Origin of the sequence: Tessaracoccus massiliensis (assembly GCF_000826065.2) — a bacterium.
In the GTDB taxonomy this organism is placed as follows: domain Bacteria; phylum Actinomycetota; class Actinomycetes; order Propionibacteriales; family Propionibacteriaceae; genus Arachnia; species Arachnia massiliensis_A.
Map to the genome: position 1 here is coordinate 457,472 of NZ_LN623543.1, position 226,135 is coordinate 683,606.

225 protein-coding genes, 6 tRNA genes, 1 other RNA gene and 6 pseudogenes (2 of these 238 cut by a window edge) are annotated in these 226,135 nt (G+C 68.0%); 80 read left to right on the forward strand and 158 right to left on the reverse strand.

Annotation, left to right across the window (positions count from 1 at the left end):
* From secA to BN1186_RS12675, 10 genes are all read right to left on the reverse strand, one after another.
* Positions 1-2,796: the 5' portion of a preprotein translocase subunit SecA gene (gene secA / locus BN1186_RS12630; protein ID WP_484421940.1), read on the reverse strand. It extends 36 nt beyond the left edge of the window; 2,796 of the gene's 2,832 nt are visible here — the first part of the coding sequence; it begins with the start codon at positions 2,794-2,796; the stop codon falls past the left edge of the window.
* Positions 2,797-2,930: 134 nt separating this feature from the next.
* A complete protein-coding gene (gene hpf / locus BN1186_RS12635; protein ID WP_040284373.1) occupies positions 2,931-3,545 on the reverse strand; it encodes a ribosome hibernation-promoting factor, HPF/YfiA family in 615 nt (204 codons plus the stop codon).
* A 138-nt stretch (positions 3,546-3,683) separates the two neighbouring features.
* A complete protein-coding gene (locus tag BN1186_RS12640) occupies positions 3,684-4,346 on the reverse strand; it encodes a ComF family protein (RefSeq protein WP_074437039.1) in 663 nt (220 codons plus the stop codon).
* A gap of 47 nt (positions 4,347-4,393) precedes the next feature.
* The gene (locus tag BN1186_RS12645; RefSeq protein ID WP_040284375.1) at positions 4,394-6,088 is read right to left on the reverse strand and encodes an LpqB family beta-propeller domain-containing protein; all 1,695 of its coding nucleotides are present in this window, start codon (positions 6,086-6,088) and stop codon (positions 4,394-4,396) included.
* Positions 6,085-7,584, reverse strand: coding sequence for an MtrAB system histidine kinase MtrB (gene mtrB / locus BN1186_RS12650; protein WP_281278483.1), 1,500 nt, complete (start codon positions 7,582-7,584; stop codon positions 6,085-6,087). The genes BN1186_RS12645 and mtrB overlap by 4 nt, the downstream gene beginning before the upstream one ends.
* A 52-nt stretch (positions 7,585-7,636) precedes the next feature.
* Entirely contained in the window at positions 7,637-8,338 is a 702-nt protein-coding gene (mtrA, locus tag BN1186_RS12655; protein WP_040284376.1) for an MtrAB system response regulator MtrA, read from the reverse strand.
* Positions 8,339-8,385: 47 nt separating this feature from the next.
* Positions 8,386-9,168, reverse strand: coding sequence for a hypothetical protein (locus BN1186_RS12660; protein WP_040284377.1), 783 nt, complete (start codon positions 9,166-9,168; stop codon positions 8,386-8,388).
* Entirely contained in the window at positions 9,165-9,998 is an 834-nt protein-coding gene (locus BN1186_RS15610; protein WP_040284378.1) for a hypothetical protein, read from the reverse strand. The genes BN1186_RS12660 and BN1186_RS15610 overlap by 4 nt, the downstream gene beginning before the upstream one ends.
* The gene (locus BN1186_RS12670) at positions 9,995-10,711 is read right to left on the reverse strand and encodes a hypothetical protein (protein WP_040284379.1); all 717 of its coding nucleotides are present in this window, start codon (positions 10,709-10,711) and stop codon (positions 9,995-9,997) included. Before BN1186_RS12670 ends, BN1186_RS15610 begins: the two co-directional genes overlap by 4 nt.
* 76 nt (positions 10,712-10,787) lie before the next feature.
* Entirely contained in the window at positions 10,788-11,348 is a 561-nt protein-coding gene (locus tag BN1186_RS12675) for a YqgE/AlgH family protein (RefSeq protein ID WP_040284380.1), read from the reverse strand.
* 451 nt (positions 11,349-11,799) lie between these two features.
* Between BN1186_RS12675 and BN1186_RS12680 the strand changes: the two genes are divergently transcribed.
* The 3 genes from BN1186_RS12680 to BN1186_RS12690 all read left to right on the forward strand — a co-directional run bounded on the left by BN1186_RS12680 (position 11,800) and on the right by BN1186_RS12690 (position 12,870).
* The gene (locus BN1186_RS12680; protein ID WP_040284381.1) at positions 11,800-12,036 is read left to right on the forward strand and encodes a helix-turn-helix domain-containing protein; all 237 of its coding nucleotides are present in this window, start codon (positions 11,800-11,802) and stop codon (positions 12,034-12,036) included.
* Positions 12,033-12,338, forward strand: coding sequence for a hypothetical protein (locus tag BN1186_RS12685; RefSeq protein WP_040284382.1), 306 nt, complete (start codon positions 12,033-12,035; stop codon positions 12,336-12,338). The genes BN1186_RS12680 and BN1186_RS12685 overlap by 4 nt, the downstream gene beginning before the upstream one ends.
* A gap of 241 nt (positions 12,339-12,579) precedes the next feature.
* Entirely contained in the window at positions 12,580-12,870 is a 291-nt protein-coding gene (locus BN1186_RS12690; protein ID WP_040284383.1) for a hypothetical protein, read from the forward strand.
* A gap of 550 nt (positions 12,871-13,420) precedes the next feature.
* Here the strand turns inward: BN1186_RS12690 and BN1186_RS12695 are convergent.
* The 18 genes from BN1186_RS12695 to prfB all read right to left on the reverse strand — a co-directional run bounded on the left by BN1186_RS12695 (position 13,421) and on the right by prfB (position 27,138).
* Positions 13,421-14,254 carry a hypothetical protein gene (locus BN1186_RS12695; RefSeq protein ID WP_040284384.1) on the reverse strand — a complete coding sequence of 278 codons (834 nt, stop codon included), beginning with the start codon at positions 14,252-14,254 and terminating at the stop codon, positions 13,421-13,423.
* Positions 14,254-14,463 carry a hypothetical protein gene (locus BN1186_RS12700; protein WP_139651101.1) on the reverse strand — a complete coding sequence of 70 codons (210 nt, stop codon included), beginning with the start codon at positions 14,461-14,463 and terminating at the stop codon, positions 14,254-14,256. Before BN1186_RS12700 ends, BN1186_RS12695 begins: the two co-directional genes overlap by 1 nt.
* Complete coding sequence (locus BN1186_RS12705) at positions 14,460-14,831, reverse strand: capsid cement protein (RefSeq protein ID WP_040284385.1); 372 nt, start codon at positions 14,829-14,831, stop codon at positions 14,460-14,462. Before BN1186_RS12705 ends, BN1186_RS12700 begins: the two co-directional genes overlap by 4 nt.
* A 1-nt stretch (position 14,832) precedes the next feature.
* Positions 14,833-15,120, reverse strand: coding sequence for a hypothetical protein (locus tag BN1186_RS12710; RefSeq protein WP_040284386.1), 288 nt, complete (start codon positions 15,118-15,120; stop codon positions 14,833-14,835).
* A 243-nt stretch (positions 15,121-15,363) separates the two neighbouring features.
* Complete coding sequence (locus tag BN1186_RS12715; protein ID WP_040284387.1) at positions 15,364-15,642, reverse strand: WhiB family transcriptional regulator; 279 nt, start codon at positions 15,640-15,642, stop codon at positions 15,364-15,366.
* On the reverse strand, positions 15,642-17,786 hold the full coding sequence (locus BN1186_RS15835; RefSeq protein WP_052460147.1) for a hypothetical protein: 2,145 nt from the start codon (positions 17,784-17,786) through the stop codon (positions 15,642-15,644). The genes BN1186_RS12715 and BN1186_RS15835 overlap by 1 nt, the downstream gene beginning before the upstream one ends.
* Positions 17,780-18,604 (reverse strand): hypothetical protein, encoded by an 825-nt coding sequence (locus tag BN1186_RS12725; RefSeq protein WP_052460148.1) that lies wholly within the window; start codon positions 18,602-18,604, stop codon positions 17,780-17,782. The genes BN1186_RS15835 and BN1186_RS12725 overlap by 7 nt, the downstream gene beginning before the upstream one ends.
* 50 nt (positions 18,605-18,654) lie before the next feature.
* Complete coding sequence (locus tag BN1186_RS12730; RefSeq protein WP_139651103.1) at positions 18,655-18,939, reverse strand: hypothetical protein; 285 nt, start codon at positions 18,937-18,939, stop codon at positions 18,655-18,657.
* Positions 18,936-19,244 carry a helix-turn-helix domain-containing protein gene (locus BN1186_RS16295; protein ID WP_040284390.1) on the reverse strand — a complete coding sequence of 103 codons (309 nt, stop codon included), beginning with the start codon at positions 19,242-19,244 and terminating at the stop codon, positions 18,936-18,938. The genes BN1186_RS12730 and BN1186_RS16295 overlap by 4 nt, the downstream gene beginning before the upstream one ends.
* 100 nt (positions 19,245-19,344) lie before the next feature.
* The gene (locus tag BN1186_RS12740; protein WP_040284391.1) at positions 19,345-19,782 is read right to left on the reverse strand and encodes a hypothetical protein; all 438 of its coding nucleotides are present in this window, start codon (positions 19,780-19,782) and stop codon (positions 19,345-19,347) included.
* A 13-nt stretch (positions 19,783-19,795) separates the two neighbouring features.
* Positions 19,796-20,998: a tyrosine-type recombinase/integrase gene (locus BN1186_RS12745; protein WP_040284392.1), complete on the reverse strand. Its 1,203-nt coding sequence runs from the start codon at positions 20,996-20,998 to the stop codon at positions 19,796-19,798.
* Between the two features lie 162 nt (positions 20,999-21,160).
* Positions 21,161-21,530, reverse strand: a transfer-messenger RNA (tmRNA) gene (gene ssrA, locus BN1186_RS12750).
* A 29-nt stretch (positions 21,531-21,559) separates the two neighbouring features.
* The gene (locus BN1186_RS12755) at positions 21,560-22,129 is read right to left on the reverse strand and encodes a DUF1707 SHOCT-like domain-containing protein (protein WP_052460149.1); all 570 of its coding nucleotides are present in this window, start codon (positions 22,127-22,129) and stop codon (positions 21,560-21,562) included.
* A 72-nt stretch (positions 22,130-22,201) separates the two neighbouring features.
* A complete protein-coding gene (gene smpB, locus BN1186_RS12760; RefSeq protein WP_040284393.1) occupies positions 22,202-22,690 on the reverse strand; it encodes an SsrA-binding protein SmpB in 489 nt (162 codons plus the stop codon).
* A gap of 22 nt (positions 22,691-22,712) precedes the next feature.
* Positions 22,713-24,293 carry a M23 family metallopeptidase gene (locus tag BN1186_RS12765; RefSeq protein WP_082031404.1) on the reverse strand — a complete coding sequence of 527 codons (1,581 nt, stop codon included), beginning with the start codon at positions 24,291-24,293 and terminating at the stop codon, positions 22,713-22,715.
* A gap of 32 nt (positions 24,294-24,325) precedes the next feature.
* Positions 24,326-25,228 carry a permease-like cell division protein FtsX gene (ftsX, locus tag BN1186_RS12770; RefSeq protein ID WP_218975478.1) on the reverse strand — a complete coding sequence of 301 codons (903 nt, stop codon included), beginning with the start codon at positions 25,226-25,228 and terminating at the stop codon, positions 24,326-24,328.
* A 14-nt stretch (positions 25,229-25,242) separates the two neighbouring features.
* On the reverse strand, positions 25,243-25,929 hold the full coding sequence (gene ftsE / locus BN1186_RS12775; RefSeq protein WP_040284394.1) for a cell division ATP-binding protein FtsE: 687 nt from the start codon (positions 25,927-25,929) through the stop codon (positions 25,243-25,245).
* 96 nt (positions 25,930-26,025) lie between these two features.
* Positions 26,026-27,138: a peptide chain release factor 2 gene (gene prfB, locus BN1186_RS12780; RefSeq protein ID WP_040284395.1), complete on the reverse strand. Its 1,113-nt coding sequence runs from the start codon at positions 27,136-27,138 to the stop codon at positions 26,026-26,028.
* Positions 27,139-27,261: 123 nt separating this feature from the next.
* On the opposite strand from prfB, the gene BN1186_RS12785 reads away from it, so the two are divergent.
* The 4 genes from BN1186_RS12785 (at position 27,262) to BN1186_RS12800 (ending at position 31,854) form a co-directional block, all read left to right on the forward strand.
* Positions 27,262-29,646 (forward strand): D-glucuronyl C5-epimerase family protein, encoded by a 2,385-nt coding sequence (locus tag BN1186_RS12785; protein WP_082031406.1) that lies wholly within the window; start codon positions 27,262-27,264, stop codon positions 29,644-29,646.
* A gap of 1 nt (position 29,647) precedes the next feature.
* Positions 29,648-30,412 carry a hypothetical protein gene (locus BN1186_RS12790; protein WP_040284397.1) on the forward strand — a complete coding sequence of 255 codons (765 nt, stop codon included), beginning with the start codon at positions 29,648-29,650 and terminating at the stop codon, positions 30,410-30,412.
* 56 nt (positions 30,413-30,468) lie between these two features.
* A tRNA-Val gene (locus BN1186_RS12795) sits at positions 30,469-30,545 on the forward strand.
* A gap of 418 nt (positions 30,546-30,963) precedes the next feature.
* The gene (locus BN1186_RS12800; RefSeq protein ID WP_040284398.1) at positions 30,964-31,854 is read left to right on the forward strand and encodes a hypothetical protein; all 891 of its coding nucleotides are present in this window, start codon (positions 30,964-30,966) and stop codon (positions 31,852-31,854) included.
* Here the strand turns inward: BN1186_RS12800 and BN1186_RS12805 are convergent.
* The 5 genes from BN1186_RS12805 to BN1186_RS12825 form a co-directional block, all read right to left on the reverse strand.
* Positions 31,829-34,039 carry a 6-phosphofructokinase gene (locus BN1186_RS12805; RefSeq protein WP_040284399.1) on the reverse strand — a complete coding sequence of 737 codons (2,211 nt, stop codon included), beginning with the start codon at positions 34,037-34,039 and terminating at the stop codon, positions 31,829-31,831. The two genes, BN1186_RS12800 and BN1186_RS12805, sit on opposite strands and share 26 nt — an antisense overlap.
* Positions 34,036-34,431 (reverse strand): DUF3052 domain-containing protein, encoded by a 396-nt coding sequence (locus tag BN1186_RS12810; protein WP_040284400.1) that lies wholly within the window; start codon positions 34,429-34,431, stop codon positions 34,036-34,038. The genes BN1186_RS12805 and BN1186_RS12810 overlap by 4 nt, the downstream gene beginning before the upstream one ends.
* 159 nt (positions 34,432-34,590) lie before the next feature.
* Positions 34,591-37,350: a pyruvate dehydrogenase (acetyl-transferring), homodimeric type gene (gene aceE / locus BN1186_RS12815; RefSeq protein ID WP_082031412.1), complete on the reverse strand. Its 2,760-nt coding sequence runs from the start codon at positions 37,348-37,350 to the stop codon at positions 34,591-34,593.
* 145 nt (positions 37,351-37,495) lie between these two features.
* Positions 37,496-37,678, reverse strand: a complete 183-nt coding sequence (locus BN1186_RS12820; protein ID WP_040284402.1) for a hypothetical protein — start codon at positions 37,676-37,678, stop codon at positions 37,496-37,498.
* Positions 37,675-38,139, reverse strand: a complete 465-nt coding sequence (locus BN1186_RS12825; protein ID WP_040284403.1) for a thioesterase family protein — start codon at positions 38,137-38,139, stop codon at positions 37,675-37,677. The genes BN1186_RS12820 and BN1186_RS12825 overlap by 4 nt, the downstream gene beginning before the upstream one ends.
* Before the next feature lie 166 nt (positions 38,140-38,305).
* Between BN1186_RS12825 and BN1186_RS12830 the strand changes: the two genes are divergently transcribed.
* The gene (locus BN1186_RS12830) at positions 38,306-38,815 is read left to right on the forward strand and encodes a GNAT family N-acetyltransferase (RefSeq protein ID WP_040284404.1); all 510 of its coding nucleotides are present in this window, start codon (positions 38,306-38,308) and stop codon (positions 38,813-38,815) included.
* Between the two features lies 1 nt (position 38,816).
* Here the strand turns inward: BN1186_RS12830 and BN1186_RS12835 are convergent, their stop codons facing one another.
* A complete protein-coding gene (locus tag BN1186_RS12835; RefSeq protein ID WP_052460152.1) occupies positions 38,817-39,569 on the reverse strand; it encodes a PHP domain-containing protein in 753 nt (250 codons plus the stop codon).
* A 163-nt stretch (positions 39,570-39,732) separates the two neighbouring features.
* Entirely contained in the window at positions 39,733-40,461 is a 729-nt protein-coding gene (cobF, locus tag BN1186_RS12840; protein WP_052460153.1) for a precorrin-6A synthase (deacetylating), read from the reverse strand.
* A gap of 128 nt (positions 40,462-40,589) precedes the next feature.
* Between cobF and BN1186_RS12845 the strand changes: the two genes are divergently transcribed.
* From BN1186_RS12845 to BN1186_RS12880, 9 genes are all read left to right on the forward strand, one after another.
* Complete coding sequence (locus BN1186_RS12845; RefSeq protein WP_246043341.1) at positions 40,590-41,678, forward strand: PucR family transcriptional regulator; 1,089 nt, start codon at positions 40,590-40,592, stop codon at positions 41,676-41,678.
* Between the two features lie 155 nt (positions 41,679-41,833).
* Entirely contained in the window at positions 41,834-42,760 is a 927-nt protein-coding gene (locus BN1186_RS12850) for an ACP S-malonyltransferase (RefSeq protein ID WP_040284406.1), read from the forward strand.
* Positions 42,757-43,752 (forward strand): beta-ketoacyl-ACP synthase III, encoded by a 996-nt coding sequence (locus tag BN1186_RS12855; protein ID WP_425471509.1) that lies wholly within the window; start codon positions 42,757-42,759, stop codon positions 43,750-43,752. The genes BN1186_RS12850 and BN1186_RS12855 overlap by 4 nt, the downstream gene beginning before the upstream one ends.
* 43 nt (positions 43,753-43,795) lie before the next feature.
* Positions 43,796-44,041: an acyl carrier protein gene (locus tag BN1186_RS12860; RefSeq protein WP_040284407.1), complete on the forward strand. Its 246-nt coding sequence runs from the start codon at positions 43,796-43,798 to the stop codon at positions 44,039-44,041.
* A 109-nt stretch (positions 44,042-44,150) separates the two neighbouring features.
* A complete protein-coding gene (locus tag BN1186_RS12865; protein WP_040284408.1) occupies positions 44,151-45,407 on the forward strand; it encodes a beta-ketoacyl-[acyl-carrier-protein] synthase family protein in 1,257 nt (418 codons plus the stop codon).
* A 20-nt stretch (positions 45,408-45,427) separates the two neighbouring features.
* The gene (locus BN1186_RS12870; protein WP_040284409.1) at positions 45,428-46,264 is read left to right on the forward strand and encodes a hypothetical protein; all 837 of its coding nucleotides are present in this window, start codon (positions 45,428-45,430) and stop codon (positions 46,262-46,264) included.
* A gap of 117 nt (positions 46,265-46,381) precedes the next feature.
* Complete coding sequence (locus tag BN1186_RS15615) at positions 46,382-46,558, forward strand: hypothetical protein (RefSeq protein WP_180349081.1); 177 nt, start codon at positions 46,382-46,384, stop codon at positions 46,556-46,558.
* 11 nt (positions 46,559-46,569) lie between these two features.
* A complete protein-coding gene (locus tag BN1186_RS12875; RefSeq protein ID WP_218975479.1) occupies positions 46,570-46,875 on the forward strand; it encodes a type II toxin-antitoxin system Phd/YefM family antitoxin in 306 nt (101 codons plus the stop codon).
* Positions 46,872-47,270, forward strand: a complete 399-nt coding sequence (locus BN1186_RS12880; protein WP_218975480.1) for a type II toxin-antitoxin system VapC family toxin — start codon at positions 46,872-46,874, stop codon at positions 47,268-47,270. Before BN1186_RS12875 ends, BN1186_RS12880 begins: the two co-directional genes overlap by 4 nt.
* A 326-nt stretch (positions 47,271-47,596) precedes the next feature.
* On the opposite strand, the gene BN1186_RS12885 is transcribed toward BN1186_RS12880, so the two are convergent.
* On the reverse strand, positions 47,597-48,076 hold the full coding sequence (locus tag BN1186_RS12885; RefSeq protein ID WP_246043316.1) for a DUF3145 domain-containing protein: 480 nt from the start codon (positions 48,074-48,076) through the stop codon (positions 47,597-47,599).
* 279 nt (positions 48,077-48,355) lie between these two features.
* Between BN1186_RS12885 and BN1186_RS12890 the strand changes: the two genes are divergently transcribed.
* Positions 48,356-50,200, forward strand: coding sequence for an alpha/beta hydrolase family protein (locus BN1186_RS12890; protein WP_040284414.1), 1,845 nt, complete (start codon positions 48,356-48,358; stop codon positions 50,198-50,200).
* On the opposite strand, the gene BN1186_RS12895 is transcribed toward BN1186_RS12890, so the two are convergent.
* From BN1186_RS12895 to BN1186_RS12915, 5 genes are all read right to left on the reverse strand, one after another.
* Positions 50,187-50,879: a YggS family pyridoxal phosphate-dependent enzyme gene (locus tag BN1186_RS12895; protein WP_040284415.1), complete on the reverse strand. Its 693-nt coding sequence runs from the start codon at positions 50,877-50,879 to the stop codon at positions 50,187-50,189. The genes BN1186_RS12890 and BN1186_RS12895 overlap by 14 nt on opposite strands.
* Complete coding sequence (locus BN1186_RS12900; RefSeq protein ID WP_040284876.1) at positions 50,876-51,832, reverse strand: VWA domain-containing protein; 957 nt, start codon at positions 51,830-51,832, stop codon at positions 50,876-50,878. The genes BN1186_RS12895 and BN1186_RS12900 overlap by 4 nt, the downstream gene beginning before the upstream one ends.
* Positions 51,832-52,806: a VWA domain-containing protein gene (locus BN1186_RS12905; RefSeq protein ID WP_040284416.1), complete on the reverse strand. Its 975-nt coding sequence runs from the start codon at positions 52,804-52,806 to the stop codon at positions 51,832-51,834. Before BN1186_RS12905 ends, BN1186_RS12900 begins: the two co-directional genes overlap by 1 nt.
* Positions 52,803-53,792, reverse strand: a complete 990-nt coding sequence (locus BN1186_RS12910) for a DUF58 domain-containing protein (protein WP_425471526.1) — start codon at positions 53,790-53,792, stop codon at positions 52,803-52,805. The genes BN1186_RS12905 and BN1186_RS12910 overlap by 4 nt, the downstream gene beginning before the upstream one ends.
* A gap of 93 nt (positions 53,793-53,885) precedes the next feature.
* Positions 53,886-54,950 (reverse strand): AAA family ATPase, encoded by a 1,065-nt coding sequence (locus BN1186_RS12915; RefSeq protein WP_040284418.1) that lies wholly within the window; start codon positions 54,948-54,950, stop codon positions 53,886-53,888.
* A gap of 125 nt (positions 54,951-55,075) precedes the next feature.
* On the opposite strand from BN1186_RS12915, the gene BN1186_RS12920 reads away from it, so the two are divergent.
* Both BN1186_RS12920 and BN1186_RS12925 read left to right on the forward strand, forming a co-directional pair.
* Entirely contained in the window at positions 55,076-56,011 is a 936-nt protein-coding gene (locus BN1186_RS12920; protein ID WP_052460155.1) for a hypothetical protein, read from the forward strand.
* 35 nt (positions 56,012-56,046) lie between these two features.
* Positions 56,047-56,120 (forward strand) — tRNA-Ile (locus tag BN1186_RS12925).
* Between the two features lies 1 nt (position 56,121).
* Here the strand turns inward: BN1186_RS12925 and otsB are convergent.
* Entirely contained in the window at positions 56,122-56,952 is an 831-nt protein-coding gene (otsB, locus tag BN1186_RS12930; RefSeq protein ID WP_040284419.1) for a trehalose-phosphatase, read from the reverse strand.
* An 87-nt stretch (positions 56,953-57,039) separates the two neighbouring features.
* On the opposite strand from otsB, the gene BN1186_RS12935 reads away from it, so the two are divergent.
* Entirely contained in the window at positions 57,040-58,443 is a 1,404-nt protein-coding gene (locus BN1186_RS12935; protein WP_040284420.1) for an alpha,alpha-trehalose-phosphate synthase (UDP-forming), read from the forward strand.
* On the opposite strand, the gene BN1186_RS12940 is transcribed toward BN1186_RS12935, so the two are convergent.
* Positions 58,440-60,377, reverse strand: a complete 1,938-nt coding sequence (locus BN1186_RS12940) for a solute carrier family 23 protein (protein WP_040284421.1) — start codon at positions 60,375-60,377, stop codon at positions 58,440-58,442. The genes BN1186_RS12935 and BN1186_RS12940 overlap by 4 nt on opposite strands.
* Before the next feature lie 123 nt (positions 60,378-60,500).
* On the opposite strand from BN1186_RS12940, the gene BN1186_RS12945 reads away from it, so the two are divergent.
* A tRNA-Asn gene (locus tag BN1186_RS12945) sits at positions 60,501-60,573 on the forward strand.
* 109 nt (positions 60,574-60,682) lie between these two features.
* Positions 60,683-62,026, forward strand: a complete 1,344-nt coding sequence (locus BN1186_RS12950; protein ID WP_040284422.1) for a DUF2079 domain-containing protein — start codon at positions 60,683-60,685, stop codon at positions 62,024-62,026.
* On the opposite strand, the gene BN1186_RS12955 is transcribed toward BN1186_RS12950, so the two are convergent.
* From BN1186_RS12955 to hisI, 8 genes are read right to left on the reverse strand one after another with little or no spacing between them, the layout of a single operon-like run.
* A complete protein-coding gene (locus BN1186_RS12955; RefSeq protein WP_040284423.1) occupies positions 62,013-62,630 on the reverse strand; it encodes an SCO family protein in 618 nt (205 codons plus the stop codon). The genes BN1186_RS12950 and BN1186_RS12955 overlap by 14 nt on opposite strands.
* The gene (gene trpA / locus BN1186_RS12960) at positions 62,630-63,451 is read right to left on the reverse strand and encodes a tryptophan synthase subunit alpha (protein ID WP_052460260.1); all 822 of its coding nucleotides are present in this window, start codon (positions 63,449-63,451) and stop codon (positions 62,630-62,632) included. The genes BN1186_RS12955 and trpA overlap by 1 nt, the downstream gene beginning before the upstream one ends.
* Positions 63,452-63,474: 23 nt before the next feature.
* Positions 63,475-64,710 (reverse strand): tryptophan synthase subunit beta, encoded by a 1,236-nt coding sequence (gene trpB, locus BN1186_RS15840; RefSeq protein WP_040284425.1) that lies wholly within the window; start codon positions 64,708-64,710, stop codon positions 63,475-63,477.
* 3 nt (positions 64,711-64,713) lie between these two features.
* The gene (trpC, locus tag BN1186_RS15845; protein ID WP_040284426.1) at positions 64,714-65,505 is read right to left on the reverse strand and encodes an indole-3-glycerol phosphate synthase TrpC; all 792 of its coding nucleotides are present in this window, start codon (positions 65,503-65,505) and stop codon (positions 64,714-64,716) included.
* Positions 65,502-65,708 (reverse strand): HGxxPAAW family protein, encoded by a 207-nt coding sequence (locus BN1186_RS12970; RefSeq protein ID WP_040284427.1) that lies wholly within the window; start codon positions 65,706-65,708, stop codon positions 65,502-65,504. Before BN1186_RS12970 ends, trpC begins: the two co-directional genes overlap by 4 nt.
* 41 nt (positions 65,709-65,749) lie before the next feature.
* On the reverse strand, positions 65,750-65,911 hold the full coding sequence (locus tag BN1186_RS15620) for a hypothetical protein (protein ID WP_180349082.1): 162 nt from the start codon (positions 65,909-65,911) through the stop codon (positions 65,750-65,752).
* Positions 65,908-67,398, reverse strand: a complete 1,491-nt coding sequence (locus tag BN1186_RS12975; RefSeq protein ID WP_246043317.1) for an anthranilate synthase component I — start codon at positions 67,396-67,398, stop codon at positions 65,908-65,910. The genes BN1186_RS15620 and BN1186_RS12975 overlap by 4 nt, the downstream gene beginning before the upstream one ends.
* The gene (gene hisI, locus BN1186_RS12980; protein WP_425471510.1) at positions 67,395-67,721 is read right to left on the reverse strand and encodes a phosphoribosyl-AMP cyclohydrolase; all 327 of its coding nucleotides are present in this window, start codon (positions 67,719-67,721) and stop codon (positions 67,395-67,397) included. Before hisI ends, BN1186_RS12975 begins: the two co-directional genes overlap by 4 nt.
* 48 nt (positions 67,722-67,769) lie before the next feature.
* Between hisI and BN1186_RS12985 the strand changes: the two genes are divergently transcribed.
* Positions 67,770-68,378: a TIGR03085 family metal-binding protein gene (locus BN1186_RS12985; protein ID WP_040284428.1), complete on the forward strand. Its 609-nt coding sequence runs from the start codon at positions 67,770-67,772 to the stop codon at positions 68,376-68,378.
* 77 nt (positions 68,379-68,455) lie between these two features.
* Positions 68,456-68,983, forward strand: a complete 528-nt coding sequence (locus BN1186_RS12990) for a FadR/GntR family transcriptional regulator (protein ID WP_040284429.1) — start codon at positions 68,456-68,458, stop codon at positions 68,981-68,983.
* A 41-nt stretch (positions 68,984-69,024) separates the two neighbouring features.
* Here BN1186_RS12990 and BN1186_RS12995 read toward each other — a convergent pair whose 3' ends face one another.
* From BN1186_RS12995 to mnmA, 7 genes are read right to left on the reverse strand one after another with little or no spacing between them, the layout of a single operon-like run.
* Complete coding sequence (locus BN1186_RS12995; RefSeq protein WP_040284430.1) at positions 69,025-69,225, reverse strand: transketolase family protein; 201 nt, start codon at positions 69,223-69,225, stop codon at positions 69,025-69,027.
* A 30-nt stretch (positions 69,226-69,255) separates the two neighbouring features.
* Positions 69,256-70,743, reverse strand: a complete 1,488-nt coding sequence (gatB, locus tag BN1186_RS13000; protein WP_040284431.1) for an Asp-tRNA(Asn)/Glu-tRNA(Gln) amidotransferase subunit GatB — start codon at positions 70,741-70,743, stop codon at positions 69,256-69,258.
* Positions 70,743-72,251: an Asp-tRNA(Asn)/Glu-tRNA(Gln) amidotransferase subunit GatA gene (gene gatA, locus BN1186_RS13005; protein WP_040284432.1), complete on the reverse strand. Its 1,509-nt coding sequence runs from the start codon at positions 72,249-72,251 to the stop codon at positions 70,743-70,745. The genes gatB and gatA overlap by 1 nt, the downstream gene beginning before the upstream one ends.
* Entirely contained in the window at positions 72,251-72,544 is a 294-nt protein-coding gene (gatC, locus tag BN1186_RS13010; protein WP_040284433.1) for an Asp-tRNA(Asn)/Glu-tRNA(Gln) amidotransferase subunit GatC, read from the reverse strand. The genes gatA and gatC overlap by 1 nt, the downstream gene beginning before the upstream one ends.
* 52 nt (positions 72,545-72,596) lie before the next feature.
* Complete coding sequence (locus BN1186_RS13015; RefSeq protein ID WP_040284434.1) at positions 72,597-72,800, reverse strand: hypothetical protein; 204 nt, start codon at positions 72,798-72,800, stop codon at positions 72,597-72,599.
* Positions 72,801-72,809: 9 nt separating this feature from the next.
* A complete protein-coding gene (locus tag BN1186_RS13020; protein WP_040284435.1) occupies positions 72,810-73,760 on the reverse strand; it encodes a uroporphyrinogen decarboxylase/cobalamine-independent methonine synthase family protein in 951 nt (316 codons plus the stop codon).
* Entirely contained in the window at positions 73,760-74,833 is a 1,074-nt protein-coding gene (gene mnmA, locus BN1186_RS13025; RefSeq protein ID WP_052460157.1) for a tRNA 2-thiouridine(34) synthase MnmA, read from the reverse strand. The genes BN1186_RS13020 and mnmA overlap by 1 nt, the downstream gene beginning before the upstream one ends.
* 82 nt (positions 74,834-74,915) lie before the next feature.
* On the opposite strand from mnmA, the gene BN1186_RS13030 reads away from it, so the two are divergent.
* A complete protein-coding gene (locus tag BN1186_RS13030) occupies positions 74,916-75,146 on the forward strand; it encodes a ribbon-helix-helix domain-containing protein (protein ID WP_040284436.1) in 231 nt (76 codons plus the stop codon).
* Entirely contained in the window at positions 75,143-75,538 is a 396-nt protein-coding gene (locus BN1186_RS13035) for a TA system VapC family ribonuclease toxin (RefSeq protein WP_040284437.1), read from the forward strand. Before BN1186_RS13030 ends, BN1186_RS13035 begins: the two co-directional genes overlap by 4 nt.
* Positions 75,539-75,549: 11 nt before the next feature.
* Here the strand turns inward: BN1186_RS13035 and BN1186_RS13040 are convergent, their stop codons facing one another.
* Positions 75,550-75,981, reverse strand: coding sequence for a hypothetical protein (locus BN1186_RS13040; protein ID WP_139651105.1), 432 nt, complete (start codon positions 75,979-75,981; stop codon positions 75,550-75,552).
* A gap of 40 nt (positions 75,982-76,021) precedes the next feature.
* On the reverse strand, positions 76,022-77,179 hold the full coding sequence (locus BN1186_RS13045) for a cysteine desulfurase family protein (protein WP_040284439.1): 1,158 nt from the start codon (positions 77,177-77,179) through the stop codon (positions 76,022-76,024).
* A gap of 86 nt (positions 77,180-77,265) precedes the next feature.
* On the opposite strand from BN1186_RS13045, the gene glgX reads away from it, so the two are divergent.
* The 5 genes and pseudogenes from glgX (at position 77,266) to BN1186_RS13070 (ending at position 85,566) form a co-directional block, all read left to right on the forward strand.
* A complete protein-coding gene (gene glgX, locus BN1186_RS13050) occupies positions 77,266-79,416 on the forward strand; it encodes a glycogen debranching protein GlgX (protein ID WP_074437041.1) in 2,151 nt (716 codons plus the stop codon).
* 100 nt (positions 79,417-79,516) lie between these two features.
* Positions 79,517-81,570 (forward strand): annotated as a pseudogene (locus BN1186_RS13055) (alpha-1,4-glucan--maltose-1-phosphate maltosyltransferase).
* Positions 81,567-82,724: a phosphotransferase gene (locus tag BN1186_RS13060; RefSeq protein ID WP_052460159.1), complete on the forward strand. Its 1,158-nt coding sequence runs from the start codon at positions 81,567-81,569 to the stop codon at positions 82,722-82,724. Before BN1186_RS13055 ends, BN1186_RS13060 begins: the two are co-directional and overlap by 4 nt.
* Before the next feature lie 61 nt (positions 82,725-82,785).
* Positions 82,786-84,681 (forward strand): 1,4-alpha-glucan branching protein GlgB, encoded by a 1,896-nt coding sequence (gene glgB, locus BN1186_RS13065; RefSeq protein WP_040284884.1) that lies wholly within the window; start codon positions 82,786-82,788, stop codon positions 84,679-84,681.
* A gap of 102 nt (positions 84,682-84,783) precedes the next feature.
* The gene (locus BN1186_RS13070; RefSeq protein WP_040284441.1) at positions 84,784-85,566 is read left to right on the forward strand and encodes an NUDIX hydrolase; all 783 of its coding nucleotides are present in this window, start codon (positions 84,784-84,786) and stop codon (positions 85,564-85,566) included.
* A 255-nt stretch (positions 85,567-85,821) separates the two neighbouring features.
* Here the strand turns inward: BN1186_RS13070 and BN1186_RS13075 are convergent, their stop codons facing one another.
* Both BN1186_RS13075 and BN1186_RS13080 read right to left on the reverse strand, forming a co-directional pair.
* Positions 85,822-86,556, reverse strand: coding sequence for an EcsC family protein (locus tag BN1186_RS13075; protein ID WP_040284442.1), 735 nt, complete (start codon positions 86,554-86,556; stop codon positions 85,822-85,824).
* A gap of 60 nt (positions 86,557-86,616) precedes the next feature.
* Positions 86,617-86,994, reverse strand: a complete 378-nt coding sequence (locus tag BN1186_RS13080) for an ankyrin repeat domain-containing protein (RefSeq protein ID WP_040284443.1) — start codon at positions 86,992-86,994, stop codon at positions 86,617-86,619.
* Positions 86,995-87,021: 27 nt separating this feature from the next.
* On the opposite strand from BN1186_RS13080, the gene treY reads away from it, so the two are divergent.
* The 12 genes from treY (at position 87,022) to BN1186_RS13140 (ending at position 99,887) form a co-directional block, all read left to right on the forward strand.
* A complete protein-coding gene (treY, locus tag BN1186_RS13085) occupies positions 87,022-89,550 on the forward strand; it encodes a malto-oligosyltrehalose synthase (protein WP_246043318.1) in 2,529 nt (842 codons plus the stop codon).
* The gene (gene treZ / locus BN1186_RS13090) at positions 89,547-91,268 is read left to right on the forward strand and encodes a malto-oligosyltrehalose trehalohydrolase (protein WP_052460160.1); all 1,722 of its coding nucleotides are present in this window, start codon (positions 89,547-89,549) and stop codon (positions 91,266-91,268) included. Before treY ends, treZ begins: the two co-directional genes overlap by 4 nt.
* A complete protein-coding gene (locus BN1186_RS13095) occupies positions 91,261-92,169 on the forward strand; it encodes a tetratricopeptide repeat protein (RefSeq protein ID WP_040284445.1) in 909 nt (302 codons plus the stop codon). The genes treZ and BN1186_RS13095 overlap by 8 nt, the downstream gene beginning before the upstream one ends.
* A 59-nt stretch (positions 92,170-92,228) precedes the next feature.
* Positions 92,229-93,851 carry a phosphoglucomutase (alpha-D-glucose-1,6-bisphosphate-dependent) gene (pgm, locus tag BN1186_RS13100; RefSeq protein WP_040284446.1) on the forward strand — a complete coding sequence of 541 codons (1,623 nt, stop codon included), beginning with the start codon at positions 92,229-92,231 and terminating at the stop codon, positions 93,849-93,851.
* A gap of 44 nt (positions 93,852-93,895) precedes the next feature.
* On the forward strand, positions 93,896-94,345 hold the full coding sequence (gene mce / locus BN1186_RS13105; protein WP_040284447.1) for a methylmalonyl-CoA epimerase: 450 nt from the start codon (positions 93,896-93,898) through the stop codon (positions 94,343-94,345).
* Between the two features lie 139 nt (positions 94,346-94,484).
* Entirely contained in the window at positions 94,485-95,627 is a 1,143-nt protein-coding gene (locus BN1186_RS13110; RefSeq protein ID WP_052460161.1) for a DivIVA domain-containing protein, read from the forward strand.
* A complete protein-coding gene (locus BN1186_RS13115; protein ID WP_052460162.1) occupies positions 95,624-96,865 on the forward strand; it encodes an AI-2E family transporter in 1,242 nt (413 codons plus the stop codon). The genes BN1186_RS13110 and BN1186_RS13115 overlap by 4 nt, the downstream gene beginning before the upstream one ends.
* Positions 96,866-97,512: 647 nt before the next feature.
* On the forward strand, positions 97,513-98,205 hold the full coding sequence (nucS, locus tag BN1186_RS13120; protein ID WP_040284448.1) for an endonuclease NucS: 693 nt from the start codon (positions 97,513-97,515) through the stop codon (positions 98,203-98,205).
* Positions 98,205-98,477 (forward strand): hypothetical protein, encoded by a 273-nt coding sequence (locus BN1186_RS13125; protein WP_040284449.1) that lies wholly within the window; start codon positions 98,205-98,207, stop codon positions 98,475-98,477. Before nucS ends, BN1186_RS13125 begins: the two co-directional genes overlap by 1 nt.
* Complete coding sequence (locus BN1186_RS13130) at positions 98,474-99,253, forward strand: alpha/beta fold hydrolase (protein WP_040284450.1); 780 nt, start codon at positions 98,474-98,476, stop codon at positions 99,251-99,253. Before BN1186_RS13125 ends, BN1186_RS13130 begins: the two co-directional genes overlap by 4 nt.
* The gene (locus tag BN1186_RS13135; RefSeq protein ID WP_139651107.1) at positions 99,246-99,560 is read left to right on the forward strand and encodes a hypothetical protein; all 315 of its coding nucleotides are present in this window, start codon (positions 99,246-99,248) and stop codon (positions 99,558-99,560) included. The genes BN1186_RS13130 and BN1186_RS13135 overlap by 8 nt, the downstream gene beginning before the upstream one ends.
* A gap of 93 nt (positions 99,561-99,653) precedes the next feature.
* Positions 99,654-99,887 carry a hypothetical protein gene (locus tag BN1186_RS13140; protein ID WP_040284451.1) on the forward strand — a complete coding sequence of 78 codons (234 nt, stop codon included), beginning with the start codon at positions 99,654-99,656 and terminating at the stop codon, positions 99,885-99,887.
* 241 nt (positions 99,888-100,128) lie between these two features.
* On the opposite strand, the gene BN1186_RS13145 is transcribed toward BN1186_RS13140, so the two are convergent.
* Complete coding sequence (locus BN1186_RS13145; RefSeq protein ID WP_040284452.1) at positions 100,129-100,803, reverse strand: peptidylprolyl isomerase; 675 nt, start codon at positions 100,801-100,803, stop codon at positions 100,129-100,131.
* Positions 100,804-100,830: 27 nt separating this feature from the next.
* On the opposite strand from BN1186_RS13145, the gene BN1186_RS13150 reads away from it, so the two are divergent.
* Positions 100,831-101,430 carry a cob(I)yrinic acid a,c-diamide adenosyltransferase gene (locus BN1186_RS13150; RefSeq protein WP_040284453.1) on the forward strand — a complete coding sequence of 200 codons (600 nt, stop codon included), beginning with the start codon at positions 100,831-100,833 and terminating at the stop codon, positions 101,428-101,430.
* A 153-nt stretch (positions 101,431-101,583) separates the two neighbouring features.
* On the opposite strand, the gene BN1186_RS15625 is transcribed toward BN1186_RS13150, so the two are convergent.
* From BN1186_RS15625 to BN1186_RS13255, 22 genes are all read right to left on the reverse strand, one after another.
* A complete protein-coding gene (locus BN1186_RS15625) occupies positions 101,584-101,757 on the reverse strand; it encodes a hypothetical protein (protein WP_180349083.1) in 174 nt (57 codons plus the stop codon).
* 309 nt (positions 101,758-102,066) lie between these two features.
* Positions 102,067-102,525, reverse strand: coding sequence for a DUF2550 domain-containing protein (locus BN1186_RS13155; RefSeq protein WP_052460163.1), 459 nt, complete (start codon positions 102,523-102,525; stop codon positions 102,067-102,069).
* 82 nt (positions 102,526-102,607) lie between these two features.
* Complete coding sequence (locus BN1186_RS13160; protein ID WP_040284454.1) at positions 102,608-103,018, reverse strand: F0F1 ATP synthase subunit epsilon; 411 nt, start codon at positions 103,016-103,018, stop codon at positions 102,608-102,610.
* Positions 103,019-103,021: 3 nt separating this feature from the next.
* Complete coding sequence (gene atpD / locus BN1186_RS13165) at positions 103,022-104,473, reverse strand: F0F1 ATP synthase subunit beta (protein ID WP_040284455.1); 1,452 nt, start codon at positions 104,471-104,473, stop codon at positions 103,022-103,024.
* 8 nt (positions 104,474-104,481) lie between these two features.
* Positions 104,482-105,393: a F0F1 ATP synthase subunit gamma gene (locus BN1186_RS13170; protein WP_040284456.1), complete on the reverse strand. Its 912-nt coding sequence runs from the start codon at positions 105,391-105,393 to the stop codon at positions 104,482-104,484.
* Between the two features lie 6 nt (positions 105,394-105,399).
* Positions 105,400-107,037 (reverse strand): F0F1 ATP synthase subunit alpha, encoded by a 1,638-nt coding sequence (gene atpA / locus BN1186_RS13175; RefSeq protein ID WP_040284457.1) that lies wholly within the window; start codon positions 107,035-107,037, stop codon positions 105,400-105,402.
* A gap of 23 nt (positions 107,038-107,060) precedes the next feature.
* The gene (locus tag BN1186_RS13180; protein WP_040284458.1) at positions 107,061-107,858 is read right to left on the reverse strand and encodes a F0F1 ATP synthase subunit delta; all 798 of its coding nucleotides are present in this window, start codon (positions 107,856-107,858) and stop codon (positions 107,061-107,063) included.
* Complete coding sequence (locus tag BN1186_RS13185; protein ID WP_040284889.1) at positions 107,855-108,385, reverse strand: F0F1 ATP synthase subunit B; 531 nt, start codon at positions 108,383-108,385, stop codon at positions 107,855-107,857. Before BN1186_RS13185 ends, BN1186_RS13180 begins: the two co-directional genes overlap by 4 nt.
* 17 nt (positions 108,386-108,402) lie before the next feature.
* Entirely contained in the window at positions 108,403-108,627 is a 225-nt protein-coding gene (gene atpE / locus BN1186_RS13190; RefSeq protein WP_040284459.1) for an ATP synthase F0 subunit C, read from the reverse strand.
* Positions 108,628-108,681: 54 nt separating this feature from the next.
* Positions 108,682-109,482 (reverse strand): F0F1 ATP synthase subunit A, encoded by an 801-nt coding sequence (gene atpB / locus BN1186_RS13195; protein ID WP_082031424.1) that lies wholly within the window; start codon positions 109,480-109,482, stop codon positions 108,682-108,684.
* Positions 109,479-109,709, reverse strand: coding sequence for a hypothetical protein (locus tag BN1186_RS13200; RefSeq protein ID WP_040284460.1), 231 nt, complete (start codon positions 109,707-109,709; stop codon positions 109,479-109,481). Before BN1186_RS13200 ends, atpB begins: the two co-directional genes overlap by 4 nt.
* A 72-nt stretch (positions 109,710-109,781) precedes the next feature.
* Positions 109,782-110,246, reverse strand: a complete 465-nt coding sequence (locus BN1186_RS13205) for a hypothetical protein (protein ID WP_040284461.1) — start codon at positions 110,244-110,246, stop codon at positions 109,782-109,784.
* The gene (locus tag BN1186_RS13210) at positions 110,239-111,387 is read right to left on the reverse strand and encodes an MraY family glycosyltransferase (protein WP_040284462.1); all 1,149 of its coding nucleotides are present in this window, start codon (positions 111,385-111,387) and stop codon (positions 110,239-110,241) included. Before BN1186_RS13210 ends, BN1186_RS13205 begins: the two co-directional genes overlap by 8 nt.
* A complete protein-coding gene (locus tag BN1186_RS13215; RefSeq protein WP_074437042.1) occupies positions 111,387-112,139 on the reverse strand; it encodes an L-threonylcarbamoyladenylate synthase in 753 nt (250 codons plus the stop codon). Before BN1186_RS13215 ends, BN1186_RS13210 begins: the two co-directional genes overlap by 1 nt.
* Positions 112,136-112,993, reverse strand: coding sequence for a peptide chain release factor N(5)-glutamine methyltransferase (gene prmC / locus BN1186_RS13220; RefSeq protein WP_040284463.1), 858 nt, complete (start codon positions 112,991-112,993; stop codon positions 112,136-112,138). Before prmC ends, BN1186_RS13215 begins: the two co-directional genes overlap by 4 nt.
* Positions 112,990-114,057 carry a peptide chain release factor 1 gene (gene prfA / locus BN1186_RS13225; RefSeq protein WP_040284464.1) on the reverse strand — a complete coding sequence of 356 codons (1,068 nt, stop codon included), beginning with the start codon at positions 114,055-114,057 and terminating at the stop codon, positions 112,990-112,992. The genes prmC and prfA overlap by 4 nt, the downstream gene beginning before the upstream one ends.
* Before the next feature lie 87 nt (positions 114,058-114,144).
* A complete protein-coding gene (rpmE, locus tag BN1186_RS13230; protein ID WP_040284465.1) occupies positions 114,145-114,345 on the reverse strand; it encodes a 50S ribosomal protein L31 in 201 nt (66 codons plus the stop codon).
* Positions 114,346-114,902: 557 nt separating this feature from the next.
* Positions 114,903-116,693 carry a transcription termination factor Rho gene (gene rho / locus BN1186_RS13235; protein ID WP_040284466.1) on the reverse strand — a complete coding sequence of 597 codons (1,791 nt, stop codon included), beginning with the start codon at positions 116,691-116,693 and terminating at the stop codon, positions 114,903-114,905.
* 204 nt (positions 116,694-116,897) lie between these two features.
* Positions 116,898-117,782 carry a homoserine kinase gene (thrB, locus tag BN1186_RS13240; RefSeq protein ID WP_040284467.1) on the reverse strand — a complete coding sequence of 295 codons (885 nt, stop codon included), beginning with the start codon at positions 117,780-117,782 and terminating at the stop codon, positions 116,898-116,900.
* A gap of 1 nt (position 117,783) precedes the next feature.
* On the reverse strand, positions 117,784-119,088 hold the full coding sequence (locus BN1186_RS13245; RefSeq protein ID WP_040284468.1) for a homoserine dehydrogenase: 1,305 nt from the start codon (positions 119,086-119,088) through the stop codon (positions 117,784-117,786).
* A complete protein-coding gene (gene lysA, locus BN1186_RS13250; RefSeq protein WP_040284469.1) occupies positions 119,085-120,488 on the reverse strand; it encodes a diaminopimelate decarboxylase in 1,404 nt (467 codons plus the stop codon). Before lysA ends, BN1186_RS13245 begins: the two co-directional genes overlap by 4 nt.
* Before the next feature lie 29 nt (positions 120,489-120,517).
* Positions 120,518-121,021: a hypothetical protein gene (locus BN1186_RS13255; protein WP_052460164.1), complete on the reverse strand. Its 504-nt coding sequence runs from the start codon at positions 121,019-121,021 to the stop codon at positions 120,518-120,520.
* 96 nt (positions 121,022-121,117) lie between these two features.
* Between BN1186_RS13255 and BN1186_RS13260 the strand changes: the two genes are divergently transcribed.
* The 5 genes from BN1186_RS13260 to galK all read left to right on the forward strand — a co-directional run bounded on the left by BN1186_RS13260 (position 121,118) and on the right by galK (position 127,771).
* Positions 121,118-121,189: transfer RNA gene (locus BN1186_RS13260), tRNA-Arg, on the forward strand.
* Positions 121,190-121,213: 24 nt separating this feature from the next.
* Positions 121,214-122,482 carry a glycosyltransferase 87 family protein gene (locus BN1186_RS13265; RefSeq protein WP_040284470.1) on the forward strand — a complete coding sequence of 423 codons (1,269 nt, stop codon included), beginning with the start codon at positions 121,214-121,216 and terminating at the stop codon, positions 122,480-122,482.
* A 106-nt stretch (positions 122,483-122,588) separates the two neighbouring features.
* Positions 122,589-126,410, forward strand: a complete 3,822-nt coding sequence (locus tag BN1186_RS13270) for a multifunctional oxoglutarate decarboxylase/oxoglutarate dehydrogenase thiamine pyrophosphate-binding subunit/dihydrolipoyllysine-residue succinyltransferase subunit (protein ID WP_040284471.1) — start codon at positions 122,589-122,591, stop codon at positions 126,408-126,410.
* Positions 126,411-126,443: 33 nt separating this feature from the next.
* The gene (locus BN1186_RS13275) at positions 126,444-126,623 is read left to right on the forward strand and encodes a DUF6104 family protein (protein WP_040284472.1); all 180 of its coding nucleotides are present in this window, start codon (positions 126,444-126,446) and stop codon (positions 126,621-126,623) included.
* Positions 126,623-127,771, forward strand: coding sequence for a galactokinase (gene galK, locus BN1186_RS13280; RefSeq protein ID WP_040284473.1), 1,149 nt, complete (start codon positions 126,623-126,625; stop codon positions 127,769-127,771). Before BN1186_RS13275 ends, galK begins: the two co-directional genes overlap by 1 nt.
* 37 nt (positions 127,772-127,808) lie before the next feature.
* On the opposite strand, the gene BN1186_RS13285 is transcribed toward galK, so the two are convergent.
* Positions 127,809-128,201 (reverse strand): hypothetical protein, encoded by a 393-nt coding sequence (locus BN1186_RS13285; RefSeq protein WP_139651110.1) that lies wholly within the window; start codon positions 128,199-128,201, stop codon positions 127,809-127,811.
* Positions 128,202-128,367: 166 nt separating this feature from the next.
* Between BN1186_RS13285 and BN1186_RS13290 the strand changes: the two genes are divergently transcribed.
* Positions 128,368-128,619 carry a WhiB family transcriptional regulator gene (locus tag BN1186_RS13290; protein WP_040284475.1) on the forward strand — a complete coding sequence of 84 codons (252 nt, stop codon included), beginning with the start codon at positions 128,368-128,370 and terminating at the stop codon, positions 128,617-128,619.
* Between the two features lie 22 nt (positions 128,620-128,641).
* Here the strand turns inward: BN1186_RS13290 and BN1186_RS13295 are convergent, their stop codons facing one another.
* Positions 128,642-130,054: a sensor histidine kinase gene (locus BN1186_RS13295; RefSeq protein WP_052460261.1), complete on the reverse strand. Its 1,413-nt coding sequence runs from the start codon at positions 130,052-130,054 to the stop codon at positions 128,642-128,644.
* A 115-nt stretch (positions 130,055-130,169) separates the two neighbouring features.
* Here BN1186_RS13295 and BN1186_RS16540 point away from each other — a divergent pair, with 115 nt between their 5' ends.
* Positions 130,170-130,244, forward strand: a complete 75-nt coding sequence (locus BN1186_RS16540; RefSeq protein ID WP_369819251.1) for a 50S ribosomal protein bL37 — start codon at positions 130,170-130,172, stop codon at positions 130,242-130,244.
* Between the two features lie 55 nt (positions 130,245-130,299).
* Here BN1186_RS16540 and BN1186_RS13300 read toward each other — a convergent pair whose 3' ends face one another.
* Positions 130,300-130,569, reverse strand: coding sequence for a zf-HC2 domain-containing protein (locus tag BN1186_RS13300; RefSeq protein WP_052460165.1), 270 nt, complete (start codon positions 130,567-130,569; stop codon positions 130,300-130,302).
* Positions 130,569-131,186, reverse strand: coding sequence for a sigma-70 family RNA polymerase sigma factor (locus BN1186_RS13305; protein WP_052460262.1), 618 nt, complete (start codon positions 131,184-131,186; stop codon positions 130,569-130,571). The genes BN1186_RS13300 and BN1186_RS13305 overlap by 1 nt, the downstream gene beginning before the upstream one ends.
* Before the next feature lie 171 nt (positions 131,187-131,357).
* Here BN1186_RS13305 and BN1186_RS13310 point away from each other — a divergent pair, with 171 nt between their 5' ends.
* Complete coding sequence (locus tag BN1186_RS13310; RefSeq protein WP_040284477.1) at positions 131,358-132,269, forward strand: proteasome assembly chaperone family protein; 912 nt, start codon at positions 131,358-131,360, stop codon at positions 132,267-132,269.
* Between the two features lie 69 nt (positions 132,270-132,338).
* On the opposite strand, the gene leuD is transcribed toward BN1186_RS13310, so the two are convergent.
* Positions 132,339-132,953 carry a 3-isopropylmalate dehydratase small subunit gene (leuD, locus tag BN1186_RS13315; protein ID WP_040284478.1) on the reverse strand — a complete coding sequence of 205 codons (615 nt, stop codon included), beginning with the start codon at positions 132,951-132,953 and terminating at the stop codon, positions 132,339-132,341.
* A 2-nt stretch (positions 132,954-132,955) separates the two neighbouring features.
* Positions 132,956-134,362, reverse strand: a complete 1,407-nt coding sequence (gene leuC, locus BN1186_RS13320) for a 3-isopropylmalate dehydratase large subunit (protein ID WP_040284479.1) — start codon at positions 134,360-134,362, stop codon at positions 132,956-132,958.
* Positions 134,363-134,476: 114 nt separating this feature from the next.
* On the opposite strand from leuC, the gene BN1186_RS13325 reads away from it, so the two are divergent.
* A complete protein-coding gene (locus BN1186_RS13325; RefSeq protein ID WP_040284480.1) occupies positions 134,477-135,202 on the forward strand; it encodes an IclR family transcriptional regulator in 726 nt (241 codons plus the stop codon).
* 12 nt (positions 135,203-135,214) lie between these two features.
* On the opposite strand, the gene BN1186_RS13330 is transcribed toward BN1186_RS13325, so the two are convergent.
* Genes BN1186_RS13330 through BN1186_RS13345 form a run of 4 tightly spaced genes read right to left on the reverse strand, consistent with a single transcriptional unit; the run spans position 135,215 to position 138,128 of the window.
* On the reverse strand, positions 135,215-136,249 hold the full coding sequence (locus BN1186_RS13330; RefSeq protein ID WP_040284481.1) for a hypothetical protein: 1,035 nt from the start codon (positions 136,247-136,249) through the stop codon (positions 135,215-135,217).
* Positions 136,246-136,590 carry a hypothetical protein gene (locus tag BN1186_RS13335; protein ID WP_040284482.1) on the reverse strand — a complete coding sequence of 115 codons (345 nt, stop codon included), beginning with the start codon at positions 136,588-136,590 and terminating at the stop codon, positions 136,246-136,248. Before BN1186_RS13335 ends, BN1186_RS13330 begins: the two co-directional genes overlap by 4 nt.
* Positions 136,587-137,111 carry a hypothetical protein gene (locus BN1186_RS13340; protein ID WP_040284483.1) on the reverse strand — a complete coding sequence of 175 codons (525 nt, stop codon included), beginning with the start codon at positions 137,109-137,111 and terminating at the stop codon, positions 136,587-136,589. Before BN1186_RS13340 ends, BN1186_RS13335 begins: the two co-directional genes overlap by 4 nt.
* Positions 137,112-137,159: 48 nt before the next feature.
* On the reverse strand, positions 137,160-138,128 hold the full coding sequence (locus BN1186_RS13345) for a hypothetical protein (RefSeq protein WP_139651115.1): 969 nt from the start codon (positions 138,126-138,128) through the stop codon (positions 137,160-137,162).
* A 115-nt stretch (positions 138,129-138,243) separates the two neighbouring features.
* Between BN1186_RS13345 and BN1186_RS13350 the strand changes: the two are divergent.
* Positions 138,244-138,474 (forward strand): annotated as a pseudogene (locus BN1186_RS13350) (transposase); the annotation flags it as partial.
* On the opposite strand, the gene BN1186_RS13355 reads toward BN1186_RS13350, so the two are convergent.
* A complete protein-coding gene (locus BN1186_RS13355; protein ID WP_040284485.1) occupies positions 138,471-138,764 on the reverse strand; it encodes an antibiotic biosynthesis monooxygenase in 294 nt (97 codons plus the stop codon). The pseudogene BN1186_RS13350 and the gene BN1186_RS13355 overlap by 4 nt on opposite strands.
* Before the next feature lie 369 nt (positions 138,765-139,133).
* Between BN1186_RS13355 and BN1186_RS13360 the strand changes: the two genes are divergently transcribed.
* On the forward strand, positions 139,134-140,534 hold the full coding sequence (locus BN1186_RS13360) for an HNH endonuclease signature motif containing protein (RefSeq protein WP_052460166.1): 1,401 nt from the start codon (positions 139,134-139,136) through the stop codon (positions 140,532-140,534).
* An 88-nt stretch (positions 140,535-140,622) separates the two neighbouring features.
* On the opposite strand, the gene BN1186_RS13365 is transcribed toward BN1186_RS13360, so the two are convergent.
* From BN1186_RS13365 to cimA, 5 genes are all read right to left on the reverse strand, one after another.
* Positions 140,623-140,695: transfer RNA gene (locus tag BN1186_RS13365), tRNA-Glu, on the reverse strand.
* Between the two features lie 56 nt (positions 140,696-140,751).
* Positions 140,752-140,823, reverse strand: a tRNA-Gln gene (locus BN1186_RS13370).
* A 46-nt stretch (positions 140,824-140,869) separates the two neighbouring features.
* Positions 140,870-141,760, reverse strand: a complete 891-nt coding sequence (locus BN1186_RS13375) for a CPBP family intramembrane glutamic endopeptidase (protein ID WP_139651117.1) — start codon at positions 141,758-141,760, stop codon at positions 140,870-140,872.
* A gap of 62 nt (positions 141,761-141,822) precedes the next feature.
* Positions 141,823-142,626 (reverse strand): fumarylacetoacetate hydrolase family protein, encoded by an 804-nt coding sequence (locus BN1186_RS13380; protein ID WP_040284486.1) that lies wholly within the window; start codon positions 142,624-142,626, stop codon positions 141,823-141,825.
* Positions 142,627-142,636: 10 nt separating this feature from the next.
* Positions 142,637-144,241 (reverse strand): citramalate synthase, encoded by a 1,605-nt coding sequence (gene cimA / locus BN1186_RS13385; RefSeq protein ID WP_040284487.1) that lies wholly within the window; start codon positions 144,239-144,241, stop codon positions 142,637-142,639.
* A gap of 127 nt (positions 144,242-144,368) precedes the next feature.
* On the opposite strand from cimA, the gene BN1186_RS13390 reads away from it, so the two are divergent.
* Entirely contained in the window at positions 144,369-145,421 is a 1,053-nt protein-coding gene (locus tag BN1186_RS13390) for a 3-isopropylmalate dehydrogenase (protein ID WP_040284488.1), read from the forward strand.
* Between the two features lie 4 nt (positions 145,422-145,425).
* On the opposite strand, the gene mgtE is transcribed toward BN1186_RS13390, so the two are convergent.
* Complete coding sequence (gene mgtE / locus BN1186_RS13395; RefSeq protein ID WP_040284489.1) at positions 145,426-146,790, reverse strand: magnesium transporter; 1,365 nt, start codon at positions 146,788-146,790, stop codon at positions 145,426-145,428.
* Between the two features lie 101 nt (positions 146,791-146,891).
* On the opposite strand from mgtE, the gene BN1186_RS13400 reads away from it, so the two are divergent.
* The 3 genes from BN1186_RS13400 to BN1186_RS13410 all read left to right on the forward strand — a co-directional run bounded on the left by BN1186_RS13400 (position 146,892) and on the right by BN1186_RS13410 (position 148,814).
* Positions 146,892-147,383, forward strand: a complete 492-nt coding sequence (locus tag BN1186_RS13400; protein ID WP_040284490.1) for a sigma-70 family RNA polymerase sigma factor — start codon at positions 146,892-146,894, stop codon at positions 147,381-147,383.
* Between the two features lie 2 nt (positions 147,384-147,385).
* Positions 147,386-148,228: a hypothetical protein gene (locus tag BN1186_RS13405; protein WP_040284491.1), complete on the forward strand. Its 843-nt coding sequence runs from the start codon at positions 147,386-147,388 to the stop codon at positions 148,226-148,228.
* A 118-nt stretch (positions 148,229-148,346) separates the two neighbouring features.
* A complete protein-coding gene (locus tag BN1186_RS13410; protein WP_040284492.1) occupies positions 148,347-148,814 on the forward strand; it encodes a hypothetical protein in 468 nt (155 codons plus the stop codon).
* A gap of 107 nt (positions 148,815-148,921) precedes the next feature.
* Here the strand turns inward: BN1186_RS13410 and ilvC are convergent, their stop codons facing one another.
* The 13 genes from ilvC to BN1186_RS13475 all read right to left on the reverse strand — a co-directional run bounded on the left by ilvC (position 148,922) and on the right by BN1186_RS13475 (position 161,249).
* Positions 148,922-149,950: a ketol-acid reductoisomerase gene (gene ilvC / locus BN1186_RS13415; RefSeq protein ID WP_040284493.1), complete on the reverse strand. Its 1,029-nt coding sequence runs from the start codon at positions 149,948-149,950 to the stop codon at positions 148,922-148,924.
* Between the two features lie 43 nt (positions 149,951-149,993).
* The gene (ilvN, locus tag BN1186_RS13420) at positions 149,994-150,500 is read right to left on the reverse strand and encodes an acetolactate synthase small subunit (protein ID WP_040284494.1); all 507 of its coding nucleotides are present in this window, start codon (positions 150,498-150,500) and stop codon (positions 149,994-149,996) included.
* Positions 150,497-152,239, reverse strand: coding sequence for an acetolactate synthase large subunit (locus tag BN1186_RS13425; protein WP_040284495.1), 1,743 nt, complete (start codon positions 152,237-152,239; stop codon positions 150,497-150,499). Before BN1186_RS13425 ends, ilvN begins: the two co-directional genes overlap by 4 nt.
* A gap of 267 nt (positions 152,240-152,506) precedes the next feature.
* Complete coding sequence (locus BN1186_RS13430; protein ID WP_040284496.1) at positions 152,507-153,028, reverse strand: hypothetical protein; 522 nt, start codon at positions 153,026-153,028, stop codon at positions 152,507-152,509.
* Between the two features lie 148 nt (positions 153,029-153,176).
* The gene (locus tag BN1186_RS13435; protein ID WP_040284497.1) at positions 153,177-153,572 is read right to left on the reverse strand and encodes an HIT family protein; all 396 of its coding nucleotides are present in this window, start codon (positions 153,570-153,572) and stop codon (positions 153,177-153,179) included.
* Positions 153,573-153,588: 16 nt separating this feature from the next.
* The gene (gene hisF, locus BN1186_RS13440) at positions 153,589-154,350 is read right to left on the reverse strand and encodes an imidazole glycerol phosphate synthase subunit HisF (protein ID WP_040284498.1); all 762 of its coding nucleotides are present in this window, start codon (positions 154,348-154,350) and stop codon (positions 153,589-153,591) included.
* A gap of 1 nt (position 154,351) precedes the next feature.
* Entirely contained in the window at positions 154,352-157,099 is a 2,748-nt protein-coding gene (locus tag BN1186_RS13445) for a DEAD/DEAH box helicase (protein WP_052460168.1), read from the reverse strand.
* A gap of 11 nt (positions 157,100-157,110) precedes the next feature.
* Complete coding sequence (locus tag BN1186_RS13450) at positions 157,111-158,025, reverse strand: diacylglycerol/lipid kinase family protein (protein WP_180349084.1); 915 nt, start codon at positions 158,023-158,025, stop codon at positions 157,111-157,113.
* Positions 158,022-158,888 carry a twin-arginine translocase subunit TatC gene (gene tatC / locus BN1186_RS13455; RefSeq protein ID WP_040284499.1) on the reverse strand — a complete coding sequence of 289 codons (867 nt, stop codon included), beginning with the start codon at positions 158,886-158,888 and terminating at the stop codon, positions 158,022-158,024. The genes BN1186_RS13450 and tatC overlap by 4 nt, the downstream gene beginning before the upstream one ends.
* Positions 158,889-158,890: 2 nt before the next feature.
* Positions 158,891-159,142, reverse strand: a complete 252-nt coding sequence (locus BN1186_RS16300; protein ID WP_040284500.1) for a twin-arginine translocase TatA/TatE family subunit — start codon at positions 159,140-159,142, stop codon at positions 158,891-158,893.
* 49 nt (positions 159,143-159,191) lie between these two features.
* Complete coding sequence (locus tag BN1186_RS13465; RefSeq protein WP_139651119.1) at positions 159,192-159,377, reverse strand: hypothetical protein; 186 nt, start codon at positions 159,375-159,377, stop codon at positions 159,192-159,194.
* Positions 159,378-159,387: 10 nt separating this feature from the next.
* Complete coding sequence (locus BN1186_RS13470) at positions 159,388-160,320, reverse strand: WYL domain-containing transcriptional regulator (protein WP_040284502.1); 933 nt, start codon at positions 160,318-160,320, stop codon at positions 159,388-159,390.
* Entirely contained in the window at positions 160,317-161,249 is a 933-nt protein-coding gene (locus BN1186_RS13475; protein WP_040284898.1) for a helix-turn-helix transcriptional regulator, read from the reverse strand. The genes BN1186_RS13470 and BN1186_RS13475 overlap by 4 nt, the downstream gene beginning before the upstream one ends.
* Positions 161,250-161,292: 43 nt before the next feature.
* Between BN1186_RS13475 and gluQRS the strand changes: the two genes are divergently transcribed.
* Positions 161,293-162,180 (forward strand): tRNA glutamyl-Q(34) synthetase GluQRS, encoded by an 888-nt coding sequence (gene gluQRS / locus BN1186_RS13480; protein WP_040284899.1) that lies wholly within the window; start codon positions 161,293-161,295, stop codon positions 162,178-162,180.
* A 3-nt stretch (positions 162,181-162,183) separates the two neighbouring features.
* Here gluQRS and BN1186_RS13485 read toward each other — a convergent pair whose 3' ends face one another.
* Positions 162,184-163,233, reverse strand: coding sequence for an FKBP-type peptidyl-prolyl cis-trans isomerase (locus BN1186_RS13485; protein ID WP_052460169.1), 1,050 nt, complete (start codon positions 163,231-163,233; stop codon positions 162,184-162,186).
* An 80-nt stretch (positions 163,234-163,313) separates the two neighbouring features.
* Between BN1186_RS13485 and BN1186_RS13490 the strand changes: the two genes are divergently transcribed.
* From BN1186_RS13490 to BN1186_RS13500, 3 genes are read left to right on the forward strand one after another with little or no spacing between them, the layout of a single operon-like run.
* A complete protein-coding gene (locus BN1186_RS13490) occupies positions 163,314-164,222 on the forward strand; it encodes an AEC family transporter (protein WP_040284503.1) in 909 nt (302 codons plus the stop codon).
* Between the two features lie 48 nt (positions 164,223-164,270).
* Positions 164,271-164,750 carry a DedA family protein gene (locus BN1186_RS13495; RefSeq protein ID WP_218975483.1) on the forward strand — a complete coding sequence of 160 codons (480 nt, stop codon included), beginning with the start codon at positions 164,271-164,273 and terminating at the stop codon, positions 164,748-164,750.
* 9 nt (positions 164,751-164,759) lie between these two features.
* Positions 164,760-165,803 (forward strand): magnesium and cobalt transport protein CorA, encoded by a 1,044-nt coding sequence (locus tag BN1186_RS13500; RefSeq protein WP_218975484.1) that lies wholly within the window; start codon positions 164,760-164,762, stop codon positions 165,801-165,803.
* Between the two features lie 161 nt (positions 165,804-165,964).
* On the opposite strand, the gene ilvD is transcribed toward BN1186_RS13500, so the two are convergent.
* The 8 genes from ilvD to BN1186_RS13540 all read right to left on the reverse strand — a co-directional run bounded on the left by ilvD (position 165,965) and on the right by BN1186_RS13540 (position 176,040).
* A complete protein-coding gene (ilvD, locus tag BN1186_RS13505; RefSeq protein WP_040284504.1) occupies positions 165,965-167,806 on the reverse strand; it encodes a dihydroxy-acid dehydratase in 1,842 nt (613 codons plus the stop codon).
* A gap of 106 nt (positions 167,807-167,912) precedes the next feature.
* Positions 167,913-170,120, reverse strand: coding sequence for a 1,3-beta-galactosyl-N-acetylhexosamine phosphorylase (gene gnpA / locus BN1186_RS13510; RefSeq protein WP_040284505.1), 2,208 nt, complete (start codon positions 170,118-170,120; stop codon positions 167,913-167,915).
* A 110-nt stretch (positions 170,121-170,230) separates the two neighbouring features.
* Entirely contained in the window at positions 170,231-171,028 is a 798-nt protein-coding gene (locus BN1186_RS13515; RefSeq protein ID WP_040284506.1) for a sulfurtransferase, read from the reverse strand.
* Positions 171,025-171,690, reverse strand: a complete 666-nt coding sequence (locus tag BN1186_RS13520) for a response regulator transcription factor (RefSeq protein WP_040284507.1) — start codon at positions 171,688-171,690, stop codon at positions 171,025-171,027. Before BN1186_RS13520 ends, BN1186_RS13515 begins: the two co-directional genes overlap by 4 nt.
* A 79-nt stretch (positions 171,691-171,769) precedes the next feature.
* Positions 171,770-172,024, reverse strand: a complete 255-nt coding sequence (locus tag BN1186_RS13525; protein ID WP_040284508.1) for a hypothetical protein — start codon at positions 172,022-172,024, stop codon at positions 171,770-171,772.
* Between the two features lie 68 nt (positions 172,025-172,092).
* Positions 172,093-174,924, reverse strand: coding sequence for a vitamin B12-dependent ribonucleotide reductase (locus BN1186_RS13530; RefSeq protein WP_040284509.1), 2,832 nt, complete (start codon positions 174,922-174,924; stop codon positions 172,093-172,095).
* A 64-nt stretch (positions 174,925-174,988) separates the two neighbouring features.
* The gene (gene nrdR, locus BN1186_RS13535; RefSeq protein WP_074437043.1) at positions 174,989-175,507 is read right to left on the reverse strand and encodes a transcriptional regulator NrdR; all 519 of its coding nucleotides are present in this window, start codon (positions 175,505-175,507) and stop codon (positions 174,989-174,991) included.
* A 194-nt stretch (positions 175,508-175,701) separates the two neighbouring features.
* A complete protein-coding gene (locus BN1186_RS13540; RefSeq protein WP_040284511.1) occupies positions 175,702-176,040 on the reverse strand; it encodes a hypothetical protein in 339 nt (112 codons plus the stop codon).
* A gap of 261 nt (positions 176,041-176,301) precedes the next feature.
* Here BN1186_RS13540 and lexA point away from each other — a divergent pair, with 261 nt between their 5' ends.
* On the forward strand, positions 176,302-177,042 hold the full coding sequence (lexA, locus tag BN1186_RS13545) for a transcriptional repressor LexA (RefSeq protein ID WP_082031431.1): 741 nt from the start codon (positions 176,302-176,304) through the stop codon (positions 177,040-177,042).
* A 16-nt stretch (positions 177,043-177,058) separates the two neighbouring features.
* Here lexA and BN1186_RS13550 read toward each other — a convergent pair whose 3' ends face one another.
* The 6 genes and pseudogenes from BN1186_RS13550 to BN1186_RS16545 form a co-directional block, all read right to left on the reverse strand.
* Positions 177,059-179,074, reverse strand: coding sequence for an ATP-dependent DNA helicase (locus tag BN1186_RS13550; RefSeq protein ID WP_052460170.1), 2,016 nt, complete (start codon positions 179,072-179,074; stop codon positions 177,059-177,061).
* Complete coding sequence (gene hflX / locus BN1186_RS13555; RefSeq protein WP_040284512.1) at positions 179,046-180,461, reverse strand: GTPase HflX; 1,416 nt, start codon at positions 180,459-180,461, stop codon at positions 179,046-179,048. Before hflX ends, BN1186_RS13550 begins: the two co-directional genes overlap by 29 nt.
* Positions 180,462-180,533: 72 nt before the next feature.
* Complete coding sequence (gene dapF, locus BN1186_RS13560) at positions 180,534-181,349, reverse strand: diaminopimelate epimerase (protein ID WP_040284513.1); 816 nt, start codon at positions 181,347-181,349, stop codon at positions 180,534-180,536.
* A 19-nt stretch (positions 181,350-181,368) separates the two neighbouring features.
* A complete protein-coding gene (gene miaA / locus BN1186_RS13565) occupies positions 181,369-182,283 on the reverse strand; it encodes a tRNA (adenosine(37)-N6)-dimethylallyltransferase MiaA (protein WP_040284514.1) in 915 nt (304 codons plus the stop codon).
* A 159-nt stretch (positions 182,284-182,442) separates the two neighbouring features.
* Positions 182,443-183,621, reverse strand: coding sequence for a MiaB/RimO family radical SAM methylthiotransferase (locus BN1186_RS13570; RefSeq protein ID WP_246043319.1), 1,179 nt, complete (start codon positions 183,619-183,621; stop codon positions 182,443-182,445).
* A pseudogene (locus BN1186_RS16545) lies at positions 183,612-184,085 on the reverse strand (tRNA (N6-isopentenyl adenosine(37)-C2)-methylthiotransferase MiaB); the annotation flags it as partial. The pseudogene BN1186_RS16545 and the gene BN1186_RS13570, both read right to left, overlap by 10 nt.
* A 33-nt stretch (positions 184,086-184,118) precedes the next feature.
* On the opposite strand from BN1186_RS16545, the gene BN1186_RS13575 reads away from it, so the two are divergent.
* Positions 184,119-185,006, forward strand: a complete 888-nt coding sequence (locus BN1186_RS13575; protein WP_052460171.1) for an aldose 1-epimerase family protein — start codon at positions 184,119-184,121, stop codon at positions 185,004-185,006.
* Here BN1186_RS13575 and rny read toward each other — a convergent pair whose 3' ends face one another.
* The 4 genes from rny to BN1186_RS13595 form a co-directional block, all read right to left on the reverse strand.
* Positions 185,007-186,581 (reverse strand): ribonuclease Y, encoded by a 1,575-nt coding sequence (rny, locus tag BN1186_RS13580; RefSeq protein ID WP_040284517.1) that lies wholly within the window; start codon positions 186,579-186,581, stop codon positions 185,007-185,009.
* Between the two features lie 255 nt (positions 186,582-186,836).
* Positions 186,837-187,352, reverse strand: coding sequence for a regulatory protein RecX (locus BN1186_RS13585; RefSeq protein WP_052460172.1), 516 nt, complete (start codon positions 187,350-187,352; stop codon positions 186,837-186,839).
* A complete protein-coding gene (gene recA / locus BN1186_RS13590; protein WP_040284907.1) occupies positions 187,342-188,388 on the reverse strand; it encodes a recombinase RecA in 1,047 nt (348 codons plus the stop codon). The genes BN1186_RS13585 and recA overlap by 11 nt, the downstream gene beginning before the upstream one ends.
* A gap of 158 nt (positions 188,389-188,546) precedes the next feature.
* Positions 188,547-188,741 (reverse strand): DUF3046 domain-containing protein, encoded by a 195-nt coding sequence (locus BN1186_RS13595; protein ID WP_040284908.1) that lies wholly within the window; start codon positions 188,739-188,741, stop codon positions 188,547-188,549.
* Between the two features lie 202 nt (positions 188,742-188,943).
* Here BN1186_RS13595 and BN1186_RS13600 point away from each other — a divergent pair, with 202 nt between their 5' ends.
* Positions 188,944-189,705, forward strand: a complete 762-nt coding sequence (locus BN1186_RS13600) for a DeoR/GlpR family DNA-binding transcription regulator (protein WP_040284518.1) — start codon at positions 188,944-188,946, stop codon at positions 189,703-189,705.
* Between the two features lie 15 nt (positions 189,706-189,720).
* Here the strand turns inward: BN1186_RS13600 and BN1186_RS13605 are convergent, their stop codons facing one another.
* From BN1186_RS13605 to BN1186_RS16550, 5 genes and pseudogenes are all read right to left on the reverse strand, one after another.
* A complete protein-coding gene (locus BN1186_RS13605; RefSeq protein ID WP_040284519.1) occupies positions 189,721-189,996 on the reverse strand; it encodes a helix-turn-helix domain-containing protein in 276 nt (91 codons plus the stop codon).
* A gap of 93 nt (positions 189,997-190,089) precedes the next feature.
* A complete protein-coding gene (locus tag BN1186_RS13610; protein WP_040284520.1) occupies positions 190,090-190,569 on the reverse strand; it encodes a CinA family protein in 480 nt (159 codons plus the stop codon).
* An 18-nt stretch (positions 190,570-190,587) separates the two neighbouring features.
* The gene (gene pgsA / locus BN1186_RS13615; protein ID WP_246043320.1) at positions 190,588-191,235 is read right to left on the reverse strand and encodes a CDP-diacylglycerol--glycerol-3-phosphate 3-phosphatidyltransferase; all 648 of its coding nucleotides are present in this window, start codon (positions 191,233-191,235) and stop codon (positions 190,588-190,590) included.
* A pseudogene (gene rimO / locus BN1186_RS13620) lies at positions 191,232-192,565 on the reverse strand (30S ribosomal protein S12 methylthiotransferase RimO). Before rimO ends, pgsA begins: the two are co-directional and overlap by 4 nt.
* Before the next feature lie 22 nt (positions 192,566-192,587).
* Positions 192,588-194,973: pseudogene (locus BN1186_RS16550) on the reverse strand (FtsK/SpoIIIE family DNA translocase).
* Positions 194,974-195,025: 52 nt separating this feature from the next.
* On the opposite strand from BN1186_RS16550, the gene BN1186_RS15630 reads away from it, so the two are divergent.
* Both BN1186_RS15630 and BN1186_RS13630 read left to right on the forward strand, forming a co-directional pair.
* Complete coding sequence (locus BN1186_RS15630) at positions 195,026-195,322, forward strand: hypothetical protein (protein WP_180349085.1); 297 nt, start codon at positions 195,026-195,028, stop codon at positions 195,320-195,322.
* A gap of 10 nt (positions 195,323-195,332) precedes the next feature.
* Positions 195,333-196,241, forward strand: coding sequence for a hypothetical protein (locus tag BN1186_RS13630; RefSeq protein WP_040284523.1), 909 nt, complete (start codon positions 195,333-195,335; stop codon positions 196,239-196,241).
* A gap of 3 nt (positions 196,242-196,244) precedes the next feature.
* Here the strand turns inward: BN1186_RS13630 and BN1186_RS13635 are convergent, their stop codons facing one another.
* The 14 genes from BN1186_RS13635 to BN1186_RS13700 all read right to left on the reverse strand — a co-directional run bounded on the left by BN1186_RS13635 (position 196,245) and on the right by BN1186_RS13700 (position 209,103).
* The gene (locus BN1186_RS13635; RefSeq protein WP_040284524.1) at positions 196,245-197,168 is read right to left on the reverse strand and encodes a thiamine-phosphate kinase; all 924 of its coding nucleotides are present in this window, start codon (positions 197,166-197,168) and stop codon (positions 196,245-196,247) included.
* A complete protein-coding gene (locus tag BN1186_RS13640; RefSeq protein ID WP_040284525.1) occupies positions 197,165-198,277 on the reverse strand; it encodes a D-alanine--D-alanine ligase family protein in 1,113 nt (370 codons plus the stop codon). Before BN1186_RS13640 ends, BN1186_RS13635 begins: the two co-directional genes overlap by 4 nt.
* Before the next feature lie 55 nt (positions 198,278-198,332).
* Positions 198,333-199,136 (reverse strand): lysophospholipid acyltransferase family protein, encoded by an 804-nt coding sequence (locus BN1186_RS13645; RefSeq protein WP_052460174.1) that lies wholly within the window; start codon positions 199,134-199,136, stop codon positions 198,333-198,335.
* 383 nt (positions 199,137-199,519) lie between these two features.
* A complete protein-coding gene (gene rarD / locus BN1186_RS13650) occupies positions 199,520-200,425 on the reverse strand; it encodes an EamA family transporter RarD (RefSeq protein WP_040284526.1) in 906 nt (301 codons plus the stop codon).
* Between the two features lie 42 nt (positions 200,426-200,467).
* Complete coding sequence (locus BN1186_RS13655) at positions 200,468-201,439, reverse strand: DUF368 domain-containing protein (protein WP_040284527.1); 972 nt, start codon at positions 201,437-201,439, stop codon at positions 200,468-200,470.
* A 39-nt stretch (positions 201,440-201,478) separates the two neighbouring features.
* Positions 201,479-202,345 carry an alpha/beta fold hydrolase gene (locus tag BN1186_RS13660; protein WP_052460175.1) on the reverse strand — a complete coding sequence of 289 codons (867 nt, stop codon included), beginning with the start codon at positions 202,343-202,345 and terminating at the stop codon, positions 201,479-201,481.
* An 85-nt stretch (positions 202,346-202,430) separates the two neighbouring features.
* The gene (locus tag BN1186_RS13665) at positions 202,431-202,823 is read right to left on the reverse strand and encodes a metal-sulfur cluster assembly factor (RefSeq protein ID WP_082031433.1); all 393 of its coding nucleotides are present in this window, start codon (positions 202,821-202,823) and stop codon (positions 202,431-202,433) included.
* 103 nt (positions 202,824-202,926) lie between these two features.
* Positions 202,927-203,367: a Fe-S cluster assembly sulfur transfer protein SufU gene (gene sufU, locus BN1186_RS13670; protein ID WP_040284528.1), complete on the reverse strand. Its 441-nt coding sequence runs from the start codon at positions 203,365-203,367 to the stop codon at positions 202,927-202,929.
* 6 nt (positions 203,368-203,373) lie between these two features.
* Complete coding sequence (locus tag BN1186_RS13675; protein ID WP_425471527.1) at positions 203,374-204,618, reverse strand: cysteine desulfurase; 1,245 nt, start codon at positions 204,616-204,618, stop codon at positions 203,374-203,376.
* Entirely contained in the window at positions 204,615-205,379 is a 765-nt protein-coding gene (gene sufC, locus BN1186_RS13680; protein ID WP_040284530.1) for a Fe-S cluster assembly ATPase SufC, read from the reverse strand. Before sufC ends, BN1186_RS13675 begins: the two co-directional genes overlap by 4 nt.
* Positions 205,380-205,437: 58 nt before the next feature.
* Positions 205,438-205,767 carry a Rieske (2Fe-2S) protein gene (locus BN1186_RS13685; protein WP_040284531.1) on the reverse strand — a complete coding sequence of 110 codons (330 nt, stop codon included), beginning with the start codon at positions 205,765-205,767 and terminating at the stop codon, positions 205,438-205,440.
* Positions 205,764-206,945, reverse strand: a complete 1,182-nt coding sequence (gene sufD / locus BN1186_RS13690) for a Fe-S cluster assembly protein SufD (RefSeq protein ID WP_052460176.1) — start codon at positions 206,943-206,945, stop codon at positions 205,764-205,766. The genes BN1186_RS13685 and sufD overlap by 4 nt, the downstream gene beginning before the upstream one ends.
* Positions 206,946-206,989: 44 nt before the next feature.
* Positions 206,990-208,432: a Fe-S cluster assembly protein SufB gene (gene sufB, locus BN1186_RS13695; protein WP_052460177.1), complete on the reverse strand. Its 1,443-nt coding sequence runs from the start codon at positions 208,430-208,432 to the stop codon at positions 206,990-206,992.
* Between the two features lie 14 nt (positions 208,433-208,446).
* The gene (locus BN1186_RS13700; protein WP_342777369.1) at positions 208,447-209,103 is read right to left on the reverse strand and encodes a helix-turn-helix transcriptional regulator; all 657 of its coding nucleotides are present in this window, start codon (positions 209,101-209,103) and stop codon (positions 208,447-208,449) included.
* A gap of 229 nt (positions 209,104-209,332) precedes the next feature.
* On the opposite strand from BN1186_RS13700, the gene BN1186_RS13705 reads away from it, so the two are divergent.
* Genes BN1186_RS13705 through BN1186_RS13720 form a run of 4 tightly spaced genes read left to right on the forward strand, consistent with a single transcriptional unit; the run spans position 209,333 to position 213,711 of the window.
* Positions 209,333-210,034 carry an ABC transporter ATP-binding protein gene (locus BN1186_RS13705; protein ID WP_246043321.1) on the forward strand — a complete coding sequence of 234 codons (702 nt, stop codon included), beginning with the start codon at positions 209,333-209,335 and terminating at the stop codon, positions 210,032-210,034.
* The gene (locus BN1186_RS13710; protein ID WP_040284532.1) at positions 210,031-210,792 is read left to right on the forward strand and encodes an ABC transporter permease; all 762 of its coding nucleotides are present in this window, start codon (positions 210,031-210,033) and stop codon (positions 210,790-210,792) included. The genes BN1186_RS13705 and BN1186_RS13710 overlap by 4 nt, the downstream gene beginning before the upstream one ends.
* Positions 210,780-211,709 (forward strand): COX15/CtaA family protein, encoded by a 930-nt coding sequence (locus tag BN1186_RS13715; protein ID WP_040284533.1) that lies wholly within the window; start codon positions 210,780-210,782, stop codon positions 211,707-211,709. The genes BN1186_RS13710 and BN1186_RS13715 overlap by 13 nt, the downstream gene beginning before the upstream one ends.
* Before the next feature lie 10 nt (positions 211,710-211,719).
* Complete coding sequence (locus tag BN1186_RS13720; RefSeq protein ID WP_052460179.1) at positions 211,720-213,711, forward strand: M3 family metallopeptidase; 1,992 nt, start codon at positions 211,720-211,722, stop codon at positions 213,709-213,711.
* A 68-nt stretch (positions 213,712-213,779) separates the two neighbouring features.
* Here the strand turns inward: BN1186_RS13720 and BN1186_RS16305 are convergent, their stop codons facing one another.
* The 3 genes from BN1186_RS16305 to BN1186_RS13730 all read right to left on the reverse strand — a co-directional run bounded on the left by BN1186_RS16305 (position 213,780) and on the right by BN1186_RS13730 (position 215,725).
* The gene (locus tag BN1186_RS16305; protein ID WP_052460180.1) at positions 213,780-214,046 is read right to left on the reverse strand and encodes an MFS transporter; all 267 of its coding nucleotides are present in this window, start codon (positions 214,044-214,046) and stop codon (positions 213,780-213,782) included.
* Between the two features lie 5 nt (positions 214,047-214,051).
* A complete protein-coding gene (locus tag BN1186_RS16310; RefSeq protein WP_052460181.1) occupies positions 214,052-214,321 on the reverse strand; it encodes an MFS transporter in 270 nt (89 codons plus the stop codon).
* Positions 214,322-214,396: 75 nt separating this feature from the next.
* Positions 214,397-215,725 (reverse strand): DUF4921 family protein, encoded by a 1,329-nt coding sequence (locus BN1186_RS13730; protein ID WP_040284535.1) that lies wholly within the window; start codon positions 215,723-215,725, stop codon positions 214,397-214,399.
* Between the two features lie 48 nt (positions 215,726-215,773).
* On the opposite strand from BN1186_RS13730, the gene BN1186_RS13735 reads away from it, so the two are divergent.
* A complete protein-coding gene (locus tag BN1186_RS13735) occupies positions 215,774-217,879 on the forward strand; it encodes a S9 family peptidase (RefSeq protein ID WP_246043322.1) in 2,106 nt (701 codons plus the stop codon).
* Between the two features lie 59 nt (positions 217,880-217,938).
* Here the strand turns inward: BN1186_RS13735 and BN1186_RS13740 are convergent, their stop codons facing one another.
* On the reverse strand, positions 217,939-219,387 hold the full coding sequence (locus BN1186_RS13740) for an NAD-dependent succinate-semialdehyde dehydrogenase (RefSeq protein WP_040284536.1): 1,449 nt from the start codon (positions 219,385-219,387) through the stop codon (positions 217,939-217,941).
* A 51-nt stretch (positions 219,388-219,438) separates the two neighbouring features.
* Positions 219,439-220,359, reverse strand: coding sequence for a heme o synthase (locus BN1186_RS13745; RefSeq protein ID WP_342777370.1), 921 nt, complete (start codon positions 220,357-220,359; stop codon positions 219,439-219,441).
* A 406-nt stretch (positions 220,360-220,765) separates the two neighbouring features.
* Between BN1186_RS13745 and BN1186_RS13750 the strand changes: the two are divergent.
* The 6 genes and pseudogenes from BN1186_RS13750 to zwf all read left to right on the forward strand — a co-directional run.
* Positions 220,766-222,949 (forward strand): annotated as a pseudogene (locus BN1186_RS13750) (nitric-oxide reductase large subunit); the annotation flags it as partial.
* Positions 222,950-223,083: 134 nt separating this feature from the next.
* Complete coding sequence (locus tag BN1186_RS13755; protein WP_040284537.1) at positions 223,084-223,719, forward strand: hypothetical protein; 636 nt, start codon at positions 223,084-223,086, stop codon at positions 223,717-223,719.
* Entirely contained in the window at positions 223,709-224,497 is a 789-nt protein-coding gene (locus BN1186_RS13760) for an SPFH domain-containing protein (RefSeq protein WP_052460185.1), read from the forward strand. The genes BN1186_RS13755 and BN1186_RS13760 overlap by 11 nt, the downstream gene beginning before the upstream one ends.
* The gene (locus BN1186_RS13765) at positions 224,494-224,814 is read left to right on the forward strand and encodes a hypothetical protein (RefSeq protein WP_052460186.1); all 321 of its coding nucleotides are present in this window, start codon (positions 224,494-224,496) and stop codon (positions 224,812-224,814) included. Before BN1186_RS13760 ends, BN1186_RS13765 begins: the two co-directional genes overlap by 4 nt.
* A complete protein-coding gene (locus BN1186_RS13770; protein WP_139651121.1) occupies positions 224,811-225,239 on the forward strand; it encodes a hypothetical protein in 429 nt (142 codons plus the stop codon). The genes BN1186_RS13765 and BN1186_RS13770 overlap by 4 nt, the downstream gene beginning before the upstream one ends.
* Before the next feature lie 195 nt (positions 225,240-225,434).
* On the forward strand, positions 225,435-226,135 hold the 5' end (the start) of the coding sequence (zwf, locus tag BN1186_RS13775) for a glucose-6-phosphate dehydrogenase (protein ID WP_040284924.1). Its footprint extends 829 nt past the window's final position; the window shows 701 of its 1,530 coding nt (coding positions 1-701); it begins with the start codon at positions 225,435-225,437; its stop codon lies beyond the right edge, outside the window.

The window sequence follows — 226,135 nt, forward strand, 5'->3', positions numbered from 1 at the left end:
GTACTTCTTGCCGGAACCGCAGGGGCAGGGCTGGTTGCGTCCCACCTTCGGGTCGGTGTTGGTGACCGTACCGCCGGTGCGCTGCGCGGCCCCCGATTCGTCCGGGGCGGAGTAGGACAGGTTGCGGTCCCGCTTGCGCTCCAGCCCCTTGGCGAGGGCGGGGGCGGGCTCAGGCTCGGGAGCCTCCTCCGGCGCCTTGATGTCCGGGGTCTTGACGTTGGTGGCCTCCTTGCGGGCCACTCCAGCCGTCAGGGAGTCGACCCCGACGGCCGACCCGTCCTGGTTCGTGACGAGGCCCACGTTGAGCTGGGGTTCAGCCGGCTGCGGCTTGACCTCCAAGTTGAAGAGGTAGCCCACCACCTCTTCCATGAAGGCGTCCATCATCGCGTTGAACATGTCGCCGCCCTCGCGCTGGTACTCCACCAGCGGGTCGCGCTGCGCCATGGCCCGCAGGCCGATGCCCTCGCGGAGGTAGTCCATCTCGTAGAGGTGCTCGCGCCACTTGCGGTCCAGCACCGTCAACAGCACCTGACGCTCCAACTCACGCATCGTGTCTTCGCCCAGTTCAGCCTCGCGCGACTTGTAGGCCGCCTCGGCGTCGTTGACGAACATGTCAACCAGTTCATCCTGCTCGGGCAGGTCATCGGCGATGTCGTCGATGCTGATGGACACGGGGTAGAGCGTCTTGAGTTCGGTGAACATCGTCTCGATGTCCCAGTCCTCCGGGATGCCCTGGGTATTCTGTCGCACGACGGCACCCACAACGCGCTCCGTGGCCGCCTTCAGCTGGGACGACACGTCGGCACCGTCGAGCACCTGCCGGCGGTCGCCGTAGATGGCGTGGCGCTGACGGTTCATCACATCGTCGTACTTGAGGACGTTCTTACGCATCTCGAAGTTCTGGGCCTCGACCTGCTTCTGCGCACCCTCGATGGACTTGGAGACCGACTTCATATCGATCGGCACGTCGTCGGGGACCTTCATCATCAGCAGCGCGCGTTCCAGGAGCTCCGGGCGGAACAGGCGCATCAGGTCGTCGCTGAGCGACAGGTAGAAACGGGACTCGCCCGGGTCGCCCTGGCGGCCGGAGCGGCCTCGGAGCTGATTGTCGATGCGGCGGGACTCGTGACGCTCAGAGCCCACCACGTACAGGCCGCCCAGTTCGACGACCTCCTCGTGCTCGACCGAGACCTGGTCCTCGATCGCCTTGAGGGTCTCGTTCCACTTGGCCTCGTACTCCTCAGGGGTCTCCTGCGGGTCGAGCCCATCCTTGCGGAGTTGCAGATCCGCAAGGAACTCCGGGTTGCCACCGAGCATGATGTCGGTGCCTCGGCCGGCCATGTTCGTCGAGACGGTGACCGCACCCTTGCGGCCCGCCTCGGCCACGATGCTGGCCTCGCGCTCATGATGCTTGGCGTTGAGCACCTCGTGGGGGACGTTTGCCTTCTTCAGCATGGCGGAGAGCAGTTCGGACTTCTCCACCGACGCGGTGCCCAGCAGCACGGGCTGCCCTTGAGCGTGGCGCTCCACGACGTCCTTGACGATGGCCTCGTACTTGGCTTCCTGCGTGCGGTAGATCAGGTCCTGCTGGTCCACGCGGACCATCGGGCGGTTCGTCGGGATCTGGATCACGCCGAGCCCGTAGATCTTCTGGAACTCGGATTCCTCCGTCTTGGCCGTACCGGTCATGCCGGCGAGCTTGTCGTACATGCGGAAGTAGTTCTGCAGCGTGATCGTGGCGAGCGTCTGGTACTCGTCCTTGATCTTGACGCCTTCCTTCGCCTCAAGCGCCTGGTGCAGGCCCTCGTTGTAACGGCGCCCGGCCAGCGTGCGGCCGGTGTGCTCGTCGACGATCAACACCTCGTCGCCGGCGAGAACGTAGTCCTTGTCACGCTTGAACAGTTCCTTGGCCTTGATGGAGTTGTTCAGGTAGGAGATCAACGGGGTGTTGGCCGACTCGTAGAGGTTGTCGATCCCGAGCCGGTCCTCCACCTTCTCGATGCCGGGGGCCAGTACAGCGATGGTGCGCTTCTTCTCGTCGACTTCGTAGTCGACGTCGCGGCGCAGCGTCAACGCCAGCTTGGCGAAGACCGGATACCACTCGTGGTTGTCCTCAGCGGGGCCGGAGATGATCAGCGGGGTACGGGCCTCGTCGATCAGGATCGAGTCCACCTCGTCGACGATGGCGTAGTGGTGCTCGCGCTGCACCATGTCCGCCTTGCGCAGCGCCATGTTGTCGCGCAGGTAGTCGAAGCCGAACTCGTTGTTGGTGCCGTAGGTGATGTCGCATGCGTACGCCGTGCGACGCTGGTCAGGCGTCATGTTCGCGAGGATGGCGCCGACCTCGAGCCCGAGGAAGTGGTGGATGCGGCCCATCTGATCCGACTGGTACTTGGCCAGGTAGTCGTTCGTGGTGACGATGTGGACGCCCTTGCCGGTGAGGGCGTTGAGGTAGGACGGCAGCGTGCCGACGAGGGTCTTGCCCTCACCGGTCTTCATCTCTGCGATATTGCCCCAGTGCAGTGCGGCGCCGCCCATAAGCTGAACATCGAAGTGTCGCTTGTCCAACACCCGCACCGACGCCTCACGCACCACTGCGAAGGCCTCGGGCATAATGCGGTCGATGTCTTCCCCGTCCGCCAGTCGCTGCCGGAACTTGTCGGTCTCCTCGCGGAGCTCCGCGTCCGACATGGCCTGGAACTCCTCCTCGATGGAGTTGACCTGATCGGCCACCTTCCGCAGCTTGCGGAGTTGTGCTCCGGAGCCGAGGCCGCTCAGAAAGTCCATGATTCCCACGGGGCGTATCCTTCTCATCGCTTTCGTGCCGGGCCGGTGCCGACCACCGCCTGCCATCCTAACCCAGAGGCCAAAGCTTGATAAACGAGCGCTCGCCCCGGCTGGCCGGCCGGGGCGAGCGCGTGGAAGAGAGTTCAGCCGACGTTGAGCTGGATCACTCCGTAGTTGTAGGCCTTGCGGCGGTAGACCACCGACGGACGACCGGACTCGGCGTCCTGGTACAGGAAGAAGTCGTGCCCGACCAGTTCCATCTCGTCGAGGGCCTGCGCCAGCGTGAGCGGCTCGGCGTCGAAGACCTTCTCACGCACGACGAGCGGACCGTCCCCGGTGACCACGAGACCTGCCACGTTCGTGGTGGGCACCTCGTCATCGGCCTCATCGGGAGCACCGTTGCGCTCGTCGACGGGGGGCGCGAACTCCGAGATGGTCGCGGCACGCAGCCCACGGTGGGTCTTGCGTCGATCCGCTGCGCGGCGTAGCTGGGACTTCAACCGGTCGAGTGCCATCTCGAAGGCCGCGGTCTTGTCCTCTGCGTTCGCCTCGGCGCGGATCACCGGCCCCCTGCTTCGGAGGGTGAGTTGGACGGTGGTTGCATCGGCGGGGTGCTTCTTCCCCTCGTTGGCCTGGAATTCGACCTCGACGCGGATCACGCGGTCGCGCAATCGCTCGATGGTGGCCAACCGCTCAGAGACGAGCTCCTTCAGTTCAGGGCTGATCGTGCAGTGACGACCTGTGACGACGATGTCCATCTAATCCTCCGTCTGTCTTTCGGGCTGGTGCCCACGTGACGACTGTTCCACCGCCGAGGGGATCCCGGCGGGATGGGCAACGCCGCAGGATTCCCAGCGTTCGGGGGCCTGCGGCGTTTCCATGAACCAACGCTACCGCTACCTCCAAGCAGGTGTCCCGGGTTTCCACGAGTGTCGAGGTAGTTTCTCCGCCTGCGCTACCACGGCGGCCCCGAACACGCGGTTCCCGGCAGTTCTCAGCGCCCGTACCGCTTCCCTCAGAGACGCGCCGGACGTGGCGACATCGTCGACCACCACCACCGGCCGAGTAGTCGTGCGAGCCTTCATCGAGTACGCGAGGTTACGGCTGCGTTGTGCGCGCCCGAGACCCAGTTGGTCCTCCCCCGCCGCGATCCGCGTGAGGAGCCGCTGCTGAGGCAGCCCGCAGCGACGCCCGGCTCTGGCTGCCAGCCGCGCCCCATGGTCGAAGCCGCGCTCCCTGACCGCGCTGGCACGCGAAGGCACTGGAACGAGAACCGACTCCGGAGGTGGGCTCAGCGCAAGGACGGCGCGGGCCAGGTGATCCCCCAGCACGCCGCTGAGATGCAGGCCACCGTCGTCCTTGTAGCGGGGGATGACGTGCTCCAGCACCGGCCGGTACTGGCAGGCAGCCACCACAGGGATGTCGAGGCCTCGGTCAATCAGCTCCGGTGGGGCCTCTAGTTCGGCGCGGCATCCGTCGCACAGTCCCCATCCCGGCTGGCGGCAGCCTGGGCAGGCGGCTCCCAGCAGCAGGTCAGCGGCGGCGTGGAGGAATCTCATGCCTCCACTATGGCCGGTTAACCCCCCGGCCCACCGTTATCCACAGCTCATCCCGGGTAGGCGAGCGCGGTGACCCCGTCGGTGAGGCGGCTCCACCTGGTGCGCGCCTCGTAGCGCCAGCTGAGTCCGCTGCTGGTGGTCACCGCGATGGGGCCGCCGCCGAGACGAACGTTCGATGTCACATCCACGATCTCGCCGTTGACCGTGCCCAGATCCTCGACCACAGAGCCGTCGAGGAGGCTGGTGAACACCGACCTGACGCCTGTTCCCGTGGCCGCCACCGCGATCGAGGTCTCGGCCTGCCAGGTGGGTGAGACAGGATCGGTCAGGGGCACGCCATCAGGCGAGATGATCTCGATGGGTTGCCATCTGCTCACCGACACGGGGCTGCTGCCCAGCAGGGTCGCGATGCCCAAGGTGGGCTCTCCCCCGACGTCCGCGATGATGATGATGCGCGCCCTGGATGGGGAGACGGAGAAGTCACGGATCCGGCCGGAGCCCACGTCAGCGGCGACGAGTTGGACTCCCCCGTTGCGGTCCACCGTGGCCAGGCGTGGCGTGCCTGTCGCGTCGTTGCCCATCACCCAGAGCATGCCGAGCACGAACTGGGGGGAGCGAAGATTGGCCAACGGGATGTCGACCTTCGCGAGCGCCGAGTTCAAGCCTCCGATCGACAGCTCTGTGCGTTGCTCATTGATCAACGCGATGCTGGCGCCGTCGACGGAGACGGCGACGTCAGAGGCTGGACCAGGCGCTCCGTGCGGCACGACAAACTGGTCCGGGCCCGTCACCCGGCCCACCCTGCCGTCGCGCACCCCGTACAGGTCGGTTGCCGCTGCGCGGGAGAGCACCTGGTAGCCCTGCTGGGTGGCCAGCTCCAACACTCCGTTGGCTGATTCGCCCGGGATGGACAGCGGCCTGCCGTCATCGCGGGTCACCACGAGGCCGCTGACGCGCGGCACCGACGTCAGGGTCCACAGGAGTTGGGCGCCGAGGTTGCGTAGCTGGCTGTCGGCCATGTCCTCAGGCAGGCCCGCGAGGTCGGCAGTCACCACGCCGCTCTGGTCGATCGTGGCTCCCCCTTCGCCAAGGTGGACGTCGCGCGGCACGGCGTTGACGACGGAGCGGGAGAGCGTGGGGGTGGGCCCGTCGAACAGCGCCTCGAGTACGTTGCTGGGTGTCAGGAGCGCCTCGGGTAGGTGGATGGGGTCCGGGACCACATGTGCGCCCACCCGGCTCATAAAGTACAGCGTGACGCGGGAGTAGTACCGCTCGAAGTTGTACCTCGACAGCAGCAGGCCGCGCGGGGGGTTGCTGATGCGCCACTGGCCCTGTTGCTCGACGAGCCCGAAGTCGTGTGTGAACTCCTCAAGCTCCGGCGTGTACCGGTTGTCCGAGCCGAGGCGGCCGATGGTCATCCCGGTGACGGCGGCAGACCCCTCGCCCCCGACGACGCTGCCGTCGAAGACCAACGCATCCTCCGGCTCCCACTGCGCGGCGGCCTCGCTGGTCATGTACATCCGCGCGATGGCGTATCCGCCTTCCGGGTCCGCCATCGCCTGCAGAAAGCCCTCCACGAGGCGGCTGGGTGTCATGTCAGCGCTCGGCGGCTCGGGTGCGACGTCGATGCCGCGGGGCTGCGCCTCGAGCGGCACCTGCTCCACGGGCCCACTGGTGGCGATCGCGGTGCATCCGCTGAGCGCGAGCACCAGTGCCGCGATGACGGCGACAAGCCGCTTCATGCGAGGTCCTCCACTTCGTCGACGGGAATCACGGGCAGGGGCGACGAGGTCAGCTCTTGTCCCCTCTCCTTGGGTAGCGTCAGCCGGAACTGCGCACCCAGGCCGGGGCGCCCCCAGGCCGTGAGACACCCATGGTGGAGGCGCGCGTCCTCCATCGCGATCGCCAGGCCCAGCCCGGTTCCTCCCACGATGCGGGTGCGGCTGGGGTCCGCCCTCCAGAAGCGGTCGAAGACGCGGGCCGCGTCCTCCGCCTTGAGGCCGACCCCGTAGTCCCGCACCGTGACCGCTACGGCTGTCTCGTCGGCGGCAATGCGCACCAGCACGGGCCTACCCTCGCTGTGTTCGATGGCGTTGGTGATGAGGTTGCGCAGGATGCGGCGCACGCGCCTGCCATCCACCTCTGCGGTGGTGTCCTCAGTCAGGCGCTCACACCGAAGCTCCACGCCGAGAGCTTCGGCCACGGAGGCGTTGTCGGCGACCTCTGCGGCGACCAGGGCGGCAACGTCAGTCTCGTCGAGGGCGAGCACCGCGGCACCGGCATCGAAACGGGAGATCTCCAGAAGATCGGCGAGCATCAGGTCGAACCTGTCGATCTCCACGCTCATCAGTTCGGCGGAGCGCGCTGTGACGGGGTCGAAGTGGTCCCTGGCGTCGTGCAACACATCGGCCGCCATCTTGATCGTCGTCATGGGCGTGCGCAGTTCGTGCGAGACGTCGCTGACGAACCGCTGCTGAAGTGTCGACAGCGTCTCCAACTCCCGGATGCGCTGCTGCAGTTCCGCGGCCATCCGGTTCATCGAGGTGGCGAGAGAAGCCAGATCATCTGTGCCCTTGACCGCCATGCGCTCCCCCAACTGACCAGACGCCAACTGCAGGGCGGTGGTGCTGGCCCTGCGGACGGGTCGCACCACCTGGGCCGTGACCGAGTAGGCGATGAGGCCAAGGGCCAACACCAGAGCGACTCCTGCCGCGATCACCGCTCCGCGCAGCGCGCGCAACGTCTGCAGTTCGGTGGTCATCGGGAAGATGTAGAAGACCGGGTAGCGCTCCCCCGTCTCGCCGATCAGCGCCGAGCCGATGGCCCATCCCGGCTCTGGCGCCGCATCGCCATCTGAGAACACCACCTGGGTGGGGGTGATGAACATCCCCTCATCCCTTTCCACCCGCTCGCGCAACTCGGCGGGGACCGATTCTGCCCGGATGCCCGTCGAGGTCAGGCTCGATGCCGGGCCTTGGATGACCACGCGGTACTGGGCAGCCTGCGCGTCCGCCAGGTCAGCGAGCCGGCTGAGCGATTCGTGGATGGCTGCGCCGCGCGACTCCGGGGTGCGCAACTGCTCCTGCATGAACGCGTAGACGCCCACCGCCTCGTTGAGGGCGGCCTGCCGCTTGGTCTCGACCACGCCGGTGGTGGCCTGCCGCATCAGCAGCATCCCCGCCAGCGTCATCAACACCATGGACAGACTCAGTGTGGTGACCAACACCCGTAGCGGCAGCGAGCCCCACCACAGGGCCCGGAGGCCGCGTGAGGGGCGGGGATGAGCCGCCTCAGACCTGGGGTTCACCGGCGCGGTATCCGATGCCCCGGACGGTGATCACGATCTCGGGATGCTCGGGATCCTTCTCGATCTTGGCCCGCAGTCGCTGGACATGGACGTTGACCAGGCGCGTGTCTGCCGCGTTGCGATAGCCCCACACCTCGTCGAGCAGAGCCTCGCGGGTGAACACATGGGTGGGGCGGCGGGCCAGCGCCAGCAGGAGTTCGAACTCCAGGGGGGTCAGCGACAGCGACGCGTCCCCCCGCTTAACCACGTGGGACGACACCGAAATGGTCAGGTCCCCAATCGTCAACAGATCCGAGCCGATGTCGCCGCTGGTGCGCCGGAGCCGGGTCCTGATGCGGGCGATGAGTTCCTTGGCCTTGAAGGGCTTGGGCACGTAGTCATCTGCACCGGCTTCAAGCCCTGCCACCACATCCGAGGTGTCCGACTTCGCGGTGAGCATGATGATCGGTACGCCTGATTCGGCCCGGATGTCGCGACACACCGACACACCGTCGCGCCCGGGCAGCATCAGGTCAAGCAGCACCAGATCCGGCCGTGACTGACGGAACTCCTGCAGCGCCTCGCTGCCCGTCCCGCACCGGACAGTCTCGAAGCCCTCCTGGCGCAGCACGATCTGCAGCATCTCCGACAGCGCTGCGTCATCGTCGACCACGAGAATGCGGGCCTTGCTCTTGGCGTCGCTCACCCCAGCCTCCTTGCTCTGCGGACCATGGTAGCGAGCGGGCCGAAATGTCACACGGCAGACATCAGCGTACGGCCGCCTCCGCCACCACCGACAATCTTCTGGAGCGCCTGCAGGGTCTCCGAGTGCTCGCTGAAGATCTTCGCGATCTGCTCAGCCTCACCGCTCCATGAGTCGCTATTCTGCAAGTTTCCGTATGCGGTGGCTGCGCCAGCGATAACGCGCTCCACGTGCTTCATCCGCCAGTTGCGGGGCATGCTTGAGCCGCTCGAAGCCGAAATCTTGGCCACAGCGCTGCCAGCAGTGGCCATGGCGCACAGCGCCAATGCCGTCCGAAGCATGTTCTCGGTGAGCCGGCGGGCGCGATCGCAGCCGTCGACGATGCTGCGCACGCTGTGCCCGAAGTTGATCGCCTTGTGCTCATTGGCCCGTCCGGAAGCAACGGCCCCGTCGTGGGTACGCCCCTCCCAGAAGGCCTCCTTGATGGCCTTGACGTTGACGCCTACGGACTCCGCCACTTCCAATTGCTGCTCGACGACGCTTTCCCAGATGCTCGTTGCTTCGCGAAGCAACTCGGGCGATTTGGCGCTGGCCTCCAACCAGCGGTGATGCCCCTCCAACTTCTCCAACTGGCCCATCATCCGGCCGTAGGTGGCGATGGCATCGGCGGCGATACCGGCCGCCACCCAGGGCTGCAGCGCGGTCTGCGCCAAGTTCTCGAGCCGGGTCAGAACGAGAAGGTTCTCCTTGACGTCGTTGGCCAGGGCCGCGCCCGTCAGAGTCCGCAGAGTGGTCACTTCCTTGGTGATGCTCGCATACGTGACGTTACTCACTGGTTGGCCCTTCCGATCTCCTGCAGCGCCGCGTCCTCGGCGTCCTGATAGTTCTTACGCGCCAGGTCGGTCTTGACCGCCTCCGCCGTGGACTCCAGCCCCCCTTCCTCTGCCACCTTCGCGGTGCTCTGGACGGCCTCGACGTAGGGCACGACGGGCTGCTTGAGCACCCCGAACATCGTCACCGCATCGGGGGTCGAGAGCACGGTGTCACGGAGCGGACCTGACTGCTCCGCGACGTCCTGCCACCGCTGGGAACTGTTGCGCAGATCCTGCCCTGCCACCTGGTAGTCCGTACCTCCCGACGAGGTGTACGAGGGCGTCGACTGGGCGAACGACGTGGTGCTCGTGGAGCGGGTTCCGGAACTGGTGCTGGGGTCGCTGCTGTACGTGGGCGGCTGCTGGTAGTAGGACGAGTCACCGGGACGGGGTGCCTGCACGCCGCTGTCAGACGACGAGTTCGAGCCGCCGTCGTTGTCCCAGTTGTCTGCCGGATCGTCAACTGCCGGATCGTCGCCCCCGGCCGCGATGGGGCCTGGCTGCGGATAGGTGGGCGGTTGGTATCCGGGCGGCTGGTACCCGGGTGGCTGATACCCCGGCGGCTGGTAGCCAGGGGGCTGCGGGTATGCAGGCTGCGACGGCGCCGGCAGCGGCGCGACGGGTGCCACAGGGCGGGTGGGAGCCGGAGGGGCAGGCACGCCGGGCTGAGTGCCTGGCTGTGGCGACGTGCCGGGACCCTGCTGCGAAGCGGACTGGAGGCCGGCGGCGTGCACGCCCGTGGTGGGTTTGGCGTCGAAGCGCACCTCGGTGTCTGGGTTCTGCTGATTCATCGGGATCCCTTCTCCATGATCGTGAGCAGGTCGCGTTGGGCCCGGGCGAATTCCTGGGCGAGTTCCTCGTGTTCCCCGGGAACCAGTACCGGAGGGGTGTACTTGTCATAGGCGAGCCGGGCGGCCTGGAGTACACCCGTCGCGATGGCTTCTGACTCAGCGGACTGCAACCAGGCGCGGTCGAAGCTGACCGAATCGGCGATACCTGCCAGGGAGAGGCTCAGTGTCACGGGCCCCTTGGTCACGACCGTCTGCTCGCCGTCGAACTGGGCCCACCTGACTTCCTGCGGGGGGCGGGCAGCCAGCGCAGCCTGCTTCTCCAGTAGCACCAACACTCGCTCCTGCACCTCCTCCTCGTCGGGCAAGGAGTGGTGGGACTCTTCGTCCTGGATGTCCCCGGTGCTGAACGTGGGCAGCGAAGCGTCTCCCCCGACGCGGACCGAGGCAGCGAAGAATGCCTCGCCGAAGGCGGCGTCGAGGCCACGATTCGGGCCCAGGACTTCCCGCCAGCGCGGCGAGACGTGCACACGTGTGATCTGCCTGGAGGATTCCTCCACCCAGATGCGCACTGCCAGTCTGGCGTCGGTGAACCCGTGGGCCGGCAGCCACTTGTCTTCAGCTCCCGCCGCAGGGTCGTCAACGACGGGTGCGGGGTCAGTGGCGACGTCGCTGGGTGGAGCCAGCAGCTCGTCGTCGAATTCCTCGTCGGTCACCGGCCGACCCTCCTCATCGCAAGACGTACACGTCCAGTCTTACATGGCGAGGGGTCATATGTCGCTGGCCAACTGGCTAATTCGATGCCGGTTCTTCGGTCCAGGTTGACCAACGGCTGGGGCCACCGCCCATGCGTCGCAACACCCGGCGCCACAGGCCTCCCGGATCACCGAAGACGTCGTCTGCGCGAACGCCGGTGCGGAACCACGAGCCGCGGATCAGCTCCCCCTCCAGCTGGCCGGGCGCCCAGGCTGACAGCCCGATGAATGCTCTCAAAGCGCTGAAGGAGGATTCCAACAGCTCTTCGGGAAACTGGAGGTCCACCAGCCCGATGTCCCCGGTGATCCGTTCCCATCCCGGCGGCGGGGATTCCTCCGAGGCGGGCTTTCCGAGCGCGATGACGACGTCGGAGTTGACCGGGCCCCCCTCAAACAGCGACTGCGGAGGACTCAAGTGGGGCTGGAAGTGGCCCAACCCGGCAGATGGCGGGAACTCAGAGACGTTGCCGAGGCACACTCCGACGGTGCCCTCGTGGTTGTGTTCGATGAGCAGCACCACAGAGCGGTCGAAGTAACCGCTGCGGCCCGGTTGCGTGGCCACCAGCAGCTGTCCCGCCGAGATCGCGCCAGTATGCATGTCCCCAGCCTAACGGCCACCCTCCGGGAGAACGGCAACGAGGCTCTTCCCTCACCTGCTCAGCCATGAAATAGTCGTAGAACGACGTTAGCTCGGCCGGTAGGGCCGCCACCGACATGAAACAGCCCTGCCAGAGAGCTGACAGGGGCTGTGAATTAGAGCAGGGACGAAGGTGCGGCCCTGCTCCATCTGAGCCAGAGGCGCCAACGCACAGTTGGGCCGTACGTCTACTGAACTCGGTGAACGGGCCACCGGCGAACAGTGTTGAGTCGAGCGCCTCTGCAGCGCAGGATAGGACGCGTCGTGGACGAAAGAACAAAGCCCCTGTCAGCGAACTGACAGGGGCACAGGGGTGGAGGTGGCGGGAATTGAACCGTGAGGCTCTGACAAGGCTCTTAGATGCGAAGGAATCAGCAGGTACCGCCAGGTACCGCAGGAGAAAGGCCTCAGAATGGCACGCATCAAGTATCGAACCCTCGTCAAGAAGCCGGTGCATCCCGGCGTCAAAGTCCGCACAGAGCGCGAACAAGTTGGCATCAGCAGAGAGCGCCTGTCGGATGCCGCCGGCGTCGACGAACAACTGCTCGAGTACTTCGAACTGGGACTGCGCCACCCCGGCGACCACTGGGTGCAGCACGTCGAGCAGCACCTCGCCATCCTCCTACGGCAGGAAGGGGCACCGGCATGAGCCAGATCCTCATCGAGGGCTTCAGCACGCATGGCTCAGGCCAGAGCGTCGCTTACCGGCGCGAGCCAGTGAAGTGGGCGCTTGGGCGTTCAAGTGAGACTTTGCCGCTGGGTGTACTCGGCCAGCAGGTGCAGCGAGAAGCAACCCTGGCTGTTGTTCTGGGGGTCGACGATCAGTTCGATCTCGTTCTGGTCGATGAGAACGACGGCCTCAACCCCATTGCTGAGATTGAACGGGCCATCTCAGCGCTGGCAGCGGTTCGTGACCAGCTCGAGGCAATGACAGGGAGGGCGGACGCATGAGCGCCAACACGTCGGCGGCGGCCTCGGTCCTGGCTCGCCTCGAGTTCACGCCTAGCTGTAGCCATAGCGATGGGTGCGGGGCCACGGCGGCATGGTTCGGAACAACGCTCTGCTGCGGCCACACCGCGCTGTTGTGTGAGGCGCATCGCGTGCGGTTGCTGACCAGCGACAAGTTCATGCGCTGCGGCGCGTGCGGCCGTCGTGACCAGCAGCCAGCCACTGCGGTGGAATTGAGGAAACTATGAGCACCAAGACGGATGCGCCCGCCAAGCCGGTGACGACCTCGAAGCCGAAGCCGCGCCGCTCGAAGGTCGATCATCTGTACTGGGTCCCAGAGGGTGAGGCGGCCAAGAGCATGGGCATCTTCGAGGTGCCTTCGATCTGCCGCCGGGCGTGGTTGCCGCTGGGGAGCCCCCAGTTCGTCGCGCCCGATAGGCAGGGCCGGGCAACCAATCTCGCGCCGAAGCCTTGCCGGGAGTGCGTGCGGATAGCTGAGGCCAGGTGGCGACGGCAGCTCGAGGGCCGCGACTGAGCACCACGACACGACCCCCGCCCGGCGATTGGGCGGGGGTCGTTTCTCAATGGGCGCAGTCAAGGACAAGGCCAGCGCGGCCGTGGGGGCTTGGGGAGCAGGTGGGTAATCGCTACCCACCTGAGCGGTCGTTGATGACAGTCTTTCCATGTGGCCGGGCGCAGCGCACCGACGGCAGTTGATCGCGCCCATGCTTTGCGCTCGGCGTTGCTGCGGTCGAGGGCGGTCATCTCGGCCGCGTGGTTGGCGGCGGCGCGGACGGCCGGGGCCACTTCTCGCGCGCGCGACCCCCTCCCAACTCCCCAGAAGTACTCGGGGGGGAAACAAAGTGGCAGGCGCGGCCTTTAGGAGAAAGCGCATAGTTGTTGTATTTTCTGCGGAGTGGAGGCGCCGGCATGGTGACGCCGGCGGCCTCGGTTGAGAGGGAGCCAGAGGACGGGCCGAGCATGCTCAGCCTCTGCCCGTTCCTGACAGAAGGCGGTTCCGAACTGAGCATGCCGCGGGCAACCCACTTACCCCCGCTGGCCCGGTCCTCTGACTCCCAGCCTATCTAGGCGCTCAGGCCTTCCGCTACGCGCCGGTTCACTTCATGTTGTAGGCGGCTGGCTAGTCCTGGCTCCACGCTCTCGATCAGCTCGAAGTCGCTGGGGTACTGCTCAGGGTCGATCAGCGCCAGGTGCTCGGCTACCTTGAGCCACCGAGCGCGGGGCCTCTTGTCCTCGAGCGGGTCGAGGGCCACAGGTGCTCCACGTTGAAGGACGGCTAGTCCCCAGTCGACGCCCGTGCCTCGCTCGGGGATCTCGTTGTGCGCGGTGATCGGCACGCCGTGGCGAGACAGCGGCACGGGAGGAACGAGCGCCACGGTCGAGAGCATCTGCCTGGTGGTCATGATCTCGTCGAGGATCTTCGCGTGCGAACGGGCCGCGAGGAACGCATTCCGCACGGCCTCCTCGGAGGTGAACAGCGACTCCATCGTGTCATTGGGCTTGATGCCCAGTTCCTTTGCACGGCGGATACCGTTTGCGGCTTCGTCGAACGGGCGCCGCAGAACTGCGACAACATCGGTGGCCTGGTCCCTCAGCGCCTGTTTGAGATCGTTGTCGAGAATCCGACGCACTGCGGCCAGTCCGCTAGCTTCATCATCCCTATCGTTGCGCTTGAGGATTCTCTGACGTGCAATCTGTGCAGCGATGTCCACCAGTTCTTCGACGGGTTTGTTGAGCAGGCCGCTCGGCTCTGGTGCCTGAGGCAACCGCCCGGTAGGCAGCGCATCCACCAGGGCCTGCCATGCGTCGATGGCTGGCAGGCTGACGCCGTGCCGCTTGAGCCGGGTGACCAGCTCAGGCAATCCGGCTGATCGGATCTCATGATGGTCGAGGTTCATCAGTTGTCCTTCTTGTTGGAGGTCGGCACGTCTACGGCTCGGATGAGCCCAACGCTGAGTAGGTGCTGGATCTTGTCGTGAGTGGCGTACGGCGGGATGATGCCCTTTGCCTTGATGGCCTCGCGCATGCCGGAAGGGCTGCGCAGTTCCACGTCGGAGACGGCCACGTACATCCGCGCCATCACCGGCTTGTTAGTCCTTGTGCTCATGCTCGGTGGCCCCTTCGATCAAGTACCTCGACACGACGGCCGGCAGCGGCTGAGGTCAGAGCCAACCCGACAATCGGGCCCTCGGAGCGCGGGGCCACTTGCCCTTCGTCGGCTGCAGACAGCAAGTCGCCTGCAGTGATTGGCGCGGCTGCAAGCAGCTGCTGCACTTGGCCGGGAGTGTGCACCGTCACCTTGGCGTGGGGAAGCGCACCGTGGCCGGCTACGCCGATGTAGGTTGCGGAGTTAGCCGACGTAGGGCCAACCGTGCGGTCGCCGGTGATCTCGACGGCCTGGCCGCCCTCGATCTCGGTAGCGGCAGTGAACGTGACCGTCGCACCGGGCTTGAACTTCGGAAGGTAGTCAGCCATCTCAGGCCTCCTTCGGGTAGTAGCGGGCGTACTCGGCTTCGAGAGCAGCCTCGGCAGGCGTTGGCTTCTTGTTGGGATCTTCCCCATATATGCGCTGATAGAGCGCCTCGTCGCGGGCCTCGATCCGATGCGCGGCGGCAGCCGCAAGCTCGGAACGGGTCTTGCCGCTCTTCTGCGCTCGGATCTTTGCAGCCATCGAGTCGAGGAACTTGTTCCAGCGGTTCCTGTCAGCGTGGATCTGGGACAACTGATCACGGTTCGCCGCGATCATGGGAATCAGTTTGGACATGTGAACTCCTAGTTCAGTGATTGGTCTGTGGGGTCTGCACTACGTATTCAGGGGGCGGGATTGATCGAGGACCAGCGGTTTCACCTCCTCCCACGACGCCGCCGGAAGCGGGAACAAGAGCGGCACGTCCGCAGGCCGGGCAGAACAGCTCCGGCTGCTGCCGCCAGGACAGGCGCAGGATGGGCACAGGGCGCTTGCAGCGTGCCGTGTGCGCGATCAGTTGGGTCTGGTTCTTGCTGGGCATCAGGCGTTCCTCCCTGGTCGGCTGGGCGGCGTGTGCTGGTCTCGGTCGATGCCGCCCCAGACCCCGAACCGTTCGTGCTCGCCGGCGGTGCGGCAGGCGTCGAGGATGGGACAGGCGGGACAGGCCAGAGCGGCCAGCTCACGCAGCTCCTGGTCGTCGCTGAGCGCGTCGCCGTGCCGCTGGCAGGGCAGTGGTGCGGTCAGGTCTGCGAGCGCGGCAGAGAGCCGCTGGTGCGCCCGTGCAGCGGCTGGGGTGAGGTGTCCGGGTGGCCGCGCCATCAGCTCGCCACCCCCGCGGCCGGGCAGGTGGGGCAGGTGTTGAACCCGCCTTCCGCTGCAGCCGGATCCATCTCCAGTCCGCAATGCGCGCAGACCGGCGGCGGTGGCACATCGGTGACCAACGGGTCTACGAAAGATGTTCCAGATTTGTTGGTGGGGATGCACACTGGTTCGGGCTGGCTGGGCCCTTCTTCAATATGCCTATATGTGCTTACCAACAATTCTGGAACGTCTTTGAGGCTCAGCGCGTTGGGTTCGATGCCTTCGGCCAGGGAGTAGTGCCAATAGGTGCGGTCCCCCACCTGTTCCTCGTCGCAGACCAGCACCTGCAGCATGTAGAGCGCCTGCAGTTCGCGGTCGACGGTGTTGCGGGGTTTCTCGATGCGCTTGCGTACCTCGGCAGTGGTGCTGTCGGGATGTGCGGCCAGGTCGTCGAGGATGGATAGGCGCAGGGGTGGCACGGTGTCGCGGGCGCAGCGGATCGCCAGCTGCACGGCTGCTACGCGCTCCATGCCGATTGCCAGGCCACCTCGCACGATCTGTGCTAGCTGCTTGGCGAACCGGGTCGGCATCTCCGGCGCGTGGGCGTCGGTGACGTTGCCTTGGTAGTCGCGCTCCACGGCGGTGCGGGCCAGGGTGACCAGATCCGCAGCAGACAGCAGCAGCTCGGTTTCGGCGTCGTCGAGGTCGACGGCTTCGGTGTTGATGCCGGCCAGCACTCCGGCCACGGCCTCGGATAGCTCGCGGCGCATGGTGACCTCGGAGCCGGTATTGCCGATGGCTCGACGACCAGCTGCGCGGCGGCCCTCGTGGCTATCCATCCGCACCAGTACGAACCGGTCACCCATCGCGGCGATGACGGCATGGGCGGCATCCCACGCGGTCGTTACCGCGCCGATGGTCACCAGGCGGCCGGCCCATTCGAGCGTGCGGCCGCCATCGGTGCCCACGTTGCGCGACCAGCGCCCGTCATAGATCTCGCGTAGCGCGGCCAGCACCTCGGCACGCATGTTGCGGTCCATCGACAGGATTGACGTCACGTCCTTGATGACCAGCACGCCGCGGTCGCCAATCTTGCGCAGCAGCCCGCCGTGGGCATCCTTCGACCGCTCTCGCTTCGAGGTGGCCGACAGCAGAGCGCCCGGTGAGCTGATCGTCGAGGTAATCGTGGTCAACGGGACCAGATTCAGCGCTCCCACGGTCTCGGTCTTGGCGTTGCCGGATCCAGAGATCAGCAGCAGCCAGACGGGATCTCCATCGAGTTGTTCGACAGCAGCAGCGGCCAGGACGGCGCGCAGGGCGTCGAGGTCGTACTCGGCCCCCAACCAGCGGGTGAACGTCGCCTCAGCCTCGGCCAGTGTGACGATGGGGTGATTCTGAGTACGGGCGTCTGGAAGGGGGTGCGTCTGGCGTACCCCCTCGCCCTGGTTGATGCCCTCAGTAGTGCTGAGCCCATCGGAGTGCTGCGGTTGGTAGGCCACCAGCGCGTCGACACCAAAGCCTGCCGCGAGGTGGTCGGAAGCATCCTTGCCAACCTTTGCCTGCCTGAACTCGAGATCCGCAGCGACTCCGGCGAGCTTGTCGGCAACATCAGCAGCCCATTGCTCTCCGGCGCGGTCCCGGTCGACGACGGCCACCACTATTGCACCCTGCAGCGGGCTGATGTCCACCTTGGTGAAGTTGCTCGCTCCCATCGGCGCGGTGGTCGCAACCACGCCGGCCAAAGCGGCGAGCTGGTCAGCGTCCTTCTCGCCCTCGACCAGGTAGACGATCTCCCCATCAGCGGCAGCCTGCAGCACCCGTGCGGCCCTGTAGAGCGTTGGAGTGCCGCGGGTGTTACCGGACTGCCGGAACTGCTTCGTGGGCGTCCTACGGACAATCCTGCCGTCGTCATAGCGCCAACTGAGATCGCGCTTCTCGTCGAAAGCATCAGCCGGCTCGAGATGGAGGGCACTCAGCACATCGGAGTAGTGGCAGCCGGCAAAGCAGTGCAGCAGCACCATGCCGTCGCCGGCACGCAACGACAAAGACGGGTTGTGGTCATCATGCGCAGGGCATTGTGCAGTCGCACGTTCACCACGACGCTGCACGCGCTTACCGTCGAGCTCCAAGGCGTGAAGCACGCGTTCGTAGGCGGTCACCATGCCTCTCGCCTCCCTTGCGTGAGGCTCAGCAACAGATCGCGCTCAGACTCCTCAAACACCTTCGTGGCGCGCAGTTGATGTTGATCGACATGCTGCTCAATCGCGGCGCGTACCAGATCGCGCAGCACCGGGGCCGGGATGGCATCCACTTCCACGGAATCGCCCTTGAAACTGGCACTGCGGCTGTCGCTCTTCTTCGTGGGCCTAGTCGGCAGATCCATCTCAGAGATCTGCTGCTCGGTCACGGCGATACGGTCGAACGCGAGGTTGGCGTTCGGCGCGAACCTGCGCACGCCTTCCTCGAACTTCTCCCACGCCATCACCCCGGTGGGGTCATGATCTCCCAGCTGGTAGAAGTACGTCTTGCGCCGCTCACGCTGAACCGACTGCGCCTCCTCGTAGATGAAGCTCTCCGACGCGCAGCCACGCATGATACCCAGCGGCACCTGCCACTCGTCGGTGACCGGCTGCACCACGGAGACCAACGCATCCTTCTCCGTGAAGATCTGCACCACGCTGGGCTGATCCAGCCACAACGCTTTGCGATACAGGGCAGCGGTCAGCTTCAACGCTTCATCAGCGCTGTCGTAGGACAAGGGCTTGACGACGTAGCGGGTGTTGTCCGCAATCCAGTAGTACGGCATCCGCTCCGCACGGCGCAGCGCCAACAATCGCCGCTGCACCACGCTGTAGCCGGCCTCCGACTTGGGCACCAGATCCGTCTTGGTCGTGGCACTGTAGAACACCCTGCGCACCGTCACGGGGTTCTCCTCAGCCACGATCTCGATCAACAGATCGTCCAGCTCCGAGATCTCCACCTGACTACGCCGGCGGCGTTTTACGGGGCGTGCCCCATAAACCAGATCCGTCACAACGCCACCTCCGTAACCGGAGCCAGCTGAGCCAACCACACCGTTGCCTCACGGCCAGCAGCCCGCGCCCGGTCAGCATGACGCTGCGCAGTATGCAAACTCAGGAAGATGCGACGGCGGCGCTTCTCATCCGGCAGCTCGACCACGACGACCAACACCCCGTCGAGCAGCGGATCGGCGGCGTTCATTGGTAGACTGAACTGCAGGGAATCGGTGCTTTGATCTCCGCTGAATCCGCTCAGTTCGCCAGCTGGGCGGATTTCTCTTTGCAGCTGGCTCACGCAACACCGCCCATGCGGCGCTCAACGGTCTCCGCCAGGCGGCTGTTGGCCTCTTCCTCGCGGGCAGCCTCCACAGCCTCACGGTGTCCGGCCATCGAGGTGACGGGGCGGCGCATCCGCCTGAGGTCAGCGGGGTCGATTCGGATGGCACGCGCTCCGTAGCGGTACGCGCGGAGGTCGCCGGCGCTGATCATGCGCCGGACAGTAAGTTCAGTGAGTTGAAGGTGCTCAGCCACCTGCGCGACGGTGAGAACCGGCTCGGGCGCGGTGAGTGAAGCTTGCGGTGAACTCGCTTTGCGGGTCATGGTGACTCCTGGACAGGTTGAACCTGCCAGGTGATGCCCCGGCCTAGATGCGGATCGTTGAACGGCGACCGCTCCGGCAACTAATGCTGTTGCGAGCTAGCTAGATAATAGCAGTGATAGTCCGCAGATCCAGAAACAAGCGACCTGACACGCCGCCACCACTATCGAAGGTGACATGTTCGACCTTCGCCTCAGCCACTCCGTCAAGCAAAGGCTGCAGCTTCTCGTCCCGGATCTGTAGCGCCAGGCCGCACAGCGGGCATCTCAGATCCCACCGGGTACGCCGTTCAACTACGCGATCCTGTCGCGCGGTGGGGCCTGTACCTGCCACGCCTGCGTACTGACCCGCGAGCATGGCGGCGACGCTCGCCCGGTTGCTGCGTGCATCCCCTCGGCGCAGGGCCCCGTAACCGATCCAGTATCCATCCTGCCCCAGCCAGAATGTCTGGATCTTGGCCCTCTTCCCCATCCCGGCGGCCTTGTTGTAGTGCGACGAATCCTCACACGCGACTGTGATGCTCAGCCCCTGCGTCGTCATGAACCCTCCCTCGTCATCCCACCAGCGCAGCGAGACGCTGCCTGGTTGCGTGTTGATAGCGCTGCACCGTCGCGGTGTCGCTGTGGCCGGCGAACTTCTTAAGCTCTTCGAGGGTTGCGCCGCTCTCCCCTAGTCGCGTGAGGCAGGTGTGCCTCAGACCGTGGAAGACAAAGCTGCTCGGGATCTGATCCTTCTTCGGTAGAGCCTTGTTGGCCTCGATCAGGGCGGCGTTGAAGTGGCGGCGCAGCACGTTGGGGTGCAGCGCCTGGTCGCCGCGCTCGGCACGCGGGAACAGTGGCGATTCCGGGCTGTCTCCGACGTGGCGCTCAAGGTGCAGGGCGACGCGCTCCTGCAGTTTCGTGGGGATCGGCAGTGGCCTCACGCCAGCCTTGGTCTTGGGGATGTCGTAGCGCAGCCCCTGCCCACGGCTCTGCAATTGGCGGGCGATGTCGAGCCACTTACCCTGAACGTCACGACGCTGCAGCCCCAGCACCTCACCGATTCTGAGGGCCATGTACCCACCTAGCCGCACCGCGAGCTGTTCGCCCTCCGGCATTGCCTCAGCTAGTGCGGCAATCTGCCTGTTGGAGATCACGGCATCCGCTTCCTCGGTATCCCTGACCGGCTTGTGCACCGTGGCACCGGCCACCCTGCAGGGAGAGCGTTCGACGATGGGCTCGAAGTCAGGTGACTGACCGGCGAACTCCCCGGTGGCGTAGCTGAACATTCCTGAGAGCATCATGTACGCGCCGCGGCTGACTCCGTTGCCGTGCTTCGCGTCGAGCGCGTCGAACCATTCCTGCACGTACTGCGGGGTGATCGCTGCGACGGGCAGCTCGCCCATTTCGGGCAGAATGTGGCCCTCAATCCGTTTGCGGTAGGTGTAGATCGTAGATTCCTTGCGACCGATCCGGCGCAGGTGGTCGAGCCAGTCGTCGTTGAGCTGGCGTACCTTGTAGGCGTTGAGTCTGGCCTCGCGTTGAGCGGCGACCGCCTCACGCTGGGCGGCACGGATCGCGGACGGCGGGATGAACACGCCGCGCAGAATGTCAGCTTGGGCCAGCAGCTGGGCGGTCTTGGCATCCCGCAGCGTGTCGAAGCGCCCGACGAGTTCACGCTTGCCCTTCCATGTCACGCGGACCTGGTAGAGCTTGACCTGCCGGCCGCGGCGCGTGCGGTGCACGATGGAGACACCGCGGGGAAGCTTCTCTGCCATGTGGGTTCAATTCCTCCGAATCGCCGGATCTGCAAACGGTACCTAGGTGCCGAACTCATGCTATCTTATGATCATCTAAGAGCACTTGCGACATGACGACCCTCGAACCAAATGGCACCTGACAAGGAAAAGGCCCCTGTCAGCGAACTGACAGGGGCACAGGGGTGGAGGTGGCGGGAATTGAACCCGCGTCCTCAAGAGATGAACCAGGACTTCTCCGGGCGCAGCCGAACCTAGGCGTTTTCTCGGTCCCTGCACTCTTCGTCGGCACGGTGCAGACGGACCCAGTATCAGTAAAGTCCCGAGCAGCCCCTGATACGCAGGCTACTCAGCAAGCCTTCTAGATGAGGCCAGGAACCGGAGCGAAGGCGTCTCCGGGCTGACCCTTCGGTCGCTGATCAGGCAGCGAGAGCGAAGTCAGTGCGGTTGTTGTTGGCACTTATTGGTTTCCACGCAGCGTTAACGAGATAAACGTGGATCCTCGGCCCGCTTCTCCTGGGACTATCGTCCCGAGTCGAAACCAGTCACCCCCTGTTGAGTTGTCTCCTCCAGTGTAGCGCCTCAGCCCAAGGCGGGCCTCGGTCGCTCCGGCCGGGCCAGCAGCACGGGCTCAAAGGCACCGGTACCCGACTTGCCGTTGAATGCCCGCACCGAGGCCCAGATGGTCCCGGCGAACCAGGCCAGCCAGCCCAGCGCCAGGAGGCCCTCCGCGCCGAAGACAACCGCCAGCAGGAACGCTGCGGCCGCGACGGCACCCGCTGTCAGTTGCAGGCTCAGCGCGCGGCTGGCCTCCCACCACACCCGGCTGCCCGGCGTTGACGCCGCCTTCACGACGGCGGGCCCGATGAACCAGGTGAAGAGACCCGACAACTGGGTCAGCCCCGCCCCCATGTTCTCGGCGGGAGTCGGCTGCCCGGGCCGGGGCCGGGTGAGCACCGCCGGCGCGATCCGGGCCAGCCCCATCAGGGAACGGTTGAGTTCCACCCGGTCGCGGGCGTTCAGCGCCAGGTCGAGGCGCCGATCCAGTTCGGCCTCGTCGATGGACCTGTCGGCGTAGCACGCCTGAAGGTGGTTGACGGCTCGGTCGCGCTGCTGGTCGGTGACCCCGGGAAACTGGTGGTAGACGCTCATGTAACCAAGTGTCTCCGCTGGAGCACCGGATCGGTACCGGGAAAGCCCCTGAAATCCCCCTGGATCTCTCCCCTACCGGCGGCTGTTGTTGTACTTGTTGCGGTGCGCCAGAGCGCGCTGCATCTCGCGCTTCGCGTCACGCTCGGCGATGTCGTGCCTCTTGTCCCAGTCCTTCTTGCCGGTGGCCACAGCGATCTCCACCTTCGCGTAGCCGTCTTTGAAGTACAGCGAGAGGGGAATCAGCGTACGGCCGGAGTCTCCGATGGTGCGCGCGATCTTGTCGATCTCGCGGCGGTGCAGCAGCAACTTGCGGGTACGGCGGGCTGAGTGGTTGCGCCAGGTGCCGAACTCGTACTCGGGGATGTTGGCGTTGATCAGCCAGGCCTCACCCCCGTCGTCGATGTGGGCGTAGGCCTCGGCGATCGTCGCGCGACCAGCACGCAAAGTCTTGACCTCGGTGCCCGTCAGGACCAGGCCCGCCTCGTACACGTCACCGATGTGGTAATCGTGGCGGGCCTTCCTGTTCTGTGCGACGAGCTTGGTTCCGGTCTCCCTGGGCATCCGGCAATTAAACCACGAAGCGTCAGCTGAACCAGCCGGCCATCGGGTTGACGACCTTGCCGTTCTGCCACACCATCAGGTGCAGGTGGCAACCCGTGGAGTATCCGGTGGAGCCCACGTAGCCGACGACCTGGCCCTGCTTGACCCGGGTCCCGACGCTGACGATGTAGTGGGTGGCGTGGTTGTAGCCGGTGGTCACGTAGGACCCGGCCACCTTTCCGTGGTCGATCATCAGGCGATGGCCGTAGCCGCGGTTGAAGTAGCGTTCGGTGACGACACCGTCGGCAGCGGCGCGAATGGGGGCTCCGCAGGCGGCACCGAAATCGGTCCCGTCGTGCAGTTTGCGGTAGCCGAGCACAGGGTGCAGTCGCATGCCGAACTTCGACGTCAGGCGCCCCTCGACGGGGCGGATGAACACGGAATTGCTCCGCGAGGACGACGAAGCGCTGGCGGCCGCCTTGCTGGCCTTCTTCGGGGCGGCAGCGGCCTGCGGCTTGGGAGCCGGCGCGGGCTTCGCGGCAGCGGCTGCCTTTGCGGCGGCGGCCTTGTCAGCAGCCGCCTTGTCAGCCGCGGCCTTCTCTGCCGCCGCCTTGGCGGCAGCTTCGCGGGCTGCCTTCTCCTTGGCCGCCTTCTCAGCCGCAGCCTTGGCAGCAGCTTCCCGGGCCGCCTTCTCGGCGGCAGCCTTCTTCTCCGCTTCGATGCGCTGCTGGATGCGCTTCTCCACGTCGGCGTTCTCCGCCTCCAGCTCACGCTGGCGCTGCTCCTCCGCGGCAACCTGCTTGCGTGCCTTCTCTTCGGCCTTGTCACGCGCGGCCACGAGACCGGCGACCTCGGAGCGCAGGTCCTCTGCCGCGCCCTGGGCGGCCTTCTTGCCCTTCAACTGCTCGGCTGCACTCCGCCGCGCGGCGTCTGCCGCGTCCTTGGCCTCGTCCGCAGCCTGCTGCGCTGCATCCGCCGCCTGCCGGGCCTCGCCCGCACGCGCCTCGGCGTCCTCGAGTGACAGCCTGCGCATCTCGATCTCGTCGAGCTGCTGGGCGGACGAATCGAAGAGCGTGTGCGCCATCTGCGCACGCTGGTTGATGTTGGAGGCGTCCATGTCGGTGAAGATCAGCGCCAGGTTGACCAGTCCGGTGCTGTGCTGGGTGGTGACAAGGATCTCCTCGTTGAGCCTCCTGTTCACCGAATCGAGGGCGGCGCGCGCCGCTGCGACATCGGCCTTCGCCCGGTCGAGGTCACGCCCCGCCTGGTACAGATCCTCGTCGGCCTGCTCCAGGGCAGCCTCTGCGGCCTTCAGCTCATCGGCACGTTGCCGGTCGAGTTCCTCGGCGGCGCGGACTGCTGACTCGGCCTTCGCGAGCTCGGCCTCAGCATCTGCAAGTTGTGTGCGGGCCGCGCGTGCGGCCTCGACTGCGGAATCTCGCTGGGCCTGCGCGTCGTTGATGGCGGCGGATTGCCGGGCCATCTCGCGCTGGAGTTCAGTCTTCCGTTCGTCCAGTTCGTCGGCCTGTGCGGGCGACCAGCTGGCCAACCCGAGCAGCAGGGCAAGCACAGCGGCAACGATGCCGCGGCTCAGTCCTGCAAACCATGTGCGAACTTCGGGCATGGGGGGAAGGTCCCGGTTCACGTTCAACTCCTCTAGATACGCAGATATCGTCTGGTGGCAATCAGGGTGGGTACGACCGCCAAGCCGATGCCCACTACTGCAATGGACACAATGGCAGCCACGAGCTCACCCCAACCAATCCAGGGTAAAGCGGAGATTGAGGTTCGGGCGTTCTGGTCGATCACGAACCAGTAGGCCGCAGTGATGGCTCCCGCCGCCAGCACGATGCCGATCACAGCAGCGATCAGCGCCTCGAGCAGGAACGGCAGCAGGATGTAGATGTTGGAGGCGCCGACCAGGCGCATGATGCCCATCTCCCGACGTCGGGAGAAGGCCGCCATCCGGATGGTGTTGACGATCTGCAGGGCTGCGGCGACGAGCAGCAGGACGCTCATCCCGATCGTGGCCCACTGCAACGCGCCGAACCATTTGAAGATGGGCTCGAGGATGGAATTCTGATCCTGAACCGCCTGCACGCCCTGCAGGCCACGGGCCTCCGTGGAGACGCCGGCGTAGTTCTCCGGGTTGTGGAGGCTGACGCGGAACGAATCCTGCATGTCGTCAACGGTGCGGGAGTGCACTGCAGGTGAATCGGCGAAGACGCGCTGGAACTCGGCCAGCGCCACCTCCTTCGATTCGTAGACCACTTCCGAGACCTCGGGGTTGGCGTTGAGAGTTTGTTCAATGGATTCGCGCTGGGCGTCCGTGGTGCCCTTCCCCGCCTCGCAGCGCCCGCCCTGCGTGTTCTCCGTGCACAGGAACACCTGGACGGTGATCTTGTCGTAGAGCGTGCGCTTGGTGAGGTCGACCTCCATGGACGTCAGCAGGCCCGCTCCGAGGAGCGTCAGGGACACGGCCATGGTGACCACGACGGCGATCGTCATGGCGATGTTGCGCTTGAGACCGGACCAGGTCTCGCGGAGTGAATGCCTCATCGGTGATGTGTCCCCTATGCCGTTCCGTAGATGCCCTTGGCCTGGTCCCGCACGAGCTCGCCTTCACGCAACTCAAGGACCCGGCGTCGCATCTGGTCGACGATGGACGAGTCGTGGGTGGCCATGATGACCGTGGTGTCCGCCCGGTTGATCCGATCGAGCAGCTTCATGATGCCGACGGAGGTTTCCGGGTCGAGATTACCGGTGGGCTCGTCGGCGATGAGGATCTTGGGGCGGTTGACGAAGGCCCGGGCGATGGCGACGCGTTGCTGCTCGCCGCCGGAGAGCTCCTCGCAGGGTCGCTCTTCCTTGCCCGCCAGGCCCACCATCTCCAACGTGTCGGGCACGACGCGGCGGATCTCACGCCCGGAGCGGCCGATCACCTGTAGCGCGAATGCCACGTTCTCATAGACCGTCTTGCCGGGCAGCAGCCGGAAGTCCTGGAAGACGGTGCCGATCTGGCGGCGGAGGCCTGGCACCTTCCATTGCGGGAGCGTGCCGAGATTCTTCCCCGCCACGTAGAGCGTGCCCTTGGAGGGGCGGTACTCACGCAGGATCAGCCGCAGAAAGGTCGACTTGCCGGAGCCGGACTGGCCCACGAGGAAGACGAACTCGCCACGGCCGATTTCGAGGTTGACGTTCCGCAGGGCAGCCTTCTGCTGGCCTGGATAGAACTTTGTGACGTCCTCGAAGGTGATCACTGATGGGCTCCGGCGGTTGGGGAAGATACTGAGAAACTCTCAGCGCTGAGGAGTCTAGGCGAGACGGCCGGAGACATCACCAGCGACACGCCGCGCTCACGCGTCGACTTCGGCCTTCTTCCGCCATCGGATGCCGGCGTCGATGAAACCGTCGATGTCGCCGTCGAAGACGGCTTCAGGGTTGCCCACCTCGTGCTCGGTGCGCAGATCCTTGACCATCTGATACGGGTTCATCACGTAGGAGCGCATCTGCGCACCCCAGGAGTTGCCACCGTCACCCTTGAGCGCGTTCATCTCCTTCTCGCGATCCTGGCGGGCCTGCTCGAGGAGGCGGGACTGCAGGACCCGCAGCGCCGCTGCCTTGTTCTGCAACTGGGACTTCTCGTTCTGGCAGCTCACCACGATGCCGGTGGGCAGGTGGGTGATACGCACGGCAGAATCCGTCGTGTTGACGGACTGACCACCGGGGCCGGAGGACCGGAACACGTCGATGCGGATGTCCGACTCCGGGATGTCGATGGAATCTGTCTCCTCGGTGACCGGGAGCACCTCCACGCCGGCGAACGACGTCTGGCGGCGACCCTGGTTGTCGAAGGGCGAGATCCGCACCAGTCGGTGGGTGCCCTGCTCGACAGACAGCGTGCCGTAGGCGAAGGGAGCCTTGATCGCGAAGGTAGCCGACTTGAGTCCGGCCTCTTCCGCATAGGAGGTGTCGTAGACCTCAGTGGGATACCCATGACGGTCCGCCCAGCGCAGATACATCCGCATCAACATCTCTGCGAAGTCAGCGGCGTCGACGCCGCCGGCCTCTGCCCGGATGGTGATCAGCGCGTCGCGCGGGTCGTATTCGCCCGACAGGAGCGTGCGGACCTCGAGCGCCTCGACGTCACGGGACAGCTTGTCCAGTTCGCGCATGACCTCGGCGGTGGTGTCCTCGTCGCCCTCTTCCTCAGCGAGTTCGAGCATCAGCTCGGCGTCCTCCAAGCGGGTGCGCAGGCCGACGAGGCGGTCCACCTCACCCTGCTTCGCGGAAAGCTGGCTCGTCACACGTTGCGCGTTGTCCTGGTCATCCCAGAGATCGGGGGCGGCCACCTGCTGCTCGAGATCTGCGATCTCGGCGCGGACCTTGTCGAGGTCTGCGACGGCCTCGATCGAGTCGAGCGAATGACCCAGGTCGGTCAGGCGGGTTGAGAGATCATCGTTAGCCACAATCGTCGATTCTACCCCCACAACCTCATGGGGCACTGTAGAGCATGTTTGGCTCTGTTCTGGCTGGGGGTTATTGTCGCAGGGGCCACACGGCACACCCCGACGAGAAGGATCTGATCGAAGATGAAACGACTGGGCGCAGGGCTGGCAGCGTTGCTGACAGCAACCCTGGGTATCGTGGCACTCCCCCACACCCCTCAGGCAGCAGCGGACGTGGACGTCTACACCCAGCCTGGCTATCACAACGTCAACGGACGCGAATGGCGCACATCCTGTGGTCCCTACTCTTCGACGGTGGACCGGTGCCGCGCCGAGATCAAGGCCACCGTGGTGAAGGTCGAGGACGGGCAGTTCGTGGAACTGACCGACTGGGCATTCAACAACCTCACCTACAAGCCCAGCCCTCGTGCCGCCTGGGCAGGTAACCCGCTCGCGACGCCGGGCGAACACCTCATCAACGGTCGCCGGTGGCGCACCGAGTGTGACACCGCCCAGACCGGGCGCAATGCGTGCCGCAGCTACATCATGACCACCGTCTACGGGGTCAAGACGATGACGCCGCGCACCTACGAGCAGTCGAACCAGTGGGTGTTCAACAACATCGTCCACTTCACGGTCGCCCCCGCACCGACGGCTCCCCCGGCCCCGACCGAACCGCCGCCGAAGCCGACGTTCTGCCGCAACGCCCCCCTGCCCGGCGGTTTCGCGCTGACCGACGATGGCCGCCCCTACGCCATCAAGGCGCCCTACACGCCGGTGGACATGTACAACCCCACCACCATCAGCAACTTCATCCGCAGGGTGATTTCGGTGCGCCGCGGGCTGGACCAGAACTCCAGGGCTGCTGAGGACCAGAAGTGTCTGGCGCTGCTGGCCGCCGAGCACCTCATGGCCGGCTCGGAGACGACGAAGAACGCCCGGGGCGAGACCGTGCGCTGGTTCCCCTACATGTTCAGGTTCTCCGCCAACCCCACCATGGACGACCTCGTCGGCCCATGGCACTCAGGCCTGGCGCAGGGTGGCGTGCTCACCACCTTCACACTGCTGACCGACCTCACGGGCGACCGCAACTGGATGGAACGCGGCGCGGAGACGTTCCGCAGCTTCGAGGTGCCCATCTCCGAGCCCGGCGGCATCCTGCACCGCAACGAGGAGCACGGTTTCCTCTGGTTCGAGGAGTACCCCACCAAGCCCGAACCCACCACCGTGCTCAACGGCCACCTGGAGGCGGTCATCGGCCTCAACCTGTGGCACCGCCGCATGGTCGCCGATGGCACGCGGGCCGTCAGTGAACCCGCCAAGGTCAAGGCTCTCGTCGACGAGGCCCTCGCCACGCTGGAGCCCATGCTGAAGATCCACGAGCTCGAGATCGACGGCGGCACGCTGACCACCTACGACGCCGTTCGCGGCTACCCGGCCGCCCCGCTGCGTGTCAACGGCGGATCCAATGTGCGCGTCTCGTCGGCCAGGCTGAACGACAAGGCCATCACGCTGCCGAAGGTCACCGACAACTGGTCCAACCGGGACGCCTACCTCGTCAACGGCGACTTCAGCACCATCGAGAACGGGATGCCGCAGGGCTGGACCAGGCTGGGCAGCTCCGCCTACTCCGGCCCCTCCGCCGGCGGATACCGGATCCGGTCCGGAGGCAACGCCTGGCAGGGCCTGGAGTTCGGCTCTGCGAGCAGCCCCAACAAGGGCATCCCTGCCAGCTGGCTGCGCGAGGTGGCGGGCAAACCCATGACGCTGACCATGCGCGCCTCCGTGTCCTACCCGGACAACAAGGCCGGCGCCTCCGGCCGCGTGGCCCTGTACCAGCAGTGCGGCTCCGACGTCACCCTGCACTATGAGAACGTGCTGCGCGGCTCCGGCCAGTGGACGGACTACACGTTCGGTTTCAATGCCCCGAAGGCTGGCTGCGATCTGCGCGTTCAGTTCATGGTCAGCCCGTACCAGCAGGCCGACACGGTCTTCCTGCTCGACGACGTGAAGCTCAGCTCGGCGCAGACGGTGGGCGCGTCCCACAAGCCCAGCTACGACCTGAAGGTCTTCGAAACCCCGGAGAACGTCCTGTCGCTGACGGGCACCGGCAAGGCCACTCTGCAGGCCCACTACAACGGCCGCTGGCAGGATTTCGCCACCGTCAACCTGACCAATCAGGCCACCGACATCGTCATCCCCGAGCGGTTCACCGGCCGGAACATCCACCTGGGCTACCACGAGACCCACGTGGGCGAGCTGATGTCGCTCTACCGCCAGTTCCCGCAGCACACCTATCTGCTGGAGTATGCGCAGCGGTGGGCCCCCATGGCCCCGAGCGTGCACCACACGGTGCCCAAGCCGTCGGCCAACGGCTCCACAGCCCGCACCGGCGCGCGTCCTCAGGGTGCGGACACCACCGTGATCGACGGCCAGACCTACGAGCTGCCGCCGCTGGTGGACCAGTTCACCGGCCTGCCCTACGAGGAGCTCGAGTACCTGGACGAGCTGGCGCAGCCAGCCAGCTGACGTGAGGATCGCCGGGGCGCTGGTCGCCGTCATCGTCGCCGTTGTGGGCGTGGTCACCCCCACGCCCGCAGCGGCGGACGTCGACGTGTACACCACCCCCGGCGCCCATAAGGTCGGCGGCCGGGAGTGGCGCACCACGTGCTCGATGTACTCGAGCACGGTGGAGCGTTGCCGCACGGAGATCAAGGCCACCACGGTCACCTTCGACGGCCGGGGCTACGTCGAGCAGCAGGGGTGGCTGTTCAACAACCTCACCTACAAGGCCAGCCCCCGCGAATCCTGGTCGTTCATGAATCCGCTCGTCACCCCGGGCGACCACACAGTGAACGGCCGCAAGTGGCGCACTGAGTGCGACACCGCCTGGACCGGGTCCGGGGGCTGCCGCTCGCAGCTCATGGCCACGGTCATCGAGAAGGGGAAGGGTGGCTACCAGACGGTCAACAAGTACGTGTTCAACAACATCGTGCACGTCAAGCCGGTGCCCTGCGCGGTCACGCAGGATCAGGTGCGCCGCGACGTGGGCATCCCCACCACCGTCGTGCAGGGCTGCACCAGGTCGTCGAGCAACTCCTCCTGGACCGCCGTCGACGTGCCGGTGCTGCTGCCCGACGGTTACCGCTACATGTCCACGGCGTTCTACCGCCTGTCCGGCAGCAGATGGCGCCTCACCACGCGCAGCGGCCCCAACTGGCAGATCTGCCGCTGGGCCCGCGACAACGGCGCCCCGAAGGACCTCGTGGACAAGCACCTGGCCTTCTGCCGCTGACGGCGGTGTGCGTTTGCGGGCCTGCCCTGACACAATGGGTCTGGCCTCATGCCCCAGGGCGCATAGCTCAGTTGGTTAGAGCACCTGCCTTACAAGCAGGGAGTCGGCAGTTCGAGTCTGCCTGTGCCCACCAGATCCGGCCCATCGGGTGCCGGAATCCCACGGCACTCCGGAGCCGGCATCGTTGCCAGCTCCGCCGCCATCCACACCAAACCGGGAGAGTATCCGGCACGCCGGGTTGGCCAGATTCGCAGGAATCAGCTGCGGAGATTCTTGAACCGGGCGGGTAGATTGGTGCCGCAGATGTGCAGGAGGTGTCATGACCAGCCCGATCGGTCGACGCGGCCTCCCCCCGGAGGACGAGCCGCCAGAGGCACCCGCCCACGCGCCAACACCCGACGTCCCCGCGGCCCGGCGTGCCCTGGCCCCCGAAGACACCGATTCGGCGTGCCCTGGCCCCCGAAGACACCGATTCCCCCGCCCGTCCATCGGGGATCGAGGCTGAGCCACCAACCGGCGCTGAACGCCCAACTGGCGCGCCGAGGCGCGGCATGGTCGAGGTGGAGCCGGAGGAGGCGCCCGAGGCCCGGCGCGCCCGGTATATCGTGGCCGCGACGACGGCGGCGCTGGCGCTGCTGGTGGGTGTGCTGTGGTTCATCTTCGGGCTACGCGACGAGACTCCTGTCGCGGTGCCCGGCCCCGGCCCCACGGGTCCGATCTCCACGGCCGCCGAACCGGTCACGCCGGCGCCTCCGGTCGAGCCGCCCTCGCCCACCACCCAGCCGGTCAGCACAGCGCCCGGCAGCGCATCCGCACCGGTGCCCCCGCCAGATCCCGGCCTGCCCACGGTCTCTCCCACGGCCACGGCCACGGAGACGGGCACGGATGACCTTCCCACCGGCCCGGAGGAGGAACCCTCCCCCGTCTCCTCGATCCCCGGTGGCGTGCGCCTCGAACTCAACGGCGTCGTGCTGGACATGCCGCCGGGCTGGCAGCTGTACGCTGACGAGACCGTGCAGGGGGACCGCCGGTTGGTCCGCATCCGCGAGCTCGTCACCGACGTGCGCATCCAGGCGGTCGCGCTGACCAATGTCACCGGCTCCCTCGACGACGCCTGTCTCGATCTGGTGGCAGACCACAGGCAGCTCTACAGCGCCGTAGCCGAGGGGTTACCCGTCAACGTGCCCGTCTCAGGCGACGCGGTGGGCGTGTCCTGCAACTTCAGCGGCACGCGCACCAGCGACGGCGTGGCCAACCGCGTCGAGTTCACCCTGCTGCAATCCGGCGGCGTCACGCTGGTGTTTCGCGACACGATTCCCGCCGCCGTGTCTACGGACGCGCCTGCGCTGACCCAACTGATCGCCATGGAATGCGCAGCCGCTGAGAGCTTCGGCGTCGTGATCGATCAGTGCGCGATCACTCCTGCCCAGGCCGACGGCTGAGCTGGTCGAACACCGGACGCAGCGACATCCACCACTGCTCGTAGGGGCGTTGGGCGTCCCAGTCCATGCCCTCCGTGACGGTCCGCAGCGGGGCCAGCAGCCCGGGTTCCGAACTCGACGCCGCCACATAGTTGGCCGAGCCGTTACGCAGCTGCTCGTCGAGGTTGGCGACCGCCTTGTAGGCCAGCCGGGTGGCGTTGATCCGGTCGAACGGCGTGGGGCTGCCGCCCTGCTGCACGTGGCCGATCACTGCTTGGCGCACCGAGTACAAACCCTTACCCTCCGCCTCGTAGAGCTTAGCCACCACATCAGAGGTGTAGTGCGGGCTCGCGTCCTCCCCCATCACGGCGAGATAGAAGGACCGGCCGGACTCGAACGCGTCGACCAGCGCCTCGATGTCGGTAGACAGTTCCTCCAACGTGAGGCCCGTCTCCGGCAGGTACGCCTTCTCGGCGCCGCCGGCGATGCCGCCGACCAGTGGGAGGAACCCGCAGCCGCGGCCCATGGTCTCGACGACGAACGCGCGCTTGCTGGCCGAGGCCGACATCCGCACCATGTCGATCGAGTCGACCACGGTGTTGAGCGCAGTATCCGACCCGACGGCCATGGGCCAGGACGGCAGGTTGTTGTCGATGCTCGCGGGCAGCAGGGCGATGGGAATGTTGAAGGCCGGGTAGCGCCTGCGTTCGCGCTCCATCATGTCGACGGTGGCGTAGGCGTGGAATCCACCCATCACCAGCAGCGCATCGATCCGGTGCTCCTCCAGCGTGCGGGCCATGGCGTACAGGTCAGACTCGGTGGGCACGTAGCGGCGGGTGCCGAACGCGGCGCCGCCGGTGTTGGCCATGCCCTCCACGTCGTGCCAGTGCACCTCGCGCAGATCTCCGGAGACGAGGCCGGGGACGCCGCCCTGGACGGCGATCATGTGGTAGCCGCGGTCCAGGCCGGAGCGCACCGCCACGCGGGCCAGCTGGTTCATGCCGGGGGCGAGCGCACCCGCGTGCATGACGGCCACCCGCTTGGCGTCTTCGGCCATCTCGACGGTGGGCTTGGCTTCGGTGAGCACGCGGTAGATCTCGATCATTGAGGTGAAGCCATGGCCGCGGGACCTCACCGCTGCTTCATAGTTGCCTTCCTCGATGTAGGCGCCGATCTGGTGGGTGTCCTCCACGGCCTTCAGCAGGGGCACCCCGATCACCTGATCGCGGTGCACGCCCACCAGCACCGGCTCAGATTCGTCATCTGCCGCCAGCACCCGCCGGACGGCCTCCACGCCGCACGCCGTGGCCATCCAGCGGTCGTACGCCGAGGGAGTGCCGCCGCGTTGGACGTGACCCAGGATGGTGATGCGTGCCTCCTCGCCGGTGCGCTCGCGCAGTACGTCCTGCACGCGCTCGGCGGTGATGGGGGCGCCCTCGCGGTCTGCAGCACCCTCGGCGACCAGGATGATCGAGTCGCGGCGGCCTGCGTCGCGGCCACGGCCGAGCACGTCGACCATGCGGTCCTCCCAGCCGGGGCGGGGCGGGGATTCGGGCAGGAAGGTGTAATCAGCGCCGCCGGCGATGGCGGTCATCAGCGCGAGGTAGCCGCAGCGGCGGCCCATCACCTCGATGATGAAGGTGCGCCGGTGCGATTCGGCGGTGGAACTGATGGCATCGATGGCCTCGGTGATGCGGTGCATCGCCGAATCCGTGCCGATGGTCATGTCGGTGCCCACCATGTCGTTGTCGATGGAGCCGACCAGGCCGGCGATCCGCAGCCGCGGATGGGCCTCTGCCTGCTCGGGCGTGATCCGCCCGGCTTCGACCAACTCGGTCACGTACTCCGGCCAGGCCAGGCACAGCGCGCGGCTCCCGGTGAGCGAGCCGTCGCCGCCGATCACGATGAGGCGGTCGATCCCCCGGCCGATGAGGTTCTCCACCGCCTTGAGCTGGCCCTCGCGGGTCTTGAACTCCATTGATCGGGCGGTGCCGATGACGGTACCGCCCTTGGGCAGGATGCCCGAGACGTCGCTCCAGCTCATCTGCATGATGTTGTCGCCGCCGGCGATGGCGCCCTGCCATCCCTCGCGGATGGCGAAGACCTCAGCCTGTTCGTGGATGCCGGCGCGCACGATGGCGCGCACCGCAGCATTCATGCCCTGTGCATCGCCGCCCGAGGTCATGACGCCGATGCGTGCGGTCATCGACGCCCGCCCTTGGGGCGCACGACCTTGGTGGCCTGCCAGTCTGCCGCCACACTCGCCGTCGAGGTGAGGGACAGGCCTGCGATCGTGACGCCTTCGCCCACGGAGGCGGCGTCGATGAAGCCCGAGCGACCCACCTTGGGGGTCAGCAGCCAGATGTAGCCGTCCTCCCCCAGGTCCGTCATGGCGTCGACGAGGCCGTCGGCGACATCGCCATCATCCTCTCGCCACCACAGAATGGTGACGTCCACCGCCTCGAGCGGGTCCTCGATCATCTCCGCGTCGATGATGTCCATGATGTCGTCGCGCAGGTCGGCGTCAACATCCTCGTCCCAGCCGAGCTCCTGAACGACCAACCCCGGCGCGAGCCCGAGCAGGTCCGCTCCAGCCATCCCTTCGTGCGTGCGGTCCTTATCTAGTGCGTTGTCCACACCCCAAGCCTGCCAGACTCTGCACGCGATTTCACTCGGGGACCGCCGCAGACGCGCAGACGGGGCCGGTCCCATGGACCGGCCCCGCCTTCTTCCGTGCGTTTCGCTCACCGATTTCGCTCAGGCATCGCCCCCGGCGTTGCCCGAGGTGCCCGCGGTGACGTCGTCGAGGCGGTACTTCTTGAAGGCCTCGGTGGCCCATTCCTGCGGCACCTCGCCGTCGGCGGCGAGTTGCTGCAGCACGGCCACCGCGACCGAGGGGCCGTCGATGTGGAAGAAGCGACGCGCGGCGGCCCGGGTGTCCGAGAAGCCGAAGCCATCGGCGCCCAGCGTGGTGTAGCTGCCGGGCACCCACTGACGGATCTGGTCCGGCACGGCACGCATGTAGTCGCTGACGGCGACGACGGGGCCGGGGCGGGATTCGAGCTTCTGCTCGATCCAGATCTTGTCGTGCTCGCCGAACGGATCGGCGAACTTCTTCTCATCGGATTCCAGGCCCTCGCGGCGCAGTTCGCCCCACGAGGTGACCGACCACACATCGGCCACGATCCCGTAGTCCTTCTTGAGGAGCTCCTGCGCCTCGAGCGCCCACGGGACGCCCACGCCGGAAGCCAGGATCTGGGCGCGGCGGGCGTCGTCGGCCACGCCCTCGAAGCTGCCCTCCTTGAGCAGGTACATGCCGCGGATGATGCCCTCGACCTCGATGCCCTCCGGCTCCTTGGGCTGCACGATGGGCTCGTTGTACACCGTCAGGTAGTAGATGATGTCCTCGGGCTTCTCGCCGTACATCCGGTTGAGGCCGTCCTTGACGATGTGGGCGATCTCGTAGCCGTAGGCCGGGTCGTAGGCGACCACCGAGGTATTGGTCGAGGCCAGCAGCGGCGAGTGGCCGTCCATGTGCTGGGTGCCCTCACCGGTCAGCGTGGTTCGGCCTGCGGTGGCGCCGATCATGAAGCCACGGGCCAGTTGGTCTGCCGCCGCCCAGATACCGTCGCCGGTGCGCTGGAAGCCGAACATCGAGTAGAACACGTAGATGGGCACCATGGGCTCGCCGTGCGTGGCGTAGGCCGTACCCGCCGCGGAGAATGCGGCGACGGAACCGGCCTCGTTGATGCCGGTATGGAGGATCTGCCCGTTCTTGGACTCCCGGTAGCTGAGGAACAGCTCGTTGTCGACCGGGGTGTAGTTCTGCCCGTGCGGGTTGTAGATCTTGATCGTGGGGAAGAACGCGTCCATGCCGAACGTGCGGGCCTCATCCGGGATGATCGGCACCACGCGCGGGGCGAACTCCTTGTCCCGCATGAGGTCCTTCAGCAGGCGCACGAACGCCATGGTGGTGGCGACCTGCTGGTTGCCGGAGCCCTTGCGCGCCGAGTCGTAGGCCTTGTCAGCGGGCAGCGAGATGAACTTGCGGTCCCCCCGGCGCTCGGGCAGGTAGCCGCCGAGTTCCCGACGGCGGGCCTGGAGGTACTGGATGCGCGGGTCGTCCTGGCCCGGGTGCAGGTACGGAGGCCTGTACGGGTCCTCCTCGAGCTGGGCGTCGGTGATGGGCGCGTCCACGCGGTCGCGGAAGCCCTTGAGGTCGTCGAGCGCCAGCTTCTTCATCTGGTGCGTGGCGTTGCGGCCGGCGAAGTGCTTACCCAGGAAGTAGCCCTTGATGGTGTGGGCGAGGATCACGGTGGGCGCGCCGGTGAACTCCGTGGCGGCCTTGTAGGCCGAGTACACCTTGGTGAAGTCGTGGCCGCCGCGCGACAGGCGCCAGATCTCGTCGTTGCTCCAGTCCTTGACCATGGCGGCGGTGCGCGGGTCGCGCTCGAAGAAGTGCTTGCGCACGTAGGCGCCGTCGTTGGCCTTGAAGGTCTGGAAGTCGCCGTCGGTGGTGGCGTTCATCAGGTTGACGAGCGCGCCATCATGGTCGTTGGCCAACAGCGGGTCCCAGCCACGGCCCCAGACGACCTTGATGACGTTCCAACCGGCACCGCGGAAGAACGCCTCGAGTTCCTGGACGATCTTGCCGTTGCCGCGCACCGGGCCGTCGAGGCGCTGCAGGTTGCAGTTGACCACGAAGGTGAGGTTGTCAAGTTCCTCGTTGGCGGCGAGCTGCAGCGCGCCGCGCGATTCGGGCTCGTCCATCTCGCCGTCGCCGAGGAACGCCCAGACGTGCTGGTCTGAGGTGTCCTTGATGCCGCGGTTGTGCAGGTAGCGGTTGAACTGCGCCTGGTAGATGGCGTTGAGCGGCCCCAGGCCCATCGACACCGTGGGGAACTCCCAGAAATCCGGCAGCTGGTGCGGGTGCGGGTAGCTGGGCAGCGCGCGCAGGTCGCCGTCGACGAAGTGGCTCTTCTCCTGACGGAAGCCGTCGAGGTCGTGCTCGTCGAGGCGGCCCTCGAGGAACGCGCGGGCGTACATGCCGGGCGAGGCGTGGCCCTGGAAGAAGATCTGGTCTCCGCCGCCGGGGTGGTCCTTGCCACGGAAGAAGTGGTTCATGCCCACTTCGTAGAGCGTGGCGCTGGAGGCGTAGGAGGCGATGTGGCCGCCGACGCCGATGCCGGGGCGCTGGGCGCGATGCACCATGATGGCCGCGTTCCAACGCAGCAGGCGGCGGATGCCGCGCTCAAGCGTCTCGTCGCCGGGGAAGGCAGGTTCGCGGCTGGCGGGGATCGTGTTGACGTAATCGGTACCGGTCAGCGACGGCACACCGATGTGGCGCTCGCGAGCGCGCTCCAGCAGCTTCAACATCACGTAGCGGGCGCGGTGACGACCGCCCGCATCGATCACACCGTCGAGGGATTCCAACCATTCGGCGGTCTCCGCGGGGTCGATATCGGGCAGATTGGTGGGCAGCCCATTGAGAATGGGTCCGGCCTCGTTCTGACTCACGAAGTATTCCTCTCGATGTCGGCAGGTCAAGGGCGCCTGGCGCGCAGTGGCTCAACATTAGCGCGCGCAGCCGATCCTTAAGTTCAGCCTATCTGCCCCGCCACACGCTGGGCGCGTTCCACCGGATGCGGGGCCGTGCGTCAGATCACGCGTCAGGCTCCTCGGCGTCGCTGGTGTCACCCAGTGGGCGGCCGGCATCGCCGAGACGCAGGTCCTCATCAGGTTCGCGGTCGAGCAGTGCGTCGCCATCGGGGTCGACGCCCTGGTGCCGCGCCCCCTCGTCCAGTGGGTGCTTGCTGAAGTCGCGGCGGTCGATGGGTTCGGTCATGGTGACTCCTTGGTCTCGGGTTCCTTCGGAGGATCAGCCCGCACAACCGACATGCGGCGCTTCTCCACTGACGCGTCGAACTTGGCGCGGTTGATGACAGCGCGCTTGTGCAAGCCGGCGCCGATGAGGCCCACTTCGTCGTGCAGTTCGACGCGGAACGTGAGGAAACGACCGTCGGCCTCGACGAGTTCGGCGAACGCCTTGACCTCCATGCCCACCGGAGTGGGGGCGCTGTGGGTGACGTCGATTTCGATCCCGACCGAGTCCTCCCCCTCCTCCAAGTGCTCGGCCATCGCCTCCATGGCGGCGCACTCGGCGAAGGCGACCATGAAACCGGTGGCGAAAACCTGTGGCATCGCATCGAAACGGGGGTACTTGTCGCTGACCCCGGGCACGGTGAGCGACTCATCGACGACGACGCTGAGGGTGCCGGTGATGCCCACCTTCATCGAATCCAACATGCTGCTCAGTTTAACGGCCGCGGCCCGACGTGACCGCCGAAACGACTGGTTTGCGGGAGGGATCATCTCCCTGGGACCGCCACCGTCCCCATCGCGTCATCACGCGCCTGGGCAGCCTGCCAGTTCAGCCCATGCGGCCCGGAGGGTGCATGCGTAGGATGCGGCCATGGCAGTTGAGGTACGTCGGGCCAGGCTCCAGGAATGGGCGCAGGCACGGGACCTGCGGCTCGAGATGCTGGCAGACTCCCCCAAAGCCTTCATCGACACCATCGCCACGGTTGAGCGGTGGGATGACGACAGGTGGCGTACCAGGCTGCTCAGTCATCTCGCGCCGGATTCGACCACCATCGGGGCCGTCGACGTCGGCGGGCACTGGGTGGGGCAGGCCTGTGGGCGGGTCTTCGGCAACTACGAGCCGCCACGGGCCTATCTGCTCAGCGTCTACGTCACGCCCCGCCACCGTGGCACAGGCCTCGTCAAGCGACTCGTCGACGAGGTGTCCGGCTGGGCGCGCGGCATGGGCCACGACGCACTGTGGCTGGATGTCCACCAGGATGCGACGGCGGCGCGGGCCGCCTACCGGCGACTGGGCTTCACGGAGACTGGGGTCACCACGCCCTACGCCAACGACGAATCCGAGCGCGAGCATGAGATGGTGCTGCGGCAGCTCCCCTGATTCAGCGGTGCCGGTTGGCGTGGCGCAACAGTTCGTCGACCGGCCAGGTGGTGATGATCCTGTCCGGGTGGATGCCCGCCTCGGCGGCTCTGGCCTCGCCGAGCGGGAGGTACTCCAGCTGCTCCGGCGCGTGGGAATCGGTGTTGATGGCGAACAGGCAGCCGATCTCGTCGGCCAACTCCAGCAACTCGGGTCGCGGGTCCGCGCGGTCCGGCCGCGAGTTGATCTCTACCGCCACCCCGAACATCTCGCAGGCGGCGAAGACCATCTCGGCGTCGAAGCGCGACTCGCCGCGCCACGTGCCGTCGGAACGCCGCTTCCGTCCGGTGCAGTGCCCCAGCACCGTGGTGTGCGGGTTGGCCACCGCCGCCACCATGCGGCGGGTCATCGTGTCGGCGTCGTCGTCCAGCCGGTGGTGGACGGAGGCGACCACGACATCAAGTTGAGCGAGCAGGTCTGAGCCCTGGTCGAGCCCACCGTCGGAGAGGATGTCCACCTCGATACCCCGCAGGATGCGCAGTTCGCGCTCCCGCTGCACCTCGGCGATCTCCTCCCATTGGGCCAACAGCCTCTCCCTGCTGAGGCCCCGGGCGACCTTCAGCCGCGGCGAGTGGTCCGTGACGGCGATGTACTCGCGCCCGAGGGCCTCCGCGGCGGCGGTCATCTCCGCGAGGCTCGCGCCGCCGTCGGACCAGGTGGTGTGGGTGTGCAGGTCGCCACGGCAACGCATGCCGTCAGCCTCGGATTCCGCCATGGGCGTCAGCCTACGGCTCGCGCACCCCATCGGCCATGAGGCGTCGACGTCCGCCTTCCCAGCCCGCAACGTCGGATCGTGTTTGAGGTACCGATAGCTGACCAGCACCGCGAAGAAGCTAGCGACCGGGCCACCCCTGGGGTACCCGTCCCGCGTTTCGGTCTCAGGCAGGTAGGCGCAGCAGATAGGTGTCGTGCACCCACCCGTGGTGCCCGGCGAGTTGGGCGCGCAGGGCGGCGATCTCGTCGATGACCTTGCCGAGCGGCCCGTTGGCCAGCACCTCGTCATCGGAGCCGAGGTAGGCGCCCCAGTAGATCTCCAGGTCCGGGAACTCCTGCACCAATCCGCGGCAGGCCAGCTCGGCGTCGTCGAAGACCACCACGTCGCCCAGCTCCGGGCGATACTCCCCCAGCAGGCGGGCCCCGGTTGTCAGGTGTACAGGCGAGCCGGTCAGCGCCAGTTGGTGTGCCGCGGCGAGCACCTGCAGCGCGCTGACTCCGGGGATCACCTTGACCCGCAGCGCCATCTGGGCGCGCAGCGCGTCGATGACCCGCAGGATCGAGTCGTAGAGCGCCGGATCCCCCCAAGCGAGGAACCCGACCACGCTGCCGTCGGGGAGGCCGCCCATCAGCTGCTGGTATGTGTTCCGGCGGGCCTCGTCCAGCTCGGAACCGGCCGATTCCTGTGCCGGGTTGAGGACCGTGATGATCCGGTGGGGGCGCTTCACATGGCGCCGGATGAACTCGCTGCGCCGCCAGACCAGGTCAGAGTTGTCCTCGGGTTGATCCGCCACCAGGAACACGTCGACGCGGTTCATCGCCTCGACGGCGTCCAGCGTCAGCTGGCCGAAACCGCCGGGACCCATGCCGATGACCAACACCTCGCGACTCACAGGCACCACCCTAGCCACAGCACTAGGCTGGGGGAATGGACCCCCGACCTGGCACCGCGCCCGCGCTCGTCTCGTCGTCCCGCGCCCGCTCCGGAATCCTGAAGCGGTTGACGGCGGCCACCTCTGAGATGAACACCGCCACCCTCACCGCGCTGGTGGCCCGGCATGACTGGTTCAACCAGCTCGACGCCGAGTCGCGCTCCTGGATCGGCATCCTCGCCCGCTCCGGGATCGACGGGTTCGTCACCTGGTTCTCCGGCCAACCGTTCGACGCCGAATCCATCTTCGACGCGGCCCCGCGCGTGATGGCGCGGCGCATCACGCTGCAGCAGACGGTGGACCTGGTGCGCACCACCACCGAGGTGGTCGAGGAACAGATCCAGCACCTCCTCCCCCGCGGCGACAGGCAGCCGTTGCAGTTGGGGATCGTGCACTATTCCCGGGAGATCGCCTTCGCGGCTGCGGCCATCTACGCCCGAGCCGCGGAGTCGCGCGGCGCGTGGGACTCTCGGATCGAGGCCACCATCGTCGACGCCGTCGTGCGTGCCGAGACCGACGAGTCGGTGATGTCGCGGGCCTCCACCCTGGGGTGGGACACGGATTCCAAGGCGGTGGTCGCCATCGGCGGCGCGCCGGATACCGACGTGCTGGAGACGCTGCGCCGGGCAGCCGCGAAGCTCTCGCTGGAGATGCTCGCCGCACTCCAGGGCGACCGGCTCGTGTGCATCTTCGGAGGCGACGGCGTGGGTGACCCCGTCGAGACCTGTGAGCGCATCGGCGAGTTGCACGACCACTTCGCGGCCGGGCCCGTCGTGGTCGGCCCCACTGCGGACAACCTCGCCGGCGCGCCGCGCTCCGCCAGGGCCGCGGCCTCCGGCTACCGCGCCGCCAAGGCCTGGCCGGAGGGCCCTCCCACCCTGTTGGCGTCGGATTTGTTGCCCGAACGCGCCCTGGCCGGCGACGGTCACGCGCGTCGCACGCTGGCCGGCGAGATCTACCCGTCGTTGGCGGCCAGCAAGGAACTCCTCGAGACCTGCGTCGGCTTCCTGGACTGCGGCTCCTCGATGGAGGCCACCGCTCGCGCGCTGTTCGTGCACCCCAACACCGTGCGGTACCGCCTCAAGCGCATCCAGGACGTCACCGGCTACAACCCGGCGGACGCCCGCGAGGCCTACGTGCTACGCATGGCGATCACCTTGGGCCGCCTCAACGCCTGAATGACGCCGACGTAATTCAGCGCACCCGACAAACCTGAAGGCAGGTGCACCACGTACCAACGGGGAGCCTCTTGTCGGATAGTGACAAGGACCGTGCCGGGATTTTCGTGACATTCGATCCCGCGTCCCGCGGCGGAACCGGGCAGGGTTGACGTGTGCTTGTGATCGTCGCGCCCGGACAGGGCGCCCAGACCCCCGGATTCCTCTGCCCCTGGATCGCTGACCCGGCCCTCGCCGACCAACTGGCCAGGCTCTCCGACGTCAGCGGGATCGACCTCGCCCACTACGGCACGCAGGCCGATGCTGAGACCATCCGCGACACCGCAGTGGCCCAACCGCTGCTGGTCGCCTCAGCCTTGCTGACCGGGCGCGCGCTGCTCGGCGACGACGTGGCGAAGGTGGGAGCGCTGGCCGGCCACTCCGTCGGCGAACTTGCCGCCATGGCGCTGGCCGGAGCGATCACCGACGACGACGCCCTCGTCCTCGTACGGGAGCGCGGCCTGGCGATGGCAGAGGCCTCCGCCGCCCGCCCCACCTCCATGACCGCCGTCATCGGGGGCGATCGCGACGAAGTGCTCGCCGCGATCGAGGCCGCGGGCCTCACCCCGGCCAACAACAACGGCTCGGGGCAGATCGTGGCCGCGGGCACCGTCGAGCAACTCGAGGAACTGGCGGCGACCACGCCGAAGCGGGCGCGCCTGTTCCCCCTGAGCGTCGCCGGGGCCTTCCACACCGTTCATATGGAGCCGGCAGTCGCGCGCCTGCGCGACGTCGCCGAGGCCATCACGCCCCGCAACCCCACCACCACACTGCTGTCGAACCGCGACGGCGCGGTGGTCGAGACCGGCGAGGAGGCACTGAGCCGCATGGTCAACCAGGTCGCCAACCCGGTGCGCTGGGACCTGTGCATGGAGACCATGGCGCAGCGCGGCGTCACCGGTTTCCTGGAACTCACCCCCGCCGGGACCCTGACGGGGATCGCCAGGCGCAACTTCAAGGGCGTCGAGTTGTTCAACCTCAACACCCCCGATCAGCTCGACGAGGCACGCGCCTTCGTCGCCAACCACACCGAAGCGGAGTGACCACCGTGGCACTGACACCCTCAACCGGCGCACAGTTCGCGCGCATCCTGTCCGTGGGCGGCGCCCGCGGCAGCCGCGTCGTCACCAACGAAGAGATGTGCACGATGATCGACTCCACACCGGAGTGGATCCAGCAGCGTACCGGTATGACGGAGCGCCGCTGGGCCGCCGAGGGCGAGGACGCGGAGTCGCTGGGCCTGGCGGCCGCGGCCAAGGCCATCGAGCGCGCAGGTCTGCAGCCTTCCGACATCGACGCGATCATCGTCGCGACGGTGTCGCACTTCATGCAGACCCCGTCGCTCGCCACGATCATGGCCGCCAAGCTCGGTATGGAGGCTCCGGCCGCGTTCGACATCTCGGCCGCCTGCGCCGGCTTCTGCTACGGCGTCGGCATCGCCGAGTCCCTGGTGCGCTCCGGCTCGGCCGGGCATGTCGTCGTGCTGGGCGTCGAGGTGCTCTCGCGCTACACCAACCTGGAGGACCGCACCACCGCGTTCCTGTTCTCCGACGGCGCCGGCGCCGTCGTCATCGGCCCCTCCGATGAGCCGGCCATCGGCCCCACCGTCTGGGGTTCCAAGCCGGATGCGCACGAGGTCATCGAGATCGACGACTGGCGCACCATCGAGGCTGACGGCCACCCCTACATCCACATGGATGGCCGCGAGGTCTTCAAGTGGGCCACCGGCGCCATCGTCGAGAAGGCCGTCGAGACCCTCGAGGCCTCCGGGCTCACCCCCGAGGAACTCGACGTGTTCATCCCCCACCAGGCCAACAACCGGATCACAGATTCGATGTTGCGCCATCTGAAGCTGCCCGAGGACGTCGTGGTGGGCCGCGACATCATCCGCATGGGCAACTCGTCGGCGGCCTCCGTGCCCCTGGCGATGGAGGCGCTCCTCGAATCCGGGGAGGCCAAGAGCGGCGACAGCGCGCTGATCATCGGCTTCGGCGCGGGCCTCGTGTTCGCCGGGCAGACCGTCCTCCTCCCCTGACCACCAGCACCACCCCACCGAAATAGAAGAAGAAGGAGCCATCATGGCCAGCACTGAAGAGATCCGCGCCGGTATCGCCGAGGTCGTCAACGACATCAACGGCAACGCCATCGAGGACGTCACGCTCGACAAGTCGTTCGTCGACGACCTGGGTGTCGACTCCCTGTCGATGCTCGAGATCATCAACGACCTTCAGGACAAGTTCGACATGGAGATCCCAGACGAGGACGCCAAGAACCTCAAGACCGTCGGCGACGCCGTCGCCTACATCGAGCGCGCTGCCAACTGATCGCAGCCGCTGGTTGAGCCGGGCAGGTAACGAAGAAGCCTGCCCGGCCGACCCCCCTCCCACGCTTCGCTCACCTCAGCCTCACGCACCCCACTCCCCGAGGAGACACATGTCCGACACCATCGTGATCACCGGCATCGGCGCCACCACCCCGCTGGGCGGCGATGTCGCCAGCACCTGGGAGGGCATGCTCGCCGGGCGCTCCGGCGTGGTCGCCCTCGAGGAGGAGTGGGCCAAAGACCTCCCGGTGCAGATCGCGGCCAAGGCCGCCGTCGACCCGGGTGAGATCCTTCCCCGCGTCGAGGCCCGCAAACTGGACCGCTCGACGCAGCTCGCACTCGTGGCCGGCCTGGAGGCCTGGGCCGACGCCGGCTTCGGCCTGGGCGAGGACAACGCCGTCGAGCGCGACCGTCTGGGCGTCGTCTGCGCCACCGGCATCGGCGGCCTGCACTCCCTGCTGGGGCAGTGGGACAACATGAACGAGAAGGGACTTCGCGGCGTCTCCCCGTTCACCATCCCCATGCTGATGGCCAACGCGCCCGCCGCGAACCTGGGCCTGCGGATCGGCGCCCGCGCCGGCATCCACACCCCGGTCTCCGCCTGCGCCTCCTCCAACGAGGCCATCGCGTGGGGCCTCGACATGCTCCGTCTCGGCCGCGCCGACGTCGTCGTGGTCGGTGGCGGCGAAGCCGTCATCCACCCACTGCCCATCGGTGCGTTCGCGAAGATGCAGGCGCTGTCGCGCCGCAACGACGAGCCCACCCGCGCATCGCGTCCCTGGGACGTGGGCCGCGACGGCTTCGTCCTCGGTGAGGGCGCGGCCATGATGGTGCTCGAACGCCTCGATTCGGCCAAGGCCCGTGGCGCGAAGATCTACGCGACGCTGCGCGGCGCCGGCATCTCGGCGGACGGCCACGACCTCGTGCAGCCCGATCCGGAGGGCTACGGCCAGTCCCTCGCCATGACCCGCGCTCTTGAGGAGGCGGGGCTCACTCCTTCGGAGATCGTGCACGTCAACGCGCATGGCACCTCCACGCCGCAGGGCGACGTCACCGAGGCAGGCTCCATCCGCAACGCACTGGGCGCTGACGTCGACCACGTGGTGGTCAACTCCACCAAGTCGATGACCGGCCACCTCCTCGGCGGCGCCGGCGCGCTCGAGACCCTGGCCACCGTGCTGGCGCTGAGGGACCGCGAGGTGCCCGCCACCATCAACGTCGACAACATCGAGCCCGATCTGGGGATCGACGTGGCCACGGAGAACCGGAAGCTGCCCGACGGGGACCTTGCCGCGGTCAACAACTCCTTCGGCTTCGGGGGCCACAACGTCGCCGTCGTGGTCACCAACGAGAACGTCACCGCCTGAACTGTCCCTAGACTGGCTCGGTGCCAGCCTCGTCCCTCCTCGACCTCGCCACCCGGCTCTTCTGGCGCGCCACCGGCCGGAGGGTCGACCTCGACGGCCAGCACAGCTGGCTCGGCGCCCCTACGAGCGCCTCCCCTGTTGTCGGCGACAGCTGGCTCGAAGCCTTCGCCCGGCCCAGGGGGTGGCGGCTGGATCCCCGTCCCGATGCGGGCCTGTTGCCGTCGCTGTCAGACCTCGATGGCCCCTCGTTCCTCGCGGATCACACGCCCGCTGCGGTCCGCTCCTTCTACGAGTCCACCGCACGGTGGCAGCTCGACGTCTGGAGCCAGTGGAGCCCCATCTTCCAGCCCTTCGGCGCGATCATCGGCGGCCTGTTCGGCCGCAGGGTGCAGCAGTTGGCGCTGCCCATCCGGCCGCTCGACGTCGCCCACGGCATGGACAACCGGGTGGTCCCCTTGATGGACGGCCAGGGCTCCCAGCGGGCCGCAGCCTGGATCCGCACCATCAGGGCCACCGGAGAGACGGCCTTCAGCGGCTGCTATACCGTCGGGACGCTGCCCGGTCATCCTCAACCGCTGGTGCACGTGTCGTTCCCGCTGGAGTCAGGCAACGTGCAGGTCTACCTGACGCCGGTCAACCACGCCGACGGCTCCGTGTCGCTGGTGTCAGGGGCGGGGCGGTTCGGCGAACCGGGCACGTACGTCGTCGTCCAGATGGGAGGGCGCCACTATGCGCGGCGCATCCCCATCCACGAGGCGTTCCATCTCTACGTCGACGCCGACGGCGTGCTGCGCACCGATCACGAACTGCGGCTCGGGAGGTTCACGGTGCTGCGCCTCCACTACCGGCTCACCTGACGCGGCTCGTCCCCCTCTCGCGCTCAGCCGCAGCCCCAGCCGCCCACCCGGGTCAAGTAATCCACAGGCGCGCGATTCCCTCTTCCGTTCATTTCTCGGGCAACCCAGAATCGAGCCATGGGAATTCGCTACTACGCCTATCCAGTTGCTCCAGAAGACACACACGCAGCCCAGGAGAACCCCGCGCGGTTCATCGCTGCTGACCCACTCGCCGATGCCTGGGGACTCGTGCCTGTGAGGTTCGCCATCGACATGCGTGAGCGCGGTTGCGGTCTTGTCTACACCATCGGGTGAGGTAACGAATCATGGCCGCCATGCCAAACCTAGATTTCTGTAGACAACCTGACTATCCTGCATTGATGAAGTCCATCTCAGTCGGTGAACTGCGACAGAACCCCACACACATGCTCGACGCTGTCGAGATGGGGGAGTCATACAGCGTGACCAGACACAACCGAGTCATCGCTCGAGTCGTCCCCGTCTCCTCTTCCGCAACGATCATTCCGGCGAAGAAGCAGGGTGGTGCACGCACGGGCACGCTGACGCCGGTCAGGCTGCCGGCTGAACTCTCCCTGGACGAGCTCATTGGGGAACTCAAGGGCGAGTGGTGAGCACCTACTACCTGGACTCTTCGGTCGCCGTGCATGTCGTGGTGGGGACGCCCACAGCCACCTCATGGTTTGACGCCGTCACAGCCGAGCCAGCTACGCAGGTGATCTCATCGCGCCTGCTTCGCACGGAACTGACGAGGGTGCTGCGACGGCTGGGGGAACCGGTGGCCAGACGCGAGGCCATCCTCGACCATGTGGGCATGATCCCCCTCGATCATGCGGTCCTGCTTGAAGCCGAAGCGATCGCACCCCACGTCAAGACGCTGGACTCAATTCACCTTGCATCTGCTCTACGCAGCGGCACCGAGGACATCGTGGTGTGCACGCACGACGAGAACATGAAGTCGGTGGCGCTCCTGATGGGGATGGCGGTCCACGACCCGGTGACCGGTTAGCTGTACCGACCTAGGGCACGTCCTGCTCATTCGATCGGCAGGGCGATACGGTCGACCAGCGGCCGGAGGTATCCGGACCACTCAGCCAAGGTGTCCTCATCCGCGACTTGACGCCAGGCGTGCATCCACTGCGGGCTGGCCATGCGCATCGCCAATTCCAACTCGTCCGCGCGAGCGGGCTCGCCCCAGGCCTCCAGGGAGAACAGCTCCCCCCGCGGCCCGCACCTTCCAGATCGCACCCCAGGCCCGCTCACGGACGACCTCGATGGAATCGACCCGGCCTAGCACGCCGGCAAGCCAGCGCCGGGCGCGCTCGTCGCGTTCGGTCACACGACCTGGTGCAGCCAGCGGACCGGGGCATCCTCGGCGGCGTGGCGGAACACGTCGAGTTCCTCGTCCCACGGCACTCCCAGCAGGCGCTCGAGCGCGTGGTGGATGGGCTCGCCGCCCAGCGCGTCGTTGGCGACGGCGTGGCGCAGCCGGTCTTCGGGCACCAGGATGTCGCCGTGCACGCCCACGACGGCGTTGAAGGCCCCCAGTGCGGGGGTGAAGCAGTAGCGCTGGCCGTCGGTGGAGGCCGTCGGCTCCTCGGTCACTTCGAAGCGGAGGTGGCCGATCTGCCTGAGCGCCGATGACAGCACGGCGCCGGAGCCTGGGGCCCCTTCCCAGGAGAACTCGGTGCGCTGCGCACCCGGCTCGGCGGGCTGCGGCGTCCACGACAACTCGAGGCGTCGGCCCAGGGCCGAGCCCAGCGCCCATTCGACATGAGGGCACAGCGCTGCCGACGCCGAATGGATGAGGATCATCCCCCGCGCCTGGCTACTCGACGTACGAGCGTTCATTGTGGTTGTACCTCCTGGTTGGGCTGGATTGCCTTCCCCTGCGATCAAGCCCAGCCAGTCGGTCGCCCCATTGTGCCCATGTTTCAGCGCGACACGCAATGCACTTCCCCATCTCGGCCCTTACCGTGAGCAATTGGATGGGGTCACGGAACAGGAACAGCGTTTTGTCGGCGTGTCGCAGCCGTGACCCCATCCAATTGCTCACGGCGGGTCCCGGCTGCCCGGGCAGCTAGGCTGGTGGGCATGCGCCCGAGTCTCGAATCAGTGCTCAACTATCCCGACGCCATCAGCCAGGTGCAGGCCACCCGCAACGGCGTTCTGTGGCTGGCCACCATCGCCGCCGAGGACGGCAGGGTGACGGTGCGTCAGCGGTCCCACGACGGCGAAGTGACCGACCTCACTCCTGAAGCCAACGTGCGCTCCCGCACCATGGAGTATGGCGGCGGCGCGTACGCCGCCAACCGTGAGCAACTCGCCTACTGCGACGACCGCACCCGCCAGGTGTGGCTGCTCGACGCCGACGGTACGCGTCGCCCCCTCACGAAGCCGGACTCGCCCTATGTCTACGGCGGGCTGCACCTCAGCGTCGCCAACGGCTTCCTCCTCGCCGTGCGGGAGGACCACTCCGCCGAGCCGGAGCCACGCACCGAGATCGTGAGCCTGCCCTTGGACGCCGAGGCCCCCTCCGACGGCCGGGTGATCGCCTCGGGCGCCGATTTCTACGCCGGCCCCACGGTGATGGGCCGCTTCGTCGCCTGGTATCAGTGGAACCACCCGGACATGAGCTGGGACACCGCCGAGGTCTGGAAGGCCCCCATCGGCGACTACTGGGATGCCTACCCCGCCTATGCGCAGGAGGGCGTCTCCGCCCTCTATCCCCTCGGGCTCAGGGAGCTGCAGGCCTGGGCCTTCGTCACCGACGAATCCGGCTACTGGAACTGGCGGCTGGAGAGCGGCGAACAGTGGCGCGTCGACCACGACTGCGCCGGCCCCACCTGGGTGCTCAACCGCGCGGTGGCCGCCGCCGTCGGCGACCGGACGCTGGCCTCCGTCGAGTACATCGACGGCAAGGGCGTGCTGGCGCTCTGGAACGTCGAGACGGGCGAGGTGACCTACCCTCTTCCGGGAACCACCGACATCGAGTCCATCGCCGCCTACCGCGACTGCCTCTACGTGGTGGCCGAGTGGGCCGACCGGCCCGCCACCCTGCTGGAGGTCCAGCGCGACGGCGAGTTCAGGATCCTCGCAGGCCCCACCAAAGCTGCCAACACCTTCGCCGCGGCCCCCGTCGCCGTCTGGGCGGACGGCACCGCGGGACCGGTGCACTCCTGGCTGTACCTCCCGGAGGTGGCCAATCCTCCGATGATCGTGCTCACCCACGGCGGGCCGACCGCCATGGCCAACGCCTCCTACAACGCCACCACCCAGTTCTGGGCCTCCCGCGGCTTCGCGGTGCTGGACGTGAACTACTCCGGGTCCACGGGCTTCGGCCGCGAGTACCGCGACCGGCTCCGAGGCACCTGGGGCGAACTCGACGTCGACGACGTGGCCACCGCCGTCCGGGAGGTCACCGGCCAGGGGCTCGCGGACGCCGCCCGGGTGGCCATCACGGGCGGCAGCGCCGGCGGCTTCACCACGCTGCGCTCGCTGACCACCACCGACGTCTACGCAGCCGGCGTCAGCCGCTACGGGATCGGCTACCTGCCGACGCTGGCCACCGACACGCACAAGGCGGAGTCGCGCTATCTCGACGGCCTCATCTCGCCGTGGCCGGACGGCCGCGACGTCTACGAAGAACGCTCCCCCATCAACCACCTCGACAGGCTCAGCACCCCCATGCTGGTGCTGCAGGGCCGCGACGACAAGGTGGTGCCGCCAGCCCAGGCCGAGCAGCTCGCCGAGGCCGTGCGCGCCCAGCGGCTTCCGCTGGCGCTGGTGATGTTCGACGGCGAGGGCCATGGCTTCCGCGGCATGGCCGCGCGTAGGCAGGCGCTCGAGGCGCAGGTCTCGTTCCTGGAGCAGGTCTTCGGGATGGAACACAGCGACGACGTGCCGCGGCTGGAGATCGAAAACCTCAACGTAGGTTGAGTCGGGGGCCGAAGATGGCGGTGCCGATGCGCACACACGTCGAGCCATGCGCGATGGCGATGCGGAAGTCGCCCGACATGCCCATGCTCAGCTCGTCGTAGCCGCCGCCGACGGCGTCGCGGATGCGGGCCTGAGCGTCGACGAGCCGCTGGAAGCAGGCCGCGACCTCGGCCTCGTCGTGGCTGAACACCGCCATGGTCATCAGCCCGCGGACGTCCAGCCCTTCACGCCCCTGCAGGGACCTGGCGAACCCGACGGCGTCCGCCGGCGCGATGCCGGACTTCTGCGGCTCCCCCGAGGTGTTGACCTGGACGAGCACCGGCAGCCGCCGCCCCAGCGCCTCACAACGCCGGTTGAGCTTCTCCGCCAGGCTCAACGACTCCAACGACTGCAGCTCAGCGGCCAACTCAGCCACGGGCTTGACCTTGTTGGACTGCACCGGCCCGATCACGGCGAACCCGATGCCTTCGTCCGCGAGTTCAGCATGCTTGGCGGCCATCTCCTGCACCCGGTTCTCGCCGAACAGGGTGCACCCGGCCGCATGCGCCTCCCGGATCTGGTCCGCAGGGTGGTACTTCGACACCGGCAGCAGCCGCACCGACGACGGGTCCCTCCCGGCGGCGAGTGCGGCGTCGTAGATGTCGGCCCTGACCCGGGCCAGGTTCTCGGTGATGCTCACGGCCAGCGGGCTCCCAGGGAGATCACGCCCAGCGCGGCGAGCACGGCGAAGATGATGGCCAGGCCCGCGTAGCGGTCCGTGACCTCCGCAGGCACCCGCTCGCTACCGACGGACTCGCGGATGGCGTCGTAGACCTCGTTGAGCTGCCCCGCCGACTCTGCGGCGTACTTCTTGCCACCCGAAAGCTTGGCGACCTCGTTGAGTTCCCAGTGGTCAACGGCCACGCGCTGGCGCTGACCGTCCTGCACCACGTAGCCGTTGTCGGTGCCGAAGGCGATGGTGTAGACCGGCACGCCCTGATCCTTGGCGGTCTCCGCGGCACCGGCGGAACTACGGCCGATGTTGGTGGCACCGTCGGAGAGCAGCACGATGGCGGCCGGAGCCACCGCCTCGGGATCGTTCGGGTCCGGTGGGACGAGCTTGAGCGCGTCGAGGCTGCGGTAGACGCCCTCGCCCACCGCCGTGGACGGCGCCAGCAGCAGCGCATCGATGGCACGGTGCACCACACCCCGGTCCACCGTCGGCGGCACCACGAGATCCGCGGTGCCGGCGAACGAGACCAACGCCACGTTGAACCGCGGCGGCAGGGAGTCGACGAACTCCTTGGCCGATTGCTGTGCCGCCTCGAGCCGGTTCGGCTCGACGTCCTCCGCCTCCATGGACCACGATACGTCGATGGAGACCACGACGGTGGCCCGGTCGCGCGGTTGGCTCACGTAGTCCTGCGGGATGGCCCAGGCGATGATCAGCGACGCCAGCGACATCAGCGCCAGCAGCACCGCGCCATGCCGCTTCCAGGCGGCGTCCTTGGGGACGACGAGCTTGAGGCGGGAACTCATGGGCCGCTGCTTCGACGTGCGGCCGGAGAGCACCACGTACAGGACGCCGATCAGCGGGATGATCACCAGGCCCCACAGCCGGTGCGGGGCCATGAACTCCATCATGAGGTGCATCATCGGGGCCACCTCGCTGCCATGAACACGGCACCCAGCGCGGCGACGACGGCGAAGCCGAGCGCCACGAACGCGTAGGTGGCGGTGATGGGTTTGGCCACGTCCTCGTACCCGATGACTGAACCGATGTCGCGGTAGGCCTCCGCGAGGGCGCCGCGGTTGTCGGCGTCGACGGCGCGGGCCTCGGTGGCATCGGCGATCTGCTTGAGCGTGGCGGTGTCGGGAGCCACGTTCTCGCGCTGCCCGTCGATGTCCACGAAGCCGTTCTGCGTGCCGTAGGCGATGGTGAACACCGGGGTCTCCTGAGCCTTCGCTGCGCTCGCCGCACCCATCGGTTCGGGGCCCTCCGTGTTGGTGCCGTCGGAGAGCATGATCATCATCGCCGGGGCAGGCTCCTCGCCCTCGCCCGCCGGCGCCATCTCGACGGCGCGCAGGCCGGTGGTGATCGCGTCACCGATGGCGGTGCCGTCGGCCAGTTCCAGCGCCCCGATCGCGCGTTCGACGGCGCCGCGGTCCGTCGTCGGCGGGATGGCGATCGTGGGGCGCCCCGACATCGCCACGACAGCGACGTTGAAGGAGTCCGGCAGCCCCTGCACGAACTCGGTGGCCGCCTGCTTCGCCGCATCCAGGCGGTTGGGATCCACGTCCTCGGCGGACATCGACAGCGAGGTGTCGACGATCATCACGACGGTGGCGCGTTCCCTGGGCACCTTCTCCGTGCCCAACGGGTTGGCGTAGGCCAGACCCAACGCCACCAGCGAGCACAGCGACATCGCCACGAACACGTGGCGGGTCCACCTGCGCTGCGAGCCGACGACGCGGCCCAGCACACCTGTGTTGGTGAAGCGGAGCGCCACGCGGCCTTTGAGGCGCAGGACGATGAGGTAGGCGATGATGAGCACCGGCAGGAGGGCCAGCGTCCACAGCCGTTCAGGGTTGGCGAAATCGGGGATCCAGGACCAGAGCCAGCTCACTTGCTCACCCCCTGCGGCGGCTGGTGCAGCATGCCGGCGACCTTGCGGTACTGCAGCACGAAGCGGGCGATGTCGGCGACCCAGTCTCGGTCTGTGCGCAGCTGGATGTGGCCTGCGCCCGCCCGCCGCACCGCCACCTTGATGCGCTCGCGCTGGGCGCGGGTGGCGGCGTCCATGCGGCGCTTGGCCGCCTCGTCGGAGGTGTTGACGTAGCGGGCGAACGACGTCTCCGGGTCACGGATGAGCATCTCGCCCACGTCGGGGAACTCCAACTCGTGGCGGTCGATGACCTCGATGCACAGCACCTGGTTACGCACCGCCAACCGGCGCAGTGCACGCTCCCATGGCGGCGGCACGGAGGGGTCGAGTTCGGCGTCGCCGGGGGTGAGGAAATCTGAGACCACCACGCGCATGCCGCGGCGACGCTGCGAACGGGTGAGTTGCTCGATGCCGTCGTCGAGTTCCAGGGTGCCGGGGGTGTTGTCCGGCACGATGGGTTCGGTCAGCATCTTGCGCAGCAACCCGTACAGGGCGGTGCGCCCCGAGCGGGCGGGCAGCCGCTTGACCTCGTTGGGCAGCATCATCATGCCGCCGAAGCGGTCCCCCATCTTCTGCGACAGGAAGCCGATGGTGGCGATGGCCGCGATGCCCAGGTCCCGCTTGGTGATGCCCTCGGTGCCCCAGTTCATCGACGGCGTGACGTCGAGCAGGGCCCACACCTCAAGCTCGCGATCCGCCATGGTGTCGCGCACGTGCGGCACGGTGGTGCGCGCGGTCACGGCCCAGTCCATCTTGCGCACGTCGTCCTGGCCGGGGTGGTAGATCCGGGCGTCGTTCGTGTCTGAGCCCGGGCCGGGCAGGAGCCCCAGATGGTCGCCCTGCAGGAAGCCCTCGAGCCGGCGCACGATCGTCAACTCCAACCGACGCAGCGCAGCTTCGGGGGCCAGCTTGTTGAGCGGCACCGTCGGCCCCGTGGGCGTGCGCAGCACGGAGTACTCGGCGCCCTCCGCGCTGGGCACCGCCAAGGGCGGCCCCTGCGGAGGAGGGCCGTCGTAGGTGAAGCCCGGCTGTGCCAAGGGTCAGCTCCGGCCGGGCTGGTGGGCGTGTGCCTGGTGGCTGGCCTGGCGCTGCTGCTCGTTCCACACGGGGGTGGGTGCGGGCACCATGGCCAGGATCCGGTCGACGACATCGGTGGGGTTGACGTTGTCCGCCACCGCGTCGAAGCCCAGCACGATGCGGTGCGCCATGACGTCCTTGGCCACCGCCTGCACGTCTGTGGGCAGCACGTAGTCGCGGCCGTTGATCAGCGCCAGCGCGCGGGAGGCGGCAACCAGGCCGAGGGTGGCTCGCGGCGAGCAGCCGATCTGGATGACGCCTTCCAGGTCGGGCATGTCGAAATCCGACGGCGTGCGCGAGGCGAGCACGAGGCGCACGATGTACTCGGCCACCAGGTTGTGGACGAACACGTTGGAGGCCATGTCCTGCAGGTGGCGCACCAGATCCGGGTTGAGCACGCGCTGGGCCTCCGGCGGGGAGACGCTCATACGGCGCAGGATCTCGAGTTCCTCGTTGCCGCGGGGATATGGCACGTCCACCTTGACCAGGAAGCGGTCGCGCTGCGCCTCGGGCAGCGGGTAGACACCCTCGGACTCGATGGGGTTCTGCGTGGCGATGACGATGAACGGCTTGGGGGCCGGGTAGGTGACGCCGCCGATGGAGACCTGCTTCTCCGCCATGAGCTCGAGCATCGCGGACTGCACCTTGGCAGGCGCGCGGTTGATCTCGTCGGCGAGGACGAAGTTGACGAAGACGGGGCCCAGCTCGATCTCGAAGCTCTCCGATTTCGCGGAGTAGATGCGGGTGCCCACGATGTCTGACGGCACCAGGTCCGGCGTGAACTGGACACGGGCGAAGTCTCCACCCACGACCGTGGCGAACGAGCGCACCGCCAGGGTCTTCGCGACGCCGGGCACGCCCTCCAGGAGACAGTGGCCCTTGGCGAGCAGCGCGACCATCAGCTGCTGCACCATGTGTTCCTGGCCGACGATGATGCGTTGCACCTGGCTGATGGCCTGGCCCAGCACCGTGGCCGCGTCAGCGACGTTCTGCGGCAGCTGGGTGACTTCGGTAGGCGGTTGGCTCACGCAAGACTCCTTCAGGATGGGGATCCGCGCTCAACGATAGCGCCCCTCTCGGACCACCAACTCTATGCAGCCCACGCCCGCGGCGTCGATGCGGTTGCTTGGCCGGTGTGGTTCGATAGATCTCGATGAGCACGCACGACGAGACCGGCCCTGCCTCTTATACACATCTCCCGCCCTCGGGCGGGCCGGAGCAGCAGGGCTTCGTGCTGGCCGCCCATCATCCCCTCCGCGACGAGGATCCGCCGAAGGTGGGCGACTTCTGGCTCGACGCCCGGCTCACCGCCACGCCGGCCGGCACCGCGTTCGTCGCCCACGAGGAGGGCGGAGACTCCGTCATGCTGCTCCTGCTGTCCGAGGGCGCCTCGCGCGACCCGGCGGCGCGCGCCCGGTTCGCCGGCGAGGTCAACGCCATGCACATCGACACCGTCGTGGCCCGCGGCGGTGAGGATCAGGACGAGGGACGCACGGCCGTGCGCTTCCGCAGCGAGGACGACGACCCCACCCTCGCCCACCTGCTGCCGCTGGCCCCCTGGGCGGCGCTGGCCTTCGACGGATCGCTGTCGGCGGTGCGCGAGGCCGACAGGGTGCTGCGCGCCATCGACCTGTCGGTGGTGCCCCCGCTCAGCAAGCCGTCGGGCCCGGACTACCGGTTGCACTGGATCGACAAGACCGGGCACGGCGCAACACGTCTGTGGCCGCTGGCCTGGCCCGCCCGTCGGGACCGGGCGTCGTGGATCACGATCCTCGTGGCGTTCCTCATCATGGCGCTGCTGTCTGCGCTGGCGCTGCTGATGGCGATCCTGGCGTTCCAGAACCAGCCACCCGTCGACGCGCCACCGCCCATCCCGTCGCCCGCGGAGGGCGAGGGTTCAGGGGATCCGCAGTCCGGGGACCCGCAGGATCCGCAGTCGGCCAGCCCGCAGTCGGGCGACCCGTCAGACCCCTCATCGGGCAGCCCCACCGGCCCGGACGGCGGGCCCTACAGCCATTCCCCCTCCATGGGCGTCCCAGACGATTCGGATTCTGGCGACGGCGGTCCGAGCATCAATCCCAAGCTCTGAGCCGGTCTGCGGCGGCGTATATGCTGTCGGCCGACGGGGCATTAGCTCAGCCGGTTAGAGCAGCGGACTCATAATCCGCCCGTCGCGGGTTCAAGCCCCGCATGCCCCACTCAGGCTGAGGCGACGGCGGCCGCGAGGTCGCGCAGCCAGGCCGCCACGCCGTCGGGCCCCTCGGCCAGCACATCGGCCTGCTCAGCCACGACGGGTTGTTCCGCCGATCCGCTGACCACGATGCAGGTGGTGAGCCCCTCGTCGCGCAGTTCGCGCAGCAGCTCGAAGGCGGGGAGATCGCCCAGGTCGTCGCCGCACATCGCGATGGTGGTGGCCCCGGTCTCCGCCACGAGGGCCCGCAGGGAGTCGCCCTTGGTGAGCGCGGAGGCGCGCAGTTCCAGCACGTTGCGGCCCGGTTCGAGGATGAGGCCGTGCTCCGCGGCCACGTCCATCAGCAGCGGGGTCAACGTCACGTAGGCGCCCTCCGGATCCGTGCTGCGCCTGGTGTGCACGCCCAGCGCGCGGCCCTTGTCCTCCAGCACCACGCCGTCGAAGCCGCATCCGGCGATGATCCGTTCGACGGTGGGCCGGGCGGCCTCAATGGCCTCGGGCACCACGTTGGGCGTCTCGTCGCCGGTGGCCGCGTCCCAGCGCTCCGCGCCGTACTGGCCCAGTACGATCAGCCGGCCCAGGCCGTCGCGTTCCTCGAGCCGCCCGAGGCGGCGCACGACGGCGACCCCGCGGCCGGTGATGATCGCGATGTGCCCCAGTCGCTCCCCCAGCTGGCCCAACGCCTCGGCTGACCCGTCGTGGAGGCGCGAGTCCTCCGGGTCGTCGACGATGGGCGCCAGCGTGCCGTCGAAGTCGAGGGCCAACAACACCGAGGAGGGAGCTCCGGCGGCGGCGGTCAGGAAGCTCCGGGCATGGTCGGTCACTGCGGTCCAGCTCATGCCTCTACCCTGCCATGACCCGGGCGAGGGGATAGACCGCCTGCGCAATTGCGATTCGGTAAGGTGGTAAGCGACCTAGGAGGAAACATGTCCGAGCGCGCACGCTTCGTCGTCGTCGCCAACCGGCTCCCCGTCGACCGCGTCACCGATGACGAAGGAAACGTCGACTGGCGCACATCCCCCGGCGGCCTCGTCACCGCACTTGAACCCGTGATGCGCCGCATGGGTGGCGCGTGGGTGGGGTGGCACGGCGCCCCCGATGAGACGGTGGAGCCCTTCGACCATGACGGCTACTCCATCGTGCCCGTCCCGCTCAGCGCCGAGGAGTATGAGGAGTACTACGAGGGCTTCTCCAACGCGACGCTGTGGCCGCTCTACCACGACACCGTGGCTTTCCCCGAGTTCCACCGCGAATGGTGGGACGCCTATCTCACCGTCAACCGCCGCTTCGCCGAGGCCACGGCAGAGGTGGCCGACGAGGGCGCCGTCGTGTGGGTGCAGGACTACCAACTGCAGTTGGTGCCGCAGATGCTGCGCGAGCTGCGCCCGGATCTTCGGATCGGCTTCTTCCTCCACATCCCCTTCCCGCCCATCGAGCTGTTCCAGCAACTCCCGTGGCGCAGGCAGATCATCGAGGGCCTGTTGGGGGCGGACCTCGTGGGCTTCCAGGTGCCCGGCGGCGCCCAAAACTTCCTACGGCTCGTGCGCAACCGCACCAAGCGCCGCGTCGAGCGCGACCGCGTGACCATCTCCGGCTCGCACACGTGCGTCGCCCGCGCGTACCCCATCTCGATCGACACCCAGGGCTTCGCCGAACTCGCGAAGTCGCCCGAGGTGATCGCCGAGTCCGAGGCTCTCCTGGAGGAGTTGGGCCACCCGAAGAAGATCTTCCTCGGCGTGGACCGGCTCGACTACACCAAGGGCCTGCGCCAGCGGATCCGTGCGATGGGCGAGCTGTTCGAGGAGGGCAAGCTGGATCCCGCCGAGGCGGTGTTCCTGCAGGTGGCCACGCCCTCGCGCGAACGCGTCGAGGAGTACAAGAAGCTCCGCGACGACATCGACCTGCTCGTTGGGCGCATCAACTCCGAGGTGGGTGGCGTGGGCCGTCCCGCGATCTCGTATGTGCACGCCGGCTTCCCGCGCACCACGATGGCGGCGATGTACCGCATCGCCGACGTGATGGTGGTCACCCCCCTGCGCGACGGCATGAACCTCGTGGCCAAGGAGTACGTGGCCTGCCGGCCCGACACCAACGGCGCACTGGTGCTCAGCGAGTTCGCCGGCGCCGCGCGGGAACTGAAGCAGGCCTACATGGTCAACCCCTACGACCTCAACGGCATGAAGGACGTGCTGTTGCAGGCCGCCACGGATTCGCCGCGCAACAGGCAGCGCCGGATGCGCGCGCTGAAGAAGCAGGTGGAGGGCCACACCATCGAGAAGTGGGCCGACGACTTCCTCGGCGACCTCCAGAACCCCGTCGACACCGTCTAGTTCAGAGCCTCGAACTTACGCGCCCACGCGGAGCGGATCGGGTTGGCATCGGCCACGAGCGCGTCGAAGCGACGATCCGCAATGTTGGCCACCTCACCGATCGCCTTGTGCAACTCACGTTCGGGCGACGCCTCGACCCGCAGCCACCCCTGCTCGATGACCGCGTCGAGGGTGGTGGTGGCGCCGAGCGCCACCACGAGCGGCAGCGAGAACTTCTCCTGGTACGCCGCAGCGACGGCGAGCAGCGATTCCCGGTCGTGGTCGTCCATCCTGTCGGCTGCCAGCGACCCGGTTTCGGTCAGCGCGGCGATGTCGGCCGGCGTGTGGCCCGGATCCTCGTCGAGCAGCAGGTCGGCGATGTCGCGGTACTGGCCCACGAGCGCGCGCTGCTGTTCCGGAGAGCCTCCCATCAGCGCGTTCTGGAAGGCGGCCCGAAGATCGGCAGAGGAGGCGAAGGGCCGCGACCGGTACGCCGCGCGGATGGGCCAGCTCTCCCCCGGATACAGCCCCTCGAACGTCTCGACGAAGCGCTCCTCGTCCATGGCGTTGATCTGCGCGAGGTTGAGCGGATCCGCGCCCGCCGTCGCGACGTCGGGCCCCTTACGCGCGCCGACGTGGAAGAACAGCAGGTTCAGGATGATGGCGGCGATGGCGCCGATCGTGACGCCGGAGCCGAAGAAGATCTGCGCCCAACCGGGCACGGCCTCCGCGATGCCGGGCTGGAGCGTGACGAGCATCGCCAGCGCCACGGAGGTGGAGACGATCACCTGGTTGCGGTTGTCGTGCAGATCCGCCTTGCCGAGCGTCTGGATGCCGACGAAGGCGACGTTGGCGAACATCGCCAGCGACGCCCCGCCCAGCACGGGGGCGGGGATGGCGGCGACGATGGCGCCGGCTTTGGGGAGGATGCCGAGGATGATCATGAACACGCCGGCCATGGCCACCACCCAGCGCGACTTCACCCGCGTGAGTCGCACCAGGCCGACGTTCTGCGCGAAGCAGGTGTAGGGGAAGGAGTTGAGCACGCCGCCGATGGCTGTGGACAGGCCGTCGGCACGGAGCGCCCCCGCGATGTGCTTGGGCGTGATGCGCTTGCCGACGACCTCACCGGTGGCGAACACGTCGCCGGTGGTCTCGACGGCGGTGATGGCCATCACGATGAGCATGGACACGATCGCGGCGAAGGTGAACTTCGGCATGCCGAACCAGAACGGGGTGGTCACACCCACCCACGAGGCGTCGCCCACCTGCGTGAACGACGTGTCGCCCAGCAGCACCGCCACCAGCGTGCCCAGCACCAGTCCCATGAGGACGGCGATGGTGGCCATGAAACCCTTGAAGAAGCGCTGCATGAGGACGATGACGCCCAGGGTGGCCAGGGCGTAGGCGAGGTTGCGGGTCAGTTCGCCGCCGGAGGCGACGTCGCCGCTCGCGCCGCGCACGATGTCGCCGGCAGACACACCGATCAGCGTGGAGCCCATGACCGTCAGCAGCGTTCCGGTGACGACGGGTGGGAAGAAGCGGATGAGCTTGGAGAAGTACGGGGCGATGAAGAACGTGGCCAGGCCGGCCACGATGATCGAGCCGTAGATCTCCGGCAGGCCCTCGCGCCCACCGCCTGCGGCCAGGCCGATGGCGATGATCGGTGAGACCGCCGTGAAGGTGACGCCCTGGATGAGCGGCAGGCGCACGCCGACCTTCCAGAAGCCGACGGACTGGATGATGGTGGCGATGCCGCAGGTGAACAGGTCCGCGTTGATCAGGTGGATGAGGTCCTGCGTCGACAGATCCAGCGCACCCGCGATCACGATCGGCACGATGACGGCGCCGGCATAGAACGCCAGCACATGCTGGAGACCGAGCACTGCCAGCTTCGGCGCCGGGGGCACCTGGTCGACGGGATGGACGCGGCGCTCCACGGTGGCGGCGGACATGGGCATCTCCTGAAGAAAACTGGGCTCGGCTAAAACTATCCCTTCGGATGCGTGCTGTCCGATTGGCGTTCGCCGTTGGACATCTGCTAACGTTCTTCTTCGCGTGGTCGTGATGATCACCGGTCCCTGGTAGCTCAATTGGCAGAGCATCTGACTGTTAATCAGAGGGTTACTGGTTCGAGTCCAGTCCGGGGAGCGCAACAAGACCCCTGCTTCGGCAGGGGTCTTCGCATGTCCAGCGCGATTGCCTCCCATCTGCTGGAGGCGGCGAGGCGGCAGGGCCCCCCACGCGTTACTGTGTGCCCATGTCATCGCCCGAACGTTCGAAGCTGTCGCTGCCCATCGCGCTGCTCGTCGGAATCCTCACCGCCGCGGTCTATGCGCTGTACTCCTGGTACCAGTGGCACCGGCTCGAGATGTGGTCCTGGGATCTCGGCATCTTCTCCCAACTCGCGAAGGCCTACTCGACGTTCTCGGCCCCCATCGTCAACATCAAGGGGCACGGCTTCAACCTCCTGGGCGACCACTTCCACCCCATCCTCGTAGTCACCGGTCCGCTGTGGAAGCTCTGGCCCTCCCCGGTGATGCTGCTGATCCTCCAGGCTGTCCTGTTCGGGCTGTCCGCCATCCCCCTGACCAGGCTCGCCGTCGACAAGCTGTCCGTGCCCGTCGGCACCGCCCTGGGCCTCGCGTACGGGCTCTCCTGGGGGCTGCAGTCGGCCGTGATGTCGCAGTTCCACGAGATCGCCTTCGCCGTGCCGATCATCGCGTTCGGGCTGACCGCCTACCTGCGCGGGCGGCTGCTGGCGTCGGCGCTGTGGATGGGTGCGCTGGTCTTCGTCAAGGAGGACCTGGGCGTCACGGTGGCGCTCTTCGGGCTGATCATCCTCGTGCGGCACTGGAAGGAACCGGGGGCCCGGAAGACCGGCTCGCTGCTGGCCCTCTGGGGCATCGCCTGGGTGTTCCTCGCCACCAGGGCGATCCTCCCCGCGCTGAACCCCGCGGACCAGTACGACTACGCGGACAAGCTCGGCAGCCTCGCCGATCTGTTCACCCCGGCCGACAAGTGGCACACCGTCGGGCTCCTCATCCTGGCCGCCGGCGTCATCGGGCTGCGCTCGCCGCTGACCGTGCTCATGCTGCCGACGCTGGCCTGGCGCTTCGCCGGCGAGGTCGAGCGCTACTGGGTGTGGCGCTGGCACTACAACGCCACCCTCATGCCCATCGCCATCGCCGCCCTCGTCGAGGCGGCCATCCTCTGGCCAAAGCTGCGCACCTGGGCGGTCGCCGCGACGGTGGCCTCCACCGCGATCCTCACCACTCAGCTACCGCTCCTGAAGCTGTTCGACGAGGACTGGCGCGAACCCTCGCCCCGGTGGGAGGCGGCACAACGCGCCATCGAGTCCATCCCCGAAGGATCCTCAGTGGCCAGCGACAACCCTCTGCTGGTCTACTACGTGCCCAGGGCGGAGGTCTACTGGGTGGACGGCAGCGCGCCGGAGCCGGATTTCGTCTCCCTCAATGAGGAGGGCAACTGGCCCAACTGGAGCAACGGCCGCACTCCGGCCGGGTACGCGGAGCAGCAGCACGGCGGCGCATACGAGACCCACTTCCACGAAGAGGGCTTCATCATCGTCAGGCGGCGATGAGCCGTTCGTAATCCTCCCGCAGCTCGCCGGGCGGAACCTCGTTCCACACCACGGCCAGCTTGCGGTCCTCGCCGAAGCCGAGGATGTGGCTGCCGTGATCGACCTCGTAGCCGCCCGAGGGCAGCTGCTTGGCCTCGGCGATGTCGATGCCGACGCTCATCGCGGCGGCCTTGATGTCCTCGATGTCCCCGCTGAGGCCGATGAAGGAATCGTCGACGCGGAGCAGGTACTCCTTGAGCGCCTCTGGCGTGTCGCGGGCCGGGTCCGTGGTCACGACGATGAGCGTGACGTCGTCGACCAGATCTTCCGGCAGGCGACGCTTGGCCGTGGCCATGTCCGCCATGATGCCGGGGCACACATCCGGGCAGTTGGTGTAGCCGAAGAACAGCACCACGGCCTTCGTCGTGGGGTCCTCGGCCGGGTTGTAGGGGTTGCCGTCCTGGTCGGTCAACGTCACGTCCGGGATGGTGTTGCCCCCGCCCTCGAGGTGCGTGCCGTGCCAGTCCCCCGCGTCGATCTCAGCGGCTGGGCCGTCGGTGTCAGGGCTGCAGGCGGCCAGTAGCGCGACGGCGCCCGCCGCGCTCAACAGGGTGCGTCGGCGCATCACAGGCGGGCCCTCTCGACGCCGTCGGCCAGGTCGTCGGCGAGCTCCCGCAACGTCTGCAGATCCGCGTTCATGTCCAGCCCGTCGCTGGCCATGCACTTCACGAGAGCCGAGCCCACGATCACGAGGTCCGCGAAGCCGCCGATCTCGGCCGCCTGCGCGCCGTCGCTGACGCCCAGGCCGATGCCCACGGGCAGGCTCGGATCAGCCGCCCGCGCCCGCTCCACGATGATGGGGGCCGCATCAGACGTCTGCGCACGGGCCCCGGTCACGCCCATCACGGAGGAGGCGTAGACCCACCCGCGGCATGACTCCATGGTCATGGCGATGCGCTCGTCCGTCGACGACGGGGCGATCAGGAAGATCCGGTCCACGTCGTGCGCGTCCGAGGCCTCGAACCATTCGGGGCAGTCGTCCGGGGGCAGATCGGGCGTGATGACGCCCGCGCCGCCGGCGGCAGCCAGATCGCGCGCGAACGCGTCCACGCCGTAGGCCTCGATGAGGTTCCAGTAGGTCATCACCATCGGTGTCGCCCCGGACGATGCCACGGCCTCGACCGCCAGGAACGCGTCCTTGACGCGCACGCCGCGGGCGCGGGCCTTGGTGGTGGCGTGCTGGATGACCAGGCCGTCCATCAGCGGGTCCGAGTAGGGGATGCCGATCTCGACGATGTCGGCCCCCCTCCCCTGGGTCCCCTCGACGATGGCCTTGACCACCGAGAGCGAGTCCTGCACCGTCGGGTAGCCCACGGGGTAGTACCCCACGAGCGCGGGACGGCCCTGATCGAGGCACCGCGCGACGGTGGTGCCGGACTTGCCCAGGCGTTTGGGATCAGTGAACTGGCTCATTCGATCGCCCCCACGGTGACATCAGGCTCGCCGGCCAGGTCGAAGTACTCGAAAGCGGTGGCCACGTCCTTGTCGCCGCGGCCGGAGAGGCACACGAGGATCGACGGTGTGGCGTCGGGATCCTCCTCGGCGATCCGCCGGCCCAGCCGCAGCGCCCCGGCGAGGGCGTGGGCGGATTCGATGGCGGGGATGATGCCCTCGGTGCGGGTCAGCAGCTTGAAGGCCTCCATGGCCTCCTCATCGGTGACCGGCTCGTAGGTGGCTCGGCCACTGTCGGCCAGGTAGGCATGCTCCGGGCCGACCCCGGGGTAGTCGAGGCCGGCGGAGATCGAGTGCGACTCGATGGTCTGCCCGTCCTCGTCCTGCAGCACGTAGGTGCGCGCGCCGTGCAGCACGCCGGGGCTGCCAGCGGCGATGGTGGCGGCGTGGCGGCCGGTGCTGATGCCCTCCCCCTCAGCCTCGAAGCCGTAGAGACGCACGCCCTCGTCGCCGATGAAGTCGTAGAACATGCCGATCGCGTTCGAGCCGCCGCCCACGCAGGCCGCGACGTAATCCGGCAGCCCGCCGTGGTCGTCGAGCATCTGCTGGCGAGCCTCCGTGGAGATCACGCGCTGGAACTCGCGCACCATGTAGGGGAACGGGTGCGGGCCGCCGACGGTGCCGATCAGATAGTGCGTGTTGTCCACCGTCGTGACCCAGTCGCGCATGGCCTCGTTCATCGCGTCCTTGAGCGTGCGCGACCCGGCTGCCACGGCGTAGACCTCGGCGCCCAGCAACTGCATCCGAGCCACGTTGACCGCCTGGCGCTGCGTGTCCACCTCGCCCATGTACACGCGGCACTCGAGGCCGAGCAGCGCCGCCGCCGTCGCGGTGGCCACGCCATGCTGGCCTGCACCGGTCTCGGCGATGACGCGGGTCTTGCCCATCCGCTTGGTCAGGAGCGCCTGGCCGAGCACGTTGTTGACCTTGTGCGCGCCCGTGTGGTTGAGATCCTCGCGCTTGAGGAGGACGCGGGCGTTGCCCGCATGCTTCGAGAAGTTGTCGGCCACCGTGATGGGGGTGGGACGGCCTGCATAGTCGCGCTGCAGCCGCTCCAACTCCGCGTGGAACTGCGGATCAGCCCACGCCCCATCGAACGCAGCGACCAGCTCGTTGAGCGCCGCCTGCAGCGCTTCGGGCACGAACCGGCCGCCGAAGCGACCGAAGTGCCCCCTGGAATCGGGGAGGCTCATGAACTAACTAGACCTTTCTGCGGCGGCCATGAAGCTGCCGATGGCGTGGGTCGGGTCGCCGTGCTTGACGAGCGCCTCCCCCACGAGGATGACGTCAGCGCCCTCCGCAGCGACCCGGGCGACGTCGGTTTCGGTGAGGATCCCCGATTCGGCCACCTTCACGGCCGCGTCGCCGATGCGTTCGACAAGGCCGCCGAAGGTACCCAGGTCGACGTCGAGGGTCTTCAGGTTGCGGTTGTTGACGCCGACGAGGCGGGCTCCCAGCGCGAGGGCCCGGTCCACCTCCTCGGCCGTGTGGGTCTCCACCAGCGCGGTCATCCCCAGCTCCGTGGTCAACCGCAGGAAGTGCTCCAACTCGGCGTCGGTCAACGCCGCGACGATCAACAGCACCAGATCCGCGCCGTGGGCGCGGGCCTCGTAGAACTGGTACTCCTCCACCATGAAGTCCTTGCGCAGGACGGGGATGCCCACGCGGGCGCGGACGGCGTCGAGATCTGCGAGCGACCCGTTGAAGCGGTGCTTCTCGGTGAGCACGGAGATGGCCGCTGCGCCGCCGTCGGCGTAGGAGGCGGCGAGCGCTGCGGGATCCGTGATGTCCGCGAGGTCGCCCTTCGACGGGGACGTGCGCTTGACCTCGGAGATCACGGCGAGTTCGGGCGCGCGGAAGCGCGGCATGGGGTCCAGCGCCGGCGGCGCCGCATGGGCGGCGCGCACCACGTCCTCGAACGGGGTGGCGGCCTTGCGCTCGTCGAGGTCTCGCCGGACTCCGGCGATGATGTCGTCGAGCACCGTCACGGCTGACCCAGACCCATGGCCTTCATGATTGCGGTGGCCAAGGCACCCACGACGATGACGGCAGCGCCGACGATGACCCACAGCCATGCCGGGCCGAGCATCGCGGCCACAGCGGCGATGGTGAAACCGACGGCGACGAGGATGGATCCGGCCCAGGCGGCAGGGCTCCGCCCGTGGTGGTAGTACTTCGGGGTACGTGCCATGAGCGCGGCCTTTCTAGTCAGAGAAGCTTCAGCCTGTGAGCCTACCCCCTATCCGTCGGGTCGGCACCGTCGTCCATCGCCTTCCAGAGGTCCTCCGGCTTCTCCTCCACCTCGCGCACCTTCCGGCGCCGGGGCTTCCAGAACCACACGAGCAGGGCACCGGAGGCCAACACGCCGAGGATGGGCAGAACGATCTCGGTCATGCCCGGCCCATGGCTTCGGCCCTGCCGATGGCCGCGATGACGGCGCGGGCCTTGTGCTGGCATTCCGCATCCTCGGTCTCGGGCACCGAATCCGCCACGATCCCGGCGCCCGCCTGCACGTGCGCCACGCCGTCGGCGAGGACAGCGGTGCGGATGGCGATGGCGACATCCGAGTTGCCGGCGAAGTCGAAGTAGCCCACCACTCCCCCGTACAGGCCCCGTCGCGACACCTCCAGCCGGTCGATGATCTCCATGGCACGCACCTTCGGCGCCCCCGAGAGGGTGCCGGCCGGGAAGCACGAAAGGGTCGCGTCGAGCGCGGTGTGCTCCTCGTCGATGCGGCCGGAGACGGCGGCCTCGAGGTGCATGATGTGGCTGTAGCGCCGCACGTTCATGAACTCGTGCACCGTGACCGAGCCGGGCTCGCAGATCCGGCCCAGGTCGTTGCGGCCCAGATCGACGAGCATGAGATGCTCGGCCTTCTCCTTGGGATCGGCCAGCAGCTCCTCGGCCATGAGCCGGTCCTCTTCGGGAGTCTTCCCCCGGGGCCGGGAGCCCGCGATGGGCCGGGTGGTGGCCAGCCCATCGGTCACGGTGACGAGAGCCTCCGGGCTGGAGCCCACGACGGCGAAGCCGGGCAGCCGCAGGAGATACATGTACGGGCTGGGGTTGGTCAGGCGCAGCGCACGGTAGACATCGAACGCGTCAGCCGAGATGTCGATGTCGAAGCGCTGCGAGACCACGATCTGGAACGCCTCACCCGCCCTGATCTCCTCCTTGACGTCCTCCACCATGCGGCAGAACTCCTCGGAGGTGCGCTGCCGCCGGATCGTGGGTGCGTCCGGTTCCCCCTCCTGGACCACCAGCGGGGTGCGCGGCTGGCGCAGTTGCTCAGCCATGGCCTCGACGGCGGCCACGGCCTCGCGGTAGGCGCGTTCGGCGCCCTCGTCGGTGCCGTCGTAGTTGATGGCGTTGGCCACCAGCCACAGTTCGCCGCGGTGGTGGTCCAGCACCGCCACCTCGGAGCTGAGCATCATGACGAGCTCCGGCAACTGCAACTCGTCGACGGTGGTCTCGGGCAGCTTCTCCAGCCGGCGCACCACGTCGTAGCCCAGGTAGCCGACCATACCGGCGTGGAAGGGCGGGAGGCCGGGAGTGGGGGGCGTGGCCAGTTCCCGGAGCGTTTCCCGCAGGACGGCCAGGGGGTCGCCGTCGGCGGGGATGCCGACCAGTTCGCGACCCACCCAGGTGGCCTGGCCGTCGCGCTCGGTGAGCGTCGCCGCGGAGCGGACGCCGACGAAGGAGTATCGCGACCACACGCCGGCTTCGGCGGACTCGAACAGGAACGTGCCCTCGCGGTCGCCGCAGAGTGCCTGGTAGAGGGCCACCGGCGTCAGGTCGTCGGCCAGCAGCTTGGCGTGCACGCTGATGACGCGGCGGTGGCGGGCGAGCTCGACGAACTCGTCAAGACTGGGTGAGACGATCACAGGGCATCCTCGGGGGTCAGGGCGGTGAAGAAGCAGGTGCGGTTGCCGGTGTGGCAGGCGGCGCCGGTCTGGCGCACGGTCAGCAGGATCGTGTCGCCGTCGCAGTCGACGGCCACGCCCTCGACGGCCTGGTGGTGCCCGGAGGTCTCCCCCTTCACCCAGAACTCCTGCCTGGACCGTGACCAGTAGGTGGCCTTGCCTGTGGCGAGCGTGCGTCGCAGCGCCTCCTCGTTCATCCAGGCCATCATGAGCACCTCGCGGGTCTCGGCATCCTGGGCGATGGCGGGCACGAGCCCATCGGCGTTGTAGGTCACAGCTGGCATGGTCATCATTGTGCCGCACCCATTGTCGGCGCCTCATAGACTGCCCACATGAAGTTCGCCCAGCGCCAGCGTGCCGCCCTCGCAGATCTCTTCGAGGAGCTCGGCCCCTTCGCCCCCACCAGGTGTGAGGGGTGGCAGACCCAGGATCTCGCCGCCCACCTGTACATCCGGGAACATCGCCTCGACGCCCTGCCCGGCATCGGATCGGAGAAGTTCGCGGACCGCACACAACGGATCCAGCAATCCGAGCTGCACAAGCTCGGCTTCCTCCCCATCGTGCAGGCCATCCGTACCCCCGGCTGGATCATGCGGCCGCTGGACAACCTGGTCAACTCCTCGGAGTTCTTCATCCACCACGAGGACGTGCTGCGCGCCAACGGCCGCTCCCAGACGCTCACCGCGAAGGAGCAGCAACACCTGTGGCCCATCGTGAAGGTGCTGACCCGGAAGGCGCAGTACGCCTACAAGGGGCAGCTGACCCTCACCCGCACGGACACGGGCGCGGAGCAGCGCTTCGGTCAGGGCGACCGGCCCATCCACCTCAGCGGCCTGCCGTCGGAGTTGCTGCTGTACCTGAGCGGCCGCGAGGCCGACGTGGAGGTCACCGGGGAGGCGGACAGCCTCAGCCGGTGGGGTGAGGCCATCAGCGGCCTCTGAGCTACGCTGCCGTCAGAGCCGCACCCCGAGGAGCTGACCTGACCGCGAGCCCAGATCCCACACGCCCGAGCAAGCCGATGCCACTGATCGATTTCGTGGAGTATGCGGCATCCCACGGCGTCCCCACCGACGATGGGATCCGCCTCCCCACGGAACGTGAGTTGGCGGCCCAGACGGGCCTCAGCCGGGCCACCGTGCGCGAGTACCTGGCGGCCCTGCAGATCGCGGGCATGCTCGGCAAAGTGCAGGGCTCGGCCAACGTGCTGCGGGCCGGCAGCAGGGCCGACGGCGCGCTCTACGCCCTGATGGTCCGCTCCGGCCAGATCACCACGGCCCAGATCGACGAGGCGCGTGAGCTCTACGAAACGGGCATGATCGGTTCTGTGGTGGACAAGGCCACCCCCGCGCAGGTCGACCAGCTCAACGCCTGCGTCGACGCCATGATCGAGGCCTCATCCCGTAACGACTTCGAGGCTGCGGTGCAGGCGGACCTCGGCTTCCACTCCATGCTCTACAGGATCCTGAACAACGCGGTCGTCGAGCGTTCCCTGGGCGAACTGCAGATGACGATGCGCTCCACACTCGTCGAACGGCGGAGGCCCTGACCAAGCACTTCAACCAGTGGCGGCGCCTGGTCGGGAATCCCTCACAGGAGTGAGCGGACCTTCTCCATCATCTCCACGCTGATGCCGCAGCGGTCGTAGAGGGTGGGCAGGGCGCCTGCGTCGAGGAATTCGTCAGGCAGGGCGATCGGGGTGATCTTCCGCGTGACGCCCTCCTTGACCACCAGTTCGGCGATCGCGCCGAAGAGCCCGCCGATGACGGTGTGGTTCTCGCAGGTCAGCACCCGTCGCTGGAAGAGGTGGAGGGTGGGGTGCTAACTGAGCTTGGCCAGGATCAGTTCCCTCACCTTGCCCGCATCGGCCTGGCCGCGCATCGCCTTCATGACCTGGCCGATCAGCGCGCCGGCGGCCTGCACCTTGCCGCCGCGGATACGCTCGGCGACATCCGGGTTCGCGGCGATCGCCTCGTCGACGGCGGCGCTCAACGCACCCTCGTCGGAGACGACGGCCAGGCCTCGCTTCTCCACGACCTCGGCGGGCTCGCCCTCGCCGGCGAGCACGCCGTCGATGACCTGGCGGGCGAGCTTGTCGTTGATCCTGCCCTCATCCACCAGCGCCTGGACGCCGGCCACCTGGGCGGGAGTGATCGCCAGATCCTCCAACTCGATGCCCGCCTCGTTGGCGCGCCGGGCCAGATCCGAGGCCCACCACTTGCGTGCGGATGCGGGGGTGGCGCCAGCGGCGACGGTCTCCTCCACGAGGCTGAGGGCACCCGCGTTGACGAGGCCGCCGAAGTCGATGTCAGAGAAGCCCCACTCCTGCTGCAGCCGACGACGGCGCTCCGCCGGGGGCTCGGGCAGCGTGGCCCGCAGTTCCTCCACCCACTCGCGCGACGGCGCGATCGGCATCAGATCCGGCTCCGCGAAGTAGCGGTAGTCCTCCGCGTCCGGCTTCGGGCGGCCGGACGACGTGGTGCCGTCCGACTCGTGGAAGTGGCGGGTCTCCTGCACCACCGTGCCGCCGGCGTCGAGCACCGCGGCCTGGCGCATCATCTCGTAGCGGATGGCCCGCTCGATGGAGCGCAGCGAGTTTACGTTCTTGGTCTCCGTGCGGGTGCCCAGCTTCTCTGCACCGATGGGAGCGATGGAGACGTTGGCGTCGCAGCGCAGCGAGCCCTGCTCCATCCGCACGTCGGAGACGCCGAGGGCCTTGAGGAGGTCGCGCAGGTGCGCCACGTAGGCGCGCGCCACCTGGGGTGCCTTCTCTCCGGCCCCCACGATGGGACGGGTGACGATCTCGATGAGCGGCACGCCGGCGCGGTTGTAGTCGATCAGCGAGTAGTCGGCGCCGTGGATGCGGCCAGAAGTGCCCACGTGCGTGGCCTTGCCCGCATCCTCCTCCATGTGGGCGCGCTCGATCTCGACGCGGTAGGTCTCACCGTCGACCTCGACGTCGACCCAACCGTCGAAGGCGATGGGCTCGTCGTACTGCGAGGTCTGGAAGTTCTTCGTCATGTCCGGGTAGAAGTAGTTCTTCCGGGCCATGCGGCACCACTCGGCGATCTGGCAGTTGAGCGCCAACCCGATCCGGATGGCGGATTCGACGGCCTTGCCGTTGATCACCGGCAGCGAGCCGGGCAGCCCGAGGCAGACCGGGCACACGTGCGTGTTGGGCTCCCCGCCGAAATCGGTGGGGCAGCCGCAGAACATCTTGGAGTTCGTGTTCAGCTCCACGTGCGTCTCGAGGCCCAAGGCGGGCTCGTAGCGCGTCAGCAGCTCGTTGTAGTCGACAACATCGGTCATCAGAATTCCGCCTTCGATCCCTCGAGCTGAGTCATGTCGCTCCACAACGGCCCGCCCCACTTCGCCTCGAGCGCGCGCTCGAGCACTGCGCCCACCCGGTAGATGCGGGCGTCCTCCATGGGCGGCGCCATCACCTGGAGGCCCACGGGCAGACCCTCGCTGAGCCCGGCCGGGAAGGAGCCCGCAGCGTTGCCCGCCATGTTGGACGGGATGGTGCAGAGGTCCGCCATGTACATCGCCATGGGGTCCTCAGTGCGCTCCCCCACCGTGAACGCGACGGTGGGTGTGCTCGGGGAGATCAGCACGTCGACCTGTTCGAAGGCCCTGGCGAAATCCGCCTGGATCAGCGAGCGCACCTTCTGCGCCGAGCCGTAGTAGGCGTCGTAGTAGCCTGCCGACAAGGCGTAGGTGCCCAGGATGATGCGGCGCTTGCCCTCGCGGCCGAAGCCCGCCTCCCGGGTGAGGTTCATCACCTGCTCCGCCGAGCGCGTGCCGTCGTCGCCGGCCCGCAGGCCGTAGCGCATGCCGTCGAAGCGGGCCAGGTTGGAGCTCAGCTCGGCGGGCTGGATGAGGTAGTACGCGGGCAGCGCATAGGTGAACGACGGGCAGGAGACCTCGACGATCTCGGCGCCGGCCTCCCGCAGCAGCTCGACGGCCTCGTGGAAACGTGCGAGTACGCCGTCCTCGTAGCCGTCGCCACTGAACTCAGTGACGATGCCCACCTTCACGCCCGCCAGGTCGGTGGCGCGGGTGGCGCCCACGAGGTCCGGCACCGGCAGGTCGATAGAGGCGGAATCCCGCGGGTCGTGGCCGCTGATGGCCTCCTGCAGCAGCGCGGCGTCCTCAGCCGTGCGGGCGCAGGGACCGGGCTGGTCGAGGCTGGAGGCCATCGCCACCATGCCGTAGCGCGACGACCCACCGTAGGTGCACTTGACGCCGACGGTGCCCGTCACGGCGCCCGGCTGGCGGATGGAGCCGCCCGTGTCGGAACCCACCGCCAGCGGCACCATGAACGCCGCGACCGCGGCTGCCGACCCACCGCCGGAACCGCCCGGGATCCGGGCAGTGTCCCACGGGTTGAGCGTGGGACCGAAGGCGGAGGTCTCCGTGGAGGAGCCCATCGCGAACTCGTCGAGGTTGGTCTTGCCGAGGATCACCATCCCGGCGGCGCGGAGCCGCTCGACGACGGCCGCGTCGTACGGCGGGACCCAGCCTTCGAGCATCCGCGAGGAGCAGGTGGTGGGGAAATCGGTGGTGCAGTAGTTGTCCTTGACGCCCACGGGGATCCCGGCGAGGGGGCCGAGTTCCTCGCCCGCGGCGCGGCGCGCGTCGACGGCGCGGGCCTGCTCCAGCGCGTGCTCGGCGTCGACCGCCAGGAAGGCGTTGAGCGTGGGGTTGAGGGCCTCGATCTGCTCGAGGCAGGCGCGGGTGAGTTCCTCGGAGGTGAGCTCACCGGCGGCCATCAGGCGGCCGAGTTCGGCGGCGGACTTGGTGATCAGGGCGCTCATCAGTCCTCGCTCAGAATCTGGGGGACGCGGAACCGGCCGTCCTCGCTGTCGGGCGCGCCGGCGAGCGCGGCCTCCTGGGTCAGGCCGGGGGTGACGACGTCGTCGCGGAACACGTTGGCCATGGGCACGGCATGCGTGGCGGGTGGCACGTCCGGGCCGGCCACCTCGGACACGCTGCGGACGGATTCCAGGATGACGTCCAGCTCGGGGGCCAGCTCGGCGCATTCCTGCTCGGTGAGCTGGATGCGGGCCAGAGCGCCCAGCCGGGCCACGTCGTCGGCGGTGAGACCCACGTCGAACTCCTCGGTAGTGCGGTGCGGCCGCCGGAGAGCGGCCCGCCCCATCTTAGGCCCCGGTGAGGATGAGGTAGAACATGCGTCCGAGGAAGAACAGGCCCACGGCGATCGCGACGGTGATGATAGGCACGATGATGCGCTGGAACTTCTTCCACCGGGTGCTGGGCACGCCCGTCGGGCCCCAGGCGCCACGCTGCGGCTGGGCGCGCGTGGGCGCCTGGCCGTCGAGGTTCAGGTTGGAGAAGATGCGCACGGGCCCAGCTTAGCCGCGGGCCAGGTTCTCTTCGACGAGCGCGGCGGCGCGTGCCAACGCCTCCAGCTGCGCCACGACGGCGGTCTGCCGCCAGCCGGCCATCCCGCAGGCGGTGCCGAGCATCAGGTGATCCCCGGGATCGGCCTGGATCTCGCGCAGCACGCGCAGCGCCTCGTCGACGAGCTGATCCACGCTCTGCGGCGCGGCGGCGGTGTCCACCACGCCCAGGATGAGGGTGCGCCGCTCGTCGGCCCACTGCGCCACCTCATCGAGGTCCGCCAGCCTGGAGTCGACGGCGGCCCCGGCGAACCCCGCGCGCCTGGCCACGTCGAGCCACAGCCCGGGGGCGCAGCTGTGGAGCACCGCCCCCTCGGCGAGCGGCTTGAGCGACTCCACCGCCTCCGGCTCCTTGACGCTGCGGTGCCTGCTGAAGCCTGAAGCCGTGGGGATCTGACCGTCGAGGACGGCACGCAGCGCGGGCTCGTCCACCTGGAGCCAGACCGGCACGCCGGGTAGCCGGCGGGCGAGCTCACCTCGGAGGGTCGCCACGCCGTCGACGAGGGCTTGGGCCAGTTCGCGGCGCGCCCCGTGATCGGCGAGCAGCCGGTCTCCGGCGGGCCGTTCCACGGAGGAGGCCAGCGTGAGCGGGCCCGCGACGGCCACCTTGAGCGTCCCCTCGAAGCCCTGGAGCAATTCCTCGGCGTCGTCGAGGTCATGGCGCCACTGCGCACGGGCCTTACGGTGTTCAGCGTCCGGGTGGTGCGTCAGCCGCCAGCCGGCGGGCTGCAGGTCGAAATCGAGGCCCTCGATCAGCCCGAGCGTGCGGCCGATCATCGCGGAGCCAGCTCCCCTGCCCGGCAACTCCGGCAGCGGCAGCACATCTGGCAGCGCCTCGGCCATGGCGCCCAGCGCGCCCCGGAAATCGGTACCGGGCAGCGACCCGGCGGCAGTGACGCGCATCAGCGCGCCTCGGCGATCACGGCGGAGCCCACCACGCGGCTGCCGTCGTAGACCACCACGGTCTGGCCGGGCGCCACGCCCGAGGCAGGCTCGTCGAGCGCCACGGTGAGCCCGCCGTCGAGAAGGGCGACGGTGGCGTCCTGCGGCGTGCCGTGCGCGCGGTACTGCGCCTGCCCCCGCCACGGGCCCTCGACGGGGGACTCGGTCCATGTGGGGCGGATCCCGCGCAGCTGCGTGACCGCCAGGTCAGCGCGGGAGCCCACGACGACGGTGTTGCTCACCGGCTGGATGCTCAGCACGTAACGGGGCTCGCCGGTGGGCGCGGGTACCCGCAGGTCGAGGCCCTTGCGCTGGCCGACGGTGTAGCGGTGGTGGCCCTGATGCTCGCCCAGCACCTGACCGTCGGCGTCGACGATGGGGCCGGGCTTGTCGTCGAGGTGGCGCGCCAGGAAACCCTGTGTGTCGCCGTCGGCGATGAAGCAGGTGTCGTGCGAATCGGGCTTCTTGGCCACGCCGAAGCCCAGGGCCGCGGCCTCCTCGCGGACGACGGGCTTCTCCACGTCGAACAGCGGGAACAGGCAGCGGCTGAGCTGCTCCTGGTTGAGCATGCCCAGCACGTAGGACTGGTCCTTGGCGAAGTCCGCGGCGCGGTGCAGCGACACCGAGCAGTCGTCATGGCGACGCAGATCCGCGTAGTGCCCGGTGGCCACCGCGTCGAAGCCCAGAGCGAGGCCCCGGTCGAGGACGGCGGCGAACTTGATCTTCTCGTTGCAGCGCAGGCAGGGATTGGGGGTGCGGCCGGCCTGGTACTCGCTGATGAAGTCCTCCACCACGGCCTCGTGGAACTCCTCGGCGAAGTCCCACACGTAGAAGGGGATGTCGAGCTTGTCGGCCACGCGCCGCGCGTCGTGCGAGTCCTCGAGGGAGCAGCAGCCGCGGGCGCCGGAACGGTAGGAGGCGGGGTTCTTCGACAGCGCCAGGTGCACGCCGGTGACGTCGTGGCCCTCCGCAACGAGGCGCGCGGCGGCGACGGCGGAGTCCACTCCCCCGGACATGGCAACCAGTACGCGCATGGCTTCTCCTTCAGGTCGACGGCCCAGTCTACGCGCCCGGCCAGAGCCAGTGCATCGTTCTTGCATCATCTATGATGTACTCATGCGAACCACGGTTGATCTGCCCCCCGCGGTGCACCGGCGCGCGAAGGAGCTCGCGGCCCGACGCGGCATGTCCCTGTCTGCACTCCTGGCCGAGCTCACCACCCTGCAACTGTCGCAGGCGGACGAGGCTCCCGTCATCGGCTCTGACCCCCTGACGGGATTCCCCACCGTGCACGTTGGCCGCGTCATCACCAGCGGCGAAGTCGCCGACCTGCTGGATGACGAGTGAGCTTCCTGTTGGACGCCGACGTCCTGATCGCACTGACCCACCCTGAGCACGAGCATCACGAGAGGGCTCGACGGTGGGTCGCCGCCACGGAGGCCCCCGTGGCTGTGTGTCCCGTGGTCGAAGGGGCACTGGTGCGGTTCATGATCCGTATCGGGCATGCTCCGGGCACCGTCACTCTTCTTCTTTCCCGGCTCGCGGCCATGCCCGGTTATCAGTGGTGGCCAGATTCCGTTTCCTACCGTGAGGTCAATCTGAGCGGGTTACGAGGTCACCGCCAGGTCACAGACGCCTACCTTGTCGCTCTGGCAATGGCGCACGGTGCACAACTCGCCACGCTCGACGCCGGCCTCCGCGTGGCCCATCCCGAGGGGTCGCTGCTCATCCCAGATTGACCCGCACGTCCTCAATCCAGTGTGACCTCGGCCCAGCGATCTGCAGGAGGCAACTCTCGCAGCCCCCGCTGCGCGACCGCCACGATGACGGCTGCCAGCGCGATACCGGCGAAGATGCCCAGGGTCCACCTGTCGCCCACCAGGGCGATACCCCATCCGCCGATGGCCGGCCCCCTGACCAGACCGATGACCTCCGGGCGGTGCCCGGCCAGTTGCAGAATCATGATCACCGTGGCGAGCAACCCGTTGCCTGCCAGGTTGAGCAGCATGAAGGCGCCGCACGCCCACACGAGCAGCGGCGCCTTCCGGCAGAACGACAGACCTGCTGCGAAGTCACCCCACGCCGACGCGGCCTGGTTGCGCTGAGGCCGGTGATCCCCGCTGATCGCCAGGTTGGTCACCAGCGCGACCACAAAGGCAACCCCCTGGGCGATGAAGGGCACCACTCTCTTCGCACTGGCCCCGCTCAGCCCCTGATCGCCGTCAGAAGGCAGCCCGGGCCTGGGCGAGGGCCTCGGGCAGCGCACGGCAGGCTTCGTCGATGTCGGCGTCGGTGGTGGACCACCCGATGGAGAACCGAAGCGACTGCACCGCCTCGTCCGGAGTGCGGCCCATCGCCAGCAGTACATCGCTGGGCTGATGCACGCCGGCCTTGCAGGCCGAGCCCACCGACGCGTGGATGCCGCGCTGATCCAGCAGGAACAGCAGGTCGTCGGCGCGCACGCCGTCGAAGGTGACATTGACGATGTGAGGAGCCCCGTCCTCACGGCTGTTGAGCCTGCCCCCGGCGGCGACGGCGGCCTCGGCGATCCGTCCGCTCAGCGCTCGCAGCCGCGCCGCCTCGGTCTCCAGGTCCTCGACGGCGAGGCTCGCCGCCCGCGCGAAGGCAGCGGCCAGCGCCACGGGCACGGTGCCGGAGCGCAACTCCCGTTCCTGCCCCCCGCCGAGGCCGGTGGCGCGCGGCACCACCTCTCCCTGCCCCCCGCCGAGGCCGGTGGCGCGCGGCACCACCTCGCGGCGCGCCAGCAGGGCCCCCACCCCCACCGGCCCGCCGATCTTGTGTGCCGACAGGCTCATGAGATCCGCGCCGCTGGCCGCGAAGTCCACTGGCAGGTGCCCCAGCGCCTGGACGGCGTCGGTGTGCATCCAGGCCCCGGACGCCCGGGCCAGCTCGGCCACCTCGGCCACCGGCTGGACCACCCCGGTCTCGTTGTTGACCGCCATCACGGAGACGACGGCCGCCGTGTCGTCGATCAGCTGAGTCGCTGCCGCAACGTCGAGCACGCCGTCGGAGGTGACAGGCATCAGTTCAGCGCCCCAGGCCGTGGCTCCGAGCACAGCCGGGTGCTCGATGGCCGAGACCAGGCAACGCTCGCGGCCGTCCTCCCGACGACGGGCCCAGCCGCCCAGCACCGCGATGCTGTCCGCCTCGGACCCGCCCGAGGTGAAGATGACCTCCGTGGGATGCGCGCCGACGGTCGCGGCCAGCTCCTCGCGGGCCTCCTCCAGCACCGCACGGGCGCGCTGCCCCGGGCGGTGCAGCGACGACGGGTTGCCCACCAGCGCCGCCAGCTCTCCCGACACCGTGACGAGTTCCGGGCGGAGCGGCGAGGTCGCGGCGTGATCCAGATAGACGGACATGCCGCCAGCCTAAGCCGTCGATTTAGTCCGGCATCGAATCAGGTGGCAGAATGAACCGCCGCCCACACTCCCCGATGAAAGACAGCATGAGCCCCCTCCCCACCCCGGATACCAGCGCCCTAGGCGCCCGCATCGCCGACGGCGGAGTCAGCTTCGGATTGTGGGCCCCGCGTGCCACCGCGGTGGAACTGGTGTTGGTGGACGCGCTCAACCAGCAGCACAACCACCACATGGCTGTCGACGAGCACGGCATCTGGACGATCCACATCCCCGGCATCGGCGCCGGGCAGGCCTACGGATTCCGCGTGCACGGCCCCTGGGATCCGAATGCCGGCAGCCGGTTCAACCCGGCGCGCCTCCTGCTCGACCCCTACGCCAAGGCCATCGGCGGCGGCGTGGACTTCCGCGGCCCCATCCTTGACCACGTCCCAGGCGACCCCTTCACGATCTCCACGAAGGACTCCTTCGGCGCGGTGCCGCTGTCGATCGTGGTGGAGGAGACCCCTCCGCCGACGCCCATCGCGCGGCGCCGTCCCATGTCCGAGACGATCATCTACGAGACGCACCTGCGCGGCTTCACCAAGATGCACCCCGATGTGCCGGAGCACCTGCGCGGCTCGTACCTGGGCATGGCGGATCCCGCGGTCATCGAGTATCTGGTGGATCTGGGCATCACCGCCGTCGAGTTCCTGCCGCTGCACCACTTCGTCTCCGAGCCCTTCATCGTGGCCAAGGGGCTGCGCAACTACTGGGGCTACAACACCCTCGGGTTCTTCGCGCCGCACGCGTTCTACGCCACGCGCGGCACCGTCGGCAACCAGGTCACGCAGTTCAAGCGGATGGTCTCCGCCCTGCACGAGGCGGGCGTCGAGGTGCTCCTCGACGTGGTCTACAACCACACCGGCGAGGGCGGGCATCAGGGCCCCACGCTGTCGATGCGCGGCATCGACCACCATGCCTACTACCGCCTGACCAACGACCGCCGCAACGACTACGACGTCACCGGCTGCGGCAACTCCGTCAACACGGCGCACCCGATGGTGCTGCAACTGGTGATGGACTCGCTGAAGTACTGGGTCACAGAAATGGGCGTCGACGGCTTCCGCTTCGACCTGGCCACCACCATGATCCGCGACGCGGCGCACCACGTGGACCAGCACCACCACTTCAAGCAGTTGCTGGCCGCAGACCCGGTCTTCGACGACATCAAGATCATCGCCGAGCCCTGGGACGTCGGCCCCTACGGCTACCAGGTGGGCGCCTACGGGCCCGGGTGGCACGAATGGAACGACCGGTTCCGTGACCACGCCCGCGACTACTGGCGCGGCGCCGTGCACGGCGTCCAGGAGCTCGCCACCCGCCTGGCCGGGTCCCCCGACCTGTTCGACCAGCCGGGCCGCAGCCCCCAGTCGAGCATCAACTACGTCACTGCGCACGACGGCTTCACCATGCACGACCTGGTCAGCTACGACGTCAAGCACAACCTCGACAACGGTGAGGCCAACCGCGACGGCACGGACAACAACCGCTCCTGGAACCACGGCTGGGAGGGCGAGACCACGGACCCGGCGATCAACGCGTTGCGCCGCCGTCAGGTGCTCAACCTGATGGCCACGCAACTCCTCGCCGCGGGCACCCCCATGCTGACGGCTGGCGACGAGTTCGGCCGCACGCAGAAGGGCAACAACAACGCCTACTGCCAGGATTCGCCCATCTCCTGGGTCAACTGGGACATCGCGCCTGAATGGCAGGAGGTGCGTGAGCGCATCCGCAGCCTCATCCGTATCCGCCAGGAGCACTGCGCGTTCCGCCCCACGGATTTCGCGTACCACACGGAGATCATGACCGAGCAGGGCGAGAACCTGCAGCGCGTGGACCTCACCTGGATGGACGGCCAGTACGGCGAGATGGGCCAGGATGCGTGGCACGACGGCAGCCGCCGCCTGTTGGGCATGTACGTCTCGAACGACCACGAGGGTTTCCTCACCTGGTTCAACTCGGACCCTGAGCCCCAGCGCATCGTGCTGCCCACCCTCCCCTGGGGCCACGCGTACGAGGTCATCTGGCACTCGGGCGACGAGGGCGAGCTGCCGGAGGGTGAACTGCCCGCGCTGGGCGAGTTCGACATCCCGGGCCGCACGGTGGCCCTGATGCGGGTGAGCGTGCCCACCACGTCGAAGGAGCTGCTGGGGCTCCAGGCCGAGGCTGAGCCCTCGTCGTTCGACCTTCTCTCCTGAGACACGCCCAGGCGCATGCCCTAGGCTGGGACGCGTGACTGAGGACATCTCGCCCCGTGTAAGTAAGCGCATCGTCCGGACCGACGGCGGCCTCGGCCGTATCCCCGTCACCGGAGTCTCCCCCGTCCTGGAGGGGGGTGCCTACCCCGTCAAGGCCGTCGTGCACGAACGGCTCCTGATCCAGGCCAATGTGTTCCGCGAGGGCCACGACGCGGTCAACGCGTCGGTCATCCTCACCTCCCCCGGGGGCACGCAGCGCCGCGTCGACATGAAGCAGGTCGAGCCGAAGGGTCTCGACATCTGGCAGGCGCACGTGCGGATGGCCGCGGAGGGCGACTGGACCTACCGCATCGAGGGCTGGTCAGATCCGTGGGGCACCTGGCGCCACGCGGCGGAGAAGAAGCTGCCCGTCGGCGTCGACGTGGAGCTGGTCTGCATGGAGGGCCGCGACCTCCTGGAGCGCTCCGCGCAGCACGCCGAGCAGTTGCGCGTGCCCGGCGCCGCCAACACGCTGCGCGGCGCGGCGCAGACGCTCACGCCTGAGACCGAGGTCGAGGAGCTCCTCGAGCTGATCGCCTCGGCCCCCATCCAGCGGGCCATGGCCCGCTTCGGCCCCCGCGAGTTGGTCTCCCCCACCGCCGAGTACCCCATCCGCGTCGAGCGCCGCCGGGCGCTGTCCTCGTCGTGGTACGAGTTCTTCCCCAGCGGGCCATGGCCCGCTTCGGCCCCCGCGAGTTGGTCTCCCCCACCGCCGAGTACCCCATCCGCGTCGAGCGCCGCCGGGCGCTGTACTCGTCGTGGTACGAGTTCTTCCCGCGCTCGCAGGGCGCCTGGGTGGACGAGCACGGCACCTGGCACTCCGGCACGTTCGACTCCTCCCACGAGCGCCTCGAGGCCGCCGCCGCGATGGGCTTCCACGTGGTCTACCTGCCGCCCATCCACCCCATCGGCACCGCGTTCCGCAAGGGCAAGAACAACTCCCTGGAACCCGGCCCGCAGGACCCGGGCTCCCCGTGGGCGATCGGCTCCCCCGACGGCGGACACGACGCGATCCACCCCGACCTGGGCGACTTCGACAGCTTCGAGCGGTTCGTGCAGAAGGCCCGCTCCCTCGGCCTGGAGGTGGCCCTCGACCTGGCCCTCCAGGCCTCCCCCGACCACCCGTGGGTCGAGGAGCACCCCGAGTGGTTCACCACGCGCCTCGACGGCACCATCGCCTACGCGGAGAACCCGCCGAAGAAATACCAGGACATCTACCCGATCAACTTCGACCTCGACCCGGTGGGCATCTACCACGAAGTGCTGCGGATCGTGCGGTTCTGGATCGACAAGGGCGTGACCATCTTCCGCGTCGACAACCCCCACACCAAGCCCGTCGAGTTCTGGGACTGGCTGATGGGCAGGGTCTACGAGACCAACCCGGAGGTCATCTTCCTGGCCGAGGCCTTCACCCGGCCGCAGATGATGGCCGCGCTCGGCACGGTGGGCTTCCAGCAGAGCTACACCTACTTCACCTGGCGCAACGCCAAGTGGGAGCTCGAGGAGTACCTCACCGAACTGTCGTCGGAGATGGCCGATTACTACCGGCCCAACTTCTTCGTCAACACCCCGGACATCAACCCGTTCTACCTGCAGTCCGGCAACCCCGCCGCATTCGCGATCCGCGCCATCCTGGCCGCGACGATGTCGCCCACCTGGGGTGTGTACTCCGGCTTCGAACTGTTCGAGCACCAGCCCCTGGCCATCGGCAAGGAGGAGTACCTCGATTCGGAGAAGTACGAGTTCCGGCCGCGAGACTTCAACCGCGAGCCCAATCTGAACCTCCTCATGGGCAGGCTGAACGAGATCCGCGAGCAGCACCCCGCCTTGCAGCAACTGCGCGACATCCACTTCCACCACGCGGCACACGACGGCATCATCGCCTTCTCCAAGCACGACGCCGACGACGTGATCCTCGTGGTGTGTTCGCTCGATCAGGACAACACGGTGGAGTCGCCCGTCATGGTCGACTTCGACGCGCTGGGCTTCCCGGACCGCGACACGGTGGGCGTCAAGGACCTGCTGACGGGCCAGCAGTACCACTGGGGCCGCGAGGCCTTCGTGCGGCTGTATCCCGGCCAGCCCGCCCACGTCTTCCACGTGACCGCCGAATGACTGGCTCCCTGACCGAGGATCTCTGGCAGCTCGCCCTCGGGGAACGCTGGTTCTCCGGGCGCGAGGGCAGGCCGGTGGACGTCGAGCTGGGCGAGGAACTGACAACCCCCGACGGGGCGACGGTGCAGCCCGCGGTGCTCGTGGTCGAGTTCGATGACGGCCGGCAGGACCGCTTCCTGATCCCGCTGCTGCGCCGTGGCGACGCCAATCCCATCGATGCCTGCGACGACGGCGCGGTGCTGCTCGACCTCCTCTGCTCCGACGCCCCCGGCTTCGAGCGGCTGAGCGAGGTCCCCGAGGCACTGCCTGCGCGGCGCTACACCGGCGAGCAGTCCAACACCAGCATCTTCTACGGCTCCGAACTCCTCGCGAAGGTCTTCCGACGCCTGGAGCCCGGCGTCAACACAGATGTCGAGGTGCATCGGGCGCTGGCGGGCAGCGGCGTCGTCGCGGAGCTGTACGGCTCCTGGCACGTGGACGGCACGGACTACGCCGTCTTCCTCGAGGCGCTGACGGACCCGCAGGACGGCTACGTACTGGCCTGCGAATACGCCAAGGCAGGGCGCAGCTTCGCCGAGCAGGCCCGCGGCCTGGGTGAGGCCCTGGCCACCGTGCACCGGCTGTTGGCCGAGAAGTTCCCCAGCGCCACCGTCGACGGCTCCCGCCTCGCGCAGGAGTGCCTCCGGCGGTTCCGCGAGGTCGCCGACGAGGTGCCCGACGTACGGCGTCACCTGGATGCCGCCACCGGGGTCTTCCACCGGGTCGCCGACGACGAGATCGACGCCCAGCGGGTGCACGGCGACTGCCACCTGGGGCAGGTCCTCCTGAGCGAGGGCCGCTGGGTCTACGTCGACTTCGAGGGCGAGCCACTCAAGACCATTGAGGAACGCCGCCGGCCGGATTCGCCGCTGCGCGATGTGGCGGGCATGCTGCGCTCGTTCGCCTACGCGGCGGCCGTCGGCGAGGCCGACCAACAGTGGCTCGAGGAGTGCCGGGTCGCCTTCCTCGACGGTTACGGCCTGGATGACGCCAGCTCGGGCGACCTCCTGGCCGCCTACGAACTCGACAAGGCGGGCTATGAGGCCGTCTACGAGGCTCGCTTCCGGCCCTACCTCCTCAGCGTCCCGCTGGGGTTTCTGAACACTCTCACATAGCCTGCATCCCCTACCCCCGACGCGATAGATTGACGGGCACGGCTGCACGAAGGAGCACATGATGACGCACGACCAGTTCGGCGGACTGACCGGATGGGATTTCGAAGGATTCCACAACGGCGGTGACACGGAGCTGTGGCGACGCCTCGGAAGCAAGGTGGTGACCGTCCACGACGACGAGCAGGGCGAGGTCACCGGCGTCCGCTTCACCGTCTGGGCCCCCAACGCCCGCTCGGTGCAGGTCATCGGCGACTTCAACTGGTGGACCGGTGACCAGCTGCAGCTGGTGCCCGGCTCCGGCGTGTGGGCCACCTTCATCCCCGGCTTGGGCGAGGGCACGCTGTACAAGTTCCGCATCGAGACGCAGGACGGCCGGTGGATCGAGAAGGTCGACCCCATGGCCACGTTCTCGGAGCAGGCCCCGGCCAACGCGTCGATCGTCTATGAGTCGAAGTACATCTGGTCAGACGCCGAGTGGATGCAGAAGCGCCGCGAGTCGCAGGCCCACAAGGAGGCCATGAGCATCTACGAGGTGCACCTGGGCGGCTGGCGCAAGGGCAAGAGCTACCTCGACCTTGCCGAGGAACTGGTCAGCTACGTCAAGTGGCAGGGCTACACGCACGTGGAGCTCATGCCCGTGGCCGAGCACCCGTTCGAGCCCAGCTGGGGCTACCAGGTCACCGGCTACTTCTCCCCCACCTCGCGCTTCGGCAAGCCGGATGACCTGCGCTACCTGATCGACCGCCTCCACCAGGCCGGCATCGGCGTGATCATCGACTGGGTGCCCGGCCACTTCCCGAAGGACGAGTGGGCGCTCGGCCGCTTCGACGGTACGGCCCTCTACGAGCACGCAGATCCGCGTCAGGGCGAGCACCAGGACTGGGGTACCTACATCTTCAACTACGGCCGCAACGAGGTGAAGAGCTTCCTGGTCAGCAACGCGCTGTACTGGATCAAGGAGTTCCACGTCGACGGGCTGCGCGTCGACGCCGTCGCGTCGATGCTGTACCTCGACTACTCGCGCGAAGAGGGCCAGTGGGTGCCCAACGAGTACGGCGGCCGCGAAAACCTCGAGGCGATCGACTTCCTGCGCTACGTCAACCGCCACCTCTACGAGCGTGAGCCCGGCGTCATGATGATCGCCGAGGAGTCCACCAGCTTCCCCGGCGTCACCAGGCCGGTGCACGAGGGCGGCCTGGGCTTCGGCTTCAAGTGGAACATGGGCTGGATGAACGACTCGCTGCGCTACCTGCAGCAGGATCCCATCTACCGCCAGTACGAGCACGGGCTGCTCACGTTCGCGATGGTCTACCAGTACTCGGAGAACTTCATCCTGCCGATCAGCCACGACGAGGTCGTGCACGGCAAGGGCTCCATGATCAACAAGGTGCCCCAGGACGACTGGCGCAAATTCGCCACGCTGCGCGCGTTCTACTCGTTCATGTGGTCGTTCCCCGGCAAGCAGCTCATCTTCATGGGCTGCGAGTTCGGCCAGCGCTCGGAGTTCAACGAGGCCACCTCGCTCGAGTGGTGGGTCAGCGAACTGTGGGGCCACGGCGGCCTGCAGCGCCTGTTCCGCGACCTCAACCACATCTACCGCGACAACCCGGCCCTGTTCGAACTGGACAGTTCGCCGGACGGGTTCAGCTGGATCAACGCGGACGACGGCGCCCACAACACGCTGTCGTGGGTGCGTCACGATTCCGAGGGCAACCACATCGCCTGCGTGACGAACTTCTCCCCCAACCCGCTGCCCGAGTACGAGATCGGGCTGCCGTCCGGCGGCGCATGGGAGGAGATCCTCAACACCGATGCGCCCATCTACGACGGCTCCGGTGACTACGGCAACCTGGGCGAGGTGCACGCAGTCGATGAGCCGTGGGGCCACTGGCCCGCGCGCGCCAGGGTCGCCGTCCCGCCGCTCGGCTCGGTGTGGCTGCGTAAGACCGCTGGCTGAGCCCGCCACCTGACAGGACCGCTGGTTGAGCCGGGCGCCTGCGAGCTTGCGAGCAGCGCGTCCGTGTCGAAACCCCCGGAGTAGGCAAGGGAGACTGACCCCATGAGCGATTTCCGTGTCTCGGTGGACATCTCCGGCGGCGTCGGCACCCTGCGGTGGGCGGAGCAGGAGGTGGATGTCGACACGCTGCAGCGAGCCATCTCCCTGGCCGCGGACGACGCGCTGCTCGCCCACAACCTGCGCCGCCTCCAGGTGGAGCTGCCCGAGTGGGACACGGCCGCGCGGGTTGCGTTACACCGCGCGGGCTTCCGTCTGGAGGGGCGGCTGCGCTCGGCGATCGAGCCCGAGCCGGGCGTCTTCCGCGACATCCTCGTGTACTCGCGCCTCGCCGTCGACACGGTCTACGGCCCACACGGCTTCTCCGGCGTGCTGGATTCGATCCTGCCCACCAAGCGGCTGATCGCCCACGCCCTGTTCCGCGACACCGCCGGCCGCGTGCTGCTCCTGGAGACCTCCTACAAAGAGGACTGGGAGCTGCCGGGCGGCGTGGTCGAACGCGACGAGTCACCCCGCGTGGGCGGCGAGCGCGAATGCCTGGAGGAACTGGGCATCACCGTCTCGTTCGGCCAGCCGCTGCTGGTGGACTGGATGCCGCCGTACCTGGGTTGGTCGGATGCGGTGGAGTTCATCTTCGACGGCGGGGTGCTCGCCGACGACGTCGCCGCAACTCTGGGGACCGACGATCGCGAGATCGCCGCGATCCACTGGGTGGAGCCGGACGACGTGGCCGCCCACGTCACCGAGCTCTCCGCCCGCCGCATCCAGCTGATGCTCGACGGCTACCGCGGCGTCACCGAGAACGGCCACCCCATCCCCGGCCCCTGAGCGTTCGCGCGGACCCTGAGCGTTCGCCATGGCTGGTCCCTGAGCGTTCGCCATGGCTGGTCCCTGAGCGTTCGCCAGCGAGCTTTGTGAGCCAGCGAACGACGAAGGGCGCCCGCAGGTGACCTGTGAACCTCTCCCCAGTGGTGAAGGTGACAGACCGGCTGCGGGCGCCCTTCGTCGTCGCGCAGAGCGCGACGCTCAGCTCAGGGACCGGGCGCGACGCTCAGGGACCGGGCGCGACGCTCAAGGACCAGGTCAGGCCCGGCGTGCCCGGCGGGAGCGTTGCTGCTGCTGCGGGAAGCTCTTCTGCGCGGCCAGCGCGATCTTCTTCAACTGGCGACGGTCCGAGAAGGCACCGATGACGCCGCCCAGGCCGGGAATCGCCTTGCCGAACAGGCGCACGGAGCGCAGGCCGAAGCGCTTGAGCAGACGCACGCCGATGGCCTTGGTCACCCCGGACAGCTGCACCTTGGGCAGCCGCTTGGCCACCTGCTTGGAGGCGGCGCCGGCGATGGGGCCAAGCCCCACATGATCGAGGATCTCGCCGGACTCCTCCCCCACCAGGGCGGCGAGGACGCGGGCGCGCACCTCGTCGTCGCTCAGGTCGTAGCCGCGGATCTTCGCGATGGCGCCCACCATGCGGGTGGCCTGCACGTAGAACTCGAACACGTTGGCGGGCAGCAGGAACGGCAGGGTGGCGAACCCGCCGAGCCCGGTGGCGAAACCGCCGGCGGTGATTCCCCGACGGTGGCTGCGGATCACGCTGTCGACCGCTCGGTCCGCGTCGTGGCCGGACTTGTCGAGCGCCTTCTGGGCGACCTGCCCCGCGGACGCGAACGATGCCTTGCCGTCGAGGCCGATGTCCCGGAATGCGCCCACCATCCGCTCGAGCGCGCGCTCGGGGTTGTTGCCGCTGCGGACCTCCTGCAGCGCTTCACGGGTCTTATCGGGGCCGCTCTTGTCGCGACGCACCAGGCCGAAGATACCCATCGTTGCTCTCCCAATCGTCCCGACGGCGATGATCGCCGCCCCCACAAGCCTAGACGCTGATCAGATCTCCAACGAGACGCCGAACATCTGCGCGGTGGCGCGGGCTGACGGCGCGCCGGCGTCGACGTCGGCCCCGGCCTCCAGCAGCGCGGCGATCACGTCGGCCTCCTGCTTGAACACGGCTCCTGCCAGCGGCGACTGGCCGCGGTCGTTGAGCGCGTCCGGATCCGCCCCCCTGGCCAGAAGCTCACGCACCGTGGCGGCGTGTCCGTGGTAGGCGGCCAGCATCAGCAACGTGTTGCCCTCGGCATCTGTCAGGTTGGCGGGGGCGCCGGCGTCGATGTAGGCGGCCAGCCGCTCGGTCTCGCCCTGCCGGGCGCGATCGAACAACCAGTTGGCCAGCTCTGCGGGATCCGTTCCGTCGGGGATGTCGCTCATGGGAGCGAGACTAATATGCTGAGGACCGTGCCGACGACCGACTTTGCCGTTCCCACGTCCACCTACCGGTTCCAGCTGCAGGCGGATTTCACCTTTGACGACGCCGCGGAGCACCTGCCGTACCTCGCATCGCTGGGCGTGACGCACGTGTTCTGCTCGCCCATCCTGCAGGCGACGCCGGGTTCCACCCACGGCTACGACGTGGTTGACCACTCGAGCATCTCCGAGGAGTGCGGCGGCGAGGAGGGTTTCCGCCGCATGGTGGCGGCCGCCCGTGAGAACGGGCTGGGCATCATCGTCGACGTGGTGCCCAACCACATGGCGGTACCCACGCCGCTGTGGCTCAACCGTGCGTTGTGGGACGTGCTGCGCTCCGGCGCGCACTCCGAGTACGCGGGCTGGTTCGACATCGACCTCACCCGCTCCCGCGCCATCCTGATGCCCGTGCTGGGCAGGCGCATCGGCGAGGAGTTGGCCGACGGGGCCATCCGCGTGGAAACCCGCAGCATCCGCAACCGTAGGGAGCACGTCGTCGTCTACCACGACCATGTCTTCCCGGTACGCCCCGGCACCGAGGATCTCCCCCTCGACGAACTGCTGGAGAAGCAGTGGTACCGCCTGGCCTACTGGAAGGTGGGCAACGAGGAGCTCAACTACCGGCGGTTCTTCGACGTCGACACCCTCGCGGCCATCCGCGTGGAGGACCAGTCCGTCTTCGACGCAAGCCACGCCAAGCTCCTTGCGCTGTTCCACGAGGGCCTCATCGACGGCTTCCGCATCGACCATCCCGACGGCCTGGCCACCCCCCGCGGCTACCTGCGGCAACTGCACCAGGCCACCGGGGGCTGCTGGGTGGTGGTGGAGAAGATCCTCGAGCCGCACGAGCAACTCCCCAGCGGCTCGCGGTGCGCCGGCACCACCGGCTACGACGCGCTGCTGCGGGTGGAGGGCCTGTTCCACGACCCCAACCAGCTGCCGCGGCTCAACGACCTGTGGGAGCGCATCGCCGACACCTCGGAGGGCTGGTTCGGCCAGATCCTCCTGCAGGCGAAGGAGGAGGTGGTGCAGACCATGCTGTTCGCCGAGGTCAACCGCCTCACCTCGCTCGCCGTGGCGATCTGCGAATCCGATCTGCGGCTGCATGACCACACCCGCCGCAACCTCGACCGCGCGATCAGTAGGCTCCTGATCCAGATGGACCGCTACCGTGCCTACTTGGAGCCGGGGCTGCCGGCCAACGACGCCGAGGTGGCGGTCGTGCAGGAGGCGGCCGACCGGGCGCGACCCGAACTCGACGAGGACGAGCAGGCCACGCTCGATCTGGTCGTCGCGCTGGCCTGTGGCCTCGACCCCACCGGGGACGGGGGCGGCCCGGAGACGCTGCCGCCGGTCACGGCGCATCCTGTCACCACCGAGTTGCCGGATCAGGCACAGGGCGTGGCCGCGCTGCGGGCCGAGTTCATGGTGCGCTTCGCGCAGACGTGTGGGCCGGTGATGGCCAAATCCAAGGAGGACACTGCCTTCTACCGGTGGAACCGCTTCGTCGCGGTCAACGAGGTGGGCAGCGAGCCCACCGTCGTGGGCATCTCCCCGGACGCGTTCCACGACTTCTGCGAGCAGCAGGGCATCAACTGGCCCACCACCATGACCACGCTGTCGACCCACGACACCAAGCGCTCCGAGGATGTCCGGGCCCGGCTGGCCGCACTCCTGGAGCACGCGAAGGCGTGGGAGGCGTGCGTCGCCGAGCTGCGCGCCGCCACCGAAGCCAACCGCTCGCCACTGGTCGACGGGGCCACGGAGATCCTTGTCTGGCAGACCATCGCCGCCACCCGGCCGATCACCGCCGAACGCATCGACGGCTACCTCACCAAGGCCATGCGGGAAGCCAAGCGGCACACCACCTGGACCGCCCCCGACGAGGTCTACGAGCAGGCCGTGCTGGACCTGGCCCACGCCGGCCTGACCGATGAGCGCTGCGTCGCGGCCCTGGACGCGTTCGACGAGGCCACCGCCGAGACGATGCGCGTGGACGTGCTGGGCGCCAAGCTGCTCCAGCTGACGATGCCGGGGGTACCGGACGTCTACCAGGGGTGCGAGATCGTCGACCTGTCCCTCGTGGATCCGGACAACCGTCGCCCGGTGGACCTGGCGAAGCGGGCTGCGCTGCTGGAGGAGCTCGACGGTGGGGCGGCCCCCGATTCCCTGGACGCCGAGAAGTTGCTGGTCACCAGCCGAGCGCTACGGGTGCGCCGCGAGCATGCCGAGGCCTTCCGCGGCGCCCGGGCCACCTACTCCCCCGTGCCCACCACCAGCGGGCACGCCGTGGCCTTCGCCCGAGGCCTCCGCGACTCCGGTCCGGTCGCCGTGGCCGTGGCCACCCGCCTGCCCTCCCTCCTGGCCGAGCGCGGCGGCTGGGGTGAGCACCAGATCATCCTCCCCGAGGGTCGCTTCCGCTGCGCGCTGACGGGCACCGAGATCGACGGTGGCGCCCAGTTGCTCTCCGACGTGCTGGGCGACCTCCCCGTCGCGCTGCTGGTGGCGGTGCACGCATGATGCGCGCGGAGGTGTGGGCGCCCCATCCGTCGGTCGTGGAGCTGCAGCACGGCGACGCGCGCCACCCGATGCTCCAGGATCCGGAGCGTCCGGGCTGGTGGATCTCCGACCTGCACATGAACCCCGGGGACCGCTACGGCTTCGTGCTCGACGGCGAAGGGCCCTTCCCTGATCCCCGCTCACTGAGCCAGCCCGACGGCCTGCACGGCCTCAGCCGTGTCGTCGCGGTCCCTGAGCCGGGTGCCCGCGAGGAACGCGCGGCGCCGACCGACGGGATCGGCTCCCTCCGTGGCAAGGTGCTCTACGAGCTCCACGTCGGCACCTTCACCGCGGAGGGCACCCTCGACGCGGCGATCGCGCGTCTCGACGACCTGGCTGAGCTCGGCGTCGAGGCTGTGGAGCTGATGCCGCTGAGCGCTTTCGCGGGCGACCGGGGCTGGGGCTACGACGGCGTCGCCCCCTGGTCCGTCCACGCCGCGTACGGCGACCAGGAGGCCCTGGTCAGGTTCGTGGACGCGGCCCACGAGCGCGGGCTGGGCGTCGTCATCGACGTGGTGCACAACCATCTGGGCCCGGAGGGTAACTACCTGTCCCACTTCGGGCCGTACTTCACGAACAAACACTCGACGCCGTGGGGCGATGCGGTCAACCTCGATGATGTGGGCGCCGAGCACGTGCGGGACTTCTTCATCGGCTCGGCGCGTCACTTCCTGGTGAACGTGGGCGCGGACGGCTTGCGCCTTGACGCGGTGCACGCCCTGGGCGACGACTCCGAGTACCACTTCCTCGCGCAGCTCTCCGACTGCGTGACCGCGTGGGAGAAGGAGACCGGCCGTGCGCTGACGCTGGTCGCGGAGTCGGACCTCAACCTGCCGGCGATGGTCTCCCCCGTGGGCACCACCCCGGAGGCCCGCGGCATGGACGGGCAGTGGGCCGACGACGTGCACCACGCGCTGCACGCGTTCTTCGGGCGCGAGACGCAGGGCTACTACGTCGATTTCGGCACGCCCGAGGTGCTGGCCAAGTCACTGACCCGCGTCTTCGTGCACGACGGGATGCACTCCACGTTCCGCGACGCCCACTGGGGCGCCCCGGTGCTGCCGGACAGCCCGCACTATGACGGGCACTCGTTCGTGGCGTTCCTGCAGAACCATGACCAGGTGGGTAATCGCGCCGTCGGGGACCGCTTCCACATGCACGCTGGGCCCGCAGAGCAGGCGGCGGCGGCCGCGCTCTACCTGCTGAGCGCCTACACGCCGATGATCTTCATGGGTGAGGAGTGGGCCGCCTCCACACCGTTCCCGTATTTCAGCCATCTGGGGCCGGAGCTCGGCCCGCACGTGACGGAGGGCAGGGCGCGCGAGTTCGCGGCCATGGGCTGGGACGTCGAAACGCCGGATCCCCAGGCCGAGTCGACCTTTGACAGCGCCAAGCTCCGCTGGGCCGAGCGCGACCAGGGCGAACACGCACGGATGCTGGAGTGGTACCGCACGCTGCTGCGGCTGCGCCGTGAGCACCCCGAACTGCGGGATCCGGACCTGCACACCGTGGAGGTGGAGATCCTCGACGACGACACCCTCACCATGCGCCGCGGGCCCATCACCATCACCGCCACGCGCCGTGCCGGCGAGAACGGTGAGGAGCCGTCGAGCGCCTGCACCGTCGCGATCACCGACGGCGAGGCTTCGCGCACCCTGGCAAGATGGACCCATGACTGATGCGAACTTCACGCGCCCGGGCGCGGTAGACCTGTCCTCCCTGTCCGAGGCTGCCCAGCCGACGGCCGGCGGTGCCTACGTGACCACCGTTTCTGAGGCGGATTTCAACGACCTGGCGGCCAAGTCCGTCCAGCACCCGGTCATCGTCGAGTTCCACTCCCCGCGCGACCCCAACGGTCAGGCCGTCTCCTCGGCGCTGGCGGAGCTGGTCAACGCGGGCGAGGGGCGATTCCTGCTGGGCAGGGTCGACGTCGACGCCGAGCCGCGCCTCGCCCAGGCCCTGGGCGTGCAGGCCGTGCCCACCGTCGTGGCGCTGATCGGCGGGCAGATGGCGCCGCTGTTCCAGGGCACGAAGTCCCGCGAGGAGATCTCGGCGATGCTCGACCAGATCGCGCAGCTCGCCGTCGCCAACGGCATGACGGGCCGCGCCCAGCCCGTCGCCGGCGCCGCCCCCGCACCCAACGGGGAGGCGGGCGCGCAGCCGGCCGCCAACCCCCGCTTCGCCAAGGCCGACGCCGCCCTCGAGGCAGGCGACTTCGCCCTGGCGGTCAAGGAGTTCGACGAGTTGCTGAAGGAGACGCCCAACGACGCCGAGGTCATCGCCGGACGCGCCCAGAGCGCGCTGCTGGACCGGTCCTCGTCGTTCAACGCGCAGGAGATCGTGGAGAAGGCCTCCGCGCAGCCCGACGACGTGGCGGCCCAGTTCGACGCCGCAGATCTCGAGGTCATCAACGGCCGCTACGAGGAGGCCTTCGACCGCCTCCTGGGGCTGGCCGCCGAGTCCGACGCCGACCAGCGCGACCTCATCCGCGTGCGCCTGCTGGAACTCTTCGAGGTCGTGGGCCGCACGGAACAGGTCGTCCTGAAGGCCCGCCGCCGCCTCGCCTCCGTCCTGTTCTGACCGGCCGCAACTGACGGCAACTGGCGCCCCGGGCGACCCCGCTGGATAGCATGGTCCCCATGGCACACGAGCGCGCCGGCCAGCCGGCTCAGGAATCAGATCTCATCAACGTCGACGACGTCCTCGCCGCGTACTACGACAAGACGCCGGACCCGTCGAACCCAGACCAGATGGTGGTCTTCGGCACCTCCGGGCACCGCGGCTCGTCCCTGGACACGGCGTTCAACGAGGCGCACATCGCCGCCACCACTCAGGCGATCGTCGAGTACCGCGCCGCCCAGGGCACCACCGGGCCGCTGTTCATCGGTAAGGACACGCACGCGCTGTCGCTGCCGGCGTGGAAGACCGCGCTCGAGGTGCTGCACGCCAACGGCGTCGAGGTGCTCGCCGAGCGCGAGGACGAGTACACGCCCACCCCGGCGGTCTCGCGCGCCATCATCCGCCACAACAATGGCAATGGCGCCAAGGCCGACGGCATCGTCGTGACCCCGTCGCATAACCCGCCCCGCGACGGCGGTTTCAAGTACAACCCGCCGACGGGGGGCCCGGCCGACACCGACGCCACCAAGGTGATCGCCGCCCGCGCCAACGAACTGCTCGCCGACATGGGTGCGGTCAAGCGCACCTCCTACGACAAGATCGCCTCGGACATCCAGCGCTACGACTACCGCTCCCCCTACTGCGCGGAGCTCGCCCAGGCCCTCAACTTCCCGGCCATCCAGTCCGCTGGCCTCACCCACGGCGCGGATCCCATGGGCGGCGCCGCCGTCCAGTACTGGGAGTACCTGGCCGAGCAGGGCCTCCCCATCGAGGTCGTCAACAACAAGGTCGATCCCACGTGGCGGTTCATGACGCTGGACACCGACGGCAAGATCCGCATGGACTGCTCCTCCCCCAACGCCATGGCCTCGCTGGTCAACCAGCGCGACAAGTTCTCCGTGGCCACCGGTAACGACGCGGACGCGGACCGGCACGGCATCGTCACCCCTGATGCCGGGCTGATGAACCCCAACGCCTACCTCGCCGTCGCTATCAACTACCTGTTCGCCAACCGCCCCGGCTGGAGCGCCGACGCGGGCATCGGCAAGACGCTGGTGTCCAGCTCGCTGATCGACAAGGTGGCCGCGAAGCTCGGCCGACGTCTCGTCGAGGTGCCGGTGGGCTTCAAGTGGTTCGTCCCCGGCCTGACCGACGGCTCGCTCGGCTTCGGCGGCGAGGAATCGGCCGGCGCGTCGTTCCTCACGCTCGACGGCACGACGTGGACCACGGACAAGGACGGCATCCTGTTGGCCCTCCTCGCCTCGGAGATCATCGCCGTGACCGGCAAGACCCCCAGCGAGCACTACGCGGAGCTGGAGGCCGAGTTCGGCACGTCCTACTACGCCCGTGTCGACGCGGACGCGAATCGCGACCAGAAGGCCCGCCTCAGCAAGCTGGGCCGCGCTGACGTGACCGTCGACGAGTTGGCGGGTGAACCGATCCGCGCGGTGTTGTCCAACGCGCCCGGCAACGACGCGCCCATCGGGGGCATCAAGGTCACCACCGACAATGCCTGGTTCGCCGCCCGCCCCTCTGGCACGGAGGACAAGTACAAGATCTACGCCGAGTCGCTCAAGAGCGAGGACCACCTCCGCGAGGTCCAGAAGGCCGCCAAGGAACTCGTCGACGCGGCGCTGGCCTAGACCCCCAACCCACCCCACCATTCCCGTATGGAAAACTAGGAGCCATGGACAACACCGATCTTTTCATCTGCATCGACCACGTCGGCCTCGCCGTCCCCGACCTCGACGAGGCCGTCAAGTTCCACACCGAGACCTTCGGCTGGCGCGAACTGCACCGCGAGGTCAACCAGGAGCAGGGCGTCGCCGAGGCCATGATGGGCACCGGCGCACAGGGCGAGGAGAACGCCAAGATCCAGCTGCTCGCGCCGCTGAACGAGAACTCCACCATCGCCAAGTTCATCGACCGCAACGGCCCCGGCATGCAGCAGCTCGCCTACCGCGTGGCGGATCTCGACCACGTCAGCGAGGTCCTCAAGGAGCGCGGCATGCGTCTGCTGTTCCCCGAGGCCAAGCGTGGCACCGGCGGCTCGCGCATCAACTTCGTGCACCCCAAGGATGCCCGCGGCGTCCTGCTCGAGCTGGTCGAACTCCCCAAGGAGCAGACGGCCCACTGAGCTGAGGGTTTCCACGAGGCCCGAACTGACGGATGAGGGGCGAGGCGGCATGTCCGCCCCGCCCCTCACGCGTCGCATCCCGTGATCTGACGCAACCAGCGACTAGGCTCGGACCGAGCACGACGGAAGGACTGCAACGGTGACTGATTCCCAGGACCTCGAGACCGAGGAGACCGGACTCAACCTGTTCGACGAGAGGGCTTCGGCCGCGGGAAGCTTCCCTAACGCGATGCTGGGCTACGACAAGCACTCCGTCGACAGCTACGTGCGCGAGTTGGAGAACCGCGTGGCGGAGCTGAGGGCCCATGTCCGCGAGCAGACGCGCGAGACGAAGTTCGTGCGCGAATCCGTCGGTGACACCGATTTCACGCGGCTCGGCGCCCATGCCACCGGCCTCCTCCGCGCTGCGGAGGCGCAGGCGGGAGACCTGATCGACCGCGCAGAGCACGAGGCGGAACGCATCAAGACCGAGGCGCGGCGCACGGCCGCGGCCCTGCGCGAATCAGCGCAGCAGGAGGCCGACGACGTGCGCCTCACCGGCCTGTCCAGCCTGCGCCAACTTCGGCAGGAGCAGGCCGAAGCAGGCAAGGCCACCCTCGAAACGGCGCGCCGCGACGGCGACCTCATCGTCGAGGACGCGCGCATCCAGAGCAGGACCGTCATCGACGGCGCCACCGCCCAGGCCGAGGGCATCCTCGAAGCCGCGCGGTCGGAGGCCACGAGCATCCTCAAGGAGGCGCAGCGTCAGGCCATCGAACTCAAGCAGGGTGCGGAACGCGCAGCCGCGGAGCTCAAGCTGGAGACGCAGCGCGCCGCGGAGAAGTCTGCGAAGGATCTGGCGGCCAACGCCAAGGCGGCAGACGAGGCCATCGCGGAGCGCATCACGCAGGCGGACAAGGACGCGGCGGAGGCCGCTGACCGGGCCGCGAAGGCCCGCCAGGAGGCGCAGGAGATCCGCGCCGAGGCCGTCAAGACCGCCGAAGAGATCAAGCTCACCGCCACCCGGCAGTGCGAGGAGACCCTCGAGGTCATGCGCAAGCGTGCCCGCGAGGCGGAGAACGACCTCGAGGAGAAGGTGGCCTGGCGCAAGGAGCAACTGGAACGGGAGATCGCCTCCCTGGAGGCCCGCCGCGTCAACGCGCTGGGGCAGCTCGAGAACCTCCGGGCGCTCGCCGAGGAATCCAGCCACCGGTATCCGGGTGAGTCCGCCGATGCCACGCAGGTCCTTCCCCGGGTCTCTGAGGACGAGACCACGATCATCCGCAAGAACGACTCCAGGTGACCGACACCGCGGGCGGCGCTCCAGATCCCGGGCCCGGGGACCCGCTGGAGCCGGCCACCACCCCGCAACCGGTGGGTCGTCGCCGCGCCCGCCTGCCGCGGGTGGTGGGCAGGCTCTTCGGCAGCACCGCCAGGGGCGCCCGCAAGATCCTGACCCCCATCCCGGAGCCGGTGGTCGAGCCGGTGCCCCCCACGTTCCACCTCACCGAGGAGAAGCAGTACTCCCCGTTCGCGGTGGGCTTCATGGGCGCCATCGGCGTGCTGGTGGCCCTGGCGCTCGCCCAGGCGGTGCTCACCGTCCAGAGCGTGCTCATCCTCGCGGTGCTGGCGCTGTTCCTGGCGTTGGGACTCAGCCCCGCCGTCGATTTCCTGACCAGGCGCCGTATGCCCCGCGGGTTCGCCGTGACGCTCGTGGCGCTGCTGCTGATGGGCGTCCTCGCCCTGGGTGTCACCGCTCTCGTCCCGATCATCACGGAACAGGCCACCAACCTCACCCGCCAGCTGCCCGGCATGCTGCAGACGCTGCTCAACCACCCCATCCTCGCAGAATGGGAGCAGCGCGACGAGGTGCTGCAACGGGCGCAGGAGTTCATCACCTCCGGATCGCTGATCGAAAGCCTCTTCGGCGGCATCATGGGCGCGGGCCGGTTGGTGGCGAACCTGGTGTTCTCCGTCATCGTGACCCTGGTGCTGACGATCTACTTCCTGGCGTCGCTGCCCGCCATCAAGGAGACGATCTACGCGCTGGCCCCCGCATCGCGCCGCCGTCGCGCCCGGTATCTGGCCGACGAGATCTTCGGCGGCGTCTCCGGCTACATCACCGGCATGTTCGTCATCGTCTCGATCGCCTCGGTGTGCGCGTTCATCTTCATGAACATCGCCGGCCTCAGCGACTACTCGCTGGCCCTGGCCTTCGTGGTGGCGATCTTCTGCTTCATCCCCCTGGTGGGTTCCAGCCTGGCGATGATCACGGTCGCGATCGTCGGCTTCGCTGTGGACCCCAAGATCGGCATCGCCACCATCATCTACTTCCTGATCTACCAGCAGCTCGACGCCTACGTCCTCTACCCCAACGTGATGAAGCGCACCGTGAAGGTGCCCGGCGCCCTCGTGGTGCTCTCAGCCATCATCGGCGGCATGCTGTTCGGCGTGATCGGCGCCGTGATCGCCATTCCCACCACCGCCGCCGTCCTGCTGCTGTACCGCGAGATCGTCCAGCCCGCCCTCGACGCCTCCTGACCACCTGGCTCCCCAGAGGTGGGCGTCAGCCGGTCCAGGGAAGCGCTGATCGTCGCGGTCCCCTGAGCCAGCCGCTCGCGGCCGGTCGAAGGGCCCCTAAGCCGGACTAGGGATACTGAGAAATCGCCCCACCCATCACCGCAGCGCACGCCCAGGCCCGACCAGCAAGCACGGGCCCCAGCCAGTCCCGCCGCGCAGCGCGGGAGCCGGGACTGCGGACGTGCCGGCGGCGATCCCGCGCCGCAGCAAGGGACGGAGACGAACGCACCCGAACACCCACAGCAGCGGACGCAACGATCCGGCACGTCCGCAGTCCCTGGACGCAGTCGGGCCCCGATGCGCGCGAGCTCAATTCCCGAGCCGCACCCGCCAAGAGGTCCTCCCGAGGCCACCCACGAAACTCGCGCGCTTCGGGGCCCGGCTGCGGCCGCTCCCAGCTGAACCGCAGCACGCTCCGGGCCCCGGCAGCGGCCGGACCCCAGCTGAACCGCAGCACGCTCCGGGGCTTGGATGAGCCAGTTCTCGGCGAACCGCAGTGCAAACCAGGCCGAGATCACCCCACAACGCATCCTGCGGGAGCCCTTCGTCGTTCGCAGAGCTCAGGCTCAGGGACCAGCTCCCCTACCCGGTGCTGGTAGGTTGGACTGGTGCGTTTGGTCATTGCGAGGTGTCAGGTTGATTACGTGGGCAGGCTCACCGCCCACCTCCCCCTCGCTACGCGCCTCATCCTCGTCAAGGCGGACGGCTCGGTCTCGGTGCACGCCGATGACAGGGCGTACAAGCCGCTCAACTGGATGAGCCCGCCGTGCACGTTGTCGGTGCGCGAGCCTGACCCTGAGGCGGCCGAGCGGCTGGGCATCACGGAGGTCTGGCAGGTGCGCGCCAAGGACGGCGACACGCTCCACATCTCGATCGCCGACGTGCTGCACGATTCGGCCCACGAGCTCGGTATCGACCCGGGCCTGCAGAAGGACGGCGTCGAGGAGAACCTCCAGGTGCTGTTGGCCGAGCACCCCACCACGCTCGGTGACGGCCTCAAGCTCGTGCAACGCGAGTACCTCACGCCCATCGGCCCGGTGGATCTCCTGTGCCGCGAGGACGCCGGCTACGTCGCCGTCGAGGTCAAGCGCCGCGGCGAGATCGACGGCGTCGAGCAGCTCACCCGTTATCTGGAGCTGATGAACCGCGATCCCCAACTTTCCCCCGTGCGGGGCATCTTCGCTGCCCAACAGATCAAGCCGCAGGCGCGCACGCTGGCCACGGACCGCGGCATCGAGTGCCGCCTGGTCGATTACGACGCGCTGCGGGGGCTCGACAACGCAGACGAGCGGCTGTTCTGATGGGCCGCCGCCGCTCCAAGCATCTCCGCGCCCCACGCCCGCTCCTCTCCGGGGGTTCGCAGCAGCGGGTGCGCAAGGGTGGCACGAGCTACATCGTGCGCGACGTTCCCGCGCACCGCGCGGAGAAGGAGTACCGCTGCCCGGGCTGCCAGCAGCGGGTCGCTCCCGGTACCGCGCACGTCGTGGCCTGGCCCGAGAACGCCGCCTACGGGCTGACCACGGGGCTGGATGCACGGCGGCACTGGCACACCTTCTGTTGGGGGCAGGCATGAGCACCGAACTGAACCACCTCGTCGTCGGCTCCGGGGAACACATAGTGGTTTTCCTGCACGGCCTCTTCGGGCAGGGCAAGAACTTCGGGTCCATCGCCACCGCGTTGAGCGACATCGCCACCTGCTACCTGGTGGACCTGCCCAACCACGGCCGCTCCCCCTGGACGGAGACGTTCTCCCTGGACAACCAGGCCGCCGAGGTGGCCGAGTGGCTCTACCAGACGTTCGACCACCCCGTCACGCTCATCGGCCACTCGCTGGGCGGCAAGATCGCCATGCGCGTCGCGCTCCAGGCGCCGGAGCTCATCGAGAAGCTGATGATCGTCGACATCTCACCTGCCAGGAACGTGGAGGCCGCCCAGTTCGTCAACCTGGTGGCGGCGCTGCGCACCTTGGACCTCGAGGAGATCCGCAGCCGCACCCAGGCAGACGACGAACTCGACGAGCTCATCCCGGACAAGACCGTGCGCCGGTTCCTGCTGCAGAACCTCCACCACAAGGGCGACGTGTGGTTCTGGCTGCCCAATCTGGACCTGCTGGCCGATTCACTCCACGACATCGGGGGGTGGCCGCCCATCGAGGGCGAGTTCGACGGCCCTGTGGTGTGGGTGGCCGGTGGGCGTTCCCCCTACATCCAGCCGGACCATGTCGAGCCGATGCGTCGGCTCTTCCCCCGGATGCGCCAGGTGACGCTGAAGAATGCGGCCCACTGGGTCCACGCCGACGAGCCGGAGGGTTTCATCCGCATCGTGCGTCTCCTCCTCAGCGATGACTGAGCCGGCCGCGGCCCCCACGGTCTCCGGGGCCGTGCCGTGGTTCGTCCGATGGCTGCCCGGCTACCTCTGGGCGATGGCCCTCCTGTCGCTGGTGATCACGCTGCTGCCCGAGGGGGTGGTCACCCATGTGCTCGTCGAAGTGACGTCCTGGGTCAACCCGTATCCCAGCATCGACCTGGCATCCACGCTGTCGCTGGCGATGATGGCCGGGGCGGCGCAAGCGCATCGCCATGATCCTGATGAGCCTCGCCTCAGCACTCCTGCTGCTCCTCTAGGCCGTCGGCCTGACCGATGTCGTGATCTATGAAGCCACGGCGGCTTCCATCGGCGCGGTGGCGCTGATGGTCCAGGGCCTCACCTACGGCTTCAGCGGCAACCATATGGGGCAGTTGTTCAGCTGGTGACGATCGCTGCGGCCACCGTCGGGCTGGCGCGCCGGCGGGGCTGGTTCCCCTGGGGCGCAGCCGCCGCCGTCGTCACCGTCCTCATCGTGGCCCTCATGCTGCTGACCGTCTGGTGGGATTCCGCAGTCGGTACCGGGCACCGGTCGTTCCAGTCCGCGCAGATCCTGTTGACGAGCGGCGCCATTGCTCTCCTCGCGCTCCTCCTGGATCCCCACCCTGCGCATGGGTGAGGTCGTCCTCATCTCAGGCTGCGGGGGCACCGCCGGGGCCTGACCCACGCCCCGGCCCGCGGTGCCCCACCGTCGCCCTCACCGCGGCCCCGCATCCGTCGCCCAGGCTCGGCAGGGTCCTGCAGGAGTGCTGGGGCACCCCATCCACTGGCGCGAGGTGTCGGGCACCGGTCACCTGATGATGCTCGATCGGCCCGACGCGGTTGGTCGGCGCCGTTCGCGCGGCCCTTGACGGCTGACGTCAGCCGAGCGAGACCGTGGTGATCTTGGCCTCGGCGATGGGCGAGGTCTGATCGCCCGCGTCCACGCCCTGCGCCGCGATCCCGCCCACCACATCGGTGCCGGCCTGATCCATCGTGCCGAAGATCGTGTAATCGGGATCCAGCGTCGAATCGGCGTAGACGAGGAAGAACTGGGAGCCGTTGGTGTCGGGCCCCGCGTTGGCCATCGCGACCGTGCCCGCAGGGTACGCCTCCTGGGGGCTCAGGTCCTCGATGGCCTCCAACTCGTCGGCGTAGCTGTAGCCGGGGCCGCCCATGCCGCTGGCGGACGGGTCGCCGCACTGCAGCACGAAGATGCCGTAATCGGTCAAGCGGTGGCACACCGTGTCGTCGTAGTACCCCTGCTCCGCCAGCGAGACGAAGGAGTTGACCGTGCACGGCGCCTTGGCGCGATCCATGGTTATCGTCACGTCGCCGGCCGTCAGGCCCAGCGTCACCGTCACCTCGCCCTGGGTCGGCACCCCCGCCGTGGGCGGGGCGTCCACGGCCTTGGCGGGCTCGCCGGCCGGCGGGTACTCACAGGTGGTGGTGTTCTCCGCCGTCACAGGCTCAGGGTTGGACTGGTTGGCGTCGCCACACGCGGACAGGGAGATCAGCGCCGCGGCGCTCAACAGGGCAAAGACTCGGATACGCACCCACCCACCTTGGCATAGATTGGGACCATGGTCACACTCTCGAAGATCTACACGCGCACCGGCGACGCCGGCTCCACCCGCCTGTCCGACAACTCCGAGGTCCGCAAGACGGACCGCCGTGTGGAGGCTTACGGTCACGTCGACGAGGCCAATTCCGCCGTCGGCCTTGCCGTCGCGCTCGGCGGCCTACCGGAGCGCGTGGTGGAGATGCTGGCGCTGGTACGCAACGAACTCTTCGACGTGGGCGCGGACATCTCCAATCCCCTCGATCCGGATCCCAAGTGGCCGCCGCTGCGGATCGAGCAGGCCTCCATCGACCGGCTTGAGGCCTACTGCGACGAACTCCAGGAGGAGCTGCCGGTGCTGCGGAGCTTCATCTTGCCCGGCGGTACCCCCGGCGGCGCACAGCTCCACGTGGCCCGCACCATCGCCCGCCGCGCCGAACGCGCCGCCTGGGCTTGCGCCGAGGAGCACGGCATGGACACCGATGGTGGAGTGAACTCCCTGGCGATCACCTACCTCAACCGTCTCTCGGACCTGCTGTTCATCATGAGCCGGGCCACCAACGGCACCGAGCACGAGGTCCTCTGGGTGCCAGGCACCGACCGCGAGAAGCCCACCCAGTAGGTCCCTGAGCATCGCGCCCCGCCCGACGCTTGTGCTGAGCATGTCCCAGCGCGAAGCGCCGGACAGGTGGAAGTAAAGGGCCCCCGCAGCCGATCTGTCACCTGTTCCACAGCGGGCAGGTTCCGCCGAGATCGGGGAAAGAAGGGCGCTCGCTCACTGGTCCTCCTCGTGGGCGACGTCGCCGTTGACGCGGGTCGGTTTGCGCTCGAACTCGCGCCCTTCATTCCCCGACCCCGGCTTTGCCCTGTCGGGTTGCCCGTCGTTGCGGCCGACACCGTTGGCGGCCTTGTTGCCGGAGCGTCCGGTGTCGGGGTGCGTTGCTGTCACGCGGCGTTGTCGGGCAACTAGGGACCTGGGTTCGGGTTGAGGCCGGAGAAGCACTTGCATACCCCCGACCCCGGCCACTCCTTCACGCTTGGGGCAGCGGGCTGGTCCTGACGCTGGTTGAGCCGGTCGCCCCCGAGGGACGAGGGGCGCGACCGTGTCGAAACCCCCGCAGCCGATCTGTCACCAGACCCACGAGGGCGGGCCAGAAGGATGCTGTCCGGCTTAGGTGAAGAGTTTGGTACCGACTACGGTACGAAACCCTTCAGTTAAGACCAGGACGGCTGATCAGCGGCCACGCTCAGGGGCCAGCTAGGCGGGGGTGTCGGCGCTGCTCGGGAAGTAGTGCGATCCGGGCGGGGCTGACTCCAGCCAGCTCATCAGCGCGAGCACCTGGTCGCGGTCCATCGACAGCGACGAGGTCGCGCCCGAGGCGCGGTCGCGCAGCGTGACGATCATGGAGTCCTCGAACAACGCGATCGCTTCGAGGCCGGCCGGCTGACGCTGATGCACGTACGTGGTGCCCACGCGGGGAAAGACCTTCTTCGGGCGCAGACTCAACGAGAAGGAGCGGAACCACTCCAGGTTCTCACCACGGAACCGCGCCATGCCCAGCACCCACCCCGAGCCGGGGGTGACCTCACTGATCCGGTACGCGCAATCGAAAAGGCCGCCCTGGCCGGTGAGCCAGCGGCGGCGGAGATAGAGGAGGATGAAGGGCAGCAGGACGAACGCGATCACGATCAGTGCCGTGACGATGATCTCCCACATCTATGCTCTTCCTCTCCCGCGGTCCCGGATATGCGCTCAGGGCAGCCCCCCGATGGAGGGCCGCCCTGAGCCGTTGGTTCTTCTAGTTACTGGCCGCGCGTTCGCCTGCGCGAACCTGGGCCTTCAACATCTTCAGACGATGGATCTCCGCATCGTCGGCATGCCCCTGCTGCGCCTTCTGGACCAGCGGAGCCAGTTCCTTCTGCGCCTCCTCGAGACTGACCTCCTTGCCCAGCTCAGCGAACTGGGCGAGCAGCGAGACGTGATCGTGCGCCACCGAGATGAACCCGCCGTCGACCATCAGCGATTCGCTGGTGCCCTCCGCGGTGACGATCTCGACCATCGACGGCTGCAGCACTGCGAGCAGCGGCTCATGTCCGGGCAGGATGCCGATGTCGCCCTCGACGGTGCGCGCGATGATGTTGACGGCGTCGCCGGACCAGACCACGCGGTCAGCCGAGACGACCTCGACGTGCAGCGGTGAGCGGTCCATGGATCAGCTTTCCTTCTGCATACGGTCCCAGTTGGCCATGACGTCATCCATGCCGCCGACGTTGAAGAACGCCTGCTCGGCGATGTGGTCGACGTCACCGTTGCAGATCATCTGGAACGACTCGATGGTGTCGGCCAGCGGCACCGTGGACCCCGGGATGTTGGTGAACTTCTCGGCCATGTAGGTGTTCTGCGACAGGAACTGCTGGATGCGACGCGCGCGGTTGACGATGATCTTGTCCTCTTCGGACAGCTCGTCGATACCGAGGATGGCGATGATGTCCTGCAGTTCCTTGTTGCGCTGCAGGATCTGCTTGACGCGCACCGCGGTGTCGTAGTGCTCCTGGCCGATGTACTGCGGGTCGAGGATGCGCGAGCTCGAAGCCAGCGGATCCACGGCCGGGTACAGACCGCGCGAGGCGATCTCACGGGAGAGCTCGGTGGTGGCGTCGAGGTGCGCGAACGTCGTGGCCGGGGCCGGGTCCGTGTAGTCATCAGCGGGCACGTAGATGGCCTGCATCGACGTGATGGAGTGACCCTTCGTCGAGGTGATGCGCTCCTGGAGCTGACCCATCTCGTCGGCCAGGTTCGGCTGGTAACCCACGGCCGAGGGCATGCGGCCCAGCAGCGTGGAGACCTCGGAACCGGCCTGCGTGAAGCGGAAGATGTTGTCGATGAACAGCAGCACGTCCTGGTTCTGCACATCGCGGAAGTACTCCGCCATGGTCAGCGCCGACAGGGCGACGCGGAGACGGGTGCCCGGAGGCTCATCCATCTGGCCGAACACCAGCGCGGTGTCCTTGAGGACGCCGGCCTCCTCCATCTCGTTGATGAGGTCGTTGCCCTCACGGGTGCGCTCACCCACGCCGGCGAACACTGAGGTGCCACCGAAGTTGTGGGCGATGCGGTAGATCATCTCCTGGATGAGCACCGTCTTGCCGACGCCTGCACCACCGAAGAGGCCGATCTTGCCGCCCTTCACGTACGGGGTGAGCAGGTCGAGCACCTTAATGCCCGTCTCGAGCATCTCCGTGCGGGACTCGAGAGCGTCGAACGCTGGGGCCGGACGGTGGATGGGCCAACGCTCGGTGATCTCGATCGACGAGGGGTCGACGTTGAGGACGTCACCGGTCACGTTCCACACGTGGCCCTTGGTGATGTCCCCCACGGGGACGGTGATCGGGGCACCGGTATCGGTGACCTCCGCGCCGCGACGCATACCGTCGGTGGGCTTCAGCGCGATGGCTCGCACCACGTTGTCGCCCACGTGCAGGGCCGTCTCCATCGTCATGGTGCGCGTCTCGCCCATGACCGTGGTCTCGACGGTCAGCGCGTTGCCGATCTCCGGGATCTGGTCAGCCGCGAACTCGACGTCCACGACGGGGCCGATGACGCGTGCAACGCGGCCGACACCACCGGTGGTGGCCGGCTGCGTCTCGCTCACAGTGGCAGTCATTTGTTACCTCATTCGTTTCCGGCTGATTCGGCCAGCGCAGAGGCGCCGCCGACGATTTCAGTGATTTCCTGTGTGATGCCCGCCTGGCGAGCCTGGTTCTCCGCGCGGGTGAGCTTCTCGATGAGATCCTGCGCGTTGTCGGTGGCCGACTTCATGGCGCTCTGACGGCTGGCCAACTCGGAGGCGGCCGACTGCAGCAGAGCAGTATGTACGCGGTTGGCGACGAACATCGGCAGCAGCGTGTCGAGCACCGTCGTCGCGTCGGGCTCGAAGGCATAGAACGGGTTCAGCTCGCCGTCGTCGTCATCGTCATCTTCAGCATCCTCCACCACGAGCGGCAGCAGCCGCACCGCGATGGCGTTCTGCGTCATCATCGAGACGAATCGCGTGCCGACGATGTGGAGTTCGTCGACGCCACCCTCCTCGTAGGGCATCAGGAAGCGCTCCAACAGAACGTCGGAGATCTCCTTGGCGTGCGCGTAGGTGGGGCGATCGGAGAATCCGGTCCACGACTGCTCGATGTGGCGGTTGCGGAAATCGAAGTACGCCACACCCTTGTTGCCGGTGATGTACTGGATGTTCTCCTGGCCCTGCTGCGTGATCCTCGCGTGCAGCTGCTCGGCCGCCTTGATGGCGTTGGCCGAGTAGGCACCCGCGAGGCCGCGGTCTGAGGTGATCAGCAACATCGCCGAGCGGCGGGGCTTGTCCACGGCGCGCAGCAGCGGGTGATCGATGTCGTGCGCGCTGGCCAGTGCGGAGACCGCCTTGGTCAGTTCGCGCGTGTACGGGGCCGCGGAGCGCGCCGCCTGCTGCGCCTTGACGACGCGGCTGGCGGCGATCAGCTCCATGGCTCGGGTGATCTTCTTGGTCGTCGAGACAGACCGACGACGCTGGCGAAGCTCACGCAGACTCGATGCCATCGTCGATCAGCCCCGCTTCTGGCGAGCGATCTTCGTCTGGTCGATGTCCTCGTCCTCGAGCGGCTTGTGCTCCTCGCGGCCGACGAGCAGCGTGCCCTCGGACGTGCGGAAGACCTTCTTGAACTCGGCGATCGCAGCGACGGTGGCTTGCTTGCGGTCGTCACCGAACTGGAAGTCGCTGGCGATGTCGGTCAGGACGGAGGTGTTGTGCCGCAGGTAGTCGAGCAGTTCCTGCTCGAAGCGCAGCACATCGTCGACGGGGACGTCGTCGAAGTGGCCCTCAATGCCGGACCACACGCTGACGACCTGGTCCTCCACCGGGTACGGCGCGTACTGGCCCTGGCGCAGCAGCTCCGTGAGGCGGGCGCCTCGGTCGAGCTGGCGACGGGTGGTGGCGTCGAGATCCGAGGCGAACATGGCGAAGGCCTGCATGTCGCGGTACTGGGCCAGGCTCAGCTTCAGCGAACCGGAGACCTGCTTCATGGCCTTGACCTGGGCGGCGCCACCGACTCGGGACACGGACACGCCGACGTCGACGGCGGGGCGCTGGTTCGCGTTGAACAGATCAGACTGGAGGAAGATCTGGCCGTCGGTGATCGAGATCACGTTGGTGGGGATGTAGGCCGAGACGTCGTTGGCCTTCGTCTCGATGATGGGCAGGCCGGTCATCGAGCCGCCACCCAGCTCGTCGGAGAGCTTCGCGCAGCGCTCCAGCAGGCGGGAGTGGAGGTAGAAGACGTCACCGGGGTACGCCTCACGGCCCGGGGGACGACGCAGCAGCAGCGACATGGCGCGGTACGCCTCGGCCTGCTTGGTCAGGTCGTCGAACACGATGAGCACGTGGTTGCCCTGGTACATCCAGTGCTGACCGATGGCCGAGCCGGAGTAGGGGGCGATGTACTTGAAGCCCGCGGGATCCGAAGCGGGCGCGTGCACGATGGTGGTGTACTCCATCGCACCGGCTGCCTCGAGGGTGCCGCGCACCTCGGCGATGGTGGAACCCTTCTGACCGATGGCGACGTAGATGCAGCGGACCTGCTTCTTCTTGTCGCCCGATTCCCAGTTGGTCTTCTGGTTGATGATCGTGTCGATCGCGATGGCCGTCTTACCGGTCTTGCGGTCACCGATGATCAGCTGGCGCTGGCCACGGCCGATCGGGATCATCGCGTCGATCGACTTCAGACCGGTCTGGAGCGGCTCGCGCACCTCCTGGCGGTCCATGACGCCGGCGGCCTGCAGTTCGAGGGCACGGCGGCCCTCGATGCCGGTGATCTCGCCGAGACCGTCGATGGGGTTGCCCATGGCGTCGACGACGCGGCCGAGGTAGCCGTCGCCGACGGGGACCGAGAGGACGTCGCCCGTGCCGTGCACGGTGGAGCCCTCGTCGATGCCCTCGGACTCGCCGAGGACGACGACGCCGATCTCACGCTCGTCCAGGTTCAGTGCGATACCCAGGGTGCCGTTCTCGAACTGGAGCAGTTCGTTGGCCATCGCCGAGGGGAGACCCTCGACGCGGGCGATGCCGTCACCTGAGGACACGACCGTGCCGACTTCGGTGCGGCCGGCAGCTTGGGGCTCGTACGACTGGACGAAGTCGTCCAGTGCGCTGCGGATCTCATCCGGACTGATGGTGAGTTCAGCCATGTCGTCCTACTCTTTCTAGGGGTTCAGAGGTGGGTGAGCTGCCGGCGAGCATCTTCGAGCCGCGCAGCAACTGTTGATTCGATTACGTCATCGCCGATGACCACGCTCATGCCTCCCAGCACGGCGGGGTCGACCTCGATCTGCAGGCTGACGGGACCGCCCACCTGCTTCTCCAGAGCGGACTTCAGGCGGGTGAGGCGTGCCTCGTCGAGCGGACGCGCGACGGTGACCAGGGCGATCTTCTCGCCCGCGATCTCCGCGCCCATCTCCGCATACGACTTCGCCGTGAGGGCGAACGTGCGCCGGCGGGCCTTCACGGCGCGCGATGCGAGCGACGCGGTGACCGGGTGGACCTTGCCGGAGATCAGGCGGGCAACCAGTGCCCGCTTGCCGTCGACCGGGTACTTGCCGTCACGCAGGGCACCTGCCAGTGCGCGGTCATGGTCAACCGTGCTGGCCAGCTGGTACAGCTCCTCATTGACCTCGTCGATCCGACCGTCGCGCTGCGCGCTCTTGAGCGCGAGGCGGATGCCCTGCCGCTCAAGGCCGGTGACCAGGCGGTTGCCGCTGCGCCACGGGGTCTGCACCACCGCGGACAGGACGGCCAGAGCCGCGGGCGAGATCTTGCCGCCGAACAGACGCTCGGCGAGCTGTGCCCGGTTGGCGTCCGAGGCGGACGGATCCGAGAGGCTTCGACGCAGCGTCGGCTGACCGTCGAGCACATCGACGACGGCGAACAACTCGTCCGCGATGGTGGCATCTGTGGCGATGCCGTCCACCGTGGTGTCGAGCGCAGCGTATGCAGCGTCGCGGGCCGTCATCGGTCTGCGCCTGCCGTCTCGAGCTCAGCGAGGAAGCGATCGATGGTGCGCATGGCGCGCTCGTCGTCCGACAGTGATTCGCCGACGATCTTGCCCGCGAGGGTGGTGGCCATGCCGCCGACCTCACCGCGCAGATCGTGCACCAGCTGGGAGCGCTCCGCCTCGAGCTGCGCACGGCCCGATTCCAGAATCCGCTGGGATTCCTTCGTGGCCTTGTCGCGGGCCTCAGCGAGGATCGTCGCCGACTGATTCTTGGCGTCCTCACGGATGCGGGCGGCTTCTTCACGGGCAGCGTTGAGCTGATCGTTGTACTCAGCGAGCGCAGCCTCGGCCTTGGCCTCAGCTTCCGCGGCACGCTGCATGCCGCCTTCGATCCGGCTGGAGCGCTCTTCATACATCTTCTCGAAGGCCGGTACGACGACCTTCCACATGATGAAGAAGATCACCAGCATCAGGAGGACACCGGCGATGACCTCTGACCAGTAGTGGGGCGCAAGGGGTCCGAGGAGGTCCTGCGCCCCTTCCAAGGGGACCACAGGGGGCCTCAGAGAACGAACGCGAGGGCGATGGCGATGATGGCCAGGGCCTCAACCACGGCGAAGCCGATGAACGCGGTGCTCATCATGGCGCCACGGGCCTCAGGCTGACGCGCGGTGCCGTTGATCACCGACGCGAAGATCCAGGCAACACCGAGGGCCGGCGCGATCGTCGCGATCGCGTAGCCGATCATGTTGATGTTGCCGCTGATGCTGATTTCGAGGAGTTCCATTGTTTTCCTTTCGGATGGCTACCTAGGCGGTCGACCTAGACAGTCTGTTGGGGCTTAGTGCGCCTCGGCGATCGAGGTCGACACGTACTGGGCGGTGAGAACGGTGAAGATGTAGGCCTGCAGGGCGCCGATGAACAGTTCCAGCAGCATGATGATGATGCTGAACAGGATCGAGACGCCGCCGGAGATGTTGTAGAACAGGTTGTCCTGCTGGCTCAGCAGCCAGCCGCCTCCGATGGCGAAGACCATGACCACGAGGTGGCCGGCGAACAGGTTGGCGAACAGACGCAGCGCCAGCGTGATGGGCCGCGTGATGAACGTCGCGAGGAACTCCAGCGGGATCACCAGCGGCAGCAGGTACCCCGGCACGCCCTCGGGAATGAGCGACTTCTTGAGGAAGCCTCTGAAGCCCCACTTCGCGAAGCCGGCGCCCACGTAGACGAACCAGGAGAGGACGGCCAGGCCGTAGGCGAATCCGACATTCGAGAAGGCCGGGTACATGAAGAGGAAGAACTGGCCGAACCAGTTGTTGACCAGCAGGAAGCTGAACAGGCCCAGCAGGTACGGCAGGTACTTGCGGAAATCCGCGTGGAGGATGTCGCGGGCGATGCCGTTGCGCACGAACTCGTACATGTACTCGGCGAAGAACTGGCCCTTGGAGGGCTTGACCTTCAGCTTGCGTGAGGCGATCACCCACAGGATGATCACGAGCAGCGCACCGATGACGGCCTGCGCCAGCGGCTTGTTCACCCAGTCGGGCAGCACGCCCGGCCACAGGGAGTACCAGAGGAAGTCCTTGGTACCAGGAGGGGTGTAATCGCCGCCGGTCTCCAGCGGAAGAAGGCCCAGAGTCACGTACCGCTCCCGTATCGCTTGATGATCAGATACAAGCTGCTGAGAAGGCCCAGGATGAGCCCCACTGGCAGCAGCCAGTTGGTGTTCAGGAAATGGTCACCTACCCACCCCAGGCCCCCGTAGAAAATGATCCCTGCGAGGATGTAGGCGAGAACAGCCATACCGTCTTCGCGCCCCGTGGGGGCAGAACGCTCTGCTCCGTTGGATGGCGTAGGTGTGGTGCCCATGTCGGGAGTGAGCCTAGCGGAAACCGGACCGTGTTTCACATCGGCGAGAAGGCGTCCCGAAAACCGGGGCCCTCAGCCCGTCGGCGGCGGCTCATACTCGCGGTCGTAGACGGGGACATGCTGTCGCGAAGCGACGAACACCACGCCGATCACCCAGGCCAGCACGGTGCCGGCGACGCTCAGCAGCAGCCAGCCCTTCGACACGTGCGGCGCGACGGAAGGCAGGCCCAGCAGCGCCCACAGACCGGCCGCGATGCCGACCACCCGCACGCCGTAGCTGATCATGACCAGCCCCATGCCCTGGAAGGGTTCCAACTCCGAGGCCACCACCTCGATGGCCTGGCCGATCGAGTAGAAGATCACCACCGCGGCAAAGCCCAGCGCGGCGGTCAGCGCGGCCCCTCCCCCGCCGAGGCCCAGGGCCAGTCCGATGATCGTCAGGCCCACGACGTGGCCGCCGATGAGGCCGCCGACCATCATCTCCTTGGCCCGCCTGGTGGCCGCGGTGACGGTGCGTGCCTTGCGCGGCTCAGACATCGAGCGGCTTCTGGTCGACGACCTCGGCCTCGCGGCCTCCGATGAAGCTGGGTGCGGAGCGCACCGGCCACACCGTCAGCGCCAGCACGGTGAGCAGGCCGCCGGCCACCAGCCACACGCCGGTGGAGCGGCTCGTCAACGCGATGACCACCAGGCCCACGGAGACGACGGCGGCCCAGCCGTACATCAGCAGCACCGCTCCCCAGTGCGAATGGCCGCGGGCAAGGAGCCGGTGATGAAGGTGCTGCTTGTCGGCCTGGAACGGGTTCTGCCCGTTCCACGCGCGCCGCACCCATGCCAGCATGAGGTCGAGCAGCGGGAGTGCGAGGGCCGCGACCGGCAGCAGGATCGGCAGCAGGGCCGGGAAGGCGTCGCTGCCGCTGCCGGACAGCGCGCTCGGGTCCCACCGCCCGGTGAACGAGACGGCGCTCATCGCCATGAGGAACCCCAGCAGCATGGCGCCGGAATCCCCCATGAACATCTTGGCGGGGTGCCAGTTGTGGAACAGGAAGCCCACCGCGATGCCGCAGGTGGCCACGGTGATGAGGCTGGCCGTCGTGGCCCTGGTGAGCTCCTGCTCGTAGGCCAGGAAGTAGGTGTAGCTGAAGAACGCACCCGAACCGATGGCCACGATGCCACCTGCCAGGCCGTCCAGGCCGTCGACGAAGTTCACCGCGTTGACGCACAAGGCGATGATCAGCACCGTGATCATGATGCTGGTGGTCTCGTCGAGGCTGACGATGCGGTTGGGCAGCGGGATCCAGAAGATGCGCACGCCCGACATCACCGCGACGCCGGCCGCCATCACCTGGCCGCCGAGCTTCACGAGCGCCGGCATGTCGTACTTGTCGTCGAGGACGCCCACCACGCAGATGACCAGGCCAGCCCAGAGCACCGCCCAGGTGTCGTGTTCGACGGTGGTGTAGCGGCCCAGGAACGGCATCTGCACCGCCACAAGCAGCGCGATGGCCAGCCCCCCGAACATCGCGATCCCCCCGAAGTACGGGATGGGATAGGTATGCACGTCACGGTTACGCACCGTGGCGAGCGCTCCCGTGGCAACCGCGATCCGCCGGCACAACCCCGACAGGAGGTAGGTGGCGCCGGCCGCGATGAACAGCACGAGGAGGTATTCGCGCACTACTGCCCGTTCTCGTCGGCGGGCGTCTCAGGGGCGGGTGCCAGCTCGGTGACCGGCCCGACCTCATGGCCGAGAGCGGGTTCCGGCTGGGCGTCGGCCACCGGCAGGTCCATCACGTCAGGGGCCACCTCCCGGAGTTGCGCCATGCTCAGCGCGCCCTCACGCACGACGCGGCCCCCGGGGAAGGTGGCGAAGTCGACAATGGTGGAGGCGACTCCCCCGGCGGCGGGCCCGGCGTCGAGATAGACCGCGACCCTGTCGCCCAGCTGCTCCTTCGCCTCCCGGGCGCTCACGGCGGCGGGCTGGCCGTGCACGTTGGCTGAGCTGACTGCGAGGGGGCCGGTGCGGCGGAGGAGGGAGCGGGCGCCTTCATGATCCGGGACACGCACCGCCACGGTGCCGCCTGTGTCCCCCAGCTCCATCCCGGCCCTCGGCTGGGCGCGCAGGATGAGCGTCAGCGCCCCGGGCCAGAACGCCTTCGCCAGGTCGGCTGCGGCCTCCGGCACTTCGTCGGCGACGGCGCGTAGCATCGACGGCTCTGCGACCAGCACCGGGGGTGGCATGTCGCGGCCGCGCTCCTTGGCGTCGAGCAGGCGCTGCACCGCGTCGCGGTTGAACGCATCGGCGCCGATGCCGTAGACGGTGTCGGTGGGCAGCACGATGCACTGGCCGTCGCGGACGGCTGCGGCAGCCTCGTTGAGGGCGCTGTCGCCGTCGTACCTGAGGTTGAAGACGCGGGCGGTTTCGGTCACAGCCCAATCCTGCCACTAACGGGCGGCCGGGTCGCGGTGACGAACCGTGGGCGCCCGGTCAGGTCGTTGCGGGAGGCCACCTCCGCGAAGCCTGCCGTCTCAAAGAGTTCCACCACCGCAGGAGCGTGGGAGTCGTCGTGCTCGGTGGCCAGCAGCCCACCGGGGCGTAGGAGCCGGCGGCCCACCTCGGCCACCACCCGCAGCGCGTCGAGCCCATCGGGACCGGAGAACAGCGCGATCTCCGGATCCTGCAACACGTCGTCGGGCAGGATCTGCCGGTGTGCCTCCGGGATGTAGGGCGGGTTGGCGATCACCAGGTCGACGGTGCCGTCGAGTTCGTGGAAGGCCTCAGCCATGTCGCCCAGCAGGATGTCGACGCCGAGGCCCTCGAGGTTGCGTGCCAGGTAGGCATGAGCCTCGGGTGACAGCTCCACCGCGTGCAGCTCGATGTGGCCCAGCTCGCGGGCCAGCGCGGCCGTGATGGCGCCGGATCCCGCACACAGCTCGACGACGCGCCGCCTATCCGACGGGCGCTCCGCGAGGCGGTCCAGCGCCCAGCCCACCATCTCCTCAGTCTCGGGGCGCGGGATGAACACACCGGGACCCACTTTGAGCGTCTCGTGGCGGAAGTAGGCCTCGCCCGTGAGGTGTTGGAGCGGCACCCCCTCCGCCCGACGCTCCGCGAGGGCGTCGATGACAGGGCGTTGGCGCTTCGACACACGAGAAATCAACAGTTGGGAGGGCTCGATGCCCAGGGCGTGCGCCACGAGAATGCGGGCCTCTGGGCCGGGGCTGGGCGACCCTGCCCTGCTGAGCCGTTCGGCGACCTCGTGGGCGACGTCCTGCGCCCTCACCCGCCTACCTCGGAGAGGCGTTCGGCCAGGTCCTGCTCGGCCAGCGCGTCGAGCAGCGGGGTGAGCGCCCCCTCCAGCACGGCGTCGAGGTTGTGGGCCTTGTAGCCGATGCGGTGATCCGTGATCCGGTTCTCCGGGAAGTTGTAGGTGCGGATGCGTTCCGAGCGGTCGACGGTGCGCACCTGGGACTTGCGCGCATCTGAGGCAGCAGCGGCCGCCTCCGCCTCGGCTACCTGGATGAGGCGGGCACGCAGCATCCGCATCGCGGATTCGCGGTTCTGCAGTTGCGAACGCTCGTTCTGGCAACTGACCACCGTGCCCGTGGGCACGTGCGTGATGCGCACCGCCGAATCCGTGGTGTTGACCCCCTGGCCGCCCGGCCCGGAAGCGCGGTAGACGTCGATGCGCAGATCCTCGTCGTTGATCTCCACCTCGTCGGCCTCCACGTCCGGCATCACGAGCACGCCCGCGGCGGAGGTGTGGATGCGGCCCTGCGACTCGGTGACCGGCACACGCTGCACGCGGTGCACGCCGCCCTCGAACTTCAGCCGGCCATACGGGCCGAACTCGTGGTTGGTGCCGCCCTTGACGGCGGCGGTGACGGACTTGTAGCCGCCCAGATCCGTGTCCTGCGCGTCGAGGATCTCGATCTTCCAGCCCAGCTCCTCCGCGTAGCGGGTGTACATGCGCAGCAGGTCCCCCGCGAACAGCGCGGACTCGTCGCCGCCCTCGCCGGACTTGATCTCCAAGAGCGCGTCGGCATCATCGTTGGGGTCCCGCGGCGCGAGCAGCCGGGTGAGCTTCTCCGTGGCCGCCTCCAGCTGGGTGTCGAGATCGGCCACCTCGTCGGCGAACGACGAATCGTCGGCTGCCAACTCCGCGGCCGCCTCCCGGTCACCGGTGAGGCGGCGGAACTCGTCGATTCCCTCGACGATGGGCCGCAGCGCCGCGTAGCGACGCCCCACCCTGCGGGAGCGCCCCATGTCGGCGTGCAGCTCTGGATCAGCGAGCTGCTTCTCGAGGTCGCGGAATTCATCGATCAGCGGCTGCGCGTTCTCGAACATGCCGGGGCTCCTGGTGGGTGTCAGCGGGCAAAAAGAAACGAACGCCGGTCCGGGTGGAAACCCAGAGCACGGCGTTCGTTGCGGTGGCTACTTCTTGGCGTAACGCTTCTCGAAGCGGGCGACGCGGCCACCGGAGTCAAGAATCTTCTGCTTGCCGGTGTAGAACGGGTGGCACTCGGCGCACACGTCAGCGTTCAGCGTGGCGGTGGTGCTGCGGGTGGTGTACGTGTTGCCGCAGGTGCAGGTCACCGTGGCCTCGACGTAATCAGGGTGGATTCCCTGCTTCATGATGGTCTCCTAGATGTTGGTTTCGACCGGGTCGCCTGGAGGCGGCGTGAACCGGCACAACGAGACATTATGGCACGCGCGCCCCACCATCCCCAAACCATGAGCCGCTGCCCGCGAGGCGCCACCCCGAGCCTGGTCCCTGAGCGTCGCCCTGCGCGACGACGCTTGTGCTGAGCCTGTCCCAGCGCGAAGCGCAGGACAGGTCGAAGCGAAGGGCACCCGCAGCCAATCTGACGCCTGATGCCACCGGTGGTCGCCGCTGTCTCTGATGGGAGCCTTCGCCGGCCACGCAGAAGGCGGTCACTCTGTGGTGCTGCTCCCACAACCGCCACCGCCGGCACCGCTCAGGCGGCACCGGCGGTGACGGTCCGACGCGACACGCGCCATGCGACTAACCGTCCTGTGCGGGCGTGGTCTTGAGCACGCTCAGCAGGATGGGGGCCTTCGCCGGCCCCGCAGAAGGCGGTCACTCTGTGGTGCTGCTCCCACACCCGCCACCGCCGGCACCGCTCAGGCGGCACCGGCGGTGACGGTCCGACGCGACACGCGCCATGCGACTAACCGTCCTGTGCGGGCGTGGTCTTGAGCACGCTCAGCAGGAAGTCGTGATTGCTCTCGGTCTTGCTCATGCGACCCTTCAGAGTCTCGAGCGCCGACTGGTCGTCGAGGCCGGACAGGGCGCGGCGGAGCTTCCAGATGATGCCCAGCTCGTCGCGCTTGAGCAGCAGTTCCTCGCGGCGGGTGCCCGACGCGTCCACGTCGATCGCCGGGAAGATGCGCTTGTCCGCCAGCTCGCGGCGCAGACGCAGCTCCATGTTGCCGGTGCCCTTGAACTCCTCGAAGATGACCTCGTCCATCTTGGAGCCGGTCTCGATGAGCGCGGTGGCCAGGATGGTCAGCGAGCCGCCGTCCTCGATGTTGCGGGCCGCGCCGAAGAACTTCTTCGGCGGGTACAGCGCTGCGGAGTCGACGCCGCCGGAGAGGATGCGGCCCGACGCGGGGGCAGCCAGGTTGTAGGCGCGACCTAGGCGGGTGATGCCGTCGAGCAGTACGACGACGTCGTGGCCCAGCTCGACGAGACGCTTGGCGCGCTCGATGGCCAGCTCGGAGATCATCGTGTGATCCTCAGCCGGGCGGTCGAACGTGGAGGCGATGACCTCGCCGGAGACCGTGCGCTGGAAATCCGTGACTTCCTCGGGACGCTCATCGACGAGGACGACCATCAGGTGCACCTCGGGGTTGTTGGCGGCGATCGCGTTGGCGATGGCCTGCATGATCATCGTCTTACCGGCCTTGGGCGGCGAGACGATGAGGCCTCGCTGGCCCTTGCCGATGGGCGAGACCATGTCGATGATGCGACCGGTGAGGTTGGCCTGCACCGTCTCGAGGCGCAGCCGCTCCTGCGGGTACAGCGGGGTCAGCTTCTGGAACTCGGGACGGCCCTTGGCCTGCTCCGGATCAGCGCCGTTGACCGTGTCGAGGCGCACCAGCGGCTGGAACTTCTCCTTGCGCTCGTTCTCCCGCGCCACACGGACAGCGCCGGTGATCACGTCGCCGCGACGCAGCCCGTAGCGACGCACGGTGGACATGGAGAGGTAGGCGTCCGCAGGGCCGGGGAGGTAGCCGGTGGTGCGGACGAAGGCGTAGTTGTCGCGGATGTCGACGATGCCGGAGATGTTGGCCAGCACGTCGTCCTCGGAGACGGTGGGCTCGGCCTCCATGTTGCCCATGCCCTGGCCGCCGCGGCCCCCGCCGCCCTGGCGACGCTGGTTCCGGTCACGGTTGCGACGGCGACGGCTGCGGCGCGAACCGCCCTGGTCGTCGTCGTAGCTGCTGGGATCGATGGTCACCGAGCGCGACTGGCCGCCGTTGTTCTGCTCAGGCTGCTGGTTGCCCTGCTCGCGCTGGCCGCCCTGGCCACCGCCCATGGCGGCCTCCAGCAGTTCGCCCACCTCCTCGACGACCTCGGGGTTGGGCTGGCGGTCACGGTCGCGGCCGCGACGACGGCGGTTGCGGCCGCCCTCGGCCTGCTGCTGACCGTTGTTCTGGTTGTGCTGGTTGTTCTGCTGCTGATCGCTCTGCTGGTTGCCCTGCTGCTGATCGGTCTGCTGCTGGGAGTTGTCGTCGTCCTTCTGGCGACGACGCCCCCGGGTGCGCTCCTCGGCCGGCGGCTGCGCGTCAGCGGGCAGCTCAGCCTGGGCGGGACGTTCGGTGCGCTCGGTGCGCTGGCGGGCGGGGCGATTGCCACCCTGATTCTGGATCGCGGAGACGAGGTCTGCCTTGCGCATGCCAGAGGTGCCCTTGATGCCCAGCCCGGTCGCGACTTGCTTGAGTTCGACCAACTTCATGCTGGACAGGTCAACGGATTCGCTCAAAACGAGTTTCCTTCCAAAGAGCCGGGCGCGCAGTAATGGTCAATGCGCCGACGGCGTCAAAATGATGGGACCCACTCAGCGGCTGAAACTGCGGCATCCAACACCCGCGACAGCGCCTTCTTCGGTGAGCCACTCATCAGGCTAGCAAGAAATGGGCACAGATACCAACGTTTCGGTTCAGCGCAGTTCGACTCCCCCGGCCGGGCGGAGGTGCCGCACAGCGAATCCGGGGGTGTCGACGGCGTCGATGCCGGCCAACTGCTCGTCGAGGCCCACGGCGATCACCGTGGGGCCGGCCCCGGAGATGGCAGCCGGGATCCCAGCCTCGCGCAGCCGCAGCATGAGGTCATAGCTGGCGGCCATCATGGGCGCCCGGTACTGCTGGTGCAGCAGGTCGGCAGTGGCGTCGAACAGCAGATCTGGACGCTTCGTCAGCGCCAACGGCAGGACGGCCGCCGCGATGGCCTGCGACACCGCGTCTGCGCGCGAGACGGTATCGGGCAGCACCGCGCGGGCGTCGTCGGTCTTCGATTCGGTGGCTGGTACGTAGGCCACGGCCCGGAAGCTGTCCGCCAGGGGGAGCTGCACCAGCGAGACCTTCCCCGCCCTGGCCCACGCGAGGATCGCGCCACCCCAGACGGCGGCCCCGGCATTGTCAGGGTGCCCCTCCGCCTCGTGGGCGAGGCGGGTGATGGCCGGGCGGTCGATGGGCTCACCGGGGTGGGCGATGCCCCACGCCAGCGTCAGGCCGGCCACGATCGCGGAGGCCGACGAGCCCAGCCCCCTCGAGTGCGGGATGGTGTTGTGCGCGCTCAGACGCAGGCCGGGCGCGTCGCCGCCCCATTCCTGCAATCCGCGGCTGATCGAACGCACGACGAGGTGCCGCTCGTCGGTGGGCACCTGGTGGGCGCCCTCCCCCGTGACTGCGATCTCGAGACCCGGTTCGTCGAGCACGTCGAGCGTCAGTTCGTCGAACCAGTCGAATGCCATGCCCACGCAGTCGAAGCCGGAGCCCAGGTTCGCCGTCGTGGCGGGCACCCGGACGGTCAGGCGCCGAGGCACCTCAGAAGCCCTCAACCCGCATGACGCGAACCTCGGAGCCCACGAAATCCGCGGCCGACAACTCGGCGACGACCGCCTCGAGCGAGGATTCGCGCGTCTCGTGCGTCATCACGCCGAGGCGGGCGGGGAAGCCCTCCTCGTGTTCCTCGTCCTCCAGGTAGGCCTGCTGGACCACACGCAGCGACACGCCGTGGTCGCCGAACAGCGCGGCGCAGCGCGCCAGCACGCCGGGGCGGTCCTCCACCTCGAAGCTGAGGTAGAACTGGGCCAGCGATTCGCCGATGGGCGCCACCTGGCGGCGGGTGTACCCGGAACCCACATGCCCCGCGGTGCCGCGACGGCGGTTGCGGGCCACGGTGACCACGTCGCCCATGACGGCGCTCGCGGTGGGGTTGCCACCGGCGCCGGCACCGAGGAACATCAACTCGCCCGCCTCGCGGGAGTTGACGAAGATCGCATTGTAGGCGCCTCGCACGGAGGCCAGCGGGTGCTTGTTGGCCACCATGGCCGGATGCACCTTGACGATGATGCGGTCATCAGCGGTGAGCTTCGCCACGGCGAGCAGCTTGACGGTGCAGTCGAGCGACTCTGCGGCCGCGATGTCGCTCTCGGTCACGCCCGTGATGCCCTGTGTGAAGACCTCGCCGCCCTTGACTTCGGTGTGGAACGCGAGCCCGGCCAGGATGGCGGCCTTGGCCGCGGCGTCGTGGCCCTCCACATCGGCGGTGGGGTCCGCCTCCGCGTAGCCCAGGTCCTGTGCCTCGGCGAGGGCTTCGTCGAAGCTGACGTCGTCTGTGACCATCTTGTCGAGGATGAAGTTGGTGGTGCCGTTGACGATGCCCATCACCTCGGTGATGTCGTCGCCCACGAGGGACTCGCGCAGCGGGCGGATGATCGGGATCGCGCCGGCCACCGCGGCCTCGTAGTAGAGGTCCGCCCCGTTCTCCTGCGCCAGGCGCGACAGCTCGCCCAGGTCCTCGGCGAGCAGCGCCTTGTTGGCGGAGATGACGGAGGCGCCCTTGCTGAGTGCGGTGCGCACCAGCCCCCTGGCCGGTTCGAGGCCGCCGATCAGTTCGATGACGATGTCGAGGTCGTCGCGCGCCACGAGAGACTCTAGATCTGTCGTCAGCAGCGCCGGATCGATGCCGGGGCGGTCCGCGTCCATGCGGCGCACGCCGATGCCGACCAGTTCCAGGCGACGGCCGATGCGCTGCTCGAGCGTGTCGCCCTCGTTGAGGATGATGCGTGCCACCTGGCTGCCGACGACGCCGGCTCCCAGCAGCACAACCTTGAGCGGCTTGCTCACTTACCCACATCCAATCTCATGAGGTCGTCCAGGGTCTCGCGGCGGAGCATCACGTCGGTGACACCGTCCTTCGCGCTGACGACGGGGGGCTTCGGAATCTGATTGTAGTTATTGGCCATGCTGCGCGCGTAGGCGCCCGAACCTGGCACGGCGATGAGGTCGCCGATGCGCACGTCACCGGGCAGGAACACGTCGCGGATCAGGATGTCGCCGCCCTCGCAGTGCTTGCCGACGACGCGGCACAGCACCGGCTCCGCGCCTGAGGTGCGGTTGGCGATGGCGCCCGAGTACTCCGCCGCATAGAGGGCCGGGCGGATGTTGTCGCTCATGCCGCCGTCGACGCTGACGTAGGTGCGGGAGCGCCCGCCCTCCAACTCGACGATCTTGACGGTGCCCACCTCGTAGACGGCCACCCCGGAGGGGCCGCAGATGGCGCGGCCGGGCTCGATGCTCAGGTGTGGGCGGGCGATGCCGAACGCCCGGCACTCGTGCTCGATCATCTCCTCGAAGGAGGCTGCGATCTGAGTGGTGGCCGTGGGGCTGTCCGCCGAGGTGTAGGCGATGCCGAAGCCGCCGCCCAGATCCATCTCCGGCAGCTCGACGCCTGTGGCGGTGCGGAACTGCGAGGCCAGCTTCATGGTGCGGCGGATGGCCACCTCGAAGCCGTGGGTGTCGAAGATCTGGGAGCCGATGTGGGAGTGGATGCCGCGCAGTTCGAGGTACTTCGAGGACTGGCAGCGCACCAGCGCCGTCAGCGCCATCCCGCCCATGATGCTCAACCCGAACTTCTGATCCTCGTGCGCGGTGGCGATGTACTCATGCGTGTGCGCCTCGACGCCGGTGGTGACGCGCACCAGCACGTTGGCGGTGTGGCCGCCCTCCTCGCAGGCGCGTTCCAGGCGGTTGATCTCATCGAAGGAGTCCACAATGATGCGCCCCACGCCCTGCTCCAACGCGAAGGCGATCTCGGCCTCGGACTTGTTGTTGCCGTGGAAGCCGAGCCGCTCGGCGGGCATGCCGCCGGCCAGCGCGATGCGCATCTCCCCCATGGTGGTGACATCCAGGTTGAGGCCCTCTTCGGCTGCCCACCGGGCCACGCGCCGGGTCAGCAGCGCCTTGCCCGCGTAGTAGATGGACCAGCCGGGGAAGGCCTGCAGGAAGTCGCGCGCCCTGGAGCGGAAGTCCTCCTCGTCGATCACGTAGACGGGGGTGCCGTGCTCCTCGGCCGCCTCGGTCAGGGGCACGCCCGCGACGACGATGCGGCCCTGCTCGTCGCGGTGGGTGCCGCGGGGCCACAGCGCGAGGTCGAGTTCGTTGAGGTCATCGGGCACTGTGAGCCACTGCGGGCCGCCCTGCACGGCATCCGCATGGATCGAGCCGGCGATGTGCATGTGGGTCATGCGCCCAAGCCTGCCAGAGCGCCCGGCCCTCAGCTAACCGCGTCCACCTCTACCAGCTTGGCCTCGCGGAGCAGCACCTCGGCCGGATCGCCGTCGACGACCTCGCCGTCGACCCGCACCGTGAGGGAGCCGCAGGCCGCGCCGAGGCAGCCGTCGGCGAAGCGCACCCCCCACAACTCGAACAGGTGGCCGAGCGTGGATTCGCGGTTGCCCTGGCCCTCCAACCACACCTCCCCGCCCGGGTCATGGGTGTGCACCGGCGCCTGGATGGCTCGCGGGCGGTCGATCCCGATGAACGCGGGCACCTCGACGGCCTCGCCGTCGACGCTCACCGCGAGGTCGAGGATCCAGGGATCCGAGTCGTCGCCCAGCGAGAGTTCGGGGAGGCCCGTGGCCTGGATGTAGGAGATGGCGTCGCGCGGCGCATCCCACGGCGGAGGGGTGTCGCGCTGCACCGGAGGGGCGGGCTCGGGGCGCGACACGCAGCCGACGAGCAGCAGGACCGTGACGAGGACAACCAGCAACCGATGCACCCGGCCACCATAGCCGCGTCGACGCCACGGGAGGGCGGTTGGTTTCTGCACCGGTCGAGAGGTGCTAACCTTTCACGGTCGCCTACAAAGTGACCGGCCCCCGTAGCTCAGGGGATAGAGCACCGCCCTCCGGAGGCGGGAGCCGAGGTTCGAATCCTCGCGGGGGCGCCGTCCATCTCTCTGGGAGGCACAGTGACCAAGCTCGCACGGGCCGCTGGCAGCCTCACCCCCAGAGACGTCGCGGTGCCGGTTGGTCTCATCATCGTCTTCGCCGTGACCCGCTACCTCATCGCGCTGTCGCTGCAGTTGGAATCGGTCGCCTTCATCGCCAACGACGTGGGCTATTACGCCTTCTTCCTCAACAAGTTGGAGATGGGCGAGACGGGCATCATGCTGGAATACCCCGTGCCGGCGGTGTGGATCATGCAGTTCATCTACTGGCTGGGCGGTGGCATGCAGACGTGGACCACCACCTACGTGGTGTGCTTTGTGCTGCTGGACTTCCTAGTGGCGGCACTGCTGTACCGCCGCCGCAACGCGGCCGCGGCCCTGTTCTGGATCCTTTTCACCGGCGCGCAGGGGGCCGTGCTCTGGTACCGGTTCGACCTCATCCCCGCCGCGTTGGTGGCCATCGCCTGCCTTGACGCGATGCGCTTCCCGAAGGTCGCGGGCGGCGCCATCGGCCTGGGCGCGGCCATCAAGCTCTGGCCTGCCCTCCTGATCGGACCTCTGCTGGCGCCAAACCCCGTCCGCCGCACAGGCGGCCGGAGCCGCCTCATCGGTTTCGTGGTGGCCGGCTTCGGGCTGGCCGCCGCCTCCCTGCTGACGCACGGCTGGACCCGATCGGCCTCCCCGATCACGTGGCAGAGTGAACGCGGCCTGCAGATCGAATCCGTACCCGCCACCCCGCTGATGTTCCTGCGCACGTTCACACACAACGAGAGCTGGCTCATCGACATCTCCGAGTACAACGCCCTGGAAATCGTCACCGGCCCTGGCATCGATGCCCTGCTGAACGTCTCGACGGCGCTGACGGCCGCGTCGATCCTGCTCGCCGTGGTGCTCAGTTGGCGACTCATCCGTAACTTCTCACTCGAGGATTCCCGCCTGCACGAGGCGATGCTGCTGGCAGTGCTCGCGATTCTCCTGGCCACCGTCGTGGCGAACAAGACGCTCTCTCCGCAGTACATCGTGTGGATCGGAGGGCCGGTGGCCGCGCTGCTGGTGATCCAGCGCAGCGGTTGGCTGAAGCGTCACATCATTGTCATGGCAGTGGCGATGGTGGTCATCGGCGGGCTGACGCAGTTCACCTACCCGTGGGGCGCCTACGGCGTGATGGCCATCCCCCAGGGTTCGGGCCCCGAAACCTCGGTGCTGGTGCTGCGCAACGTCATGCTCGTGGCGCTGACGGTCCACGCGCTCGTGCTCGCCTGGCGGACCGGGCGCCGCCCCACCTCCTGAGAGCGGTCAAAAGCGTTGCTCATTATTGGGTAAGCTTCCTCCTGCAGCCGCGGACGTCTGCGGCCTCCGTAACCAACAGAGGGGAAAGTGGCTTCTGCCACGGAACATGTCAGCACCTGACTCCAATGACCTTTTCGGTGCCAATTCCTGGCTCATCGACGAGATGCGGGAGGCGTATGACGCAGACCCGCAGTCAGTAGACGCCACCTGGCGCGAGTTCTTCGCCGCGGAGGGTAACCCCGCGCAGGCCGCCGCCAAGACGTCCTCCTCTCCCCCGGCGGACAAGGCCCCGGCCAAGCCCGAGGCGCAGCCCAAGGCAGAGACCAAGCCCGAGCCGAAGCCTGAGCCCAAGGCCCAGCGTCCCCATTCACCCGAGGCGAAGCAGCGCGACAAGGCCACCTCCGCGCCTGAGAAGCCGGCCACCCAGACCACCGCGGCAAAGGCCGCCAAGGCGGAGAGCAAGCCCACCGTCGAGAAGGTGACCAAGGGTCGCAACGCGCCGCACAACCCCGGCACGGGCGCCGGGCTCAGTGCCAACCCGCCCAGCCCCAGCGTGCGCCCTGAGCCCTCGGCCGCGGAGCCCAGGTACACCGTGCTGCGCGGCGCGCCCATGCGCACCGCCAAGAACATGGACACGTCGCTCTCGGTGCCCACCGCCACCTCTGTGCGCTCCGTGCCGATGAAGCTCGTCATCGACCAGCGCGGCCTGATCAACAACTTCCTGCGTCAGTCCAAGGGCGGCAAGGTCTCCTTCACCCACATCATCGGCTACGCCATGGTGCAGGCACTCAAGGCCATGCCCGAGATGAACAACGCCTACGACGTGATCGACGGCAAGCCCAACCTGATCGAGAACCCCTCGATCAATCTGGGCATCGCCATCGACATCCGCAAGGGCGACACCCGCCAGCTGCTGGTGCCCAACATCAAGGGCTGCGAGTCCCTCAACTTCTTCCAGTTCTGGTCCGCCTACGAGCAGGTGGTGCAGAAGACCCGCGCCGGTGACCTGCAGGTATCAGACTTCGCCGGCACCACCGCGTCGCTGACCAACCCGGGCGGCATCGGCACCAACCATTCGGTGCCCCGCCTCATGACCGGCCAGGGCATGATCCTGGGCGTCGGCAACATCGACTACCCGGCCGAGTTCCAGGGCATGAGCGAGTCGAAGATGACCGAACTGGCCGTGTCGAAGATCACGACGCTGACCTCGACCTACGACCACCGCGTCATCCAGGGCGCCACCTCCGGCGAGTTCCTGAAGAAGCTGCACGGCCTGCTGCTCGGCGAGGACAACTTCTACGACGAGATCTACGAGGCGCTGCGCATCCCCTACGAGCCGCTGCGGTGGGCGCCGGACATCTCCGCGCACCGGGACTCGCAGGTCTCCAAGACCGCCCGCGTCCTCGAGCTGATCAACTCCTACCGGGCGTTCGGCCACCTCACGGCGGACACGGATCCCCTTGAGTACCGTCAGCGCTCCCACGAGGACCTGCGCCTCGAGACGCACGGCCTGTCCATCTGGGACCTCGACCGCGAGTTCGCCGTCGGCACCTTCGGCGGCCGCGAGCGCACCTACCTCCCGCTGCGCGACATCCTTTCCACGCTGCAGGATTCCTACTGCCGCACGGTGGGCGTCGAGTACATGCACATCGCGGATCCGCGGCAGCGCCAGTGGTTCCAGCAGCGCATGGAGAAGCAGCACCAGCCGCTGACACACGAAGAGCACATGCACGCGCTCGACAAGCTCAACGAGGCGGAGATCTTCGAGACCTTCCTCCAGACGAAGTTCGTCGGCCAGAAACGCTTCTCCCTCGAAGGCGGCGAGTCGCTGATCGTGCTGCTCGACGAGATCGCGCAGCAGGCAGCCAATGATTCGGTCGACGAGGTGTGCATCGGCATGCCGCACCGCGGGCGCCTCAACGTGCTGGCCAACATCGTCGGCAAGAAGTACGCGCAGATCTTCAAGGAGTTCGACGGCCAGGTGGACCGCACCGGCACCGGCGACGTGAAGTACCACCTGGGTGCGGAGGGCACGTTCGTCGCGGCCAACGGCGCCACGGTGAAGGCCTCGGTGGCCGCGAACCCGTCGCACCTCGAAACGGTCAACCCCGTGCTGCAGGGCATCGCGCGCGCCAAGCAGGACGTACTGGGCGCCGGGGACTACCCCGTCCTGCCGCTGACGCTGCACGGCGACGCGTCGTTCTCCGGCCAGGGCGTGGTCTTCGAGACCATGCAGATGTCGCAACTGCGCGGCTACAAGACCGGCGGCACCATCCACGTGGTGGTCAACAACCAGGTGGGCTTCACCACCGCCCCCACGGAGTCGCGTTCCTCCACGTACTGCACGGATGTGGCCAAGGCCATCTCCGCGCCCGTGCTGCACGTCAACGGCGACGATCCGGATTCGTGCATCCGCGCGGCCCGCATCGCGTTCGAGTACCGCCAGACGTTCCACAAGGACGTCGTGATCGACCTCGTCTGCTACCGCCGGCGCGGCCACAACGAGGGCGACGACCCGAGCTTCACGCAGCCCAACATGTATGACCTCATCGAGCAGAAGCGCTCGACCCGTCGTCTGTACACCGAGTCGTTGATCGGCCGTGGCGACATCTCTCTGGCCGACGCCGAAGACGTGATGAACCGCTTCCGCGCCCGCTTGGAGAACGTGTTCCGCGAGGTGCGCGAGTCCAAAGATGCGGCGGACGACGAGTACCGCAAGGTGCCGTACTACCCCACCAAGCCGGAGACGCGGCTCACGGAGATCACCGCGGAGATGCTGCAGACCATTGCGAACGTGCACACGCAGTTCCCGGAGGGTTTCAAGGTGCACCCGAAGGTGCAGCCGCAGCTCGAGCGCCGCGCCGAGGCGATCATGAACGGCCCCATCGACTGGGCCACCGCCGAGATCATCGCCTTCGGCTCGCTCCTCATCGAGGGACGCCCCGTGCGTCTCGCCGGTCAGGACTCGCGCCGCGGCACGTTCTCGCAGCGCTTCGCCGCCATCGTCGACCGCGTGACCAACGAGGCATGGGTGCCGCTGAAGCACCTCACGGAGGACCAGGCGACGTTCGAGGTGTGGGACTCGCTACTCAGCGAGTACGCCGCGCTCGGCTTCGAGTACGGCTATTCCGTGGCCCGTCCGGATGCGCTGGTGCTCTGGGAGGCGCAGTTCGGCGACTTCGTCAACGGCGCCCAGATCATCTCGGATGAGTTCGTCGCCGCCGGCAACGCCAAGTGGGGCCAGAAGTCGGGCGTGTGCCTGCTGCTGCCCCACGGCTACGAGGGCCAGGGGCCGGACCACTCGTCGGCACGCATCGAGCGGTGGCTGCAGCTGTGCGCTGAGGGTGCGCTGGCCGTGTGCCAGCCGTCCACGCCCGCCAACCACTTCCACCTCCTGCGCCAACACGCCTACGTCAACTGGCACCGCCCCGTCGTGATCGCCACGCCCAAGTCGATGCTGCGCAACAAGTTGGCCACCTCCACGCCGGAGGAGTTCACCTCCGGCAAGTGGAACCCGGCCCTGGACGATCCCACCATCGAGGACCCGTCCAAGGTGGAGCGCATCGTCCTGTGCTCGGGCAAGGTCCGCTGGGACCTGGTGGCCCGCCGCGAGAAGATGGGCCACGACGGCAGGACCGCCATCATCTCGCTGGAGCGGCTCTACCCGCTTCCCACCGACGAGTTGGTGGAGATCCTGCGCAGGTACGCCCACGTCACCGACGTGCGCTTCGTGCAGGACGAGCCGGAGAACCAGGGAGCCTGGCCGTTCATGGCCCAGCACCTGCCCGGGGCGGTCAAGGAGAAGTTCCCCGAGTTCGAGCTGAACATGCAGCCCATCACGCGCCCGTGGTCGTCGGCTCCGTCGGTCGGGTCCATGGCGGTCCACAAGGACCAGGAGGACGAACTGCTCAAGGCGGCGCTGGGCTGAGGCCCACACCGCCCGCGGTCTAAGCTGTCGGGCATGTACTTCACCGACCGCGGACTCGAAGAGCTGGTTGATCGGCGGGGCCACGAGGAGATCTCCTTCGAGTGGCTCGCCGAACAACTGCGCACCTTCGTCGACCTCAATCCCGAATTCGAAACCCCCGTCGAACGGCTGGCCTCCTGGCTGGCCCGCCTCGACGATGATGAGGAGGACTGATGCTGGATCTCGACGCTCTCAAGGCCCGCTACCGCAGCGTGGTGGGAGCCGAGCCCGAGGGGCTGTGGTCCGCCCCGGGCCGCGTCAACCTCATCGGTGAACACACCGATTACAACGACGGCTTCGTGCTGCCCTTCGCGCTCGAGAAGAAGGCCGTCATCGCCGGCGGGCAACGCGACGACGACGCCCTGGTGATCGTCTCGCTGGAACTCGACGAGGAGGTGCGCATCCCCCTCGCCGACCTGAAGCCCGGCACCGAGGGCTGGCACTCCTACCTCGCCGGCGTGGCCTGGGCGCTGCGGGAGGCCGGCCACGCCGTCGGCGGCGCGAACCTCGTGATGACCTCCGATGTGCCGCTGGGGGCGGGGCTCTCCAGCTCCGCCGCCATCGAGTGCGCCACCGTCGCGACGCTGGCGGACCTGTACGGTCTGGACATCGCGCCCATCGACCGGGCCAAGCTCGCCAGGGTCGCGGAGAACGCCTACGTCGGCGCCCCCACCGGGCTCCTCGACCAGGCGGCCAGCACGCTGTGCGAGGTGGACAACGGGCTGTTCCTGGACTGCCGCACGCTGGAGACCGAGCACGTCCCGCTGCCGATGGCCGATCAGGGCTACGAGATGCTGGTGCTCGACACCAAGACCCCGCACAGCCACGTCGACGGCGAGTACGGCACCCGCCGCGCCACCTGCGAGGCCGCAGCCGAGATCCTGGGCATCCCGGCACTGCGGGACGTCACCGACCTCGACGAGGCCCTGGCTCGGCTCGAGGACGAGACGATGGTCAAGCGCGTGCGCCACGTCGTCACGGAGAACGAGCGGGTACTCATGGCCTTCGAACTGGCCCGCACCTCGGACCTTTCCGAGCTAGCTCCCCTGCTCGACGCCTCGCACGCCTCGATGCGCGACGACTACGAGATCACCGTGCCCACCGTCGACCTGGCCGTCGAGACGGCGAAGAAGGAGGGCGCCCTGGGCGCCCGCATGACCGGCGGAGGATTCGGGGGCTGCATCATCGCGCTCGCGAAGGCCGGCGACGCGGACCGGATCGGCCAGTCGATCGCCGCAGCGTTCAAGGACGCCGGCTTCGGCGCCCCGGAGTGGTTCACCGCCACGCCCGCCGCCGGCGCCGGGCGCCTCGCTGGTCCCTGAGCGTCGCCAGCCGTCCCTGAGCGTCGCGGCTCGGTCGCTAAGCCCTTCCGCCCCGCCCGACCTTCCCCAGTTCGTGCCGCCCCACCGCCAGGATGGCGGTGACGGCGGTCACGAGGATGAACGGCGCCACGATGAGGGTGCCGACGAACTGCGCGCGGTCGTCGGAGGTGAGGAGGCTGTAGACCACCATCAGGTGCAGCAGCGCCGAGGCGACGATCAGGCCCAGCGCCCAGCCCTGCCCCTTGGCGGTGAACCAGGCGAACGCAATCAGGCTGAGCCCGTAGAGGACCAACATTCCTGCCACGCCGATGCCGAACAATCTGCTGTTGGCCAGCACCGTGCCGACGGCGACGCCGAGGACGCCCAGGCCCGTCAGCGCGGTGAGGATCACCGGGATGGCCAGGAGCGGGCGGCGCAGCACAGCATTCACCGCCTCAGCCTGCCTGAGGAGACACGAATCGGGCAACTTGTGAGCGATTGCTGTTCAATTCACCCGAGAATGCCCGCTATTGCTTATCGTTGCTCGCAGGGGTAACCTGCATGAGCTTGCGGGGAATCCCGCGATGAACCACACCCCCGACAGAAGGAGCACAACTATGGATTGGCGCCACAAGGCTGCCTGCCTCACTGAGGATCCGGAGTTGTTCTTTCCCGTCGGCAACACCGGGCCGGCGTTGGCTCAAATCGAAGAGGCCAAGAAGATCTGCGCCCGCTGCGTCGTCAAGGACCAGTGCCTGTCATGGGCGCTCGAGGCCGGGCAGGACCACGGCGTGTGGGGCGGCCTGAGCGAAGATGAGCGTCGGGCGATCAAGCGTCGCGCCGCCCGCTCCCGCGTCCGCAACGGCTGACCACTCCCCCGAGCTGGGAGCCTCACGGCACCGGCAGCACGATCCGCGCCACCGTCCCTTGGGTGTCCTCCCTGTTCTTGAGCTCCAAGGTGCCGTTGAGATCGTGGATGAGCGTCGAGATGATCGACAGCCCGAGCGATGTCTGATTGCCCAGCTTGAACCCCTCCGGCAGTCCGTTGCCGCCGTCGATGATCTCCAGCGTGAGGCTGCCATCCCTGCGCTGCGGGCACACCTCCACCAGGCCTGAGGAACTGTCCAGGCCATGCTCGACAGCGTTCTGGCACAGCTCCGTGACCACCATCGACAGCGACGTGGCCATCTCGGCCGGGATGACCCCGAAACTGCCGCGGCGCACCGCCCGTACGGTGCCGTCCGAGGCTGCGAGGTCGCCGACGGTGGCCAGGATCTTGTCACACACGTCATCGAAGGGCACCTCCTCCACCAGGGAGTAGCTGAGGGTCTCGTGCACCAGCGCGATGGACGACACGCGCCGCATGGCGTCACGGAGGGCCTCCTTGCCCTCCTCAGACTTCAGCCTGCGCGACTGCATGCGCAACAGCGCGGCCACCGTCTGGAGGTTGTTCTTGACGCGGTGGTGGATCTCCCGGATGGTGGCGTCCTTGGTCACCAGCATCCGGTCGCGGCGGCGGAGGTCAGTTGTGTCCCTGCACAGCACAAGCATGCCGGCGGTGGTGAACTCCAACCACAGCGGTAGCACGACGAAACGCATCGACGCGCCCTGCGCCTCGACGTCGAACTCCAGGCTGAGCCGCCCGTCGATGTCCGCGTTGACGGTCTGGCCCACCGATTCGACGCCCTGCCGCAGGTGGCGGGTGAGGTCGCGGAACCGTTCGCCCTCGATGTCGCCGATGGCCCCCAGCCTGCGGTAGCCCGTGATGGCGTTGGGGCTGGCGTAGGAGATCGTGCCGTCCGGCTGCACCCGCAGCACCCCGTCGGCGACCCTGGGTGCCAGCGCCTTGTCCGACGGCGGAACGATGGGGAACTCGCCGCGCATCAGCATCTGCGTGAGGATCTCGGCGGCTTCGAGGTAGTTCTCCTCGAGGGCGCCGGTGGCGCGCATGCCCATCTGGTTGGTGTGGCGTTCGATGACGGCCACGGGCCGGTCGTGCCGCAGCACGGGAATGGCCCACACGTCGACGGGGATGCCCGCGGACAGCGCGTTGTCGCTGGTCTCGGCGATCTCGTGGGTCATGAACGCCACGGTGACCTGGTGGTCGGTCTCGTACTCGATCAGCTCCCCCACGATGTCCTCCTCGAGGGCTGTGGGGCCTGTCACGGGGCGCACCTGCGCCTCGCACCGGAAGATGTCCCCGTCCTCGGTGAGGGGCTTCCAGAGAACCAGATCCGAGAAACTGAGGTCGGCCAGCATCTGCCAGCCGGACTGGAAGGCCTCCAGCCATTCATCATCAGTCATGAGGTCCACGTCGCGAGTCACAGGCTCCACTCTGCCACGGACACCCTTTTCCGTGTAGCCGGGTCCTTCTGGCACAATGGGGCGTCCCCTGAACTGACTTATGAGGAGGTCCACCATGGGTAAGCGTGGCCGCAAGCGCAAGGCACGTCGTAAGAACGGCGCCAACCACGGTAAGCGTCCCAACGCCTGACGTTGGTCGCCGCTACAAAAGCCCCCGCATCGCGCGGGGGCTTTTTAGTGTGTGTTCAGCGGCGGGTGATGCGTAAAGTCTGGATTCGTGCCGTCAGCGTCGTCGGGGCGGCGAGGGGGGGTTGGCTGCGCTGGATCATCTCCGTGATGGTCGATTCGATCTCGAAGTTCTCCATACATCGCTCGCAGGCGTGGAGGTGGTGGCGGATGAGGTCCGCGTCCGCCTCGAGCAGTTCGTTGTGCAGGAAATCGTGCACCCGCGCCAGCGCACGGACGCATTCGTCCATCTCGTCGTGCTCGTGGACGTACATGTCGGCGTCTGCCATCACCGGCCCCCCGCCTTGCGTCCGATGCCGCGTTGTTTCGCGTACTCGGCCAGCGACTCCCGCAGTTGGGCGCGTCCGCGGTTGAGCCGGCTCATCACGGTGCCGATGGGCGTGTCCATGATCTCGGCGATCTCCTTGTAGGAGAAGCCCTCGACGTCTGCGAGCAGCACGGCCATCCGGTAGTTCTCCGGCAGCGCCGCGATCGCGTCGGCAACGGCGGCGTCCGGCGTCTGGTCGAGCGCCTCCATCTCGGCGCTGCGCAGGCCCGTGGAATCGTGGTTCGCGGCGCGGGCGAGCTGCCAGTCGGTGACCTCCTCGTCGCCGCTGGTCTGCGGCGAGCGCTGGGCCTTGCGGTAGGTGTTGATGTAGGAGTTGGTCAGGATGCGGTAGAGCCACGCCTTGAGGTTGGTCCCGGGCTTGAACGTGTGCCGCGACGCGAACGCGCGAGCGTAGGTGTCCTGGACGACATCCTCCGCGTCCGACGGGTTGCGCGTCATCCGCAGCGCGGCGCCGTACAGCTGATCGAGGTAGCCCAGCGCCTCCTCCTCGAACGCTGCGGCGGCCGCATCGTCGAGTTCCGCATCCGGGGATGCCTCAAGCACTTCCTGGTTGTCCATCAGCACCGACAATACCGCGAGCACCACCAGTGCCCGCGCCGGCGCCACGATGGGGACAGCTGGGCGGCATGTCAAGGTGGCTAGCACGGTCATGACGGCTCTAACGCTCATCCCCCGGCCAATATTCCCGACCTCGTCGCCAATTTGCCACGCCGTGACAGGCTTGGGACTGTGCAAGCTCCCTCTGACCTCTACAACCTGGTGCCGGACGACGTCCCCACCAGCCCACGCCCCGCAGTGCTGCTCGTGACCCTCGGCACCTTCATCGATGCCGGGCAGGTCCAGAAGATCCTCAGCGATCACCTCGTGGCAACGGGCGAATCACAGGTGGTGGCCACGTTCGACGTGGATCAACTCTTCGACTACCGGGGCCGTCGCCCTCCCATGGTGTTCGACGCCAACCGCTGGGCCGGGTACGAGGCGCCGTCAATGATGGTGCACCGGCTCGTGGACCGCGACGGGGAGCAGTACTACCTCCTCGCCGGTGTCGAGCCCGATTTCCAGTGGGAGCGGGTGGTGGCCGCCATCCGGCAACTGGTGGCGCGGCTGCACGTGCGACTTGTGGTCACGATCCACGGCGTGCCCATGGGTGTCCCCCATACCCGGCCCGTCGGAGTGACGGCGCACGCCACGGACAGCGCCCTCATTGAAGATGCCCGTTCACCGTTCGGCCGCGTCAAGGTGCCGGGATCGCTGCCGGCGCTGCTGGAGTTGCGTCTCGGGGAGGCAGGCCGCCCTGCCGCCGGGTTCGCCGTCCACGTGCCGCACTACCTCGCCGGCTCGGAGTTCGCCGAGGGTGCGCTGACGGCGCTCAACGCTGTGGTCGACCTGACCGGGCTGAACCTCCCCAACGATGCGCTGGTGGCCAAGGCTGAGGCCAACCGCCGCGCCATTGCAGCCGAGGTGGAGGGCAACGACGAGGTGCGTGAGGTCATCGCCGGGCTCGAGCAGCAGTACGACGCGTTCATGCAGGGCCAGCAGCACCCGAACCTCTGGGCTCCTGACGCCCAGGAGATCCCGTCGGCCGATCAGTTGGGCGCGGAGTTGGAGAACTTCCTGCGCAACGTCTCCGACGACGACTGAGCCCCGCCGCGCCGCCCCGCAGACAGCAGAGCCCCCGGAATCACCGGGGGCTCTGTCGTCGCGCGGGAATCAGGCGACAGTCTCCGCCGTCCTGGCGGGCAGCGTCTTCGGTTTGAACGACGGACGCGATGCCTCATAGTCCGAGATCGTCTCGTCGTGCTGCAGGGTCAGCGAAATGTCGTCGAGTCCGTTGAGAAGGCGGTGCTTGGTGTACTCGTCGATGTCGAAGCCCACCTCGAGGTCACCGCGCGTGATCCGCTGCGACTCGAGGTCAACCGTCGTCTCCACGTTCGGGTCCGCGTCGATCGCCTCCCAGAGCGCGTCACGGTCGGCTTCGGAGACGAGCGCCACCAGCAGCCCCGCCTTGCCGGAGTTGGAGCGGAAGATGTCGCCGAAGCGGGTGCCGATGACCACACGGAAACCGTAGTTCTGCAGCGCCCACACGGCGTGTTCGCGCGAGGATCCGGTGCCGAAATCCGGGCCAGGGATCAGGATGGTGCCTCCGGTGAACGGCTCCTTGTTGAGCACGAACTCGGGGTCGTTGCGCCAGGCGGAGAACAGGCCGTCCTCGAAGCCGGTGCGCGTGATCCGCTTGAGGTACACCGCGGGGATGATCTGGTCGGTGTCGACGTTCGAGCGCTGCAGCGGAACGGCGATGCCGGTGTGGCTCTTGAAGGGTTCCATGGTCAGGCTCCAATCAGGTCTGCGGGGGCGGCCAGGTGGCCGGTGATGGCGGTGGCGGCGGCGACGGCGGGCGAGACCAGGTGGGTGCGCCCACCCTTGCCCTGGCGTCCCTCGAAGTTGCGGTTCGACGTCGACGCGGCGCGCTCGCCTGGCTGCAACTGATCGGGGTTCATGCCCAGGCACATCGAGCATCCCGCGGCGCGCCACTCGGCACCGAAGTCGAGGAACACCTGGTCGAGGCCCTCGGTCTCGGCCTCGAGCCGCACGCGGGCGGAGCCGGGCACCACGAGCATGCGCACGCCGTCGGCGATCTTCTGACCCTGCAGCACCGAGGCCGCCAGGCGGAGATCCTCGATGCGGCCGTTGGTGCAGGAGCCGAGGAAGACGGTGTCGACCTTGATGTTGCGCATCGGGGTGCCGGGGACCAGGTCCATGTATTCGAGGGCGCGCTTGGCGGTGGCCTGCTCCACCTCGGACTCGAAGTCCTCCGGCGCGGGAACGGACCCGCCCAGCGGCACGCCGTGGCCTGGGTTAGTGCCCCAGGTGACGAAGGGGGTCAACTGCGTGGCGTCGATGTCCACCTCGACGTCGAACGTGGCGTCCTCGTCGGTCTTCAGCGTCTTCCAGTAGTCGACGGCGGCATCCCACTCCTCCCCCTCCGGCGCGTGCGGGCGGCCCTTGAGGTAGGCGAAGGTGGTCTCGTCCGGCGCGATCATGCCGGCCTTGGCGCCCCACTCGATGGACATGTTGCAGATGGTCATGCGCCCTTCCATCGAGAGGTTCTCGATGGTTGTGCCGCGGTACTCGACGATGTGCCCCTGGCCGCCGCCGGTGCCCACCTTGGCGATCAGCGCGAGCACGACGTCCTTGGCGGTCACGCCGTCGGGCAGTTCGCCGTTGATGTTGACCGCCATGGTCTTGGGCTTGGCCTGGTTCAGCGTCTGGGTGGCCAACACGTGCTCCACCTCGGAGGTGCCGATGCCGAACGCGAGGGCACCGAACGCGCCGTGCGTGGAGGTATGGGAGTCGCCACACACGATCGTCATGCCAGGCTGCGTCACGCCCAACTGGGGGCCGATGATGTGCACGACGCCCTGATCCCTATCGCCCAGCGAGTGGATGCGGATGCCGAAGTCCTTGGCGTTCTGGCGCAGGGTGTCCACCTGCTTGCGCGAGACGGGATCCGCGATGGGGGCCAGGATGTTGAGCGTGGGGGTGTTGTGGTCCTCCGTGGCGAGCGTGAGCTCCGGACGGCGGACGGCGCGGCCGGCCAGGCGCAGGCCCTCAAAGGCCTGGGGGCTGGTCACCTCGTGCACGAGGTGAAGATCGATGTAGAGCAGGTCCGGCTCTCCCTCGGCGGCGCGGACGACGTGCGCGTCCCATACCTTTTCGCTCAGGGTCTTACCCATGGCTCCTCGCTTCGCAAAGAATGAAATCGTTCGTTGTGAACTCCGGATCAGTATGACGAAGAGACGAAATGAACAGGGTTGCCTGTCCAGCATGTGGATTGATAATCTCACCATATGGACCACACTTCAGGCGTCGGGGTACTCGACAAAGCGAGCCTCGTACTCTCCGCACTCGAACGCAATCCGCTGACCCTCGCGGGCCTTGTCACCGCGACGGGACTGGCCCGTCCGACGGCGCACAGGCTCGCCGTCGCACTGGAGCACCACCGCTTCGTGGGGCGGGACCTCCAGGGTCGCTTCGTGCTGGGCCCCAGGCTGATCGAGCTGGCCGAATCCGCAGGCGAAGATCCGCTGCTCTCCACAGCTGGGCCGATTATGCAGCGGCTGCGCGACATCACCGGCGAATCGGTTCAGATGTTCCGCCGCCAAGGCGACATCCGCGTGTGCGTGGCCGCCGTCGAGCGGCCCACCGGTCTCCGCGACAGCGTGCCCGTCGGCGCACAGTTGGAGATGACCGCTGGATCCGCCGCCCAAGTCCTTCTCGCTTGGGAGGAGCCGGACAAGCTCGACCAGTTGCTCGAGGCCGCCTCGTTCACCATGGCCACGCTTCAGACGGTGCGCCGCCGCGGCTGGTCGCAGTCGGTGGCCGAGCGCGAGGCCGGCGTCGCCTCGGTGTCGGCCCCTGTGTTGGCGCCGTCGGGCAAGCTGATCGCCGCTGTGTCGGTCTCCGGCCCCATCGAGCGGTTGACCCGCTCCCCCGGCCGCCTGCACGCCCCCGCCGTGCTGGCGGCAGCCGAACGACTCAGCGAGGTGCTGCGCCGCAGCGGCGCCCCCGAGTGAGGCGGACGAAACTCAGGGCTGCCAGTCCGTCGATGGCGCCCAATCCGTGTCAGTGGGTAGCGTCGGCCAGCTCACCCTGCCTGCGGCTGTTTCGGCAGACTCGATGGGGGCGAGCTTGTTCGCCATGTCGCCCAGGGTTTTGAGCTGTTCCATCTTGTCTTCGACGTCCTTGGTGGCCATCTCCGTGATGACGTTGCCCACCACTTCCACGACCTTGATCAGAACGCCCATGACAGTGGGCTTCGCCAACAGACCCACCAGATCGTTGATACCGCCGAGAATGCTGGACGCCGCCTCGTTCATGCCTTCGATCCGCGCCTTCCACAGCTCCATGACAGCGACCATCAACTCGCCCACATGAGTGACCACGGTGATGTTGGCGCCCTTCATCGCATCCGAAGCGAGGTTCAGGTCATTCAGAGAGGTTTTGAAATCCGCGATGCGGCTGGCGTAAAGATCCGCACTCTCTGAGACCCAGTTGTCTTGAATGCTTTCTTTCAGCGCCTGCGCATCGTCGTCCGCCGTGCCCAGTGTCTCGAGGAGCGTATCGAGCCGCTTGTTCTGCTCCCCCAGTGCCGTCGGGATGGCACCGATCGCATCGAAGTCTTCCTCCTGCATGTTGGCGATGCCATCTGCGTTGCTGCGAGCGGTCTCGAGTTGCTCCTTGACATACTGGGCATCAGGAGAGAGGATCTTGCGGACATTTTTGATCGGCAGCTTGGTGTAGGCGTCCTGCACACGCCACGCCCACTGGGGGGGCATGATGTCGCCATTCTTCGGGATCCACGTGTCGTGATACTCATCGTTGGTGATGTCGTAGTCGAACTCCATGGGCGCCCCGAAGATGCGGTCAAGGAAGCCCGGCTCCTCATCCCTCGTCAGAGTGAAGATGTAGGTGTAGGCGAGCTCTCCCTCCGCTTGGACTCCGATCCCATCGCAGACCGCAGTGAAGTACTCACGCGATTCCTGGATCACCTTGCCCATTTCCAGGAGGGTTTGAGAGCTGGTCAGGTCAGTGAGGTCCGGCGTCGGATCAGGGCCCGTCATTCGTCCAACTCCTTCTCGATCTCCTGGATCAACTCTTCGCTGTACTGCTCCCTGCGCAGGTATTCCCCGCCGCTGGCACGCAGCGTGCTGGCGACCGACGCCGCGCAGGTGGCGCCTTCACCGAGGACTTCGACATAGGCGTCGAAAGCGTCGTTCGCAGCCACGCCGAAGCTGCGGAGATTCTGCGGGATCCGCTCCGAGAAGGGAGGAATCTTGTCGCCGTACTTCAAACCGTGGTGCGTCGTGCTCATCGTGCTGCGGACTTCATCCCAGCCATCCGCCTGCTCGTCGAAGAAACGCACCCGGAACTGGACCTCATCTGGGAGACTTTCGAGGCTCATTTCCCGCTCCTTCCTGCGAATGCCAGGAGGCGACGAACCTCCGGCGTCTGCTTCTCCTCGGGCACTGCCGGGGGTTGAAGAATTTCTGTCAGCTCTTCGCAGACCGCCTGTCGCATAGCTGTCGGCAGCCAGCCCCGTGGATCTGAGAGGCGCAGCAGGCCGCCGGCCTGCGACCAGTGCGATTCCAGGTGTCCGGCCCGCACGATGAGTGGCTCGTTGTTACCGCTGCTCACAGGATCCGATGCACGGGCCTCTGCGATCAGCAGCCCGAACTCCTTCAGGTCGTCCAGTGCGACATCGCCGAGCGAAATCTCCAGGCGCCAGTTGCTGCCCGCGCCAGTGGGGTGCACCTCGCGGTAGGCGCGGGAGACCTGCCAGAACAGCCCAGCGGTCCCCACACGCTCATACCAGTCAGGCTCAACGGTGACCCAGCGCACTTCGCCGCCCTCCCAGTCGAGGGTGACAATGATCGGTTGGTCGTCCCCGAGTTCACGGGTCAGAGGTGGTGCTTCATCGCTCATGGTTACACGGTAACCCAGGAGCGGGTCAGTGGCCCCGTGCCGATGGCGTCAGACTGGATCACCGTCGAGGGTGTAGAGCCGTGGCTCGCCACCTTCGCTGTTCGCCTGCCAGCCAGGCTCACCTCGGCCAACCAACTCCAGCCACCACCCGCTCTTCGGTGCGCCCTCTGCGGCCCAGATCTTGGCGATGACGGCCGGGTCGAGCGAGTCGGCAGCCACCGACGTGGCAGGGGCTTCACACTTGGGGAAGAAGGACCCCATCGACCTAGTGACCAGAAGCGCACAGTCGTCATCGCCGCTCGTCCGGAGTGCCGGCTCAACCATCTGAACCTGCGTCCACACCTCGTCGGGAGTCATCCTCAAAGTGACGCGTCCCACCTGGGTGGCGCCCAACAACGCCGCATCGTCGCGCAACTGTTCTGCCGCAGCCGCCAGATCCCCAGCTGGGATCGCGGGCACAGGGGTTCCGTCCAGCCGCCCGGTAGGCGCACCCTCCGGCCCACACCGAACATTCTCGGCGACGTGCTCGCCGAAGACGAACAGCTCTCCCTGGGGGTGCTTACACTCGGGCAACTCGTCCATGCGCCGCTCCAGCCCGGCAAGGTCCAGATCGGCGGCCGGCTTCCCACTCAGGAGCACTGAAGGGGTGGGCGAGCCCAAGCTGGTGGGGTCGTCCTCATAGGGCCGCTTCAGGAACTGTTTCGCTGTCCCGTCCTCCAAGACGAACGATGCTCTCACCCGCAGCCCCTCGTGGAGTTCGGGTTCTCGCTCAACCTCCACCCGCACCACCTGATCGCTACCAGCCTGGCTGGCCATCTCCGCCACGATGTCAGGGAGCGATTCGGATGTGCCCGAATTGCAGGCACTCAGCAGCGGCGCCGCGATAAAGGCACCAGCCATCAATGCAACCGTCGTTTTCACCTTGCCACAGCCTCTCTGGTCCACTGCCCCTGCCGCAAGAATAGCCACTGCACCGTTCGGAGCCCTCCCGATGCCTCCTCCCCGGTCCGCCATCATCGCCCAGCACCCTTCGACCAGCCGCGGGCGGTTGGCTCAGCCCGGATCCACCGATGCGCTTCAGTATCAAGTGGCCTTGTCCGGGTCCTGAGTGCCCCGCGACAGCGGACTGCACCCAGCAGGCCTCATCATGCACGTCGTGGCCGACAACTACGCCACCCACAAACATGCCACCGTGCAACGATGGTTGGCCGCCCACCCCCGGTTCACCATGCATTTCACGCCGACCTACAGCTCGTGGCTCAACCAGGTCGAATGACTCTTCGCCCACTGGACCAAAACCGCAGACCAGATCCTGGGATCCCTCGGCCGACTTCTAAACCGCATTTCAGGCGCAGGACACTAGATGCCCGCTAGCGCAGTGAAGACCTGCTTGGTGCGCGGCTGGGTCTGGACACGGTTGCAGACCTCTGCCCACGCCTCGTAATGCTCGGTCTCCTTATGCGCAGCGAGGGCAGCCTCATCGACGTACGCCTCAGCGAGAGTGAACTTGGTCGGGTCGTCGGCGTGCTGCAGCACGTCGAAGCGGAGACAGCCAGGCTCCTGGAGCGATGCGGCGCTGTTGGCGACGGTGACCTGAGCGAACTCGTCCTCGCTGCCCGGAGCGACGGTGACGGTGACCTGGAAGACATACATGGCACCACGATAGGACAGCCACTTGGCCTCTGAACATGTGGGAGTCGACTCGTCCTCGCCAACGCAGATTCCTCCGTGCCTGAGCTGATGTTTCTCGCCGATGACACATCACAAGCGAGAAGAAACAACGGCGGCTCGGAGAAATCTCGCTTGGCGAGGAGCACCTGAGCATTGGCACGGAGGAGGCGGCGTTGGCGCGGAGAGGTTGAGCGTTGACGCCGTGCCGCGTGGTTCACCGGGAGACGGAGCGCTCGACGCATGCCGGAGTCGACGGCCTGAGCAGGCCGGTCTCGACAGTTCCGAAACTGCATCTGTAGATAACTCTGGAGCTGGTCGGTTTTGTCAGAGTGTCCGTTTAGTATCGTTGGTATGAGCGAAGCAAGGGATCTGACGCAGCGGTGTATCGCCGCGTTGTGGGATGCCGCGCGCTCACTGGGCACTGATGAGAAGGCCCATGCCGAGTTGGCCGGGCTGGTGGATACGGTGGCTGAGGCCGAGGCCCAGTTGGCCGGTTTGAAGCTCCACCTGTTGCAGGAGGCCCGCCTCGCTGGTGCTGAGGCGGCGTTGTCAGAGGTGCGGGAATCTGTGCGCACCACGTCGGCGCAGGCGGTCTCCGCGCTCAAACTGTCGCAGGAACTGGGGGAACGGTTCGAGTTGATCGGTGCCGCTCTCAGCGAGGGCAAGGTCTCGCTGCCGCAGGCCGAAGCGATCGTCTCCGGTTTACGGAAACTACCCAAGACCTTGTCGCGGTCAGAGCTTGCCCGGTGCCAGGAATCGATCCTGGAGCATGTCGAACTGTTGGGACCGTCCGAGTTGCGAACGCTGGCTGCCCGGTTGTTCGAGGTGATCGACCCGGACCAGACCGACGCCGAGACTGCCAAACGCCTCGCCGCGGAAGAGCGCGCCGCCCGGCGGGGCCGGTTCCTCCGTCTGACACCCGATCACCACGGCTCTGTCCGGATCTTTGGTCAGTTGCCGGTGGCGGACGCAGCACCACTGTCCGCCCAGCTGGAGGCCTTGATGCCGTCGGCCTCCTCGTATGCGGACACAGGTGAGACGGCCACCCCGGAAATGCGGCGCGCTGACGCGCTGGTCCTGTTGTGTCAGACGGCTGCCTCGGCTGGTCAACTGCCGGCCCACGGTGGGGATCACCCCACTGTGCACATCACCATGGACTTCGACACGCTGGCCTCCGGCCTGGGCCGCGTCGGGATGCTCGGCAGCACGTACCTCGATGGGATCTCCGCCGGCGAAGCACGGCGCCTGGCCTGCAACGCCAACATCATCCCGATCGTGCTCGACGGCAAGTCGCGGCCGCTGGACGTGGGTCGCGAGAAGCGACTGTTCACCCCCGCTATGATCGCCGCACTCACCGCCCGGGACAAGGGCTGCGCCTTCCCCAACTGCCACGTCCCGCCGGCCTCGTGTCACGCCCACCACATCGTGCCCTGGTGGGCATGGGGACCCACCTGCGTCTCGAACGGGGTGTTGCTGTGTCCGCACCACCACAGGGTGGTGGAACCAGACCCGAACCAACCTGAAGAGTCGCAATGGCAGGTCCACCTCGACGAGGTCACCGGGCTGCCGTGGTTCACCCCACCCAGACACATCGATCTCAGGCGAAGGCCCCGGCAGAACGCCAGATTCATCCTTCAACAGATCAAACTCAGACCCCCTGACGAGGCACCACCCTGCCCACCCGAGAGCAGAGAACTCGCCCTCGAGGACCTGCTCAAACACGCCTCACCGGCCTGGGCCGGAAGCGGTTAGGCCCGGTTAGGCGACCTCCAAGGAACTCGGCAGGAATAGCAAAACGCCCTAGCCAGACTTGCTGTCTGACCAGGGCGTTTACACCTTGTAGCCCCGACGGGATTCGAACCCGCGCTACCGCCTTGAGAGGGCGGCGTGCTAGGCCGCTACACAACGGGGCCCCTAGCGCGTTGGAGAGCATAACACCCTCGCCTGCTGGATGGCTAATCGCCTTCCGCAGGGGTACCAGGACTCGAACCTAGACTAACGGAACCAGAAACCGTCGGGCTGCCAATTACCCCATACCCCTATGTGCCCACCGTGGTCGAGCACGAGTAGGAACTCTACACCAGCATTTACCCGCGCCACAAATCCGGGTCAGGGGTGGTCGTGGCGAGGTTCAACTTGCGGGCCAACCACCAGGCGGCCAGGCCGAACACGGTGAAAGCCAGGATGTTCCAGCCCGCTTCTGCCCAACTGATGCCGGTTACCGTGCGCAGCCCCTCCACCGTGACGCTGAACAGGGCGTAGACGTAGCTGGAGATGTTGTTGACGATGTGCGCGCCGATGGCAGCCTCGAGCCCACCGGTCAACACCACCAGTGCGCCCGCCACCAGGCCGAACACCAGGCGGTGCACGAACAGCGCGGGATTCTGGATCCCGTGCATCAGGGCGAACAGGAGGGCCGAGCCGACGACACCCACCCAGGCGCGGCCGGTCGCCGAGCCGATGGCCTGCAGCAGGTAACCGCGGAAGAAAAACTCCTCCGCGGCAGCCTGTAGCGGCGATGACACCGCGATCAGCAGGAGGAAGCTCACCCAGCCGGGCTGCCCGTTGGTCCACACGGGCATCTCCCCCAGCCCCCACTGGGCCCAGATCACCGCGTTGAGCAGCACCGCGGCCACCACCACGGTCATCAGCAGGTACCGCCACCGCATCCCCGGCTGCACCGACGCCAACCACCGTGGGCGCAGACCGTGGACGTAGCGGGTCAGCAGCAGGGAGATGGGAATCAGGAGTGCGAGGGCCAGGTGGCCAGCGACGGGCCCGTCGGGGAGCCGGTAGGCGCCGGCGTCAGCCGCGTACGCCGCCCAGTCTCCCCCACCACGCAGCGCAAACCCGATGCGCAGGAACACTTGGTTGGCCACCGGGATGAGCAGCGCGTACGCGGAGAAACCCAGCAGGATCCCGAAGACCACCGTCATGCCCAGGAACGGTCCCCTGGGCAGTACCAGCGGATAGTGCACCGCCGAGGGTGGGTCGAGTGCCTCGCCCCGGTGGAACAGGGCTGGCGCTACGGGCGCCTGGCTCACGCGTCGGCGACGGGGTTGCTGAGCGTACCCAGGCCGTCGATGCTCACGTGCACCTCGTCGCCGGGCTGCATCTCGCCGACGCCGGCCGGAGTGCCGGTGAGGATGAGGTCGCCGGGCAGCAGCGTGATCGACTGCGAGATGTAGCTGACCAGCTCCGCGACGCCACGGACCATCTGCGAGGTGGCGCCGTCCTGGCGCACCTCGTCGTTCAGGCGGGTCTCGATCGTGAGATGGCCGGCCTCCTCGATGGTGAGGTGCGTGTTCATCCACGGGCCGAGCGGCAGGAACGTGTCCGAGCCCTTGGCGCGGGCCCACTGGCCATCGGAGGACTGCCAGTCACGCGCAGTCACGTCGTTGGCGATGGTGTAGCCGAAGATCACCTCGGGCACCCGTTCGACGGGTACCTCCTTGCAGATGCGACCGATGACGATGGCGAGCTCGCCTTCATAGTGGAGGGACTCGCAGCCAGCGGGCCGGATGATGGTGTCGTTGGGACCGATCACGGAGGTGTTGGGCTTGAAGAACAGCAGCGGCGCCTCCGGCACCTCGCCGCCCATTTCCTTGGCGTGCTCGGCGTAGTTCTTGCCGACGCCCACCACCTTGGAGCGCGGGATCACCGGCGAGAGCAGGCGCACGTCGTCGAGGTCGTGGCGCTCCCCCGTGTAGTTCACCGGCACGCCTGCCAGCGGGTCCGCGGTGAGCGCCGCGATGGTGTCGGGGTTGTCACCCCCGTCGACGGCGAGTTCGATGACCCCGTAGGCGGGGTCCTGTCCGGCCTTGGCGAAACGAGCGATACGCATGGCCCCAAGACTAGTGGGCCGTGGCCCCGTCCTCACCCTGCGCGACGTAGGTCATGAGGCCGTAGGCGAGCGCGTCGCGCAGCGCCTCCCATGACGCCTCGATGACGTTGGTGCCCACACCCACCGTCGTCCAGGCGTAGCCGTTGTAGGCGGTGTCGATGAGCGTGCGCACCGTCGCATCGGTGCCGTGGCCTTCGTCGAGGATGCGCACCCGGTAATCGGTCAGCTCGAAATCCGCGACGGCGGGGAAGGCGTTCTCGAGCGCCGAACGCAGCGCGTGGTCCAGCGCGTTGACGGGGCCGTTACCCTCGCCCACCACCATGAAACGCTTCCCGTTGGCCGTGAGCTTCACTGTGGCCTCGGAGAGGTCCAGATTGTCGCGTTCCTCCGTGAACACGCGCCAGGACTGCACCTCGAACGGCAGTTCGAGGATGCCCAGTTCGCCGCGCAGCAGCATCTCGAAGCTGGCATCGGCCGATTCGTAGGAGTAGCCCTCCGCCTCGCGCTGCTTGACGCGGGCGGTGATGCCGGCGGCCAGTTCGCGATCCGCGAGGTCGAAGCCGAGCTGCTCGCCCTTGATCTGGATGTTGGCGCGGCCGGCCATGTCCGAGACCAGCATGCGCATGTCGTTGCCCACCAGCGACGGGTCGATGTGCTGGTAGAGGTTCTCGTCCACCTTGATGGCCGAGGCGTGCAGCCCAGCCTTGTGCGCGAACGAGGACTGCCCGACGTAGGGCTGGCGCCCCAACAGCGGCTGGTGCGCAACCAGCGCGATGGCGTGCGCCACTCGGGTGAGGTCCTCGAGCCGCTCCGGCGGCAGGATCTCCCACCCGTACTTGAGCTGGAGGTTGGGGATCACCGCGGACAGATCGGCGTTGCCGGTGCGCTCCCCATAGCCGTTGAAGGTGCCCTGCACGTGCATCACGCCCGCCTCGACGGCGGCCATGGTGTTGGCCACGGCACAGGCGGTGTCGTTGTGGCAGTGGATACCCAGGTTGGCGCCGGTGGCCGCGGCGGCCTCCACCACCTCCGCCATCCAGCTGGGCAGCATCCCACCGTTGGTGTCGCACAGGACGACCACCTCGGCGCCCGCATCGTGGGCCGTGCGGACCACCTGGAGCGCGTACTCGGGGTTGGCGCGGTAGCCGTCGAAGAAGTGCTCGCAGTCCACGAAGACGCGCCTGCCCTGGCTGCGGAGGTACTCGACCGTGTCGCGGACCATCTCGAGGTTCTCCTCGAGGGTGGTGCGCAGCGCTCGGGAGACGTGCTCGTCGTGCGACTTGGCCACGATGCAGATGTACTCGGTGCCCGCATCGACGAGGGCCTGCGTCAGGGCGTCGTCGGCCGCCTTCGCGCCCGCCTTGCGGGTGGCGCCGAACGCGACGAGCTTCGAATTCTGCAGGCCCAGGCCTTGGGCGCGCTGGAAGAACTCGGTGTCGTTGGGGTTGGCGCCCGGCCAGCCACCCTCGATGAAGTGGACGCCCAACTCATCCAGGTAGCCGGCAATTTTCAGCTTGTCCTCGACCGAGAGGTGCAGGCCTTCCTGCTGCGCGCCGTCGCGCAGGGAGGTGTCGAAGACATGGAACTCGGCAGGTTGCACCGGCAGGCTCGGCATGGTCTCTCCAGTCGGTTGGGATCTGTGGGAACAATACGCTGTCCACACCCTCCCTCCATGTCTCAACCAGTGGACGGACACCTGAGACGCCGAGCCCGGTCAGACGCGGCTCGCGTAGTGTTCCGCCATGACTTCAGCGAAGATCGCCGTGATCGGCGGAGACGGTATCGGCCCCGAGGTGACCGCGGAGGCGCTCAAGGCACTCACAGCCGTGGCCGGGGCTGACACCTTCGAGTTCGTCGACTACGACCTGGGCGCCGAACGCTGGCAGCGCACCGGCGAGGTGCTGCCGGATTCCGTCCTCGAGGAGCTCAAGGGCGTCGACGCGATCGTGCTGGGCGCCGTCGGCGCCGCCCCCGGCTCGAAGGCGATCCCCAGCGGCCTGCTTGAGCGCGGCCTGCTGCTGAAGCTGCGCTTCGCGTTCGACCACGCCGTCAACCTGCGCCCCTCCAAGCTGTATCCGGGGGTGCCCACTCCCCTGGCCCCCCACGTCGTCCAGGGCAAGGACGTCGACTTCGTCGTCGTGCGCGAGGGCACCGAGGGTCTCTACTGCGGCAACGGCGGCGCGGTGCGCACCGGCACGCCGCACGAACTGGCCACCGAGGTCTCCGTCAACACCGCCTACGGCGTGGAGCGCGTGGTGCGCGACGCCTACCGCCGCGCCCAGTCGCGCCGCGGCCACCTCACTCTCCTGCACAAGCACAACGTGCTGGTCAACGCCGGCAGCCTGTGGAACCGAATCTTCACCGAGGTCGGTGAGGAGTTCCCGGACGTCCAGACGAAGTACCTGCACATCGACGCGGCGATGATCGCCCTGGTCGTCGACCCGGCGCAGTTCGACGTGATCGTCACCGACAACCTCTTCGGCGACATCGTGACCGATCTGGCCGCCGCCGTCACCGGCGGCATCGGGCTGGCGGCCTCAGCCAACATCAACCCCAGCGGCGAGTTCCCGTCGATGTTCGAGCCGGTGCACGGCTCCGCGCCGGACATCGCCGGCCAGGGCATCGCTGACCCGACGGCGGCCATCTCCTCGATGGCGCTGCTGCTCGACCACCTGGGCAAGCCCGAACTCGCCCAACGGGTCGACGACGCGGTCACCGCCGACATCGTCGCCCGCGGAAACGATCGGCTCCCCACCACCACGATCGGCGACCGGATCGCCGAGCGGCTGGCCTAGGCGCTCACACGCCGAGGATCAGCTTGGCGATGCCGAAGTAGATCAGCAGGCCGGTGGCGTCGACCAGCGTGGTGACCAGCGGCGCAGACACCACGGCCGGGTCGATGCCCGCCCTCTTGGCGAGCAGCGGCATGGCGCCGCCGATAGTGGCCGCCCAGGCGCAGACGAGCACCAACGAGAGGGCCACGACGAGCGCGATCTTCGGGCCGACGAACAGCGTGCCCACACCCATGCCCAACAGGGCCAGCATCAGGCCGAGCAACACACCAACTCGCAACTCGCGCCAGACCACCTGCGGCAGGTCGGAGAAACGCAGCTCGCCGATGGCCTGGGCGCGCACCGACGCCGTCGCGGCCTGGGAGCCGGCGTTGCCGCCAGCGCCGATCAGCATGGGGATGAACAGCGCAAGTTGCGCCACCTGCACGAGCGTCGCCTCGAACGCCTGCGTGACGCTGACGGTGAGGGTCGCGGCCACCAGCAGCAGCGAGAGCCACAGCGCCCGGTAGCGCGCCAGCCGGAACACGCCGACGGCAACGTAGTGACCCGCCCACGGCGCAGAGCCCGATTGGAGCGCGGTGTCCTCGGTGTCGGCCTCCTCGATGATCTCGATGGCATCGTCGAGGGAGAGCATGCCGACGAGGCGGCCCTCGCTGTCGACCACCAGCATGTTGTAGGCGTTGGTCTCGCGCATCAGCCGCGAGGCGTCCTCGGCGGATTCGGTGGCCTGCACCATCACCGCGTCGGGGTCCAGCAGGTCGTGCACGGGCGTGCCCCCGTCGGCGGTGACGAGCGCACCCAGCTCGACGACGCCCAGCACGTGGCGGCCCTCATCCACAGCGGCGAGGGTGTAGACATTCTCGGCGTGCTGCCCCTTGCGCTGCACCACCGTCAGAGCCTCCGCTGCGGTGGCGTGCGCCGGCACGGCGAGCACCTCCGGGGTCATCACGCGCCCGACGGAGCCCTTGGGGAAGCCCAGCAGCGTGGCCGTCATGGCCCGCTCGCTGGGGCTCAACCCCGCCAGCACCCGCTTGACCACCTTCGCGGGCGCCTCGTGCAGCATCCTGGCCCGGTCGTCGGGGTCCATGCCCTCCACGAGGTCCTGGAAGGGGCCCTCGCGCAACGATTCCAGCAGGCGCTGCTGGTCGAACGGGGAGAGCTCCTCGAACACCTCGATCCCGCTGTCCTTCTCCAGCAGGCGGAACGCCACGGCCATCGCGACGTCCTCGAGCCGCCCGAGCTCGCCGCCGATCACGTGATCGGGCTGGCGGGCCAGCAGCGCCGCGGCGTCGTCGAGACGCTGCTCGTCGATCAGCCTGGTGAGGTTGTCCACGAACTCGTCCTCGATCACGGATGCGTCGTCGCGCGCCATGTCACCTTCCTCCGCCTCGGTCTGGGGCGACCTGTCACACAGGCCACCTCCCGCAACGTAGTACCGGGTGAGACGATTCACCAAGGAAGTGAGGGCCGAAGATGGCCGAACGCAGCGGCTTCGACGCCTGGGCTCGCCATGCGAGCCCGGGGCTGTTCCGTCGTGCTCGGCTCCTGACCCCAGACTGGCACGCGGCCCAGGACCTCTTGCAGGAGACCCTCACCCAGCTCTTCGTGAAGTGGGACCGCGTGGACCTGGGCAACCAGCCGGAGGCCTACGCCCGCACCACGATGTTCCACCTGTTCGTCTCGCGACGCCGCCGACGCAGCTCCCACGAGCTCGCCAGCGACGACCTGCCCGAGCTGATCTCCCCCACCGCCGACGCCTCGGCCCGGATCGATCTGGCCCGCGCTCTGGCCGACCTCAAGCCCACCGAACGGGCGGTGATCGTCGCCCGCTACGTCGACGACCTGCCCGTCGCCGACGTGGCACGCCTCGTCGGCCGCTCGGAGGCCTGGGTTCGCCAGACCGCCTCGCGCACCCTCACCAGGATGCGCACCTCCCCGCACTTCGCCCCCGCGTTCCAGGAGTAGAGATGAACCACCGCACCGAACTGACCCCCCACGAGATCGACGACATCGTCGTCGCCGCCAGGAAGCGCGGTGGACGCAGGCTCGCCGTCCGCCGCGTCGGCTCCACCGTCGCCGCGATGGCGCTGGTCGCCGGCCTGGGCGTCGGCACTTTCACCCTGGTGGACCGCAACAACGACGCCGTTGCCCCCGGAGACCAGCCGCCCTCCGTCACCCAGAGCGAGGGCCCTCCGCCTCTGGGGGAGGAGCAGTCCCAGCGCAAGGCGGAGGAGGAAGCCAGGCGCGTGGCAGAGAAGGTCGCGGCCGAGCGGAAGGTGGTCGAGGAACACGTCCGCAACGCCAGGACCACAGAGGAGAAGAACGCCCTGGTGTCGGAGATCGCCCTCAACCTCCTCCCCGAGGGCGCCAAGTACCGCTCTGGACCGGGCCAAGACCTCGGGGAGGCCGCGCCGTACCAGCCGCCGTCGGCGAGCTGGATCATGGAGGACGACCTCGGCGCGCTGGCGGTGAGCGTGCAGCTGCGCGAGGTCGACCCGGGTGGCGGGTGCGTCGCCCCTGTGTGCACCGAGGTGGATGTCGACGGCGGCGTCGTCATGGTGCTCGACGGCGCGGCCGACGGGAAGTCGGGCCAGCAGATGGCGTGGCAGCTCGTCCGGGACGACGGGTACGAGATCGTTCTCACCCTGAGCAACCGGACCGTCATGGAGTACACCGACGGCTCGAAGAGCGAAGAGTTCACCCGCGAGGGGCCGCTGCCCATGGACACGGACGACGCGGTCGCGTTCCTGACCGATCCGGCCTGGGAGCCCGCCGTGGCGGCCGAGGCCGCCAGCCCCACGCTGAAGTAGCCGCCAGGCCCTTAGAGCCACCTGCCGGGACCACCCCGGCAGGTGGTTTCCGGCGTTCGCCCGGAAAACCCGCAGGGCGGCCGGTAACGTGGAAGCCCCCGATCCACAGGAGACGACGATGCTCATCACGACCTACCTCCGTGACCACCACATGGGTTCAGCCGCAGGGGTCGATTTCTTCCGGCGGGTGGCCGAAACCCACGGCGAGCGGGAGGTCCGCGACGCCGTCGGCCGGCTGGCCGATGAGATCGAGGAGGACCAGGCGGCGCTGCAGGAGATCCTCGACAGCTTCGACGCCAGCCCCAATCCCGTCAAGGACGTGCTCGCCAAGGTGGGTGAGAAGGCGGCCCGGCTCAAACCCAATCAGCGCCTGGGCTCTCGCTCCCCACTCTCCGACGTGCTGGACCTCGAGGTCCTCACCGACGCGGTACACGCCAAGTCACGCGGCTGGCAGATCCTGCTCGAGCTCGACCACCCGAACCTGGACCGCGAGCGGTTGCAACAACTGTTCGACCGGGCGCGCCGCCAGGAGGAGGAGCTTGAGGCCCTCTGGCTGCAGCAGGCGCCGAAGCTGCTGGCCGAATAGAAGGACGAAGAAAACCCCGAGCACTCCAGGTTGTCTGGAGCGCTCGGGGGTTTCGGTTCAGGGCCCTTCGACCAGCCGCGAGCGGCTGGCTCAGGGACCGGCGTCGATCAGCGGGCGGCGGTGCCTTCGGTGTAGTCCGAATCGTCGGAGGCGACCCAGCTCATCAGCTTGCGCAGCTCGCGGCCGGTGGCCTCGATCGGGTGGGCCTCACCCTTGGCGCGCAGCTCCTTGAACTCGGGGGCGCCCGCGTCCTGGTCGTCGATGAAGCGCTTGGCAAAGTTGCCATTCTGCACATCGGCCAGAACTGCCTTCATGTTCTCCTTGACGCGCTCGTCGATGACGCGGGGGCCGGAGACGTAGTCGCCGTACTCCGCGGTGTCGGAGACGCTCCAGCGCTGCTTGGCGATGCCGCCCTCGTACATGAGATCGACGATGAGCTTGAGCTCGTGGAGGCACTCGAAGTACGCCACCTCGGGCTGGTAGCCGGCCTCCGTCAGCACCTCGAAGCCTGCCTGCACCAGCGCGGAGGCGCCGCCGCAGAGCACGGCCTGCTCGCCGAAGAGATCGGTCTCGGTCTCCTCCGTGAAAGTGGTCTTGATGCCGCCTGCACGCAGGGACCCGATGCCCTTGGCGTAGCTGAGCGCGAGGTCCCAGGCCTTGCCGGACTCGTCCTTCTCCACGGCGATGATTGCGGGCACGCCGCGGCCGTCGGCGTACTCACGGCGCACGAGGTGGCCGGGGCCCTTGGGGGCGACCATGCACACGTCGACGCCCTCGGGCGGGGTGATGTAGCCGTAGCGGATGTTGAAGCCGTGCGCGAAGAACAGCGCGTCGCCCTTGGCGAGGTGCGGCTCGATCTCCTCCTTGTAGAGGGTGCGCTGGGCCTGATCCGGGGCCAGGATCATGATGAGGTCCGCCTCTTCGACGGCCTCGGCCACGGAGACGACGCGCAGGCCCTCTGCCTCGGCCTTCGCCCGCGAGGCCGAGCCATCGCGCAGGCCGACGCGCACGTCGACGCCCGAGTCGCGCAGCGACAGCGCGTGCGCGTGCCCCTGCGAGCCGTAGCCGATGACGGCGACGTGGCGACCCTGGATGATCGACAGGTCGGCGTCGGAGTCGTAGAACATCTCTGCCATGAAGGATCCTTTACTGATTGCTGGTACGTGTCTGAGTCTATGGTTACTTGTGTTTGGCCTGCGAGAGCGTCTTGGCGCCGCGGCCCAGCGCCACCTGGCCGGACTGGACCAGTTCGATGATGCCGTGCGGGGTGAGCATCTCCAGGAGGGCGGCCAGCTTGTCCTCGCTGCCGGTGGCCTCGATCGTGATCGACTCGGCCGACACGTCGACGGCCTTGCCGCGGAACAGGCTCACCACGTCGATGACCTGGCTGCGGGTGTTCACGTCTGCGCGCACCTTGACCATGATCATCTCGCGGCGCACGGCGGAATCGCCGAGCTCGAGCACCTTGCGCACCTCGATGAGCTTGTTGAGCTGCTTGACGATCTGCTCGAGCGTGGCGGTGTCATCAACCTGCGCCACCACCGTCATGCGCGACAGGTCCTCGGCCTCGGTGGGGCCGACGGCGAGGGACTGGATGTTGAATCCCCGGCGCGAGAACAGCGCGGCGACGCGGGTCAGGACGCCGGGTTGGTTGTCGACCAGGATGGACAGGGTCTGGGTTTTCACAGCACTTCCTCTTCCCACTCGGGGGCCATGTCGCGGGCCACGCGGATCTCATCGTTGCTGACGCCGGCGGGCACCATCGGCCACACCATGGCGTCCTTGTGCACCACGAACTCGATCACGACGGGGCGGTCGTTGATCTCCAGTGCCTGCTGGATCGCCGATTCCATCTCCACCTCGTTGGTGGCGCGGAGCCCGGCGCAGCCCATGGCCTCCGCGAGCATCGGGAAGTTCGGCAGCGATTCGGTCATCAGGTCCGTGTTGGAGTAGCGCCCCTCGTAGAAGAGGGACTGCCACTGCCGCACCATGCCCAACGCGTTGTTGTTGATGATGGCGATCTTGATGGGGATGTTGTTGATCGCGCAGGTGACGAGTTCCTGATTGGTCATCTGGAAGCAGCCGTCGCCGTCGATCCCCCACACCGTGGCGTCGGGATTGGCGACCTTGGCACCCATCGCGGCGGGCACGCAGAATCCCATGGTGCCCGCGCCACCCGAGTTGAGCCAGGTGTTCGGCTTCTCATGCGGCAGGAAGTGCGCCGACCACATCTGGTGCTGGCCCACGCCAGCGGCGAAGATGCTGTCTGCCGGGCTCAGCTGCCCGATGCGCTGCACCACCTCCTGCGGCGAGAGCTTGCCGTCGGGGGCCTCCTCCCAGCGGGGCTGGTAGCGGGCCTTCATGCTGCCCAGCTGGTGACGCCACGCGTCGATCTGCGGCGCCTCGTACGCCTCGATGGCCTCGTTGAGCTGGACCAGCGTCTGCTTCACGTCACCCACGATGGGGATGTCGACGGGCTTGTTCTTGCCGATCTCGGCAGGGTCGATGTCCGCGTGGATGACCTTGGCACCCATCGCGAAACTGTCGAGCTTGCCGGTGACCCTGTCATCGAAACGGGTGCCCAGCGCAATGAGCAGATCGGACTTCTGCAGGGCGCCGACGGCGGCGACGGTGCCGTGCATGCCCGGCATGCCCATGTTCAGTTCGTGGGAATCCGGCAGCACACCGCGCGCCATCAGGGTGGTCACGACGGGGATGCGGGTCTTCTCGACGAACTCGGCCAGCTCCGCGTGCGCGCGGGCCGACATCACGCCGCCACCCACGTAGAGCACGGGGCGCTTGGCCTCGGAGATCATCTTCGCCGCGGCGCGGATCTGCCGCGAGTGCGGCTTGACCGTGGGCCGGTAGCCCGGCAGGTCGATCGACTCCGGCCACACGAACGGCTCGGTGTTGGTCAGCGCATCCTTGGCGATGTCGACGAGCACCGGGCCGGGCCGCCCCGTCGACGCCAGGTGGAACGCCTCCTGGATGGCCCGCGGGATGCCGGCGGTCTCCTTGATGAGGTAGCTGTGCTTGGTGATCGGCATCGAGATGCCGCGGATGTCGGCCTCCTGGAAGGCGTCGGTGCCGATGGAGGAGCTGTTGACCTGGCCCGTGATCGCGACGATGGGCGTGGAGTCCATGTACGCGTTGGCCAGCGGCGTCACCAGGTTGGTGGCGCCGGGACCCGATGTGGCGATGCAGACGCCGACGCGGCCCGAGGCCAGCGCATAGCCCTCGGCGGCATGTCCGGCGCCCTGCTCGTGTCGCACCAGGATGTGGCGGATCTTCGAGTCGTAGAGCGGATCGTAGGCCGGGAGGATGGCGCCGCCGGGGATGCCGAACGCTACATCGACGCCGATTCGTTCGAGTGACTCGACGAGTGCCTGGGCCCCCGTCATGAGCTGACCGTCTGTCTGCGCCATTGCCTCTCCCTTCTCATTGCAGTGGCTCGTGGGTTCGTCATTCAAGAAAAAACCCCCGTTGCCCGTCGGGGCATACGAGGGAGCGCTTCGGTTCCGGTTCCGGAGAAGCGCTACAAGATGATTACGAGCCAGCTGGTCTTGGGCATGGCCTAACCCTCCCCTGTGCCCGGCCCCCTGTCAAGCATTGGCGGGGCATCGTCCGAAATGTAAGACGGCGGGGCGGGAAGCTCCCGGCCCGCCGTCCTGCAACCCGTCAGGGACGTGCGATCACTCGCGCACCTCGGTGGCGCCGTCAGCGCGCACACCGCGGTCGGCGACGACGGCCTCGCGGGGACGAAGAGTGGTCAGCGCCCAGCCGATGAGACCGAGCATGAGGCCCAGGCCGATGACGAGGGCGGAGACGCCGTAGGCGACCACGGAGGTGAACAGGGAGGCGCGGAGGAAGGAGGCGTCCATCATGGTGGCGCGCTGCTGCTGGTATTCCTCAGCCTTGGCCTCGTCGCCGGCGTCGCGGGCCTCGTTGGCGAGCTTGCCCAGGCTGGCGTAGGTCTCGCCGTTGGAGCCGGCCACCGCGTGCTGGTTGATGGTCTCGGCCTGCGCGAAGGCGCTGATGGGGCCGCCGACGGGCTTGCCGGCGTAGGCGCCGTTCATGAACTCGGAGTCGCCCGGAACCGTGATGTTCTCAGCCTTCAGCTGCGAGGTGACCATCCCCCAGGTGACCGCACCGGCGACGATGAGGATGATGCCGGCGATGATCGACAGGATGCCGACGATTTTGGTGGCCTTCATGCGAAGCCCTTTCTATCTGTTCCGTGGTGCATTCGCACCCCCGTGAAAAGGAGGGCCGCTCCCGAACCTCCGAGCCGTTACCTTACGGGGGTCAGGTACCCGTGCGTGACGACACGCCGTGAGCCTGCCGGTCAGACCCAGGTAGTGCCTAATCTGCGACCACGGTCTGATGCACCTCGTCGAGATCTGCGGTGACCTCGGCCTTCATGTTGGCGATCCCGGGGTTGTCCGCATACCGCGGAATGACGTGCACGTGGGTGTGGAACACCTCCTGACCGGACACGGATCCGGCGTTGGAGACCACGTTGCAGGCGTCGGCGCCCAGCCTGTCCTTCAGTAGCCGGCCGACGCGGGCCACGGCCGGGCCGACCTCGGCGAGCACGTCGTCTCCCTCCAACACGTCGGCGGTGTGGCGCTTCGGGATCACCAGGGTGTGGCCCTTCTGCCAAGGCGAGATGTCGAGGAACGCGTAGGCGGCGTCATCCTCGTAGACCTTCTTGGAAGGGATCTCGCCAGCGACGATCTTGCAGAACAGGCAGTCCATGTCTGTCTCCTTGGTTTCAGCGGATTTCGAACCCGGCCTCGCGCAGGCCGGTCTTGACTTCTTCGACGGTGAGCGTGCCGTAGTGGAACACGCTGGCGGCCAGCACCGCGTCAGCCCCGGCACGGGCGGCCTCGACGAAGTGCTCGACGGTGCCCGCGCCACCGGAGGCGATGAGCGGCACGTCGACGGCCTCGCGCACCGCGCGCAGCATCTCGAGGTCGAAGCCGTCGGTGGTGCCGTCGGCGTCCATGGAGTTGAGCAGGATCTCCCCCACACCCCGCTCGCAGCCCTCCCGGGCCCATGCGAGGGCGTCGACCCCGGCCGATTTCTTGCCACCGTGCGTGGTCACCCCGAAGCCAGACGGCATCGACTCCTCACGGCGGGCGTCGACGGACAGCACGAGCACCTGGTTGCCGAACGTCCTGGCGATCTCGTCGATCACCTCGGGCCGGGCGAGCGCGCCGGTGTTGATGCCCACCTTGTCGGCGCCTGAGCGCAGCAGCGCGTCCACGTCCTCAACGGAGCGCACTCCCCCGCCCACGGTGAGCGGGATGAACACCGTCTCGGCGCAGCGGGCCACCATCGCGCGGGTGGTGGCGCGCGCCTCCACGGACGCGGAGATGTCGAGGAAGGTCAGTTCATCGGCGCCCTGCGCGGAGTACCGGGCGGCAAGCTCGACGGGGTCGCCGGCGTCGCGGAGATTCTGGAAGTTGACCCCCTTGACGACGCGCCCGTCATGGACGTCCAGGCAGGGGATCACACGTAACGCGACAGGCATCTCAGTCCTCCGTCATTTCGGCCGCGACGACGCCGCGACGCATCGAATCGGCCACCGCATGGCACGTGCGGCGCAGGTCTCCGGGCCCGACGGCGGTGGCGAGCTGGCCGGCGAGGTCGATGACCTGGCGCACCCAGCGCACAAAGTCGCCCGCCGACAAACTGGTCACGGCCAGCACCTTCGACAGTTCCTGGCCTGAGGACCACCGCCAGGCGGCCTCGGCGAAGCCGATGTCCGGCTCGCGGCCCCGGTCGCGCTTGTGGTGACGCTCCAGCTTGCCCACCTCGCGCCACACCTCGCGCAGGCGGGACTGGGCGCGCTCCGATTCCGGATCGGGCATCCGCGGCAGCACCGCGTCGCGGGTGGGGCGCGACTCGTAGACCAGCGTCGAGAGCACCGCCGCCAACTGCGGCGGCGCGAGGTCCGCGAACACGTCGCGGCGGATAGCCTCGGCGGCCACCAGGTCGAGCTCGTTGTAGATCCGACGCAGCATGCGGCCGGCATCGGTGAGCGTGTCGCCGTCGAGGTACCCGAGGTCGCTCAGCACCGCAAGGACGCGCTCGAACTGCACGGCCAGCGAGTTGGCCCGGCCCGTGATCTGGGCCTCCATCCGCTGCGACTCGCGCTCGAGCCTGATCACCCGGGCAGCCTCCACCGCGTGGAGTTCGCGGTCCGGGCATGCGTGGCAGGGGTGGGCCTTGAGCTCGGCCCGCAGTTGGCGGATCTGTCGCTGCACCTCGCCGTCGGACGGCGGTGCAGTGTCCGGAATCTCCGGGTCCGTCGCCTCGATCTTGTTGCTCATCGCCGACAGCAGCGAGCGGCGGTCCGCCCGGTCGCGGACGGAGAAGTGCCGCGGCACCCGCACCCGCCCCACCGGCGTCAACGGGCCTGGGATGTCGTGTGGTTGCAGCTTGAGCACAGTGTGGTCCCCGGAGATGATCTCAGCCCACGGCTCGGCCTGCCGGCCCTTCTGTCCGATGCGCAGCACCACGGACCAGCCCTGGCGCGGGACGTGCACGATGTCGCCGGGCATCAGCGTGGTCAGCGACCGCCCGATGGTGTCGGCGAACTCCGCCCGGCGGGCCTTCGACGATGCGGCTTCCAGCCCGGAGATCTCGTCGCGGAGGCGGGCGTAGCTCATGAAATCACCCAGGTGGCACTCCACGGCTTCCCTGGCGACGGCGAGATCTGCCTGCATGGAACGCGTGGTGCGGGTGGTCTTCACCACGGATTTGTCGGTCTGGAACTGCGCGAAGGACTGGTTGAGCAGGTCCGAGGCGCGCTCCCGGCCCAGGGTGGCCATGAGGTTGACCGCCATGTTGTAGGTGGGCGCGAAGCTCGACCTCAGCGGATAGGTGCGCCGCGACGCGAGGCCGGCCACCGCCCGCGGGTCCATGCCCGACTGCCACAGGACCACGGCGTGGCCCTCCACGTCGATGCCGCGTCGGCCGGCGCGGCCGGTGAGCTGGGTGTACTCCCCGGGCGTGATGTCGACGTGCGCCTCGCCGTTGTACTTGGTGAGCTTCTCGATCACGACGGTGCGCGCGGGCATGTTGATGCCCAGCGCGAGGGTCTCGGTGGCGAAGACCAACTTCAGCGCGCCGGTGGAGAACCCCTCCTCCACGATGGCCTTGAACGCGGGAAGCTGGCCCGCGTGGTGCGCGGCGACGCCGGCCATCAGGGCCTCGCGGAACCGCTCGTAGCCCAGCGCGTCGAGATCCGCGTGGGACAGGCCCTGCACGTGCTTGTCGGCGATCTCCCCCAGCAGCGCCGCCTCCGAGCGGCTGGTCAACGTGATGCCGGCGTCGTAGACCTGCCCGACGGCCGCGTCGCAGCCCACGCGGGAGAAGATGAAGTAGATGGCCGGCAGCAGTTGGGCGCGGTCCAGCACGATGGCCACCTCGCTGCGGCTGGTGCGGCGCTCACGGAACCGTTCGTGCGCGGCCCCGCCGTACTGCCCGGAGCCCTGCGAGACGTGCCGCTTCCCACGGCCGGACCTGCCGCGCGGGCGGCGGGCGTCGTCGCGGACCCTGGATGCTTCGCCCTTGGAGACCTTCAGCAGTTCCCGGTTGACCTTCGCGGCGCGGGCGGCGGGCAGTTCCTGCGCCGTGGGCGCCACGCCGTCGAACAGGTCCATCAGCTTGCGGCCCACCAGCACGTGCTGGAACAGCGGGACCGGGCGCACCTCGGAGACGACGACGGCGAACTCGCCGCGCACGGTGCGCAGCCATTCGCCGAAGTCCTCGACGTTGCTCACCGTCGCCGACAGCGCCACGATCTGCACCGATTCGGCCAGCCCGAGGATGACCTCCTCCCACACGGCGCCGCGGAACCGGTCCGCCAGGTAGTGCACCTCGTCCATCACCACGTATCCCAGGTTGGCGAGGGTGGGTGAGGAGGCGTAGATCATGTTGCGCAGCACCTCGGTGGTCATCACCACGATCTGCGCCTCAGAATTGATAGAGGTGTCGCCGGTCAGCAGCCCGACGCGGTCCGGGCCGTAGCGTTGGACCAGGTCGTGGTACTTCTGGTTCGACAGCGCCTTGATGGGCGTGGTGTAGAAGCATTTGCGGGACTGCTCCACGGCCAGGAACACGGCGAACTCTCCCACCACCGTCTTGCCTGCGCCGGTGGGGGCCGCCACCAGGACGCCGTGGCCCCCGGCGAGTTCACGGCAGCCGTCGAGTTGGTAGTCATCGAGTTCGTACGGGTAGAGCGCACTGAACTCTGCGATGAGTTGGTCATTCATTAGGGGATAAGTTACCCGACGATGACGCGAAGGCACTGCGGGACGCACTCGACCGTGGCGGGCACGTCGCCCATCTCCTCGCCGTCGCCCATGAGGAACAGCCCGTCGCCGTCGACCTCCACCCGACGCGCGCGCAACTGCTCCACGACCGGATCGGTGACGAAACCGCCGGAATACACCGTCGGCAGCAGCCGCAGCAGCTTGCCGCGGCTGGCTTCGTGGATGATCGTGACGTCCAACAGGCCGTCGGCGGCATCGGCCTCTGGCGCGATCTGCATTCCGCCGCCAAAGATGCCGGTGTTGCACACCGCCACCAGCATCGCCTTGAGCTCGCGGGCCTCCCCGTCGATCACGAGCCGGTAGTTGAGCGGGGAGAATCCCGCCAGTTCGCGCAGGGCGATCCAGCCGTAGCTGAGCGCGCCGAACCGCATGCGGATGTCGTTGGTGGCGCGGTTGACGCGCGCGTCGTAGCCGCTGGAGACCACCGCACCCACGTAGCGCGGGTCTCCCCCGTTGGTGAGGCGGCTGAGGTCCATCACGCGGGTGGTGCCGGTGACGATGGCCTCGACGGATTCCATCACGGATTTCGGGATTCCTGCGCCACGGGCGAAGTCGTTGCCCGTGCCTGCGGGGATGACGGCAAGCGTCGCGTCGGTGCCGGCGCAGGCATTGAGGCCCAGGTGGGCCATCCCGTCGCCGCCCATGACAGCGACCACGTCGCCCTCACGTGCTTGGAGCGCCAGGGCGCGTGTCAGGTCCCGGGCCTGTTCGTAGGAGCGGGAGGTGACGATGCTCACCTCTGCACCGTGGATGCCCTCCTGCAGCCGCCTGGCCACCTTGGGCAGGGCGCGGCGGGCTTTCCCACCGCCGGACGCTTCGTTGCACACGACGCTGATCAGGCGCCGCTTCGCGAGCTCGGTGCTCACTGACCGTCGTCCAGGTCGACGGCGTACTCGGCGGCGGTTTCCTCGGTGATGCCGCGGCGTTTGTCGAGGATCCGGCAGATGATCTCCGCCACGAAGAACATGCCGCTGAGCGGCACGGCCAGCGCCAGCAGGGAGAAGGGATCCGTGGTGGGGGTGGCGATGGCGGCGAAGACCACGCTGCCGAACACGACGCCCTTGCGCGCCTTCTTGAGTTGATGGCCACGCACCACGCCGCCCATGTTGAGGCCGACCAGCAGCACGGGCAGCAGGAACGACAGGCCGAAGACCAGGATGATCTTGATCTCCATGCCGAGGAAGTTCCAGATGTCCAGCAGGTTGGTGATGTTCATGTTCTGCGGCGTGAAGCTCAGGAGCACCTCAATGCCCTTGGGCCACACGATGTAGCCCAGCGCGCAGCCCGCCAGGAACAGGGGAAGGGAGACGGCCACGAAGCCCAGGGCGTACTTCTTCTCCTTGGTGAGGAGACCGGGCGCGACGAATGCCCAGATCTGCCACATCCACACCGGCGAGGTGATGATGAAGCCGGCAAGCAGACACACCACTACCGCTACCGTGAACGCCTGGGTGACGCCCTGGTTCACGATCATGGTTTCCGCGCCGCGCTCCGCCTCAAGGATCGCCCGGGCACGCTCCCAGGGGGCCAGGATGAACTCGACGAGCCGGCGGTAGAAGAAGCCGGCGAGGGCGGCCCCGATGATCATCGCCCCTACGGAGACGAAAAGGCGGTAGCGCAGTTCGCGCAGGTGGTCCCAGATCGACATCGTCCCGCCCGGGCCACCCTTGGGTGGCAGCAGCCAGGCGAACCGACCCTTGGCGGACGGTTCAGTGGTTGCGGCCGCCATGATCAGCCTTCGTGGGGCTTCCGGTCACGGGGATCGATCTCGGGCTGGACGATCTCGGCGTCGACGACCTCTTCGTCGTGCCGGGTGGCGCCGTCCTCGCCCTCGACGCCCTTGACCTCCTGCTTGAACTCACGGATGGAACGGCCCATGCCCTTGCCGACACCGGCCAGGCGTGAGCCGCCGAACAATAGCAGCGCGACGACGAGAATGATCACCCATTCCCAGCCGCCCGTCAGAAACAACAGAGTAGGCATTGGTCCCTTTCCTGGGCGACGGCGGGCGCCGCCCTCATGCGATGACAGTCTAGTCCGGCAGGCGCGAAGTCTTCTCAAGCTGACCCAGCATGTCACGCATGTGTGCCACGTGGCCGTTCAGTTGTCCGATCTCCGCCCGCACATCCGCCGTCTTGTGGATGAGCGACACCCCGCCGATGATCAGCCCGACCACCCCTATGAGGGCGAGCACTCCGACAACGATGACCCAGATCACGCAACGGATGCTACCCGACGCGGCCCTCATAGGCAGCCAACGCAGCAGCCGCCCTCGTCCGGGCCGCCTCGGCCACCTGCTCGTCCGAGACATCCATCACGGCAGAGCCGAGCCGCAGGATCAGCGATACGGCCCAGTCGTGGGAGGCCACCGGGAACGTCACGGCCAGCCGGTCGCCGCCGTCCTCCACCGCCGTCGTCGGGTAGTACTCGCTGATCCAGCGGGCCGAGGGGAGGACGGTGAGCGTCAGCTGGCGCGGCACGTCGCGGAACCATCCCTCGGGCGGGGCCCCGCGGTCCGCCGCGGCGTCGTTCAGCGGCGTGACGGATTCGAGTCTGTCGAGGCGGAAGCTGCGCCATGCCTGGCGGGGCCGGCTCCACGCATCGAGATAGGTGAAGCCGTCGACGAGGCTCAGGCGGGCGGGCTCGACCACAGCCTCCGTGGTGCCGGGGCGGCCGGGCGTACGGTACCCGAGGAGCACGGCACGGCGGGCGTCGATGGCCCTGGTCAGCGCGGCGCGGTGCCCAGGATCCGTGGAGACCACGTTGACGCTGAGGGGGCCGTCGGCCTCCCCCACCGCCGCCTCCAGCTTCGCCAGGGCGCTGGCCGCAGCGTCCGAGCTGCCGGCCACGTCCACGACGAGGCGCAGCGCCGCCATGAGGCTGGCCGCCTCCGCCGGCCTCAGCCGCAGCGGCCGGGCCAGCACATCGGCGTTGCGGAACTCGATGCGTCCCTGCTCCCGCACGGCCTCGATGTCCACGTCGAACAGATCGTCGTAGTAGCCGCCCGGCAGCCCGCAGAACTGCAGCACCTCCAGGTCCTTGATGATCTGCTGCGGCGCAACGTCGAAGACGCGGGCCACCACGTCCACCTCGACGCCAGGATGGGCCGAGAGGTAGGGCACCAGCCGCAGCAGCCTGGCGATCTGTTCGTCTGACCTCACAGCGCCACCGCCTTCAACCGCTCGATCACCGCTGAGCGGAGCTCCGGCGGCGCCAGCAGCACCGCATCAGGGCCGGCCGCCGCGACCTCGCCGACGATGGCCTCGTCCGTGGCCAGGCTGATCCGATAGGCGGTGAAGCCCTCCGGCACGCCCTCGTGGTCCACCGGCTCGGGGTTCGGGAAGTCATGGGCCGCCCCGTCGCGGACGGCGACCACCGCGGTGCTGGCATCGGCGGGAGCCAGCCGCTTGGCGCGCTCGCGGGCATCCGCAGGCACGGTGTAGGCCTGCGGCTTGCCGTGCTGCACCGCGGGAGCCGTGAAGCGCGCGAGCTTGAAGAAGCGGTCATCCTCGCGGTCAGGGTCATACCCGAAGACGTACCAGTGGCCGCGGCGCTGCAGCATCTGCCACGGCTCGAGCCGGCGGGGCGTGCCCCCGTACCCGAAGCGGATCTCCACGCGGCGCAGGATCGCGTCGTAGATCGTGTCGAAATCAGGCTCAGCCACCGCCAGCAGCGGCCGCACGGTGGGCACCAGGGCTGGATCCGGGGCGGCGCCCCCGGCGCGCAGGGCCTCGAAGGCCTGGGCGGTGTGGTCGGCAGCCACCGTGTCCTGCCAGACCTGACCGGCCAGGCCCAGCGCGGAGAGTTCCTCGGGGGTGAACGTCAGCGGGGGCAGCTCGAACTCGGAGCGGTTGATGCGGTAGCCCTCCTCGTCGTCGAAGAAGGGGTCGTTGGAGCCGGTCTCGATGTGCACGCCGATGCTGCGCAGCTCCTCCTTGTCGCGCTCGAACTGGCGCTCGAAGGCCGCCTCGCTCTTGGAGAGCCGGTAGCCCTCCACCGCCTCCCGCAGTTCATGCTTGGTCAGGTAGCGCCGGGTGCTGAGCAGCGTGATGAGCAGGTTGACCAACCGCTCCGATTTCCTCGCTGACATGCCGTTCAGGCTAGCGGGTGGTTGACCCGGCATCATGGAGCCCATGCCCTATGTCGACCGATACGCCCCCAGCCCCACCTCTGATCTGCACCTGGGTAACCTGCGCACCGCGTTGGCCGGCTGGCTGCTCGCCCGGCATGCGGGCGGTAGTTGGCTGATGCGGGTCGAGGACCTCGACGCGGACCGCGTGCGTGCCGCGCCCGGGGCCGAGCGCCGCAACCTGACCGATCTGGCCTCGCTGGGGCTGACCTGGGACGGCGACGTGGTGCGGCAATCCGAGCGCCTGGACCTGTACCGGGATGCGGTGGCGAGCCTGCCCACCTACGAATGCTTCTGCACCCGCAGGGAGATCGCCGAAACCTCCTCCGCCCCGCACGACGGCTACCGGGCCTACCCCGGCACCTGTCGCACGCTGACCGCAGCGCAGCGCGAGGAGCGCCGGGCCACGCGTCCGCCCGCCATCCGCGTGGATTCCGGCGGCGCCTCGTACACCGTCGAGGACATCCACGCCGGGCGGGTCACCGGGCTGGTCGACGACTTCGTGTTGGTGCGCGGCGACGGCGCCTTCGCCTACAACCTGGCCGTGGTCGTCGACGATATCGACATGGGAGTGACCCACATCACCCGAGGTGACGACCTGCTCAGCTCCGCCCCGCGCCAGGCCTGGCTGACCGGGAAGTTGGGCGGCACGCCGGCCACCTACGCGCACATCGGGCTGGTGGTCAACGGCGAGGGAAGGCGGCTGGCCAAGCGCGACGGCGCCGTCACCCTCGCCGACCTCCCGCACCTCTCCCCGGCGGACGTCCTGGCCCAGCTCAGCGGCTCGCTCGGCCTGGGGCCGTGCCGCACAACGGAAGAAGCGCTGGCCGCCATGCCTGGCGATCAGCGCTTCTTCTCGGGCTCGGTCTGGGCCGATGGCCTGCTGCGTTAGGCGTCAGGCGTTCTGCACGTCGAGGATGTCGATGACGTAGACCAGCGTCTGGCCGGCCTCGAGCGGCGGGGTCGCCTCCGGCACGCCATCGGGGTAGGCGAGGGCCGGCGGGACCACCAGCAGCACGCGCGAGCCGGCGGTCTGGCCCACGAGGCCCTGCTTCCAGCCCTCGATGAGGGATGAGAGCTGGCCGGCCTGAGGGGCCCAGGCGTCCTGCCACACGGCGCCGTCGGCGTAGGTGAACGCGCGGTACTGCACCTGGATGGTGGACTCGGCGGTCACCTCCGCGCCGGGACCCTTGACCAGGGGCTGCACCTGCAGTTCGGTGGGCGCGTCACCGGCGGGCACCTCGATCTCCGGCTTGCCGTCGGTCATGGTGACGGCAGGCAGTCCCTCGGCGGGCTCGACCTCCTCGCCGGTGGCCTCGGAGAAGTTGGACGAGATGATGTCAACCAGGAAGATCAGCGAGGTGCCGGGCTCGATGCCGGCGCCGGGGTTGCCCTCGGCGTAGCCGTCCTCGGGCACCATGCCGATGAGCACACGGGAGCCGACCTTCTGCCCGGACAGTCCCTTTTGGAAGCCGGGGACCACCTGGTCGAGCGGGAACGTGGCGGGCTCGCCGCGCTCGTAGGAGCTGTCGAAGACCTCGCCGGTGGTGCCGTTGACGCCCATGTAGTGCAGGGAGACGACGGAGGTGTCGGTGAGCGTCTGCTCGCTCTCCCCCTCCTTGAGGACATCGGCCTGCGTCGACTCGATGGCCCAAGGGGTGGGCACCTTGACCTCGGGCTTATCCCCGTCGACGACCTCGATGTCGCTGAGGTCCGCCGACGCCTCGATGGTGGGGGTGGGGGTCTCCTCCGGCTCCGGGGTCTCGTCGGCCGACGGGCTGACCTCGGGGGTGGTCTCGCCGGCGGTGGGCTCGGCCGACACCGTCTCGGTGGGCGTCACCTCCTGCTCGGTGGTCTCATCGGTGCCACAGGCGGACAGGGTGATCAGCGATGCGACGCCGACGGCGGCCAGCGCCCGGCGCAGAGTATTGGCGGAGAAAGTCACGGTGAAATGGTAGCCGACGCCCTCAAGGCCACCGAACCCGCCACCGTCGCCGTGGCAAGGGTGGGCATAGTCTGTCCCCCATGTGGGCGGCGTTGGAGGGCTTCGCGACGATCGCGGTCGTCGTGGCGGTGGGCTACCTGCTCGCCCGCACCCGCGTCGTCGGCGGATCCGCGCAGAAGTCGCTGGGAGATGTGGCCTTCTACGTGGGCCAGCCCGCGCTGGTGCTGGTGGCGGTGGCCGGAGCGGATCTCGACCTGCTGGTCGGCCCGCACGTGGCCGCGTTCGCTCTCGCGTGCATCCTCACCGGCCTGGCCTTCGGTTTCCTGCTGGTCCGACGGGGGCGCACCCGGGCGGAGGCCGCGCTCGGCTACCTATCCGTCAGCTACGTCAACGCCGGCAACCTCGGCATGCCCATCGCCGCGTTCATGCTGGGCGACGCCGCCTGGGCCGCCCCCGCGATGCTCGTCCAGGTGTTGCTGCTGCAGCCCTCGGCCGTGGCCGTGCTGGAATCCAGCCCCGCGGACCGCGGCCATTCCGTGGCGCGCAGCTTCCTCACCCACCCACTGGTCTGGGGCGCCGCTCTCGGGCTCGCGCTCAACCTCACGGACTGGCAGCCCCCGTCCGTCCTGTGGTCCCCCATGACGCTCCTCTCGGAACTGGCCATCCCCGCGATGCTGCTGGCCTTCGGCATGTCGCTGCATTCCAACCCGCTTCCGCGGTTGTCCCGGCTGCCACGGCTGACCCTCGCCGCGATCGCGACCAAGTCACTCCTGGTGCCCGCCGTCACTCTCGGCCTCGCGGTGCTGCTGGGGCTGACGGGCACGCCACTGCGCGCCGCCGTCATCCTGGCCGCCCTCCCCACCGCCCAGGTCGTCTTCGTGCATGCGTTGCGCTACCGCACCGCCTTGTCGCTGGTCCAGGCGACCACCCTGTGGAGCACGCTGCTCAGCGTGCCGGTGATCATCGCGGCGGGGGCGTTTTTGCATTGAGCAGGTACACTGGCCTCGCCTCACCCCCTCTGTACACCCAGGAGCGCCGTGTTTGATCCCACCACCTGGGACATGCCCTTCGGCATCATCGTGGCCGCACTCTTCGTCATCGTGATGCTACGGGGCAACGCCACCTACCTCCTGGGGCGCGGCATCGCCGCCGGCGCCCGCCGCACGCGGGCAGCCAAGCTGATGGAGTCGAAGCACTACGCCACCGGAGCGAAGTGGCTCAACCGGTGGGGCGCGCCGGCCGTGTCCCTGTGCTTCCTGACCGTCGGGCTGCAGACCATGGTGCTGCTCGCGGCCGGCATCACCCGCATGCCGCTGCGTCGCTACCTCCCCGCGGTGATCATCGGCTGCATCATGTGGGCGTTCCTGTACGGCACCGTGGGCATGATCGGCTTCCACGCCATCAGCCTGTTGTGGGGCAGGTCCCCGTGGCTGGTGCTCGCTCTGGGCGTGCTGATCGCGGGGCTGATCTTCTACGTGGTCCGCAAGCGCGACGACGCGCCCGCCACCGCCGCATAGGGCCGCACCATGACGCATCCGGGTGAGCGGCTCTCGTCCATCATGGACGCCGGTTTCTACGTCGACGGCGTGCGCATCGCCTCCCCCACCACCTTCGACCAGAGCTTCCGGATTCTCGACGAGCATGCGGAGGGCTTCGTCTGGATCGGTCTCTACCGGCCCAGCCATGCGGACATGACGCTGCTCGCCAGCGAGTTCCAGCTCAGTCCGCTGCTGGTGGAGGACACCATCACCGCGCACCAGCGCCCCAAGTTCGAGCGCTACGGCGAGACCCTGTTCCTTGTCCTGCGGGCGGCCCGCTACATCGACCGCACCGAGACGGTGGACTTCGGCGAGGTGCACGCCATCGTCGGGGACCGGTTCGTCGTGACGGTGCGCCACGCTGAGACCCCGGATCTCACCCCCGTGCGCCGCGAACTGGAATCCGCTCCTGAGACGCTCGCGATCGGCCCCAGCGTCGTGCTGGAGCGGCTGCTCGACCGGATCGTCGACGAGTACCGGCCCGTGGTCGCCGGCATCGAGAACGACATCGACGAGATCGAGACCCAGGTCTTCAGCGGCTCGGCGCGGGTGTCGCGCCGGATCTACGAGCTCTCACGGGAGGTCATGGACCTGCAGCGGGCCGTCCGCCCACTGAAGCCGATCATGGACGCCGTGCGCCGCGACCGTGTCTTCCTCATGGCGGGCGAGCCTCGCCGCCAGGAACTGCGCGACATCGAGGACCACGCCATCCACGTCACCGAGCACGTCGAGGTGCTGCGCGAGACCCTCAAGGGCGCGCTGGACCTCAACATGTCACTCCAGACGCAGCGCCAGAACGAAGAGGCCCGCACCATGACCGAGGCCAGCCTCCGGCAGGCCGAGGACTCCCGCCGCATCGCCGCCTGGGCCGGCGTGCTGTTCGTGCCCAGCCTGGTGACCGGCACCTACGGGATGAACTTCCGTAACATGCCCGAGTTGGACTGGCCCTGGGGCTACGGCTACGCGCTGGGCCTCATGGTGGTCACCGGCGTGGCCATGTACCTGATCTTCAAGTCGAAGAAATGGTTGTGAGCCGAGAACCACAGCAGCGACTGCGGAAGCACCCTGTACCCAGGTAGCAGACACGCTGCGGCCGCCCTTCGACGCCGCGCGGGGCGCGACGCTCAGGGACGAGGCCTCCATCGGAGACTGCAGAACCGAGCGATAGCCAGAGCGTCAGACAGCCGCCGGGATCAGAGCTTGCGGGCGGCGCCCTTGTCCGCCGACTGGGCGAGCATCCCGAAGATCTTCAGGGCCGTCGAGACCTTGCGGGGGCGCGGCTCCTTCGGCTCCCACCCCTCGGCGTCCCGGGCCGCGCGGCGGGCGGCGAGCGTCTCGTCGTCCACCTCGAGGCGCATGGAGCGCTCCGGGATCGAAATGGTGATCTTATCGCCGTTCTCCACCAGGCCGATGGCGCCGCCGCTGGCGGCCTCGGGTGAGACGTGGCCGATCGACAGGCCGGAGGAGCCGCCGGAGAAACGGCCGTCGGTGATCAGCGCGCACTGGGGGCCGAGGCCCAGCGCCTTCAGGTAGGACGTGGGGTACAGCATCTCCTGCATGCCGGGGCCGCCCTTGGGACCCTCGTAGCGCACGATGACGACGTCGCCGGGCTTGACCTTCTTGCCCAGGATGGTCTCGACGGCCTCCTCCTGGGATTCGGTCACGACCGCGGTGCCGGTGAAGGTCCACTGGTCCTCGGGCACTCCTGCGGTCTTGACGATCGCGCCGTCGGGTGCGAGGTTGCCGGTGAGCACGGCCAGGCCACCCTCCTCCGTGTAGGGGTGCTCGGTGGAGCGGATGCAGCCGTTCTCGCCGTCGGTGTCGAGGCTGTCCCACCGGTTGCTGGTGGAGAACGCCTCGGTGGTGCGCACGCCGCCGGGCGCGGCGTGGAACAGGTCGATGGCTTCGGGCTTGGCCTTGCCGCCGCGGATGTCCCAGTCGTCGAGCCACTGCTGCAGCGACCCGCTGTGCACGGAGGTGACGTTCTCGTCGAGCTTGCCGCCGCGGTGCAGTTCGCCCAGCAGCGCGGGGATGCCGCCGGCGCGGTGCACGTCCTCCATGTAGTAGCGCTCCGAGTTGGGGGCCACCTTGGCGAGGCAGGGGGTGACGCGCGAGATGGCGTCGATGTCCGACATGGTGAAGTCGACGCCGGCTTCCTGGGCGGCGGCCAACAGGTGCAGCACGGTATTGGTGGAGCCGCCCATGGCCACGTCGAGCTTCATCGCGTTCTCGAAGGCCGGCTTCTGGGCGATCGAGAGCGGCAGCACGGAGTCGTCGTCCTGGTCGTAGTACCGCTTGCACAGCTCGACGACGAGCCGGCCCGCCTCCTGGAACAGCTGCTTGCGCGCCGTCTGGGTGGCCAGCGTGGAGCCGTTGCCCGGCAGCGCCAGGCCGATGGCCTCGAGAAGGCAGTTCATGGAGTTGGCGGTGAACATCCCGGAGCAGGAGCCGCAGGTGGGGCAGGCGTTGGCCTCGATGCGGCCCAACTCGTCGTCGGAGACGTTCGGGTCGACGGCCCCCACCATCGCGTTGATGAGATCCAGCGATGTCTCGACGGTGCCGCCGTCCTTGATGATCGCCTTGCCCGCCTCCATGGGGCCGCCGGAGACGAACACGGTGGGCACGTTGAGGCGTAGCGCGGCGAGGAACATGCCCGGGGTGATCTTGTCGCAGTTGGAGATGCAGACCATGGCGTCTGCGCAGTGCGCGTTGACCATGTACTCCACCGAATCGGCGATCAGCTCACGGCTGGGCAGAGAGTAGAGCATGCCGTCGTGACCCATGGCGATGCCGTCGTCGACGGCGATGGTGTTGAACTCGCGGCCCACTCCCCCCGCCTCGGCGATGGATTCAGAGACCAGTTTGCCCATGTCGCGCAGGTGCACGTGGCCGGGCACGAACTGGGTGAAGGAGTTGACCACCGCGACGATCGGCTTGCCCCAGTCGCTGTCCGTGATGCCCGTGGCGCGCCAGAGCGCGCGGGCGCCGGCCATGTTGCGGCCGTGGGTGGAGGTGCGGGAGCGCAGAGCGGGCATGGATCTCTCCTTGGGGGATGGGACCCGTCCAGACTACCTCCGGCCGGGGAAATGACAGTCCCCGCCGCCGCAGGGTGGACACTGCGGCGGCGGGGACCGATCGTTGTCAGGCCAGTTCGATCCAGCGCGATTCCATCGGCTTGAGCTCCAGCTCGACGGTGTGTGCCTCTCCCTCGGCGGCCAGGCCACCGATGCGGCCCGAGACCGTGGCGGAGGCCGCCTCAGTGCGGTTGTTCATCACGAAGGCCTTGCCCGCGTTGGGGAACACCGCGATCTCGACGCCCGGATCCGACGGGATCCACTGGGAGTCGAACTGGTCCTCGCGGCCGGCGGCCCAGTAGATCGCGCGGTGCAGGAGACGGGCGTTGTCGAAGCTGTAGGGCAGGCCCGCGACGTAGACCGCACGACCCTCCCCGGCCTCCTTCGCGGCGACGTCGACCGACTTCTCGGTGAGGCGCAGGATCTGCGTGTCGTCGTTCAGCGCAAAGATGTCGCCGGCGCCCTCACCGACGTCGACCTTGGCATCGTCGGCCAGATCTGCGGTGATGAAGTGCTGCGGCTTCTCCACGGGGTAGCGGTCCGTCGACTGCGAGATGCCCAGTTCCTTGTCGACGCCGAAGACGTCGGACAGCTGGAAGAACGCGCCGTTGGCCAGCACCGCGGTGGGCTCACCCACGCCGATGAGGCCGCCGCCCTGGTGGACGAACTTGCGCAGCGCCACGGCGAGGTTCTCGTCGAGCCACTCCCTTCCGCCGGAGAAGGCGGTCTCGGCGGCACCCACGTTGAGGACGACGTCGAACTCGTCGAGCTTGCCCTCGCGGGCGTCGTCGAAGCTGATGAACTTCAGGTCGAACGGGAGGCCGGCGAGGGCCTCGATGACGCCGAGGTAGGAGTAGATCTGCTTGTACCAGAGCGCGTGGGCCACCATGTGAGTCATCCAGGTGCGCAGGCTGCCCCACGCGTTGAGGATGGCCACGCGGATGGGGGCGTTCTCCGGGCGCTGGCCCTGGCCCTCATCGTGGATGGAGCGGAACTCGTCGGCGATCTCCTCGATGCGTGCGATGAACTCCGGGAACTTCATCGCCAGCGACAGGTAGCCGCCGTAGCCGATCCGGTCGAGGGGCTTGCGGGCGATGGCGCGGCGGGCCAGCAGCCAGGATTCGTTGGCCTCACCCAGCGGGTCGCCGCCCTCGCGGAACACATCCGGGAAGAAGTAGGGCAGGAAGCGGCCCTCGGTGAACTTCACGCCGGGGATGTCGGAGATCATCCGGCAGGTGGCCGAGGAGCCCACGGAGCCGACGACGCCGTCGATGCCGGTGGAGGCGAACAGCTCGCCGTAGGGCTCGGTGCCCATCCAGTTGTCACCCAGGAACATGAGGGCTTCCTTGTCGAACTCGTGGACGATGTCGACCAGTTCCTTCACGCGCGAGCAGACGAACTTCGTCGTGAACTCGATCCAGTCCTTGAACACCGGCGACGGCACGCGGAAGGAGGAGTTGTAGTAGCCCTGATCGACGAAGTCCTCGGCGCGCAGCTTGTAGCCGTACTCCTTCTCGAAGGCCTCCATGGCGATGGGGTTGACGGAGGTGGAGTAGCCGAACCAGTCGACGTACTTCTCCTTGCCGAGATCGTTGAACACCAGCGTGAAGTGGTAGAAGAACGTGGTGAAGCGCACGACGTTGACCTCGGGGCGCTCCTCGCACCACTTGCGCAGCGAGGACTTCATGAACTCCCAGGCGACGGGGTGGCGGGCGTCGTAGCCGATCTCGCGCACGCGGGTCTCGTCGTCCCACCAGTTGTTGGTGATGTAGTTGTACATCTGGGTGGAGTCCCACACCTGCCAGGCGAGGAAGCTGACCGTGTAGACGTGGAACGGCGCGGGTTCGGTGATGGTCACGGTGACCTCGGCGCCTTCGCCCTCCACGGTCCAGCCGTCGACGGGGACGACTTCGCCGGTGGTGCGGTCGATGACCTCCCACCAACGCTGCACGTCGCCCTGATCCGGCTCAACCTGCAGCTTGTAGTAGCCCTTCATGATGTCGACGGCCAGCGGGCCTTCGGCCGGGGCCGCGACCCGCTCGCTCATCAGGTAGAAGCGGGGCCGAGCCTCGAGGTTGGCCGCAGCGAACTCCTGCTGGCCCCGGGCCGGGAAGTACGTCTCGTAGACCTTAACCCCGAGTTGGGGGGTGATCTCGGGCAGCCATGTGCCGTCGGAGTTGCGCACGGCATCGGCGCCCAGGCGGGCGAGGATGCCCGGTAGCTGGTCGTCCATGCCCTGTTCGATGGGGAGGGTCACGCGGCCCTTGGCGTTCATGCAATGTCCTTCGCGGAGATGAGGGTGAACCAGATGCGGCACCGATTTTCGCAGCAGGGTGAGCGTTTTGCACGTAGTGCGCACAGTGAATCGCTCACTTCGCTCACCGGTCAGTCGCCGGTGGAGATCGGCCTGTCCGTCCCACTGTACTGAGACCAGGATCCCGGATAGAGCCTCCCCTGCCCGAGGCCGGCGCGCTCCATCGCGATGAGGTTGTGACAGGCGGTGATGCCCGAGCCGCAGTAGGAGATCACCTCTCGCGCATCGTCGATGCCGGAGAAACGCTCACGCAGTTGGGCCGGGCTCAGGAAGCGCCCGGTCGCGTCCAGGTTCCCGGCCAGAGGGAAGTTGCGCGCGCCGGGGATGTGGCCGGCCCTGGCGTCGAGCGGCTCGGACTCGCCGCGGAAGCGCTCCCCTGCTCGCGCGTCGAGCACGGTCTCACCTGCTGCGGCCTCGTCGATCGTGGCCAGCGCCTCAGTCGGCCACGGCTGCACGGTGAAGGTGGCCCGCGTCGCGACGGGCGCCTCGGTGCTGAGGTCGTCGTCGTAGGCCTGGAGCCCGCCGTCCAAGAGCGCGGCGTCGCGGCCGAGCATGCGCAGCAACCACACGAGCCTGGCCGCCATCGCTCCCCCGGCGTCGTCGTATGCCACCACGGTGGTGTCGTCTCCGATGCCGACGGCGCCGAGGCCATCGGCGAAGCGCTGCGGGTCCGGCAGGGGGTGTCGGCCCCGATCGGCGGTTGGCGGGTCGGCCAGGACGTCGTCGATGGCGACGAAGACTGCACCGGGTAGATGCCCCGCGGCGTAGGCTTCAGCGCCGGAGCGCCCGTCGAGATAGTGGCGTACGTCCGCGAGCACCGCGTCGGGATGGCTCTTGAGCCAGTCGATGTCTACTACTGGAGGGATCACGCCTGCAGCGTAACGCCGAAGTCCGGCAGCATGCCGTTCTCCAGCCCCCACCGCACCGCCTGCGAGCGCCGCTCGACGCCGATCTTTCGGTAGGCGGAGCGAATGTAGGACTTGACCGAGTTGATGCTCAGGTAGCTGCGGGCAGCGATGTCCTGATTGGTGAGCCCCTTGGTGATCAGTACCAGCACTTCGGATTCGCGGGCCGTCAGGCCGAAGCCGGCGCCGGGCCACGTCAACTCCTCGGGCGTCGTCAGAGTGTGCCCCTCGCGCTGCGCACTCGGCTCCGAGATCACCACCTCGCCGCGCGCGACAGCCTCGAGCGACTCCACCAGTTGCGCCGCGGACAGCGACTTGTCCAGGAATCCGACGAAACCCTTCGCGATCATCTGGGCGGCGAGATCGGGGTGCATGCCCCAGGTGTAGATGACCACCCGCCCGGTGTTGGGGCAGGCGATGAGCCGCGAGAGGTCCTGATCGGTCACCTCGGGCTGGATGAAGGAATCGAACAGCGTGACGTCCACGGGACGGCTGACCTCCCCCCGCGGGCCCATGTCTACCCACTCGAGGCGCTCATGGTAGGGCTCGAGCATGCTGCGGAGGCCATGGGTGACGACCTCGCGGTCATTGAGCAGAGCGATGCGGGTGCGTCGTTGACGGGTCACGCGGTCACCATATACGCAGGGGGCAGCCTCATGGACGCAACCGCTCCAAATGAGCACTGGTACGCGCTTATCCCCACCCCTACGGGTGGAGCGCTGGCGGCTTCCAGCGCCTCCCGCGACTCCACCATGCCGTCCACCCGATGACGCCGGCCACGTACACGCCCAGCGCAACCCAGAAGACCCAGCCGAAGGCCTCACCCCGCACCGCGATGCGGCCCATCTCTCTCCCCGGCCACGTCACCTCACCCGAGACACCGACGTGGCCGGGGACACGTTCAGGCAGCGTGAACGCCTGGTAGACCATCAGCACCGCGTAGCCCGCGGTGGACGCCAAGAGGGCAGCCCGCCGGCCGAGAGGCCGGGCGGGCTGCCCTGGGACTGATCCTGCATCAGTGACGCAGATCAGCTGCAGCCGCTGGTGGAGCCGCAGCCCTCGCAGACGTAGCAGCTACCGGAGGGGCGCATCTTCGTGCCGCAGGTCATGCACAGCGGCGCGTCGACCGCGGCCACACCCATGGCCTCCATCAACTCCGCGGTGGTGTGCGCGTCGATGAGGGAAGGCTGACGGGCACCGTCGACGTTGAAGTCGTCGTACTCGTCGTTGCGCAACTGCTCGGCCTCCGGCATGCTCGCCTCGTCCTCCTCGGAGAGGTAGCTGCCGGTCTCGACGTAGCGCGCACGCTCCGAGGCGGTGTAGATGCCCAGCTCGGCACGGTCGTCGAACGTGAGGTAGTCCAGCGCCAGGCGGCGGAAGATGTAGTCCATGAAGGACTGCGCGATCCGGATGTCCGGGTCATCGGTCATGCCTGCGGGCTCGAACTTCAGGTTGGTGAACTTCTGCACGAAGCTCTCCAGCGGAACGCCGTACTGCAGGCCGATCGACACGGCGATCGAGAAGGCGTCCATCACGCCGGAGAGGGTGGAGCCCTGCTTGCCGAGCTTGAGGAACACCTCGCCGAGGCGGCCGTCCTCGTAGGCGCCCGAGGTCATGTAGCCCTCGGCACCGCTGACGGAGAAGCTCGTGGTGCGGGATGCGCGGGACTTGGGCAGGCGCGCACGCTTCGGGCGGTACTCGATACGCACCTCGGGCTCCGGCTGGGCCTTGACCGTGGTCTTGGCCTCCTTGCCGTCGGAGAGCGGCTGGCCCACCTTGCAGTTGTCGCGGTAGACGGCCAGCGCCTTGAGGCCGAGCTTCCAGCCCTGCAGGTAGACGTCTGCGATCTCCTCGACCGTGGCGGTCTCCGGCAGGTTGACCGTCTTCGAGATGGCGCCGGAGAGGAACGGCTGCACGGCGGCCATCATGCGCACGTGGCCCATCGGCTTGATGGCGCGGGTGCCCATCGCGGTGTCGAAGACCTCGTAGTGCTCCGCGGCGAGGCCGGGGGCCCCGATGACGTGGCCGTTGGAGCCGATGAACTCGACGATGGCGTCGATGTCCTCCGAGTTGTAGCCGAGCCGCTTGAGCGCGCGGGGGATGGTCTGGTTGACGATCTGCATGGAGCCGCCGCCGACGAGCTTCTTGAACTTGACCAGCGAGAAGTCCGGCTCCACACCGGTGGTGTCACAGTCCATCATGAAGCCGATGGTGCCGGTGGGCGCGAGCACGGAGGCCTGCGCGTTACGGAAGCCGTTCTTGGCGCCGAGCGTGACCACACGGTCCCATTCGCGGGTGGCGACGGTGTGAAGGTTACGGTCATCGGCGAGCACGCGCAGGTCGTCGTTGGCGGCCTGGTGCTTGCGCATGACGCGCTGGTGGGCCTCCTCGTTGGCGGCGTAGCCGTTGTACGGGCCGACAATGGCGGCCAGCTCAGCGGAGCGGCGGTAGGAGGCACCGGTCATGATCGACGTGATGGCTGCAGCGGTGGAGCGGCCGCCGTCGGTGTCGTAGCCCTTACCCATGGCCATCAGCAGCGCGCCGAGGTTGGCGTAGCCGATGCCCAACTGGCGGAAGTTGCGGGTGGTCTCACCGATGGACTCGGTGGGGAAATCTGCGAAGCAGATCGAGATGTCCATGGCGGTGATGATCAGTTCGACGGCCTTGACGAAGGTCTCGGCGTCGAAGGAGCCGTCCGCCTTGAGGAACTTCAGGAGGTTCAGCGAGGCCAGGTTGCACGACGAGTTGTCGAGGCTCATGTACTCCGAGCACGGGTTGGAGGCCGTGATGGGGCCGGTCTCGGGGTTGGTGTGCCAGTCGTTGATGGTGTCGTTGTACTGGATGCCGGGATCCGCGCATTCCCAGGCGGCCTGCGAGATCTTGCGGAACAGTTCCTTGGCGTCGACCTCCTCGATGACGGAGCCGTCACCGCGGGCGCGCAGGCCGAAGGTGTCCCCGTTCTCGACGGCGGTCATGAACTCGTCGCTGACGCGCACCGAGTTGTTGGCGTTCTGGTACTGGACCGAGGTGATGTCCTTGCCGCCGAGGTCCATGTCGAAGCCGGCGTCACGCAGGGCGCGGATCTTGTCCTCTTCGCGGGCCTTGGTCTCGACGAACTCCACGATGTCCGGGTGATCCACGTCGAGGACGACCATCTTGGCCGCCCGGCGCGTGGCGCCGCCCGATTTGATGGTGCCCGCCGAGGCGTCAGCGCCACGCATGAAGGACACGGGTCCTGACGCGGTGCCGCCGGAGCTCAGCAGTTCCTTGGAGGATCGGATCCGCGACAGGTTGAGGCCCGCGCCGGAGCCGCCCTTGAAGATGAAGCCCTCTTCCTTGTACCAGTTCAGGATGGAATCCATCGAGTCGTCGACCGAGAGGATGAAGCAGGCGCTGACCTGCTGCGGCGAAGGGGTGCCGACGTTGAACCACACGGGCGAGTTGAAGGAGAAGTACTGGTTCAGCAGCATCCACGTGAGCTCATGCTCGAAGATCTCCGCATCCTCGTCCGTGGCGAAGTAGCCGTAGTCCTTGCCTGCGGCGACATAGCGCCCCACCACTCGGTCGATCAGGGTGCGCAGCGAGTCCTCACGCGCGTCTGTGCCGACCGCACCACGGAAGTACTTGGTGGTCACGATGGTGGAGGCGTTGACGCTCCACGACGAGGGGAACTCCACGCCGTGCTGCTCGAAGACGGTCTCGCCGGTCTTCCAGTTGGTCTGCACCACGTCACGACGATCCCACTCCACCTCGTCGTACGGGTGCACGCCCTTCTTGGTGAAGATGCGCTCGATGACGAGGCCCTTGGGTGCTGAATCTGCTGACTTGCGGCGGGTGGCGCGCGCTGCGGTCGCGGTCATGGTCAAAATCCCTCTGATCTGGTGGTGGGTGTGCTGCTGAACTGAAAATGTGGAACTGGAGCTGTTAGCTGAGGAGCGGCTCTTGGGCAGTGAGGCGTTCGAACGCGGCTGCGCCGTCGTCGGCCGGCTGCTTGGCGGTCGCGCTGAGCCGCAGCGCATCGATCTCCCGTTGGAAATCGTCGACCGATTCGTAGTTCTTGTAGACGCTGGCGAAGCGGAGGTACGCGACGGAATCGAGTTCCTCCAGCGGGCCGAGGATGGCCACGCCGATCTGCTCGGCCGAGATCTCCGCCTGGCCGGAGGCCCGGAGGGACTCCTCCACCCGCTGCGCGAGCGCGGCGAGCTGCGCCTGGGTGACGGGGCGCCCCTTGCAGGCCTTGGACACCCCGCGCATCACCTTGTCCCTGCTGAAGGACTCGACGACACCGGAGCGCTTCACGACGGTGAGGATGATCTGTTCAATGGTGGTGAACTTGCGCTCGCACATGGGGCACAGGCGACGACGCCGGATGGCGGAGCCGTCTTCAGCCGCGCGTGAATCCGACACCTTGGTGTCACAGTGGCGGCAGAACGGGCAGTGCACTTTCGCGGGCCTTTCTCAGTGCGGTGAAGCGGGTGACCAACAGTGCCACACCAGAGGCAGAAACCACAACTTGTAGTGAAATGCCGACGGTGTAACCACTAGATGTAGCGTCACACTATGCCCGGGCGCCCTAGAAGGCAAGAGACACGCCGAATCACATCCGCGCGTCGTATGCCACCTCTGCCAGCGGCCGCTCAGGGGTGCGTGACGTGCGCCCAGGCCGGGTCCCCGGCCACATAGCCGAGGGAGGGATCCGGCGAAACGGCACCATCCACCAACTGCGCGGCCGACACCGCGCCACCCACCACGGCGAGGACGGCGACCACCGCCACCTTGGCCGCGAGCCAGGGCGTGCGGGGCTCGGGGCTGACGACGCTGCACGACGCGACCGGAGCCACACGGCCCGGGCGTGCGGGGCGCGACGGGCGCGCCTGCGGTAGCTGAAGTTCTGGACGTGCCGCCGGGGACGCGGTGACGACGCGCCGGCGCGGGGTGCCGACGACCTGGTAGCGAACTGCGCTCAACGTGGTCATGAGGTGACCTCTTTCATCCCTAGAACATCTGTTCGATTGACACCATAATCCATTTTTCGGCGTCAATCAAACATCCGTTCGACGTTGTCTCCATCGCCCCGGTTTTCCGGGACACGACCGACTCAACACGAGACCTCTGACATTTTTTCCGGGGCGTGTCGGGGCGAGGGTTCACACCCCACCCGGGCCACCTCATCGGCCGATCCGCGACACGCGCAGCCATATCGAACACACGTACCACGTTGGCGCTAGCATGGGGACATGGCTGACAACACGAACCGCCGCCCGCGCCGCGGCCGCCCCAGCAACGCAGAGATCGAAGCCCAACTGGCGAACCTCCCCGTCCCAGACGGGCCGGATTACGGGTTGACCCGCAGGCAGCTCGCGCTGGTGCACGTGATCAAGAACGCCATCGAGGACCTCGGCTACCCTCCCAGCATCCGCGAGGTGGCGGATCGTGCCGGCCTGGCCTCGACCTCGTCGGTCACCTACCAACTGCGCATGTTGGAGCAGAAGGGTCTCATCCGCCGTGACCCCAACCGTCCCCGCGCAGTGGTGTTGACGCTGCCGGAGGTCGACGAGAACGGCACCCCCCTGGATCCCTCGCAGACCTGGGACCCCCGCCCCTCGGCAGTCGCGGCGCCCGTGCTGGGCCGCATCGCTGCCGGCGGGCCCATCCTGGCCGAGGAGCACATCGAGGACGTCTTCGCCCTGCCCAAGCAGATCGTCGGCGACGGCGACCTCTTCCTCCTCGAGGTCAAGGGTGACTCGATGGTCGAGGCGGCCATCTGCGACGGAGACTGGGTGGTCGTGCGTCAGCAGAGCGACGCCACCAACGGCGACATCGTGGCGGCCCTCCTCGACGACGAGGCCACCGTCAAGACGTACAAGTTCCAGCAGGGCAAGGTGTGGCTGCTGCCGCACAACGAGCGTTACTCCCCCATCGACGGCACCCACGCCAAGGTCATGGGCAAGGTCGTCGCGGTGCTCCGCAAGGTCTGAGCCCGACAGCTCGAGCTCAGGCGTCCTCGCCGCGGAGCCGCCGGAGGGCTGAGACGGCAACGTCGCTGTCCGTGGTCGTCCAGAAGTCAGGCAGGGACGCGGTGAGGAAGGACCCGTAGCGTGCCGTGGCGAGCCTCGGGTCCAGCATCGCCACCACTCCCTTGTCCTCGGATCGCCGGATCAGCCTGCCGGCTCCCTGGGCAAGCAACAGCGCGGCATGGGCGGCGGCCACGCTCATGAACCCGTTGCCCCCGGCGTCGTCGACGGCCTTCTTGCGTGCCTGCATGAGCGGATCGTCCGGACGGGGGAAGGGAATCTTGTCGATGATGACCACCTGACATGCCTCCCCCGGCACATCGACCCCCTGCCAGAGCGACATGGTGCCGAACAGTGCCGTGGTGGGCTCCTCGAGGAACCTGCGGGTCAGTTCGGAGAGTTGCGCGTCGCCTTGGCACAGGACGGTGAGCTCCGGCAGTTCGCGGCGGCAGTACTCCGCGGCCTGCTCGGCGGCGCGGCGGGACGCGAACAGCCCCAACGCGCGCCCCTCCGCCGCCCACACCAGTTGCGCGATCTCTGCGAGTGTGTTCTCGTGCATGCCGTCCCGGCCGGGCGGGGGCAGCCTGCGGGCGACGTACAGGATCCCCTGCCTGCGGTAGTCAAACGGAGAGCCCACGTCGAGCCCACGCCAGGCGAACTGGTCCTCCGGCTCGTCGTCCAACCCGATGCGGTCCGCTGCGCGCAGGCCGACGGCGCCCGCCGCCGGTTCGAAGGCTCCGCCGAGCGTCAACGTGGCGGACGTCAGCACCGTGGGGCCCTGCCCGAAGACCTGTTCCCGCAACAACCCTGCGACGTTGAGCGGAGCCACGTAGGCGGTGCGGCCCATGATCTCGGATTCCGAGACCCAGACCACGTCGACGTCCTTGAGTGCGGCGATGCGATCGGCCACGTCGAAGACCTCCCGTACCGCCGCGGTGGCCTGTTGCGCCTCAGGATCGTCTGGCACCTTGCTGAGGGTGCTGGCCACCTTGCGCGACACGTCGCGGAGCGCGGCAGCGGCGTAGACGAGCGGCGCCGAGGATGCCGTGATGCGGGTCAGCTCAGACTCGTCGAGGGCCTCCCGGAAGGCGTCGGCCTGGTCGAGAAAGTCCACCCCCAGGTCGTCGTCGAGCCAGTTCAGCGCCCGGCGCGCGGCGCGTTCGATGATGCCGGGGGTCAGTTCGTCGGTGGCGGCGGTGGTGATCCGGCTCACCAACTCGTGCGCCTCGTCCACGATGAGCGCGCCGTGCTCCGGCAGCGCCGTGCCGCCGTGCATGGCGTTGATGGCCAGCAACGCATGGTTCGTGACCACGAGATCCGCCTCGCGGGCCACTTCCCGCGAGGCCTCCACGAAGCACTCCGCTCCGAACGGGCACGCGGCGACCCCCAGGCACTCGCGCGTGGGGATGGAGACCTGCTGCCAGCCGCGCGCCGTGTGGGTGGGCGCGTCATCGCGGTCCGCCAGGCCACCACGCGTGGCCTCCTCCTCAACCCATTCCCGCAGCGCCAGCACCTCTGCGCCGAGCCTGCTCACGTCGTCGGTCCGGGCCCGGGAGGCGGCTTCCGCCAGCGCGCTGGAGCCGATCAGCGAGTCCTGTTCGGCGTCGCCCCCGGCCCGTGCCCGGTACAGGCAGGCGTAGTTGGTGCGGCCCTTGAGGATGGCGGCCTTGGGCCGGTTCCCGGTGACCTCCTCAACGGCATCGAGCGCCGTGGGGATGTCCTTGGTGGCCAACTGGGCCTGGAGCGCCAACGTGGCGGTGGCCACGATGACCACCTCGTCTGTGTCGACGCACCGTGCCAACGCCGGAGCCAGGTAGCCGAGCGACTTGCCGGTACCCGTGCCGGCCTGCACCAGCAGGTGGGCCTCATCCTGAAAGGCGCTGGCCACCGCGTCCGCCATCGCCTGCTGACCGGGGCGCGCCTCACCGCCGATGTCGCCGATCGCGGCGGCGAGGATCTGGCTGTGATCAGTCACGGGCGAACTCGGCCAGCTCATCGGCCAGGTCCGGCGCGACGCGGACCTTGATCAACGTTCCCTCGCCGGTGTGTTCGAGGGATTCGATGACGGCGGTCTTGTGCACCTTGTCCACCAGATCCCCACGTTCATAGGGCACCATGGCCGTGATCTGCACCTCCGGCTGGGGCAGCCACTCCTCCAGCGCGTCCCGTAGCGCATCCACCCCGCGCCCGGTGCGGGCGGAGACCACCACCGAATCCGGGTGGTTGGCCCGCAACGCCATGATGGTCGCCGCATCTGCCGCGTCGGCCTTGTTGAGCACCAGCGACTCGGGCAGTGCCCCGGCCCCGATGTCTGACAAGACGGTGCGCACCGCCTTGATCTGGCCCTCCGGGTCCGCGTCGGAGGCGTCCACCACGTGCAGCAGGAGATCCGCCTGCGCGGATTCCTCCAGCGTTGAGCGGAACGCCTCCACCAGGTCATGTGGCAGGTGACGCACGAAGCCCACCGTGTCCGTCAGCGTGAACACGCGACCGTCATCTGTCTCAGAGCGACGGGTGGTGGGGTCGAGCGTGGCGAACAGCGCGTCCTCGACGAGCACCCCGGCGCCGGTGAGACGGTTGAGGAGCGAGGACTTGCCGGCGTTCGTGTAGCCAACGATGGCCACGGACGGCACCTCGTTGCGGCGGCGCTCCGCGCGCTTGGCCTCCCGCGTGGCGTCCATCTCACGCAGCTTGCGGCGCAGCTGGGAGATCCGGGTGTGGATCCGGCGCCGGTCCGTCTCGATGCGGGTCTCGCCGGGGCCTCGGCCACCGATACCCGCACCGCCAGCCACCCGGCCGCCGGCCTGGCGCGACAGATTTCCGCCCCAGCCACGCAGCCGCTGCTTGAGGTACTGCAGCTGCGCAAGCTCGACCTGGGCCTTGCCCTCGGCGCTCTTGGCATGCTGGGCGAAGATGTCGAGGATCAACGCGGTGCGGTCCACCACCTTGACCTTGATCCGGTCCTCCAGGTTGCGCAGCTGCGCCGGCTCGAGTTCACCGTCGCAGATCACGGTGTCTGCGCCGACGGCACGCACCGCCTCCGCAACCTCCTCCACCTTGCCCCGGCCGATGTAGGTGGCCGGATCCGGGTGTGAGCGACGCTGCACGAGCGCATCGAGCACTTCTGAGCCGGCGGTCTCGGCGAGCAGCTTCAGCTCAGCCATCGCGTTGTCCGCGTCCTGCTGGGTGCCGGTGGTCCAGACGCTGACGAGCACCACCTTCTCGAGGCGCAGTTCGCGGTACTCGACCTCCGTGATGTCTTCCAGCTCGGTGCGCAGCCCCGCGACACGGCGCAGCGAACGCCGGGCGGCCAGATCCTCCTGGTCACCGTCGTAGTCAGTCTCGTCGTCGTAGTCGAGCAGGTCGTCATCTAGTTCTGTCATCGTCTGCCCATTCTTCCAGCCCGGCCCGACACTGCCAAGGAGTGGCCGGATGGCTGTGGACAAGTGCGCAGGTCAGATCCAGAACTCGCCGCGACCGATGATGACGGCGGGGCCGGTGAGCCGAGCCTCCCCGGCGGCGAAATCGACGCTGAGGTCGCCCCCTGGGACGCTCACGTCCACGCTGCCCTCGTGACCGGTGCGTGCCCGGTAGGCGGCCGCGCTGGCCACCACGCCGGTACCGCAACTCTGCGTCTCCCCCACGCCTCGCTCGAAGACCCGCATGGACAGCTTCCCGGGGCCGTCGATGCGGATGAACTCGACGTTGGCCCCCTCCGGGAAGGCGGACGCAGGGGACCAGGTGGGCCCGTCGTGCAGCCTGAGCCGGTGGAGGTCCTCCTCCTCGAGGAAGACCACGGCGTGCGGGTTGCCCACGTCCACCTTGACGGCGGGCCACTCGTGCCTCCCGAGGTGCACCGTGACGTCCTCCTCCGCGACGGTGGCCGGCCCCATCGAGGTGCTGATCAGGCCATGCCTGGCCACCTCCACGCGCCGCACGCCGGCGCGCGTGGCCACCTCGAACTCGCCGGAATCCACGAGTTGCTCGTTGATCAGATGCCGCGCGAACACCCGCAGTCCGTTCCCGCACATCTCGGCGATCGAGCCGTCGGCGTTGTAGTAATCCATGAACCAGAGCGAGCCGTCGCCCTCCCAGCCCCGCACACTCGAGGCGCGCACCACCCTCAGCACACCGTCGGCACCGATGCCGCTGTGCCGGTCGCACATCACCTTGATGAACTCCGGATGCATCTCGTGCATGCCGTAGGAATCGTCGAGGATGATGAAGTCGTTCTTCGTGCCATGACCCTTGTGAAAGCTGAATCGTCGCATCACGACCTCCTGATCCCCATCAGTCTAGCGCCGCGAGGATGGTCTGGACCCTGGTCGGCGAGGACGCGTCGAGCCACGTGATGCGGGGGTCGCGGTTGTACCAGCTGAGCTGACGCCGGAAGAACCTCCTGGTTGCGCGTTGCACCTCCGCACGCGCCTCCTGCTCGGTCAGTTCCCCGTCGAGATGTGCCACCACCTGCCGGTAGCCGATCGCCCGGATGGCCGTCACCCCGTCCCGCAACCCCCTATCGAGGAGCCCACGCACCTCACCGACCAGACCCTGCTCCCACATCTGCTCGACGCGTTGGTCGATCCGGCGATCGAGTTCGGCGCGCTCGAGGGCGAGGCCGAACTGGTGCACATCGTCGAGCTCGTAGGTCCATTCGGGGATCACCGGCGCATGCCCGCCGGTCAGCTCGAGAACCTCGAGCGCCCGCACCGTGCGGCGCCCGTTGCCCGGCTCGATGGCCGCGGCTGAATCCGGTGCCAGCTCAGCCAGCCGTCGGTGCAGCGCATGCGGCCCCACCTCGTTCAGCTCGGCCTCCCAGCGCGCCCGCACCTCCGGGTCCGAGGCGGGGAACTCGAAGTGGTCCGTGATGGCACGCGTGTACAGGGGTGAGCCTCCTACGAGGATGGGGATCACGCCCCGGCCCCTCAGCTCAGCGATGGTGTCGCGGGCGAGGCGCTGGAAGCCGGCGACCGAGGCCTTCTCGGTGACTTCCGCGATGTCGATGAGATGGTGCGACACGCCGCGGCGCTCCTCGACGGTGGGCTTGGCCGTGCCGATGTCCATCCCCCGGTAGACGAGCATCGAATCAGCGTTGATCACCTCAGCCGGGCGCCCGGCGGACTTCAGGGTGAGCGCGAGATCGACGGCGAGGGTGGACTTTCCGGTGGCGGTGGGGCCGACCAGCACGATGAGGGGAAGCGACACAGCCCCAGTGTGCCAAACCCCTTCCCCTCACCCGTAGGGATGGGCTCATGGAGCCAGGACTTCGCCAACCAGAAGCTCGACAACTTCACCGGCGGCGAAGCGGCACCCGCGGAGCCGCCGGCGGCGTCGCAGGGCACCGTCGAGAAGTAACCCGGAGGTCTAGGAGCAGCCGCTGGCGGCGGGCAACGGGGCGGGCTTCTCCATGGAGGGCATGCCCAGGCCGACCCCCACCGGCGGCTTCTTCATGCCCTGGGCGGCCTCCCAGGCATCGCCGCCACGGGTGCGGCGCAGGTTGGTGGGTAGCTCGTCGGAGTTGAGGTGGTGCGGTGCCGCGTGGGTGATCTTCACCGTCGCGATGTCGCCTGGGCGCGGGCGCTGCGCCGGGTCTTCCGGCACCGCGACATGCACGAGGCGGTTGTCGCGGGCGCGGCCGCTCATCCGGTTGGTCTCGGCGTCCTTGCGGCCCTCGCCGGTGGCGAACATGACCTCGATCTCGCGGCCGGCGAACCGCTTGTTCTCCTCCCAGGCCAGCTCGTTGACCACCTCGATGAGGCGGTTGTAGCGGTCCTGGACGACCTCCTTGGGCACCTGGTCGGGCATGGTGGCCGCAGGGGTGCCCGGGCGGATCGAGTACTGGAAGGTGAAGGCCGCGGAGAAGCGGGCGCGTCGCACCACGTCCATCGTGGCCTGGAAGTCCTCTTCGGTCTCCCCCGGGAAGCCGACGATGATGTCGGTGGTGATGGCCGCCTCCGGCATCGCCGCACGCACCCGGTCGAGGATGCCGAGGAATCGCTCGGAGCGGTACGAGCGGCGCATGGCCTTCAGCACCTGATCCGAGCCCGACTGCAGGGGCATGTGCAACTGCGGCATCACGTTGGGCGTCTCGGCCATGGCCGCGATCACGTCGTCGGTGAAGTCCTTCGGGTGCGGGGAGGTGAAGCGCACCCGCTCCAACCCGTCGATGGTCCCGCAGGCCCGCAGCAGCTTGGCGAAGGCCTGGCGGTCGCCGAACTCCACGCCGTAGGCGTTGACGTTCTGACCCAGCAGGGTGATCTCCTGCACGCCCTGGCTGACGAGCATCTCGATCTCGGCCAGGATGTCACCGGGGCGACGGTCGGTCTCCTTGCCGCGCAGGGCCGGCACGATGCAGAAGGTGCAGGTGTTGTTGCAGCCCACCGAGATCGACACCCACGCCGAGTACGGCGACTCGCGGCGCGTGGGGAGGTTGCTCGGGAAGGTCTCGAGCGCCTCCTTGATCTCGACCTGGGCCTCCTTCTCGACGCGGGCCCGTTCCAGAAGCGCCGGCAGCGCTCCCAGCCCACCGAGATCGACACCCACGCCGAGTACGGCGACTCGCGGCGCGTGGGGAGGTTGCTCGGGAAGGTCTCGAGCGCCTCCTTGATCTCGACCTGGGCCTCCTTCTCGACGCGGGCCCGTTCCAGAAGCGCCGGCAGCGCTCCCACGTTGTGGGTGCCGAACACCACGTCGACCCACGGCGCCTTCTTCACGATGAGGTCGCGGTCCTTCTGTGCCATGCAGCCACCCACCGCGATCTGCAGGCCGGGATGGACGGCCTTGATGCTGGCCATGTGGCCGAGGTTGCCGTAGAGCCGGTTGTCCGCGTTCTCCCGCACGGCGCACGTGTTGAAGACCACCACGTCAGCGCCTGCGCCCAGCGCTTCGTTGCCCGGCGCCACGCGGCTCAGCCCGGCCTCCTCGAGGAGGCCGCTGATGCGTTCGGAATCGTGGACGTTCATCTGGCACCCGTAGGTGATGACGTGATAGGTACGCGGGTCAGTCATAGCCTGACCATGCTACCTACTACTCTCTCAGACATGAACATCCTGCCTACCGGCCAGCAGTACCGCATCGAGTCCGGACCGTACGCGGCCGTCGTCACCGAGGTGGGTGCGACGCTGCGCAGCCTCACCCACGAGGGGCAGGAGGTGCTGTGGACCTTCGCCGAAGACGAGGCGCCGCGCGCTTCGATGGGGCGCCACCTGCTCCCCTGGCCCAACCGCATCAGGGACGGACGATACACCTTCGACGGCGTCGACTACCAGGTGCCGGTCAACGAGGTCGCCCGCAACAACGCCAACCACGGCCTCGGCTCCAACCACGCCTGGCGACTGCTCAGCCACGGGCCCGACGAGGTCGTGCTCGGCACGGTGATCTACCCGCAGCAGGGCTGGGGCGGCGTCCTCGCCGTGGAGATCTGCCACGTCGTCGACGACGGCGGGCTCACCGTGATCGTGACGGCCCGCAACGTGGGCGCACAGGCTGTGCCCTACGGCTACGGGGCGCACCCGTACCTCGCACTCGACCCTGCCACCGCCACCATCACCACGCCGTTCGAGCGTGAACTCGTGGTCGACGACCGGCTGCTGCCTGTGTCCCTCGGTGAGGTTTCCGCGGAACACGACTTCAGGAAGCCCCGGATCATCGGCGATCTCGCACTCGACAACGCGTTCCGCGTGGATGAGGGCGGCTGGGAGGTCACGGTCTCCGACGACGGCCGCACGACGACCATGTGGACCGACGCGACGATGCCCTGGGGCCAGTTGTTCATCCCGCCCACGCGTGACGCGCTCGCGGTGGAGCCGCTGACCTGTGCGGCCAACGCCTACAACGAAGGGCCCACGCACGAGGCGCTCATCGTCCTGGATCCGGGTGCGGAGACCACCTCCAAGTGGGGCATCCGCGTGGCGGCCTCCGCCGGATGATCAGTGCGCGGTCTCCGTGGCGCGCGACTCGCGCACCACGGTGATCCGGATCTGGCCCGGGTAGCTGAGCGTCTTCTCAATCTCCGTGGCGATGTCGCGGGCCAGCGCGTGCGCCCCGGCGTCGTCGACATCCTCAGGCGCCACCATCACCCGCAGGTCGCGGCCCGCCTGCATGGCGTAGGCCCGCATCACGCCGCTGTGCCTGGTGGCGATCTGCTCCAGGTTCTCCATGCGCTCCACATAGGCCTCCAGGGATTCCCGCCGTGCACCCGGCCGGGACCCTGAGATGGCGTCCGCGGCCTGCGTGAGGATGGCCTCGACGGTGCGTGGCTCCACCTCGTTGTGGTGCGCTTCGACGGCGTGCACGATGTCTTCGTGCTCGCCGTGGCTGCGCAGTAACTCGGCGCCGATGATCGCGTGCGGCCCCTCCACCTCGTGGGTGAGCGCCTTGCCGATGTCGTGCAGGAAGGCCGCGCGCTTACAGGTGGCGACGTCGAGCCCGAGCTCGGCGGCCATGACGCCGGCCAGGTGCGCGCACTCCACCAGGTGCCGCAGCACGTTCTGGCCGTAGGAGGTGCGGAATGCGAGGGAGCCGAGGGTGGGGATGAGATCAGGATGCAGGTCGACGATGCCCACCTCCGAGAGGGCGTCCTCTGCGGAGCGCAGCACGCGCTCGTTGATCTCGCGGACGCTGCGCTCGTGCACCTCCTCGATGCGTGCCGGGTGGATGCGCCCATCGGCGACGAGATCCACCAGGGTGATGCGGGCGATCTCGCGCCGGACCGGGTCGAAGCTGCTGAGGAGGACGGACTCGGGGGTGTCGTCGATCATCACGTTGACGCCGGTGATCTGCTCGAACGCGCGGATGTTGCGGCCCTCGCGGCCGATGATCCGGCCCTTCATGTCGTCGCTGGGCAGGTCCACGGTGCTCACCACCGATTCAGAGGTCTGCTCCGAGGCGACCCTCTGAATGGCGGTGGTGATGATGCTGCGGGCAAGCTTGTCCGCCTCGCGCTTGGCCGTGGATTCGATGTCGCGCGCGATCGAGGTGGCGGTCAGCTTCGCCTGCTTCTCCGCCGCCGCGATCACCTCGTGCCGCGCCTCCTCCACGGACAGGCCGGCGATCCGTTCCAACTCCGCAGCGGCGCGCTCCTCCTCGAGCTGGAGAGCCTGGCGCTGCTCCCGCAACTGGGCCCGCTGCGCATCGAGGCGTTCGGCGCGGGCGACGAGGCCCTCAGCCTCTGCCGACAGCCTGTCCTCGCGTTCATGCAGGCGCGATTCGCGTCGCTCCTGGGCCGCCCTGGCCTCTCGGAGCTCCTGGCGCTGCGCGCCGAGTTGCGCCTCCATCTCCGCCCGGCGGCGCTCCGCGTCCTCGAGGGTTTCCCTGGCGCGTTCCTCGGCCACTGCGGCCGCGGCCTGCGCGTTGGCCCGCATGGAGGAGATGTCGTCCTTGACCCGGCGCTCCCACTTCAACCGGTCCGCGATGGCGCGTGCCGCCTGGCGGCGCAGCATGACGCCCAGCACGACGAGGCCGGCCAGAGCGATGCCTGCAATGATCCAACCGAGCTCAGGCACGGCGCCTCCTCATATCCGATGTACCACCGGTCACGGGGACCCGCACGAGGGGTTTGGCAACGATGCTGGCGACGCCAAGGCCACCGCGGCGCGAACGCCGCAGCGGGGATAGAGTTTTCTGCTGTCAGGTGTGGTCAGACACGAGTTGTCAGATTGTCGATCAGTATCAGTTTCAGTGCCCCGGGCGGAGCCGGGGCGGGTTCATGCGGGGTCCGTGGACCTTGCCCCTGAGCCTATTGCGCACCTGTGGAAAACTCAACCGCTTCCGTCACCCCACGAGTCCGTTGCGAGGACATCCTCGAGCACGGAACTGACGATGCCCCTGGAGAATCCCCTCCGGGCCAACACCCCCGCCAGGCGCCGGCGGGCGACGTGCCGTTCGAGGTTGGCGAGCGAGCGCATCCGACGGCGGGCCAACGTGAGCGCGGCCTCGCGTTCGTCCTCTGGATCCAGCTCAGCCAGCGCCTCGTCGGCAACCTCCCTGTCTATACCCTTGGCCTGCAGCTCCTGCCGGATCCGGGCCCTGCCACGCAGCCCGAACTCGGCGCGGGAGGCGGTCAGCGCCTGCGCGAAGGCCGCGTCGTCGATGAGCCCCACCTCCGTGAAGCGCGCGATGATCTCCTCGACGACATCCTCCGGGACGTTGCGCCGCGCCATCTTCTGACGCAGTTCCAGCTCTGAGCGCGCCCGGGTGGCCAGCTGATCGAGCGCGATCTTGCGGGCCACCTCAACCTGGGTGGCCCGCTCCTCCGCGCTGCGCTCAGAAGTCAACTTCGCCCGTCTCCGGGTTCACATCTGCCGGCACATCCTCCTTGTCTACGCCCAGATGCAAGCGGATGCGGCGCTCGATCTCCTGGGCGACCTCCGGGTTCTTCTTCAGGAAGTTGCGGGCGTTCTCCTTGCCCTGGCCCAACTGATCCGACTCATAGGTGAACCAGGCACCGGCCTTGCGCACGATGCCGGCGTCCACGCCGAGGTCGATCAGCGAGCCCTCACGCGAGATGCCCTGGCCGTAGATGATGTCGAACTCCGCCTGCTTGAAGGGCGGGGCCACCTTGTTCTTGACCACCTTGACGCGGGTGCGGTTGCCGACCATCTCGGTGCCGTCTTTCAGCGTCTCGATGCGGCGAACGTCGAGGCGGACCGACGAATAGAACTTCAGCGCGCGGCCACCGGTGGTGGTCTCGGGGCTGCCGAACATGACGCCGATCTTCTCGCGCAACTGGTTGATGAAGATCGCGGTGGTGTTGGAGTTCTTCAGCGCGCCGGTCATCTTGCGCAGCGCTTGGCTCATCAGGCGGGCCTGCAGGCCGACGTGCGAGTCTCCCATCTCGCCCTCGATCTCGGCGCGCGGGGTCAGTGCCGCCACCGAGTCGATGACGATCAGCGACAGCGCGCCGGAGCGCACCAGGGTGTCTGCGATCTCGAGCGCCTGCTCGCCGTTGTCCGGCTGGGAGACGAGGAGTTCATCGGTGTCGACGCCCAACTTCTGGGCGTAATCCGGATCCAGCGCGTGCTCCGCGTCGATGAAGGCGCAGATGCCGCCGTCGCGTTGGGCGTTGGCGATGGCGTGGAGCGCGACGGTGGTCTTACCGCTGGACTCCGGGCCATAGATCTCCACGACGCGCCCACGGGGCAGTCCGCCGATGCCCAGTGCCACGTCCAGCGCGACAGAGCCGGTGGGGATCACGTCGATGGGCAGACGGGTATCTTCGCCCAGCTTCATGACAGAGCCCTTACCGTGGGCCTTCTCGATCTGGGCGAGCGCCGCCTCCAGCGCCTTGTTACGGTCCGATGAGGCCATCAGGTTTCCTTCCAAAAGCCGGCCGCGGGCCGGATGATTCGATGTTGCTATCACTGTAGGCAGCGGCTCTGACAATTTTTCACGAGTAGGTTCCGCTGTGGATAACCACGGCCTTCAATCTAGGCGAACACCCGTTCTATTCAAGCGCGACACGCCGCGGATCAGCGCAGATTGCCGGGGAGTTCGAGTTGCTTCCACACCGCCCGCCAGATCTGCTTGGAGGGGATCCCGGCCGACAGTGCCTCACGCACCGTGCGGCTCCCGAGCTCCTCAAGGACCACAGAGTCGGCCCAGGTGGCCGCATAGCCGGCGGGCAGCACATCGTTCATCCGCTCCCAGAGCTCCACTTCTCGCACGGGATCACGGTACACGCCGCCCGAGATTGGGCATTTGATCAGGCAACCGCGCCGCAAGTGGACCCCATTGCTCACAACTAGTGAGCAGAGGGTAGAATCTCGCTCAGCATTTGTGCGTAATGTGCACGAAACCAGATCAGGCGCGAAGGAGCCCTCACGGATGAATGCACCCAGCACGCCCTCCCACAAGCGGTCAGACCGGATGGTGGCGTTGCTCGCACTGCTCACTGAGCAGGGCCAACTCCCGCTGTCCTACCTCGCCGATCATCTGGGAGCCTCGGCCGCCACCATCCGCCGCGACGTCGCGCTCCTCGCCTCCCAGGGGCTCTTGGAACGCACGCACGGCGGCGCCCGGCCGGTCAAGGGGAACCGCGAACTTCCCGTGCGGCTGCGCGATGGCCGCAACCAGGACGCGAAGCGCCGCATCGCGCGCACCGTGGCCAGTCTCATCCCCGCCGGCAAACACGCGATCGGTCTCACCGGCGGCACCACCACCGCGGAAGTGCTGCGCGCCCTGCGCCACCGCGACGACCTCACGATCATCACCAACTCGCTCAGCATCGGGCTTGAGGCCGCGGAGCAGGGTCAGGCCCGGGTCCTGATCGCCGGCGGCGTGCTGCGCCCCAGCTCGCTGGAGCTGGTGGGCTCGCTGGCCGAGTCCACCATGAAGCTGGTCAACGTCGGCACCGCCGTCGTCGGTGCCGACGGCGTGAGCGCCAGCGACGGCCTGACCACCCACGACGAGATCGAGGCGCGGACCAACCTGGCGATGATCGAACGCGCACAGCGCGTGGTCGTCGCGATCGACTCGACGAAGATCGGCCACACCACGCTGGCCCGGGTGGCCGACATCAAGGGCATCCACGTGCTCGTGACGGATTCCGGCGCCCCGGAGGCTGAACTGCAGCGGATCCGGGACGCCGGCGTCGAGGTGCATGTGGTGGAGGGATCGCGCCACCGCTGAGCGGCGCGCTGTGCCTCAGGCGGCAACCGCCACCCGGGGCAGCTGCCGGGCCTCCAACACCGCGATCTTCCCGCTGATGGTGCCCATCAGCTCCGACAGGGAGACACCCAGCGCGGACGCGATGGCGAAGAGGACCTCGCTGGAGGCCTCCTTGTGGCCGCGCTCGATCTCCGAGAGATATCCGAGAGAGACCATGCTGGCCATGGAGACCTCTCGCAGGGTCATGCCGGCGCACATCCGGAGCTCCCGGAGTGTCTCGCCCATCACCTTACGAATCAGAATCGTCTTCACGGCTGTTCCTATCTGACCACGGGCCGAGCGCCCGCCATCGACAGGTGTAACAAGCCGCCGCCCGGCTTTGTTCCCTCTGAGTGAAACTTCTTCTCAGAGAACCCGCATGAGCATCTCGAAGGCGTGCTCCGTCGCTGCCTCCCGGATCGCCGCGCGGTCCCCCTCGAACTCGCGCAACTCGGTGTACTGCGGCGCCGGAGACATACCCATCTTGGGGCCCACGACGGCGAACCACACGGTGCCGACCTTGGCGCCGTCGGTCTCCGTCGGGCCGGCCACGCCCGTGGTGGCCACGGCCCAGTCCGCATTGCAGCGGCGCTGTGCGCCCACGGCCATCTGCAGGGCGGTGAGTTCGTTGACCACGCCCTCGTTCTCGATGAGTTCCTGGTCGACGCCGGCCAGGTCGTGTTTGAGGTCGCGGGCGTAGGTGATCAGCCCGCCGCGGTAGACCTGCGAGGCGCCGGGCACGGTGGTCAGCGCCGCACCGATGCCGCCGCCGGTGAGCGATTCACAGGTGGCGAGGGTGACCGTGCGCTGGGTGAGCTTCTTGATGAGATCGGCGGCGAGCGACATGCCCGCAAGGCTACCCGGTCAGGATTCCTGCGTGCGGCCCTTCTGGCGGATGGCCCAGGCGTGCCGCAGGTAGTCGAGACCGGTGATCACGGTCAGGAAAAGCGCCGCCCACATCAGGATCCAGGCCGCCACCTGGAGCGGGCCGGGCAGGAAGGCGAGGTTCAGGCTGAACAGGATCAGCGCGAACGTCTGGGTGAGCGTCTTGGCCTTGCCGCCCTTGTTGGCGGCCATGATCCCGTACTTGGCGATCGCGGCGCGCACCCAGGTGATGCCCCATTCGCGCACGAGGATGATGACGGTGAAGATCCACAGGGTGCGGCTGGCCGCGCCGAGGCCGTCGGTACCGAGGATGCTGATCGCGATGAACGCGGCACCAGTCAGCGCCTTGTCCGCAACGGGGTCCCACAGCTTGCCGAAATCCGTGACCAGGTTGTACTTGCGGGCGATGTGGCCGTCGGCAAGGTCGGTGAGCATGGCTACGACGAACACGATGGTGGCGATCAACCGCCACGTGAAGTCAGTGGGCGCGACGAACAGAAGCGCCACGTAGACCGGCACCAGGATGATCCTGATCACTGTCAGCACGTTGGGCACGTTCCAGTTGCTCGGCCCGGCCGGGCTCTCCCCCACCGCGCGGCGGGGTTCGTCGCTCACATCGTCAGTCACAGTGCCTCCGCGATCAGATCAATGCCCACCGAGTCGACGACCCGGGCTGTCACGAGGCTGCCGACGGGCGCCTCGCGGTCCAATGTCACGGCGCCGTCGGTCTCCGGCGCCTGGTGCTCGGCGCGGCCCACGGTCTCGCCGTCGTTGCTCTCCACCAGCACGACCACGTCGTCGCCGACGCGGTCGGCGGCCCTGGCCTCGGCCACGTCGATGGCGAGGTCCGCGAGCATGGCGCGGCGCTCCTCGACGACGTCCTCGGGCAGGTGGCCCGGCAGTGTGACGCCCTCGGTGCCCTCTTCATCGGAGTAGCCGAAGACGCCCAGCACGTCGAGTTGAGCGTCGATGATGAACTGCCGCAGGATCTCCACGTCCTGCTCGGTCTCGCCCGGGAATCCCGCGATGACGTTGCTGCGGATGCCCGCCCGGGGCGCGAGCCTGCGGATGCTGCTGATGAGGTTGAGGAAGCTGTCCGGGTCCCCGAAGCGGCGCATCCGGCGCAGCACGGGCTTCGACGCGTGCTGGAAGCTGAGGTCGAAGTACGGCAGCACCTTGTCGATGCCGAGCATGGCCTCGACGAAGCCGGGCCGGACCTCGGCGGGCTGGAGGTAGCTGACGCGGATCCAGTCGAGCCCGTCGATGCCCGAGAGCCGTTCCAGCAGTTGCTCGAGGCGCACGTCGGCGCCCAGATCCTTGCCGTAGCTGGAGGTGTTCTCGGAGACCAGGAAGACCTCCCTGGCGCCCTCCTCCACCAGCCAGCGCGCCTCTGCCTCGAGTTCGTCCAGCGGGCGGGACAGGTAGGAGCCGCGGAAGGCGGGGATGGCGCAGAAGGCGCAGCGACGGTCACAGCCGGAGGCGATCTTCAGCGAGGCGGAGGGCCCCCCGGCGAGGCGACGGCGGGCGCCGGGCAGCCAGACGTGACCGGGCACGGCCACCTCGGGGGCGGCGGCCGGGCGGAGATCACCTTCTCGCCGTCGAGGATGCCGCGCAGCCTGTCGGCGATGTCGGAGTAGGCGTCGAAGCCCAGCACCGCGTCGGCCTCCGGCAGTTCGTTGGCCAACTCGACCCCGTAGCGCTCCGCCATGCACCCCACCGCGACGACGGCCTTGACGTTGCCATCGTCCTTGAGGTCCGCCGCGGCGAGCAGCGTGTCGATCGAGTCCTTCTTGGCCTGGGCCACGAAGCCGCACGTATTGACCACCACGGTCTCCGCGTCCTCCGCGTCGTCGACGAGGGTGAAGCCCCCCTGTTCCAGCCGGGCGGCGAGCTCTTCGGAGTCGACGTCGTTGCGGGCGCAGCCAAGGGACGCGATGTGCACGGAGTGGGTTGTCATGGTGCGCCTATTATCCACCACGTCAGCCGGCAGCAAGATTCGCGAGCACCTCGTCGAGGTCATCCGGCTTGACGAGCACCTCGCGGGCCTTCGAACCCTCCGACGGGCCCACCACTCCCCTGCTCTCGAGGATGTCCATCAGGCGGCCGGCCTTCGCGAAGCCGACGCGGAGCTTGCGCTGCAGCATCGAGGTCGAACCCAGTTGCAGTTCGACGACGAGGCGGCAGGCGTCCAGCACCAGGTCCATGTCGTCGCCGATGTCGTCGACGACCTTCTTGTCACTGGCGGCCGCGGCGGTGACGTCCTCGCGGTACTCGGGCTGCAGCTGGTTGCTGATGAAGGACACGACGTCGCGGATCTCGGACTCGTTGACCCAGGCACCCTGCACGCGGATGGGCTTGGAGGCGCCCATGGGCAGGAACAGGCCGTCGCCCTTACCGACGAGCTTCTCCGCGCCAGGCTGGTCGAGAATGACGCGCGAATCGGTCATCGACGACGTGGCGAACGCCAGGCGGGAGGGCACGTTGGCCTTGATCAGGCCGGTGACCACGTCCGTCGACGGGCGCTGCGTGGCGAGCACCAGATGGATGCCGGCGGCGCGGGCGAGCTGTGTGATGCGCACGACGGAATCCTCGACGTCGCGGGGGGCCACCATCATGAGGTCAGCGAGCTCGTCGACCACGACCAGGAGGTAGGGGTAGGGCGACAGCTTCCGCTCCGAGCCCTCCGGTAGCTTGACCTGCCCGGCACGCACCGCTTTGTTGAAGTCGTCAACGTGGCGGAACCCGAAGGCGGCCAGGTCGTCGTAGCGCATGTCCATCTCACGCACCACCCATGCGAGGGCCTCGGCGGCCTTCTTCGGGTTGGTGATGATGGGCGTGACCAGGTGCGGGATGCCCTCGTACTGGTTGAGCTCCACGCGCTTGGGGTCGACCAGCAGGAGCCGCACCTCGTCGGGCGTGGCGCGCATCATGATCGACGTGATCAGCGAGTTGATGAAGCTGGACTTACCGGAGCCGGTGGCGCCGGCCACCAGGAGGTGCGGCATCTTGGCCATGTTGGCCACGACGAAGCCGCCCTCAACGTCCTTGCCCAGGCCCACCGTCATCGGGTGGTGGTCGTTCTTGGCGCGGTTGGAGCGCAGGACGTCGCCCAGGGAGACGACCTCCTTGTCCAGGTTCGGGATCTCGATGCCGATGGCGGACTTGCCCGGGATGGGGGTCAGGATGCGGATCTCGTTGGAGCCGACGGCGTAGGCGATGTTGTCCGCCAGGCCGGTGACCTTGCTGACCTTGATCGCGGAGCCGAGTTCCACCTCGTAGCGGGTGACCGTCGGGCCGCGGGTGTAGCCGGTGACGCGGGCGTCGATCTCGAATTCCCGCAGCACGGCGGCGAGCTGGCGCACCACCTTGTCGGAGGCCTCCGTGCGGGCCTTGGGCTTGGAGCCGGGGGCGAGCGACCCGTCGTCGGGCAACTGGTAGACGATGTCGCCGCCGAGTTGCATCTGGACGGCGGGACCGGGCGGGGGTGTGTGCTGCGGCGGCTCCGGCTCGCGGGGGGCCTCCTTGGGGCGGCCCGGCACCTGCCGCGGCTCGGCCGGCTCGGTGGGCTGGAGCGCGGGGGGCCGCCTTGGGGCGGCCCGGCACCTGCCGCGGCTCGGCCGGCTCGGTGGGCTGGAGGGGTTCGGGCGTGGGGTCGATGTGGGGCTCGTCCTGGGCGAGGTAGTCGAACACCTCGGGCTCGCGGAAGTCCGTCGCACCGTAGGAGTCCTCCACCTCGGGGTCCTCGACGGGGTCTTCGATCAGCGGGGTGTCGTAGGGCACGTCGACGCCGAGCTTCAGCTTGTCCTTCGGCTCATCCTCGGGCGCGCGCTCCACCAGTGCCCCGAAGACGTGGCCGAGGCCGGCGACGATCTCGTGCAGCGGGCGGCCGATGACCACCAGGGTGCCGAAGAGCAGCACGATGCTGAGCACGGGCACGGAGACCCAGGTGGTCAGCAGATCGGTGGGGATGGAGGAGGCGACGTAGCCCAGCACGCCGCCTGCCTCGCGCACGGCGTCCAGGCCGTCGGTGTTGGGGCGCGGCAGCCCGTTGGCGATGTGCACCAGGCCCAGTGAGCCGAGGGTGATGAAGAACCAGCCCAGTCCCGTGCGCGGGGCCGAGTCGACGTCGCGGGGATGGCGCAGCACGCGCCAGGCGCCGTACAGCAGCACGGCCGGCACCACGGCGGACAGCGACCCGAAGACGGTGGTGGTGGCCATCTGCAGCCAGTCGCCGACGGGGCCGGCGAGATTGAACCAGAAGCGGGCGGCCACGGTGATCCCCAGGGTGAGCAGCACGAGGCCCCAGCCGTCGCGGCGGAGCTTGGGGTCCACGTCCTGCGCCGCGCCGCCCACGCTGCGGGCCAGCCAGCCGACGCCGGTCGCCAGGCCCATGAAGAGCCCGGCGATGCCCTTGCCGATGCCGGTCATGATCGTGGCCCCGATGCCGGGGCCCTGGTTCTGGGGCTTCTTCGCCGGCGCCTTCGAGGCGGCCGGTTTGCGGGTCTTCGCCGTCGACGAACTCGCCCGGCTCCGGGTCGATTTCGTGGTGGAGGTACGTTGCTTGGCACCACCGGATGAGGACGCGCGCGTCTTGGTGGTGCTTCGCGAAGGGGAAGATCCGCGAGTCGCCATGCTCGCCACCCTAGCCGACGACGCCCCGAGGACGGTTATCCCACACCCGCGGGCCGCGGTTTCTGGCCCCCTCGACCGCTAGCCTCGACGACATGCAGATGCGCCGATTGATTCCCTCCGCCCTGGTACCGCTGGCACTGTTCCTCACTGGCTGTTCGGGGCCGGGCCAGGACTCCACCCTGCGCGAGGCCCTCGAGCAGATGCCGGGGGCCAACGGCGAAAGGTTCGCGGTCAGCTACGGCTCCCCTGCGGAGGTCCACGCCATTCTGGGCTACACCCCCACACCCGGCCCGGCGGGCGACGATGTCTCAGCGAGGGATCAATGGGGCCACTTCGCGGTCAACGCAATGGTGCCGCCCAACGTCGTGGGGCCGCTGGGCGTGCCGATCATCGCGCCCGGCGAGGCCGCCGACTGGATCGTGTCGGGGATGACGGCCAGCGGCCAGTTCACCATCGGGGCGGGGATCGATGCGGCAGCCGCCAGACAACGGCTGGCTGCCGCGGGCGCACAGACCACCGATGAGGTCACCTTCACGCGAGGGCCCGACGCGCCCCTGGCGATGGAGCGCAAGCACGTGGTCTTCGCCGATGACCAGGTGACGCTGAGGCCTGACTCGTTCGAGGAGACCGGGGAGACGCTGGCCGAGGACACCGGGGTGGAGGCGCTCCTGGAGTGCCTCAACGGCGCCGAGATGGCATACCTCACGCGCCACGAGGGCACGCGCACCTACGCCATCGCGGCCAGCGTGGATGAGGACGCGGAGGGTTCGGCATGGGCGTGCGTCCACGCGCCGGACGAGGACGGCCAGGCGGTGGCCGAGGAGTTCGCTGGGCCCCGCCCCGCCGCGCAGCCCCCACGGACGGTGGGCGAGACCTCCGTCGACGGCGACGTGGTGCGGTTCGAACTGCTGATGGAACCCATCCCGGCGGACGTGAAGGCCCCCGCGCCCGAGGCGGGCCTGATCTTCAGCGGCCCGGAGTCGACGGCGCCGTTCTTCTGAGGATCAGCCGAAGTGGTCCCAGCCGCGGGAGCCCTCGTAGGCCGCGCCGTCGACGGTGACGCCCTCGCCGGCGGAGACCTGCCCGATGCGGATCCAGCCCTCCGGCAGTTCGGCGTCGGCGGGGAAGGTGGCGGCCAGCGCGTGGTCCTCTCCCCCGGCCAGCAGGAAGCCCAGCGCCTCCTTGCCGGTGGCGGCGGCCACGCGGGCGACGGCCTCGAGCGTGGCCAGCAGGCTGGTGTCCACATCGATGGCGACCCCGGAGCGCTCGGCCACATGCCCCAGATCCGCGAGCAGGCCGTCTGACAGGTCGACCATCGCGGTGGCGCCGGCCTCCGCGGCGATGGCTCCCTGCCCGTACTGGATGGACGGGGTGAGGTGCTCGGCGACGGCGTCCTTGGGCGAACCGAAGCCGCGCTGCAACACCACCAGGCCGGCGCCGGAGAGGCCGAGGTTGCCGCGCACGGCCAGCACGTCGCCGGGTTGGGCGCCGGCGCGGGTCACGGGAGTTCGCCCCATGGTGTCGCCGATCGCGGTGACGCAGGCGACGATGTGCTCAGAGCTGGACATGTCGCCCCCCACGAGGCTGACTCCGGCGGCGAGGCATTCGTCGCGCACGCCGGCCTCGAAATCCGCCACCCACTGGGGGTCCAGGTCCTTCGGGAACGCCAGCGCCACCACCACGGCCGACGGGCGGCAGCCCATGGCCTCCAGGTCGGAGACGTTGACGGCCACCGCCTTGCGGCCGACGGCGTGCGCCGGGCTCCATTGCCGCTTGAAGTGGACGTTCTCGATGAGGATGTCCGTGCACACCACGGTGTCGCCCTTGAGTGAGACGACGGCGGAGTCGTCGCCGACCGACAGCACCACGTCGTCGTTGGCCTCGAGGCCCTCGGTGACGCGGGCGATGAGTTCGAACTCGCCGATCATCGCAGCCCCACCGGCCTCGCCATGGCCAGGTCGATGAGTCGGCCGACCAGCTCGGGGTAGGTCATGCCGGATTCCTGCCAGAGTGTGGGGTACATGGAGATCTCCGTGAAGCCGGGCATGGTGTTGACCTCGTTGATCCAGGCCCCCTCGTCGGTGACGAAGAAATCGGCCCGCACGAGGCCCTCGGCGTCGACGGCGTGGAAGGCCCGCTTGGCCAGCTCGCTGATCTGGGCGGCCAGCTCGTCGTCGACCTGAGCGGGGGCGTCGAGCGCGGCCCCGTCCTCGTCGAAGTACTTGGCCTCGTAGTCGTAGAAGCCGTCCTCCGCGCTGACGCGGATCTCGCCGAGCACGGAAGCCCGGCAGCCGTCGGGATGGTCCGGGTCACCCAGCACGGCGACCTCGAGCTCGCGGGCGCCGACGAAGCCCTGCTCGAAGACCAGCTTGGGGTCGAAACGCTGGGCCTCATCGATGGCGGCGTCGAGCTGGGCGGGCTCGGTGATGCGGACGATGCCGATGGAGGAGCCTCCGCGCGCGGGTTTGACGAACAGGGGGTACTCGAGGCGGTTCACCTCGTCGACGACGGCCCGGCGGTGGTGCTTGAGGCGGTGTGCGCTGGCAGTCACGTAGGGCCACACGGGCAGGCCGGCAGCCTCGAACGCGACCTTCATGAAGTGCTTGTCCATACCCACCGCCGAGGCCGTGACGCCCGAGCCGACGTAGCGGATGCCCATCATCTCGAACATGCCCTGCAGCGTGCCGTCCTCGCCGAAGGGGCCGTGCAGCAGCGCGAATGCGACATCGATGCCGTGGATGTCGACGAGCTGCTCGCCGCTGCGGGTGGCGACCTCGCAGCCGTCCTCACCCACCATCCACACGGCGTCCTGTTCGGGTTCGGCGACCTCGGGGGCCTCGCCGTCGACGATGCGGTAGCCCTCGATCACGTTCAACGGGACCTGCGTCCAACGCCCGGTCCTGGTGATACCGACGCCGTGGACGTCATAGCGATCCTTGTCGATGGCCTTCAGGACCGACGCCGCCGTCAGACACGAGATCCCGTGCTCCGATGACTGGCCGCCGAAGATCAACGCGACCCTGGTGCGCTCACTCATGCCTTCTCCCAACGTTGGTTGAGCCCGCGGGTGCCGCTGAGTGGCTCCCGGTGAGCTACCGGGCCAGCTTAGCCACGCGCTCCCCCACCCGCATATCCCAGCGACCCTCGGGTGGTTCCTCACCGCGCAGCTCGCTGACCATGCCGGTCAGGGTGTCGAGGAAGTGGTCGGTCACCTCGTCGAGGAGCGCCGACGGCAACTCGCCCTCGGCCGGTACCCGCGCCAGGTACCCGCTGAGGTCCAGAGCGGGCCCGGCCTGGACGTGCACGTCACGGCGGCGACCGAAGAGCTTCTTCCACTCGAGTTCCTTGCGGCCGAGGATCTGATCGGCCCCGGTCTGGGCGATGGGCACGACGGTGACCCCGGTCTGCAGCGCCAGTTGCGCGGCGCCGCGTCGGCCGGTCATCGGCCACCCGTCCGGATCCGCGGTGATGGTGCCCTCCGGGTAGATGACCACGGCCTTGCCCTTTTCGAGGGCGCGGCGGGCGTGGACGAGGGAGTCGCGCGCACGGCCGGTGTTGCGGTAGACGGGAATCTGGTCACACTTCCGGGCGATCCAGCCGAGGAACGGCACCTTCCAGATCTCGGACTTGCCGAGGAAGCGCCCCCACCGGCCGCTGTAGATCAGGAACTCGCCCACCACGAGGGGGTCGAAGTTGGAGATGTGGTTGGCCACCACCAGCAGCCCGCCGTCGCGGGGAATGTGTTCCTGGCCGCCCCAGTGTCGCCTGGCGACCAGCGGGATGATGACCCGGGCGAACTTCAGCACGAGGTAGCGGTAGACCCAGGGGCCGTGTTCCTTGTTGACCTTGGCCAAGGGAACCCGCCAGGGCTTCCGGGTGCGTTCGATGTCACTCATGGGACCGTCCGACGGTGGGCGTGGCGAGGCGGCGAAGCATGCGGGCAACTCTAGCGCCCGCCCTCGCCGGCAGGCCTCAGCCAGCGGGAAGGGCTCAGACAGGCAGAGCGTAGGTCACCCGCAGCCGGACCCTGAGCGTCGCCCCTGCGCCCCGACAAGCAGAGGCGTTGAAGCCGAGGGTGGGGGATGAAGGACGCGAGTTTCGAGGCCACACCGGGACCAGACTGCCGAAGGTCGCCGTCCATGCTCATGGGCATCACTGGCGTCCTTCTTCCCCCATCCTCGGCGGAACACACCCGACGTGGATCAGGTGACAGACCGGCTGCAGCGGTTTCGACACCGCTCATAGAACTCGCGGGCTCAACCAGCGCAGGGCGCAACGGTCAGGGACCGGCGGGAGTTGCGCGGAGGCGCCGCGTCCGGCGGGTGACCAGCATGGCGTCGGCGACGAAGAGGGCCACCGCGACCCAGACCAGAGTGAAGCCGGCCCAGCGGCTGGCCGGCATCGGTTCGCCGAAGTACAGCCAGCCCAGCAGGAACTGGCCGATCGGGGCGATGTACTGCAGGATCGCCACGGTCACCATCGAGACCCGACGGGCAGCGGCGGCGAACAGCAGCAGCGGGATCGCCGTCACGACGCCGGTGGTGGCCAACAACGCGCCGTATCCCCCGCTCGCAGTCGACTGGCCCGTGACCGCCAGGTAGATGATGAAACCCAGCGCGATGGGCGCCACCGCGCCGGTCTCGACGGCGAGGCCCGGCAACGCGCCGACGGAGCGGCCCGCGATCTTCTTCACCAGTGAGTAGGTGCCGAAGCTCAACGCCAGCACCAGCGCGGCCCATGGCATCTGTCCGTAAGCGACCACCATCACCAGCACCGACGCCAACCCGATGAACATCGCCGTCCACTGCAGCGGCCGTAGCTTCTCCCCCAGCACGAGAATGCCCAGCGCGGCCACTGCAAGGGGGTTGATGAAGTAGCCCAGCGCCGTCTCCAACGTGTGGCCGGACAGCACGGCGAACACGTAGGTGGACCAGTTCACGACGATCAGCACGCCCGCCACGGCCAACGACAGCGCGGTACGCCGATGCGACACGACGGTCTTCACCTGGCCCCACTGGCGCAGCACCGTCAGCAGCAGTGCGCAGAAGACCAGGGACCACAGCGCGCGGTGCGCCACCACCTCGAGCGCACCGGAGCGCTCGAACAGCACGAAGTACAGGGGGAACAGGCCCCACAACGCGTAGGCCGCGAAGCCGAAGGTCAGGCCCTTGGAGTTGTCGGTCATCTCCCACGTCCCTCGACCAGCGTTCGCAAGCTCACGGCTGGCTCAGGAAGCGTTCTTGGTCGACAGGCGATCCTCCGCCAGGATGAGCGCGATCACGACGACAGCGCCGAGCACCGCCAGCAGCACGGGGCCGAGCACCGGAGCGTAGGGAGCCAGCAGCTCGCCGGCACCCCTGCCGTCGGCGGCGGCGAGGGACTGCCACGGCCAAAGCGCCCGCAGCGAGCCGATCATCAGGCCAGCCATCACGATCAGCGTGGTGCGGCGGTGGTGCTCGAGGAGGTGGTGGATCACCTTCACGAATGCGGCGAGGCCGACGGCCGCACCCGCCATGAAGGTCGCGATGTAGGCGATGTTGCGTTCGTGCACGGCGGTCAGCGTCGGGGCGTAGAGCCCGACGGCCAGCAGGAAGAACGAGCCTGAGACGCCCGGCAGCACCAGCGCACAGATGGCGACCGCGGCCGCCACTGCGACCAACGGCAGCGCGGGGTTCTCCACCACCGCCCCGCCGGCGAAGCTGGTCATGATGACCGCCGCGGCGATGGCCGCCACCATGATCAGCGCCTCGACCCACACCGGGCGCCCGGCCTTGCGGGCGGGCAGCATCCGCAGCGGTACGGCCACGCTCGCGGCGACCATGCCCAGGAACAGGCAGCGCGACAACTCCGGGGTGTCAGTGACGAAGCCGCTCATGATCCCCGCCATGCCGAACACGGCGGCCACCATGCCCAGCAGGACCGGCGCGATCAGCAACCAGTCGGTGCGCCGAAGCTCCGTGACGAAGGACCGCCACCGGTCGGGCCCCGAGATGAGGCGACGCAGCCCGGTCACGACGTGGTTGGCCGAGTCGATGATTTGCTCGTAGACGCCGGTGACCAGCGCCACGGTGCCGCCGGAGACGCCGGGCACGAGTTCCGCCATGCCGATCAGGAAACCCCGCATGAGGTCGATGGGCAGCAGCCAGAAGGGTCGACGGCGGGCCGGGGCGGCGTCGTGGGTCTGGGCAGCGTGGGACATGGGAGCCTTTCGTCTGGTCGCCAGGCAGACTACTTGGCTCTATGCGCTGGGGCTAACCGGCGGATCCCACAGGGGCTGGGAGAGGGCCTCCATGAAGTCGAGGACGTTCATGTTCCACTCGCGGGTGTGCGAGTCGTTGAGTCCGTGGGGGCCGCCCTCGATGACTGCGAGCTGGGAGTGCGGGATGAACTCGTGCATTCGGGCGCTGGACTTCTCGTACGGGACGTTGATGTCCCCGTCGCCGTGGATCACGAGTGTGGGCACGTCGACGGCGCGGCAGTCATCGCGCAGGTCGGTGGCCCAGATGAGGATCGTCTTCCACGCGGCATCCGGATCCGACTGCTTCGCGATCTCCAGACCCTGCTTGCGCACGTCGTCGTCAACCTGCAGGCCGCCCTCCTCCGTGGAGTAGAACCAGCCGATGAACTGCTCGAGGAAGCTGTCACGATCCTCGCGGCACTTGTCCGACATGTCCTGGAAGCCCTCGATCGGCATGGCGCCGTCGGGGTTGTCCTCGGTGATGCACAGCGCGGGGGCGATGGAGCCGGAGAAGATGGCGCCGGCGACCCGCTCGGAGCCGTGCCGGCCGAAGTAACGGGCCACCTCTCCCCCGCCCATGGAGAAGCCCAGCAGCACCGCGTCGCGCAGGTCCAGCTCGTCGAGCAGCGCCTTGAGGTCATCGGCGAGGGTGTCGTAGTCGTAACCGTCCGCCGGCTTGTCGGACCTGCCGAAGCCCCGGCGGTCGTAGGCGATCACCCGGTAGCCGGCGTCCGCGAACACTGGGATGTTGGCGGCGAACGCCTCACCCGAGAGTGGCCAGCCGTGCACCAGCACGAGGGGGCGGCCCTCGCCTCCGGTGTCGGTGTAGTTGAGGATGACGCCGCTGGTGGTCTGGACAGTGGGCATGTCTGGCCTTCCTTGGTGGACGGTGTTCACCACCCAGGCTAGCCGCGCCCGGAGACCTCCGCAGGCGCCTTCGTCAGGAGACCGGTCAGAGGTTGTAGCCGACGGCGCGCAGCTGCTCGCGGCCGTCCTCAGTGATCATCTCCAGCGTCCACGGCGGCAGCCAGACCCAGTTGATCGTCACCGAGTTGGCCAGGCCGTCGAGCACGTACTTGGTGTCGTACTCGATCATGTCGGTCAGCGGGCAGGTAGGCGAGGTCAGCGTCATGTCGATGGTGACGTTGCCCACGTCGTCGACCTGGGCGCCGTAGACCAGGCCGAGGTCGACGACGTTGACCATCAGCTCAGGGTCGACGACGTCCTTCATCGCCTCGAGGATCTCCTCCTCGGTGGGGATGGCCGAGGGCGCGTCCGGGGTCGCGTCGAGGTCGACGTCCGGCAGGTCGTCCTTGACCAGGTCGCTGGGGCGGGGTTCAGTCATGTTCGGTTCCTTCGGTTTCGGTGTCAGGAATGCTTGGCGGTTTCGACACGTCCGCGCTCCTCGTGAGCTCGGAGGGCGGACGGCTCCACCAGCGCTGGACGGCTCAGGGGGCGGTGGTGGCCTGGAGTGCGGCGTCCTTCATGGCGGACCAGCCGAGCAGCGCGCACTTGACGCGGGCGGGGAACTTGGACACGCCCGCGAACGCGATGGCGTCCTCGAACACATCCTCGTCGGGGGTGACGTTGCCCTGGCTGTGCATGACCTCCAGGAACTGGTCGTGGAGTTCCATCGCGTGGCTCACCGGCTTGCCGATCAGGAGATCGGTCATCACCGAGACGGACGCCTGTGAGATGGAACAGCCCTCTGCGTCGTAGGAGATGTCGGTGAGCGTGCCGTCGTCGACCTGGACGCGCAGCGTCAATTCGTCGCCGCACGACGGGTTCACGTGGTGCACCTCCGCCTGGTACGGCTCGCGGAGCCCGGCGTTGTGCTTCTCGCGGTAGTGATCGAGGATGATCGTCTGGTACAGCTCGTCAATGTTCATATCTGGTCAGCCCTTGAATCGTGGGGCGAAGTAGTCACGGGTGAACACCAACGCATCAGCGAGGGCGTCGATCTCGGCAGGCGTGGTGTACAGGTACGACGACGCCCGCGTCGAGCTCTGGAACCCCAGCCGCTTGTGCAGGGGGCGGGCGCAGTGGTGACCGCCCCGGATCGCTACCCCGCGGGAGTCGAGCACCTGCATCACGTCGTGCGGGTGCACGCCGTCGAGGTTGAAAGAGATGGCGCTGCCACGGTCCACCGCCTCCGTCGGGCCGAGGATGGTCAGGCCCTCGATGGAGGTCAGTTTGCCCAGCGCGTACCTGGTCAACTCGTGTTCGTGTTCGGCGATGGCGTCCATGCCGAGGCGGGTGAGGTATTCGATGGCGGCGCCCAGGCCCACGGCCTGCGCGATGGGCGGGGTGCCCGCCTCGAAGCGGTGCGGGGGCGGCGCGTACGTCGACCGGGCCATCTCCACGACCTCGATCATCTCGCCCCCGCCCAGAAACGGCGGCAGCTCCGCGAGCAGGTCGTAGCGACCCCACAGCACGCCGATGCCCGTGGGGCCGAGCATCTTGTGCGCCGTGAACGCCACCAGATCCGCACCCAGCGCGGACACGTCGGTGGCCTTGTGCGGCACCGCCTGCGACGCGTCGACCACCATCCTCGCGCCGACGGCGTGCGCCTGCCCGGCGATCTCTCGGACGGGGTTCTCGGTGCCCAGCACGTTGCTCACCGCCGTCAACGAGACGATCTTCGTACGCTCGTTGATCAACTGCTCGCGCTCTGCGGACTCCAGGTCGAGGCGGCCCTCGTCGGTGATGTCGAACCAGCGCAGCGTGGCGCCCGTGCGCTCACACAACATCTGCCACGGCACGATGTTGGAGTGATGCTCCATCATGGAGATGACCACGTCATCGCCGGCCTTCAACCCCGCCCCCAGCGCGTGGGCGGCGAGGTTGAGGGCTTCGGAGGCGTTCTTCGTGTAGATGACCTCCTCGGGGCGCGCGGCCCCGATGAAATCGGCCACCTTCCCGCGGGCGTACTCGAACGCCGCGGTGGCCTCCCCTCCGAGCAGATGCATGGCACGCGCCACGTTGGCGTTGTGCTGCAGGTAGTGCTGGGCCACGGCGTCGACCACCTGGCGGGGCTTCTGAGAGGTGTTGGCCGAGTCCAGATAGACCAGCGGGTACTCCCCCACCCTGCGGCGCAGGATGGGGAAGTCAGCCCGGATGAGGGAGGTGTCAAGCATCAGGCGTTGGCAGCTTCCTTGATGTACTTCTCGTAACCCTCGGCCTCGAGGTTCTCGGCCAGTTCCTTGCCGCCCTCGGCCACGATGCGGCCGTCGACGAAGACGTGCACGAAGGTGGGCTCGATGTAGCGCAGGATGCGGGTGTAGTGCGTGATCAGGATGACCGCGCGGTCGCCCTGCGCCGAGTACTTGTTGACGCCCTCGGAGACGATGCGCAGGGCATCGATGTCGAGGCCGGAATCGGTCTCGTCGAGGATCGCGGCCTTCGGGTTGAGCAGCTGAAGCTGGGCGATCTCGTGGCGCTTCTTCTCACCGCCGGAGAAGCCTTCGTTGACCGAGCGACTCGAGAAGGACTTGTCGAGGTGCAGTTCGCCGAGCGTGGTCTCGACGTCCTTGACCCAGGTGCGCACCTTCGGGGCCTCACCGTCGATGGCGGTCTTGGCGGTGCGCAGGAAGTTCGCCACGGACACGCCGGGCACCTCCACGGGGTACTGCATGGCCAGGAACAGGCCAGCCTTGGCGCGCTCGTCGACGGACATCTCGGTGATCTCCTCGCCGTCGAGGGTGACGGAGCCGGAGGTGATCTCGTACTTGGGGTGGCCGGCGATGGCGTAGGCGAGGGTGGACTTGCCGGAGCCGTTGGGCCCCATCAGCGCGTGGATCTCGCCGGGGTTGATGGTCAGGTTGACGCCCTTGAGGATCTGCTTGGGGCCGTCCTCGGTCTGGACGTCGACGTGCAGGTCGGAGATGACGAGGGTTGACATGGTTGCTATTTCTCCTGATGAATCTGGTCGGGGGTCCACGGGGGCTGGCCCCCGTGTGTCAGTAGTTCGTGGTGGTGGCGTCGACGTCGATGAGCACGTCGTCGCCGTCGATGCGGCATTCGAAGACCCGGACGGGTTCGGTGGCCGGCAGGTTGAGCGGACGGCCGGTCTCGAGGCTGAAGACAGAACCGTGCAGGTAGCACTCGATGGTGTCGTCGACGACGTCACCTTCCGACAGCGCCACCTTGCCGTGGCTGCACTCGTCCTCGATGGCGTAGACCTTCTCCCCGTGCAACACGATGGCGACGCTGAGGTCGTCGTCGATGTCCACGGGGAACGGCTTGTCGGCCTCCAGATCGGAGACCTTGCAGACCGCCTGAAGGCTCACTGCTCGTCTGCCTTCGACGTGGTGGAGCCGTGCACGATCTCGAGCTCACGCTCGATCTGGGCCAGCATCTTGGCTTCGATCTCCGGGATGCCGACGCGGCGGATGATGTCGGCGAAGAAGCCGTGCGCCACCAGGCGACGGGCCTCGACCTCGGGGACGCCGCGGCTCATCAGGTAGAACAACTGCTCGTCGTCGAAGCGACCCGTCGACGACGAGTGGCCGGCACCGGCGATCTCACCGGTCTCGATCTCGAGGTTGGGCACCGAATCCGCCTGGCAGCCGTCGGTCAGCACGAGGTTTTTGTTCGACTCGTAGGTGTCGATGTTCTCGGCCACCTTGCGGATCAGCACGTCACCGATCCACACCGAATGAGCCCCCTTGCCACGCAGCGCACCGCGGTAGTCCACGTTGGACTTGGTGTTGGGCGCGTTGTGGTCGACGAACAGGCGGTGCTGGATATGCTGGTTCTCGTCGGCGAAGTACAGGCCGTAGGCCTCGATCTCGCCGCCGGGGCCGTCGTAGTGCGAGTTCTCCTGCAGGCGGACGTCGCCGCCCAGTGAGGCGGTGACGGTCTTGACGTGGGCGTCGCGGCCGATGCTCACGGTGCGCTGACCGCCGTGGACGGAGCCGTCCTCCCAGTCCTGCAGCGTGATGAAGTTCAGCGCAGCACCGTCGCCGACGATGATGTCGGTCTTCTCGGCGTACCTGGCGCTGCCCTCGTAGCGGAACACGATGGTGGCGCGGGCGTTGGCTCCGATGGTGACCACGACGTGGTCGCGGGCCTCGCCACCCTGACCCCGGCCGACGAACACGACAGGTTCGGCGATCTCGGCGTTGGCGGCCACCTTGATATGGGTGCGGTGGGTGGACTGGTCAGCGGCCAGGGCCGAGATGCGGTCCGTCGGGGCCTCGGCGGCCAGGGAGTGCGCCTGCTCCAGCGTGATGGATTCGACGCTCACGCCGTCGGGGGTCTCCCCGCTCCAGTCGAGCGAGCCGACGCCCTCCGTGACGGGGTTCAGGAGCGTCGTGAAACGCTTGAGAGGGGTGAAGCGCCAGATCTCCTCGCGGCCGGTGGGCTGCTGGTGATCCTCGACGGTCCACGAGGGAGTCGGGTGCAGGTGCGACTCGACTGTTTCGATGGCTGCGGCCACGTTGGGGGCCTCAGTGGTGGTGGTCAATTCTTCTTCCTTCAGGTGTGGGGCGGCTGGGCTGTGGTGCGGCATCAGCCGACCGCGCCCTCCATCTGCAGCTCGATGAGGCGGTTGAGTTCGAGGGCGTATTCCATGGGCAGCTCGCGGGCGATGGGCTCGACGAAGCCGCGCACGATCATGGCCATGGCCTCGATCTCCTCCATGCCGCGGCTCATGAGGTAGAACAGCTGATCCTCGGAGACCTTCGACACGGTGGCCTCGTGCGCCAGGGAGACGTCCTCCTCACGCACGTCCACGTAGGGGTACGTGTCGGAGCGGGAGATGGTGTCGACCAGCAGGGCGTCACACATCACCGACGACGACGAGTGGTGCGCACCCGGGTCCACCTGCACGAGACCGCGGTACGAGGAGCGGCCACCGCCACGGGCCACGGACTTGCTGACGATGGAGCTCTGGGTGTTGGGCGCGCAGTGCACCATCTTCGAGCCGGCGTCCTGGTGCTGGCCCTCGCCGGCGAAGGCGATCGACAGCGTCTCACCGCGGGCGTGTTCGCCCATCAGGTACACGGCCGGGTACTTCATGGTGACCTTCGAGCCGATGTTGCCGTCGATCCACTCCATCAGCGCGCCCTCTTCGCAGGTGGCGCGCTTGGTGACCAGGTTGTAGACGTTGTTCGACCAGTTCTGAATGGTGGTGTAGCGGCAGCGCGCGTTCTTCTTCACGATGATCTCGACGACGGCGCTGTGCAGCGAATCCGACGAGTAGATCGGCGCGGTGCAGCCCTCGACGTAGTGCACGGAGGCACCCTCGTCGACGATGATCAGCGTGCGCTCGAACTGGCCCATGTTCTCCGTGTTGATGCGGAAGTAGGCCTGCAGCGGGATGGTCACCTCGACGCCCTTGGGCACGTAGATGAAGGACCCACCCGACCACACGGCGGTGTTCAGCGCGGCGAACTTGTTGTCGCCCACGGGGATGACGGTGCCGAAGTACTCCTTGAAGAGCTCGGGGTGCTCCTTGAGCGCGGTGTCGGTGTCGAGGAAGAGCACGCCTTGGCGCTCCAGTTCCTCGTTGATCTTGTGGTAGACCACCTCGGACTCGTACTGCGCGGCGACGCCGGCGACGAGGCGGGCCTTCTCAGCCTCCGGGATGCCGAGCCGGTCGTAGGTGTTCTTGATGTCCTCCGGCAGGTCCTCCCAGGTCTGGGCCTGCTTCTCGGTGGAGCGCACGAAGTACTTGATGTTGTCGAAGTCGATCTCCGACAGGTCCGCGCCCCAGGTGGGCATGGGCTTCTTGTCGAAGAGCTTGAGGCCCTTGAGGCGGAGATCGAGCATCCACTCGGGCTCGTCCTTCAGGGCGGAGATGTTGCGCACGACGGCCTCGCTGAGGCCGCGCTCGGCGGTGGCGCCTGCAGTGTCTGAGTCGTGCCAGCCGTACTCGTACGTCGAGAGCGCCTCGAGGTGCTCGTCCTGCGTGGCGCCCAGGCCGGGTGCCTTGGGTGCGGTCTGCGTCATATCGATCGTCTCCGTCACTTTCTTTTCGGGATCTGCGGTGTGGGCAGTGGGTGGGGGACGTGTGTGGTGCACACGCCGTCGCCGTGGGCGATGGTGGCCAGTCGCTGGACATGACTGCCCAGCAGCCGGCTGAAGAGTTTGGTCTCGATCTCACACAGGATCGGGAACTCGGCGGCAACGTGGGCCACCGGGCAGTGGTGCTGCAGGAGTTGGTCGCCGGCGCGCAGCGGACGCACGGAGGCGGCGTAGCCGTCGAGGTCGAGGACCTCCACGAGGGCGTCCATGCAGGTCAGCTCGGGGTCGTCGGCCCGCAACTCGCGGTAGCGCTGCTCGATCTCGGCGACTCGGTCGTCGGCGATGTCGCGCACCGCGTCCGGCCCGGCGAGCACTTGGAGGCGCCGCATGGCGGCGATGGCCAGATCGTCGTAGGCCTGCGTGAATTCGGCGCGGCCCGCGTCAGTCAGGACGAACACCTTCGACGGGCGGCCGCGGCCACGGGGGCCGTAGACGCGCTCGTCGCGCGAGGTCAGGATGCCTTCCTCGAGAAGCGTGGCCAGGTGGCGGCGCACCGCAGCAGGGGTGAGTTCGAGCACCTCGGCGAGTTGCTTGGCGGTCTGGGGACCGTCGTTGAGGATAAGGTCGACGACGCGTTGACGGGTTGGTGTCTCCACGACCTGCGCCTCCATCACATCCACCTCCAACTCTGTGCCAAGTATTTAGCTTACAACTTCGTTTCAAAAGTCAATCCCAATCTCATTCACGATTCAAGCAGGCGTACCTAACCTCCCCCCTCCCCCGTGAGCAATTGGATAGGGTCACGGCGCGACACGCCGGGGAAAACGCCGGTTTCCGCGCACCACCCCATCCAATTGCTCACGGAGGGTTGGCTAGGCTGTGGCCGTGCCCATCCTGATAGCCCACGAGTTGAGCCTGTCCTTCGGACCCAAGAGGGCCCTCGACGCTTTGACGCTCGATGCTGAGGCCGGGCACATCACCGCGCTGCTCGGCCCCAACGGAGCCGGCAAGACCACCTTCATCCGCTGCTGCACCGGCCTCGCGAGGCCCGACGGCGGGTTGCTCACGCTGTTCGGCGGCCGGCCCGGCGCCTCCGAGGTGCTCCCCCGCATCGGCCTCATGCCCCAGACCACGGGCGCATGGTCCGGCATCACCGCGGTGCGGCTGCTGACCTACCTGGCGCGCCTGTACGCGAACCCACAGCCTGTCGACCAGCTCATGGAGCTGCTCGGCATCGATGACTTCGCCACCACCCCCTACCGCCGCCTCTCGGGCGGGCAGCAACAGGCGGTCAACCTCGCCGGCGCGCTCATCGGCCGACCGGACCTGGTCTTCCTCGACGAGCCCTCCGCCGGGCTCGACCCCCGCAGCCGCCGCAACACCTGGGACCTCCTCGCCAGGGTCCGCTCCGACGGCGTGGGCATCGTGCTGACCACCCATGACATGCAGGAGGCCGAGGCCCTCGCGGACCACGTCTACATCGTCGACCGAGGGCGCGTCACCGCCGAGGGCACCGTCGCCAGCCTGACTGTGAACGGCTCCCTCGAGGACGCCTTCCTCGCCCACACCACCGGAGACCGCGCATGACCGCCCTCGACTTCACCCCGGATGCCAGCGCGGCTCCGTTCGCGCGGCGGGTCTGGGCCCAGGCCACCACCGAGGCCGGCCTCATCCTCCGTAACGGCGAACAGGCCATCCTCGCGATCGTCATCCCCGTGGCCGTGCTCATCGGCGCCAAGCTCTTCGGCGACCGGCTCGGGCTCAACCTCCAGGAGATGGCGCCCTCCGTGCTGGCGCTGGTGATCTGGAGCACCTGCCTGACCACGCTGGCCATCGCCACCGGCTTCGAGCGCCGCTACAACGTGCTCGAACGCATCGCGGCCACGCCGCTGGGCAAGCCCGGCATCCTGCTGGGCAAGGGCCTGGGCATCGCGATAATCACCGTTGGGCAGATTGTGGTGCTCAGCGCCATCGGCCTGGCGCTGGGCTGGCGGCCCAGCTTCACCGTCGGATCCTTCCTGATCGCGGTGGCCGTGGCCGCGCTGTCCATGGGCGCCTTCGCGGGGCTGGCGTTGACCATCTCCGGCTGGCTGCGGCCCGAGGCGACCCTCGCCATCGCCAACCTCCTCTACCTCGTGGGCATGCCGCTGGGCGTCCTGCTGCCCGTGAACCGCTTCCCGGAGTGGGCGCAGAACGTGATCAACCTGCTGCCCACCGGCGCGCTGGGAGAGACCCTGCGGCAGAGCGCAGCAGGCGTGGCCGTAGGCTGGCCGCTGTTGGTGGCCGCGCTGTGGTGCGTGGGCACATTGCTGCTGGCACGAAAGGTGTTCTCGTGGACGTCCTGAGGAAACTGGTCGACGGCGAGGGCGCGCTGCGCAGGTGGCTGTGGTTCTCACTGATCTGCAACATGGGCATCATCGTCACCGGCGCCATCGTGCGCCTGACCGCGTCTGGCCTGGGATGCTCCGAGTGGCCGCGCTGCACCCCCGACACCTGGACCACCACCGCGGAGGCCGGCTTCCACGGCGCCATCGAGTTCGGTAACCGGCTGCTCACGTTCGTGCTGATCGCAGCGGCCATCGGCGCGTTCGCCGCCGCGTGGCGCAACCGCGGGTTCCGGTCCACGCTTTGGTGGCTGACCCTCGGCATCGGGATCGGCATCCCGTTCCAGGGCGTGATCGGCGGCTTCACGGTGTGGAGCGACCTCAACCCCTTCGTCGTCGCCCTGCACCTCCTGCTGTCCGTGGCGCTGATCGTGCTGTGCGTGTGGGCGTTGAGCATCGGCTACCGGGTCACGCCCACGCCCCTGGTCTCAGGCCAGCGTTGGCTGGTCATCGCCACCTTCGCCGCCACCATGGTCTCCATCTGGCTGGGCACCGTCACCACCGGCTCCGGCCCGCATGCCGGTGACCCCAATGCTCCGCGCACCGGCTTCGACCTGGTGCTCGTCTCGCGCATCCACGCGCTGTCGGCCTGGATCGTGGTCGCGCTCACCGCCCTGTGCGTCTACGTCTTCACCCGCACCAGGCAACAGCGCCCGCGCAGGGCCTCACTGCTGTTGCTGGGCACGGTCGCCATCCAGGGCGTCATCGGCTACATCCAGTACTTCTTCGGGCTGCCGCCCGTGATGGTGACCCTGCACATGGTGGGCCTCACCCTGCTGACCGCCGCTGCGTCGTGGCTGCTGTTCTCCACCCGCGGTGAGGCTGCCACCCTCGCGCCTCGCCCAGACGCCTCGCGGAGGGTGAGCCAGGACGCATAGGCTGGGGGGCATGTCGATCAACCCTGTGCTCTCCACCGAGCTCCCGTTCACGCTGCCCGATTTCGCCAACGCCACCCCCCGCGACTACCACGTCGCCGTCGAGGAGGGCATGCGCTCCCAGCTGGGCGCGCTGGCTAGGATCCGGGACGACCAGTCCCCCGCCACCGTCGCCAACGTGCTGGCTGCCTGGGACGACGCGGAGGCCACGCTGCGGCGCGCGCTCAACAGCTTCTTCTCCGTCTACGCCTCAGACGCCACCGACGAGATGATCGCCATCGAGCAGGAGCTGTCCCCACGCCTCGCGGAGCACAACGACTCCATCTTCCTGGACCGCGAACTCTATGCCCGCCTGCAGATGCTCGAGGCCCGCATCGCAGGTGGCGAGGCCGAGGCCGACGACCAGGACCGGTACATGCTCGACGAACTGCTGCGCGCGTTCCGCCGCGCCGGCGTCGAGCTCACCGACGACGAGCAGGGCCGGCTGCGGGAGCTCAACAAGCGCCTCGCCGAGCTCTCCAGCAGGTTCGAGACCCTCAACCGCGAGGCGCGGGTCGCCGGCGGCATCGACGTGACCGACGACGATCTGGCCGGCCTCACGGAGGGCGAGAAGGCCGCGCTGAAGACCGACGACGGCTACCGCATCGAGTTGGTCAACACCACCCAGCAGCCCCTTGCCGCCAAGCTCGCCAACGCCGAGCTCCGCCAACGCCTCCACGAGGCCTCCACCAGCCGCGCCCTCTCGGGCGAGTTCGACACCCGCGGGGTCGTCGTCGAGGTCGCCCGCCTCCGCGCCGAGCGCGCCACGCTGCTGGGCTACCCGAACCACGCCGCCATCGTCGCGGATTCCGGCACCGCGAAGACCACCGATGCCATCTTCGACATGCTCGTCCCGCTGGCCCAGTCGGCGCTGGCCAAGGCCCGCGACGAGGGCGCGGAACTGCGCTCCCGCTACGCGCAGCTCAATCCCGGAGCCGAGTTCACCGCCGCGGATTGGGCATTCGTCGAGGCGCTGGTGCGCAAGGAACGCTTCGCCTTCGACGAGTCCGAGTTGGGCGAATACCTGCAGGTGGACAAGGTGCTCGACGCCGTCTACGCCGCCGCGGAGGAACTCTACGGGCTGACCTTCACCCTGCGCGAGGACCTCACCGGCCATGTCCCGGGCACCAAGACCTACGAGGTGCACGACGACGAGGGCGTCGTCGGCCTGTTCGTGATGGACTTCTGGGCCCGCCCCACCAAGAACGGCGGCGCCTGGATGACGAACCTGGTCGACCAGTCCCACCACTCCGGCGACCTCCCGGTGGTCACCAACAACTGCAACTACACGGCCACCACCACGGCGATCTCGTGGGACGACGTGATCACGATGTTCCACGAGTTCGGCCACGCCCTGCACGGACTGCTGGCCTCCTCCCGGTACGCGGGCATGTCGGGCACCAACACGCCGCGGGACTTCGTCGAGTTCCCCAGCCAGGTCAACGAGCACTGGGCCTGGACGCCCGGTCGCGTGCTGCCCGCCGAATGGATCGAGAAGCTCACCGCCGCGTCGAAGTTCGGCCAGGGCTATGCCACCGCCGAAACCGAACTCGCGTCGCTGCTGGATCTCGTGTGGCACACCACCCCCCTCGACAAGCTGCCCGCCTCGGCAGACGAGGTGGAGGAGTTCGAGCGTCAGGCGCTGGCGAAGTTCGATCTGGTCGACGATCTGGTGCCCCCGCGCTACCGCACGCAGTACTTCGCCCACATCTGGGGCGGCGGCTACGCGGCCAGCTACTACGGCTACGCCTGGGCCAAGGTCATGGATGCCGACGCCGTGGCATGGTTCGAGGAGAACACCGGCGGCGACTCCCCGGAGATGAGCCTGCGGGAGGCCGGTAGCCACTTCCGCCGGACCCTCCTGGCGCCAGGTGGTTCCGTCGACCCGATGGAGACCTACCGCACCTTCCGCGGCCGCGATCCCCAGTTGCAGCCGCTGCTAGACCGACTGGGGCTCACCGTCTGATTCCACGGTCGCGGGCTTCCTCAGAAAGAAGCCCGCGACCACCGCCGTGGTCTGCATCGCGAAGATCGTCACGAACAGCGCCGTGCCGGCCGCCCCCCCAGCACCACGCCGAAGATCATGCGCCAGGAGCCCACCTGCAGGATGAGGCCAGACAGCGGCGGCCCGACGGCAGGGGCCACCGCGATCACCATAGAGATGTTGCCCATGGTCCTGCCCCGCGCGCCGGGCGGCACGAGCCGCATGATGGTGGTCATCAGCAGCGGCATCATCATGGCCGTACCGCTGGCCTGCACGACGCGTCCGCCGAGCAACAGGGGGAACGTCGGCGCGACCATGCAGATCAACGTGCCAGGCTGAACAGCCCCATGGCGGTGAGGAACACGGTGCGGGTGGGGAGCCGGTCCAGGAGCCACCCGGTGATGGGGATCACCACGGCCATGGTGAGCATGAAGGCGGTGGTAAGCCATTGGGCGGTGCGCTCGGTCACGCCGAAATCGGCCATGATCGAGGTGAGCGCCACGTTCATGGTGGTCTCGTTGAGGATCACCACGAACGACGCGACGAGCAGGATGGGGATGACCCCTCGGTGGGTGCTGGGAGAACTCTCCACTGGCGGCCTTTCCGGGATTGGCGCGCGGACTGCCGCGCCGGAGAAGAGTAGATGCCTTTCGGCCCGCTCAGCCCATCAGCGTGAGTACCGCAGGGGATTGGGACCGCAGCCCGCCTCCGTCGCCACCCTGAGTCCGTCCGCCACCCGACCCTCCTCCCGGAGCGAGCGGAGCGCCGCGACGACCCGGTCGCGCAGGGTGGCCGGCGCGATGGTGTTGAGGTAGATCCTGGTGGCTCCCTCGAAGCCCGCGAGGGTGGAGACACGCCACTTGAGCATCACCCGCCACGGCATGGCGAGGTTCACGTCGATGGGCCGGTAGTGCCACTCCTCATTGCACGGCACATCGGGGCCGGCGGCCGCGTGCATGGCGTGGATCATGTCCGACATCCCGCGGATCTCCTCGGGGCTCTGTTCCCACGGGTCGGAGTGTTCGGAGCGGGAATAGATCTCGATGGTCGGGTAGCGGTGCCCGAACCCTGCGAAGGCGATGGCGTGGTCGTTGACGGCGATGATCAGGTTGCGCTGGGTGGCGTAGTTGGCGGCCGCGTCGTTGAAGATGTTGGGGTTGTCGCGCAGCCTCACCAGCGCCGCCTCGTGCTGGGTGCCGCGCTCGTCGATGGAGACCAGTTGCTTGTGCAGATGGTCGAACGATGCGCCGGCGGGTTTGAGCCAGTTCTGGAACACAGCCACGTAGCGCACGTACCGGTTGACCTCATAGGCCATCTTCATCGACTCGACCGTGTACGCGATGAACTGGGCGTGTTCGTCGGGGGTCAGCGTGCCGGAGGACGCCAACTGGGAGTCGTCGGAGGCATCGTCGACGAAGTGGCGCCGGGCGATGATCACGTCGTGCCCGCCGCCGAAGAAACCCGACGCGGTGGCCAGCTTCTCGTCGTGGCTGAGCTCCGCGACCTGTTCCTCGGTACGGCCGGCGGCCAGCAGCTTGGTCTCCACCACCCGCATGACGTGGTCGAGTCCTGCGGGCGAAGACAGGTAGGCGGCCTTCCGCTCGGCGACCCGTTCCGGCAGCTCGAAACCGTAGTTCTGGTGCCAGTAGTCGAAGCTGAGGATCTCGAACAGGTTGGGCACGCGCCGGAACTCCGCGACGGTGGCGAACAACTCCTCGGCACTGGTGCGGTAGAGCGTCTCCCACGCATCGTCGGCGCGCCGGACCACGCGGGACTTCTCCGGCGGGGTCTCCAGGTAGCGCAGTTCGCAGAACGCGCAGTGGCTGCCCTTCTCCTCTTCCCCCAGCGGCAGCGGATGGGTGGGCTTCATCCCCAGGGGGCGGTTCCCCCGCCCCGGCACGGTCCACACCTCGGTGCCGGTGAAGGGGTTGACCTGCTTGACCGTGCCGTCGCGGAGTTCGGTGAGGTACTCGGGTTCGCGCACGAACAGTGTCATGTCCCGACACTATCTGCTGCCCGCCGCGCGCGTGGCAGAGTGGGGGCCATGACGGAGATTTCCCACCCCACCCCCGACACCGCCCGCCGCGCGCGTGGCAGAGTGGGGGCCATGACGGAGATTTCCCACCCCACCCCCGACACCGCTGCATCCCCCTGGCTGGACCTCGACGCCTACGTGGCCACCCCGAGGCTCGGCGGACTGACCCTCAGCCCGGACGGGAGCACGCTGCTGTGCTCGGTGCAGGGGCTGAACTCGGACAAGACGCAGTACACCTCATCGCTCTGGCGGGTGGATCCGCAGGGACAACGCGCCGCGGCCCGCTACACGCGCTCGGTGCAGGGCGAGGCCGCGGCCGGCTTCCTGCCCGACGGGTCGTTGCTGTTCACCTCGAAGCGGGACGTGCCCGCCGCCGGAGAGGAGGCCCCGAAGAAGTCCACCACCGCGCTCTGGTGCCTGCCGGCCCGCGGCGGGGAGGCCTACGTGCTGGCCCGCCGCGACGGCGGGTGGGGCGAGGTGCTCACCAGCCCGGAATCCGACACCGTGGTGCTGGGCGTCCTGATGCACGCCGGCGTCGACGACGAGGAAGCCGATGCTGACAAGCGCGAGGCGCGCAGCAAGAAGAAGGTCTCAGCCATCCTCCACGACGGCTACCCCGTGCGGTTCTGGGACCACGACCTCGGGCCCGAGACGACACGCCTCAAGGTGGCCACGCTCGGCAGCGACGGTGACCGCACGCTCGAGGACCTGCGCGACCTCACCGGCGACGTCGGCCGCTCCGTGAAGACCGCGACGCTCTCCCGCGACGGCCGGATCCTCGTCGTGGTGTGGGGAGTCCCGGGAGCGCGCGGCGAGACCACCCTGCAACTCGAGTTGGTCGACGTCGCCTCCGGCGACCGCCGCACGCTGGCCGCCAGCGACGACCACGAATTCGGCAGCCCCGTCATCAGCGACGACGGCGCCACCGTGGTGTGCAGCCGCCGTTCCACCTCCGAGACGGCCCCCGACCGGCACCTGTGGCTGATCGACGTCGCCTCCGGCGAGGGCAGGCTCCTCGCGGAGGGTTGGGACCGGTGGCCCACCCCGGTCGCCTTCTCCCCCGACGGCGCCACCGCCTACGCCACCGCGGACGAGGACGGCGCCGGCCCCGTCTTCGCCGTCGAGGTGACCTCCGGCGAGGTGCGCCGCCTGACGCAGGAGGGCGCCCACACGTCCGTGCTGCGCAGCCCGGATGGGGGCACGCTGTACGCGCTGCGCGCCTCGTACGCGAGCCCGGGCGAGATCGTCGCCATCGACGTGGCCGAAGGCGCCTCGCGCGTGCTGCCGGCCCCCGTCGAGTACCCGGCGCTCCCCGGCCGTCTGGAGCGGGTGGAGACCACAGCCCACGACGGCACCCGCGTGCCCGGCTGGCTGGTCCTCCCCGAGGACGCTTCGCCGGAGAACCCGGCGCCGCTGACCCTGTGGGTGCACGGCGGGCCGCTGAACTCGTGGAACGCCTGGTCCTGGCGCTGGTGCCCCTGGCTGCTCACCTCCCGCGGGCAGGCCGTGCTGCTGCCGGACCCGGCGCTGTCGACGGGCTACGGGCAGAGCTTCATCCAGCGGGGCTGGGGCCGCTGGGGCGCCGAGCCGTTCACCGACGTGATGGCGCTCACCGACGCCGTCGAGGCGCGTCCGGACATCCGCAGCGACGCCTCCGTGATGATGGGAGGATCATTCGGCGGCTACATGGCCAACTGGATCGCCACGCAGACGGACCGGTTCAAGGCGATCGTCAGCCACGCGTCGCTGTGGAACCTCACCAGCTTCGGCCCTACCACGGATGCCGCCTGGTACTGGAGCCGCGAGATGACGCCCGAGATGATGGAGCGCTTCTCACCGCACCTGCACGCAGACAAGATCGTCACGCCCATGCTGGTGATCCACGGCGACAAGGACTACCGGGTGCCGATCGGCGAAGGCCTGGCCCTCTGGTGGTCCCTGGCCCGCCACTTCGACGGCGACCCCGCCGAGTTACCGCACCGGTTCCTGTACTTCCCCGACGAAAACCACTGGATCCTCACGCCGCAGCACGCCAAGCTCTGGTACGAGACCGTGCTGGAGTTCGTCGCCGCGCAGCGCGAGGGCCGTCAGATGGCACCCATCGACCTGCTCTGATCACTGGTGGTTGAGCCGGTCGATCCCGAGGAACGAGGGCGCGACCGGCTCAACCAACGCTACAACGCGATGCCGACGTACTTGGTCTCGAGGTACTCCTCGACGCCCTCATGGCTACCTTCGCGGCCCAGGCCGGACTGCTTGACGCCGCCGAAGGGCGCCGCCGGGTTGGACACGACGCCGGTGTTGAGCGCCACGATCCCGCTCTCGAACTTCTCGGCGGTCGTGATGGCTCGGCTGACGTCGCGCGTGATCACGTACGAGATGAGGCCGAACTCGGTGTCGTTGGCCAACTCCAGCGCCTCCTCATCCGAGTCCACGGGGATGATCGGCGCCACAGGGCCGAAGATCTCCTCCTTCAACACCCTCGCGTCGCGGCTGACATCCGCCAGGACGGTGGCCTGCATGAAGTGGCCGGGGCCGTCCCCGCGCTTGCCGCCGGTGAGGACGCGGGCTCCCTTGGCCACGGCGTCGTCGACCAGTTCGGTGACCTTCGTGAGTGTGTCGTCGTCGACGAGGGGGCCCAGCGTGGTGCCCTCGTCCAGCCCGTTGCCCAGCACGAGGCCTTCCACCTCCGCGGTGAACCGGGCCTGAAACTCTCCTACGAGGTCCTTGTGCACGAAGAACCGGTTGGCGGCGGTGCAGGCTTCTCCGTTGTTGCGGAACTTGGCGGCCATGGCGGCGGACACCGCCACGTCGAGATCGGCGTCCGCGAGCAGGACGAACGGGGCGTTGCCGCCGAGTTCCATGGACGTGCGCAGCACGTGCGGCGCGGCCTGTTCGAGGAGCCCGCGGCCCACTTCGGTGGAGCCGGTGAACGTCAGCTTCCGCAGCCTCGGGTCGGCGAAGATCGGCTCGGAGAGCTCCGAGGAACTGGACCCGACGATGCAGTTGACGACCCCGGCGGGCACGCCCGCGTCGGCGAAGACCTGCATCAGGGCGAGCATGGTCAGCGGGGTCAGCTTCGCCGGCTTGATGACCACTGTGCAGCCAGCAGCCAGGGCCGGCCCGATCTTGCGGGTGCCCATCGCCAGGGGGAAATTCCACGGGGTGATGGCGTAGACAGGGCCGACGGGCTGCTTCATGATGAGGAACCTGTTGCCGCCCGACGGGGCGACGCTCCAGCGTCCGTCGATCCGCACGGCCTCCTCGGCGAACCAGCGGAGGAACTCGGCGCCGTAGGTCACCTCGCCGTGGGCCTCCTTGAGAGGCTTGCCCATCTCCAGTGTCATCAAGGTGGCGAAGGTTTCGGCCCGCTCGACGATGAGCTCGTAGGCGCGGTGCAGGATCTCCGCCCGCTCCCGCGGCTCGGTCGCGGCCCAAGATTCGGCGGCGGCGCAGGCCGCGTCCATCGCGGCGCGAGCCTCGTCCGGCCCGCCGTCGCTGACCTTGGCGATGACCTCCCCGGTGGCGGGGTTCTCCACATCGAACGTGGCTCCGGTCTCGCGGAACTCGCCACCGATGAACTGGCCTGTGGGTGTGGACTCGAGAATCAACTCGACGGACATGGCTGGTGCTCCCTCCGAAGTGCCCTGACCAGCAAACCTACACTGACCGCGTCAGAAGATCAGCGGGTCGACGGCCACGGCCAGGAAGAGGATCGCCAGGTAGGTGTTGGAGTAGTGGAACAGCTTCATGGCCTTCAACTGCGCTCCTTCGAGCCCCGCCCGGGCGCGACGCCAGAGCTGGACCGCCTCCCAGAGGAACAGCCCGCCGGAAAGGGCCGCGACGAGGGGGTAGAGCCAGCCGGTGGGGGTCACGGGCCACAGCAGGAGGGACACCACGACGGTGGCCAGGGAGTACCAGAAGATCTGCGCGGCCACCTGGGGCGCGGTGCTCACCACGGGCAGCATGGGCACCTCAGCCGCTGCGTAGTCCTCCTTGTAGCGGAAGGCCAGCGCCCAGGTGTGCGGGGGCGTCCAAAGGAACACCACGGCGAACAGGATGAACGGCGGCCAGGCCACCGAGCCTGTCACGGCGGTCCAGCCGATGAGGGGCGGGAAACAGCCCGCGATGCCGCCCCACACGATGTTCTGCGACGTGCGTCGCTTCAGCCACATGGTGTACACGAACACGTAGAAGGCGTTGGCCGCCAGCGCGAGGATGGCCGAGAGCCAGTTGGCCCCGAAGCCCAGCACCAGGGTGGCGAGCACTCCCAGCACGATGCCGAAGATCAGCGCGTTGCGGGTGGAGATCTGGTGGCGGGGCACCGGCCGACGGCGGGTGCGGCGCATGACCTCGTCGATGTCCGCGTCGAGCACACAGTTGAACGTGTTGGCCGATCCGGCGGCGAACATGCCGCCGATCATGGTCCACAGGATCAACTGCCAGGGGGGCAGGCCACCTGCGGCGAGAAACATCGCGGGCACAGTGGTGACCAGCAGCAACTCGATGATGCGCGGCTTCGTCAACGCCACATAGGCCTTGACCACGTCCATGGGGCGCACCTCCGCGGACGTTGCGACGCTGTGCACAGCCACCGGCACCCTTCTCTTGACTGGATTGTTCCGTGGAGTCTACCCGTCGGCGGTGAGGGGCCCCAATCGCACCTCCCAGGTCCATCGGCAACGGATTTCGGACTTCTCCACCACGGTCGCACGCGGAGGGTTACGCTCGCCGCACCGGCCTACCACCGAAGGTTTCGGATCGATTATCCGGAACAGTGCCCACTTGCTCCTAGTTTCTTGTAATAATTCCTGGGACATGGCTGGCGTCACCCGCAGAAGCGGGCCGCTCAGCCCACTCGCACCGCAGCAACAAGTCAGGTGGTTGACCGTGAGCGTCATCAACAGCAATCCAGATCTGCAGCCCTCGAAGACCGAACTCGTCATCTCCAAGGGCTGGGTCCAGGGCGTGGCCCTGGTGTTCATCTTCGGCTTCTTCGTCATGGGCTTCCTGGCTTACCGCACCTACACAGATTCGATGCCGCTGCCCCAGCAGGTGGTCGCCGAGAACGGCGAGGTGGTCTTCACGGAGGAGGAGATCACCGAGGGCCAGCAGATCTTCCTGCGTCGCGGCCTGCAGCAGTACGGCTCGATCATGGGCCACGGGGCCTACCTCGGTCCGGATTACACCGCCGAGTACCTCCGACTGGCCAGCGAGCACGTGACGCAGCAACTGCGGGCCGAGGGCGTCGAGGATCCCACCGCCGCCACAGTCGAGCACATGCGGACCAACCGCTACGACGAGGACAGCGGTGTGCTGGTCTACACCCCGCAGCAGATCAGCGCGTTTGAGACGATCAAGCAGCACTACGCGGACTTCTTCGGCACGGAGACCACCGAACACGGCCTCCTGCCCTCGAAGATCACCGACCCGCAGCAGATCCACGACCTGACAGCCTTCTTCAGCTGGACGGCCTGGGCCAGCGCCGCGGAGCGTCCCGGCCACGAGTACTCGTACTCCAACAACTGGCCGCCGGAGCCCCGCGTCGAGAACGCGCCCACCGCGGACATCCTGGTGTGGTCGGCCATGTCGCTGATCGCGCTGCTTGCCGGGCTGGGCGCGCTGTTCGCCATTTACGGCCGCTGGAGCAAGAAGATCGGCTGGCAGAGCAGCGAGACCCCCAGCCTGTCCTTCCTCCAGCCCGGCAAGGTGGGCATCACCAAGGCGCAGAAGGCCACCGCATGGTTCTTCCTCGTGGTGTCGCTGCTGTTCCTGGCCCAGTCGACGCTGGGCGCCGCCGTCGAGCACTACCGGGCGGAGCTGTCCAGCTTCTTCGGCATCGACCTGGCGCAGGTCCTGCCGTTCAACCTCGCCCGCACCTGGCACACGCAACTGTCCCTGTTGTGGACCGCCGCGGCCTTCCTGGCCGCCGCGATCTTCCTGGCCCCCATCATCTCCGGCCGCGAACCGAAACGGCAGCACTGGCTGGCCTACGGCCTGTTGGGCGCCCTGTTCGTGGTGGTCGTCGGCATGCTGGCGGGCACCGCCATCTCCACCTTCGGTCCGGAATGGGCCGCGGGCTCGATCTTCTTCGATCAGCAGTGGGAGTACCTGGACCTTCCCCGGTTCTTCCAGATCCTGCTGGTCGTCGGCCTGTTCCTGTGGATCATCATCATCTACCGGGCCATCCGCTCCAGGCTGCGCACAGAATCCAAGTTCAACATGCCCTGGCTGTTCTTCTACGCGGGCCTGGCCATTCCCGGCTTCTACGCGGTTGGCCTACTGGCCACCAATGACACGCACCTCACGGTGGCAGAGTTCTGGCGCTTCTGGGTGGTGCACCTGTGGGTGGAGGACTTCCTCGAACTGTTCACCACTGTGATGGTGGCCTACATCTTCGTGATGCTCGGCGTGGTGCGCCGCAAGATCGCCATCCAGCTGGTCTTCCTCGACGTGATCCTGTACTCCGCCGGCGGCGTGATCGGCACCATGCACCACCTGTACTTCTCCGGCACCCCGGTGGAGCACATGGCGCTGGGCGCGTTCTTCTCCGCGCTGGAGGTCATCCCGCTGACCTTCCTCACGGTGGAGGCCTGGAGCTTCCTCCAGCTCGGTTCCAAGCAGGAGTCGCGCAGCAGCGCGCCCTTCCCGCACCGCTGGGCGGTGATGTTCCTCGTCGCGGTGGGCTTCTGGAACTTCGTGGGCGCCGGCGTGTTCGGCTTCCTCATCAACCTGCCGATCGTGTCCTACTACCAGATCGGCACCGCGCTGACCGCCAACCATGCGCACGGCTCGATGATGGGCGTCTACGGCATGCTCGCCGTCGGCATGGCCCTGTTCGCCCTGCGCTACATCATCAAGCCGGAGAAGTGGTCCGACCGGATGGCGAAGATCTCCTTCTGGTGCCTGAACATCGGCCTGGCCTGGATGGTGTTCGCCACCCTCCTCCCGCTGGGTGTGCTTCAACTGTGGCACTCCGTCAATGACGGCTACTACGAGGCCCGCACCCTGGGCTACATCGCCGAGCCCGGCAACGTGATCCTGGAGTGGCTGCGGATGCCCGGTGACGTGATCTTCCTGGTGGGAGGCGTCCTGCCGTTCGTGTGGCTCGCCTGGCTGGGGGTCCGCCACGCCATCCCCGCCACGGTCACCGCCATGGAGCCGGAGACCCTGTTCGTGGTCGAGACTGACGAGGCGCGAGAGGACCGCACCGGTGAGCCCGCAACGGCGGCCGACACAGTCCCCGCCGACGGGGTGGTGCCACCCGGCAGGAACAGATACGCCTCCGACCGGAGGGTGCCTGAGGACCCTGAGCGCCGATGACGCAGATCGAGATCACCGCCTGGCTGGCGTCCGGCTACGGGGTAGTGCTGCTGCTGGTGGCCTACGGCATCGACCAGTTCGCCCGCAGGGCCCAGACGACAATGGAGGGTCAGCGGGCGGGCGGGTTCGTCTACCACGAGAACCACGACGCCTGGCTCTGCCCGGAGGACCAGTGGCTGTATCCGCGCTCATTCGACCCGGACAACCGCGTGATGCGCTACCGGGGCCTACCTCTGGTGTGCAACTCGTGCCCTGTGAAGGACACCTGCACCCAGTCCGACGACGGGCGGGAGATGAAGCGCCACGTCGACCCGTGGCCTGCATCGGAGTCCGCCCGGTTCCACCGCGGCATCGCCTGCTCGGTGACCGTCCTGGCCGTGACGTGGCCGGCGGTCAGCGCGCTGGTGGTGGAGCACTGGGCCGGCCAGGTCCTGCTGCTGGTGACCGCCCTCCTGATCGCCTTGGCCTCGCTGCCGCTGTGGAGCCACCTGCGCCGCACCCCGGCGGACCCGATGGGCGCCGTCGTGCGCACCCTCGACCAGACGGTGGAGGAACGCAGTGCCGCAGCCGCGGCACTGACCCGGCGGCGTACCATCTACGCGTCAGACAGGAGAACCGACCGTGCCGACTGAAGTCATCCTCGTCATTGTGGGGTTCTTTCTCCTGGTGGCGTTGACGATCGCCTCCATCCGGGTGGTGCGTGAATACGAGCGGGTCGTGGCCTTCCGGCTGGGACGGCTGCGCGGGGCGCTGGGCCCCGGCATAGTGCTGATGCTGCCGTTCCTGGACAAGTTGGTGCGCGTGGACCTGCGCGTGGTCACGCTGACCATCCCCCCGCAGGAGGTCATCACCCGCGACAACGTCACCGCCCGCGTCAACGCGGTGGTGATGTTCCGGGTCACGGATCCCGTCCAGTCCGTGATGTCTGTGGAGAACCACGCGGTGGCCACCTCGCAGTTCGCGCAGACCACGCTGCGCTCCGTCGTCGGCCGCGCCGACCTCGACACGCTGCTGGCACACCGGGCAGACCTCAACGAGGATCTCGCCCAGTCCATCGCGAAGCAGACGCAGGAGTGGGGCGTGGAGGCCTCCGTCGTCGAGATCAAGGATGTGGAGATCCCGGAGATGATGCAGCGAGCCATGGCACGGGAGGCCGAGGCCGAGCGCGAGCGCCGCGCCAAGGTGATCAGCGCCCGAGGCGAACTGCAGGCGTCGAAGGAGTTGCGGGACGCCGCCCTCACTCTCAGCGAGGCCCCGGCCTCGCTCCAACTGCGCTACCTGCAGACCCTGTTGGAGTTGGGAGCGGACCAGAACTCCACCGTCGTGTTCCCGTTGCCGATGGACATTGTCGGCCCCATCGTCAAAGCCGTCGAGAAGTTCAACGATTCCCAGGAGAGTGAAGCCAGATGAGTGAGATCAGCTACGACGCACCCGGCACGGGCCGCCCCGTCCGATTGGCACCCACGGCGCCCGGATTCTGGCTGCTCGTGCTGGGCGTCTGCATCGCCGCACTGTCGCCGCTGCTGGGCTTCCTGCTCGGCGTGATGGCCCAGCAGCCCTCCGGCGAGGTACGGCTACTCAGCCCGCTGTACTGGGGCCTGTTCGTCGGCGTCACCGTGGGCGGCGCCGGGGTCCTGCTGGCCGTATTCGGCGGCCTACGCCTCTGGCGCCACTACAAGGCGGGCGAGAGCACCGCGCCCACAACGCGCGAAACGGCGCAGCCATGAGCGGGACCACCGTCGAAACCTACTGCCCCCAGGCCCCCTCTGCCCGGGGCGGGTTCCGCTCCGATGCGGCCCCCGACCGGATCATGCGGCGTCTGCTGGGCGTGACCGAACTGGACCACGGTTCGGGCCGGGGCGCCCACCGCGCCTTCCGGATCTCCGTGGCCCTGTCCGGCATCCGCTGCCTGATCACCTACCTCCTCATCCCGGTGGTGGTGCCCATGGCCAGCCTCGCTGGCTGGGTGGCCGCCCCCATTGGGTTGGCCCTGTGTGCCTATGCGGTGATCAACGGTGTGGTGAGCCTGCGGACGTTCTGGCGCTCGGACCACCGGCACCGCTGGACCTACACGATCTTCATGGCCATCGTCTTCGGCATCCTCACGCTCGCCCTGGTGTCGGACCTGAGCAGACTGGGAGTCCTGGGATGAACACCGAGGCCCAGCAGGAATTCGACGTCGAGAAGTATCAGGAGCAGCACGAGCAGCCCAGCGAGGCAGAGAGCGCGGACTGACCATCGTGCTGTTCTGCGGCCTGGTCGTGTTCACTGTCGGCTGCACGATGCTGGGCTGGTTCGGCTAGGAAGTGGTCGACCCGCCGCGCGCGGGCAGCTAGTGTGGCCTGCGATGAAGCCTTACGAGAATCCGCTGCGCGATCCCCAGGATCGGCGCCTCCCCCGCATCGCGGGCCCCTGCGTGCTGGTCATCTTCGGCGTGACAGGTGACCTGTCCCGCAAGAAGCTGATGCCCGCCGTTTACGACCTCGCCAACCGCGGCCTACTGCCTCCAGGTTTCGCCCTGGTGGGCTTCGCCCGCCGGGACTGGGCGAACCAGGACTTCGCCCAGCAGGTGCACGACGCGGTCAAGGAACACGCCCGCACGCCTTTCCGCGAGGAGGTGTGGGAGCAACTCCTCGAGGGTATCCGCTTCGTCTCCGGCTCCTTCGACGACGATGAGGCCTTCGAGCGGCTGGGCGCCACGATCCGTGAGCTCGACGAGACGCGGGGCACGGGCGGCAACCACGCCTTCTACCTGTCGATCCCGCCGTCCGGCTTCGAGGGCGTGATGACCATGCTGCGCAAGCACGGCCTCACCGAGGGTGGCGAGGACACCTGGAACCGCGTGGTCATCGAGAAGCCCTTCGGCCACGACCTGCAGTCGGCCAGGGAACTCGACGACGTGGTCAGCTCCCTGTTCGAGCCGCACGAGGTGTTCCGCATCGACCACTACCTGGGCAAGGAGACCGTCCAGAACATGCTGGCGTTGCGGTTCGCCAACCAGATGTTCGAGCCCATCTGGAACAACCACTACGTCAGCCACGTGGAGAT

Excerpts from the sequence above, each read along its gene's own strand:
- BN1186_RS13645 (WP_052460174.1), bottom strand. The coding sequence starts at position 199,136 with ATGAGTGACATCGAACGCACCCGGAAGCCCTGGCGGGTTCCCTTGGCC.
- BN1186_RS12825 (WP_040284403.1), bottom strand. The coding sequence starts at position 38,139 with ATGTTGGATTCGATGAAGGTGGGCATCACCGGCACCCTCAGCGTCGTC.
- BN1186_RS13125 (WP_040284449.1), top strand. The coding sequence starts at position 98,205 with ATGGGCCGCCGCCGCTCCAAGCATCTCCGCGCCCCACGCCCGCTCCTC.
- BN1186_RS13400 (WP_040284490.1), top strand. The coding sequence starts at position 146,892 with ATGGCCGAACGCAGCGGCTTCGACGCCTGGGCTCGCCATGCGAGCCCG.
- BN1186_RS13095 (WP_040284445.1), top strand. The coding sequence starts at position 91,261 with ATGACTGATGCGAACTTCACGCGCCCGGGCGCGGTAGACCTGTCCTCC.
- BN1186_RS13360 (WP_052460166.1), top strand. The coding sequence starts at position 139,134 with ATGAGCGAAGCAAGGGATCTGACGCAGCGGTGTATCGCCGCGTTGTGG.
- BN1186_RS13295 (WP_052460261.1), bottom strand. The coding sequence starts at position 130,054 with ATGACTGATGATGAATGGCTGGAGGCCTTCCAGTCCGGCTGGCAGATG.
- BN1186_RS13275 (WP_040284472.1), top strand. The coding sequence starts at position 126,444 with ATGTACTTCACCGACCGCGGACTCGAAGAGCTGGTTGATCGGCGGGGC.
- pgm (WP_040284446.1), top strand. The coding sequence starts at position 92,229 with ATGGCACACGAGCGCGCCGGCCAGCCGGCTCAGGAATCAGATCTCATC.
- BN1186_RS15630 (WP_180349085.1), top strand. The coding sequence starts at position 195,026 with ATGCCGGTCATGATCGTGGCCCCGATGCCGGGGCCCTGGTTCTGGGGC.
- BN1186_RS16295 (WP_040284390.1), bottom strand. The coding sequence starts at position 19,244 with ATGACCCGCAAAGCGAGTTCACCGCAAGCTTCACTCACCGCGCCCGAG.
- mce (WP_040284447.1), top strand. The coding sequence starts at position 93,896 with ATGGACAACACCGATCTTTTCATCTGCATCGACCACGTCGGCCTCGCC.
- BN1186_RS12690 (WP_040284383.1), top strand. The coding sequence starts at position 12,580 with ATGAGCACCAAGACGGATGCGCCCGCCAAGCCGGTGACGACCTCGAAG.
- ftsX (WP_218975478.1), bottom strand. The coding sequence starts at position 25,228 with ATGAGGCATTCACTCCGCGAGACCTGGTCCGGTCTCAAGCGCAACATC.
- BN1186_RS13410 (WP_040284492.1), top strand. The coding sequence starts at position 148,347 with ATGCTCATCACGACCTACCTCCGTGACCACCACATGGGTTCAGCCGCA.
- lysA (WP_040284469.1), bottom strand. The coding sequence starts at position 120,488 with ATGACCCACATGCACATCGCCGGCTCGATCCATGCGGATGCCGTGCAG.
- BN1186_RS13300 (WP_052460165.1), bottom strand. The coding sequence starts at position 130,569 with ATGGCAGACGCCGACATGTACGTCCACGAGCACGACGAGATGGACGAA.
- atpA (WP_040284457.1), bottom strand. The coding sequence starts at position 107,037 with ATGGCTGAACTCACCATCAGTCCGGATGAGATCCGCAGCGCACTGGAC.
- BN1186_RS13655 (WP_040284527.1), bottom strand. The coding sequence starts at position 201,439 with ATGTCCCACGCTGCCCAGACCCACGACGCCGCCCCGGCCCGCCGTCGA.
- BN1186_RS13020 (WP_040284435.1), bottom strand. The coding sequence starts at position 73,760 with ATGCGCGTCACTGCCGCCGGGTCGCTGCCCGGTACCGATTTCCGGGGC.
- BN1186_RS12710 (WP_040284386.1), bottom strand. The coding sequence starts at position 15,120 with ATGTCCAAACTGATTCCCATGATCGCGGCGAACCGTGATCAGTTGTCC.
- BN1186_RS12990 (WP_040284429.1), top strand. The coding sequence starts at position 68,456 with ATGCCACTGATCGATTTCGTGGAGTATGCGGCATCCCACGGCGTCCCC.
- BN1186_RS12955 (WP_040284423.1), bottom strand. The coding sequence starts at position 62,630 with ATGCGCCGACGCACCCTGTTGAGCGCGGCGGGCGCCGTCGCGCTACTG.
- BN1186_RS13430 (WP_040284496.1), bottom strand. The coding sequence starts at position 153,028 with ATGAAGGCCACCAAAATCGTCGGCATCCTGTCGATCATCGCCGGCATC.
- sufC (WP_040284530.1), bottom strand. The coding sequence starts at position 205,379 with ATGTCAACCCTCGTCATCTCCGACCTGCACGTCGACGTCCAGACCGAG.
- BN1186_RS12705 (WP_040284385.1), bottom strand. The coding sequence starts at position 14,831 with ATGGCTGACTACCTTCCGAAGTTCAAGCCCGGTGCGACGGTCACGTTC.
- BN1186_RS13735 (WP_246043322.1), top strand. The coding sequence starts at position 215,774 with ATGACGGAGATTTCCCACCCCACCCCCGACACCGCCCGCCGCGCGCGT.
- atpD (WP_040284455.1), bottom strand. The coding sequence starts at position 104,473 with ATGACTGCCACTGTGAGCGAGACGCAGCCGGCCACCACCGGTGGTGTC.
- BN1186_RS13425 (WP_040284495.1), bottom strand. The coding sequence starts at position 152,239 with ATGGCGCAGACAGACGGTCAGCTCATGACGGGGGCCCAGGCACTCGTC.
- BN1186_RS12860 (WP_040284407.1), top strand. The coding sequence starts at position 43,796 with ATGGCCAGCACTGAAGAGATCCGCGCCGGTATCGCCGAGGTCGTCAAC.
- BN1186_RS13070 (WP_040284441.1), top strand. The coding sequence starts at position 84,784 with ATGAGCGATTTCCGTGTCTCGGTGGACATCTCCGGCGGCGTCGGCACC.
- BN1186_RS13270 (WP_040284471.1), top strand. The coding sequence starts at position 122,589 with ATGTCAGCACCTGACTCCAATGACCTTTTCGGTGCCAATTCCTGGCTC.
- otsB (WP_040284419.1), bottom strand. The coding sequence starts at position 56,952 with ATGAGCTGGACCGCAGTGACCGACCATGCCCGGAGCTTCCTGACCGCC.
- BN1186_RS12830 (WP_040284404.1), top strand. The coding sequence starts at position 38,306 with ATGGCAGTTGAGGTACGTCGGGCCAGGCTCCAGGAATGGGCGCAGGCA.
- BN1186_RS12940 (WP_040284421.1), bottom strand. The coding sequence starts at position 60,377 with ATGTCCGCCGCCACCGTGGAGCGCCGCGTCCATCCCGTCGACCAGGTG.
- BN1186_RS13305 (WP_052460262.1), bottom strand. The coding sequence starts at position 131,186 with ATGGACAACCAGGAAGTGCTTGAGGCATCCCCGGATGCGGAACTCGAC.
- BN1186_RS12785 (WP_082031406.1), top strand. The coding sequence starts at position 27,262 with ATGAAACGACTGGGCGCAGGGCTGGCAGCGTTGCTGACAGCAACCCTG.
- BN1186_RS13720 (WP_052460179.1), top strand. The coding sequence starts at position 211,720 with ATGTCGATCAACCCTGTGCTCTCCACCGAGCTCCCGTTCACGCTGCCC.
- BN1186_RS12810 (WP_040284400.1), bottom strand. The coding sequence starts at position 34,431 with ATGGCTGGAGCGGACCTGCTCGGGCTCGCGCCGGGGTTGGTCGTTCAG.
- BN1186_RS13325 (WP_040284480.1), top strand. The coding sequence starts at position 134,477 with ATGGACCACACTTCAGGCGTCGGGGTACTCGACAAAGCGAGCCTCGTA.
- BN1186_RS12755 (WP_052460149.1), bottom strand. The coding sequence starts at position 22,129 with ATGAGCGTCTACCACCAGTTTCCCGGGGTCACCGACCAGCAGCGCGAC.
- BN1186_RS12875 (WP_218975479.1), top strand. The coding sequence starts at position 46,570 with ATGGCCGCCATGCCAAACCTAGATTTCTGTAGACAACCTGACTATCCT.
- BN1186_RS13755 (WP_040284537.1), top strand. The coding sequence starts at position 223,084 with ATGACGCAGATCGAGATCACCGCCTGGCTGGCGTCCGGCTACGGGGTA.
- prfA (WP_040284464.1), bottom strand. The coding sequence starts at position 114,057 with ATGTTCGAGAACGCGCAGCCGCTGATCGATGAATTCCGCGACCTCGAG.
- BN1186_RS13405 (WP_040284491.1), top strand. The coding sequence starts at position 147,386 with ATGAACCACCGCACCGAACTGACCCCCCACGAGATCGACGACATCGTC.
- BN1186_RS12835 (WP_052460152.1), bottom strand. The coding sequence starts at position 39,569 with ATGGCGGAATCCGAGGCTGACGGCATGCGTTGCCGTGGCGACCTGCAC.
- BN1186_RS13540 (WP_040284511.1), bottom strand. The coding sequence starts at position 176,040 with ATGACCACGTTGAGCGCAGTTCGCTACCAGGTCGTCGGCACCCCGCGC.
- BN1186_RS13600 (WP_040284518.1), top strand. The coding sequence starts at position 188,944 with ATGGTGGCGTTGCTCGCACTGCTCACTGAGCAGGGCCAACTCCCGCTG.
- BN1186_RS12715 (WP_040284387.1), bottom strand. The coding sequence starts at position 15,642 with ATGGCGCGGCCACCCGGACACCTCACCCCAGCCGCTGCACGGGCGCAC.
- BN1186_RS12800 (WP_040284398.1), top strand. The coding sequence starts at position 30,964 with ATGGTCGAGGTGGAGCCGGAGGAGGCGCCCGAGGCCCGGCGCGCCCGG.
- BN1186_RS13490 (WP_040284503.1), top strand. The coding sequence starts at position 163,314 with ATGTGGGCGGCGTTGGAGGGCTTCGCGACGATCGCGGTCGTCGTGGCG.
- treZ (WP_052460160.1), top strand. The coding sequence starts at position 89,547 with ATGATGCGCGCGGAGGTGTGGGCGCCCCATCCGTCGGTCGTGGAGCTG.
- BN1186_RS13500 (WP_218975484.1), top strand. The coding sequence starts at position 164,760 with ATGACGCATCCGGGTGAGCGGCTCTCGTCCATCATGGACGCCGGTTTC.
- BN1186_RS13610 (WP_040284520.1), bottom strand. The coding sequence starts at position 190,569 with ATGTCGCTCGCCGCCGATCTCATCAAGAAGCTCACCCAGCGCACGGTC.
- BN1186_RS12950 (WP_040284422.1), top strand. The coding sequence starts at position 60,683 with ATGTCATCGCCCGAACGTTCGAAGCTGTCGCTGCCCATCGCGCTGCTC.
- sufB (WP_052460177.1), bottom strand. The coding sequence starts at position 208,432 with ATGACGCAGACCGCACCCAAGGCACCCGGCCTGGGCGCCACGCAGGAC.
- BN1186_RS12890 (WP_040284414.1), top strand. The coding sequence starts at position 48,356 with ATGCGCCCGAGTCTCGAATCAGTGCTCAACTATCCCGACGCCATCAGC.
- BN1186_RS13150 (WP_040284453.1), top strand. The coding sequence starts at position 100,831 with ATGGTCACACTCTCGAAGATCTACACGCGCACCGGCGACGCCGGCTCC.
- BN1186_RS15610 (WP_040284378.1), bottom strand. The coding sequence starts at position 9,998 with ATGAATCAGCAGAACCCAGACACCGAGGTGCGCTTCGACGCCAAACCC.
- mnmA (WP_052460157.1), bottom strand. The coding sequence starts at position 74,833 with ATGCGCGTACTGGTTGCCATGTCCGGGGGAGTGGACTCCGCCGTCGCC.
- gatB (WP_040284431.1), bottom strand. The coding sequence starts at position 70,743 with ATGACCGATGTTGTCGACTACAACGAGCTGCTGACGCGCTACGAGCCC.
- BN1186_RS13030 (WP_040284436.1), top strand. The coding sequence starts at position 74,916 with ATGCGAACCACGGTTGATCTGCCCCCCGCGGTGCACCGGCGCGCGAAG.
- BN1186_RS13630 (WP_040284523.1), top strand. The coding sequence starts at position 195,333 with ATGCAGATGCGCCGATTGATTCCCTCCGCCCTGGTACCGCTGGCACTG.
- BN1186_RS13550 (WP_052460170.1), bottom strand. The coding sequence starts at position 179,074 with ATGAGCTGGCCGAGTTCGCCCGTGACTGATCACAGCCAGATCCTCGCC.
- BN1186_RS13730 (WP_040284535.1), bottom strand. The coding sequence starts at position 215,725 with ATGACACTGTTCGTGCGCGAACCCGAGTACCTCACCGAACTCCGCGAC.
- hflX (WP_040284512.1), bottom strand. The coding sequence starts at position 180,461 with ATGACAGAACTAGATGACGACCTGCTCGACTACGACGACGAGACTGAC.
- BN1186_RS13445 (WP_052460168.1), bottom strand. The coding sequence starts at position 157,099 with ATGAATGACCAACTCATCGCAGAGTTCAGTGCGCTCTACCCGTACGAA.
- BN1186_RS13635 (WP_040284524.1), bottom strand. The coding sequence starts at position 197,168 with ATGATCGGCGAGTTCGAACTCATCGCCCGCGTCACCGAGGGCCTCGAG.
- sufU (WP_040284528.1), bottom strand. The coding sequence starts at position 203,367 with ATGAACATTGACGAGCTGTACCAGACGATCATCCTCGATCACTACCGC.
- BN1186_RS13170 (WP_040284456.1), bottom strand. The coding sequence starts at position 105,393 with ATGGCATCGAGTCTGCGTGAGCTTCGCCAGCGTCGTCGGTCTGTCTCG.
- BN1186_RS12985 (WP_040284428.1), top strand. The coding sequence starts at position 67,770 with ATGAAGTTCGCCCAGCGCCAGCGTGCCGCCCTCGCAGATCTCTTCGAG.
- BN1186_RS13290 (WP_040284475.1), top strand. The coding sequence starts at position 128,368 with ATGGATTGGCGCCACAAGGCTGCCTGCCTCACTGAGGATCCGGAGTTG.
- BN1186_RS13660 (WP_052460175.1), bottom strand. The coding sequence starts at position 202,345 with ATGCCCACTGTCCAGACCACCAGCGGCGTCATCCTCAACTACACCGAC.
- BN1186_RS12920 (WP_052460155.1), top strand. The coding sequence starts at position 55,076 with ATGAGCACGCACGACGAGACCGGCCCTGCCTCTTATACACATCTCCCG.
- mgtE (WP_040284489.1), bottom strand. The coding sequence starts at position 146,790 with ATGGCGCGCGACGACGCATCCGTGATCGAGGACGAGTTCGTGGACAAC.
- gluQRS (WP_040284899.1), top strand. The coding sequence starts at position 161,293 with ATGCCCTATGTCGACCGATACGCCCCCAGCCCCACCTCTGATCTGCAC.
- ilvD (WP_040284504.1), bottom strand. The coding sequence starts at position 167,806 with ATGCCCGCTCTGCGCTCCCGCACCTCCACCCACGGCCGCAACATGGCC.
- BN1186_RS13045 (WP_040284439.1), bottom strand. The coding sequence starts at position 77,179 with ATGTCCGTCTATCTGGATCACGCCGCGACCTCGCCGCTCCGCCCGGAA.
- BN1186_RS12935 (WP_040284420.1), top strand. The coding sequence starts at position 57,040 with ATGTCCGAGCGCGCACGCTTCGTCGTCGTCGCCAACCGGCTCCCCGTC.
- BN1186_RS13380 (WP_040284486.1), bottom strand. The coding sequence starts at position 142,626 with ATGCGTATCGCTCGTTTCGCCAAGGCCGGACAGGACCCCGCCTACGGG.
- BN1186_RS13435 (WP_040284497.1), bottom strand. The coding sequence starts at position 153,572 with ATGGACTGCCTGTTCTGCAAGATCGTCGCTGGCGAGATCCCTTCCAAG.
- BN1186_RS13640 (WP_040284525.1), bottom strand. The coding sequence starts at position 198,277 with ATGAGTGAGCGCACCAGGGTCGCGTTGATCTTCGGCGGCCAGTCATCG.
- BN1186_RS13765 (WP_052460186.1), top strand. The coding sequence starts at position 224,494 with ATGAGTGAGATCAGCTACGACGCACCCGGCACGGGCCGCCCCGTCCGA.
- BN1186_RS12900 (WP_040284876.1), bottom strand. The coding sequence starts at position 51,832 with ATGCACCTCATGATGGAGTTCATGGCCCCGCACCGGCTGTGGGGCCTG.
- dapF (WP_040284513.1), bottom strand. The coding sequence starts at position 181,349 with ATGCGACGATTCAGCTTTCACAAGGGTCATGGCACGAAGAACGACTTC.
- atpE (WP_040284459.1), bottom strand. The coding sequence starts at position 108,627 with ATGGAACTCCTCGAAATCAGCATCAGCGGCAACATCAACATGATCGGC.
- BN1186_RS12700 (WP_139651101.1), bottom strand. The coding sequence starts at position 14,463 with ATGAGCACAAGGACTAACAAGCCGGTGATGGCGCGGATGTACGTGGCC.
- BN1186_RS12970 (WP_040284427.1), bottom strand. The coding sequence starts at position 65,708 with ATGGCACGTACCCCGAAGTACTACCACCACGGGCGGAGCCCTGCCGCC.
- BN1186_RS13205 (WP_040284461.1), bottom strand. The coding sequence starts at position 110,246 with ATGTCTGAGCCGCGCAAGGCACGCACCGTCACCGCGGCCACCAGGCGG.
- BN1186_RS16300 (WP_040284500.1), bottom strand. The coding sequence starts at position 159,142 with ATGCCTACTCTGTTGTTTCTGACGGGCGGCTGGGAATGGGTGATCATT.
- BN1186_RS12675 (WP_040284380.1), bottom strand. The coding sequence starts at position 11,348 with ATGCATACTGGCGCGATCTCGGCGGGACAGCTGCTGGTGGCCACGCAA.
- gatA (WP_040284432.1), bottom strand. The coding sequence starts at position 72,251 with ATGAGCGCCCTGATCACCAAGTCCGCCGCCGAACTCGGCCGCCTGATG.
- BN1186_RS13200 (WP_040284460.1), bottom strand. The coding sequence starts at position 109,709 with ATGGGCACCACACCTACGCCATCCAACGGAGCAGAGCGTTCTGCCCCC.
- BN1186_RS13770 (WP_139651121.1), top strand. The coding sequence starts at position 224,811 with ATGAGCGGGACCACCGTCGAAACCTACTGCCCCCAGGCCCCCTCTGCC.
- BN1186_RS13340 (WP_040284483.1), bottom strand. The coding sequence starts at position 137,111 with ATGAGCGATGAAGCACCACCTCTGACCCGTGAACTCGGGGACGACCAA.
- BN1186_RS12820 (WP_040284402.1), bottom strand. The coding sequence starts at position 37,678 with ATGACCGAACCCATCGACCGCCGCGACTTCAGCAAGCACCCACTGGAC.
- BN1186_RS12645 (WP_040284375.1), bottom strand. The coding sequence starts at position 6,088 with ATGAAGCGGCTTGTCGCCGTCATCGCGGCACTGGTGCTCGCGCTCAGC.
- BN1186_RS13575 (WP_052460171.1), top strand. The coding sequence starts at position 184,119 with ATGAACATCCTGCCTACCGGCCAGCAGTACCGCATCGAGTCCGGACCG.
- BN1186_RS12845 (WP_246043341.1), top strand. The coding sequence starts at position 40,590 with ATGAACACCGCCACCCTCACCGCGCTGGTGGCCCGGCATGACTGGTTC.
- BN1186_RS13180 (WP_040284458.1), bottom strand. The coding sequence starts at position 107,858 with ATGACGGCCCGCGACGCTGCATACGCTGCGCTCGACACCACGGTGGAC.
- hisI (WP_425471510.1), bottom strand. The coding sequence starts at position 67,721 with ATGCCAGCTGTGACCTACAACGCCGATGGGCTCGTGCCCGCCATCGCC.
- BN1186_RS13130 (WP_040284450.1), top strand. The coding sequence starts at position 98,474 with ATGAGCACCGAACTGAACCACCTCGTCGTCGGCTCCGGGGAACACATA.
- tatC (WP_040284499.1), bottom strand. The coding sequence starts at position 158,888 with ATGGCGGCCGCAACCACTGAACCGTCCGCCAAGGGTCGGTTCGCCTGG.
- BN1186_RS12885 (WP_246043316.1), bottom strand. The coding sequence starts at position 48,076 with ATGATCCTCATCCATTCGGCGTCGGCAGCGCTGTGCCCTCATGTCGAA.
- BN1186_RS13390 (WP_040284488.1), top strand. The coding sequence starts at position 144,369 with ATGACTTCAGCGAAGATCGCCGTGATCGGCGGAGACGGTATCGGCCCC.
- BN1186_RS12685 (WP_040284382.1), top strand. The coding sequence starts at position 12,033 with ATGAGCCAGATCCTCATCGAGGGCTTCAGCACGCATGGCTCAGGCCAG.
- BN1186_RS15615 (WP_180349081.1), top strand. The coding sequence starts at position 46,382 with ATGGGAATTCGCTACTACGCCTATCCAGTTGCTCCAGAAGACACACAC.
- BN1186_RS12805 (WP_040284399.1), bottom strand. The coding sequence starts at position 34,039 with ATGACCGCACGCATCGGCGTCATGACCTCGGGCGGCGATGCACAGGGC.
- BN1186_RS13710 (WP_040284532.1), top strand. The coding sequence starts at position 210,031 with ATGACCGCCCTCGACTTCACCCCGGATGCCAGCGCGGCTCCGTTCGCG.
- galK (WP_040284473.1), top strand. The coding sequence starts at position 126,623 with ATGCTGGATCTCGACGCTCTCAAGGCCCGCTACCGCAGCGTGGTGGGA.
- BN1186_RS15835 (WP_052460147.1), bottom strand. The coding sequence starts at position 17,786 with ATGGTGACCGCCTACGAACGCGTGCTTCACGCCTTGGAGCTCGACGGT.
- rarD (WP_040284526.1), bottom strand. The coding sequence starts at position 200,425 with ATGACCGACAACTCCAAGGGCCTGACCTTCGGCTTCGCGGCCTACGCG.
- BN1186_RS13160 (WP_040284454.1), bottom strand. The coding sequence starts at position 103,018 with ATGGACCGCTCACCGCTGCACGTCGAGGTCGTCTCGGCTGACCGCGTG.
- leuD (WP_040284478.1), bottom strand. The coding sequence starts at position 132,953 with ATGGAACCCTTCAAGAGCCACACCGGCATCGCCGTTCCGCTGCAGCGC.
- BN1186_RS15620 (WP_180349082.1), bottom strand. The coding sequence starts at position 65,911 with ATGACCGAGATCGTTCTGCCCATCCTCGGCGTGTTGGCCTCCGGTGCC.
- BN1186_RS13330 (WP_040284481.1), bottom strand. The coding sequence starts at position 136,249 with ATGACGGGCCCTGATCCGACGCCGGACCTCACTGACCTGACCAGCTCT.
- hpf (WP_040284373.1), bottom strand. The coding sequence starts at position 3,545 with ATGGACATCGTCGTCACAGGTCGTCACTGCACGATCAGCCCTGAACTG.
- rho (WP_040284466.1), bottom strand. The coding sequence starts at position 116,693 with ATGAAGTTGGTCGAACTCAAGCAAGTCGCGACCGGGCTGGGCATCAAG.
- BN1186_RS13355 (WP_040284485.1), bottom strand. The coding sequence starts at position 138,764 with ATGTATGTCTTCCAGGTCACCGTCACCGTCGCTCCGGGCAGCGAGGAC.
- BN1186_RS13345 (WP_139651115.1), bottom strand. The coding sequence starts at position 138,128 with ATGATGGCGGACCGGGGAGGAGGCATCGGGAGGGCTCCGAACGGTGCA.
- glgB (WP_040284884.1), top strand. The coding sequence starts at position 82,786 with ATGACGCACGACCAGTTCGGCGGACTGACCGGATGGGATTTCGAAGGA.
- BN1186_RS13080 (WP_040284443.1), bottom strand. The coding sequence starts at position 86,994 with ATGAGCGACATCCCCGACGGAACGGATCCCGCAGAGCTGGCCAACTGG.
- BN1186_RS12695 (WP_040284384.1), bottom strand. The coding sequence starts at position 14,254 with ATGAACCTCGACCATCATGAGATCCGATCAGCCGGATTGCCTGAGCTG.
- BN1186_RS13060 (WP_052460159.1), top strand. The coding sequence starts at position 81,567 with ATGACTGGCTCCCTGACCGAGGATCTCTGGCAGCTCGCCCTCGGGGAA.
- BN1186_RS13475 (WP_040284898.1), bottom strand. The coding sequence starts at position 161,249 with ATGTCAGCGAGGAAATCGGAGCGGTTGGTCAACCTGCTCATCACGCTG.
- gnpA (WP_040284505.1), bottom strand. The coding sequence starts at position 170,120 with ATGAACGCCAAGGGCCGCGTGACCCTCCCCATCGAACAGGGCATGGAC.
- BN1186_RS12865 (WP_040284408.1), top strand. The coding sequence starts at position 44,151 with ATGTCCGACACCATCGTGATCACCGGCATCGGCGCCACCACCCCGCTG.
- BN1186_RS13135 (WP_139651107.1), top strand. The coding sequence starts at position 99,246 with ATGACTGAGCCGGCCGCGGCCCCCACGGTCTCCGGGGCCGTGCCGTGG.
- BN1186_RS13530 (WP_040284509.1), bottom strand. The coding sequence starts at position 174,924 with ATGACCGCGACCGCAGCGCGCGCCACCCGCCGCAAGTCAGCAGATTCA.
- ilvC (WP_040284493.1), bottom strand. The coding sequence starts at position 149,950 with ATGGCAGAGATGTTCTACGACTCCGACGCCGACCTGTCGATCATCCAG.
- BN1186_RS13155 (WP_052460163.1), bottom strand. The coding sequence starts at position 102,525 with ATGTGGGAGATCATCGTCACGGCACTGATCGTGATCGCGTTCGTCCTG.
- glgX (WP_074437041.1), top strand. The coding sequence starts at position 77,266 with ATGAGCCCCCTCCCCACCCCGGATACCAGCGCCCTAGGCGCCCGCATC.
- BN1186_RS12765 (WP_082031404.1), bottom strand. The coding sequence starts at position 24,293 with ATGCCCGAAGTTCGCACATGGTTTGCAGGACTGAGCCGCGGCATCGTT.
- BN1186_RS13665 (WP_082031433.1), bottom strand. The coding sequence starts at position 202,823 with ATGACTGAACCCCGCCCCAGCGACCTGGTCAAGGACGACCTGCCGGAC.
- trpB (WP_040284425.1), bottom strand. The coding sequence starts at position 64,710 with ATGAGCCTCCCCGATTCCAGGGGGCACTTCGGTCGCTTCGGCGGCCGG.
- BN1186_RS13335 (WP_040284482.1), bottom strand. The coding sequence starts at position 136,590 with ATGAGCCTCGAAAGTCTCCCAGATGAGGTCCAGTTCCGGGTGCGTTTC.
- lexA (WP_082031431.1), top strand. The coding sequence starts at position 176,302 with ATGGCTGACAACACGAACCGCCGCCCGCGCCGCGGCCGCCCCAGCAAC.
- BN1186_RS16305 (WP_052460180.1), bottom strand. The coding sequence starts at position 214,046 with ATGGTCGCGCCGACGTTCCCCCTGTTGCTCGGCGGACGCGTCGTGCAG.
- BN1186_RS12745 (WP_040284392.1), bottom strand. The coding sequence starts at position 20,998 with ATGGCAGAGAAGCTTCCCCGCGGTGTCTCCATCGTGCACCGCACGCGC.
- cimA (WP_040284487.1), bottom strand. The coding sequence starts at position 144,241 with ATGCCGAGCCTGCCGGTGCAACCTGCCGAGTTCCATGTCTTCGACACC.
- BN1186_RS13740 (WP_040284536.1), bottom strand. The coding sequence starts at position 219,387 with ATGTCCGTCGAGTTGATTCTCGAGTCCACACCCACAGGCCAGTTCATC.
- BN1186_RS13075 (WP_040284442.1), bottom strand. The coding sequence starts at position 86,556 with ATGGGTATCTTCGGCCTGGTGCGTCGCGACAAGAGCGGCCCCGATAAG.
- BN1186_RS12680 (WP_040284381.1), top strand. The coding sequence starts at position 11,800 with ATGGCACGCATCAAGTATCGAACCCTCGTCAAGAAGCCGGTGCATCCC.
- leuC (WP_040284479.1), bottom strand. The coding sequence starts at position 134,362 with ATGGGTAAGACCCTGAGCGAAAAGGTATGGGACGCGCACGTCGTCCGC.
- hisF (WP_040284498.1), bottom strand. The coding sequence starts at position 154,350 with ATGCCTGTCGCGTTACGTGTGATCCCCTGCCTGGACGTCCATGACGGG.
- BN1186_RS12640 (WP_074437039.1), bottom strand. The coding sequence starts at position 4,346 with ATGAGATTCCTCCACGCCGCCGCTGACCTGCTGCTGGGAGCCGCCTGC.
- BN1186_RS12740 (WP_040284391.1), bottom strand. The coding sequence starts at position 19,782 with ATGACGACGCAGGGGCTGAGCATCACAGTCGCGTGTGAGGATTCGTCG.
- rpmE (WP_040284465.1), bottom strand. The coding sequence starts at position 114,345 with ATGAAGCAGGGAATCCACCCTGATTACGTCGAGGCCACGGTGACCTGC.
- smpB (WP_040284393.1), bottom strand. The coding sequence starts at position 22,690 with ATGCCCAGGGAGACCGGAACCAAGCTCGTCGCACAGAACAGGAAGGCC.